The sequence below is a fragment of the Luteibacter sp. RCC_6_2 genome (assembly GCF_041360655.1).
Taxonomy (GTDB): Bacteria; Pseudomonadota; Gammaproteobacteria; order Xanthomonadales; family Rhodanobacteraceae; genus Luteibacter.
The window spans coordinates 1-184,896 of the sequence record NZ_JBFUPQ010000011.1 but is presented as its reverse complement, the minus strand read 5'-3'; the positions used below and the strand labels follow the sequence as shown (position 1 = coordinate 184,896).

160 protein-coding genes and 2 tRNA genes are annotated in these 184,896 nt (G+C 66.7%); 93 read left to right on the top strand and 69 right to left on the bottom strand.

Going from position 1 to position 184,896, the window contains the following annotated elements:
• From AB6730_RS13750 to AB6730_RS13715, 8 genes are all read right to left on the bottom strand, one after another.
• Positions 1–1,019 (bottom strand): glucosaminidase domain-containing protein (locus AB6730_RS13750; RefSeq protein WP_371024164.1); only part of this gene is annotated, 1,019 nt, incomplete at its 3' end.
• 29 nt (positions 1,020–1,048) lie between these two features.
• Entirely contained in the window at positions 1,049–1,573 is a 525-nt protein-coding gene (locus AB6730_RS13745) for a hypothetical protein (protein WP_371024163.1), read from the bottom strand.
• A 178-nt stretch (positions 1,574–1,751) separates the two neighbouring features.
• Complete coding sequence (locus AB6730_RS13740) at positions 1,752–2,036, bottom strand: hypothetical protein (RefSeq protein ID WP_371024162.1); 285 nt, start codon at positions 2,034–2,036, stop codon at positions 1,752–1,754.
• A 516-nt stretch (positions 2,037–2,552) separates the two neighbouring features.
• Entirely contained in the window at positions 2,553–3,962 is a 1,410-nt protein-coding gene (locus AB6730_RS13735; RefSeq protein ID WP_371024161.1) for a 6-phospho-beta-glucosidase, read from the bottom strand.
• On the bottom strand, positions 3,940–4,887 hold the full coding sequence (locus AB6730_RS13730) for a carbohydrate kinase family protein (RefSeq protein WP_371024160.1): 948 nt from the start codon (positions 4,885–4,887) through the stop codon (positions 3,940–3,942). The genes AB6730_RS13735 and AB6730_RS13730 overlap by 23 nt, the downstream gene beginning before the upstream one ends.
• Positions 4,866–6,221: an APC family permease gene (locus AB6730_RS13725; protein WP_371024159.1), complete on the bottom strand. Its 1,356-nt coding sequence runs from the start codon at positions 6,219–6,221 to the stop codon at positions 4,866–4,868. The genes AB6730_RS13730 and AB6730_RS13725 overlap by 22 nt, the downstream gene beginning before the upstream one ends.
• Entirely contained in the window at positions 6,214–8,076 is a 1,863-nt protein-coding gene (locus AB6730_RS13720; protein ID WP_371024158.1) for a beta-galactosidase, read from the bottom strand. The genes AB6730_RS13725 and AB6730_RS13720 overlap by 8 nt, the downstream gene beginning before the upstream one ends.
• A 2-nt stretch (positions 8,077–8,078) precedes the next feature.
• On the bottom strand, positions 8,079–10,712 hold the full coding sequence (locus AB6730_RS13715; protein WP_371024157.1) for a TonB-dependent receptor: 2,634 nt from the start codon (positions 10,710–10,712) through the stop codon (positions 8,079–8,081).
• Between the two features lie 821 nt (positions 10,713–11,533).
• On the opposite strand from AB6730_RS13715, the gene AB6730_RS13710 reads away from it, so the two are divergent.
• Entirely contained in the window at positions 11,534–14,431 is a 2,898-nt protein-coding gene (locus tag AB6730_RS13710) for a TonB-dependent receptor (RefSeq protein WP_371024156.1), read from the top strand.
• Position 14,432: 1 nt separating this feature from the next.
• On the opposite strand, the gene AB6730_RS13705 is transcribed toward AB6730_RS13710, so the two are convergent.
• The 4 genes from AB6730_RS13705 to AB6730_RS13690 all read right to left on the bottom strand — a co-directional run bounded on the left by AB6730_RS13705 (position 14,433) and on the right by AB6730_RS13690 (position 16,951).
• On the bottom strand, positions 14,433–14,603 hold the full coding sequence (locus AB6730_RS13705; protein WP_371024155.1) for a hypothetical protein: 171 nt from the start codon (positions 14,601–14,603) through the stop codon (positions 14,433–14,435).
• 57 nt (positions 14,604–14,660) lie between these two features.
• The gene (locus AB6730_RS13700) at positions 14,661–15,128 is read right to left on the bottom strand and encodes a DUF1203 domain-containing protein (RefSeq protein WP_371024154.1); all 468 of its coding nucleotides are present in this window, start codon (positions 15,126–15,128) and stop codon (positions 14,661–14,663) included.
• A 257-nt stretch (positions 15,129–15,385) separates the two neighbouring features.
• Positions 15,386–16,306, bottom strand: coding sequence for an AraC family transcriptional regulator (locus tag AB6730_RS13695; RefSeq protein ID WP_371024153.1), 921 nt, complete (start codon positions 16,304–16,306; stop codon positions 15,386–15,388).
• A 36-nt stretch (positions 16,307–16,342) separates the two neighbouring features.
• Positions 16,343–16,951 carry an OmpW family protein gene (locus AB6730_RS13690; protein ID WP_371024152.1) on the bottom strand — a complete coding sequence of 203 codons (609 nt, stop codon included), beginning with the start codon at positions 16,949–16,951 and terminating at the stop codon, positions 16,343–16,345.
• 219 nt (positions 16,952–17,170) lie between these two features.
• Here AB6730_RS13690 and AB6730_RS13685 point away from each other — a divergent pair, with 219 nt between their 5' ends.
• Complete coding sequence (locus tag AB6730_RS13685) at positions 17,171–17,512, top strand: carboxymuconolactone decarboxylase family protein (protein WP_371024151.1); 342 nt, start codon at positions 17,171–17,173, stop codon at positions 17,510–17,512.
• 42 nt (positions 17,513–17,554) lie between these two features.
• Here the strand turns inward: AB6730_RS13685 and argS are convergent, their stop codons facing one another.
• On the bottom strand, positions 17,555–19,315 hold the full coding sequence (gene argS, locus AB6730_RS13680) for an arginine--tRNA ligase (RefSeq protein WP_371024150.1): 1,761 nt from the start codon (positions 19,313–19,315) through the stop codon (positions 17,555–17,557).
• A gap of 103 nt (positions 19,316–19,418) precedes the next feature.
• On the opposite strand from argS, the gene AB6730_RS13675 reads away from it, so the two are divergent.
• Positions 19,419–20,723: an NAD(P)/FAD-dependent oxidoreductase gene (locus AB6730_RS13675; protein WP_371024149.1), complete on the top strand. Its 1,305-nt coding sequence runs from the start codon at positions 19,419–19,421 to the stop codon at positions 20,721–20,723.
• A 132-nt stretch (positions 20,724–20,855) separates the two neighbouring features.
• Entirely contained in the window at positions 20,856–21,953 is a 1,098-nt protein-coding gene (locus AB6730_RS13670; protein ID WP_371024148.1) for a GGDEF domain-containing protein, read from the top strand.
• 21 nt (positions 21,954–21,974) lie between these two features.
• Here AB6730_RS13670 and AB6730_RS13665 read toward each other — a convergent pair whose 3' ends face one another.
• From AB6730_RS13665 to AB6730_RS13655, 3 genes are all read right to left on the bottom strand, one after another.
• Complete coding sequence (locus AB6730_RS13665; RefSeq protein WP_371024147.1) at positions 21,975–22,838, bottom strand: aldo/keto reductase; 864 nt, start codon at positions 22,836–22,838, stop codon at positions 21,975–21,977.
• Between the two features lie 75 nt (positions 22,839–22,913).
• Positions 22,914–25,202, bottom strand: a complete 2,289-nt coding sequence (locus AB6730_RS13660; RefSeq protein ID WP_371024146.1) for an ATP-binding protein — start codon at positions 25,200–25,202, stop codon at positions 22,914–22,916.
• A complete protein-coding gene (locus AB6730_RS13655) occupies positions 25,199–25,849 on the bottom strand; it encodes a response regulator (RefSeq protein WP_371024145.1) in 651 nt (216 codons plus the stop codon). Before AB6730_RS13655 ends, AB6730_RS13660 begins: the two co-directional genes overlap by 4 nt.
• Before the next feature lie 304 nt (positions 25,850–26,153).
• Between AB6730_RS13655 and tviB the strand changes: the two genes are divergently transcribed.
• From tviB to AB6730_RS13635, 4 genes are all read left to right on the top strand, one after another.
• Positions 26,154–27,422, top strand: coding sequence for a Vi polysaccharide biosynthesis UDP-N-acetylglucosamine C-6 dehydrogenase TviB (gene tviB, locus AB6730_RS13650; RefSeq protein WP_371024172.1), 1,269 nt, complete (start codon positions 26,154–26,156; stop codon positions 27,420–27,422).
• Positions 27,423–27,438: 16 nt separating this feature from the next.
• A complete protein-coding gene (locus tag AB6730_RS13645; RefSeq protein WP_371024144.1) occupies positions 27,439–28,449 on the top strand; it encodes an NAD-dependent epimerase in 1,011 nt (336 codons plus the stop codon).
• 30 nt (positions 28,450–28,479) lie between these two features.
• The gene (locus tag AB6730_RS13640; protein WP_371024143.1) at positions 28,480–30,123 is read left to right on the top strand and encodes a GMC oxidoreductase; all 1,644 of its coding nucleotides are present in this window, start codon (positions 28,480–28,482) and stop codon (positions 30,121–30,123) included.
• A 152-nt stretch (positions 30,124–30,275) separates the two neighbouring features.
• The gene (locus AB6730_RS13635) at positions 30,276–31,676 is read left to right on the top strand and encodes a TIGR03013 family XrtA/PEP-CTERM system glycosyltransferase (RefSeq protein WP_371024142.1); all 1,401 of its coding nucleotides are present in this window, start codon (positions 30,276–30,278) and stop codon (positions 31,674–31,676) included.
• A 29-nt stretch (positions 31,677–31,705) separates the two neighbouring features.
• On the opposite strand, the gene AB6730_RS13630 is transcribed toward AB6730_RS13635, so the two are convergent.
• Entirely contained in the window at positions 31,706–32,389 is a 684-nt protein-coding gene (locus AB6730_RS13630) for a J domain-containing protein (RefSeq protein ID WP_371024141.1), read from the bottom strand.
• A gap of 110 nt (positions 32,390–32,499) precedes the next feature.
• On the opposite strand from AB6730_RS13630, the gene AB6730_RS13625 reads away from it, so the two are divergent.
• Positions 32,500–33,222 carry a hypothetical protein gene (locus AB6730_RS13625; protein ID WP_371024140.1) on the top strand — a complete coding sequence of 241 codons (723 nt, stop codon included), beginning with the start codon at positions 32,500–32,502 and terminating at the stop codon, positions 33,220–33,222.
• 314 nt (positions 33,223–33,536) lie between these two features.
• Here the strand turns inward: AB6730_RS13625 and AB6730_RS13620 are convergent, their stop codons facing one another.
• Complete coding sequence (locus AB6730_RS13620; RefSeq protein ID WP_371024139.1) at positions 33,537–34,361, bottom strand: autotransporter outer membrane beta-barrel domain-containing protein; 825 nt, start codon at positions 34,359–34,361, stop codon at positions 33,537–33,539.
• Here AB6730_RS13620 and AB6730_RS13615 point away from each other — a divergent pair.
• From AB6730_RS13615 to AB6730_RS13540, 16 genes are all read left to right on the top strand, one after another.
• Positions 34,321–34,608 (top strand): hypothetical protein, encoded by a 288-nt coding sequence (locus AB6730_RS13615; RefSeq protein WP_371024138.1) that lies wholly within the window; start codon positions 34,321–34,323, stop codon positions 34,606–34,608. The two genes, AB6730_RS13620 and AB6730_RS13615, sit on opposite strands and share 41 nt — an antisense overlap.
• 382 nt (positions 34,609–34,990) lie before the next feature.
• Positions 34,991–41,785 (top strand): amino acid adenylation domain-containing protein, encoded by a 6,795-nt coding sequence (locus AB6730_RS13610; protein ID WP_371024137.1) that lies wholly within the window; start codon positions 34,991–34,993, stop codon positions 41,783–41,785.
• The gene (locus AB6730_RS13605) at positions 41,782–48,165 is read left to right on the top strand and encodes an amino acid adenylation domain-containing protein (protein WP_371024136.1); all 6,384 of its coding nucleotides are present in this window, start codon (positions 41,782–41,784) and stop codon (positions 48,163–48,165) included. Before AB6730_RS13610 ends, AB6730_RS13605 begins: the two co-directional genes overlap by 4 nt.
• Before the next feature lie 25 nt (positions 48,166–48,190).
• Positions 48,191–49,321: a glycosyltransferase family 2 protein gene (locus tag AB6730_RS13600; protein ID WP_371024135.1), complete on the top strand. Its 1,131-nt coding sequence runs from the start codon at positions 48,191–48,193 to the stop codon at positions 49,319–49,321.
• 5 nt (positions 49,322–49,326) lie between these two features.
• A complete protein-coding gene (locus AB6730_RS13595; RefSeq protein ID WP_371024134.1) occupies positions 49,327–50,424 on the top strand; it encodes a polysaccharide deacetylase family protein in 1,098 nt (365 codons plus the stop codon).
• Entirely contained in the window at positions 50,412–51,674 is a 1,263-nt protein-coding gene (locus AB6730_RS13590; protein ID WP_371024133.1) for an O-antigen ligase family protein, read from the top strand. Before AB6730_RS13595 ends, AB6730_RS13590 begins: the two co-directional genes overlap by 13 nt.
• On the top strand, positions 51,671–53,026 hold the full coding sequence (locus AB6730_RS13585) for a phenylacetate--CoA ligase family protein (protein WP_371024132.1): 1,356 nt from the start codon (positions 51,671–51,673) through the stop codon (positions 53,024–53,026). The genes AB6730_RS13590 and AB6730_RS13585 overlap by 4 nt, the downstream gene beginning before the upstream one ends.
• A complete protein-coding gene (locus AB6730_RS13580; protein ID WP_371024131.1) occupies positions 53,023–54,141 on the top strand; it encodes a glycosyltransferase in 1,119 nt (372 codons plus the stop codon). The genes AB6730_RS13585 and AB6730_RS13580 overlap by 4 nt, the downstream gene beginning before the upstream one ends.
• Complete coding sequence (locus AB6730_RS13575) at positions 54,138–55,310, top strand: glycosyltransferase family 4 protein (RefSeq protein ID WP_371024130.1); 1,173 nt, start codon at positions 54,138–54,140, stop codon at positions 55,308–55,310. Before AB6730_RS13580 ends, AB6730_RS13575 begins: the two co-directional genes overlap by 4 nt.
• Positions 55,307–55,945, top strand: a complete 639-nt coding sequence (locus AB6730_RS13570) for a polysaccharide deacetylase family protein (protein WP_371024129.1) — start codon at positions 55,307–55,309, stop codon at positions 55,943–55,945. Before AB6730_RS13575 ends, AB6730_RS13570 begins: the two co-directional genes overlap by 4 nt.
• A complete protein-coding gene (locus tag AB6730_RS13565; protein ID WP_371024128.1) occupies positions 55,942–57,108 on the top strand; it encodes a glycosyltransferase family 4 protein in 1,167 nt (388 codons plus the stop codon). Before AB6730_RS13570 ends, AB6730_RS13565 begins: the two co-directional genes overlap by 4 nt.
• Positions 57,105–58,289, top strand: a complete 1,185-nt coding sequence (locus AB6730_RS13560; protein ID WP_371024127.1) for a hypothetical protein — start codon at positions 57,105–57,107, stop codon at positions 58,287–58,289. Before AB6730_RS13565 ends, AB6730_RS13560 begins: the two co-directional genes overlap by 4 nt.
• A 10-nt stretch (positions 58,290–58,299) precedes the next feature.
• Positions 58,300–58,668, top strand: a complete 369-nt coding sequence (locus AB6730_RS13555) for a hypothetical protein (RefSeq protein ID WP_371024126.1) — start codon at positions 58,300–58,302, stop codon at positions 58,666–58,668.
• A gap of 70 nt (positions 58,669–58,738) precedes the next feature.
• Positions 58,739–60,013, top strand: a complete 1,275-nt coding sequence (locus AB6730_RS13550; RefSeq protein WP_371024125.1) for a TolC family protein — start codon at positions 58,739–58,741, stop codon at positions 60,011–60,013.
• Entirely contained in the window at positions 60,010–61,107 is a 1,098-nt protein-coding gene (locus AB6730_RS13545) for an efflux RND transporter periplasmic adaptor subunit (protein ID WP_371024124.1), read from the top strand. Before AB6730_RS13550 ends, AB6730_RS13545 begins: the two co-directional genes overlap by 4 nt.
• A complete protein-coding gene (locus tag AB6730_RS13540) occupies positions 61,107–64,205 on the top strand; it encodes an efflux RND transporter permease subunit (protein WP_371024123.1) in 3,099 nt (1,032 codons plus the stop codon). Before AB6730_RS13545 ends, AB6730_RS13540 begins: the two co-directional genes overlap by 1 nt.
• On the opposite strand, the gene AB6730_RS13535 is transcribed toward AB6730_RS13540, so the two are convergent.
• The 11 genes from AB6730_RS13535 to AB6730_RS13485 all read right to left on the bottom strand — a co-directional run bounded on the left by AB6730_RS13535 (position 64,169) and on the right by AB6730_RS13485 (position 76,624).
• A complete protein-coding gene (locus tag AB6730_RS13535; protein ID WP_371024122.1) occupies positions 64,169–64,996 on the bottom strand; it encodes a TIGR04325 family methyltransferase in 828 nt (275 codons plus the stop codon). The two genes, AB6730_RS13540 and AB6730_RS13535, sit on opposite strands and share 37 nt — an antisense overlap.
• A 101-nt stretch (positions 64,997–65,097) precedes the next feature.
• Entirely contained in the window at positions 65,098–66,231 is a 1,134-nt protein-coding gene (locus tag AB6730_RS13530; protein ID WP_371024121.1) for a GNAT family N-acetyltransferase, read from the bottom strand.
• Complete coding sequence (locus AB6730_RS13525; RefSeq protein WP_371024120.1) at positions 66,228–67,775, bottom strand: oligosaccharide flippase family protein; 1,548 nt, start codon at positions 67,773–67,775, stop codon at positions 66,228–66,230. The genes AB6730_RS13530 and AB6730_RS13525 overlap by 4 nt, the downstream gene beginning before the upstream one ends.
• Positions 67,772–69,274: a hypothetical protein gene (locus tag AB6730_RS13520; RefSeq protein WP_371024119.1), complete on the bottom strand. Its 1,503-nt coding sequence runs from the start codon at positions 69,272–69,274 to the stop codon at positions 67,772–67,774. The genes AB6730_RS13525 and AB6730_RS13520 overlap by 4 nt, the downstream gene beginning before the upstream one ends.
• Positions 69,275–69,627: 353 nt before the next feature.
• A complete protein-coding gene (gene galE, locus AB6730_RS13515) occupies positions 69,628–70,632 on the bottom strand; it encodes a UDP-glucose 4-epimerase GalE (RefSeq protein ID WP_371024118.1) in 1,005 nt (334 codons plus the stop codon).
• A complete protein-coding gene (locus tag AB6730_RS13510; RefSeq protein ID WP_371024117.1) occupies positions 70,629–71,465 on the bottom strand; it encodes a dienelactone hydrolase family protein in 837 nt (278 codons plus the stop codon). Before AB6730_RS13510 ends, galE begins: the two co-directional genes overlap by 4 nt.
• Positions 71,465–72,241 carry a serine aminopeptidase domain-containing protein gene (locus tag AB6730_RS13505; protein WP_371024116.1) on the bottom strand — a complete coding sequence of 259 codons (777 nt, stop codon included), beginning with the start codon at positions 72,239–72,241 and terminating at the stop codon, positions 71,465–71,467. The genes AB6730_RS13510 and AB6730_RS13505 overlap by 1 nt, the downstream gene beginning before the upstream one ends.
• Positions 72,242–72,243: 2 nt before the next feature.
• Entirely contained in the window at positions 72,244–73,602 is a 1,359-nt protein-coding gene (locus AB6730_RS13500) for an outer membrane beta-barrel protein (protein WP_371024115.1), read from the bottom strand.
• Between the two features lie 62 nt (positions 73,603–73,664).
• The gene (locus AB6730_RS13495) at positions 73,665–74,432 is read right to left on the bottom strand and encodes a polysaccharide biosynthesis protein (protein WP_371024114.1); all 768 of its coding nucleotides are present in this window, start codon (positions 74,430–74,432) and stop codon (positions 73,665–73,667) included.
• Positions 74,433–74,434: 2 nt separating this feature from the next.
• Positions 74,435–75,967, bottom strand: coding sequence for an XrtA system polysaccharide chain length determinant (locus AB6730_RS13490; protein WP_371024113.1), 1,533 nt, complete (start codon positions 75,965–75,967; stop codon positions 74,435–74,437).
• A 33-nt stretch (positions 75,968–76,000) separates the two neighbouring features.
• On the bottom strand, positions 76,001–76,624 hold the full coding sequence (locus tag AB6730_RS13485) for an XrtA/PEP-CTERM system exopolysaccharide export protein (RefSeq protein ID WP_371024112.1): 624 nt from the start codon (positions 76,622–76,624) through the stop codon (positions 76,001–76,003).
• A 141-nt stretch (positions 76,625–76,765) separates the two neighbouring features.
• Here AB6730_RS13485 and AB6730_RS13480 point away from each other — a divergent pair, with 141 nt between their 5' ends.
• Positions 76,766–77,464 carry a YdcF family protein gene (locus AB6730_RS13480; RefSeq protein WP_371024111.1) on the top strand — a complete coding sequence of 233 codons (699 nt, stop codon included), beginning with the start codon at positions 76,766–76,768 and terminating at the stop codon, positions 77,462–77,464.
• 15 nt (positions 77,465–77,479) lie between these two features.
• Here the strand turns inward: AB6730_RS13480 and AB6730_RS13475 are convergent, their stop codons facing one another.
• The gene (locus AB6730_RS13475) at positions 77,480–77,776 is read right to left on the bottom strand and encodes a hypothetical protein (protein WP_371024110.1); all 297 of its coding nucleotides are present in this window, start codon (positions 77,774–77,776) and stop codon (positions 77,480–77,482) included.
• A 149-nt stretch (positions 77,777–77,925) separates the two neighbouring features.
• Between AB6730_RS13475 and AB6730_RS13470 the strand changes: the two genes are divergently transcribed.
• Positions 77,926–78,291 (top strand): peptidase C13, encoded by a 366-nt coding sequence (locus AB6730_RS13470; RefSeq protein ID WP_371024109.1) that lies wholly within the window; start codon positions 77,926–77,928, stop codon positions 78,289–78,291.
• Between the two features lies 1 nt (position 78,292).
• Here AB6730_RS13470 and AB6730_RS13465 read toward each other — a convergent pair whose 3' ends face one another.
• From AB6730_RS13465 to AB6730_RS13455, 3 genes are all read right to left on the bottom strand, one after another.
• The gene (locus AB6730_RS13465) at positions 78,293–79,120 is read right to left on the bottom strand and encodes an aldo/keto reductase (protein WP_371024108.1); all 828 of its coding nucleotides are present in this window, start codon (positions 79,118–79,120) and stop codon (positions 78,293–78,295) included.
• A gap of 64 nt (positions 79,121–79,184) precedes the next feature.
• Complete coding sequence (gene ispG, locus AB6730_RS13460) at positions 79,185–80,444, bottom strand: flavodoxin-dependent (E)-4-hydroxy-3-methylbut-2-enyl-diphosphate synthase (RefSeq protein ID WP_371024107.1); 1,260 nt, start codon at positions 80,442–80,444, stop codon at positions 79,185–79,187.
• Between the two features lie 154 nt (positions 80,445–80,598).
• Positions 80,599–82,530: an acetyl-CoA hydrolase/transferase C-terminal domain-containing protein gene (locus AB6730_RS13455; RefSeq protein WP_371024106.1), complete on the bottom strand. Its 1,932-nt coding sequence runs from the start codon at positions 82,528–82,530 to the stop codon at positions 80,599–80,601.
• Between the two features lie 37 nt (positions 82,531–82,567).
• On the opposite strand from AB6730_RS13455, the gene AB6730_RS13450 reads away from it, so the two are divergent.
• Positions 82,568–84,043, top strand: coding sequence for a phosphatidylserine/phosphatidylglycerophosphate/cardiolipin synthase family protein (locus AB6730_RS13450; protein ID WP_371024171.1), 1,476 nt, complete (start codon positions 82,568–82,570; stop codon positions 84,041–84,043).
• Positions 84,044–84,153: 110 nt separating this feature from the next.
• On the opposite strand, the gene AB6730_RS13445 is transcribed toward AB6730_RS13450, so the two are convergent.
• The 3 genes from AB6730_RS13445 to AB6730_RS13435 are packed head-to-tail and all read right to left on the bottom strand — an operon-like array spanning position 84,154 to position 86,530.
• Complete coding sequence (locus AB6730_RS13445) at positions 84,154–84,444, bottom strand: DUF6587 family protein (RefSeq protein WP_371024105.1); 291 nt, start codon at positions 84,442–84,444, stop codon at positions 84,154–84,156.
• On the bottom strand, positions 84,441–86,288 hold the full coding sequence (gene feoB, locus AB6730_RS13440; protein ID WP_371024104.1) for a ferrous iron transport protein B: 1,848 nt from the start codon (positions 86,286–86,288) through the stop codon (positions 84,441–84,443). The genes AB6730_RS13445 and feoB overlap by 4 nt, the downstream gene beginning before the upstream one ends.
• Complete coding sequence (locus AB6730_RS13435; RefSeq protein ID WP_306846533.1) at positions 86,285–86,530, bottom strand: FeoA family protein; 246 nt, start codon at positions 86,528–86,530, stop codon at positions 86,285–86,287. Before AB6730_RS13435 ends, feoB begins: the two co-directional genes overlap by 4 nt.
• Before the next feature lie 183 nt (positions 86,531–86,713).
• Between AB6730_RS13435 and AB6730_RS13430 the strand changes: the two genes are divergently transcribed.
• Positions 86,714–87,499 (top strand): enoyl-CoA hydratase-related protein, encoded by a 786-nt coding sequence (locus AB6730_RS13430; protein WP_371024103.1) that lies wholly within the window; start codon positions 86,714–86,716, stop codon positions 87,497–87,499.
• A 110-nt stretch (positions 87,500–87,609) separates the two neighbouring features.
• A complete protein-coding gene (dacB, locus tag AB6730_RS13425; protein WP_371024102.1) occupies positions 87,610–89,070 on the top strand; it encodes a D-alanyl-D-alanine carboxypeptidase/D-alanyl-D-alanine-endopeptidase in 1,461 nt (486 codons plus the stop codon).
• A 31-nt stretch (positions 89,071–89,101) separates the two neighbouring features.
• Here dacB and AB6730_RS13420 read toward each other — a convergent pair whose 3' ends face one another.
• Entirely contained in the window at positions 89,102–89,584 is a 483-nt protein-coding gene (locus tag AB6730_RS13420) for a glutathione peroxidase (RefSeq protein WP_371024101.1), read from the bottom strand.
• Positions 89,585–89,689: 105 nt separating this feature from the next.
• On the opposite strand from AB6730_RS13420, the gene AB6730_RS13415 reads away from it, so the two are divergent.
• The 3 genes from AB6730_RS13415 (at position 89,690) to AB6730_RS13405 (ending at position 92,259) form a co-directional block, all read left to right on the top strand.
• A complete protein-coding gene (locus AB6730_RS13415) occupies positions 89,690–90,694 on the top strand; it encodes a methionine ABC transporter ATP-binding protein (RefSeq protein WP_371024100.1) in 1,005 nt (334 codons plus the stop codon).
• Positions 90,691–91,365 (top strand): methionine ABC transporter permease, encoded by a 675-nt coding sequence (locus AB6730_RS13410; protein WP_371024099.1) that lies wholly within the window; start codon positions 90,691–90,693, stop codon positions 91,363–91,365. The genes AB6730_RS13415 and AB6730_RS13410 overlap by 4 nt, the downstream gene beginning before the upstream one ends.
• Before the next feature lie 78 nt (positions 91,366–91,443).
• Positions 91,444–92,259: a MetQ/NlpA family ABC transporter substrate-binding protein gene (locus AB6730_RS13405; RefSeq protein ID WP_371024098.1), complete on the top strand. Its 816-nt coding sequence runs from the start codon at positions 91,444–91,446 to the stop codon at positions 92,257–92,259.
• Here the strand turns inward: AB6730_RS13405 and pncB are convergent.
• Positions 92,229–93,434, bottom strand: a complete 1,206-nt coding sequence (gene pncB / locus AB6730_RS13400) for a nicotinate phosphoribosyltransferase (RefSeq protein WP_371024097.1) — start codon at positions 93,432–93,434, stop codon at positions 92,229–92,231. The genes AB6730_RS13405 and pncB overlap by 31 nt on opposite strands.
• Complete coding sequence (locus tag AB6730_RS13395; protein WP_371024096.1) at positions 93,431–93,814, bottom strand: hypothetical protein; 384 nt, start codon at positions 93,812–93,814, stop codon at positions 93,431–93,433. Before AB6730_RS13395 ends, pncB begins: the two co-directional genes overlap by 4 nt.
• 108 nt (positions 93,815–93,922) lie before the next feature.
• On the opposite strand from AB6730_RS13395, the gene AB6730_RS13390 reads away from it, so the two are divergent.
• Positions 93,923–94,732 carry a c-type cytochrome gene (locus AB6730_RS13390; protein WP_371024095.1) on the top strand — a complete coding sequence of 270 codons (810 nt, stop codon included), beginning with the start codon at positions 93,923–93,925 and terminating at the stop codon, positions 94,730–94,732.
• Positions 94,733–94,905: 173 nt separating this feature from the next.
• Here the strand turns inward: AB6730_RS13390 and AB6730_RS13385 are convergent, their stop codons facing one another.
• The 4 genes from AB6730_RS13385 to AB6730_RS13370 form a co-directional block, all read right to left on the bottom strand.
• Entirely contained in the window at positions 94,906–96,174 is a 1,269-nt protein-coding gene (locus tag AB6730_RS13385) for a dicarboxylate/amino acid:cation symporter (RefSeq protein WP_371024094.1), read from the bottom strand.
• 113 nt (positions 96,175–96,287) lie between these two features.
• Complete coding sequence (locus AB6730_RS13380; protein WP_371024093.1) at positions 96,288–97,328, bottom strand: aminopeptidase; 1,041 nt, start codon at positions 97,326–97,328, stop codon at positions 96,288–96,290.
• A gap of 37 nt (positions 97,329–97,365) precedes the next feature.
• The gene (locus AB6730_RS13375; protein ID WP_371024092.1) at positions 97,366–97,908 is read right to left on the bottom strand and encodes a cytochrome b; all 543 of its coding nucleotides are present in this window, start codon (positions 97,906–97,908) and stop codon (positions 97,366–97,368) included.
• Positions 97,905–98,990 carry a catalase family peroxidase gene (locus AB6730_RS13370; RefSeq protein ID WP_371024091.1) on the bottom strand — a complete coding sequence of 362 codons (1,086 nt, stop codon included), beginning with the start codon at positions 98,988–98,990 and terminating at the stop codon, positions 97,905–97,907. The genes AB6730_RS13375 and AB6730_RS13370 overlap by 4 nt, the downstream gene beginning before the upstream one ends.
• Before the next feature lie 132 nt (positions 98,991–99,122).
• On the opposite strand from AB6730_RS13370, the gene AB6730_RS13365 reads away from it, so the two are divergent.
• Positions 99,123–99,635 (top strand): sigma-70 family RNA polymerase sigma factor, encoded by a 513-nt coding sequence (locus AB6730_RS13365; RefSeq protein WP_371024090.1) that lies wholly within the window; start codon positions 99,123–99,125, stop codon positions 99,633–99,635.
• Complete coding sequence (locus tag AB6730_RS13360) at positions 99,632–100,378, top strand: anti-sigma factor (protein WP_371024089.1); 747 nt, start codon at positions 99,632–99,634, stop codon at positions 100,376–100,378. Before AB6730_RS13365 ends, AB6730_RS13360 begins: the two co-directional genes overlap by 4 nt.
• Here AB6730_RS13360 and lolD read toward each other — a convergent pair.
• From lolD to AB6730_RS13315, 9 genes are all read right to left on the bottom strand, one after another.
• Positions 100,375–101,067, bottom strand: coding sequence for a lipoprotein-releasing ABC transporter ATP-binding protein LolD (gene lolD, locus AB6730_RS13355; RefSeq protein ID WP_371024088.1), 693 nt, complete (start codon positions 101,065–101,067; stop codon positions 100,375–100,377). The genes AB6730_RS13360 and lolD overlap by 4 nt on opposite strands.
• The gene (locus AB6730_RS13350; RefSeq protein WP_371024087.1) at positions 101,060–102,301 is read right to left on the bottom strand and encodes a lipoprotein-releasing ABC transporter permease subunit; all 1,242 of its coding nucleotides are present in this window, start codon (positions 102,299–102,301) and stop codon (positions 101,060–101,062) included. Before AB6730_RS13350 ends, lolD begins: the two co-directional genes overlap by 8 nt.
• A 124-nt stretch (positions 102,302–102,425) precedes the next feature.
• Entirely contained in the window at positions 102,426–102,842 is a 417-nt protein-coding gene (locus tag AB6730_RS13345) for a hypothetical protein (RefSeq protein WP_371024086.1), read from the bottom strand.
• A complete protein-coding gene (locus AB6730_RS13340; RefSeq protein WP_371024085.1) occupies positions 102,814–103,062 on the bottom strand; it encodes a succinate dehydrogenase assembly factor 2 in 249 nt (82 codons plus the stop codon). The genes AB6730_RS13345 and AB6730_RS13340 overlap by 29 nt, the downstream gene beginning before the upstream one ends.
• A 227-nt stretch (positions 103,063–103,289) precedes the next feature.
• Positions 103,290–104,075: a succinate dehydrogenase iron-sulfur subunit gene (locus tag AB6730_RS13335; RefSeq protein WP_371024084.1), complete on the bottom strand. Its 786-nt coding sequence runs from the start codon at positions 104,073–104,075 to the stop codon at positions 103,290–103,292.
• Between the two features lie 21 nt (positions 104,076–104,096).
• Positions 104,097–105,881 (bottom strand): succinate dehydrogenase flavoprotein subunit, encoded by a 1,785-nt coding sequence (gene sdhA, locus AB6730_RS13330; protein ID WP_371024083.1) that lies wholly within the window; start codon positions 105,879–105,881, stop codon positions 104,097–104,099.
• 3 nt (positions 105,882–105,884) lie between these two features.
• On the bottom strand, positions 105,885–106,271 hold the full coding sequence (gene sdhD / locus AB6730_RS13325) for a succinate dehydrogenase, hydrophobic membrane anchor protein (RefSeq protein ID WP_371024082.1): 387 nt from the start codon (positions 106,269–106,271) through the stop codon (positions 105,885–105,887).
• On the bottom strand, positions 106,268–106,660 hold the full coding sequence (sdhC, locus tag AB6730_RS13320; RefSeq protein ID WP_371024081.1) for a succinate dehydrogenase, cytochrome b556 subunit: 393 nt from the start codon (positions 106,658–106,660) through the stop codon (positions 106,268–106,270). Before sdhC ends, sdhD begins: the two co-directional genes overlap by 4 nt.
• A gap of 60 nt (positions 106,661–106,720) precedes the next feature.
• Positions 106,721–106,888 carry a DUF1674 domain-containing protein gene (locus tag AB6730_RS13315; RefSeq protein WP_371024080.1) on the bottom strand — a complete coding sequence of 56 codons (168 nt, stop codon included), beginning with the start codon at positions 106,886–106,888 and terminating at the stop codon, positions 106,721–106,723.
• 127 nt (positions 106,889–107,015) lie between these two features.
• Between AB6730_RS13315 and AB6730_RS13310 the strand changes: the two genes are divergently transcribed.
• The gene (locus tag AB6730_RS13310; RefSeq protein WP_371024079.1) at positions 107,016–107,798 is read left to right on the top strand and encodes a folate-binding protein YgfZ; all 783 of its coding nucleotides are present in this window, start codon (positions 107,016–107,018) and stop codon (positions 107,796–107,798) included.
• Positions 107,799–108,253: 455 nt separating this feature from the next.
• Positions 108,254–108,688 carry a cell wall hydrolase gene (locus tag AB6730_RS13305; RefSeq protein ID WP_371024078.1) on the top strand — a complete coding sequence of 145 codons (435 nt, stop codon included), beginning with the start codon at positions 108,254–108,256 and terminating at the stop codon, positions 108,686–108,688.
• Positions 108,689–109,098: 410 nt separating this feature from the next.
• Here AB6730_RS13305 and AB6730_RS13300 read toward each other — a convergent pair whose 3' ends face one another.
• A complete protein-coding gene (locus AB6730_RS13300; protein ID WP_371024077.1) occupies positions 109,099–109,566 on the bottom strand; it encodes a glycine zipper 2TM domain-containing protein in 468 nt (155 codons plus the stop codon).
• A gap of 29 nt (positions 109,567–109,595) precedes the next feature.
• The gene (locus AB6730_RS13295) at positions 109,596–110,198 is read right to left on the bottom strand and encodes a glycine zipper 2TM domain-containing protein (protein ID WP_371024076.1); all 603 of its coding nucleotides are present in this window, start codon (positions 110,196–110,198) and stop codon (positions 109,596–109,598) included.
• Positions 110,199–110,341: 143 nt separating this feature from the next.
• On the opposite strand from AB6730_RS13295, the gene AB6730_RS13290 reads away from it, so the two are divergent.
• The 19 genes from AB6730_RS13290 to AB6730_RS13200 all read left to right on the top strand — a co-directional run bounded on the left by AB6730_RS13290 (position 110,342) and on the right by AB6730_RS13200 (position 126,566).
• Positions 110,342–111,106 carry a TatD family hydrolase gene (locus tag AB6730_RS13290; protein ID WP_371024075.1) on the top strand — a complete coding sequence of 255 codons (765 nt, stop codon included), beginning with the start codon at positions 110,342–110,344 and terminating at the stop codon, positions 111,104–111,106.
• Positions 111,107–111,192: 86 nt separating this feature from the next.
• A complete protein-coding gene (locus tag AB6730_RS13285) occupies positions 111,193–111,720 on the top strand; it encodes a MarR family winged helix-turn-helix transcriptional regulator (protein ID WP_371024074.1) in 528 nt (175 codons plus the stop codon).
• Positions 111,717–113,177: an efflux transporter outer membrane subunit gene (locus AB6730_RS13280; RefSeq protein WP_371024073.1), complete on the top strand. Its 1,461-nt coding sequence runs from the start codon at positions 111,717–111,719 to the stop codon at positions 113,175–113,177. Before AB6730_RS13285 ends, AB6730_RS13280 begins: the two co-directional genes overlap by 4 nt.
• Positions 113,174–114,373 (top strand): HlyD family efflux transporter periplasmic adaptor subunit, encoded by a 1,200-nt coding sequence (locus AB6730_RS13275; protein WP_371024072.1) that lies wholly within the window; start codon positions 113,174–113,176, stop codon positions 114,371–114,373. The genes AB6730_RS13280 and AB6730_RS13275 overlap by 4 nt, the downstream gene beginning before the upstream one ends.
• On the top strand, positions 114,370–115,938 hold the full coding sequence (locus AB6730_RS13270) for a DHA2 family efflux MFS transporter permease subunit (protein ID WP_371024071.1): 1,569 nt from the start codon (positions 114,370–114,372) through the stop codon (positions 115,936–115,938). Before AB6730_RS13275 ends, AB6730_RS13270 begins: the two co-directional genes overlap by 4 nt.
• Positions 115,939–116,045: 107 nt before the next feature.
• Complete coding sequence (phaR, locus tag AB6730_RS13265; protein ID WP_371024070.1) at positions 116,046–116,546, top strand: polyhydroxyalkanoate synthesis repressor PhaR; 501 nt, start codon at positions 116,046–116,048, stop codon at positions 116,544–116,546.
• 89 nt (positions 116,547–116,635) lie between these two features.
• Complete coding sequence (locus AB6730_RS13260) at positions 116,636–118,015, top strand: FAD-dependent oxidoreductase (protein ID WP_371024069.1); 1,380 nt, start codon at positions 116,636–116,638, stop codon at positions 118,013–118,015.
• A 156-nt stretch (positions 118,016–118,171) separates the two neighbouring features.
• Positions 118,172–118,807 (top strand): cytochrome c biogenesis heme-transporting ATPase CcmA, encoded by a 636-nt coding sequence (ccmA, locus tag AB6730_RS13255; RefSeq protein WP_371024170.1) that lies wholly within the window; start codon positions 118,172–118,174, stop codon positions 118,805–118,807.
• Complete coding sequence (ccmB, locus tag AB6730_RS13250; protein ID WP_371024068.1) at positions 118,804–119,490, top strand: heme exporter protein CcmB; 687 nt, start codon at positions 118,804–118,806, stop codon at positions 119,488–119,490. The genes ccmA and ccmB overlap by 4 nt, the downstream gene beginning before the upstream one ends.
• Before the next feature lie 66 nt (positions 119,491–119,556).
• A complete protein-coding gene (locus tag AB6730_RS13245) occupies positions 119,557–120,324 on the top strand; it encodes a heme ABC transporter permease (RefSeq protein WP_371024067.1) in 768 nt (255 codons plus the stop codon).
• Positions 120,321–120,521, top strand: coding sequence for a heme exporter protein CcmD (gene ccmD, locus AB6730_RS13240; RefSeq protein ID WP_306846465.1), 201 nt, complete (start codon positions 120,321–120,323; stop codon positions 120,519–120,521). Before AB6730_RS13245 ends, ccmD begins: the two co-directional genes overlap by 4 nt.
• Entirely contained in the window at positions 120,505–120,966 is a 462-nt protein-coding gene (ccmE, locus tag AB6730_RS13235; protein WP_371024066.1) for a cytochrome c maturation protein CcmE, read from the top strand. Before ccmD ends, ccmE begins: the two co-directional genes overlap by 17 nt.
• The gene (locus tag AB6730_RS13230) at positions 120,963–122,930 is read left to right on the top strand and encodes a heme lyase CcmF/NrfE family subunit (protein ID WP_371024065.1); all 1,968 of its coding nucleotides are present in this window, start codon (positions 120,963–120,965) and stop codon (positions 122,928–122,930) included. Before ccmE ends, AB6730_RS13230 begins: the two co-directional genes overlap by 4 nt.
• Positions 122,927–123,469, top strand: a complete 543-nt coding sequence (locus AB6730_RS13225) for a DsbE family thiol:disulfide interchange protein (protein WP_371024064.1) — start codon at positions 122,927–122,929, stop codon at positions 123,467–123,469. Before AB6730_RS13230 ends, AB6730_RS13225 begins: the two co-directional genes overlap by 4 nt.
• Positions 123,466–123,909, top strand: a complete 444-nt coding sequence (locus AB6730_RS13220; protein ID WP_371024063.1) for a cytochrome c-type biogenesis protein — start codon at positions 123,466–123,468, stop codon at positions 123,907–123,909. Before AB6730_RS13225 ends, AB6730_RS13220 begins: the two co-directional genes overlap by 4 nt.
• The gene (locus AB6730_RS13215; protein WP_371024062.1) at positions 123,906–124,574 is read left to right on the top strand and encodes a tetratricopeptide repeat protein; all 669 of its coding nucleotides are present in this window, start codon (positions 123,906–123,908) and stop codon (positions 124,572–124,574) included. The genes AB6730_RS13220 and AB6730_RS13215 overlap by 4 nt, the downstream gene beginning before the upstream one ends.
• A gap of 151 nt (positions 124,575–124,725) precedes the next feature.
• Entirely contained in the window at positions 124,726–125,832 is a 1,107-nt protein-coding gene (locus AB6730_RS13210; protein ID WP_371024061.1) for a homoserine O-acetyltransferase, read from the top strand.
• A gap of 49 nt (positions 125,833–125,881) precedes the next feature.
• Complete coding sequence (locus AB6730_RS13205) at positions 125,882–126,460, top strand: cysteine dioxygenase (protein ID WP_371024060.1); 579 nt, start codon at positions 125,882–125,884, stop codon at positions 126,458–126,460.
• 21 nt (positions 126,461–126,481) lie between these two features.
• Positions 126,482–126,566: transfer RNA gene (locus AB6730_RS13200), tRNA-Leu, on the top strand.
• 185 nt (positions 126,567–126,751) lie between these two features.
• Here AB6730_RS13200 and AB6730_RS13195 read toward each other — a convergent pair.
• Positions 126,752–127,456 carry a helix-turn-helix domain-containing protein gene (locus AB6730_RS13195; protein ID WP_371024059.1) on the bottom strand — a complete coding sequence of 235 codons (705 nt, stop codon included), beginning with the start codon at positions 127,454–127,456 and terminating at the stop codon, positions 126,752–126,754.
• A gap of 213 nt (positions 127,457–127,669) precedes the next feature.
• Between AB6730_RS13195 and AB6730_RS13190 the strand changes: the two genes are divergently transcribed.
• From AB6730_RS13190 to AB6730_RS13125, 14 genes are all read left to right on the top strand, one after another.
• Positions 127,670–128,611, top strand: coding sequence for a 4-hydroxyproline epimerase (locus tag AB6730_RS13190; protein WP_371024058.1), 942 nt, complete (start codon positions 127,670–127,672; stop codon positions 128,609–128,611).
• The gene (locus AB6730_RS13185; RefSeq protein ID WP_371024169.1) at positions 128,590–129,705 is read left to right on the top strand and encodes an NAD(P)/FAD-dependent oxidoreductase; all 1,116 of its coding nucleotides are present in this window, start codon (positions 128,590–128,592) and stop codon (positions 129,703–129,705) included. The genes AB6730_RS13190 and AB6730_RS13185 overlap by 22 nt, the downstream gene beginning before the upstream one ends.
• Positions 129,706–129,707: 2 nt before the next feature.
• Positions 129,708–129,950 (top strand): (2Fe-2S)-binding protein, encoded by a 243-nt coding sequence (locus AB6730_RS13180; RefSeq protein ID WP_371024168.1) that lies wholly within the window; start codon positions 129,708–129,710, stop codon positions 129,948–129,950.
• Entirely contained in the window at positions 129,943–131,238 is a 1,296-nt protein-coding gene (locus AB6730_RS13175) for an FAD-dependent oxidoreductase (RefSeq protein ID WP_371024057.1), read from the top strand. The genes AB6730_RS13180 and AB6730_RS13175 overlap by 8 nt, the downstream gene beginning before the upstream one ends.
• Positions 131,235–132,140 (top strand): dihydrodipicolinate synthase family protein, encoded by a 906-nt coding sequence (locus tag AB6730_RS13170; RefSeq protein ID WP_371024056.1) that lies wholly within the window; start codon positions 131,235–131,237, stop codon positions 132,138–132,140. The genes AB6730_RS13175 and AB6730_RS13170 overlap by 4 nt, the downstream gene beginning before the upstream one ends.
• 3 nt (positions 132,141–132,143) lie before the next feature.
• Positions 132,144–133,739, top strand: a complete 1,596-nt coding sequence (locus AB6730_RS13165; protein ID WP_371024055.1) for an aldehyde dehydrogenase family protein — start codon at positions 132,144–132,146, stop codon at positions 133,737–133,739.
• Positions 133,736–134,938 carry a M24 family metallopeptidase gene (locus tag AB6730_RS13160; protein WP_371024054.1) on the top strand — a complete coding sequence of 401 codons (1,203 nt, stop codon included), beginning with the start codon at positions 133,736–133,738 and terminating at the stop codon, positions 134,936–134,938. Before AB6730_RS13165 ends, AB6730_RS13160 begins: the two co-directional genes overlap by 4 nt.
• Positions 134,939–135,049: 111 nt before the next feature.
• A complete protein-coding gene (locus tag AB6730_RS13155) occupies positions 135,050–136,831 on the top strand; it encodes a DUF885 family protein (RefSeq protein ID WP_371024053.1) in 1,782 nt (593 codons plus the stop codon).
• Positions 136,832–136,837: 6 nt separating this feature from the next.
• Positions 136,838–138,607 (top strand): DUF885 family protein, encoded by a 1,770-nt coding sequence (locus AB6730_RS13150; protein WP_371024167.1) that lies wholly within the window; start codon positions 136,838–136,840, stop codon positions 138,605–138,607.
• A 2-nt stretch (positions 138,608–138,609) separates the two neighbouring features.
• The gene (locus AB6730_RS13145) at positions 138,610–140,193 is read left to right on the top strand and encodes an APC family permease (protein WP_371024052.1); all 1,584 of its coding nucleotides are present in this window, start codon (positions 138,610–138,612) and stop codon (positions 140,191–140,193) included.
• Positions 140,194–140,209: 16 nt separating this feature from the next.
• A complete protein-coding gene (locus tag AB6730_RS13140; protein WP_371024166.1) occupies positions 140,210–142,591 on the top strand; it encodes a twin-arginine translocation signal domain-containing protein in 2,382 nt (793 codons plus the stop codon).
• Positions 142,592–142,668: 77 nt separating this feature from the next.
• Positions 142,669–144,606, top strand: a complete 1,938-nt coding sequence (locus AB6730_RS13135; protein WP_371024051.1) for a beta-L-arabinofuranosidase domain-containing protein — start codon at positions 142,669–142,671, stop codon at positions 144,604–144,606.
• A 141-nt stretch (positions 144,607–144,747) separates the two neighbouring features.
• The gene (locus AB6730_RS13130) at positions 144,748–147,615 is read left to right on the top strand and encodes a TonB-dependent receptor domain-containing protein (RefSeq protein WP_371024050.1); all 2,868 of its coding nucleotides are present in this window, start codon (positions 144,748–144,750) and stop codon (positions 147,613–147,615) included.
• A 23-nt stretch (positions 147,616–147,638) separates the two neighbouring features.
• Positions 147,639–149,204, top strand: coding sequence for a DUF5597 domain-containing protein (locus AB6730_RS13125; protein ID WP_371024165.1), 1,566 nt, complete (start codon positions 147,639–147,641; stop codon positions 149,202–149,204).
• 15 nt (positions 149,205–149,219) lie between these two features.
• Here the strand turns inward: AB6730_RS13125 and AB6730_RS13120 are convergent, their stop codons facing one another.
• The 3 genes from AB6730_RS13120 to AB6730_RS13110 form a co-directional block, all read right to left on the bottom strand.
• Positions 149,220–149,957, bottom strand: coding sequence for a 3-oxoacyl-ACP reductase family protein (locus AB6730_RS13120; protein WP_371024049.1), 738 nt, complete (start codon positions 149,955–149,957; stop codon positions 149,220–149,222).
• 141 nt (positions 149,958–150,098) lie between these two features.
• Positions 150,099–150,683 (bottom strand): TetR/AcrR family transcriptional regulator, encoded by a 585-nt coding sequence (locus tag AB6730_RS13115; RefSeq protein WP_371024048.1) that lies wholly within the window; start codon positions 150,681–150,683, stop codon positions 150,099–150,101.
• A gap of 68 nt (positions 150,684–150,751) precedes the next feature.
• Positions 150,752–152,707, bottom strand: a complete 1,956-nt coding sequence (locus AB6730_RS13110; protein WP_371024047.1) for an SUMF1/EgtB/PvdO family nonheme iron enzyme — start codon at positions 152,705–152,707, stop codon at positions 150,752–150,754.
• Between the two features lie 110 nt (positions 152,708–152,817).
• On the opposite strand from AB6730_RS13110, the gene AB6730_RS13105 reads away from it, so the two are divergent.
• The 5 genes from AB6730_RS13105 to AB6730_RS13085 all read left to right on the top strand — a co-directional run bounded on the left by AB6730_RS13105 (position 152,818) and on the right by AB6730_RS13085 (position 157,323).
• Positions 152,818–153,933 (top strand): ribonuclease D, encoded by a 1,116-nt coding sequence (locus tag AB6730_RS13105; RefSeq protein WP_371024046.1) that lies wholly within the window; start codon positions 152,818–152,820, stop codon positions 153,931–153,933.
• 52 nt (positions 153,934–153,985) lie between these two features.
• A tRNA-Ala gene (locus AB6730_RS13100) sits at positions 153,986–154,061 on the top strand.
• Positions 154,062–154,727: 666 nt separating this feature from the next.
• Positions 154,728–155,186 (top strand): plasmid mobilization relaxosome protein MobC, encoded by a 459-nt coding sequence (mobC, locus tag AB6730_RS13095; protein WP_371024045.1) that lies wholly within the window; start codon positions 154,728–154,730, stop codon positions 155,184–155,186.
• The gene (locus AB6730_RS13090; protein WP_371024044.1) at positions 155,183–156,379 is read left to right on the top strand and encodes a hypothetical protein; all 1,197 of its coding nucleotides are present in this window, start codon (positions 155,183–155,185) and stop codon (positions 156,377–156,379) included. Before mobC ends, AB6730_RS13090 begins: the two co-directional genes overlap by 4 nt.
• A 17-nt stretch (positions 156,380–156,396) precedes the next feature.
• The gene (locus AB6730_RS13085) at positions 156,397–157,323 is read left to right on the top strand and encodes a Bpu10I family restriction endonuclease (RefSeq protein WP_371024043.1); all 927 of its coding nucleotides are present in this window, start codon (positions 156,397–156,399) and stop codon (positions 157,321–157,323) included.
• 276 nt (positions 157,324–157,599) lie between these two features.
• Here the strand turns inward: AB6730_RS13085 and AB6730_RS13080 are convergent, their stop codons facing one another.
• Positions 157,600–158,205, bottom strand: coding sequence for a type IV toxin-antitoxin system AbiEi family antitoxin domain-containing protein (locus AB6730_RS13080; RefSeq protein WP_371024042.1), 606 nt, complete (start codon positions 158,203–158,205; stop codon positions 157,600–157,602).
• Between the two features lie 151 nt (positions 158,206–158,356).
• Between AB6730_RS13080 and AB6730_RS13075 the strand changes: the two genes are divergently transcribed.
• Positions 158,357–158,818, top strand: a complete 462-nt coding sequence (locus tag AB6730_RS13075) for an N-acetyltransferase family protein (protein WP_371024041.1) — start codon at positions 158,357–158,359, stop codon at positions 158,816–158,818.
• 18 nt (positions 158,819–158,836) lie between these two features.
• On the opposite strand, the gene AB6730_RS13070 is transcribed toward AB6730_RS13075, so the two are convergent.
• Together AB6730_RS13070 and AB6730_RS13065 are read right to left on the bottom strand one after the other, a co-directional pair.
• Positions 158,837–159,466, bottom strand: a complete 630-nt coding sequence (locus tag AB6730_RS13070) for an AAA family ATPase (RefSeq protein WP_371024040.1) — start codon at positions 159,464–159,466, stop codon at positions 158,837–158,839.
• Positions 159,463–159,819, bottom strand: coding sequence for a type II toxin-antitoxin system prevent-host-death family antitoxin (locus AB6730_RS13065; protein WP_371024039.1), 357 nt, complete (start codon positions 159,817–159,819; stop codon positions 159,463–159,465). The genes AB6730_RS13070 and AB6730_RS13065 overlap by 4 nt, the downstream gene beginning before the upstream one ends.
• A 121-nt stretch (positions 159,820–159,940) precedes the next feature.
• Here AB6730_RS13065 and AB6730_RS13060 point away from each other — a divergent pair, with 121 nt between their 5' ends.
• Entirely contained in the window at positions 159,941–160,132 is a 192-nt protein-coding gene (locus AB6730_RS13060; RefSeq protein ID WP_371024038.1) for a hypothetical protein, read from the top strand.
• 6 nt (positions 160,133–160,138) lie between these two features.
• Here AB6730_RS13060 and AB6730_RS13055 read toward each other — a convergent pair whose 3' ends face one another.
• Both AB6730_RS13055 and AB6730_RS13050 read right to left on the bottom strand, forming a co-directional pair.
• On the bottom strand, positions 160,139–160,888 hold the full coding sequence (locus tag AB6730_RS13055) for a MipA/OmpV family protein (protein WP_371024037.1): 750 nt from the start codon (positions 160,886–160,888) through the stop codon (positions 160,139–160,141).
• Positions 160,885–161,124, bottom strand: a complete 240-nt coding sequence (locus AB6730_RS13050) for a hypothetical protein (RefSeq protein ID WP_371024036.1) — start codon at positions 161,122–161,124, stop codon at positions 160,885–160,887. The genes AB6730_RS13055 and AB6730_RS13050 overlap by 4 nt, the downstream gene beginning before the upstream one ends.
• A gap of 163 nt (positions 161,125–161,287) precedes the next feature.
• Between AB6730_RS13050 and AB6730_RS13045 the strand changes: the two genes are divergently transcribed.
• The 6 genes from AB6730_RS13045 to pgaD all read left to right on the top strand — a co-directional run bounded on the left by AB6730_RS13045 (position 161,288) and on the right by pgaD (position 169,184).
• Positions 161,288–161,998, top strand: coding sequence for a response regulator (locus AB6730_RS13045; protein WP_371024035.1), 711 nt, complete (start codon positions 161,288–161,290; stop codon positions 161,996–161,998).
• A complete protein-coding gene (locus AB6730_RS13040; protein WP_371024034.1) occupies positions 161,995–163,338 on the top strand; it encodes an ATP-binding protein in 1,344 nt (447 codons plus the stop codon). The genes AB6730_RS13045 and AB6730_RS13040 overlap by 4 nt, the downstream gene beginning before the upstream one ends.
• 224 nt (positions 163,339–163,562) lie before the next feature.
• Positions 163,563–165,617, top strand: coding sequence for a poly-beta-1,6 N-acetyl-D-glucosamine export porin PgaA (pgaA, locus tag AB6730_RS13035; RefSeq protein WP_371024033.1), 2,055 nt, complete (start codon positions 163,563–163,565; stop codon positions 165,615–165,617).
• Between the two features lie 5 nt (positions 165,618–165,622).
• Positions 165,623–167,497: a poly-beta-1,6-N-acetyl-D-glucosamine N-deacetylase PgaB gene (pgaB, locus tag AB6730_RS13030; protein WP_371024032.1), complete on the top strand. Its 1,875-nt coding sequence runs from the start codon at positions 165,623–165,625 to the stop codon at positions 167,495–167,497.
• Positions 167,494–168,744, top strand: coding sequence for a poly-beta-1,6-N-acetyl-D-glucosamine synthase (gene pgaC, locus AB6730_RS13025; RefSeq protein ID WP_371024031.1), 1,251 nt, complete (start codon positions 167,494–167,496; stop codon positions 168,742–168,744). The genes pgaB and pgaC overlap by 4 nt, the downstream gene beginning before the upstream one ends.
• On the top strand, positions 168,741–169,184 hold the full coding sequence (gene pgaD / locus AB6730_RS13020) for a poly-beta-1,6-N-acetyl-D-glucosamine biosynthesis protein PgaD (RefSeq protein ID WP_371024030.1): 444 nt from the start codon (positions 168,741–168,743) through the stop codon (positions 169,182–169,184). The genes pgaC and pgaD overlap by 4 nt, the downstream gene beginning before the upstream one ends.
• A 47-nt stretch (positions 169,185–169,231) precedes the next feature.
• On the opposite strand, the gene egtB is transcribed toward pgaD, so the two are convergent.
• Together egtB and AB6730_RS13010 are read right to left on the bottom strand one after the other, a co-directional pair.
• Entirely contained in the window at positions 169,232–171,430 is a 2,199-nt protein-coding gene (egtB, locus tag AB6730_RS13015) for an ergothioneine biosynthesis protein EgtB (protein ID WP_371024029.1), read from the bottom strand.
• Between the two features lie 23 nt (positions 171,431–171,453).
• Positions 171,454–171,831 (bottom strand): DUF427 domain-containing protein, encoded by a 378-nt coding sequence (locus AB6730_RS13010; protein ID WP_371024028.1) that lies wholly within the window; start codon positions 171,829–171,831, stop codon positions 171,454–171,456.
• A gap of 252 nt (positions 171,832–172,083) precedes the next feature.
• On the opposite strand from AB6730_RS13010, the gene AB6730_RS13005 reads away from it, so the two are divergent.
• From AB6730_RS13005 to AB6730_RS12970, 8 genes are all read left to right on the top strand, one after another.
• Positions 172,084–173,595 carry a diguanylate cyclase gene (locus tag AB6730_RS13005; protein WP_371024027.1) on the top strand — a complete coding sequence of 504 codons (1,512 nt, stop codon included), beginning with the start codon at positions 172,084–172,086 and terminating at the stop codon, positions 173,593–173,595.
• Between the two features lie 56 nt (positions 173,596–173,651).
• Entirely contained in the window at positions 173,652–175,376 is a 1,725-nt protein-coding gene (locus tag AB6730_RS13000; RefSeq protein WP_371024026.1) for a von Willebrand factor type A domain-containing protein, read from the top strand.
• A gap of 16 nt (positions 175,377–175,392) precedes the next feature.
• Positions 175,393–175,947, top strand: a complete 555-nt coding sequence (locus AB6730_RS12995; RefSeq protein ID WP_371024025.1) for an RNA polymerase sigma factor — start codon at positions 175,393–175,395, stop codon at positions 175,945–175,947.
• A 1-nt stretch (position 175,948) separates the two neighbouring features.
• On the top strand, positions 175,949–176,632 hold the full coding sequence (locus AB6730_RS12990) for a hypothetical protein (protein WP_371024024.1): 684 nt from the start codon (positions 175,949–175,951) through the stop codon (positions 176,630–176,632).
• Positions 176,629–177,231 (top strand): YigZ family protein, encoded by a 603-nt coding sequence (locus AB6730_RS12985; RefSeq protein WP_371024023.1) that lies wholly within the window; start codon positions 176,629–176,631, stop codon positions 177,229–177,231. The genes AB6730_RS12990 and AB6730_RS12985 overlap by 4 nt, the downstream gene beginning before the upstream one ends.
• A gap of 55 nt (positions 177,232–177,286) precedes the next feature.
• Positions 177,287–179,050, top strand: coding sequence for an ABC transporter transmembrane domain-containing protein (locus tag AB6730_RS12980; protein ID WP_371024022.1), 1,764 nt, complete (start codon positions 177,287–177,289; stop codon positions 179,048–179,050).
• A gap of 61 nt (positions 179,051–179,111) precedes the next feature.
• Entirely contained in the window at positions 179,112–180,134 is a 1,023-nt protein-coding gene (locus AB6730_RS12975; RefSeq protein ID WP_371024021.1) for a ligase-associated DNA damage response exonuclease, read from the top strand.
• Positions 180,134–181,729 (top strand): ATP-dependent DNA ligase, encoded by a 1,596-nt coding sequence (locus AB6730_RS12970; RefSeq protein ID WP_371024020.1) that lies wholly within the window; start codon positions 180,134–180,136, stop codon positions 181,727–181,729. Before AB6730_RS12975 ends, AB6730_RS12970 begins: the two co-directional genes overlap by 1 nt.
• 4 nt (positions 181,730–181,733) lie before the next feature.
• On the opposite strand, the gene AB6730_RS12965 is transcribed toward AB6730_RS12970, so the two are convergent.
• Positions 181,734–182,453 carry a copper homeostasis protein CutC gene (locus tag AB6730_RS12965; RefSeq protein WP_371024019.1) on the bottom strand — a complete coding sequence of 240 codons (720 nt, stop codon included), beginning with the start codon at positions 182,451–182,453 and terminating at the stop codon, positions 181,734–181,736.
• A 2-nt stretch (positions 182,454–182,455) separates the two neighbouring features.
• Complete coding sequence (locus AB6730_RS12960) at positions 182,456–183,475, bottom strand: N(4)-(beta-N-acetylglucosaminyl)-L-asparaginase (RefSeq protein WP_371024018.1); 1,020 nt, start codon at positions 183,473–183,475, stop codon at positions 182,456–182,458.
• Here AB6730_RS12960 and AB6730_RS12955 point away from each other — a divergent pair.
• Positions 183,474–183,632, top strand: coding sequence for a hypothetical protein (locus AB6730_RS12955; RefSeq protein WP_371024017.1), 159 nt, complete (start codon positions 183,474–183,476; stop codon positions 183,630–183,632). The genes AB6730_RS12960 and AB6730_RS12955 overlap by 2 nt on opposite strands.
• Before the next feature lie 67 nt (positions 183,633–183,699).
• Here the strand turns inward: AB6730_RS12955 and AB6730_RS12950 are convergent, their stop codons facing one another.
• Both AB6730_RS12950 and AB6730_RS12945 read right to left on the bottom strand, forming a co-directional pair.
• Complete coding sequence (locus AB6730_RS12950; RefSeq protein ID WP_371024016.1) at positions 183,700–184,233, bottom strand: prepilin-type N-terminal cleavage/methylation domain-containing protein; 534 nt, start codon at positions 184,231–184,233, stop codon at positions 183,700–183,702.
• On the bottom strand, positions 184,215–184,559 hold the full coding sequence (locus tag AB6730_RS12945; protein ID WP_371024015.1) for a hypothetical protein: 345 nt from the start codon (positions 184,557–184,559) through the stop codon (positions 184,215–184,217). The genes AB6730_RS12950 and AB6730_RS12945 overlap by 19 nt, the downstream gene beginning before the upstream one ends.
• Positions 184,560–184,896: the final 337 nt, after the last annotated feature.

Sequence of the window (184,896 nt, the reverse complement as noted above, 5' to 3'; positions counted from 1 at the left end):
CCATGGGCGACTAGTGGATCTCCCGCCATATCCGACACACTCAGCGTGTTCAGGTTCTCTTGCAGGGCTCGGATGCCTTCCGCATTCGGGTATACGACGGCGGCCGCCTGCAAGGCATCCGTACGTCTCTCTGGCGGCACCTGATCGATGGTCGGGAAAAGCGGCGTCGCCATTCTGGTCTCGGGCCCCACGGACCGATAAACCGCGATCGCATCATCGGGCTGTTCGTTTCGCAAGTACGGCGCATCCGGCTGCCCGATCGAGCGTAACTCGGTCTCCACGGCCCGACGCACGGCGGCTAGCGTGGTGGCGCCTGCGATACCGTCTTCCGCAAGGTTGTGATCCCTCTGAAATGCCTGCACGGCGGCACGTGTATGGCGCCCAAAATGGCTATCAGCAAGCACAGGTGCGTCTTTCGTACCGACATAGCCGAGCCGGATCAATTGATTTTGAAGCTCGCCAACGGCAGGAGCGTGCAGGCCGGGACGAAGGACTCGACCCTGCCCCGCCGTCGGAGATGCCAATCCCGACACGTCCTGTCCGATTGCTAACGCGATGCTGCGACGCATGGTCGGCCCGTTGAACAGTTCGATCAGGTTCTTTGCGTATCCTTTGTCGGTTGCGTAACCCGCATCCTGAAGGGCATGCGCCTCATTATGTAGATCACCCGCCGTTCCTTCGTCAAAAAGGCCGGCTTTCGCATATCGGGGATTTTCACGTAGGAACTTAATGCGATCTTTCAACGAGTCTTCGACCGATTCGTACACTCGGAAAGATTGATCAATCCATATCGCCTTATCATCGGCCTCCTCCCAGACATTAAATATCTTGCTCTCGCCATTCCAGCCAGCGCTCGTCTTGATGTTGAAGATGTTGTTGGTGCCGGGAAGAACCCTCTGCCCCCAACCAGTCTCCTGCGCCGCCTGGGCAAGAATGAGCTCCCACGACATACCTGTTTCTTCGGCCACTTTTCGTGCAGCGGGATACAATTTGGCAATGAATTCTTCTCTAACATCCATGGCATATGCCTCTCATAGCTTCCTGTTATCTACATTTCCAACATGACGGAAAAAGAAGTACCTTCCTCATAGGTGTCGAGATGCCGGTACTTTCCGCCTACTACAATTCGCCCCTCTTCCACTCGGAGGTTCGAGGGACCCTCTTCCACCCAAGCCGAGTACCTCGTGCCGGCACGCGGGACCAAGACCTCGGTATCGGATTCGACGAATCCATCGGCTACCCGCAACTTGACCAGGCGAAGTACGCCTTGGGCCATCGATCGTTGGGAATGCGTGTCTAGTTGAAGCAAGACAAAGAGCCAGTCGCGTTCCCGCAGGCAGTGCGTTGCACGTCCTTCGTAAAATCGCTCGGGAATATCCAGCTCCTTCGACCAGCTCACGCCGCTCCCAAGCGCATCAGTCCATTCTGCGTATGGACGTCTATTTAAACCATCCTCATCGCCAACGGCACCCACAGAGCAGATACCACCCTGGACCCTGATCGATAAGTAAAGCGAAGATATCGGCAGTGCCGACGCATCAATTATTGGTGTCACCGCGAGGATCATGGCCATGGCTACGTATCTGGCTTTCATAAATGCTGTTCCTCGTCGTCGATCCATTCACGGCAGGCTCTCCGTGCCCATTTTGAGGTGCGCAGTCTAGCCACTTTTCGGTGGCGCAACACAAGGGTGAGGAAAGTTCTCACTCGATCGTTTTAATCGCGGCCCCGACCCCTTCCCAAACGCGGCTTTACTCGCTCACCGCACGCGTCTGTTCCCAACACATCCGCGCATGCGCCTGCGTCGTGCACTGCACACCCATGTGCGTCAACGCACCGATGGCTTCGAGTGAGAGCGCTAACTGCGCGCAATCCACCGTGTCCGATTCATGTACGAGGTCGGCGCGCAACCCGGTAAGCCCACGGGCGTACTGCAACCATTCGGTGGCGTCGTTCAACAGGTCGTGCGCCGAGGCTTCTGGATCGATGTAATGGCGCGCACGATCCTCCGCGCGCGCGGTGTCATAAACAGGCATGAACATTCCTTGGAAGTGAGCGTGACCGTCGTCCAGGTGCGGCACGCCACGCACAGCGCGACGTGCCGCGGATCAAACGGACTCACGGGTTCACCGGCGGCCCGTGACCGGGCGCCGGGTGGCGTGATTGATGAAGTGGATGCGGCCTCAGCCGGTTTCAGTCGCCCGCACAGGCGCTTGCCCTGTAGGTGCGGACAAGAAACATCTCAGACGAGGGGCTGAAACCGCCGTTCTTCAACCGTCTCTGCGCGGTGGGCAGAGGGCCCGGTAACCGGTGGGGATGTCGCCGGGGGGATTCGGCGGGCGAGCGGGTGCCGTATGATCGTGGGTAGCCACGGATCAACTCCTAACTAGTTGGTTGTGGTCAGCGGGTCGGGAGTGTTGTCGCACTTCCGGCCCGCGCTTCTCACCGCATGAAGCGATGGTTGTCTGCGACGCGTGCAAATCGACTCCGCAGACAACATGCCGACCGTAACAAAACAACGCCATGTTGTCTGTAGTCGCAAGCAAGAATCGCTAGCGAAGCACCGGCCCATGACACAGGCATTCGCCATCGTCGTTCGCATGCCCCAACAAGGCTTCGAGCAAATCACCTGACGGCGTCCACTCGCCGATCGCGGGATGGATCAGCATCGCCTTGCGCGCTTCGAGCCGGCGCTGGTCGAGAACCGAAGCGATCGCCGCGCGCTCGTACGCCTTCATCGAGCGAACAAGCCCATTCACCGCATCCGGCAACGGCGCAATCGGCCGCGGAACGATCGAGTCTAGCGAGATATCCGAGGCGATCTCGACGATGTCGTTCTCGGGAAGATCGGGTAAGGCGCCACGATTGCGCGTGTTCACCACGATACGGGCGGGCTTGGCACCCGTCAGCGCACTCATCACGTCGATGGCGATGCGGTGGTAACCGGTCGCCACGCGGAACGGATCGCCTTCCAGGCTCACGCCATGGTCGAAAGCCGATCCGCCTTCCGCTTCGAGTTTCATGTACGAACCGGAGCGCTGGTTAAGGTACGCCGCATAGATGTCGACGGCCGCTTCGCCATCGCCTGCGTCGAGGCGCGAGGTCAATGTCGCCAGCAAGTCGTCGTTGAGGCGCTGGATCTCCGCGCCACGGCTGCCGCCTTGCCTGCGCTGGTTATCCAGCGCGCGGCGCTTCTCGTAATAGAAGAACAGGTACTCGGTCGGAATGAGGCGCAACGTGCGGATCATCTCGAAGTCGAACAGCGGAGCGAGGTAAAGCTGTCGAAGCAGGTCGTCGTCGGCCAGCAGGCGATCGAAGACGTCCTCGCCGCGCACGCGCACGCCACGCACCCAGCCAAGGTGGTTGAGGCCCACGTAGTCGCACTCGACCTCGTCCGCCGGCTCACCCAGGGCGCGCGCGATGTTGTGGAACAGTTCGGTGGGCGTGTCGCAGATGCCGACGATGCGCGCCTTGCTGTGGTCGTTCACGGCCTGCGTGATGAGGCCGGCGGGGTTGGTGAAGTTCACCAGCCAGGCCTCGGGGCTCAACCGTTCCACCATCCGTGCCTGCTCGATGGCGATGGGAATGGTGCGCAGCGCCATGGCGACCCCGGCGGGGCCGGTGGTCTCCTGGCCGGGATATCCGTGGTCGATCGACACCCGTTCATCGGCCGCCCGGCCGACGATGCCACCGATGCGAATGCTGTTGAGCACGAAATCGGCGCCCTCGATGGTGTCTTCCAGGGAAGTCGCACCACGCAAGCGCAGGTCGCCACCGAAATGCCGGACGATGGCCTTGCCGAGGTCGACCATGATCCGCAGCCGGGCGGGATCGGGGTCGTACAGCACCATCTCCGCGGCGCCGAGCGCTTCCGCGGCCTCGTTGACACCGAAAACCACCAGGGGCGAGCGGACGCTGCCCCCTCCAATCAATGCGATCTTACGATCCGTACGTCCGCTCACGAAGAGTCCTCAAGGTCGGGGGATGGGGAAGAGCATGCAGGGCGCCTGCCGCGGTGGTGCACAAGGCGCCCGTGACACAGGCGCGTTGCACGCAGCGGTCCAGCGTTTCGCCGTCGAGCACGGCGTCGATGAGTCCGGCGTCGAAGGCGTCGCCGGCACCGGTCGTGTCCAGCGCCTCGACGGGCGGCGCGTGGATGGTTCGTATCCCCGCCGCGTCGGCCACCAAAGCGCCCTGCGCGCCCAGCTTGAGCACCGTATGGCGCAAGCCTTGCGCACCGGCCCATGCGGCATAGGCATCCGCGTGGTCGTTGCCGACAAGCAGGGAGGCCTCCTTCGCATTGGGCAGGAAGAAGTCGACTTCGCGGCAGGTCGCATGGTTGGCGGCATCGCGCAGCCAGTCGGCGCTGTAGCCGACGTCGAGCGAGGTGGTGCATCCCGCCTGGCGAAGTTGCGGGAGGATGCGCGCCGCCAGCTCACGTGCCAGCGGCATCGCGAAGTGCACGTGACGCGCGGCGACCAGGTCGGCGACAACGGTCGGCACCTCGAGCAGCTCGGTCAATCCGGCGTTGGCGCCCAGGTAGGTGAAGAACGAACGGTCTTCCCGCGTGGAGACGCTGACCGTCGTACCGGTGCCGTCGGCGCCGAGGCGGATGCCATCCATGCCGACGCCGAAATCGCCGAGCCGTCGCTCGAACCAGTCGAAGTCCGCCTCGCCGATCAGCCCCACGAGGCGTGTGCGCCGGCCGAGCCGCGACAAGCCGCACGCGGTGTTCACGCTGCCGCCGCCGAGTTCGCGCAGGTAATCCTTCGCGAGCACTTCCTCGCCCGGTCCCGGCCAGCGGGCGAAACCGCTGAACACATGGTCGGCGTAGATCTCGCCCACGACGGCGACATCCCAGGATTTCAGGTCGATGGAAACGGCCACGAGCGCGTTCTCCGGGCTTGCCACAGGAAGATGAGGGTACCGACGACGACGGCGACCACGGCGGTCACGACCGACGGCCAGCCGCTGGTCGCGACGAGGTAGAGCCAGCCGACCACGCTGATGGCGATCGGCAACGGATAGAACGGCATGCGGAAGGCCTCGGCCGAGACCTTCCTGCGACGCAGGGCCACCACGGCGAAACACTGCGCGATGTACTGGAACAGGATCTGCACGACCATCAGCGTCGCGATCAGCCTTTCAAGAGAAAGGAAGCATGCCAACGCCGAGGTCACGCCGACGAAGACCAGCGACACCGTGGGAAAGCCACCGCGAGGATGAAGCTTCGCGAACACCCGGAAGAACTGCCCGTCAGCGGCGGCCGCGTAAGGCACGCGTGAATAGCCGAGCAGCACCACCAGGGCCGATCCCCAGCTGGCAAGCAGGATCAACGATACCGCGAGCGTACCGCCGATGCGGCCATGGATGGCTTGCATGAAATCCGCCACCACGGCCTTCGACTGCGCGGCCTGCTCCCACGGCAGCACGCCGAGGATGCTGATGTTGAGGCCGAGGTAGAGCACCGCCACGAGCGGGATCGAGGTGAGCACCGCCAGCGGGATGGTGCGTCGCGGCTGCTTCACTTCGCCACCGAGCATGCACACGTTGTTGTAGCCACCGTAGTCGTAGACGGCGATCAGCGAGACCGCGCCCAGGCCGAGCCAGAATCCATGCGTCGATTCCGTACGCATGTGCAGGAAACGGCTGGCGGTGGCCATGTCGAAATGCGCGATGCCGCTGACGACGATCCAGGCGCAGGCCACGACGACGATGGCGGTGATGAACATCGACAGCTTCTGGATCTCGCCGACGCGCCGATAGAGCACGGCCGTGTTGACCAGGCACAGGCCTGCCGCCACCAGGATTCGTCCGCCATCGCCCAGGGAAGGCACGAGATAGCCCAGGTACTGGGCGAATCCCACGGCGGCCGAGCCGATCGATAGGGGTGCGGTGAGCAATGTCTGCCACAGGTAGAGGAAGCCGAACAGGCGGCCCATGCGCTCGCGCCCGTACGCTTCCCGCAGGTAATGGTATGGCCCACCGGATTCCGGAATGGTCGAGCCAAGCTCGGCCCACACCATGCCGTCGCACAGGCACAGGAAGGCACCGGCGATCCAGCCCAGCAGCACGCCGGGACCCGCCAGGGCGGAGAGCGCGAGCGGAATGGTCACGAACGGCCCGATGCCGATCATGTTCAGCACGTTGGCCGAAAGACCGCCCCAGAAACCGATCGCCCTCGGCGGTACGTTGAGTGTCGGCACGGTCTCCTCAATCATGCAGGCGTTCCGCGGCATGGATGCCCGCACCGGCGCTCCGGTGCAGGTCGAGCACCATCACGGTATTGTCGCCTTCGCGCAGCCATGGGCCCGGGCAGAACAATCGCCGTTGCGGCCCGATGTGCCAGTAGCGGCCCAGCAGCTGACCGTTGACCCAAAGATAGCCCTTCGTCCACTCGCCCATGTCGATGTAGACATCGCCGGGCCTGTCGAGGTGGATCTTGCCCCGGAAGAAGACTCCGCCACGGGCCGGCGGCCCCTTCAACGGCCGCAGGTGTTCCAGCCAGGCGCCATCCAGGGGCAAGGGCCAGGCATGGAAGTCGCGCAACGGCGCGCCATCGAGCGTCACCGGCCCGATCAAGCCCTTGTGGTCGCCCAGGCGCGGGCCGAAATTCACGTGCCCGAACGTGTCGACGAGTACATCCAGGATGCATCCGTGCGGCAAGGCGACGTCCGGCGACGACGACACTTCCGCATGTTCGACGCGCGATACGTGGCCGGCCTCGTGGCCATCCATGTACACCACGGCATAGTCGCGCACGCCCTCCAGGCGAAGGCGCGACCCCGCCTCGACGCGCTTGCGGTAGAGGACCAGGCCCTGGTCCTGTCCGAACAGGATCTCGTTCGGTCCCGGCACGGGTATGCGCGCCGGCTCGTCGAACAGGTTGTCCCACAAGGACGCGTACGGTTCGAGCGTTACCGGCGCGAAGGTGGTCGAAGGCTCGGCGGGCGGCACGGCGGGCGGCGTCATCCCGGTCGCTTCCACGATGACCTTGCGCAAGCGCTCGTACTGAGGGGTCGGGGTTCCGCGCTCGTCGATCGGTGCGCCATAGTCGTAGCTGGTGATGACGGGCTGGAACTGCGAACCGTCGTCTTCGAGGTTGGCGCCCGCGGTCAGGCCGAAGTTCGTGCCGCCGTGCACCACGTAGAGGTTGAACGAATAGCCCGCCTTCATCACCCGGCGCAGCGTGTCCACATAGTCCTTCGATGCGAAAACCGGCTCGCCCCAATGGGTGAGCCATCCCGGATATCCCTCGCCGACCCATACCGGTGCCTCGCCCGCGAACGCCCTGCCCTTGGCCAGGATGTCCACGTCCGCGCCATCGAGACCCAACGCGGCGCCGGGCAGGTAGGCCTTTCGACGCGTCAGGTCCTTCCAGCCGTCGGAAACGGCGAAGGGACCGGCGATGCCCTTCGCGCGCCATGCCGCCTCGATCGCCTTGAGGTAGCCGACGCCCGCGGCGAACATCGAATATTCGTTCTCCACCTGGAGCATCAGCACCGGGCCGCCCCGGGACACCATCAAGGGCGCGATGCGCGATGCCAGCGCGCCGATGTAACGGCGGACGGCCGCCATGTAACGCGGATCGTCGCCATCGCGCAGGCGCGTGTCCGGATCGCGAAGCAGGTATGCCGGCAGGCCGCCGTTCGTCCACTCGGCGCAGACATAAGGGCCAGGGCGCAGGTACACCCACATGCCCTCTTCCTGGCACAGGCGGATGAAGCCGACGATGTCGCGGTTGCCCGTCTCGAAGTCGAACTGCCCGGGCTCACGCTCGTGGTGATTCCACATGACATAGAGCGCGATGGTGTTGAGCCCCATCGCGCGTGCCATGCGTATCCGGTGGCGCCAGTGTTCCTTCGCGATGCGCGCCGGATGCATCTCGCCGCTGTGGATGCGGAACTCCCTGCCATCGAGCAGGAACCGCCTCCGGCCGAAGCCGAAGGCGTGCGCCTTGCCGTCGGGTGGCACCGGCCTCATTGGCGCGGCCGTTTCCGCCAGCGCCACTGGCAGGGTTCCGCCCCATGCCAGCGGCGCGAGCAACGAGAAGGCGAGGAACTCCCTGCGCTGCATGCTCAGAACGAATACTTGACGGTGAGCAGCGTGGTCATGCCGGCATCGACGATGTCCGAGTTGGCCAGGCTGTTCCTGCCGATATGCGACCAGTACGAATACTGCTTGGTGAGGTTGCTCACCTGCAGGTCGAGCTGGATGCCGTTGGGCAGCAGGTAGCCCGCATGCAGGTCCACGCGGCGGATCGGACGGATCCACAGGTCGTCCCACGGACTGCCCTGGTTGAGGAAGTCGTAAGTCGAGAGGTAGGAGCCCGTGTAGTGGTAGCTGAGGTTCAACGAGAACCCGTTCTTCTCATAGAACAGCTCCGCGTTGGCCATGCGCTCAGGCGCCGCCTGCAAGCGCTCGTTATCGAAGCCTTCGCGACCGAGGTCGACCTTCGAGTTCTGCCGCGTCGCGTTGACGCTGAAGCCGAGACCGTCCCATGGCGCCGGAAGATCCTGGAACTTCTGCCGCCAGGTCATCTCCAGGCCATATACCTTGCCGTCGCCACCGTTCGTCGGCGTCTTGGTCAGCACGGTGCCCTCACCCACCGTGTCCGGATTGGCCTGGCCGCCACCGCTGTCGTAGATGTAGTCGCGCAGTTTCTTGTAGAAGCCGGAGAACGACGCATAGCCGCCGCGATCCGTCGTCCATTCCGCGGCCAGGTCGACGTTGGTGGACTTGATCGGGCTGAGGTTCGGGTTGCCGCGGGTGATCGTCGTCACGCCCTCGGAGGTGTTGATCTGCGAACCACCGCCGAGCTGGACGAAGGCCGGCCGCGTGTAGCTTTGCCAGATCGACGCGCGATACACCACGTTTCCGTTGGGACGGTAATTGATGAACAGGCTGCCGAGCGGCTCGTTGTAGACCGTGCGGTTATTGTCGAAATAACCAGGAAGTTCATTACCGTCCGCATCGGTCGGCGTGGTCCAGAACGTGTTGTGGATGGAGGTGTGTTCGAAGCGCACGCCCGGAATGATCTCCAACGGCCCCTGGTTGATCGTGGCCATGGCATAGGCCGCGGTGACCGCCTCGGTGCCGCGCATGGTGTCGCAGTTGTAGTTGTTGAAATCGAGCGAGCTACACGTATCCAGGTCCGACGGAAGCACGTGCTGGTCGATCAGGGCCGCGACCGCCGCGCGACTCACGTCGGGGGTACGCCAGTGGTACTTGTCGGGGAAGATCGACGAGTAATACCCCTTGAAGATGCCCAGGTCGTCCAGCGTCGTCACGCCGTCGTTGATGCCGCCGGTGGACCAGTCGCGATTGGTGAACTCGCGCGAGCTGTCGCTGTACTTCACACCGAATTTCACGGACGAGACCGGGCCGCCGTCGAAATCGTAGCGCAGGTCCAGCTTCGCACCACCGCGCTTCTGGCCCGAGCGGATGTCGGTGACCTCGCCATAATCGTTCGCCCACATCCCGCCGATGTTGTTCACCGAGCCGAGCAGACCCGGGGTCAGCTGCGGGTACGGGAACCCGCCGCCACCGTAACGCAGCAGCGAACTGCCGCCATAGGCGAAGTTGTCCTGGGAATACTTGTCCTCGCGCCCGTCGATCTCCACGTGGTTCGGCCGGTCGTTGCGGCCGATGCTCCAGAACACGTTCGGCGAGATCGTCCAGCCCCCGGCGACCTTGTCGGCACCGAGCTGGATCGTGGCCAGGTCCGCGCGCTCTGGATTGGTCTCGAACCAGAAACGATTGGCGATGCGGCCGATGTTCGGCGCATACACGCCGGGCGTGGCCGTGGGCACGTACGTCACGTGGGACGGCAGCAACTGCGTATACGTGGTGTTCTGCTCGGTGAGCGCATACGCGTAGGTCATCTTCGCGTAGGCTTTCAGCGTGGGATCGACGTTCCAATCCAGCGAGATGTTGCCGCCGTAACGGCGTTCGAAACCGGAGGCGATGCCCACGTTCGTGCCCGTGCTCGTGAGGTTGCGCGCCGGATCGTAACCAGGCGCGTTGTCACCATCGGCCGTCGCATGGAGGAACGCCCAGGAGCCGTCGTTCGAGGCGCTTTCCGCCGCGCCGATTTCACTGTTGGCGATGTTGCGGTAGTCGTAATAGCCGCTCACATACACGCCGAACTGCTTCTCGGCACCGAACTTTCCTTGCAGTTCCCCGGCGAGACCGCCACCGAGGCCGCTGCCACCGTAATCGCGCGCGCGGCTTTCCGAGCGTCCGCTGGCGGTCACGCTGCCGCTGAAATCCTTCTTGAAGTCGAAGGCGCTGGGCGTACGGAAATCGATCGTTCCGCCGATCGCGTCACCGTCCATGTCGGCCATCGACGTCTTGTTGAGCACGATGGTTTGCAGGCCGGAAGGCGGCAGCAGGCTCAGCTGGACACTGCGGCTGTACGGCATGCCTTGTGCCACGTTGGAACCGTTGATCAGGTTCACGTTGTACTCGGACGGCAAGCCGCGCACCGAGGCGAACATGCCCTCGCCGCGTGCCGCGCCATCGATACCGCCGAAGTAACCGGTGCCCGTCGTGGTCACGTTCACGCCGGACATCAGGCCGAGCGCCTCGGCCACGTTGTGCACGGCGGTGTGCTGCAGGTCGTTCGCCGACAGCACCTCCACCGTGTTCACCGAATCCATGCGCATGTTGGTCGCGTCGTAGCGGTTGGCCACCACGCTGAGTCCCTTCATCTGCACCGCCTTTTCCGGCTTGGCCGGCGGTACGGTGCCCTGAGGCGCGCCTGGCGCCGTGGCCGCGGCATCCGCCGGAGGCGTCTGCGCCTGCTGCGCGAATGCGGGTACGGCCGTTGATCCGATGATGGCGCACAGCGCCGCGACGAGCGTTTTCCTGGTTGGACAATAATGAGTACGCACAAGCCACCCCACCCCGAAAGTGTTCATAAGAGTTCTCGCACGGCCCCTCGGCGTGCGATGCGCTGTTCCGATGATCAGCGGGGTTCACCAACGGGTCCGGACATGGCCTGCCGGCACGCCTGCGCGTGCAGGCGTGCGTCGACGAGCCGTCGGACGAGGAACGTGCCGATCAGTCGAATGGGATCAGCGGGAGGTGTGCGGGGGAGAGTAGCCAGCGACGCATTTGCCGCGCGAACGCAATGCGCTCAGCTTGGCACGTGCGAGGATCGGAAGGCCGTCGGCCATCACGCGCGGGAAGGCGTGCCCCGCGAAGGCGCAGCTGGTGTTCGCATGATTTGAATTGAGGCGACGCATCGTGGCTGTCCCATCATTCATCGCGAGCCGCGCGACCGGCATGCCCATGCATGCGATTCAACGTATAGCGCACCGCAAATTACGCGTCAACGGCCGAATTTGCATAGGCCTTCGGTTGCTGCGACGCACCAGGAGGCGGCACGGCCGATGCATGCCTCCCCGGCACCTGAACGTAACGCAGGATTCTGCTGCGACGCAGGATGACAGTCAGGTGTCACTCCCTCATTCTCCGGCCCGCGGCGCGGGGGCGCCGGTCACTCCACCGGAATGCAGGGAAAAAACAGATGAATCGTCGCCGCTTGACGCAGGCTCTTTCCGTGCCTGTTCTTCGTCCGCAGCCGCTCGCCATGGCATGCGCCGCCGCCTTGATGCTCACGTTCGCCTGCGCCGCGAACGCGCAGGACCAGGTACAGCAGCCCTCCGAACCGGCAGCCACCCCGCCCGCCAAGACGACACAGAAGAAGCCCGCGAATCCGGATGCCGTGAGCAACCTCGATGCCGTCGTCGTCACCGGTATCCAGGGCAGCATCCAGAGCGCGATCAAGGCCAAGCAGAATTCCGACAACATCATCGAGGCGATCTCCGCCGAGGACATCGGCAAGCTTCCCGACAGCAGCATCGCGGAAAGCCTCGCCCGCTTGTCCGGCCTCGCCACGCAACGCGTCGATGGCCGCGCCAACCAGATCTCGATTCGTGGCCTGTCGCCCGATTTCGCAGGCACCACGCTCAATGGCCGCGAGCAGGCCACCATCGGCGAGAACCGCGGCGTCGACTTCGACCAGTACCCGTCGGAATTGATCAGCGGCGCGGCCGTCTACAAGACACCGGACGCCAGCCTCATCGGACAGGGTTTGTCCGGCACCGTCGACCTGCACACGATCAAGCCACTCGACCTGCCCAAGCGTACGTTCGCCGCCAACCTGCGTGGCGAGAACACTTCCAACGGCAGCCTCAACCACGGTACGGGTGTCGGCGACACGGGGCACCGGGCGAGCTTCTCCTATATCGACCAGTTCCTCGACCACACGCTCGGGCTCGCCGTGGGCTTCGCGCAGCTGGATTCACCGGTGCAGGAAAAGCAGTACCAGGCATGGTGGTGGAGCCTCAACAACGGTTCGCAAGGCGCGGAGACGAACTGGGGTGCGCCGCACACGCCCGGCATGCCCGACAACGTGCTTTCGCAGGAAGGCATGCAGTTGCGCGCGAAGTCGGAGAACCAGTTGCGCAACGGCCTCATGACCGTGCTGGAATGGGCACCGGACGATCACTACCACTCGACGCTGGATCTCTACTACTCCACCTTCAACCAGAAGACCTACCTCAACGGCGCGCAGTGGTCGAGCAGCCCCTACGACAATGTCTCCTATTCGAACGTGGGTTACGTGCCGGCATTGCCCTATCCCATCGTCACCACCGGTCACATCGACGGGCTCAAGTCCGTCTTGCAGAACGAGTACACGAAGGAACACGACAAACTGTTCTCGGCTGGGTGGAACAACCAGTACGACTTCGGCAACGGCTGGGTGATCAACGCCGACGCCTCGTATTCCAGCGCGAAGAAGCGCCTGCATGATGCGTATCTCTTTGCAGGCCTGCCCGGCCAGGCCACGTCGTCGACCGACTTCGCCACGCCGGAACACGAAGGCTTCCCCGACTTCCGGCCGGGCGTGAATTTCGCCGATCCATCGGCCATCTTCTTCACCGATCCGAACAACTACGGTTACAACGGCCGCGAGGAGTTCGACAAGCAGAAGGACACCATCAAGGCGTTCCGCCTCGAGGTGAGCCATCCGGTCGGCTGGATCTTCAGCGACGTCAACGTCGGCGTGAACTACTCCGACCGCAAGAAGACCAAGCAGGCCGACGTCTATTTCGCGTGGCTCAACGGCAATGGCTCCACCGGCGACACCTACGTGCCCGGCTTCGCCACGCCGATCGACCCGTCCTTCCTGAGCGGCAGCACCGACCTCGGCTACGGCGGCATTCCCGGCATCGTCAACTACGATGTCCTGCGCGCCCTCGGCAACCAGTTCTACCTCACGCAGCGCAACGGCCAGTCCGACTGGAGCCGCAACTACACGGTGGAAGAGAAGGTCCCCGTCGCCTACGTCAAGTTCAACATCGATACCAGCCTGGGCGATGTTCCCTTGCGCGGCAACGTCGGTGTGCAGGCCGTGCGGACCGACCAGTCGTCCGATGCGCTGCAGACCAATGGCGACGCGCTGGTCGGCCGCATCTCGGACGGAACGAAGTACACCAAGGTGCTGCCCAGCCTGAACCTCGTCGCCGAGATCGCGGACAAGCAGTTCCTGCGCTTCGGCCTGGCCAAGACGATGGCGCGCGGACGCATCGACGACGAGAAGGTCGCCACCTCCGCCGGCGTCGCATTGGTCAACGACGGCCCCGCCGCCGGCCAGGTGCTCTGGTCGGGCAGCGGTGGCAATCCCAAGTTGAAACCGTACATCGCCGTCGGCGCCGACCTGTCGTGGGAGAAATACTTCGGCACGTCCAGTTACGTGGCGGCCGCGGTGTTCAACAAGAACCTGCTGAACTACATCTACAACCAGACCACGCTCGACTACGACTTCTCGCGCTACGTCAACGACAATCCCACCCTCACGCCGACCAGCACCATCGGTTCGTTCACGCGACCGGAGAACGGTACCGGCGGCAAGATGCAGGGCCTGGAATTGTCGGGTGCGCTGGAAGGCGCCCTGGTCGCCCGTGCGTTGGACGGCTTCGGCGTGCAAGCCAACTTCTCGCTCACCAACAGCACCTTGCCGGTGAGCGCGGTGTCGAGCATCCCCGGCAGCCCGTCCACCCTGCCCGGCCTGTCCAGGAAGGTGGCCAACCTCGCCCTGTACTACGAGAAGTACGGCTGGTCGGTGCGCATCGCCGAACGCTACCGCTCGTCGTTCACCGGCGAGGCCGTCGCCCTGTTCGACCAGCTTGGCTACACGCGCGTCCTGGCCGACAAGCAGACGGATTTCCAGCTCGGATATGCCTTCGATCACGGCACATGGAATGGTTTATCGATCCTGCTCCAGGTGAACAACCTGACCAATTCGCCGATGAAGACGGAACAGATCGCCGCCCTGCCGAACAACGTCAAGGTCGCGCGCCCGCTCGAGTACGACACCTTCGGCCGGACCGTGATGTTCGGGGTCAACTACAAGCTTTGAGTCAGCCGATCCAGGGTACGTTCGGCGAGTGCTGGGCCAACGCCGTTTCATCGCGTTCGGTGCAGGCCCAGCACGGCACCTCCACCTGGCAACCGACTTCCTCGTCGACATAGGTGACGGTACCGGTGCCCTGGCAGATCGCGCAGACCGTGGATTCGCTGGTGGTTGGCATGGGGAATCGCCTCTCGCGGAAACGCCCCCGTTATACGCCAACCCGGCGAATGCCGCGTCAAGCCCTGTCCACGCGTGCGGCGTAGCAGCCGTAGGCGGCGTAATGGGCTTGGATATAGCTGACGGCCGACATCGCGAACAGGCGTTCGATGGCCTCCGCCGCTGCCCCGCCATCGACGACGACGGCGCTGGCGATATGGTGGTGGCGATCGAAACCCCGCAGCGACAAGGTGCGGACACGCATCACATCGGGCACCTCGTCATAGCCATCGTAAGGCGTGGTCGCACCTTCGCGGATGAAGACCGCATGGCTCGACCGGTACGGCGTATCGGCTGGCTGGTGCGTGTGGTTCAGCAGCAACAACGACTCGCCCCGGTGCGCGGCGCGGAGCTCCACACGTTCCGGATAACCCGTGTCGTCGGTAGCCATCACGCGGATCACGCCGTGGGTCTTGAGCGATGCCTCGTCGAGGCCGTACAACGAAACGTAAGGTCGAGGGTCGAGGCCGGTAATGCGGAATGACATGGCGGGAGGGTTCCTCGTGGCGGTACATGCATCGTCCCTCCGCGAGCCCCTCGCCAACCATCCGCATCTTGCGCACCAGCCCCAACGGAACCTACATCCCACCCTCGCCCCACCCTGGTGTCTTGCCCCACCCTGGTGGGAGCCGACTTGTGGGAGCCGACTTGTCGGCGATCCCGCGGCAGCGGGCCAGTTCGAGGCAAGCACCCATCGCCGACAGGGTCGGCTCCCACCAAAGCCCTTCCACCGGACGCTCTCACTCACCCCGGCTGGTTATCGCGCCGGAAGCGGGCGGGCGTGGTGCCCATGACACGGGTGAAGGTCTTGCCGAACGCCGACTCCGACTTGTAGCCCACGCGATCGGCCACGGCGCCAGCCGTGAGCTCGCCGCGACGCAGCAGGTCGCCCGCGAGGTGCATGCGCAGAAGCGTGAGTACCTCGTGCGGAGGAATGTTTCCCTTCGCCTCGAAATGCCTGGCGAAGGTAGCGCGCGACATCGCCGCTTCCGCCGCCAGCATCGCCACGGTCCACTCGCGTGCCGGATCGCGCAGCATCGCGAGCACCGCATTGGCGAGCCGCGGATCGCCCATCAACGAGAGCAGCGACGGCGGCAACGTGCCCTGGCGAAGATGGGCACGCAGGGCAAAGACGAACAAGGCGCGCGTCAACGCCGTCACTACGGACAGGGCGCCGGGTTCGAGCCGCGTCACTTCGCCGCGAAAGATACCGACGATGGCTTCCAGCGCGCCGGGACCATGCTCGTCCGCGAGCTTCACATGCATCACTTCAGGCAGCGCGCCCAGCAGCAGGCGCGCCGCATCGGGCGCGAAGGTGAAACGCCCGCAGAGCAGGTCGAGGTCGGCCGGCCCCAACGTGTTCCGTTTGATGTCCAGCGGACCACGGTTGTCCAGCAGCGGTTCAACAGCCGCCGAACGCGGTCCACCATCGTGAATGCGATGACGGGTGCCCTGCGGAAGCACGACCAGGTCGCCCGCGACCATGTCCACGGTGGCTCGGCCCGGCAATTCCAGCCTTGCCGCACCGGCGAGCACGAGATGGAACGGCGCCTCGCCCGGCAAGGCATCCTCATGATCGAGGCTGAAACCGCCTGCGAGATAACAGCGAACGTCGAGGGCACCTTGCACATTGGCCAGGTCGAGCACGCGAGTGAGGGCATCCATGCCCGGAGTATTCATGGTCGCGGCACGGCAGGCAAATCAGAAACGATATCCCACGCTCACGCCATAGACCCAGGGATCGATGTGAGCCGTGCCGACCGTCGCTCCCGCCACGCTCACCTTGCTGTCGATATCGATGTATCTCGCATCGACGGTGAAGCTCCAGCGCGGGTCCAGCGCGATGTCCACGCCGGCATGCCATGCGATGCCCCAACTGGACTCGAGATGGGTATCGGCGCCTTCCAGGACACCCCTTCCCTTGGCGTCGAAGAACTTCGTGTAGTTCACGCCGACGCCCACGAACGGCGACACGCGCTCACCGGGAAGGAATCGATAGTTCACACCGATCACGGGAGGCAGCTGTTTCACGCGGACCGCGCGCTGCCCGGACAACCGCACGTCGTGCTCGAACGGCACCGCGGCAAGGGCCTCGATGCTCCACGCGGGGTCGAGCTTGTACTCGATGCTCACGGTAGGACGTGTGCTCTTGTCCACGCTGGCGGGCATGCCGGCCAGATGGCCGCTGTGCGAAGTGGGGTCGACGACATGGATGCCGACATGCAGCAGCCAGGGCGATTCGGTCGATTGGGCGAAAGCAGGCGCGGTGGCGCACAGCAGGGTCGCGGTGAGGGCTTTGAGGTAACGCACGGTGGTCTCCTTGAGTGCTTCGCCTGGAAAGCTACCGCCAGGACCCGGCAATCCAGGAAAATGCGCGTCCCCTGCGACTTTCCGTCCTCCCCACCGCCCGCACTGAGACGATCGAGCCAAACCTTGCGCCACCGCGACGTTCACACGCCCCCTGACCAGGATCATGATGTGCCTGCCGACGACGCATACCGTGCCGCCGGATCACCGGAGGAATAGGTCATGCTTGATTGGGTCGAATATCGCAGCCAGTTGATGGGACGTATCGGCGAAATCGCCAAGCTGAGCCCCGGCACCGTCCAGGGCTACCAGGCGCTTTCCGCCGCGGGAGCGAAAACCAACCACCTCGACGCGAAGACACGCGAGCTGATCGCGCTCGCCGTCTCGGTGACGACGCGTTGCGACGGATGTATCACCGTGCATACCGCGGAAGCGCTGAAGAACGGTGCGACGAAGGAAGAGATCGCCGAAGCACTCGGCGTGGCGGTGGCACTCAACGCCGGCGCGGCGCTGGTTTACTCGGCGCGTGTGATGGACGCGACCGAGGCCTACTCGAAGGCGTGATGACAGGGGCCGCGGCTCATGTCGCGGCCCCTGCCTTGCCGGCTACATGCGTGGCGGGACGTCCATGCCGAGCAAGTCCAGCGATGTTTCGAGCACGCGACGGGTCAGCACGCACAGGCCGAGCCTGGAGGCGCGAACCGTGGGATCGGGCTCGCCGATCACGGCGCAGGCCGCATAAAAGCGGCTGAAACGCTGCGCCACGCCGAACGCGTACTCCGCCAGGATGCCCGGCTGCAGTTCGCGCCCCGCTTCCGACACGGCACCCGCGAAACCGAGGCACGACAGCAGCAGGTCGCGCTCTTCATCCAGGACGGGCACCACCGGTCCGGATGCGAAGTCGGCAGCCTTGTCCAGCAACGAACGCAAGCGCACGCATGCGTATTGCAGGTAGGGGCCCGTGCGCCCCTCGAACGCCACCAGGCGATCCGCGTCGAACACATAGCCGGACAGGCGATCGCCGGAGAGGTCGGCGAACTTCACCGCGCCGATACCCACCTGCCGTGCGAGCGACCGGCGTCCGGCGTCGTCGAGGCCGGCTCCATGACCGGATTCATCGATACGGGCGGCCGCCCGTTCGACGGCTTCGTCGAGCAGGTCGGTGAGCTTGGCCACGCCGCCGTCGCGCGTCTTGAACGGCTTGCCGTCGCGGCCGTTCACGGTGCCGAAGCCCGCATGCAGCAACTCCACGCCGGGCGCGATGCCCGCCTTTCCCGCGGCACGGAACACCTGGGCGAAATGCAGCGCCTGGCGCTGGTCGACCACATAGACCACGCGTGCGAGGCCGCTCATGGCGGCGCGCGCTTCCAGGGTGGCCAGGTCGGTGGTCGCGTAGAGCGCGGCGCCATCGCTCTTGGCCAACAGCAACGGCGGTACGTCATGGCTATCGCCCGGTTCCGCGACGTCCACCACCAGGGCACCATCGCTTTGGCGTGCCACGCCCGAGGCGAGCAGGCGCTCGACCAGCGGCGCGATGGCATCGCGCACGTCGCTTTCCCCATCCAGCGCGTCGAACACGATGCCCAACTCCCGGAAGTCGGCGACCTGGGCTTCCAGGCTCAACGTACGCAAGGCATGCCACAACGCGAGCAAACCCGGATCGCCCGCTTGCAGCGCCGCGGTATCCGAGCGCGCCTCGGCCATCCGCTCCGGGTCCGCCCGGCATGCCGCCGCGGCTTCCGGGTAGAGCCGCTCCAGTTCCTGCAGCGTCACCGGGGGATTCGCGGGATACGGCTGACCCGACGCCGGCTGGAAATAAGCCAGCTCCGGCGCGCGGTGGCGGATCGCGGCGCTCAGCATGCCCATCTGCAAGCCCCAGTCGCCGAGGTGCGCGTCCGCGTGCGTACGCCAGCCCAATGCCGCATGGATGCGGCGCAGGCTCTCACCGAGCACCAGCGAGCGCAGGTGGCCCACGTGCAAGGGCTTTGCCACGTTCGGGCCACCGAAGTCCAGGATGACGAGACGGCCTCCCCCTTCATCGGCGATGCCCAGGCGATCATCGGCGGCCATGTCGGCGGCGCACGCGGCGAGGAAGTCCGTGGACAAGCGCAGGTTGACGAAGCCGGGGCCGGCCACCTCGACGGAAGCGAACGCCGGATCGCCGCGAAGGCATGACGCGATGTCCTCGGCGATGAGCCGGGGCGCCCGTCGCAGGTCCCGCGCGCCGCCGAGCGCGCCATTGCACTGCAAGTCGCCCAACTCAGGGCGATCGGACGGCTGTACGCGGGCCAGGTGCGCAGGCAAGCCAAGGGATTGAAAGACGACGGCGAGCTTGGCGTCGATCCGCGACGCCGGTGACTGGAACATGGAATCTTCTCCGGGGAAGCTTGTTTATATGGCACGGCAGGTCTTCGCAAGCAACCAACGATTTGGCCGGTATGCTGGGCGGCAAATACCTGGAGACTCGCTCATGACCGTTTCCAAGCAACCGGGCGCGCATACCGTGGTCATCGTCGGCGGTGGCGCGGCAGGCATCGAACTCGCCACCCGGCTCGGCAAGCGAGGCGACCTCGACGTGGCCCTGGTCGACCGTGACCCCAGCCATTTCTGGAAGCCACGCCTGCACGAACTCGCCGCCGGCCTGCTCGGCGACGGCGAGGAGGCCGTGCCCTTCCTCGCCCATGCGCAATCCCACGGCTATCGCTACGAACCCGGCGCCCTCAAGCGGGTGGATACCGGGGCACGCACGATCGACCTGGCGGAAGTACGCCTGCCGCAGACGGATGAATTGATCCTGCCGCCCCGCACGCTTTCCTACGACACGCTCGTGCTCGCCTTCGGCAGCCGGGTGAACGACTTCGGCACGCCCGGCGTGCTCGATTACTGCGACATGCTCGACAGCCCGGCGCAGGCCGTCGCGCTGCGCCGAAAGATCCTCGCGCTGGCCCTGCGCAGCGCGGGCGATCCCACCCGGCGCATCTCCATCGGTATCGTCGGCGCAGGCGCCACGGGCGTCGAACTGGCCGCGGAACTGCACCACGCCTTCAACGACATGCACCGCTACGGCGGCCTCGATCCCGCCTCCAAGCTCGATATCACCCTCATGGACATGGCCCCGCGCGTACTCCCCGCCGTGGACCCGCGCACCTCCGCCTCGGCGCAGCGGATACTCGAGCACATGGGGGTGGCGGTACGCGTGGGCGTCGGCGTGAAATCGGTGGAACGGGGCGCCTTCCACCTGTCCGACGACAGCACGGTGCGCTGCGACATCCAAGTGTGGGCCGCTGGCGTCACCGGTCACGACATGGTCCTTGGCCTCGGTCCTTTCCAGTTGTCCAAGGACCGCCGGATCGTGGTCGATGGCAGGTTGGCGGCACAAGGCGTCGATCACGTCTACGCCATCGGCGATTGCGCGTTCGCCCCCGCCACGCCTGGCGGTCCCAGCGTGCCGCCCACCGCGCAGGCTGCGCACCAGCAGGCCAGCTACCTGTCCCGGGCCCTGCCGCGCGCGATCGCCGGCGAAACGGTCGCGCCGTTCACCTATCACGCCAAGGGCACCCTGGTCTCCCTGGGCGAACGCCAGGCCACCGGCGAACTGCCGTCGGGCCCCCGCGGCAAGGCGCCGATCCCGATGCGCGGCTGGCTGGCGAAGATGCTCTACGTCTCCCTCCAGCACATGCATCGCGCCACCCTGCACGGATGGCCTCGGGCCACCGCGCTGTGGCTGGCGGACTGGCTGCGCAACACCACGCTGCCCCCGGTCAAGCTGCATTAGGTCCGCGGTCGACTGCAACGGCCACGTGACGTGCATCACTCCCCGCGGCCGGGCTAACCGGTACCGTCCCATACCATCGTCCCCCAAGATCCACGCCATACGGAGACCCGCCTGGACAGCACGCGCCAGCCCTTGTTCGAAAGCCTCCTGCGGGCCGCCTCGGTCGTGGCGGGCGCGCCGATGACGCTTGCCGACCTGGCCGCCGCCGGCTCACGGGAGCACTTCGACGTCCGGCAGAAGACGATCCTCGCGGAACTGGCCAAGGTGGCCGAACTGGTGTTGGAACAGCGCAGCCTGGATGTCGAACGCACGGCGGAACTGGCCCGGGAAATCACCGCCGAACGCGATCTCCGGCGCGGCGCGCAGGAATGGCAGGACCTCCTGCGCAATGCCGTGGCATCGGTGGAAGCGAGCGAGCGGCGCTTTCGCCAGCTGTTCCAGTTCAGCCTCGGCCTGATCTGCACGCACGACCTGGATGGCATCCTGCTCTCGATCAATCCCGCCGCGGCCAGATCGCTCGGCTACCCGATCAACCAGCTGATGGGACGCCCCCTCTCCGACTTCATGCGGCCGGAGAACATGCCGCTGTTCCAGCAGTACCTGCAGCGGATCGCCGCCACGGGCAGCGACTCGGGACGCCTGGAACTGTGCGCGGCAAACGGCGACCTGCGCATCTGGGCGTACCACAACGTGCTCGACGACGATGGCGAAGAACGCTACGTGCTCGGCCACGCCCAGGACATCACGGAACAACACCGGCAGGAACGGCAACTGCGCGAATGGTCGCTGAGCGATCCACTCACGCAGTGCTTCAACCGCCGCTACCTGGCCTACCTGGCGGAATCCTCCATGGATGAACCGCTGGGCTGCATCGCCGTTGACCTCGACCGTTTCAAGGCGGTCAACGACACCTACGGGCACCAACGCGGCGACGACGTACTGGTCGGCGTGGCGCAGTTCCTGCGCAAGCACGTCCGCCACAGCGATCCGGTGATCCGCCTGGGCGGCGACGAGTTCCTGGTCGTCGTGGGCGACGCGGACGACGACCGCCTCGCGCACCTCGTGGAGCAATTGCGCGGGGACGCGGCGGAAGCACCCATCGCCTTCACGCTTGGCGCGGCGCTGAAACCTCGCGGAGCGGCCCTGTCGGACACGCTCGCGATGGCGGACCGCAAGCTTTACGAGGCGCGCGCGGAACGGGCGGACCAGCCGTCGTTCCACGCACGCTAGGTACGCCCTGCCCTGCCCGGGTCACTTCCTTACCGCGTGCTCCAGTGCTTCGTAATCTTCCTGCGAAAGCTGCAGCGAGGCACCCTTGACGTTTTCCTCGAGATGACCGGGGCTACCGGTGCCGGGAATCGGCAACATCACCGGCGTGCGTTTCAGCAGCCACGCCAACGCCACCTGGCCATCGGTCGCTCCTAGCTTCTTCGCGATGCCGGACAACACCGAACCGTCCTTCGCGAGATCGCCGGCGGCGAGCGGATACCAGGGGATGAAACCGATGCCGTGCTTGTCCGCGTAATCCACCACCGCCTCGCTCTGGCGATTGCCGAGGTTGTACAGGTTCTGCACCGTCGCGACCTTGAAGAACTTCGAGGCGGCTTCGATTTCCTCGACATTGACCTCGGACAGGCCCACGTGGCGGATGAGGCCTTCGTTCTGCATGTCGCGGATCACGCCGAACTGCTCGTCGCGCGGCACCTTGGCGTCGATGCGATGCAGCTGCCAGAGGTCGATCCGCTCGACACCGAGACGGCGCAAGCTCATCAGCACGCATTGGCGCAGGTACTCCGGACGGCCCAGCGGGGCCCAGATATCCGGGCCGTGCCGGGTGAGACCGCCTTTCGTCGCGACGACCATGCCTTTGTACGGATGCAATACCTCGCGAATCAAGTCTTCGCTGACATAGGGGCCGTAGCTGTCGGCGGTGTCGATGAGGTTCACGCCGAGCGCGGGCAGTTTCGCCAGCGTCTCACGCGCGGCCTTGGGGTCGGCGGGATCACCCCAGATGCCCTTGCCGGTGATACGCATGGCACCGAAACCGAGGCGGTTGACCTCGAGGTCGCCGCCAATCCTGAACGTGCCGCTTGCGGATGCGTTGATGCTTGTCATGCTGGACTCCGTTACTTGGGGGGACGAAGGAAACCAGCATGACATGGGGGACCGTGACGGAAATTGAAAGGAACGTCACAACCTATCGGCAATTTCTTGCAGCAAGGCATCGATGTCGCCGCGCGGCACCGGACGCGCCTGGAGCAACGCCTCCATGCGCTCCACGTCTTCCACCAGGGCCAGCGCACCGAGCACCAGGGCGGCGCCCTTGAGCCTGTGCGTCACGTGCAAGGCCGTCTCCGGATCGGCCTCTTCCATCGCCGCGCGGATGGCGGCGACATCGCGCAGGCTCTCGTCGTGGAAGGTCCGTTCGGCCAGCGTCGTTCCCGGCGCGCCGGCGAGGGCGTCCTTCAGTGCGTCGAGCGACAGCGGCTTGCCCAGCACCGTGTCGATGCCGCTTTCCTCGCAACGCCGGATGTGAGCCTCGCCATCGTTCGCCGAAATGGCGATGAAGCGTGTATTCGACACGCCGGCCGTGGCCTCGCGCGCGCGCAGTTCCGATGCGATGTCGTAGCCCTGCATGTCCGGCAATTCGCAGTCCAGCAATACGCCGGCGAAGTGGCCGGGCACGAAGGCATCGATCGCCGCCTGGCCATGGTCCACCGCATGGGTCTCGTAGCCCAGGAACTTCAACTGCGCCGCGATGATCTGCCGGTTGGCCGGGTGATCCTCGACGAGCAATACGACGCCACTCACCGCGGGGACCGTTTCGCCGGCGGCCGTGTCCGCCCCGTCGGCCACGGGCATCACGGGAACGCGGCTGGTCGGCAACTCGATCCGGACCGCCGTGCCGACACTGACGTCGCTGCTCAGGTCGATGCGTCCACCGAGGTGGCGCACGATTTCCGCGCAGATGCCCAGGCCGAGCCCGCTGCCTCCCATGCGTGCGGAATGCAGGCCATGCGCCTGTGAAAATGGCCGGAAGAGCTGGCGCTGCCTTTCCGGCGGCACACCGATCCCGGTATCGAACACCTCGACGATGAAATGGCGCACGTCGTCCACCGCCTCGCCGGCGGATTGCCACATGGCGATGCCGACGTGCCCGCGCTCGGTGAACTTCACCGCGTTGGACAGCAGGTTTTCCATCAGCTGGCGCAGGCGCGTCTCGTCGAGCAACAACCAGGGCAACGGTCCCATCGGCAGGTCGAGGCGCACCGCCAATCCCTTCTGTTCGATCGCCCCCCGTTGGCCTTCGATCACCTGCCGCGCCACGGCGACGGCATCGCAGGCGGCAAGGTCGGCGGTGAAACCGACGCTTTCCGAGCGGCTGTAGTCCAGCGCACTCTTGAGAAGATTCTGAAGATTCCGGCTGCTCGACTGCGCGATCGCCATCAGGTCGCGTTGCGGTCCCTCCAGCGACGTGCGCGAGAGAAGATCGACCGATGCGGCCACCGCGTTCACCGCGTTGCGCACTTCATGGCTCATGACCGCCAGGAGCATCGTCTTCTGCTTCTCGCCCCTGCGCGAGGCCAGTTGCGCGCGCCGCAGCTGCCACAGGGCGAAGCACAGCACCAGCACGAGCGCAATGCCCAGGCCGATCTCCACGCGGTAGGCGGAAGCCACCTGGGACAACGTGGGAGCGCGCAGGTAGGCGGTTTCCAGCCAGCGCTCGATCACCGCCTGGTTCTCGCCGGCGCTGACGCCGCGCAGGCTGTCGTCGAGGATGCCGAGCAGTTCCGGTGCGTCCTTGCGCACCGCCACGCGGATGGTGACCGGCATTTCGTTGACGTTGCCGGCGATACGCAGGCTCAACGTGTAGTCGCGCCGGACGATGGGGTGATAGGCCACGTCCACGCCGACGGCGGCATCCGCGATACCCGTCTCCACCGCGGCGAGCACCTGGTGGACGTCGGCCAGCGGAAGGCGCGTGATCGAGGGATGTTCCCGGCGTAGCCAGGATTCGTAGACGCCGCCGCCCTTGAAGGCGATCGTGCGACCCTCGAGCGCATGCATGTCGAGGGTCGCCGGCCCCACGGTACGGCTGATGATGACGGTACGGCCGACGTAGAACGGCGCCGAGATCAGCGCCCGGTCGCCCACGTCCGCCATGAGCAGGCGGTCGCTGAGCGAGGGCAACATGTCGATGCGCCCGTCGAGGAAGGCGCGAACCGATTCCTCCCACGAGCGGGTGCGCACCGTCGTGACGCGCAGCCCGGTATGCCGCGCCACCAGTTCCAGGTACTGGCTGACCAGCGGATTGGACTGGCCGTTGCTTATCTCGGACCCCTGTTGCGGATCGATCGCTATCCGCAATTCGGGGTGCGCGGCGATCCAGCGCTTGCGCGCTTCCGCATCCGGCACCTCGCCTGCCACGACGCACGAGACGACGAGCAACGAGAGGATGAACGCGAAGGCGCGCCTCACGTCGGGCCAGCGCCCAGCGCGAGGATGTATTCCCGCAAGAGATACAGCTCGTTGTCGGACGTGACGCGCAGCTTGCGGTACGCGGCGGACTTCTGGGTGCTGATCGTCTTCAGGCTACGGCCCGACCGCGCCGCGATCTGGCCAACGGTCAACCCTTCGAGCAACTGCCGGATCACCTCCCATTCGCGCGGCGAAAGCGCCACCACCCCGGTGGGCTCGTCGATGTCCTGATCGCGCGGCGGCAGGTATTCCCTGCCGGTCATGACCGCGTCGATGGCGCGGATCACTTCGTCGGGGTCCTGGCTCTTGGCGACGAATCCATCGGCACCGGCCTGGCGCAGGCTATGGATCACCAACCCCTGGTCGTGCGCGGATACCACCAGGATCTTCATCCTCGGATAGCCCGCACGCAGCAATTTGATCAGGGCGATGCCGTCGATGTCGTCCAGCGCGAGCGAATAGTCGATCAGGGCGACGTCCACCGGCATGGTGGCGAGCATGGCGCGGAAGCTGCGACTGCTCGCGTGGCTGCCGACGACGACGATCGTGGGAGATTTCTCAAGGTGTGCGATCAATCCTTTCAGGACGAGCGCATGGTCGTCCAGCAAGGCCACGCGCACAGAGCCAAAGTAGGATCGCGCGGACATGAGTGGACCTGGAAGCCATTATGTAGTCGTATGCCCACATCCGTGGGCGATGCCGGACGAACCATATCTCGGCGGGAACGCCTTGTAAACGTCGACGCCTTGCCGATATCGGCCATTCGACCACCTCCGTAAGCCATACAGGCAAGCCCGGCCCGCATTGCTACGCTTTCCGGCGTCATCGAAGGGGTAGGACTCAGGCATGGACACAACAAGCCTCAGAGGGGCCACGGGCCACGCCGACGTGGCCGAACCCGTGGCGAACGGGCGCCCGTGGACGGCGGCGGGCGGCTTCATCCCGCGGCCACTGGACACGGTACGTATCGGCATCGTCGGCCTCGGCTACGTCGGCCTGCCGCTCGCGGTGGAGTTCGGCAAGCGCTACGCGACCCTGGGCTTCGACATCCGCCGAGAACGCGTCGAGGAACTCCGTGGGGGCCATGACGCCACCCTGGAAGTCGACGCCGATGAGCTCGGCACGGCGGATCGCCTCCGCTTCTCCTCCGATGTCGAGGACCTGGCCGGGTGCGATGTCTATATCGTCACGGTGCCCACGCCCATCGACGACGCCCGCCGCCCTGACCTGACGCCCCTGGTCCGCGCGAGTGAAACCCTGGGCAAGGTTCTCAAACGCGGCGACGTCGTCGTCTACGAGTCCACCGTCTATCCCGGCTGTACCGAAGAAGTCTGCGTACCGATCCTGGAACGCATCTCCGGGCTGGTCTTCAACGAGGACTTCTTCGCGGGATACAGCCCAGAGCGCATCAACCCGGGTGACAAGGCGCATCGGGTGACGGGGATTCTCAAGGTCACGTCGGGCTCGACGCCCGCCGTCGCCGACTTCGTCGACGCCATTTATCGCTCGATCATCACGGCGGGAACGCATCGCGCCAGTTCCATGAAGGTGGCCGAAGCGGCCAAGGTGATCGAGAACACGCAACGCGATCTCAACATCGCCCTGGTCAACGACCTGGCAATCCTGTTCAACAAGCTCGGCATCGACACCCTGGAAGTGCTCGAGGCCGCGGGAACGAAGTGGAACTTCCTGCCGTTCCGGCCCGGCCTGGTCGGCGGCCATTGCATCAGCGTCGACCCGTACTACCTCACTCACAAGGCCCAGCAAGTGGGTCACCATCCGGATGTGATCCTCGCGGGCCGCCGCACGAACGACGGCATGGGCTCGTACATCGCGGGCGAACTGGTGCGGCTGATGGTGCGCAAGGGGATCAACCCGGTGGCCGCCCGCGTGCTGGTGCTGGGCCTGGCCTTCAAGGAAAACTGTCCGGACCTGCGCAATACGCGGGTGGTCGACATCCTCCACGCCCTGGAAGGCTATGGCGTCGCGGCCGACGTCCACGATCCCTGGGTCCGCGCCAGCGAGGCGATGCACGAATACGGTATCGAGCCGATCCCGCAACCCGCCCATGGAAACTACGACGCCGTGGTGGTCGCCGTCGGCCATCGCGAGTTCGTCGCCCTGGGCGCGGACGGCATTCGTGCATTCGGAAAGCCGTTGTCCGTGGTCTACGACGTGAAATACGTGCTGCCCCGCGACGCGGTGGACGGCAGGCTCTGACGATGCGAGCGCCCGTATGAAAGTACTCGTCACGGGCACCGCCGGTTTCATCGGATACCACGTCGCGACGCGCCTGTTGGAACGCGGCGACGAAGTGATCGGGCTGGACAACCTGTCCGACTATTACGACGTGACCCTGAAGAAAGCGCGGCTGGCCCACTTCGAGGGCCGGCCCGGTTATACCCACGTGCACGCCGACCTCGCCGATCGCGACGCGATCGAGGCCGCCTTCGCCACGCACGAGCCCCGCCGGGTGATCAACCTGGCGGCACAGGCGGGCGTGCGCTATGCCGCGACGAACCCGCACGTCTACGTGTCGAGCAACGTAACCGGTTTCCTCCACGTGCTGGAAGGATGCCGCAGGCACGAGGTGGAACACCTCGTCTTCGCCTCGACCAGTTCGGTGTATGGCGCGAACACGCGCATGCCATTTTCCGAGCACCAGCCCACCGAGCATCCGTTGACGCTGTATGCGGCCAGCAAGAAGGCGAACGAACAGATGGCGCACAGCTATGCGCACCTCTACGGTCTTCCCTGCACCGGCCTTCGCTTCTTCACGGTCTATGGGCCATGGGGCCGGCCCGACATGGCGTTGTTCCTGTTCACCCGCGCCATCCTCGCCGGCGAGCCTGTACGGGTCTTCAACCACGGCAGGCACAAGCGCAGCTTCACCTATGTCGACGACATCGTCGAGGGCGTGCTGCGCACGCTGGACAGGGTACCCGCCGCCGACGCGAACTGGTCCGGCGAACGGCCCGATCCCGGCACGAGCGGCGTCGCGCCCTATCGCATCTTCAACATCGGCAACGAGAAGCCGGTGGAGCTGCTGCGCTATATCGAAGTGCTGGAAAAATGCCTGGGACGCACGGCGCGGCTGGAGATGCTGCCACTGCAACCCGGCGATGTCCCCGACACCGAAGCGAACGTTTCCGCGCTCGTCCAGATCACCGGCTATGCGCCGAAGATCGACGTGGCCGAGGGCGTGGCGCGCTTCGTCGCCTGGTATCGAGAATTTTACGGTGCGTAGGATGCGCGCGATAAGAACCGGAGGCGCATCTTGATCATCGACTACCTCGATGGGTCGGCACCCGCCGACCTCCAGGCCGACTTGTGCATCGTCGGTGCCGGGCCCGCCGGCATCGCCATCGCGCGTGCCTTCGCCGGAAGCTCCACCACGGTCTGCCTCATCGAAGGGGGTGGCCTGGCCGGCGAGGATCGCAGCCAGTCCTTGTACGAAGGCGGCTCCACCGGCGACCTCCCCTTCGACGCCGGTACGTCGCGCATGCGCGTGTTCGGCGGCAGTTGCACGTTATGGGGCGGTGGTTGCATTCCCTTCGCCGACAGCGACTTCGAGCCGCGTGACTGGGTACCCGACAGTGGCTGGCCCCTGCGTTTCGCCGACCTCGCCCCCTGGTACGAGCGCGCCCGCGAATTCTGTCGTATCGACGCGTCGCATGGCTTCGGGCCCGGTGCGTTCGACGGCCCGCCGCCACGCCGCCCGCTCGACCTCGACGCCGGGGAACTGGTGAACTTCATCTTCGCCAGGAGCCCCATCACGTTCGGCGAAGCCTACCGCGAAGAACTGCACCAGGCACCGAACATCACCGTGCTGCTGCATGCGAACGTCATGGAACTGGAATCCAGCGCCGATGCGAGCGTGGTCACCGGCGCCCGCATCGGCACGCTCGACGGCCGCCGTGGCCGCGTGCGCGCGCGGCACTACGTGCTGGCGGCGGGCGGTATCGAGAACGCGCGCATCCTCCTGCTCTCCGACAGCGTCGCTTCCAGCGGACTCGGCAACGACCGCGACCTGGTCGGCCGCTATTTCATGGACCATCCCCGGGGCACGGTCGGCACGATCCGCGCGGACGAGCCCGATCGCGTCACCCGTCCGTACGAGCGCACGATCGGCAAGGTACGGGCGCCGCTCGCACCGGAAATCGGCCTTTCCATGGAAGCGCAGCGACGCCATCGCAGCCTCAATGCGCGCGTGCATCCCTTCCCCGTGGAAGGCGAGGTGCCCCGAGGCATCAGTGCCCTGCGCGGCCTGCGCGCCGCCTTGCGCCCTCCCGTGCGGACGGAAGCGACCCTGCTCGAGGCACGGCTCTGCGCCGCCCTGCAGAACGGGCCAGGCGGCGACGTGGCCACCATCCACCAGGGCCTCGCCATCAATGCGATCCGGCTCGGCCTGAACATCGGCGACGTGATCCGCGCGGTGGCGCAGAAGGTCGCGGACCGGCCGGTGGTCCGCAGCGATCGCGTGGAGCTGGTCGGTTTCTTCGAACAAGCGCCCCACCGCGACAGCCGGGTCACGCTCGGTACGGATGTCGACGGGCTGGGCCTGCGACGCGTGCGGGTGGACTGGCGCCTCAGCGAACTCGACCGTCACACCTGGCGCACCATGACCCACATCGCCGGCGACGGCCTTGCCAGGGCCTGCAACGGACGCTTCGAACCCGCGCCATGGACGTACGGCGAAGGTCCGCCCGCACTTCGAGGCACCGCGCATCATATCGGCACCACGCGCATGGCCGAGGACCCGGCACAGGGCGTGGTCGATCCACAGGGCAAGGTGCACGGCGTGGACAACCTGCACGTCGCCGGCAGTTCGGTCTTCCCGACCGGTGGCTGGGCGTTCCCCACCTTCACCATCGTCGCCCTCAGCCTGCGGCTTGCCGAGCAGTTGCGCGTGCTGTTGTAACAGCGGCGATACACATCGCGTTACACGCATGTATCGGGCGGCCATTCGGCCTAGCCGTGCGCCAGCCGGAAGTGCAATCGACACGCGCATGGCCACTCCATAGCCTTGGGGTACCGGCACGCAGTCCATGCGTGCATCGAGGGGAACAACCGATGATCCGCCTGTTCAGACAGCCGATCGTGCGCTGGCTCACCTTGCTGGGCACCTGCGAACTCCTGTTGCTCGCGGCCTCGCTCAACGTGGCCGTATGGATTCGCTTCGCGACCTCGCCGGAGGATCTCGCGGCGTCCACGCATTCGCTGACGGCACGCGCGGCGATGTTCGCCGCGGTCATCTTCCTGTGCATGGCCGCGCTCGGTGAATATCGCGCCACGCTGCGGATGAGCTGGCGCGGCCAACTCGCACGGCATGCCATCGCCTTCATCCTCGGCGGCCTGGTGCTGGTCGTCGGTTACTACGTGATCCCGCAGGCCTACGTCGGTCGCGGCGTACTCGGCATGGCCCTGGTCATCGGCTTCGTATCGACGGCGGGCTTCCGCGCGGTGTTCATGCGCCTGGTCGAGATGGAATCGCTCAAGCGACGCGTGCTCGTCCTGGGCGCCGGCCAACGTGCCGCGCAGATCCACAACCGCATGCGGCGTCGTTCGGACCGTCGCGGCTTCTGCCTGTTGGGCTATGTGCGCGGGACCAACGAAGCTGTCGCGATTCCCGAATCGCTCTTGATCGAACCGGCGGGCTCGCTCGCCGCACTGGCGCGGCGCGAGAAGCTGCACGAGATCGTGGTGGGAGTGGACGACCGCCGTGGCAGCCTGCCCATGGACGACCTGCTGGCCTGTCGTCAGCTGGGCGTGCAGATCACCGACCTGACCACCTTCGTCGAACGCGAGGCGGGACGCGTGCAGCTGACCATGCTCGATCCCTCCTGGCTGGTGTTTTCCGGCGGTTTCAACGCCACGCCACTGGCCTTGTTCGCCAAGCGCGGCTTCGACCTGGCGGCGTCCCTGCTGATCGCCCTACTCTGCTGGCCGGTCATGCTCGGCGTCGCCCTGGCGATTCGCATCGAATCCGGCCGTGGGCAGCCCATCCTCTACCGCCAGGAGCGCGTCGGCGAGCACGGCCGCACCTTCTGGCTGTACAAGTTCCGCAGCATGCGCACGGATGCGGAAATGGACGGTGTCGCGCGCTGGGCGTCCAGCAACGACGACCGCGTGACGCGGGTGGGACGCATCTGCCGAAAGCTTCGTTTCGACGAGTTGCCGCAACTGTGGAACGTGATCCGCGGCGACATGAGCATCGTCGGGCCACGCCCGGAGCGGCCGCAGTTCGTTTCCGACCTGCAGAACAAGATCCGTTACTACAGCCTCCGCCACAGCATCAAGCCGGGCCTGGCGGGTTGGGCGCAACTGAGCTATCCGTACGGTGCGTCGGAAGAGGATGCCGCGGAGAAACTCAAGTACGACCTGTTCTACGTGAAGAACCACAACCTCTTCCTCGACGTGGTGATCCTCATCGAGACGGTGGAGGTCGTGCTGTTCGGGCGTGGCGCTCGGTAATGCCGGGCGCTGCGGACGCGACGGGTCACCTACGACCGCGGGCGTGGCGACTCCGTGCGAAGGCGGCGCAACGGCGAGCTGTACCAGTCGACGACCACCCCCTGCTCGAAACGTATCCAGGAAGGGCCGTATTCCCAGCGGCCATCGGCACGCCGCGTGGGCTCGCCTTCGATGCCGATCACTTCGTCCGGCAGCATGCCGAGGCTGAGCGCCTGCAACGCGGACGGTGCGCTCGCCACCCCGGATACCCTCGCTTCCTCCGTGTCTTCCCCATCCATTTCCTGGCTTGCCTGGCTGGAAGGCCATGTCGACCAGGCCACCGCGCCGATGGCCATCACGGCGAAGGCGAGCCACCAGCGAGTCGCCAGCGCCCGCTGCGTTGCGCGTGGCGGCGCGCTCGCCCGCGGTGCGGCTTCGGGCAAGGGGACCGCCGTTTTTTCAAGCTCGGCCGGCACCGCATCGACGGCACGCATCGCCTGCAACGCACCGGGCAGGCGTCCATGCCTGCGATGGAAGTCCATCGCGGCACCGTACTGCGCCGTCAATCGTTGCAGCCGCGCCGCCGCCAGCTGGTCGGCGCGCGAGCCGCGGCGCCGGTCGGGGTGCCACATCGCCACATGGCGGCGGTACGCCTGCTTGAAGTCCTCCAGCGAGCAGCCGGGAGCCAGGCGCAACTTCGCGTAGAGGTCGAGGAAGTCGGTTTCGTCCGTCACGGTGGAGCCCCCTTGCGCGGCGCGCGTGACGTATCGTCAGGCAGGCGGTCCGCACGCCGAGCGTCGCTCACGGCCATCGCGCTGACAAGTACAACTTTTGGAGAAGCGACATGCGCCGTCTTCGTGCCGCCCTGGCGTCCGTGGTCCTGCTCTCGATAGCACCGCAGGTGGCGGCGGGCGATCCACCGCCCCCTTCCCTGGGTGCGCACGTTTTCCTCGGCCAGGGTGAAGGCCTGGGTGACAGCCCCGCCGTGACCCCCGCGATGGAGACCCGGTCCACGGGCAGCGTGTTCGTCGTGTTCAACGCAGGATACGCAAGCAACGACGCGGTGCCGCGTGACACCTACGGCAACCGCTGGGACAGGTTGGGCCATGCGATGACCTATGCGAACTACGGCGATCGCTTCGACGTGAAAGCCTATGTCGCGCTGGACGGCAAAGGCGGTGCCAACCACTCCGCATCCATCGTCAAGCGAGGGGAACCGCGCGGCGAGCTATCCCTGCCCTTCGTCGAGGTACGCAACGCCAGCCGCGTGCAGGCGCTCGCGCAGTCGTACGCCGAACCATCGCTGGTGGTCGCCAGCGGCGAGATCCATGTCGACGGTCCCGCCACGCTGCTCGCCTTCTGGTGGGGCGACGGCGGCGTCAAGCGCATGAGTGTCGTCCCGGGCGATGGTTTCCAGCTGATCGACGCCTTCGTCGAACTGCCCGACGAGAGCGGCGTGCAGGGCGCCGTGGCATGGCGACAGGTGAACGCCGCGGGCACCTACCGCGTGCATTGGACGGCCGCTCCCGTGCAGGGCGCGGCGCTCTGGCTCATCGCCATACGCTAGGGAATCGTACGAATCCGGACGAGGCGCCAGCGCGGCCGGTGCGGCAAGGCGCGCCCGCGCGCGGCATGCGTACGATAACGGACATCCCCCGTTTCGAAAGCGTCGTGCCGCTGTCCGGAAACGGACGTCGGCGCCTACAACCATAGGGCTATTTTCCTCGCTGGTACAAGGAGATAGCTTTGATCCCCGACACCACGAGGCCGCGGCGGGACGAGCAGGACGCCACGGACGATGCAGGAAGCACGGATGCGCAAGGATGCGCCAGGAAGCGAGGGAGGAGGACCTCGCCCGCGGCCCCGCGGTGTCGACCGTGTTCAGAAGGTGACGCGAATGCCCACGTTACCTGCCCAGCCACGCATGCCGTGGCCGCCGACGAAGTGCTGGTAGGTGCCTTCGCCATAGACCTGTACATGCTCGCCCAGCTGGCTGGTCGCACCCGCCGCCACGCGATAGGCGTTACCCACGCGGCCGGAGCCGAAACGCTCGGCGATATCCCAGTCTTCGCTGGATACGTCGGCTTTCGGGTCGCCGTTGCTCGTATGCGTGAGATCGAGGCTGGCGTAAGGCATGAACACGGGATTGGCCGTCCTCGCGATGCGGCCACCCAGGCGCGCACTGGTCTGTTTCGCCGTGCCGAGCTTCACCGCCAGGCCATCGCCGTCGACGAAATCGCGGAAGTTCAGTGACTGGTGCTTGAGCTGGAAGCGCGGCTCGACGGTCCATTCGTTGCCGAGCGCGAACGGCATCCCCACCTCCACCGACATGGTCCAGGCGTTCGCCCGTATACGGCCCACGTCCGCGCCGCGCAGGTCCGTACCCACGTCGCCGTGGAAGCGGGTGGAACCGATCACGCCATCCACCCAGAGGCCATTGCCTTGCTGCCAGGTGACCCAGGCGGACACGCCGTTGGCGCGATACTTGGCCGAACTGTTGCCGTCCGCGGCCTTGGGCGTGACGCGGGTCGTGCCGTGGTCGGCGGCCCAGCCCGCCCGCAGTGTTCCGTTGTCGCCATCCAGCGCGACCAATCCGCCGCCCAGCTGCAACGCGTTGACCTGCTGGTCGAAATCGTAGCCGTATCGTTGGAACGACAGGTTCGAGGTGTATCCCAGCGGCACGACGAACAAGAACGTCGTCTTCATCAACTTCGACCAGTCGTGGGATGTCGCGCGCTTCGCGGTGACATCCGCCAATCGCGAGGTCACCGTGTCGTTCAAGGATGCCGGCCTCAACGTGATCGGGAACATCGTGACCATTCCGCCCGGTGCCGAAGAACGGCAGACCGAGGTGAAGTACGACGACCAGGGCCGCGGCCGCATCAGGCATGTGGAGATCCGTTCGCTCGAAGTGATCCGGCTGGATTCGTTCAAGTTCCGCTCGACGAGATAGGTTCATTCCGGTGGGAGCCGACCTTGTCGGCGATCCCGCGGCAGCGGGCCAGGGTGATGCAAGCACCCATCGCCGACAGGGTCGGCTCCCACCAGAAAGAACCGTTCCCTCGGCCATTTGCCCAAGGCGGCTAGCACGCCAGTTGTATATGCCCCCACCGACCCGGGCGATATAAAGATTCCACAGACGCGGAAGGGTCATCCGGCCCGCCACGCGTGACGGGGGATCGCATGAAAGCCGAAGGCACGGCGAGATCGTCGAAGGACGGCAGGGGCAAGCGGGCAAGTGGACGTGAAGCGCAACGCGCCTCGTCCGGCCGCGCCATGGCCACCTCGACCGTTCGGCCTATGCCTTCGCGTTCTCCCAACGGGTACGAGGCCGCATGATGAACCAGACACCTTCCACCGCCGGGCACGACACCGGCACCGTCCACGGCCGCTTCGCCATGATGGCGAAAGCGTACCCGGAGCGGACCGCCGTGGTATCGGATGCGTCCAGCCTCACCTACGCCGAACTGGATGCGTGCAGCGACCGCGTGGCGGCCGGCTTGGTGGCGGCGGGCGTGGAACCCGGCAGCTACGTTGCCTTGCTGATGGAACGTTCGGTCGAGGCGATCATCGCCCTGTTCGGCGTGCTGAAGGCCGGCGCCGCCTATCTGCCCATCGACACGCGCTGGCCCACCGAGCGCGTGGCCTTCGCGCTGCGCGACGCGGACGTCGCGGCCATCGTCGCGGACGAAACGCTGGACTTCGTTTCCGACGAAATCCCGCTCTTCACGGTCGCTTCCCTCGAGACCCAAACCGCCAGTTGGTCCACCCCCTCGTGGGAGCCGACCTTGTCGGCGATCCCGCGCAGCGGGCAAGACTCCGGCAAGCACCCTTCGCCGCTGAAGCGGCTCCCACATGCGGGGCCGGTCCCACATGCGGGGTCGGGCGACGATCTCGCGTATGCCATGTATACCTCCGGGTCCACGGGGACACCGAAGGGCGTCGAGATCCGGCACACGTCGATCCTGCGTCTCGTCCTGCGCTCCGACTACGTCGACTTCGATGCGCCGAAGGTGCTGCATGCGGCACCGCTGGGCTTCGATGCCTCCACTTTCGAGATCTTCGCCCCGCTGCTCAACGGCGGCACGTGCGTGGTCTACGCCGAGCGCGTGCCCACGGGTTGTGGCATCGCGCGCACCGTCGCCCTGCATGGTGCGGAGATCGCCTGGCTCACCGCCGCGCTGTTCAACGCCATCGTGGACGACGACGCTTCCAACCTGGCGGGACTGCGCGTGGTGCTGACGGGTGGCGAGGCGCTGTCGGTGCCCCACGTGCGCAAGGCCTATGCCGCGCTGCCCGCCACCACGCTGATCAATGGCTACGGTCCGACCGAGTGCACCACCTTCGCGACCACCTACCCCATTCCGCGTGAACTGCCCGACGACCTCCGGGCCATCCCCATCGGCAAGCCCATCGGCGAAACCTCGTTGCATGTGCTCGACGATGCGGGCAACGAGGTCGCCGCCGGTGAAACCGGCGAACTCTACATCGGTGGCAGCGGCGTGGCCCGCGGCTATCTCAACCGGCCCGAACTCACGGCGGAGCGCTTCGCCGCGGGTGGCACGCTTTACCGTACCGGCGACCTCGTGCACTGGCTGCCTGACGGCAACCTCGCCTTCGTCGGGCGTGCCGACGGGCAGGTGAAGATCCGCGGCTATCGCATCGAGACCGGCGAGATCGACATCGCGTTGCGCGCGCTTCCTGGCGTCACCGCCGCCACCGTCGTCGCACGCGAGGATGTTCCGGGCGAGAAGCGCCTGGTCGCCTATTACGTCGGCGACGACGGCGTGAGCGCGCGCGACCTGCGTGACGCGTTGGCCCGCACGCTTCCCGAATACATGCTGCCCGTCGCCTGGATGCGCCTCGACGCGCTGCCGGTCAACGACAACGGCAAGCTGGATCGACGCGCCCTTCCCATCCCGGGTGGAGATCGTCCCGAACTGGCGGCGCCCTTCGTCGCGCCGCGTGGCGATATCGAAACCCGGCTCTGCGCCATCTTCGCCCAGACCCTCGGCCTGGACGCAGTCGGCCGCGACGACAACTTTTTCGACCTCGGCGGCAGCTCCCTTCTCGCGACGCGTGCCATGACTCGCGTGCATGAAGAACTGTCGCCGACCCCAACCCTGGTCGGCTTCTTCGCCGAACCGACCCCGGCCGCCGTGGCGGCCACGATCGAGGGGCGCGCCACCCGGCAAGCGTTGGCAGGACGCCTCGCGGGTGGTGCGCCGGCGGTGGGGGAAGCGGTGGCGATCATCGCCATGGCGGGACGTTTTCCCGGTGCGCCGGACGTCGAGACATTCTGGGACAACCTCTGCGCCGGCCGTGAATCGATCCGTTTCTTCGCGCCGGGCGAACTCGATCCCGCCGTGAGCACGGCGGACCGCGACGATCCGGCCTATGTCGCCGCGCGCGGCGTTGTCGACGGCGTGGAGCAGTTCGACGCTGGCTTCTTCGGCATGTCCCCACGCGAGGCCGAACTGACCGATCCCCAGCAGCGCCTGTTCCTGGAGCTCTGCTGGGAATGCCTGGAGCGCGGCGGATATGTGCCCGACGCGCAGCAGGTGCCCGTGGGCGTGTTCGGCGGCATGCACAACGCGACGTACTACCAGCGGCATATCAGTGGTCGGCCCGACCTGATCGACAAGCTCGGCGCCTTCCAGGTGATGCTCGGCAACGAGAAGGATTACCTCGCCACGCGCGTGGCGCACAAGCTCAACCTGACCGGACCGGCGATCAGCCTGAACACCGCCTGCTCCACCTCGCTGGTCGCCATCGCGCAGGCCTTCGACGCCTTGCGCGCGGGACGTTGCGGCATGGCGCTCGCGGGTGGTTCGTCGATCGCGTGTCCGCCGAACAGTGGCTACGTCGCGCAGGAAGGCTCGATGCTCTCGCCCGACGGGCATACGCGTGCGTTCGATGCCGATGCGCAGGGCACGGTGTTCAGCGACGGTGCCGCCGTCGTCCTGCTCAAGCGCCTGTCCGACGCCTTGCGCGACGGCGATCCCGTTTATGCCGTGATCCGTGGCGCGGCCGTCAACAACGACGGCGGGGTGAAGGCGAGCTTCACCGCGCCGAACGCCTCCGGACAGGCCGCCGTGATCACGATGGCCCTCGACGATGCCGGCGTCTCGCCGCGCGACATTTCCTATGTCGAGGCGCACGGCACGGCCACGCCGCTGGGCGACCCGATCGAGCTCGAAGGACTGACCCAGGCGTTCCGCCAGGGCACCACGGACAAGGGCTTCTGCGCACTGGGGTCGTTGAAGAGCAACGTCGGCCACATGGTGATGGCGGCCGGCGCGGCGAGCGTCATCAAGACCTCGCTCGCCCTGCACGAACGCCGCCTGCCGCCGTCCCTGCATTACAAGGCCGCCAATCCGCGCCTCAACCTGGCCGACTCTCCTTTCGTGGTGAACGACACGCTGCGTCCGTGGCAGACCGCCGGTGGCCCCTTGCGCGCAGGCGTGAGTTCGTTCGGCGTCGGTGGCACGAATGCCCACCTGGTTCTCGAGGAAGCGCCGGAACGCGCTCCGTCCGACGCGGCCAGCGGCGCGCAATTGCTGCTGCTGTCCGCGCGCACGCCGACGGCGCTCGGCCAGGCCGCCGCCCGTCTCGCCGACCATCTCGCGGCACATCCCGACGGCAATCTCGCCGACGCGGCCTGGACCCTCGCCTGCGGCCGCAAGGCCTTCGTGCAGCGCACCCATGTCGTCGCCCTCTCCACCAACGACGCGGTGGCGAAGCTGCGCGACGTCGCGGCCGCGGCGATGTGCCGTGCCTGCGCGAATCCATCGCCGGGCATGGTCTTCCTCTTCCCCGGCCAGGGCTCGCAATACGCCGGCATGGGTCGCGAACTGCATGCCACCGAGCCGGTGTTCCGCGCCGCGCTCGACGAAGTGGCGGGCGCGCTGCGCGAGGAACTCGGCTTCGACCTGCGTGACCGGATGTTCGCCGGCGACGCCGACGCGCTCAAGGCGACCGCACTGACCCAGCCGGCGACCTTCGCACTGGAATACGCGCTGGCCCGCCTTTGGATGAGTCTCGGCGTGGAACCCGTCGCGATGATCGGCCATAGCGTCGGCGAGTTCGCCGCCGCCGCGCTGGCCGGTGTCATGCCGCTGGCTGACGCGGCCCGGCTCGTCGCACGCCGCGGCCGCATGATGCAGGCGTTGCCCGGCGGTTCCATGCTTTCCGTTCGTCTGGGAGCCGCCGAGCTTCGTGCCCGGCTTCCGGACGCTCTTTCGCTCGCCGCCGAAAACGCGCCGAACGCGAGCGTCGTCTCCGGCGATACCGACGCCATCGAAGCCTTCCGCGCCACGCTCGAAGCCGAAGGCGTCGCGTGCCGCCTGCTGCACACCTCGCATGCCTTCCACTCGGCGATGATGGACCCCGTACTCGACGCGTTCCGTGCCGAGGTCGCCGCCGTGCCGCTGGCCACGCCACGCATGCGCATCGTCTCGACGCTGACCGGCCTGCCCCTGACCGATGCCGAAGCCACCTCGCCCGATTACTGGGCGCGGCACATGCGCCACACGGTGCGCTTCTCGCCCGCGTTGTCGCACGTACTGGAAGACGGCACGCATGCCTTCCTGGAAGTCGGCCCGCGTCCCAGCCTCGCGCTGCTTGCCCGGCAGCACGCGCAAAGCCGCGGCCGCACCATCGTCGCCTCGCTCGGCGACGGCCCCGCCGACGAGCGGACCGCGTGGCTGGGCGCCGCCGGCGCGTTGTGGTCGGCTGGCGCCGCCATCGACACCTCCGCCTTCGACCATCGCGAAAACCGCCGCCGCATGCGGCTGCCCACCTATCCCTTCGAACGCAAGCGGCACTGGATCGACGCGCGCCTTCCCGCGTCCGTCACACCCATCGCAGCGGTGGCGCCCGTCGCGCCGCCCGTCACCGACACTGCCGCCGTACCGGAGCTTCTCCCCATGCCGACGCCTTCCGCACCCGCCACCACCGCTCGTCCGCAACGTCTCGTCGGCGAACTCGCCGCCTTGTTCGAGGATGTCTCGGGCACCGAGCTCGAAGGCGTGGACCCGGCGGCGACCTTCGTCGAACTGGGACTCGATTCGCTGTCGCTGACCCAGGTGGCGCTGCAGTTGCAGAAGACCTACGCCTTGAAGATCACCTTCCGCGAACTGATGGACGGCTGTTCCTCGTTCGAACGGCTCGCGGCGCATATCGATCGCCTGTTGCCGGCTGAAGCCCAGCCGGTGGCGCCCGTGGCCGCGGCTGTCGCCGTGCCGGCCGCGGCGGTGGCGCCGGTGGCAATGGCCTCCGGTGGCGGGTTGGTCCAGGACGTGATCGCGCAGCAGATGCAGATCATGCGGGAACAGCTGGCGTTGCTGGCGGGAGCCACCGCTTCCGCAGGAGCCGAATCGCAGGGAGCCGCGCCTGGTGTGGGAGCCGCTTCAGCGGCGATGGGTGCTCGCGACAACCTTGCGGCCGCTCCCGCGGCCATCGCCGCTGAAGCGGCTCCCACACAGAGCACGGCCCTCGCACAGAGCACTGGTTCCACACAGGGCGCGGCTTCGGCGCAGGGCCAGGGCGCTGCGGCCAACGACGAGGAAGCGGCGCTCGCGCACACCACCTACGACGTGAAGAAAGCCTTCGGCGCGATCGCCCGGATCCATTCCACGAACACCAGCCTCTCCGCGAGGCAGCGTGCCCGCCTCGACGCCTTCATGCGCCGCTACATCGAGCGCAGCAAGGCTTCCAAGGCTTATACGGAAGAACATCGCCCGCACCTCGCCGATCCGCGCGTGGTGAACGGGTTCCGCCCCTTGCTCAAGGAAATCGTCTACCAGATCGTGATCGAGCGTTCCAAGGGCTCCAAGGTCTGGGACCTCGACGGCAACATGTACGTCGACGCGCTGAATGGCTTCGGCATGAACCTGTTCGGCTGGCAGCCCGACTTCGTGCTCGACACGGTGCGCAAGCAACTGGAGGCGGGCTACGAGATCGGCCCGCAGCATCCGTTGGCCGGCGTGGTCGCGAAGCAGGTGTGCGAACTGACCGGCTTCGACCGCGCGGCACTGTGCAACACCGGTTCGGAAGCGGTGATGGGCTGCGTGCGCGTGGCGCGGACCGTCACCGGCCGCGACACCCTGGTGATCTTCACCGGGTCCTACCACGGCATCTTCGACGAGGTGATCGTCCGCGGCACCAGGAAGCTCAAGTCCGTGCCCGCCGCGCCGGGCATCCTGCGCAACACGGCGGAAAACGTGCTGGTGCTGGATTACGGCACGCCCGAGTCACTTGCGATCATCCGCGAGCGCGCATCGTCCATCGCCGCCGTGCTGGTCGAGCCCGTGCAGAGCCGGCGTCCCGATTTCCAGCCGGTGGAATTCCTCCAGGAACTGCGCGCGATCACCGAGGAAGCGGGCTCCTTGCTGATCTTCGATGAAGTGGTCACCGGCTTCCGCTCGCATCCGCGCGGCGCGCAGGCGATGCTCGGCATCGACGCCGACATGGCCTCGTACGGCAAGGTGGTCGGCGGTGGCTTCCCCATCGGCGTCATCGCCGGCAAGCGCCGCTTCATGGACGCGCTCGATGGTGGCCACTGGCAGTTCGGCGACGACTCCACGCCCACCGTCGGCGTCACCTATTTCGCCGGCACCTTCGTTCGCCATCCGCTGGCCCTGGCCGCGGCGCACGCGGTGCTCACGCACCTGAAACAGCAGGGCCCGGATTTGCAGGCCACGCTCAACGCGAAAGTCACGGCCATGGCCGACGAACTGAACGCCTTCTGCGCGAGCGTCGGCGCGCCGGTCAGCATCGTCCACTTCTCGTCGGTGTGGAAGACCATCTTCACCGAGGACCATCCGCTGCAAGACCTGCTCTTCGCGATGATGCGCAGCCGCGGCATCCATATCCTCGACAACTTCCCCTGCTTCTTCACCACGGCGCACGACGAGACGGATTTCGCCGCGATCGCCAGCGCCTTCCGCGAATCGATCCTTGAAATGCAGGAAGCGGAATTCCTGCCGCGCCGCCGCGAGACGGCCACCTTCGATGCCGAGCATCCGCCCGTACCCGGCGCGCGGCTCGGCAAGGACCCCGAAGGACGCCCCGCGTGGTTCGTTCCCAACCCGGATGCGCCGGGCAAGTACCTGAGGGTGACCGCATGACGCACAATGAGCTGGCCGCCGCCACGGCGGTCGACTACGATCCGTTCGCAGGCGCGCCGCTCACGCGGCTCGTCCCGACGACGGCACCGCAGCGCGAGGTGTGGCTGGCATCCCGGCTGGAGCCGGAAGCCTCGCTGGCTTATAACGAAGCGGTTTCGCTCGACCTCAAGGGCTTGCTCGACGTGCCGGCTCTCGAAGGGGCATTGCAGGCGATCGTCGATCGCCACGAAGCCCTGCGCGCGACGTTCAGCGGCGATGGCGAAGGCCTCTTCGTCGCCGGCCATGCCACGTTGCCGATCGCTTTCCATGATCTTTCCCTGCTGGCTCCGTTCGAGAGCGATGCACGGATCGTGGCCGCGTTCTCGCGCATCGTCACCACGCCGTTCGACCTCGAGAACGGCCCCCTGGTCCGCGCGGAACTGTTCCGCCTCGGCGCCGACCGGCACCTGCTGACCATCGCAGCGCATCACATCGTTTGCGATGGCTGGTCGTTCGGCGTGATCGTGAGCGATCTCGCCGCCCTTTACGCGCAGCGGACAGGCCAGGGCCCCGGCCCGGCACCCGCGGGCGCGTTCTCGAACTTCGCGTTGGACGAGGCTGCGCACGCCGGCAGCGAGACGGCCCGGGAGGACGAACAGTACTGGCTCGACCGGTTCGCCGGCCCGGTCCCCGTGCTGGACCTCCCAACGGACCGCTCCCGCCCCCGCCGGCGGACGTTCACCTCACGGCGCGAAGACCGCATGCTGGACCCGACGGAAGTCGCCGCGATCAAGCGCCTGGGCGCGGCCCACGGCGCCAGTTTCTACGCGACCCTGCTCGCCGCGTTCGCCGTCCTGCTCCGCCGGTTGGCGGGGCAGGACGACGTGGTGATCGGCATCCCCACGGCCGGCCAGGCGGCCGAAGGCCAGCAGACGCTGGTCGGCCATTGCGTGAACGTGTTGCCCCTGCGTGCGCGCATCGACGACGAAGCGAGCTTCGCCACCGTGCTGGGCGGCGTGCGCAACGACCTGCTCGACGCCTTCGACCACCAGCGCTACACCCTGGGCAGCCTGCTCGCCCGGCTCTCGCTGTCCCGCGACCCCTCGCGCCTGCCACTGGTGGCGGTGCTGTTCAACCTCGACGCGCAACTGGACGAGACCACGGTGCGTTTCCCGGGCCTTCGCTTCCATGTGGAAGCGGTGCCGCGTGAGTACGAGAACTTCGAGATCTTCATCAACGCGGTGCAGGTGGACGGCGGACTTCGCCTCGAATGCCAGTACAACGCCGACCTCTTCGAAGGTGCCACGGTGCAGGGCTGGCTCGACGCGTACGCGATGCTGCTGCGCCACGCCGCGCTGGACCCGAGCGAAACCGCCATCGCGCTGCCCGTGGTTTCCGACGCCGTCTACCGTGAGCTGGCCGCGCTGCAACCCGCGCCCACCCCGTTCCCGGAACTCCGCCTCGCCCACGAATTCTTCGAACAACAGGTGGACCGCGCGCCCGAGCGCGCCGCCGTCCGTCACGCCGACCGCTCGCTCAGCTATGCCGCGCTGGAATCGCGCGCCAACCGCATCGGCAACGCGTTGCGCGCACGTGGCATCGGCCACGGCGCCCTGGTCGGCCTGTCGCTGGCACGCGGCCTGGACATGGTCGCGGCCGTGCTCGGCGTACTGAAATCCGGCGCCGGCTACGTCCCGCTCGACCCGACCTTCCCCGCCGACCGCCTCGCCTTCATGGCCGAGGACGCGTCGCTCGCCGCGCTGGTGGTGGACGACGATACGCCGCTGGCCTTCGATTTCGATCCCGCGCGCGTGATCGCGCTGAACAGTGCCGACGTGGTCGACGCATCCTTCGAACGGCCCGAGCGCAACCGCCGCGCGGCCACGCCCGACTCCGTCGCCTATGTGATCTTCACCTCCGGTTCCACCGGCCGGCCCAAAGGGGTGCGCGTGCCGCACCGGGCGGCGGCGAACTTCCTCACCAGCATGCAGCGGGTGCCGGGCATCGCCCCGGACGACCGCCTGGTCGCGGTCACCACGCTGTCGTTCGACATCGCCTTCATGGAACTGATGTTGCCGCTGACCAGCGGCGCGGAGATCGTCGTCGCCGGCCGCGACGACGTGCGCGACGGCGGACAGCTGCGCCGGCTGATCGAGGAAAGCGACGCCACCATGATGCAGGCCACGCCGGCCGGCTGGCGCCTCCTCGTGGACGCGGGCTGGCAGGGCCGGCCCGCCTTCCGGGCGGTCTCCGGCGGCGAGCCGCTGCCCGTCGACCTGGCGGAAGCCCTGCTCGACCGTTGTGGCGAAGTGTGGAACGGTTATGGCCCCACCGAGACCACGGTGTATTCGACCTACTGGCGCGTGTCCGATCCGCGCGGCGGCATCTACATCGGCCGTCCGATCGCCAACACCACCGTGCACATCCTCGATGAACGCGGCAACCACTGCCCGCTGGGCGTGCCTGGCGAAATCCACATCGGTGGTGCCGGCGTCACGCTCGGTTACCTCGACCGTCCCGAACTCACGGCCGAGAAGTTCGTCGTCGACCCCTGGTCGGAAGCGCCCGATTCGCGCATGTACAAGACCGGCGATCGTGGCCGCTGGCTCAGCAACGGCTTGCTCGAACACATGGGCCGCCTCGATTTCCAGGTGAAGGTGCGCGGCTACCGCATCGAGCCGGGCGAAATCGAAAGCGTGCTCGCGGATGCGCCGGATGTCGCCCGCGCCGTGGTGATGGCGCGCGAGGATCGTCCCGGGGATGTTCGCCTGGTCGCCTACGTCGTCGGCCGCGACGGCGCCGCCGCGCCCGACGAGGACGACCTGCGTGCACGCCTGCGCGCACGCCTGCCCGACTACATGGTTCCGCAGCATATCCTGGTGCTCGACGCCATTCCGTTGCTGCCCAACGGCAAGACAGACCGCAAGTCCCTGCCACCGCCGATCGCCCATTCCGTCTCCACGTCCGGTGAGCGCATCGCGCCGCGCAACGAGGACGAGCGCCGTGTCGCCGCGGCGATGGAAAGCGTGCTCTGCCTGCCCGATCTCGACATCCGCGACGACTTCTTCGCCCTCGGCGGTCACTCGTTGCTGGCCGCACAGCTCACCGCCCGCCTCAATCGCGAGTTCGGCGTCACCTTGTCGTTCCGCACGCTGTTCGATGCGCCCACGATCGAACGGCTCGCCTCCGCCATCGGCGCGCAGGTGGCCAGTGGCAGCGCGCCGGCCACCCCGCCCGTCGACCATCGCCCCGCCACGGAGCAGGACCACGCCCCGCTGTCGCTGATGCAACGCCGGTTGTGGGCGTTGGAACGGATGCATCCCGGCCGCGTCACCTATAACGCGCCGTCCGCGCACCGCCTGCGTGGCCAGCTCGACGAACACGCCTTCGACATGGCCTTCCAGGCCCTGATCCAGCGGCAGCCGATCATGCGCACCGCCTTCCACGACCGCGGCAACGACATCGCGCAGGTCGTGGTGCCCCAGCTGGAGTATCCCCTCTTCCCCGCGGAAGACCTGAGCCACCTGCCGCCGGAAGAGCGCGAGACCCGCCTGATGCAGCGCCTGCAGGAACTGACCGATACGCCGTTCGATCTCGGCGCCGCGCCGCTGTTCAGCGCGCGCATGTTCCGCCTGGCCGATGACGAGCACGCGCTTTTCTTCATGCCGCACCACATCATCTGGGACGGCTGGTCGTTCGACATCCTCTATAACGAGCTGTCCGCGCTGTATCGCGCCTTCGCCGCCGGACAACCTTCGCCATTGGCGCCTCTGCCCGTGACCTATGGCGATTTCGCCGAATGGCATGCGCAGTGGCTCGAATCGCCCGCGTTCCAGGCCCAGCTCGGCTATTGGCGCGAGCGCCTCGCGCAGATGGGCGACATACGCGCGCTGCCCACCGACCATCCGCGGCGTCCCGGCATGTCAGGTCTCGGCCGGACCGAATGGATACGTGTGTCGCGCGAGGACACCGACGCGATGCACGAGGTGGCCCGCCAGGCGGACGCCACGCTCAACATGACCCTGCTCGCCCTGTACTTCGCGATGCTTTCCAGTTCGGCCGGCCAGCACGACCTCGTCGTCGGCACGCCGGTGCGCGGGCGCAACCAGACCGAGCTGGAATCGGTCATGGGCTACTTCAACAACCTGTTGCCGCTGCACGTGAGCGTGGACCCGGCGCTGTCGTTCCTGGAGTTCGTCCGCCACGTGAAACGCACCACCATCGAGGCCTTCGGCCATCCCGACGTTCCGCTGGAATACCTGCAGCGCGAACTGAAGGTCGGCCACGGCGCGAGCGCCACGCTCTACCAGGCGCTGTTCTCGTTCCAGGATGCCCGCCAGCGCGTGGTGGACTGGGGCGGCCTCGCCCATGAACAGATCCTGCTGTTCCAGAGCGGCGCCACGGAAGACCTCGGGCTCTGGTTCCTCGAAGGACATGCGGGCATGGTCGGCGGCGTCACCTATAACGCCGACCTGCTGCAGGCGGATACGGCGCGGCTGATGCGCGAGCGTTACCTCGGCATGATGCGCAAGGTCGCCATCGATCCCGCGATCGCGGTGGGCGCGCTCACCGCGGCCACGGCGGCCGAACGCGAACGCATGCGTGACTGGAATGCGGCCGGTGCCGAAGCTCGCCTGCCCGCGGACCTCTACGCCCTGGTTGCCAGGGGCGCCGCGATCTCGCCCGATGGCGTCGCCATCGCGCAAGGAAACCGCGAGACGACCTATGCGTCGCTGCTGCGTCGTGTCGACCGCATGGCCGTGCTCTTGCGCGAACGCGGCGCGAAAAACGGAAGTGTCGTCGGCCTCTGCGTCGACCCCGGCACCGAGCGTCTCGCCGCCCTCCTGGCCATCGCCAGGACCGGAAGCACCGCCCTGCTGCTCGACCGCGCCGACCCCGCGGCACGGCTGCGCGACATACTCGCCGATGCGCGGATGACCGTCCTGGTCGGCGACGCCGCGCTCGAAACGACATTGGACTGGCCGCGCGCATGCGCCCTCTGGCTGGACGCGGACCATGCGGAACTCGATGCCGCCCTCGTCGGCGACGGCGATTTCGCCACGCGTCCCGATGCCGATGGCGCGGCCATCGCCTTCCACACCCTGGGCCCCGACGGCAAGGCGCGAGGCACGGCGCTTTCGCACCGGGCCGTCGCAGCCGCCGTGGAAGGGCTTGCCGACGCACTCGCCTTCGACGCCGGGCAACGTGTTTCCGGGGATGCCTTGCCCATCGATCCGATGTCGGTCATCGCACCCCTGCTCGCGCTGGGCCATGGCGCCACCTGGCGGATCGTGGACGCCCACGCCCTCGCGCATGGCGACCTTGGCGATCTCGATACCTTCATCGCCAGTCCCGAGACCTGGCACGCGCTCGTCGACACGAACTGGCCGGGCGATCGCCGCCTGCGCGCGGTCGTCGCCGGCGGTACGCCCACGCCGGACATGGCGGTCCGCATCGCCGCCTCCACGGCGGAGCTATGGACCCTGTTCGGCGATGCCGCTTCGGCTCCCGTCGCGACGTGCGGCCGTGTCGAACACATCGCCGATGCCTTGCACGAAGGCCGTCCGGCCACCCATGCGGAAATCTGGATACTCGACGACGACGGCGAGCCCTGCCCGATCGGCGCGACCGGTGAACTCGGTGTCGCCGGGCGTACGCTCGCCATGCCTTTCGGCCAGCGCGCCAACGCGGAACGGCAACCGGGAGAAGGCTGCCTGCTGCGTACCGGCTATCGCGGACGCTGGCTGGCCGACGGCCAGTTGCAGGTGATCGGGCGCGACGACCGGCGCATCCGCCGCCGTGGGCTGGACGTGGAGCCGGCGGCGATCGAAGCCCTGCTCGTCGCCCAGCCAGGCATCGTGCGCGCCATGGCGGTGCCACGGACGGACCATGCCGGCCTCGTCCGCCTCGATGCCTATGCGGTCGGCGCGCCGGGCAACCCGCCGGACGTCGACAACCTGCGCGCCGCGCTGGCCACGTCGCTGCCGGCCTGGTCCATGCCCGCGCACCTCGTCGTGCTCGATGCCCTGCCGCTGCTGGCGACGGGTGAAGTGGACGTCGCGGCCTTGCCGCTTCCCGCGGAACCCCGTGCGGGTGCGTCGGTGGAAAGCACGGAACCGCGCAGCGAAAGCGAGCGGCTGCTGGCGTCGGTATGGACCGAACTGCTCGGCATGTCGCGCATACGCACCAGCGACAACTTCTTCGACGTGGGCGGGCATTCCCTGCTCGCGGTGGACATGGCCGTCCGCGTCCAGAAGCTCACGGGGGTGCAACTCAACCTGCTCGACATCGCCAATGGCACGCTCGGCACGCTGGCCGCGGAACTGGCGGTCGCCATTCCGGCCGCCACGGCGTCCGCCACGAAACGTGGCCTGCTCAGTCGCCTTCTTGGGCGCGGTTGACCTGGCGCCCGGGGGGAACGCCGACATGACACACATCGCATGGTTCGTCTGCTGGAGTTCGGCGGCGCTGCTGCTACACGTCTTCGTCGGCTATCCGCTGCTGGTGTGGATGCAGGCTCGCCTGCGCCCCTTGCCGGTGGCGCGGCGCGCGATCCTGCCCACGGTCAGCATCGTGATGGCCGTGCACGACGGCGAGCGTTTCATCCGCGCGAAGCTGGCCAGCCTGAAACAGCTGGACTACCCCGCCGAGTTGATCGACATCGTCATCGCCTGCGACGGCTGCCACGACACGACGGTGACCACGGCACGGCGCTCGACCGATCCCCGGGTGACCGTGCTGGACTTTCCCAACCGGCGCGGCAAGGCGGCTTGCCTCAACGACGCCGTGGCACTGACGCGCGGCGAGGTGCTGCTTTTCACCGATGTCCGCCAGAAGCTCTCCCCGGTGGCCTTGAGGGAACTCGTCGCCAACCTCGGCGACCCCACCGTGGGCGCGGTGGGCGGTGAACTGCACATGGAGAACGTGCGCAGCGGCTTCGCCCAGGGCGTCGACTTCTACTGGCGTTACGAGAAAGGCATCCGCCATGCGGAAAGCCTGTCCGGTTCGACGATCGGCGTCAGTGGCGCCTTGTACGCGATACGCCGTTCGCTGTTCCAGCCACTGCCCGCGGGCACCGTGCTGGACGACGTGCTCGTGCCGATGCGCGTGGCGGCGCAAGGCAAGCGCGTGGTCTTCGAGCCCAAGGCGATGGCCTGGGACCAACCCTCGCAGCTGCCCGAGGAAGAGCGGCGGCGCAAGATCCGCACGCTCGCCGGAAACTACCAGTTGATCCAGCTCGCGCCATGGTTGCTCGCCCCGTGGCGCAACCCCCTCTGGTTCCGCTTCGTCAGCCATAAGCTCCTGCGCCTGTTCGCGCCGTGGCTGATCCTGGCCCTCACGATCAGCACCGGCCTGCTGTTCACCCGCCATCCCATGTACGCCCTGGCTTTCGGCGCACTGATAGGAGGATTGCTGCTGGTCGGGCTCGCACGCCTGCAACCGCCGTTGGGACGCCTGCTGCCCCTGCGTATCGCGGTCGCTTTCTTCTACCTCAATCTCTTCGCGGCGCAGGCGCTCGTGGCCTTCGCGCGCAATCGAAGGCTGCACTTATGGTGACCCCCATGCCCCCGCGCGGAGCGCCCGGTATTCGTGGCCGTCTCGGCGAGTTGTGCTATTCCAGCGGCCTGCTGCATTCGCTGCAACGCGTGCGCGCGTGGTGGCAACGCGACCTGCGCATCCTCGCCTACCACCGCGTGATGCCGCTGCCGGACCCGGACACCTTCGGCTTCGACCTCGAACTCATCAGCACGCCGCCCGCCGAATTCCGCGAGCAGATGTCGCGGATCAAGAAATACTTCCGGCCGATGCGCCTGACCGACATCGTGGCCGCCCTCGACGCCGGCGAGGCCTTGCCGCCGGACACCGTGGCGGTGACCTTCGACGACGGCTACGACGACAACTACCGGATCGCCGCGCCGATCCTGGACGAGGTCGGCGTGCCGGCGACGTTCTTCGTCTCCACCGGGCACATCGACACGGGCCGGCCGTACGCGTACGACTGGCTGGTCCACATGATCCTGCTCACGGCGGCGGCGCGGATGGTCCTTCCCGAACTGTCGATCGACGTCGCGCTGCCGCCGGACCGGCCGGCGCGCCGCCGCATCGCCGGCAACGTGCTGCTGCGCATGAAATGGCTCGACGCGTTCGGGCAGAGCGCGATGATCGAGCGGCTGGAGGTGGAATGGAACATGCCCTCGGCGGCCGCACGCCCCGTCGACTGCCGCCCCATGACCTGGGACCAGGTACGCGAGATGGAGGCGGCCGGGTTCGAATTCGGATCGCACGGCGTGCACCACCGCATGCTCGCACGCCTTCCGCGCGACGAGATGGAACGCGAGATCCGCGAATCCAAGACCACGCTGGACCGTGAACTGCGCCACCCCGCCGTGCTGATGTCCTATCCGGTGGGTGGCGACCGCGCCTATAACGACGATGTGATCTCGGCCACCCGCCACGCCGGCTTCCAACTCGCCTGCAGCTACGTCTGCGGTACCAACCCGGAGCCCAGCGAGAACCGCTACTCGCTCTACCGGCTGCCGGTGGAGAGCAACATGGGCCCCGGCTGGTTCGCCGCGATGCTCGCCTTGCCGCAGCTGATGAGCTACCCCACGCCCGCGCACCAGGCGGCCGGACCGAGGGAACAACCATGTTCCCCCTGATCCTCCTCTACGTCGTACTCACCATCATCCGTCCCCAGGACTACGTACCCGGCCTGGAAACCGCGCCCATCCTCCCCGTGGTGCTGTTGCTGGCCTTCGCCATGTGGCTGGCATCGCGTTCGAAGACCTTCGAAGCGCCGCAGTTCGTGATCCTGCCCGCTTTCCTGCTGATCCTGATGATCTCGCAGATGAGCAACGGCTGGGCCGGCGGCGCGCTCGACGAGCTGGCCCGCTTCGGCCCCGTGGTGATCGCCTTCTTCGTCTTCGGCGCCGCGTGCGGCACCCAGAAACGGGTACGCATCGCCATGGGCGTGTTCGTGGCCTGCGCGACGGTGCTCGCGCTGCACGGCGTCGAGCAGGTGAGCACCGGCGTGGGCTGGACGGGCACGCCGCTGAGCGAAGGCGGACGCATCCAGTACGTGGGCATCTTCAACGATCCGAACGATCTCGGCCTCCTGTTCGCGGCGACCCTGCCCATGGCGGTGTTCCTCGGCCGGCGCGGCACCGGCGCGATGCGCCCGGTGTGGCTGGTGGCGGCCCTGCTCCTGCTCTACGGCACCTATCTCACCAACTCGCGTGGCGCCATGCTGGCGGTGCTGGTCGTCGCCGGTTGCTATGTCTGGTACCGCAAGGGGGCCCTGGTCGCGGGCGCGATCGGCGTCGCCGGCCTTGCCGCGATGAAGCTGCTCTCCTCGCGGATGGAAGAACTCGATGCCGGCGAGGAATCGGCCGCGGGCCGCGTGGACGCCTGGTACTCCGGCCTGGAGATGTTCCGCGAGCACCCCGCGTTCGGTGTCGGCCCCGGTAATTTCACCGAGTACAACGACCTGACCGCGCACAACTCGTTCGTGCTCGTGCTGGCGGAAACCGGCTTCATCGGCTTCGTGCTCTGGCTCGCCTTCGTCGGTTACGGCTTCTGGATGATGCTGACGATCGTCCGCCACCATGGCCCGGCCGGCGCCGATCCCGCGCTCCAGGCCGAATGGGTCGCGGAGCGGCAGATGGCGCTGACCCTGCTGCTTTCCCTGTGTGGCCTGTTCGCGGCGGCCTTCTTCCTCAGCCGCAGCTACATGGTGGTGCTCTACCTGATCGCCGCCATGGTCGCCGGCTACTACGTGGGCGCGCGCCGCCGCTGGCCGGCCCTGCCAATGTTCCGGCTCTCCAACGGAGGCTGGCGCTGGCTGCCCGCGGGGGCATGCAGCGTCTTCGCCCTGTTCGTCCTCGTCGCCGTGCTCCTGCGAACCACATGAACCTCTACGAGACCACCTTGCGCCGCATCGTCTGGCCCGCTTACGAAGGCGGCCTGCGCCGACGCGACACGCCCGCGCACATGCGCCGCTACGAGCGCGACCAGTGGCTGGCCCCCGAGGAAGTGCTGGCCCTGCGCTTCCAGCGGCTGAAGCGCCTGCTCGACTGGTGCTACCGCGAGGTGCCGTACTACAAGCGTCGCTGGGACGCGCTCGGCATCGTGCCGCAGGACATCCGCGACATGGACGACTACGCGAAACTTCCCGTGTTGACCAAGGCGGACATCCGCGACAACGCCGACGAGATCAAGGCCACGTCGCTGAAGGCGTCGCTGGGCTACAAGGCCACGGGCGGTTCCACGGGCGAACCACTGCGCTTCGGTTTCACCCGCGAAAGCAACGACCGCCGCGTGGCCGTGATGTGGCGCGGCTACGGCTGGGCCGGCTCGCGGATGGGTCGCCGCACGCTGTTCCTCTGGGGCGGCGCCGTCGGCAACCCCAGCGCGATGCACCGCATGAAGGACCGCGTCTACAACGCCGTGTTCGCGCGCAAGCTGCTCGACAGCTTCCACATGAACGAGTCGAACATGGCCAGCTACGCCGATGCCATCGATGCCTACCGTCCGGAGGTCGTCGTCGGCTATGTCGGCCCGCTCGTCCGTCTGGCCGAATGGCTGCTGGCGAACAACCGCCAGGTGGCCCGCCCGGCTTCCGTCATCGGCGCCGCCGAAGCCCTGCATCCGTTCCAGCGCGAACTCATCGAAAAGGCTTTCGGTGCCCCCGCCTACAACACCTACGGCTGCCGTGAATTCATGCTGATAGCTTCCGAGTGCGAACATCGCCAGGGCCTGCACGTGAACGCGGACCATCTCGTGGTCGAGACGCTCGACCACGAAGGCATGCCGGCCATCGACGGAAGTGGCGAAGTCGCCGTCACCGACCTGTTCAACTACGGCATGCCATTCATCCGCTACGTCAACGGCGACATGGCCACGTATGCCGCATCCACGTGCGCCTGCGGCCGGGGCCTGCCCATGCTGGCCTCGGTCGACGGACGCAAGCTCGACGCGATCCGGACCCCCGCCGGCCATATCCTTCCCGGCGAATTCTTCCCGCACATGCTCAAGGACGTCCCGGGCCTCGCGCGCTTCCAGCTCGTGCAGCGACGGCTCGACCGGCTCGACCTGTCGATCGTGCGTGGCCGTGGATTCGAGGATGCCTCGCTCGACTACATTCGCCGCGAAGTGGGCAAGGTGCTGGGCGACAGCGCCGAACTGCACTGCCACTTCGTCGACGACATCCCGCTGACCCGCAGTGGAAAGCTGCGTGTCACCGTTTCGGAGCTGGCCTCGTGAACATCACCCACTTCGTCGAGAACCTCAACCGGGGTGGCCTCGAACGCATGGTCCTGGACCTGGTCAAGGAACAGCATCGGCAAGGCCACAAGGTGCAGGTGGTGTGCCTGTTCGAGCGCGGCTCGCTGGCGGGCGAACTGGACGCGCTGGGCATTCCCGTCGCCGCCTGCCACAAGCGCACCGGTTTCGACCTGCGCGCCCTCGGTCGCGCGCGCCAGCTGCTTGCCGCGCATTACACCGAGGTGCTGCACACGCACAACGCCGTGGCGCATTACCAGGCGGTGCTCGCCAGCGCGGGTATGGGTATCCGCCAGGTGGTGAACACCCGGCACGGCATGGGTGCGCAGAGGAAACCCGGCCGCCGCGAATGGCTTTTCCGCCGCGCGCTCAAGGCCACCGATGCCGTCGTCGCCGTCTGCGAAGCCGCGCGCGCGGATGCGGTACGGCGTGGCATCGCACCGGCGGCGAAGACCTGCGTGGTGCCGAACGGCATCGTGCTCGATGGTTTCGACATCGCTTCCGACATCATGCATGAACGTCTCACGCGGCTGATCCGGGTACCGCGTGGCACCCGGATCATCGGAAGCGTGGGCCGGCTGAACTGGGCCAAGGACCAGATGAGCCTGATACGCGCCTTCCGCATCGTCCGCCATACCCGGCCGGATACCGCGCTGGTACTGGTCGGCGATGGCGAGTTGCGCGAGACCTTGCGCGCCGCCGCCTTCGACGAAGGCGTGGCGGGTTGCGTGCACTTCCTGGGCGATCGCGACGATGTGCGCGACCTGCTCCAGGGTTTCGACCTGTTCGCGCTTTCCTCGGTGACCGAAGGCTATTCGATGGCCTTGCTGGAAGCCTGCGCCGCGGGCTTGCCCATCGTCGCGACCGACGTGGGTGGCAATGCGGAGATCGTGCACGACGGCGCCACCGGGCACCTCGTACCGCCCTGCGATCCATCGGCGCTGGCCGCGGCCATCCTCGACCTGTTGCATGCGACGCAGCGTGCGTCCACGCTGGGCCTCGCGGCGCGTGCGTGGGTGGAGGCGCATGGATCGATGGAAGCCATGGCCGCCCGCTATGGCCGGCTCTACTTCGGCGACATGGAGCATGCGTCATGAAGATCCTGGTGCTCACCAACCTCTTCCCCACCCCATGGGATACCCGCCGTGGCACGTTCAACCGACAGCAATTCCAGCGCCTGGCCGAGCGCCACGACGTGGACGTGCTCACGGCCGTCGATTTCCGCGAACGCATGGGCGGGGTGATGGGCACGGTGGACGTCCCCGGCATCCGGCGCGACCACTTCACGTTCTACCATCCGCCCGGCGTCGGCCGTTTCCTCAACGCGCTCTGCTTCTTCGCTTGCGTGATGTGGCAGCGCGGCCGCGACCTGCGCCGCGCCCGTTACGACGTGATACTGGCGAGCTGGGCGTATCCGGACGCGGCGGGCGGAGCCTGGGTGGCGCGCCTGCTCGGCATCCCCTACGTGGTCAAGGTGCATGGCAGCGACCTCAACGTACAGGCCGCTTCGCGCCTGCGCCGGCCGCAGATCAGGTCCGCCCTGCGTGGCGCGGGCGCCGTGATCGCGGTGAGCAAGGCGCTCGCGCGCAAGGCCATCGAACTCGGTGCCCGGCCCGAAGGCGTGGAAACGATCTACAACGGCGTCGACACGCGCATCTTCCATCGCGGCGACAGGGCCGCCGCGCGGCAGCGCCTCGGCCTGCCGCCCGAGGTTCCCATCGTGCTCTACGTAGGCAACCTCAAGGCGACCAAGGGCTGTCACGACCTGATCGAGGCATTTCCCGCCCTCGCGAAGCGGCACCATGACGCGCGCCTGGTCTACGTGGGCGAAGGCGCCAGCCGCGCCAACCTCGAGGACCGCGCGGCCTCCCTGTGCTGCGCGCCAGCCGTGCATTTCGAGGGCGCGGTGGATCATGCCGCGCTGGCGGACTGGTTCCAGGCGGCGAACGTGCTCTGCCTGCCCAGCCACAACGAAGGCGTGCCCAACGTCATCCTGGAGGCGATGGCATGCGGCACGCCGATCGTCGCGACCGCGGTCGGCGGCATTCCCGAGGTGGTGCCCCACCATGCGGGCATCCTCGTGCCGCCACACCAGCCGCGTGAACTCGGAACCGCGCTGGTGGAGGTGTTCGAGCGTCATTTCGATCCCGCCACCATCGCCGCGCATGCCGCGACTTTCCGCTGGGACGAGAATATCGACCGGCTCGAGCGCATGCTCGGCCGCGTCGCCGCCGGAGCCCCGGCCCACCTTGGCGCCAACGCATGAACTGGAAACCCAAGAAGCACGACCTGCTCGGATTGCTGCCGGAGAATCTCGTGCTGACGCGCACGCGGGATTCCGCGCTGCGCTACCTCAGCTTCGACGACGGTCCCGAACCCGGCTACACGCCCCGGCTTCTCGACACCCTGGCGAAGCATGGCGTGAAGGCCAGCTTCTTCCTCGTCGGTGAAAAGATCGAACGGCATCCGGACATCGTCCAGCGGATCGTCGACGAAGGGCACATGATCGGCAACCACTCCTACAGCCACTGGTCCTTCCGTAACATGACCCTGGCCAAACAGCTCGACGAGGTGCATCGCACCGATGCGCTGCTGCGCCTGTTCGACGACCGTCCGCACCACCGCATGCGCCCACCCCATGGCTACGTGGGCGCGCCGTTGCTCGCGCACTTCGTCCGGCACAAGCGCAGCTTCGTCTACTGGTCGTACGACAGCCTCGATTACCAGGACCGGCCGACGGAAGCACTGATCGCGCGCCTGCGCGGCGACCCACCGGCCGCCGGCGATATCGTGCTCATGCACGACGACAGCGACAAGGCGGCCCAGGCGCTGGACGTGCTCCTGCCGGAGTGGCTCGGCGAAGGCATGCGCTTCGCCGCCCTGCCGGGAACCGCATCGTGAAGATCCTCTACCATCACCGCACGCGTGGCCGTCATGTCGAAGGCGTGCATATCCGCGGCATCGTGGGCGCGTTGCGCGAACTGGGTCATCACGTGGACGTGATGTCGTTTCCCGGTGCCGACCCGGAAAAGGAAACCGATGGCGCCACCTCGTCCGGTCGCGGAAGGATCGCCGGCCTGGTGACACGGCTTCCCGGGATCGTCTTCGAAGCGTTCGAACTCCTCTACAACGCGGCCACCCTCCTGCGCATGGGCTGGGCGTGGCGCCGCGCGGCGCCCGAACTGATCTACGAGCGCTACTCGCTGTTCCTCTTCGCCACCGTCTGGCTGGCACGCCAGCGCGGTATTCCACTGGTACTGGAGATCAACGATTCCGCCCTGGTCGATCGCGTGCGCCCGTTGACGATGAAAGCGCTGGCCCGCCGGATCGAAGGCTGGTGCCTGCGCAACGCGACCGGCCTCGTCTTCATCTCCGGCTACTTTCGCGATATCGCCGGCCAGGCGTATGGCGATATCGCCCCGTCCGTCGTGTCGCCCAACGCCGTGGACCTGCCCCGCTTCGATCCCGCCCGTTTCGACCGCGAGCGCCTGCGTGCCGAGCGCGGGCTCACCGGCCGCACCGTCTGCGGCCACATCGGCGCGTTCGCCCACTGGCACGGCATGGACAGCTTCGTCGAGGCCATCGCCAATCGACTCGACGGCGTACCCGATCTCGCCCTGGTCTTCGTCGGCGACGGCAAGACCTTGCCGGCGGTGCGCGAACTGATCGCGGCACGCGGGTTGTCCGACCGCGTGCTCCTGCCCGGCCGTGTCCCGCACGAAGAGGTGGCGAGCTGGATCGCCTGCATGGACTATGCCGTGCTGCCGAATTCCAATCACTATGGCTCCCCCATGAAGCTATTCGAGTTCATGGGCATGGGGGTGGCGGTGGTCGCGCCGGACTATGCGCCGGTGGCGGAAGTGATCGTCGACGGCCACACCGGCTGGTTGTTCCCGCGCGGCGATGCGACGGCGTGCGTCGAGCGCGTTCTCGAACTGGCCCAGCGTGCCGACGAGCGCAAGCGTGTCGGCCATGCCGCGCGAGCCTATATCGCCAGCGAGCGGCAATGGCGCAACAATGCCGAGCAGCTGCTCACCCTGGTCCCGGCCGGAGCACCCGCGTGATCGCCATTCTTCTTCTCGCCTTCGTCCTGCTCGCCGCCATCGCGGTGACCGTGGCGATCCGCGCGCGCAACATGCAGTACTGGCTGTGGGGATACCTCACCCGTCGCGCGCCGCCGAAGGTCGAAGGCCCCGTACATGTGTTGTTCTGCTTCGTCGACCATTTCGAGCCGAACTGGGGCCGCGTCGACATGGATACCCAGCGCCGCCGCGTGGACCGCTGGTGCGACGAATACCGGGCCATGGCGTCGCGCCACCGTGACGCCGACGGGCGCGTGCCGCAGCACAGTTTCTTCTACCCCGAAGAGGAATACGTCGAGGAGCACCTGGACAAGATCGCCGCGCTCTGTGCCGACGGCTACGGTGAAATCGAAATCCACCTGCACCACGACGACGACACGCCGGAAAACTTCCTCGCCACCATGGATCGCTTCAACCGCCTTCTGCACGAGAAGCACGGCGCGCTGCCACGCGATCCGGTCACCGGCCAGCTTCGCTTCGCCTTCATCCATGGCAACTGGTGCCTGGACAACTCGCGCGCCGACGGCCGCTGGTGCGGCATCGACAACGAACTGATCCTGCTGCGCGAGCTGGGTTGCTATGCCGACTTCACCCTGCCCTCCGCGCCCAGCGACACGCAGACGCGCATGTCGAACGCCATCTACTACGCCACCGACGACCCGCATAAGTGCAAGTCGCACGACACGGGGGTTCCCATGCGGGTGGGTGGCAAGCCGTCAGGCGACCTCCTGATCATCCAGGGCGTGCTCGGCCTCAACTGGAAGAACCGCCGCTTCGGGATCATTCCACGCATCGAGAATTCGGATATCCGCCGCGGCTGTCCGCCGACGCCGTCCCGCGTGGACCAGTGGGTCCGGACCGGTGTCCATGTCGAGGGACGGCCGGAATGGGTCTTCATCAAGATCCACACGCACGGCACGCAGGAAGGCGACATGGACACCCTGCTGGGCAAGCCGGTCGACGACATGCACGCCTATCTCGAATCCGCCTACAACGACGGCAAGCGTCACGTACTGCACTACGTGACGGCGCGCGAGATGTACAACATCGCGAAAGCCGCCGAAGCCGGCATGACCGGCGACCCCGGTGCATACCGGGATTTCGAGCTGGCCAGGCCGCACGGCATCGAGGTGGAATTGTCTAACACCGCCGTGGTCCTTTAGCATCGCGGCCATGCGCCGTCCCACGCCACGCCTGTTCACCCACCTTCGCCGCCATCGCGGCGTGTGGATGCTCGCGCTCGCGGTGCTGCTGTTCAAGGTCGCGATGTCGACCTTCTGCGTGCTCGATGGCCCGCGTGTCGCCTTCTCCGGCGACGGCGCGAGCGCCACCGCCGCTTCGAACGCGGCGCTCGACGACGGTGACCTCTGCGTGCTCGACGAAGGCAAGGGTTGCCATTGCACGTGCGCCCACGCGGTGGCGCTGCCGGCGAGCATCGCCAGCGTGATCGTTCCCCCGCTGGTCTCCCGCGTGCACCCAGCGCTGCCGGTCGTGGCCCCACCGGCCTTCGCTCGCTCTCCCCTGCGCCCCCCGATCGCCTGACATCCGACTGCCCGGCACCGGCCGCCCGAGCGGCCGTGTCGACTCGTGTCCGATTCCAGGAGATCCACCCATGTTTTCCCCGCGTACCGCGCCCTGTAGGGCCGCGTGCCTGTGGTTGTTCCTGTGCGCATTCGCCCCGCAGGCGCTTGCCTCATTTCCAGCCGATCTTTCCGCCCCGCCCGCCGTACGTGAGGCCGTGCACCGGGTGTGGACGAACCATCCACGCATCCAGTCGGCCGATGCCGCCCGGCGTGCCGCGCTGGCCAACGCCCGTGCCGCCGCGCAGCCGGTATACAACCCCTCCCTGACCTTCGAAGGCGAGAACGCGGACGTCGATCGACGTACGGCCGGAGCGAGCCTCGCACTCGACCTCGGCGGCAAACGCCGCGCACGCACGGCGGAAGGCGACGCGGCCTTGCGCATGAGCGAAGCAAGCTATGCGCTCGAGCGGCGTGACGTGGCGGCACAGTGGCTGAAAGCCTGGTGCGCCAGCCTGCTCGCCGTGCGACAGAGCGACATGGGCCGCCAACGCGTGGACCTGATGCAGCGTTTCGACCGGCTCGCCGCGCAGCGGCTCGCGGTCGGCGACATCGGCAGTACGGAACGCGACCTGGCGGCCCTGGCACTGGGTGAAGCGCAGATCCAGCAAGCGTCGCTCGCCGGGCAGGAAGCGACGGCACGGGCCGCGCTGGAAGCCGTGGACGAGGATGCGGCATCGATACTGCCACCCTTTCCCACCGCCCTGCCGCCCGAACCCATCACGATCGCGCCGCTCCCGGCGGACGCCCGGCCCGAGATGATCCAGGCGCGCGCCGAACAGGAACGCGCGGAAGCCGGCATCGTCGTCGCGGAACGCGCCCGCCGTCCCGATCCCACGCTGAGCCTCACCGGTGGGCGCGTGCGTGACGGCGCCCGCAGCGATCGCGTCATCGGACTGAGCGTATCGATTCCGCTGCCCGTGCTGAACACGGGACGAGCCGAGATCGCGGCGGCCCGGGCGGAGGCGGACGCGGCCAGCGCCAACCGTCGTGCCGCCTTGCTGCGTTCGCAGGCGGCGCTTCGACAGCAGCAGGCGACGTACAGCGCCTTGCTCACCGCCGCCCGTGCTTTCCGTGGAAGCCGCGCGAGCGCGCTCGACGAGCGCACCGCCTTGCTGGAACGGCTGTGGCAAGCCGGGGAGATCGGCACCTCCGATTACCTCGTGCAACTGAAGCAAAGCCTCGATACCGCGTTGTCCGGTCTCGCCCTTGAAAGCCAGGCCTGGCAAGCCTGGTTCGACTACCTCGCCGCCGCCGGCCGTCTCGACGACTGGATCGACGGCGCAACGCTGGATACCGCCCGATGAACGCTTCGTTGTGTCGATTCATTTTCGTGCTCGCCCTCCTGCCGCTCGCACCTGCCCATGCCCAGGCACCCGTGGAGAAACGCGACGATCCTCTCACCCTCGACGAGGCCGCCATCAAGGAAGCCGGTATCGTCGTCGATACCCTGCGCCCCCGCGCGATGAACGACCTGATCGTCGCACCCGGCGAGGTGAAGGTGGATGCGTATTCCACGGAACTGGTTTCCCCGCGCATCGCGGCGCAAGTCGTCGCGCGCCGGGTGAAACTCGGCGACGTGGTGGCCGTCGGCACGCCCTTGGTCGAGCTCTCCGGCGTGGAGGTGGCCGAGACGCAGGGACAATTGATCGTCGCCAGCCAGGATTGGCAACGCGTCTCCGCACTGGGTCCCCAGGCGGTGTCCGCGCGGCGTTATAACGAAGCACTGGTGGCTCGTGACCAGGCCCGGGCGAAACTGCGCGCGTTCGGCCTTTCGGAAGGACAGGTCGCACGCGTGGTCAAGCGTGGTTCGTCAGCCGCCGATGGCCGTTTCGAACTGCTGGCACCGCGCGCGGGACGGATCACCACCGACGACTTCCTCGTCGGCCAGCGCGTGGAACCCGGACAAACCCTGTTCACCCTCGTGACCGAGGATTCCGTCTGGGTCGAGGCGCGGCTGCCTCCCGCCGCGGCGAAGAGCGTGAAGCGAGGCGACACGGTGACCGTGGGCGCCCACGGCACGGAGCTTCCCGGCAAGGTGCTCCAGCGCTCGCACCAGACCGACGAAACGACGCGCACCGTGGCGGTACGCATCCAGGTCGACAACCGCGACGACCTGCTGCATCCCGGCGAACTGGTGGAGAGCCGTATCGCCATCGGCCTTCCCACGCAACGGCTGGCGGTGCCATCGGAAGCCGTGCTGCTTCTGCAGGACCAGCCCACCGTCTTCGTACGCCGTGGCGCGACCGGCCGGTTCGACGCCGTTGCCGTGGAAACGGATGCGACCGTCAATGGCTGGACCCCGATCCGGCAAGGCCTGCGTGCCGGCGACACCTACGTGAGCAAGGGCGCGTTCGCGCTGAAGGCCCGGCTCCTGCGCTCGCAGTTGGGGGAAGAGTGATGTTGCAACGTCTCGTCGCACTTTCGCTGCAGTACAAGCCACTGGTGCTGATCGCGTTCGCCGTCGTCGCCCTGCTCGGGATAAGAGCCGCCGGCAGCTTGCCCATCGACGCCTTCCCCGACGTCACGCCGGTCCAGGTCAATGTCTATACCGAGGCCGCCGGCCTCGCCGCCGAGGATGTGGAGCGACTGCTCAGCACGCCCGTGGAATCCGCGCTTGCGGGGCTGCCCGGCGTGGAGGACATCCGTTCGGTGAGCCTGTTCGGCCTGTCGTACGTGTCGGTGTACTTCGACGACGGCACGGACATCTACTTCGCACGCCAGCTCGTGAACGAGCGCCTGCAGCAGGTGGGCGACCGTCTTCCCGCGGGCTATGGCAAGCCTGAGATGGGACCGAACACCTCGGGGCTCGGGCAGGTGTTCTGGTACACCGTGGAACGCGACGGGAAAAACCCCGCCAAGGCGCCCTCCGACATGGACCTGCGCAGCCTGCAGGACTGGACGTTGCGCCTGGTGCTGCGCACCGCGCCCGGCGTGGACGACGTCACGTCCTGGGGCGGGCAGGAGAAGCAGTATCAGGTGAGCGTCGATCCGATCCGGCTCTTCGCACACGGCCTGGGCATCAAGGACGTCATGCAGGCGGTGGAAGCGAACAATGCCCAGGTCGGCGGCAACGTCGTCGACGTCGGCCGCGAACAGTACCTCGTGCGTGGCCTCGGCCTGGTCCGGAATGCCGCCGACATCGGCGACATCGTCCTGAAAACCGCGGATGGCACCCCGGTCTACGTGCGCGACGTGGCGACCGTCATCGAAGCCGGCGCACCCCGAACCGGCGCGGTGACCCGCGATGGCAAGGAGGTGGTCATGGGACAGGCGTTGGCCCGCATCGACGAAAACGCGCGCAACGTGGTCGACGCCGTGAAGGCGAAGTTGGCGATACTGACGCGTGCACTCCCTGAAGGAGTCACCGTTCGTCCGGTCTACGAGCGCAGCGACCTCGTCGATGCCGCCGTAGGCACCGCGACCCGCGCCCTGGTGGAGGGATCGATCCTCGTCGCCGTGGTGCTGTTCCTCTTCCTCGGCGAGTTGCGCAGCGCCCTGATCGTCGTGGCGACCCTGCCGCTGGCCCTGCTGATCGCCGTGATCTGCATGGCGCAGGCCGGGCTTTCCGCGAACCTGATGTCGCTGGCCGGACTGGCGATCGGTATCGGCATGATGGTGGACGGCGCCGTGGTGATGGTCGAGAACGCGTTCCGCCTCATGGCCGAGCGCAAGGCCCGTGGCGAACCCGAAGACCGTACGGCGGCCGTGCGCGACGCCGCTCGCGAGGTCGCCACGCCGATCGCCTTCGCCATCCTCATCATCATCGTGGTGTTCCTGCCGCTGTTCGGCCTGCAGGGGCTGGAAGGCAAGATGTTCCGGCCGATGGCGTTCAACATCGGCTTCGCCATGGCGGGATCGCTGGTCCTCGCGCTCACGCTCATTCCCGTGCTGGCGGCCCTGCTGCTCAAGCCCGGCGAGGAAAAGGACACCCGCCTGGTCGCCTGGCTGAAACGCGGCTATGCGCGCGTGTTGCGCTGGTCGCTCGCGCACCGGCCGATCGTGATCGGTGTCGCAGGGGCCGCCCTGGTGGCGGCACTCGCCCTGTTTCCCTTCCTGGGCAAGGAATTCATGCCCACCCTGCGCGAGGGCGCGATCATGTGGCGGATCACCTCGATTCCGTCGGCTTCGCTGGAAGAATCGATCGGCCTGTCCAAGCGCGTCGCCGAGCGGATCAAGAACCGCTTCCCCGAAGTGGAGACCACGCTGGCGATGATCGGGCGCGCAGAGAAAGGCGAGACGGCGGACGTGAACTACATGGAGGTCTATACGCCACTGAAGCCAAGATCGCAGTGGCGCGACGGACAGACCCTTGAAGCGATCGAGCAAGCCATGCAGGACGACCTCGGCGCGCTCCTGCCCACCGCCGTGGTGAGCTATACCCAGCCGATCCAGATGCGGGTGGAGGAACTGATCTCCGGCGTGCGTGCCACCCTGGCGCTGAAGATCTACGGCGACGACCTCGGCGAACTCGACCGGTTGGCGTCGCGCATGAAGGACGTGCTGGCCGGCGTGCCCGGCGTGGCGGACCTCTCGCTCGAGGCCAATATCGGCAAGCCACAACTGCGCATCGAGGTGGACCGCGATGCGCTGGCCCGGTACGGCCTCAACGCCGACGACGTGCTCACCGTGGTGCGCAACGGCATCGGTGGCGAACCGGTGGGGACCCTGCTCGAGGGCGTGCGCCGCTTCGACATCACCGTACGCCTGGACGATGCCAGCAAGGCGTCGCCCGTCGCGATCGGGCGGATTCCGATCCGGACACCGTCCGGCGCCCTGGTGCAGCTCGGCCAGGTGGCCAAGGTGACCACGGCGGAGGGGTATTCGTTCATTCGCAGGGAGGCCTTGCAGCGTTACGCCGTGATCGCCATGGACGTGCGCGGGCGCGACATCGACGGCTTCGTCCGCGAGGCGAACGCACGCATCGGCGCCTCGGTCACCCTTCCCACCGGGTACTACACCGCATGGGGCGGCGCCTTCGAGAACCAGCAGCGTGCGCTCGAGCGCCTCGCGCTGATCGTCCCAGCGACCATCTTCCTCATTTTCGTGTTGCTTTATACCGCCTTCAATTCACTGCGCCATGCGAGCCTGATCCTGGCCAACGTGCCCTTCGCGATCATCGGCGGGATCTTCGGCCTGTACATCACCGGCCAGTACATCTCGGTGCCCTCGGCGATCGGTTTCATCGCCGTCTTCGGCGTGGCGATGCTGAATGGGATCGTCCTGGTGAGTTTCCTCGATGCGCAGCGCACCGCGGGCCTCGACGTGCGCGAAGCCGTGCTGCGCGGCACGGCCTTGCGTCTGCGGCCGGTGTTGATGACCGCGAGCGTCGCGATCCTTGGCCTCGTGCCCATGCTGCTCTCCAGCGGCGTGGGCGCGGAGACGCAGCGGCCGCTGGCGACCGTCGTCGTGGGTGGCCTCATCACCTCCACCCTGCTGACCCTGGTGCTGCTGCCGGTCGTCTACGACTGGATGGAGCGGAAAGCGAAGCCGAAGTAACGATCCAGCGAACGCTCCGGATGGAACGGAATCATGCAGGACCGTTGCGGGTTCTCCCAACGGTCCTGCAATTCGTAACCGAGCGACGAGAGTCCACCGAGGAATTCGCGCTCGGCGGTCACCCGGTAGGGGCAGCAGGCGGTGCCGATGTTCTGCACGGTGAAGTACGACTCGCGCATGTGGACGGGCACGGAGTTGAGCAACAGGAATCGCGGCCGGCGTTCCATCGCCTGCAGCGCCTCGACCAGTGAGTAACGCAGGTACTGCAACGAACCCGCCGCGAAAAGCACGTCCACTCCGGACGCCTTCGCCACCTCCCCGGCGAAATGCAGGCGTCCGGCCGGATCGTGTTCCTTCGCCCAACGCTCGCCCGCGGCGTTCACGGCCGGCACGTCCATCACCGTCCAGCGCAGGCCGGCCGGATAGGCGAGGTATTTCTGGTAAGCGTAATAGGCGATGCCGATGTGTCCGCCGATGTCGAAGACGGTGTGCGCGCCGTCGGCGAAGAAGCGGCCGAGCCAGTACATCATCGGATAGTCGTTGATGAAGACCCGCCGGGTTCGCTCGCGATAGAGTTCGGCCGACTCGGTGTTGTCGTAGCCACTGGTGTTGGCCGCGGGAATGCTGGCCTGGGCCTCGTCGAACGTGGGGAACACGCCACGATACAGGTGATGCGTCAGCGCCCGGTGTGCGAAGAACGTCCGTGTGTACCGCGCTTCGAGAAAGGAACGGATCAACGGCAGCCTTGCCGTCGCCTCCTGGTACGGCCGGGAGTCGACTTGCGTGTTCATGAGCACCTCTGGACGGAACCTGCAGCCCCAAGCCTGCGCCTCTATGTCCGTCCTGCCCATCGTCCAGAGGCCTAGTCCATCCGGCCAGCGGGCCCGGGGGTTCAGCCCTGGCGGCGGGCCTGCATGTCCGAACGCATGCGGTGCAGGCCACGGTACAGCCAGCGAAGCGGCGCGACCATACGGAATCCGGCGGTGGCACGCGTGGCCCGTACCACGTAGAGCGATCCGCACGGCTCCGCTCGCGTCGACAGCAGGCGCTTGTACTGGTTGTCGCCATAGCCGAAGCTGATCCGCTCGCCGGGGAAGCGGTCGAGCAGACCACGTACCGCCTGGAACACGGCGACCGACCCGATGCCGATCTTCGCGACCTCCTCGTCGTAGCCGAGATCGTCGACGAGATACGTGCCCGCGATGCGATAACCGTGCACATACGCCAGCGGCCGCCCGTCACGTACCACCACGTGGCCGATCAGCTGGCCCGCCTCGGCGAGACGCTGGAACAGGGTGACACGTTCGGGAGCCTCCCAGTCGATGGGCAGGTCGGCGTGATGCCACGTCCGCGCGTACAGCTCGTTCATGAGGCGGCAATACTCCGCCATATCTTCCGCGCGATCGAACACGCGCAACGCGGCGTCGCCGCCCAGCTTGCGGTAGGCGCGCCCGACCCGTTGCACGAGGTCGGCGCGCTTCTTCTTGTCCATGGCGGCAAGCCATGCCTCGGAGGATGGCTGCGGGTCGATCGACCAGTGCACCTGGTCGAGCAGGTGCGCCACCACGGTGCGGAAACCGCCGCCATGCGACAACGAGGCGGCGAAGCCATTGGGCAGGTCCGCTTCCTGGATGCGGACGACGCGGATATGGGGGTCGTGGGCGATCTGCCGGGATACCAGCAGTTCCACCGCGGAACGTTCCCCTTCGTTCGCTACGACGCCGGCACCGAGCATGCGCAGGGCCGCGCCGCGGTACAGCTGCAACCGCCGCCCCGCGAGGTCGAGCCGGGCCGTGTGATCGATGGCGAGCAGCGGCGCGTAGCCCGCCACCCTGCCCTCCGCATCGTGAGCGACGATCACGTGCGGCACGGTGCCGTCGTGACGGCTGACCACCTCGTACTCGATCCAGTCCGGGTGTTGCACGATGCCGCTGGCCGCTCCCGGCTGTTCCGCGACGCGCGCCAGTTCGTCGCGCAGGCCGCGAAGGGCTTCCAGGGTATGCACGGTGGAACAGACGTAACTCATGGGCTGGCCTTCACCACGGAAGGTTGGACGAACTGGAGGCCCCGGATCAGCCATCGTCCGGGCGGACCGAGGCGGCGGCTGATACCCGTCATCAGGGCGAGGTCGTCGCCGGTCCAATAACGAACGAGCATGCTGCCGGGCAGGTACAGGGCCATGAACACGGCCGCGCCGACGAGGAAGCCGAGTCGCGACGGCGTGGCGGCGGTGGCTCCCCAGGCGGCGAGCGTGGCGATGAAACCCACCGCGAACAGGCGCGACATGGCCGCCACCGGCAGGGCGCCGCTGGTCGCCTTGCGCAGGTAATGGATCGCCAAGGCCATCTCGACGATGCGCGTACCGGCGTAGGTGACGACGGCCCCGGCCAGGCCGAGCGGCGGGATCAACGCGGCGCCGAGCACGGCGTTGGCGGCCAACGCGACGACGGCGATGCGGATGCGGTCGTCCTGGCGGTCGACGACGGTCTGGAACGCGGCGATGCCGTTGCCGATGAGCAACAGGCCACCCAGCACCAGGGTGGCCTCGATGGCGGGAATCGCATCGACATAGCGGTTGCCGTACATCAACCGGACGATCTCCGGCGTGGTGACCAGACCCAGCCCCGCGATGGCGATACCGACGGCCCAGTAGAAGCGCGTGGCTTCGGAAAGGAAACGCGCGGCGCGCGCCGTTCCGCTCTCGCCGTAGGTCTTGGCCATGTAGGGCAGCAAGGTGGACGTGAGCCCCACCGAGAACAACTGCACGGCGCCGCGGGTGAGTGTCCCGGCGATCGCGAAATAGCCCACCGCGACCGATCCGGCGAAGGCATTGAGCAGGAATACCTCGATCGTGCCGACGCGGAACGATCCCATGAGGACCAGGGCGGCGGTGAGGCGAAGATGGCGATTCACGCGTGCGTTCACGTCCGGCGGAATCGGTCCCGGTGCATAGGGGCGGCAGCAGCGACGATAGGCCACCCGGTTGATGAGGTTCAGCAGCAGGCACGCCACCGCGAACAGGGCCACGAAGGAGACGAGGTCCGCGTGCACGATCATCGCGGCGAGCACGAGCAGCATGCCGACGATGCCGGAGGCCACGGTGGCCACGGCTTCCGGTTCGAAGCGCTCCTGGCCCTTGCCGATGGCGACGAGCATGGCGTAGTTGGCTTTCGCGACCACGGCCACGACGACCAGGCCCATGATCGGCAACAGCGAGTTGCCCCATTCGGACGGATGGAACAACCAGCCGATCAGGACGAACAGGAGGATGACCGCCAACGAGCTGTAGGTCTGGATGTGCGAGAAACGCGCGGCCAGGTGAGAGGCGAGCGATGCGTCGCCCATGCCGTCGGCCTCGGCGATGAACTTGGTCGACGAGGTGGTCAGCGCGTGGTTGGAGCAGACGATCAGCCAGCCGCACAACCACACGGTGAAGGCATAACGGCCGAAGTCGGAGGGGCCCAGCGAGCGGGCGATCCACACGCTCATCAGCAAGCCGAGCGCGTATTCGATGTACGTGGACACCGTGACGATGCCGATGCTGCGCAGGACGGCGACGCGGCGGTTCATGGCGATGCCACCTGCCGCGGCACGCCGGCGCCCGCCGGTTGCGCCATCATCCATTGCGCCACGCCCGCGCCGCGATTGTTCCAGTTGAAGCGGCGCAAGGTATCCGATATCGCCGCGCAGGCAGGGCTGTACGACGCGGCGATCGCCTTGAAACGCTTCTTCAAGGCGGCGGCTTGCGCAGGATCAGTCTCGAAGTACCATGCGGCCGCCACCGGCAAGCCGAGTTCGACCGTGTGGCCATCGCTATACCAACCGTCGGTGTCCTGGATCTTCGTCAACGCCTCGTCATTCACCTGCGACGACGACCAGTACCAGGCGATCTGTCCCTGCGGGCCGGAGCAATCGTTGCGCCAGTCGTGCGGCGGCACGAGCCGCCGCGGATCGATCCAGCCATGTCGCTCCAGGTAGCGTCCGAAGCCGGTGAGCATGCCGGGGATGCGCGGATCGGCCGTGACGAGCCATGCATGCCACAGGCCGTCGACGATGTTCTCGCTCATCCACGGGGAAGCGCCGCGTACGTCGTCGGCACCGTGTGGATCGTTTTCGTGCACGTTCCAGCTGTTGCGCCACGAGCCGTCGTCGCCGAGACCGTCTGGATTCGTCCGCTGGTGGTCGTGCAGCCAGCCGACGCGCGCGTCGATGCGTTGCCGGTAGCGCACGTCCCCGGTGAGTTCATAGGCGGCCACCGTCTCGACCAGCCCGAGGCCGGCGAGGCGTTCGGTGAAGTAATCGTCGGGATGCCTGTATGGGCCCGGCGCGCCATTCCAGCCACCGCTATTCCAGAGGTCGGCCATCTTCGCCACGGTCGCCCCGTCGTGCATGGAATCGTCGCCCGTGAGCGCCACGGCGAGCAGCACCGGCTCGATGTACACGTATTTCACGTCGCATGGCTTGCCGTCGGGGAGCCAGCCTCCACCGCAGGACGGGCTTACCGGCAGGCCGTCGCGCTTGATCCCCGCCATGTACCAGCGGTAGCTCATCTCGGCCGCCTCCAGGTAATCCGCCCTGCCCGTGCGCACATAGGCCTTGAACAGGGTCGACGGCCGGTCGAACAACCATGCCGTCGTGTCCTTCGTGGGCAGCGCGGACGCCCAGCGGAACTGGCCGTCGACATAGCGCGCGTAGGGCTCGTCGTTCGCCGCCACGGACTGCGGCCCGGCGATGAGCGAGGCGGTGAGCCATTCCGGCGTCAAAGTCGCAATGGCGGCGAGCCGCCCGTCGACGAGGCCGCCGGCATACGGCCAGCCGGGGATGTCCGCCGTGCGTGGCGAGTCGAGTGTGAACTGGTAGGTGCCGGGTACCGCGCGAAATTGCACACGAACGGCGCGCACGCTGCCGTCACGGAAATGCCAGGCCAGGGTGGATGTCACCGCGGCTGGGACCTCGCTGCCGCGGCCGTCGACGATGCGAACCCGCTTTGGATCGCGCAGCAGGCCTGGTGGAAACGGAATTCCCACGGTCACCGGCAAGTCATCGCCCCGCCCCGCCAGCCGATGCACTTCGATCCTGCGAATGGCTTCCGTGGAAGCTCCTGCAAGCTCTTTCGAGGGAGCTCTTGTGGGAGCTTTTGTGGGAGCCGCTTCAGCGGCGATGGGTGCTTGCCCAGACCTGGCCCGCTGCCGCGGGATCGCCGCTGAAGCGGCTCCCACAGAAAAGCTGGTGGTTGCCGCAGGGCTGGTGGTTGCCACAGAAGCGCTTTTGGCTTCCACAGGGGAAAAGACGGCGGCCAGCGCGAGGAGCAAGCCGAGCATCAAGAGCACATGGCGCGAGAGACCGGACGACGGCGGCAGCGATACATCGAGGCGACGCGACGCGCGCCTTCGCTCGCGCAGCGACACGTGACAACGGACGCTCATGCCACGGACGCGGTGGGCAAGGCGTTGCCGGCCAACCGGTATTCCCACGACAACGCGGTGCGCACGATGACGTCGAGGTCGTCGTAGCAAGGCTCCCAGCCCAGCTCGCTGCGCAACCTGTCGCTGCGCGCGATCAGCTGCGGGATATCTCCGGGACGGCGTGGCAATTCCAGCACGTTCAGGGGATGGCCCGCCGCGCGGGCCACGGCGTGGATGACTTCGCGCACGCTATAGCCATGGCCGTAGCCGCAATTGAGGGTGAGCGACGCGCCGCCCTCGCGCAGATGGTCGAGCGCGCGCAGGTGCGCCGCCGCCAGGTCTTCCACGTGGATGAAGTCGCGCACGCCCGTGCCGTCCGGTGTGTCGTAGTCCGTGCCATAGATCGCCACGCATGGCCGCTTCCCGACCGCGTGCTCGCAGGCCACCTTGATCAACAGCGTGGCTTCCGGCGTCGAATGGCCGATCCGGCCCTGGGGATCGCAACCGGCCACGTTGAAGTAGCGGAGGATCACATGGCGCATCGCCCCGGTGTCGCACCAGTCGCGCAGCATCGTCTCGGACATCAACTTCGACCGGCCGTATGGATTGATCGGCTGGGTGGGCGTGTCCTCGTCGGCGATGCCCGCCTCGGTCGTTCCGTAGACGGCCGCCGTGGACGAGAAGATGAACTTGTCCACGCGCGCCGCCGCGCAGCATGCGAGCAGGTTCCGCGTATTGCCCGTGTTGTTGGCGTAGTACTTGAGCGGGTCGCTCATCGATTCGGGAACGACCGTATGCGCGGCGAAGTGCAACACCGCGTCCACGCGGTGCGCCTCGATCACGCGCGACACCAGGTCGCCGTCGCCGACGTTGCCCTCCACGAAGGAGGCGCCGCGGACCGCCTCGCGGAACCCGGTCGAGAGGTTGTCGATCACTACGACGCGATCGCCGCGTTCGACCAGCTGTTGCACCGTGTGGCTGCCGATGTAACCGGCGCCACCCGTGACCAGGACCGAGTTCATGCGTGCCTCCCGGCCGCGGCCGGCGGGAAATTTTGCGTGAGCCAGCCACCGATGCCGTCGAGCAGACGGGCGCGGTCGCCGGTGAGGATGTAGGTATGGTCGGACTCGGCGGAATACCGCGTGGTGACCGCCGGATGGCTCATCACCTTGCCGAAGCATTCGCGGAATTGCCGCGCATGGTTGAAATAGTTGCTGATGCCGCCCGAATAGACCAGGTACAACTTCATGCCACGGTCCACCATGCCGGTGAAATCGGCGATGACTTCCGCGCGCGGTGCGGGCGCCACCGCGAACACCGGCTCGGAAGCGGGCTTGCCGCCAACGCCGTTCGCGCTGCCGCGTCGCCGCAGAAGGCGTGCCCAACGACCGGGATCGGCGATGCGCGGCAGGTAATGACGCAGCTTGTAGCCGACCGTCCGGTAGGCATACCCGTCGAGGAATACCGCGCCGGATACACGCGGATCGGTGGCGGCGACGATGTGCGCGTTCTGCGCACCCGAACACAGCCCCACCAGCACGAAGCGTTCGCAACCGGCGCGGGCCTTGAGCAGGTTCATCGCGTCGTCCAGGTCCGCGCACACCTGCTGGGTTCGTGTCTGGCCACCGCCGGTGGCGGCGCTGTCGCCCAGCGTGGACAGGTCGAAGCGCAGCGTGGGGTAGCCGCTCGCGTTGAGCTGCCGGGTCAATTCCACATGCAGGCGGAAAGGACCGATGCGATGCACCAGTCCCGCGTTCACCACGATGACGCCGGTTTCTCCGGTCGCGGCCGCCGGTACGCCGGCGATGCCGACGAGATGGTTTCCGCGGCCGAACCGGTGGGCTTCCTCGCGCATCACGCGGTCTCCTTCAGGCGGCCGCTGACGGCCTGGATCAGCGGCTGCGAAAGGATCGCGCTCTCCAGCCGGCGCAGGTCGTCCCACGGCGTCGGTGGGGCGATCGATGCGACCGCGCCACGCGGTGAGACGATGCGCTCCCAGCGTGATACCGGCGCCGAAGGCAACGAATCGAGCACCAAGGTGGGGACGTTCGCGGCATGCAGGTGCAACGCGGACAGTTGCTGGCGGAGGTGGTCGCCGATGTCGAAGCCCAGCCACTGCTCGGCGATGTCGGCGTCGCTGCGTGGCCGTGTGAAGCGTTCGGTGTCGTCACGCAGCGCCACCTGCAAGGCATCGAGCGCGGAAACATAATCGCCGCCATCCAGCACGGGGTCCCAGGCGATCACTTCGGTGAAACGCGCGCGATCCGCGGCGGCGAGCGCCACGCTGCCGCCGAGACGCGCACCGAAGGCGACCACGCGGTCGACGCCCGCTCGCGAGCGCAGTTCATGGGACGCGACCGCCGCGTCGGCGACGCAACGCTCCCAATCCACCTCCGCACTGCCCCCCGCGGAGTCACCCGTCCCGTAGTAGTCGAAGCGCAACACGGCCATGCCTTGCGCGGCGAGTGCCTGCGCCAGCTGCCGATAGAGACGATGGCAACGGATCAGGTCCTGTCCCAACGGTGGGCACATCAGCAATGCGCGGCGCGCCGGCAAGGCGGGTGCGTGGTACATGCCGAAGAGATCGCCGGCGGGACCGAAGAAGAAAGGAATCTCGGCATCGGTTCGCATGGTCATCTCCGGTAGACCACGCCGACGAAGAACTGGGTCTCGCGATAGTCCTGGCCCATGGCGTCGCTGCTACGCCTCTCCCGGGCCACGGACACGTGCCAGCTCCAGTGCCGGTTCACCTGCTGGCCGAGATCGAGGCCCATGCGCACGGTGGTGTCCTTGCGCTCGAGGCTGTCGTAGGTCAGGCGGCTTCCCGTGGCGAAACCGGTCAGGGTGAGCGTGGGACGAAGCCGGTAGCCGACGCCTATGCTGACACCCTTGTCGGTCTGGTCGAAGGTGGGATCGCCGATGTAGCGCAGCTTGTTGAAGGACGGCGACACGGTCAGCACGATGCGTTCCGAGCGCCAGTTCCAGGTGGCTTCCAGCCGTTTTTCCTTGTAGACCTGCGAGCCGATCACCGCGCTGCCGACGCCCACGCCCGTGCCGTTGCCACGGCCCAGGCCGCCCGTGGCGGCGAACGGGTCGAATGCCTCGACGCGATCGGCCACCGTGGCGTCGTACACGCCGGGCGTGGCGATGAGGTCCTGCGCCGCGTCGGCATACTGGTAGGCACCGGTGACGGACACGGTATTGCGCGGGCTGGGCCGCCAGCCGAGGCTCAAGCGGGCCAGCGGCGCCGACTTGCTGGAACCGTCGTCGAATTCGAGGCGTGTGCCGCCCGCCAGCACGTCCACGTCGAAATGCGCCAGCGTGCTGGTATAGCGGACGAAGGCTTCCTTCCGGTCGTAGTTCGCGTCGCTAGGCTGGTTGGTGAAGTCCACGCGCTGGAATTCGACATTGCCCGACAACGTCGCGGTGGGGCTGAGGTCGCGGTAGACACGGAACGCGGCGAGGCCGCGCGAGGAATCGAACTCGTCCACCTTCGACGCATAACTGTTGATGTAGCGCAGTTCGAACTGGCCGCGGGCGGCATCGCCGAAGCGCATGCGCAGGGTCGGCCCGAGCACGAGCACGTTGGTCTGCTGCTGGTTGTCCGGCGAGTTGCTCGACAGCTGGTCGACCGGCTGCACGCCGGCATAGTCCTCCACCGAGAAATCGAGACGGTCCGGTGCGATCGTCCAGTTGCCCTGCCCTGCCAGCTGGGTCTGCGCCTGCGAGTCGAAATGGTTGCCCAGGTACTTGCGGTATTCGAAGGTGCCGGCGACGTTGGCCTGGAAGGTCGAACCCATCTGGGTGAACTGGAAGGTACCGCCCGGCGTCAGCACGTTCTCGCTGAGGGGCCGGTCCGACGAGAGGGCGATGTTGTTGCTGTGCTCCAATCCGGCATAAAGCGTGTAGTCGAGCGTGCCGGCCAGCACCACGCCGGGTGCCGACACGAGCGCGAGCACGATGGCGCGGGCGAGCCTGGACGATGCCGGCATATTCCCTCCCTTTACCCCTGTTGGCGCACGACGCCTGCCGGCCGCGTGCCAGGGTGCCGCGCTCACGGCGATTGGTTGAACACCACGCCGGCGAGTTTCGCCGGATCGAAATTGGCGACGGCCTGGTTGATCGTCGCCGGGGTATCGCGGCCGTAACCGGCGACGATCACGACGAAATCCGCCAGGTCCGAAAGAATCCGGGCGTCCGGCGAACCCTTGACCGGGGGGCCATCGAGGAACAGGTACCGGTCCGAATAGCGGCAGCGCAGCGAATCGAGTACCGCCCGCATGCGGAACGAGGAGAAGTACTCGCCGCTGTTCTCGCGCGACTTGCCGGCGGGGATGAGGCGCAGGCGCGGCACCCCGGTGTGGTACATGATCGACGCGATGCCGCGCGAGGGATGCTCCAGGAAATCGATCAGTCCTCCGGTACGCGGCTCCACGCCGAAGGCTTTGTGCTGGTTGGGGTAACGAAGGTTGCAATCCACCAGCAGGCTGGTCTTGGATTCGTCGAAGGCGAAGGCGGTGGCCAGGTTACGGGCGACGAAGCTGCCGCCGGAACGCGGGCTCACGGAGACCACCAGGGTCACGAAGTTGTTCTCGCCGGCCATTTCCAGCAGCCGCGTGCGGATGCCGCGGAAGGCATCGGACTGCCGGCGGACCGACTCCTCGCGATGGATCAGGCGCTTGCGCTCGCAGTCGATCGGCGCCAGGGCGCCACCCTCTTCGCGCATCCTGGCGATGGAATGCCCGGGCGACGTGCGGGTTTCGCCGTCGTGGTCGGCGACCATGTCGCCCATCTCGATATTGTCAGCGGCCATCTTGTTCATCGTCAGCCCTTCATCCTCAGCCAGAACACCACGAGGTACACGGCGGCGACACCGACGACGGTCAGGGCGAGCATCATGTTGTGCAGATGCTCGCGGCGACGGTCGCGCGGGGTCGGGTAGAACGGGATCGCGGCGAGCACCGGGAAGCCCGTCGCACGTTCGAGCTGGGCCACCGAACGGACGCGTGGATCGAACCGCGCCACCGCGAACAGCAGGCCGAGCGGGATCGCCAGCGACAACGCGAGCCCCGCGAGGCCGAAGTGCATGAAACGCAGGCCGGACGGCACCAGGGGCATCATCGCGGGGTTCTGCACCATGAAGGTCAGGCCGCGCTGTTCGGCGTCGAGGTTCATCGAGACACGCGCGTTCTCGCGACGCTTCAGCAGGTCCTGGTAGACGTCGCGGTTGACCGTGTAGTCACGGGTCAGCTCGGCGGTCACGTTCTCGGAATTGGCGATGCGCTTGCTGCGCTCCAGTTCGGCCTGGAGCATCGCCTCGCTGGCGCCGACCCGGGCGGCGCTGGCCGCCGCGTCGCCACGGACGGCGGCGAGCTGCAGGCGCATCTGCTGGTAGACGGGATTCATCGTGACGGCATGATCGAGCGGAATGGCGCCACCGGCGGCACGCTGCGCGTCCGCGGTCTGCGCTTGCCGGCGCACGTCCTCGATCTGGTGGCGCAGGCGGATCACGTCCGGGTAATCCTCGGTGTAGTTCAGGCGCAGCTTGTCCAGTTGGCCTTGCAAGTCGGCCAGTTGGGTCTGGTAGATGCCCCCTACCGTCTGCACGGCGTTGACCTCCGACTCGCCATTCAACTGCGAAGACAACACGGCCGCCTGCGACTGCCGCTGCATGTAATCCATGCGGTTGTTTTCGATCTGCGTGCGCAGCTGGCTGATCCGCGTGTTGGTGTCGGTCTCGCTGCCGGGGCGCGCGTCCGCGTTGGCATCCCGGTACGCCTTCAGTTTGTCTTCGGCGTCGGTGAGCTTCGTCCGGTATGCCTCGACCTGGCTGTTGATGAATTCGTAGGCTTCGCGGCTCTCGCGTTGCTTCGAGGCCAGGCTTTCGCTGATGAACAGCTGGCCGAACGCGCGGGTGACTTCGAACGCGCGCTTCGGATCGGAATCGAAATAGCTGATCGTGATCAGGTTGTCGCGATTGTTGACCAGCTTGGTGCGCGACTTGATGCCATCGACGATCTTGTCGCGCTCCAGCGGTGACGGGTTCGTGGCGAGCCAGCCGCCGGCCTCCAGCACCTCGTCGAGCACCTTCCTGCTGAAGATCACGTCGCGGGCGATGCCGGCGCGGTTCTTGTTACCGGTGGCGGTCGCCGCGCCTTCCATCAGGGGCGTGATGATGCTCGCCTCCTGGGCGAGGATCGTGGTCGACGCCTCGTACTTCTTCGGCCAGACGGAGCCGACGCCGAGGGCCGCCAGCGCGATGGCCGCGAAGGCGAAGCCCATGACGACACGCCGCCTGCGCGCTTCGCCGATCAGTGCGGGCAGCATGCCCGCGAAAGGAACGAGTTCCCCGCTCATATGTAACCCCTTGCTCCCGCCGCGGCGGGCCGGTCAGAAAGCGCGTTGCGGAACGGTGATCACGTCACCGGGCTGCACCGGGTAGTTGTTCGCCAGGTCGCCTTGCTGGAGGATCTTCTCCAGGCGCACGGCATAGGACTGCGTCGAACCACCCTCGTTGCGGCGGTAGAGTTCGGTGCGGTCGGCCGCGGCGAACTCCGTCGTACCGCCGGCGGCGAGCACGGCGTCCAGCACCGTCATGCCCTGCCGGTACGGGATCGAGATCGGGCTGCGCACCGCGCCGGTGACGCGGATACGCGAAAGGTATTCATGACTGCGCAGCGCGGTAAGGATCACCGCCACCTGCGGATCGCGGATGTACTGGCCCAGCTTCTGCTGGATCTCCGTGGCCACCTGGTCGGTGGTACGTCCGCCGGCGGGAATGTCGCCGACCAACGGCACGGTGACCTTGCCATCCGGCCGCACGGGCACGCTGACGCTGAGGTCCGGGTTGTGCCAGACGGTGACCTGCAACTGGTCGTCGACACCGATCAGGTAGGCATCCACGGCCTGGGTCGCGGCGTCCTGTTTCGGCGGGGGCGTCGAGCTTCCACCCGTGGCGCAGGCGGTAAGCAACACGACGGCGACGAGTACGATTGCACGGTTCCACTGTTTCATGACGTCCACCCACCCCTGTGACTTCCTCGGTGGCTATCGTCATTTCAATGCGGTCACGCGTCTATTCAACAGCCCGCCTATGCCATTCGACAGAAGGTATGTGGGAGCGTTTCGGGTGATGCTTGGGCCGTGGCCGAGCTCATGGACATCGCCCCGCGCCTGCTGCACCCCGCCTTGCAGGCCTTGCTGCTGGGTGGCGTTTCGATGGTGCTGGTGCTCCTGCGCAGGCACGTGCCCGCGCTGGTGACGGCGCTGGTCGCCGTGGCATGGATATGGTTCGCTTCCACGCCCGCGGTCGCCCTCGCCCTGCACGATGCGCTGGCGACACCGGCACCCGGCACGACGCCACGCGCGGATGCCATCGTGGTGCTCGGCGGCGATACGTTGCCCGTGAACGACTGGTCGCGCGCGACGACGCGGGCGGGCAAGGGCCTGGCGCTGTGGCGGGCCGGACTCGCGCCCGTGCTGCTGGTATCGGGCAGCGACCAGGCGCGTGCGCTGGCACAGGGTCTCGAAGTATCCGGCGTACCGGCCCGTGACCTGAAGATCGAGGATACGAGCACCAACACCCACGAGAACGCGCGCAATTCGGCGTTGCTGCTGCGAGCCAACGGCTCGACCGACATCCTGTTGGTGACCTCCCCCATCCACATGCGCCGGGCCGCGGGAGCGTTTCGTCACGAAGGTCTCGCGGTATCCGCCGTCCCTACCGCCGACACGCACGCATCGTTGGTACGGGCGCCATCCTGGCTGCCGCGGCGCGATGCGCTCACGCTCACCGCGCGGTGCCTGCGCGAATATGCCGCCCTGTGGGTGTACCGCCAGCGTGGCTGGATCTGACGTGCCGCCCCGTCTTTACGGGTCGCCGGTTTCGATCTGCAGGGAGGTCTTGCCGTCGCGGCGGATGAGACCCGGTCCGAACTGGACCACCTTGCCGTCCTTCAGCACGACGGTGTAGTCCTTATGGGAGAACGAAAACCGGCCCGGCCGGCGGTCGAACCAGTTGAGCACCTCGTATCCGACGATGTTGCGGTCCGAATCGGGGCGGCCGAGGCGCTCGATCACCTCGTCCCGCTGCGTGCCCACATCGAGCTTGGCGATTTTCGCCGCCATGCCCTGACATCCGGCGATTCCGGCCGCCACGACGGCCACGGCGATCGCTCGTTTCATCCTCACCCCCGCGCGGTACGGCATCCGCCCGATGGTAGCGCACCGGCGCAAGAGCGTGCGAACGGGGCACCGTACCGTGTGAAGCCAGGGCCGCCCTGCTAGGCTCGCGGCTTTCGCCCGTGGAGACGCCCATGCTGTTCGCCCTTGCCCTCGCACTCGCCGCCGGTGACGGTTTCGAAGGACGCGTCCAGGCCGCCAAGGCGCTGGAACGAAAGGCCGACGGCAAGGCGTGGCAATCGGCCATGTGGGACCGGGTGGGCAATCCCGCGACCGACGCGCTGAAGGACTGCATCGCCAGCAACGCCCCGGCCGACAAGCGTCCGTTCACCCTGGTGGCGGACGTGGACGCCGATGGCCGTTCCAGCCAGGTGGAGGTGCGTCCGGCCACGCCGGTCGCCCGCTGTTTCGCCGGCCAGTTCAATGCCTGGATGCTACCGGCGCCGCCAAAGACGCCGGCGCCCTATCCCGTCGAGATCGACGTCACGATGGATCCCTGATTCAGTTGAGCTGATCGGGATGCGGGCCCATGCGGTTGCCGGCGTCCAGTCCGTCGATGGCCTTCATGTCCCCATCGGACAGTTCGAAGTCGAAAACGTCGATGTTCGCGGCGATGCGCTCGGGGGTCACCGACTTCGGGATCACCATGTAGCCGAGTTGCACGTGCCAGCGCAGGATGACCTGGGCCGGGGTCTTGCCGTGCTTCCTGCCGATCTCGACCAGGGTGGACTGCTTCAGCAGGTCGCCACCCTGGCCCAGCGGACTCCACGACTCGGTGACCACCTTGTGCCGCTGGTTGGCCGCCACCACGTCGCGCTGGCTGAAATCCGGGTGCAGCTCGATCTGGTTCACCACCGGCACCACGCCGGTTTCCGCGACGATGCGATCGAGATGGGCGGGCTGGAAGTTCGACACGCCGATGGAACGGATACGGCCTTCCTCGCGCAGTCGGATGAACGCCTTCCATGTGTCCACATAACGATCGCGTTTCGGCGTCGGCCAGTGGATGAGGTACATGTCGACGTAATCGGTGCCGAGCTTTTCCAGGCTGGCGTCGAACGCGCGCAGGGTTTCGTCGAAGCCCTGCTCGGCGTTCCATAGCTTGGTGGTGAGGAAGATCTCGCCGCGCGGTACGCCGGACCGCTCGATGCCCTTTCGAACACCGGCCTCGTTACCGTAGATGGCGGCGGTGTCGATCGAACGGTACCCGGCGGAAAGCGCGTGGGCGACGGCGTCCGCCGTCTCCGCATCGGGAATCTGGAACACGCCGAAGCCGATCTGGGGTGCGCTGTTGCCGTCGTTGAGTGCGAGGTTGGGGACCTTTGCCATGCGTGTCTCCTGCGGGTTGGACCGCCCGTCATGGTGACGGACGGACCCGCATGCAAGGCGTGAATCAGTCGCCGCGGGCGGCGTAGTGGGTTTCGACGTAGTTGTCGAGGATCGCGACGAACTCATCCGCGATGTTGTCGCCACGCAGGGTCATGGCCTTCTCGCCATCGATGAATACCGGGGCCGACGGCGCCTCGCCGTTGCCGGGGAGCGAGATGCCGATGTTGGCGTGCTTGGATTCGCCCGGGCCATTCACCACGCAGCCCATGACGGCGAGCGTGAGGTTTTCCACGCCGTCGTACTTCACGCGCCACAGGGGCATCTGCTCGCGTACGTGGCCCTGCACCGTCTTCGCCAGTTCCTGGAAGAATTCGCTGGTGGTGCGGCCACACCCCGGGCACGCCGTGACCAGCGGCGTGAACGCGCGCAAGCCCATCGTCTGCAACAGTTCCTGCGCGACGATCACCTCGGCCGTGCGCGACTGGCCCGGCTCGGGCGTGAGCGAGATGCGGATGGTGTCGCCGATGCCCTCCTGCAGCAGCACGCCAAGCGCGGCGCTGGATGCGGTGATGCCCTTGGAACCCATGCCCGCCTCGGTGAGGCCGAGGTGCAGCGCATAGTCGGCACGGCGCGCGAGATCGCGATAGACCGCGATCAGTTCCTGCACGCCGGACACCTTGCAGGACAGGATGATGCGGTCGCGCGGCAGGCCGAGGTCTTCCGCGCGGGCGGCGGAATCCAGCGCCGAACGGATCAGCGCTTCGCGGGCCACGTGACCCGCGTCCCACGGTTGCGCGCGCCTGGCGTTCTCGTCCATCAGGGCGGCGACCATCGACTGGTCGAGCGAGCCCCAGTTGGCACCGATGCGCACCGGCTTGCCGTAGCGGATGGCCATCTCGATGATCGAGGCGAACTGGGAATCCTTCTTCTTGCCGAAGCCGACGTTACCCGGGTTGATGCGGTACTTCGCCAGTGCCTCGGCACAGGCCGGCTCGCCTTCGAGCAGCTGGTGGCCGTTGTAGTGGAAATCGCCGATCAACGGCACGGAGACGCCCATCATGTCGAGGCGCTCGCGGATACGCGGCACCGCGGCGGCGGCGGCCGGCGTGTTCACCGTGATGCGGACCAGTTCGGAACCGGCGCGAGCCAACTCGGCCACCTGCTTCGCCGTGGATGCCGGGTCCTCGGTGTCGGTGTTGGTCATCGACTGGACGACGATCGGCGCGCCGCCACCGACGTGGACACGGTCGATCAGGACTCCCGTACTGGGGCGGCGGGCGCCGGCTTCCGCGGGACGCGGGCGGCTAGTGAGGTCTTCGGTCATAGCTGCCCATTTTAGCGCATCGGCATGACCGCTCGCCGACCGTTCAAGCTGGCTGAGGTTTTGGTTGTGCCAGCCGTTGTGCCAGCCCGGTGGGAAGCCGTTGTGGGAAGCCGCTTCAGCGGCGATGGGTGCTTGTCCCGACCTTGTCGGCGATTCAGGGTTGCCGCGGCGCCCGGCCCTGCCACCGCAACGCCGCCTGCACCAGCCGCCGTTCCAGCCGTTCGGCGACCGACCCGGGCCACCCCAGCCCTATGCGCTCCAGCGCCTCGCCCTCCCCATCTACCGGCTTCCCCGGCGCCACCAGCGCCCGCAACAACGTCCCCTTCCCCGCATCACGCAGCCAGCCCAGCGCAGGCAACAGCCGCCGTTCCACATCGGTGAAATCACTGCCGAAGGGAAAAGGATCGAGCAACCCGCGCCGCCGCATCGGCTCCAGCGCCGCCGCCAGGCCCTCGGGCGTATGCCCCCGCCACGCCTCGGGCACGACGAAATCCCGCCGCAGCTTCCCGGCCCTTTTGGCCTCGTCCACCAGCCCGTCCACGAAGCGCGCATCGGCGATCGACAACATCGCCTCCACGCACGCCTCGTCCGACAGGCCACGCAGGTCGGCCACGCCATATTCCGTGACATAGACATCGCGCAGATGGCGCGGAATGGTCGTATGCCCATAGTTGAAGCGAATGTTCGACGCCACCTTGCGCCCCTTCCCGCGCGTCGCACGCAACAGCAGGATCGACCGCCCGCCGGGAAGTTCGTGCGCCATCGCCACGAAATTGAACTGTCCGCCGACGCCGCTCACGACACGGCCGTCCTCCAGCCCGTCCGAGACGGCGGCACCCGTCAACGTCGCCATCATGCAGGTGTTGAAGAAACGGGCGCCGCGACGCTGCAAGGCAGCCAGCGGCTGGTGATCGCCATAAAGATGATTGACGTTGGACACCCGGCACATGTCGATCGCGTCGGGATCGTCGATTTCCGAACGGTGCATCCAGGCATACAACTCGCGCGAGCCGAGCAGGAAGGCGCCACGCAGGTAATGACCGCCTGCCGCACCGACGTCTTCTCCCGCCGCCGCGCGGCGCTCGCGCTCGATATCGTCATAGGCCCGCCGGCGCAGGATGCCCGCGCGTTGCAGGTGCATGAAGCCGTCCATCACCATTTCGCTCGCGCCGTACAGGCCTGTCGCGAAGGCGTCGCCGCCGCCCCAGCCATTCATGCAGCGGCGCGTGCCCCCTGTGACATCGAGGGCACCGAGGCCGTCACGCCAGGCGCCGTTCTGTTCGTGCCGCAGCAGGAGGCCACGCACCAGCGCGTCCGACAAGGCGCCGATGCCGATCTGTAGCGTACCGCCATCCACCACCAGCGCGCTCGCATGCATGCCGAGCGCGAACTCGGCCGGTTCGATCGGCGAACGCGGCAAGGCGAACAGCGGCGGTGAGACCTCGGGCTCGACAAGCAGGTCGAAGAGGCCCTCCTCCGCTTCCGCATGGCCGCTGACGTAGGGCATGTCCGGGTGGACGACCGCGACGCAGAACGGTTTCGGCTTGCCCGCCCGCGCCAGGTTGTCGAGGAAATCGAAGGTCAGGTCCGGGTTCGACGAGAGGCTGGTCCGGCCGTCACGCCGCGCCACCAGTTGGACCAGCACGTTGATATCGCGTCCCACCAGGTCGCGAGCCACGTGCGTGTAGTTCTGGCTGATGTAGTCACGCTGCGCCGAGCCGGACCCGAGCAGCGCGCCGGATTGCATGTAGAACTCGTGCACGTGGATGTTTGCCGGCAGCGCATCGCGGGCCTGGGCGATCGCATGGTCGAGGTCCACATAGCCCTCGCCGAAATGACGGGCGAGGAAGGGTGCGGCGAAGCGAGCGGCCAGCCCCTTCCCCGGCGACGGCCGGGTCAGCGACAACGCCGTGAATATCGTCAGCGAGCGGTCGTCGCGCCCCTGCACCGCGCGATAGAGCGCATTGAGCAAGGCATGCGGCTTGCCCAGGCCCAGGGGCGCCGCCACCCGGGGGTGACCGCCCGTGCGTTGCAGGATCGCCTCGACGGCGGCTTCGGTGTCACGGTCACGCGGTGTCGATGCCATGGCGGCGATGATGCCAGATGCCGATACACTCACCATCATGAACGTACGTCACCGCAGCACAGGATTCTCCAGCCGCCTGTTCGCCGAACAGGCATTGAGCCGCAGCGCGGGGGCACCGCTGATCGGCGGCAACGCGGTCGAGTTGTTGATCGATGCCCAAGCCCACTTCGACGCATGGCTGGCGGCGATCGCGGCCGCGCGCCGCCACGTGTTCCTCGAGAACTACATCATCCGCGACGACCGCATCGGCAAGGCCTTCCGGGATGCGCTGGTGGAGCGGGCCAAGGCCGGCGTCTTCGTGGCGGTGATCGGCGACTGGATCGGCTGCCTGGGCCAGTCGCGATCCTCCTTCTGGACGCCGCTGCGCGAGGCCGGCGGGCAAGTCCGCATCTACAACCCGCCCACGCTGGGCAGTTCCTTCGGATGGGTGAGCCGCGACCATCGCAAGGTGCTGGTGGTGGACGGCGAGGTCGGTTTTCTTTCGGGCGTATGCCTCAGCGAGAAATGGCTGGGCGATCCGTCGCGTAACGTGCCGCCGTGGCGCGATACCGGCGTGAGGCTGCGTGGTCCGGCGATCGCCGAGATCGAACATGCCTTCGCCGACAGCTGGCGCGAAGCCGGCGAACCGCTGCCGGAAGACGAACGCCTGCTTCCGGTGACCAGCGTCACCGCCGGCGATGTCTCGTTGCGCGTGATCGCCACCCAACCCAGCACGGCGGGCATGTATCGCCTGGACCAGATGGTCGCCGCCATGGCGCGACAGACGTTGTGGCTTACCGACGCCTATTTCGTCGGCGTGGCGCCGTACGTCCAGGCGTTGTGCGCCGCCGCCCGCGATGGCGTCGACGTGCGTCTCCTGGTCCCGGGAAGCAGCGATATCCCGGTGGTGGCCGGCATGTCGCGTTCGGGCTACCGGCCGTTGCTGAAGGCGGGCATCCGCGTGTTCGAATGGAACGGTTCCATGCTGCACGCGAAGACGGCCGTGGCCGACGGGCGCTGGGCGCGAGTGGGATCGTCCAACCTCAATATCGCGAGCTGGCTGGGCAACCGCGAAATCGATGTCGCGGTCGAGGATGCGGGCTTCGCCACGCAGCTGGCGCACCAGTACGAAGCGGATCTGGAAAACGCCACGGAAATCCTGCTGCACCGGCCACGTTACCGCGCCGGCAACGAACGCCTGCGCAGCCGTTCACCGCGCCCGCCACGCCCCCGGCGCAGCGGCGGGAGTTCCGGCCGTGCGGCCGCCGGTGCGTTGCGCATCGCCAACACCGTGGGCGCGGCGATCACCCAGCATCGCGTGCTCGGCGATACGGAAACCGGGCCGCTCCTGGCAGGTGCGGCGGCAGCCCTGGTGTTGACGGTTGTCGGGGTGCTCTGGCCGGCGGTGATCGCATGGCCGCTGGCGGTTATCGGCGCGTGGTTTACGGTGAACCTGGCCGTGAGCTGGTGGAGCCTGCGGCAGCGCAGGAAACATGGGCCGTCGCCAGCCGATCAGGCACCGCCTTCGGACTGAAGGGTCATCGCCGCTGAAGCGGCTCCCACAAGGGCGAGAGCCACTCCTGTGGGAGCCGCTTCAGCGGCGATACGCGCGGCCCGTACTCCGCCGCGGTCCCAGCCGCAACCTCAGTTCCGCGGCTTGAAATGCAGCGGCTGGGCCTCGCTCTTCGGCGCCGCCGGCCCGCAGCTTCCGCACGAACCGCAGCCATCGCCGCAACTGCCCGTGGCCGTCGCGGGTTGCAGGCGGCGGCCGAGCGAGCGCACGACACCGGCGCGGCCAGGCCGGTTCAGGCTGGCCGACACGCGCGCCATGACGCGCGTCGAGGTCTTCGGCAGCAGCTTGCGGAAAGCTACGTACGCGCTGACGACGACGACGAGCGCGATGATCGCTCCCTGGACCAGTTCGAACGTGCTCATGTGAGCGCCCTCGCGATCTGATAGGTGGCCAGCGACGCGAGGTAGGCGAGTCCGAACAGGTAACCGGCCGCCACGGCGACATTGCGCCAGGAATTGGTTTCGCGGCGGATCACCGCCAGCGTGGACATGCATTGCGGCGCGAACACGTACCACGCCAGCAGCGAAAGCGCGGTGGCCAGCGACCACTGGTGGGCGATGACCGGGCCGAGTTGCGAGGCCACGGCGTCGTCGCTGCCCGACATCGCGTAGACGGTGCCGAGCGCGGCGACGGCCACTTCGCGCGCGGCCAGGCCGGGTACCAGCGCGACGCAGATCTGCCAGTTGAACCCGATCGGCGAGAACACGTACTCGAGCATGCGGCCGAGGCGCCCCGCGATGCTGTAGTCGATCGCGGGCTGGGTGGCCCCCGGCGGCGGCCCCGGGAAGCTGGACAGGAACCACAACAGCACGGTGAGGGCGAGGATGATGCCGCCCACGCGCTTGAGGAAGATCAGGGCGCGCTCCCACAGGCCGAGGCCGATGTCGCGCACGTTGGGCAGGCGGTACGACGGAAGTTCCATGATCAGCGCGTGTTCGCTCTTGTCCTTGCGCATGCGCTTGATCACGAAGGCGACGGCCAGCGCGCTGAAGATGCCGGCGAAATACAGCGCGAAGAGCACGATGCCCTGAAGGTTGAAGACACCCCACACCGCGTGGTCCGGAATGAAGGCGGCGATCAGCAAGGTGTAGACCGGCAGGCGCGCGGAGCAGGTCATCAGCGGCGCGACGAGGATCGTCGTCAGGCGGTCGCGCGGGTCCTGGATGCTGCGCGTGGCCATGATGCCGGGAATGGCGCAGGCGAAGCTCGACAGCAGCGGGATGAACGCCCTGCCCGTCAGGCCGACGCGGAACATCATCTTGTCGAGCAGGAAGGCCGCACGCGGCAGGTAACCGGATTCCTCGAGCACGAGGATGAACAGGAACAGGATCAGGATCTGCGGCAGGAACACGAGCACCGCGCCCAGGCCGGCGAACACGCCGTCGTTGAGCAGGCTGTGCAATGCGCTGTCCGCGGGAAGGAATCCGGTGACCCAGTTGCCCAGCGCGGCGATGCCCGCCTCGATCCCGTCCATCACCGGCTGCGCCCACGAGAACACGGCCTGGAAGATGAAGAACATCAGCGTGGCGAGGATCGCCAGGCCGAATACCGGATGCAGCGCCCAGCGGTCGATGGCGTCGTCGAGGGCCACCGTGTCGCGTGGCAGCTTCACCGTATCGGCAAGGATCGAGCGCACTTCCGCGTGCAGTTGCTCGACGTCGGCCTCGTCGATCGGAGCCGGCGCCACCTCGGGCACGCTGGCGTCGATACGCTCCATCAGCGCCTTCGCGCCACCGCGCTTCACGGCGATCGTTTCGACCACCGGAACGCCGAGACGGCGCGACAGGCCTTCCACGTCGATCGCGATGCCGCGCCGGCGGGCCGCGTCCATCATGTTGAGCGCGAGCACGACCGGACGACCCAGGCGGCGCACTTCGAGCACGAAGCGCAGGTGCAGGCGCAGGTTGGTGGCATCGGCCACACAGACGATGAGGTCGGGCGCGGCTTCGCCCGGGTAGCGCCCGTGGCAGACGTCACGAGTGATCGCCTCGTCGGGGCTCGTCGCATCGAAGCTGTACGCCCCCGGCAGGTCGAGGATGTGCAGCGTCCGCCCCGACGGTGCCACGAAGCGCCCCTCCTTGCGCTCGACCGTGACGCCCGCGTAGTTGGCGACCTTCTGCCTGCCGCCGGTGAGCTGGTTGAACAGCGCCGTCTTGCCGCAGTTCGGGTTGCCGACCAGCGCGACGCGCATGGCGATGGCGCTCATGCCGCACCGCCCACGAACACTTCCACCCGCGCGGCTTCCGTCTTGCGCAAGGCGAAGCGCGTCGAGCCGATCTGGATCAACAGCGGGTCGCCGCCGAGCGGGCCACGCGCCACCAGGCGAACCGGTTCGCCAGCGACGAAGCCGAGATCGCGCAGGCGCTGCGCGATCGGATCGGATGGATGGGCATCGGTAACGGACTGGACCACGGCTTGGGCACCTTTCGGCGCGTCTGAGAGGCGCACTGGGCTTACTCAAATAAGAACTGTTCGCATTATATGCCTTTGCCGGGAGGGCTGCATCCAACGCAAGAACTTATGGATCGGCGGCCTGCCCCGGGTGGCATCGGATACTGGACCGGGAACGTGCCGCCCGCCTTTCAGCCCGGCGCGCCGTTATGATCGGCGGCTCGAAACAGGAGTTCCGCCATGTCAGCCGTCGAACTGGTCCGCCAGGGCAGCATCGCCCACCTGGTCATGAACCGCCCGGAGGTGCACAACGCCTTCGACGACGGCCTGATCGCGGAACTCACCGCGGCCATCGAGGCCGTGGAGGCCGACGACACGGTGCGCGCGGTGGTATTGACCGGTGCCGGCGCCAGCTTCTCCGCGGGCGCCGACCTGCGCTGGATGCGTGGCATGGCCCAGGCCTCCGAAGCCGACAACCGCGAGGATTCGCTACGCCTCGCCACGCTGATGCGCCGCCTCCAGTTCCTGTCGAAACCGACGATCGCCCGGGTGAACGGCGCGGCGTTCGGCGGCGGCGTGGGATTGATCGCCTGCTGCGATATCGCCATCGGGGCGCATGGCGCGAAGTTCGCCCTTTCCGAGGTGAAGCTCGGCCTCGTGCCGGCGGTGATCTCGCCATACGTCATCGCCGCCATCGGCCTGCGCCAGGCCCGCCGGCTCTTCGTCACCGGCGAGGTGTTCGATACGGCGGCCGCCTTGTCGATGGGCCTGCTCCACGAGGTGGTCCATGACGAGGAGCTGGATGCGGCGGTCGAACGCATCCTGGGCTTCCTGGCCAAGGGCGGGCCCATCGCGCAGCGGGAGGCGAAGCGCCTTGCCTTGGATATGGGGGGGATGGAATCCGCAGCCATGGAGACGACGGACGCGGCCAACGCCGCGTTGATCGCCCGTCTTCGCGTTTCGGCGGAGGGGCAGGATGGGCTTTCGGCCTTCCTCGACAAGGGCCGGCCGTCTTGGCTGGGGTGATGGAGGCGGTTCGGGGCGATCGGGGTGGTGATGGTGGTTGGAGCGGTGATGGTGACCGCGGCGATCGCGGCCGAGGCCGCTTCCCACCCGAAGGTTGGCGGCGGAGATCGATGCTTGAACGTAGCGGGGTGGGAAGCGGCCTGGGCCGCGACCGGCGACACCGCAGCCTCGCCTACCTCACAACGTTCCTGCTATCGCTAACCACAGTCACACAAGCCGAAACCCTGGCCCGGCGCATCGACCAACACCTGGCCGAACCCCGCTTCGCCGCCGCATCGTGGGGCATCTCGGTGGTCTCGCTGGATGACGGCCGCACGGTCTACGCCCATGACGACGGCCGCCTGCTCCTGCCCGCTTCCACCGCCAAGCTCTACACGGCTGCCTTCGCCCTCGACCGTCTCGGCGCGGACTACCGCACCCACACCGATGTCATCGCCGCCGGCGAACTGCGGCGCGGCCGGCTGCGTGGCCCGCTCGTCCTGCGCGGCCGCGGCGATCCGACACTGGCCGGCAACGCTTGGGCCGACACCCTCGCCACGGCCCTTCGCGAACAGGGCATCCGCCGCATCGATGGCGGCATCGTCGGCGACGACACGGTGTTTCGTGGCCCGCCCATCGGCAGTGGCTGGGAAGCAGGCGATTTGCAGGCGTATTACGGCGCGCAGGCCGGTGGTCTCGACATCGACGAAAACACGATGACCGCCAGCGTGTCCATGAACGGGATCGACGTAACGCCCGAGGACGCGGCCGTCACGATCGCCATGCAACCGGCGAAGGGCTTCGAACTCTATCGCGCACCGGGAACGGCGACGCTGCACGTGCTCGGTGGCGTGAATGAAACGGAAAAACCGAGCCGCTCGCGCCTGTCCATCCCCGACCCCGCGCTCACGGCCGCCCGGCGCCTGCGATCCGCGCTGGAGCGGCAGGGACTGCGCGTGGATGGCGAGGCTCGCAGCGTGCAATGGCCGGTGCCGGCACTCGGCGGTCCGACCGTCGCCTCGTTCCCTTCGCCCACGCTTGCGGACATCCTCCGCATCGGCCTGAAGCGCTCACAGAACCTCTATCTGCAAAGCGTCTTCCTTCTCTCCGGCCTGGAGTCATCGGGCGCCGAAGATGCGCGCGCCGAGGACAGCGCCGCCACCGCGCTCGCGGCATGGCTGGCGGCACGCGGCATCGGTCCGTCATCGACGACGCTGGACGAAGGCACCGGTCTTTCGCGTCATGACCTGACGACGGCCGCATCGCTGACCCGGTTGCTCGCGCTGATGGATGCCTCGCCGATCGCCGCGACCTGGCGTGGACTCCTTCCCGTGGCCGGTGTCGATGGCACGCTTGCCGGCCGCATGCGCGGTACGGTCGCGGAAGGCAACGTCGTGGCGAAGACGGGCAGCATGAGTTTCGTGAACGCGTTGGCTGGCTACGTCACCACCAAGAGCGGCCAGCGCTTGGCGTTCGCGATCCTGCTGAACAATTACCGGCCACCGGCGAAGAGCGCGGAGCCGGTGCCTTCGGCCTCGGCGGATGTCGATGCGATCGCGGTGATGCTGGCCGAGGTTGTGGAAAAGCTTTAGAGCATCGCCGCTTAAGCGGCGATGGCTACCCTCACCCAAGCACCTTCGGCAAATCCTTGCCGATCTTCTCCGGTGTATCGGTCGGCGCGTAGCGTTCCACCACCTGGCCCTCGCGGTCGACCAGGAACTTGGTGAAGTTCCACTTGATGCCCTCGGTACCCAGGACGCCCTTCTTCTCCGCCTTCAGCCAGCGATACAGCGGATGCGCGTGGTCGCCGTTGACCTCGACCTTCGAGAACATGGGAAAGCTCACGTCGTAGGTCAGCGAGCAGAAGTCGCGGATCTCCGCTTCGTTGCCCGGCTCCTGGTGGCCGAACTGGTCGCACGGAAACCCGAGCACCTCGAAACCGCGCTCGTGCCAGGCCTTCTGCAACTCTTCCAGCCCCTTGTACTGCGGCGTGAATCCGCACTTCGAGGCCACGTTGACCACCAGCAACGCCTTGCCGCGAAACTCGGCGAGCGAGCGCTCGTTCCCATCGATATCAACGGCGGAGAAATCGTAGATGCTGGCCATGCGCGTTCCCTTCATTGGTGAATACGCGCAGTCTACGCCCCGCGCGGCGCCCTTGCCCCGGGTTCGGATACCATGGACGTCTTTCCGGCCGGAGAGCCAAAGCCCGTGATCCGTTTCGCCGCCGCGTCCAAGTCCTACCGTGTGGACGGAGCGCTCGTGCCCGCCCTGCAACCCGTGGACCTCACCATCGAAGCGGGCGAGGTGTTCGGCATCATCGGCCATTCCGGTGCCGGCAAATCCACCTTGCTCCGGCTGGTCAACCTGCTGGAGCGTCCGACCGCGGGAAAGGTGTTCATCGACGGCCGTGACGTCACCGATGCCCAGGGTGCCGAGCTGCGCAAGCTACGCTCCGGCATCGGCATGATCTTCCAGCACTTCAACCTGCTTTCCTCGCGCACGGTGGCCGACAACGTCGCTTTCCCGCTGCGTCTCCAGGGCGGCGTGGACGATGCGGCGATCGTCGCGCGCGTGGATGAACTGCTGGACCTCGTCGGGCTGACCGCGCACGCACGCAAGTACCCGGCGCAACTGTCCGGCGGGCAGAAGCAACGCGTCGGCATCGCGCGGGCTCTGGCGAGCCGCCCGTCGATCCTGCTTTGCGACGAGGCCACCAGCGCCCTCGATCCCCAGACCACGGCATCGGTGCTGGAACTGCTCGCCGACATCAACCGACGGCTCGGGCTGACCATCGTGCTCATCACGCACGAGATGGACGTGATCCGTCGCGTCTGCGACCGGGTCGCCGTGCTCGACGGCGGCAGCGTCGTCGAACTTGGCCCGGTGGCCGACGTCTTCCTGCATCCGCAACATCCCACGACGCGCCGCTTCGTGGCCGAGGCGGATCATCGCGAGGGACGCGGCGCGGAATTTCCCGGCGTACCGGGACGGCTGTTCCGGCTCTCCTTCCGTGGCGAGGCCACGTACTCGCCACTGCTCTCGCGCGTGGTCCGCGATACCGGCGTGGAATACAACCTCCTTTCCGGCCGTGTCGACCGGATCAAGGACGTGCCCTACGGCCAGCTGACGCTCGCCATGCATGGCGAGCGCCTGGACGACGCACTCGTGCAGATTCGCGACGCGGGCGTCGATATCGAGGAGGTGGCGCGATGAGCCCCATGCAGGCCCTGTTTCCCAACATCGACTGGCCCGAGATCGGCCAGGCATGCATCGATACCCTGCTGATGCTCGGCGGCTCGCTGCTGTTCACCATCGTGCTCGGCTTGCCGCTGGGCGTATGGCTGTTCCTCACCGCCAAGGGCCAGTTGCACGCCAGGCCGAAGCTCTATGCCGTGCTTTCGCTCGTGGTGAACGTGCTGCGGTCGATTCCCTTCATCATCCTCATGATCCTGCTGATCCCCGTCACACAGGCGATCACGGGCGTGAGCATCGGCATCCGTGGCGCGATCGTTCCGCTGGTGATCGGCGCGGCGCCTTTCTTCGCGCGACTGGTGGAAACGGCGCTGCGCGAAGTGGATCGCGGAGTCATCGAGGCGAGCCAGGCCATGGGCGCGACCACGGGGCAGATCGTCACCCGGGTGCTGCTGCCGGAGGCCCGCGCCGGCCTCGTCGCCAGCACCACCGTCACCGCCGTGGCCCTGGTCGGCTATACGGCGATGGGCGGCATCGTCGGTGCCGGCGGCCTCGGCGCCCTCGCCTACCAGTACGGCTACAACGGCTACAAACCCGATTACATGCTCGTCACCGTCGCACTGCTCGTGGTGCTGGTACAGGTCCTGCAATCGCTCGGAGATCGACTGGTGAGCCGCTACAGCCGGCGCTGAACCCTCGGGGCCGGCTTTGCATCCGGCGATATGGACGTCTATGCTGTCGCACCGCAACATTCGCGATGGACGCCTCCCATGAAGAAGTACCTGCTCCCGCTCGCCGCCGCCCTCACCTTCATGGTCGCCGGCTGTTCGGGCGGCGGCGGTGCCGACAAGGAGGGAGGCCAGGGCGAGGCCACGCTCACCGTCGCCGCCACGCCCGTGCCGCATGCGGAGATCCTCAAGGAGATCAAGCCGCTGCTGGCGCGGGAAGGCGTGAACCTCGAGATCCGCGTGTTCACCGATTACGTGCAGCCGAACATGCAGGTCGCACAGAAACAGCTCGACGTGAACTTCTTCCAGACCGAACCCTACCTCGACGCCTTCAACCGCGAGCGCGGCACGAACCTGGTGAAGGTCGTGGGCGTGCATATCGAGCCGTTCGGGGCGTACTCGCGCAAGTACACCTCGATCGACCAGCTTCCCGATGGCGCGGACGTGGTCATCCCCAACGATCCCAGCAACAACAGCCGGGCCTTGCTACTGCTGGCGAAGCATGGCCTGATCACGCTGAAGAACCCGGGCGACCGGCTGGCGACGCTCAAGGACATCGCCACGAACCCGAAAAACCTCAAGTTCCGTGAACTCGAGGCGGCGATGTTGCCGCGCGTGCTGGGCGAAGTGGACCTGGCCCTCATCAACACCAACTACGCGCTCGCCGCCAAGCTCAACCCGGTGAAGGACGCCTTGCTGATCGAGGACAAGGATTCCCCGTACGTGAACTTCCTCGTCTCGCGGCAGGACAACAAGGACGATCCGCGCGTGCAGAAGCTGGCCAAGGCGCTGACCTCGCCCGAGGTGAAGGCCTTCATCGAGAAGAACTACGGCGGCGCGGTGCTGCCGGCGTTCTGAGCCGGCATCTCGAACACCCGGCGCAGGTACGCGATGTAGTCCGGGTCTTCGGTTCCCATGCTCTTGCCGGGTGAATCGGAGAGCTTGGCCACCGGCTGGCCGTTGCAACGGGTCATCTTGATCACGATGTTGATCGGCGCCGGGCCCACGTCGTTGGTGAGGTTGGTGCCCACGCCGAACGACAACAGGCAGCGCCCCGCGAAGTGCCGGTAGAGCTCCATCACGCGCGGGATATCCAGGCTGTCGCTGAACACCAGTGTCTTCGTCCGCGGGTCGACGCGGTTCGCTTCGTAGTGCGCCAGCACGCGGTCTCCCCACACGATGGGGTCGCCTGAATCGTGGCGCGCGCCATCGAACAGCTTGCAGAAATACATATCGAAATCGCGCAGGAAGGCGTCGAGGCCGTAGACGTCGGAGAGTGCGATGCCCAGGTCGCCGCGATACTCGCGCGCCCATGCCTCCAGTGCCGCCGTCTGCGAATCGCGCAGGCGTGGCCCCAGCGACTGGAAAGCCTGGAGGTATTCATGCGCCATGCTCCCGATCGGGACCAGCCCCAGCCGCATGGCCAGCCAGACATTGCTCGTGCCCGCCAGCTGCGCACCCAGGTCGCGCTTCATGATCCCCAGCATTTCCTCGTGCCACGCCTGTGAGAAGCGCCTGCGCGTGCCATAGTCGGCGATACGGGCACTTTCGTAACCGCGGGTATCGCGCAGCAGTTCGATCTTCGAACGCAGCCTCGCCCTGCCCTCGTCGAGTTCCAGGCCGGGGTATGTGGCCTGGTAGTACAGCTCGTTGACGATCGCGAGCAGCGGCACCTCGAACATGATGGTATGCAACCACGGCCCGGCGATCACGATCTCGATCTCGCCGTTCCCCTTCGTCGAAGGCCCGACGGTCACGTATTTCGCGTTCAGCTGGAACAGGCCGAGGAAATCCACGAAGTCGCTGTCGATGAAACGCAGGCTGCCCAGATAGGCTAGTTCTTCGTCGGTGAAGCGCAATGAACACAATTCATGCAGCTCTTCCCGGATGCGCCCTATCAGCGGAGCCAGGTCGACGCCGGGCGTGCGGCAACGGAAGCGGTATTCCACCTGCGCGGCCGGGTATTGATGCAGCACCACCTGCATCATGGTGAACTTGTAGAGGTCGGTATCGAGCAGCGACCGGATGATCATGCGCTGGCGCCGGTGGCGGCGATCTGGCGATTCACCGCATCAACGAACGGCTGGGTGCCGGGCCACGATGTGATGCGACCGAGCTTCCTGCCACGATGGAAAAGAAAGAACGCCGGGATGCCGTGCAATCCGAAACGGGTGCCCATGGTCGGATCGTCATAGACGTTGTCGTGCAGCCAGCGTACCTCCGGCCAGACGAACTGGTCGGGCGTGAGCAGGATCTGTCGTTTCGCGATGTCGCAGTTGGGGCAATCACGTCCCCACAGGAACAGGATGGCGATGCGGTTGTCATCGGTCGCGAGATCCTCGTCCAGTTGCACATCGACGATGCGCCGCATCGGGAAACGCTGGAAGAAGTCGGGAACGCTGGTCTCGGCCATGGGGCAAAATCCGTGAACGGGTCGAATGCGCGACATGGGGTCGCGGGAGCGATAATCCGAGGGTACCGCGACACCTCGTCCCTTCGCCAAACGCCTCAAGGATTCCGTGTGCGCCTCGTCATCGGCCTGATCTTCCTCGTTTACGCCCATCTCACGCTCGCCGCCACGCTTACCGTCGACACCGGAGCCGGCCCGCGCCGGTTGAGCACGGAACAACTGCTTGCGCGGCCGGATGCCCGGGATATCCAGGTCGTGGGGGATGTCTCGTACCACGCCGCGATGCGTTATCGCGCGGTCCCGTTGAAAGCCCTGCTCGGGGGAGTCTCGAACGGCGGCCACCTGCAATTCGTGGCGCTGGACGGCTTCACCGCCGAGATACCCGCCTCGCTCGTCCTGGGCACCGGCGGTGCCGAGGCATGGCTGGCCATCGAACCGGCCGACAAGCCATGGCCGAAGCTCGGCGAGGGGAAGCCCAGCGCGGGGCCCTTCTACCTCGTCTGGCTGCATCCCGAGGCGAGCCACGTGGGACCCGAGCAGTGGCCTTACCAGGTGGCGTCGATCAAGGTACTGGCCGATCCCGCGGCACGTTTCCCGGCGATGCAACCGGCCGCCGGGCTACCCGTCAATGCGCCGGCACAGCGTGGCTTCGCGGTCTTTCAACGCAACTGCATCAGTTGCCACACGCTCAATGGCCAGGGCGACGCGAAGCTGGGGCCGGACCTCAACATCCCGCACAGTCCGACCGAGTACCTGCGCGGGGACATGCTGCGCACGCTGGTGCGAAATCCGCAGAACCTGCGCCGCTGGCCGCAGGCGAAGATGCCGGGGTTCGATCCGAAGGTGTTATCGGATGCGGACCTGGACGACCTGGTGGCTTATCTGAAGCATATGGCGGGGCGGAAGAAGGTCTCGCCCTGAGCCGTCGCCGACAGGGTCGGCTCCCACCAAGCCTCGCGTCGTATCGCCGACAGGGTCGGCCCCACCGTCTCGCCCTGAGCCGTCGCCGCTGAAGCGGCTCCCACACAAGCTGGCGGCTGGCTGCGATCCGCCAGGTTTCCTGTGGGAGCCGCTTCAGCGGCGATATCGGCCCCTCAGGCCCGCTCCCCCTCGACCACCAGCTCACTCGACGCCCGGTTGTAAACCGCCAGGTCGAGAATCCCCCGCTCGCGCGCGACCAGCACCGGCACCACCATCTGTCCGGTGACATTGGTCATCGTGCGCATCATGTCGAGGACGCGGTCGATCGCGACGAGATACCCGATGCCTTCCAAGGGCAAACCCGCGGAACTGAGCACGAGCGTGACCATCACCGTGGCGGTGCCGGGCACGCCGGCCGTCCCGAACGAACCGAGTACGGAGGCCAGCAGGATCACCATGTACTGCGCCGGTTGCAGGTCGAGGTGGAAATACTGCGCGATGAACACGGCGGAGATGGCCGGATAGATCGCGCCACAGCCGTCCATCTTGATGCTCGCGCCCAACGGCACCGCGAATGCCGCGTACTCCTCCTTCACACCCATGTTGCCCACCACGCTGCGCAGCGCGATCGGCATCGCCGCGAAGCTCGACGACGAGGTGAAGGCCACCTGCATGGCGGGAAACGCGGCGCGGAAAAACTTGAGCGGATTGAGCCCGTGCGTGAGCAACAGGCCGCCATACACCACGACGATCTGCAGCGCACAGGCCAGGTAGAGCGCGCCGACGAAGGTCGCCAGCGGCAACAGTTTCTCGAACCCGTACGCGCCCACCAGCGCGGCGATGAGGCCGAACGTGCCCAGTGGCGTCACCTCGAGCACGAACCGCGTGACCTGGATCATCCCGTCGTTCGCTTCGGTGACCAGCGCACGCAAGCGCACCGACTTCTCGCCGATCTTCACCAGCGCCAGGCCAAGCAGTCCCGCGAAGAAAATCACCTGCAGGATCTTGCCCTCGCTCAGGGCGCGGAACGGATTGGCCGGCACGATATCCAACAAGACCTTGACCGGCTCCGGCACGACCTTCGGTTTCCAGCCTGCTGGCGTGGTGAGTCCTTCCACGCCCAGGCCTGGCTGGGTGACGTGCGCCACGAGCAATCCCACCAGCACGGCGAGCGTCGCCGTCGCGGCGAACCAGGCGAACGTGCGCCCGCCCAGGGCGGCGACATCCTTCACGCCATGCAGGCTCGATACGCTGTGCAGGACCGCGAAGAACACCAGCGGCACCGCGATCATCTTGATCAGGGTGACGTAGAGATCGCCCAGCGGGCCGAACCATGTCGCGGCCGCCGGCCCCATGAGCCAGCCTGCGAACGCACCGAGCACGAAGCCCGCCGCCACCCGCTTCCAGAAGCGGATACGTAACCAGGAAGATATAAGTGACATGGATGGCACCTGTTCACACGAAGGCCAACCTTACACCGCCAACTGGCCGTCTGGATGGCCATCATCGGACACTGTGTTTCCCCTGGCGAACGATCTGGGGGTGGGAAGCCGCTTCAGCGGCGATCGGTACCCCTCAACCTCTCCAACTCGCCCGTCCGCTCCACCGGAGCCAGCCTCGCCAGCCCCTCCACCCGCGCGAAGAACACCCGCCAATCCCCTCCCACCTCGGCGAACAACGCCGCGAACGACCCCACCCACGTGTCGTAGAGACCGAACGGCAACAGGGCCGCATTGTTCAGCGGCCGCCCCATCCAGCGGTCGTAACGGTGGTCGCCACCCGCCTCGCCGTCGCGCCAGGCGAGATAACGTCCGCGGAAATCCTCGAACTCCTCCGCCTTGGCCACCCGCTTCGCCTCGTCCGTCCATGGCTGCGCATAGATCGCCGCGAGGCGATCGCGCAAGGCCAGCACCTGTGTCGTGAACGACCGCTCCAGCACGTCGCCCTTCTCGTCCGGTGCCGCCTGCTTCCTCGCGCCACGCCATTCGCGCAGGCCTTCGCGCTCCACGAAGGTGGCGAACGATTCGTTGAACGAGGAATCGTTCTTCACGTAGATCTTCTGGTGGGCCAGTTCGTGGAAGATGGTGCCGGCCAGTTCGTCGTCGTCCCAGCGCAGCATGCTGCTGAGGATGGGGTCGGCGAACCAGCCGAGCGTGGAATAGGCGGGCACTTCGCCGATGGCCACATCGTGGCCCAGGGTTCGCTCGCGTGCCGCTTCGCGTTCGGCCAGGTCCTTGCGGAAGTAACCCCGGTAGGCGACACACCCCGCGACAGGGAAACAGTGCGTCACGGCGGAAACGGACAGCTCGGGTGTCGCGAACACGTTCCACGCCACCCACGGACGATCCAGCTGCACGTAATACGTGTAGCTGCGATTGTCCGGCAGGTCCAACCTGGACGAAGCGAAGCGGCGTGCCTCACGCGCCAGCGTGAGGCGACGGCGCGTGGTGTCCGGCGTCTTCGGATCGGCCACCACCTTGTCGATGGAGCGGCGCTCGGCGAGCAGCGTGACCTGCCCATGCGTCACATGGGCGTAATACCCGAGCGAACGGCATCCGGTGAGCAGGATCAGCATGGCGGCAAGCACATGGCGCATCGGCCCATTGTGCCGCATGGCGAGGTTGTCGAGACGGTCAGGCGGACCGCTTCCCCCCGGTCATCGACTGGAGTACCCCGTCACGACGGATCAAGCCGTGCATCAACGCCGCGCCCATGTGCGCGAGGAAGGTCAGGAAGAACAACCAGGCGAGATAGCGATGCGCCTCGCGCAGCCAGGCGAAGAGCGCGGCGTCGGAGGGCAGGATCGGAGGCAGGCGCAAGCCCGCGCCCAGGGTCACCGGATAATTTCCCGCCGACAACATGCCCCAGCCGATCAGCGGCATCGCGATCATCAACCCGTACAGCAGCCAGTGCGAAGCGTGCGCAGCCAGTTTCTGCCACTCGGGCATATCCGCGGGAAGCGGTGGCGCCGGGTGGGTCAGGCGGAAGCCGAGGCGGATCAATGCGAGCACGAAGATGGTGATGCCCAGCGGCTTGTGAATCGCCAACAGCCACGCGTGCCTGGCTTCGACCGAGGTCACCATGCCCGCGCCGACGAACAGCATGGAAAGGACAGCCAGGGCCATCAGCCAGTGCAGCACGCGGGCGAAAGGATGGAAGGTGTCTGCGCGGCTCATGGGTGGTTCTCCTTCGGGCTGGCCGTCCCGGGCAGATGACCTTCTTCGCTGGTGCGCCTCAGGTACGAATCCGCGTATGCCGCGGACCGCGCCACGAGCAACGGATCGTTCGACACCTCGATGCCGCGCGGCAGGATGGTCGGATCGTAGTTGACGTCGCGGCAGGGGCCGTCGGCCTGCGCCTCCATGTGATCGATCACGATCGTGCCGGCATCCACGGTTTGCCGGTCGTCCGGCCACACCTTGGTCGCGTCGTCGACCGGATCGCCGTCGGCGGCGAACACCATGCGCAGGTGCCAGCGCAGCGGGCCTTCGCCAAGCCGCTTCGCGAGGTCCGCGGCGAGGTAGTCTGGATCGCCCGCGGCCGGTCCGCCGTCGCCAGCCGGCGGTTGCTCGGGAACGGCCTTCCAGCGCACGGCGTGGCGCTGCCCTGCCGCGTCGCGCAGATAGAACGCGTTGATGCTTTCGTACGTCTCGGTCACATAGCTGGCCGAGGGCTTCGCCGTCTTTATCCAGGCGAGGAAGGCCGCCGTCTCCGGATGCGCGGCGAAGAACGCCTTCGGCTTGGCCGGGTCCGGCTTGCCCGTGGCGGGATCGGGATGCGTCGCCACCTGCAGGTCGTAGAAGGCCTTCGCCGTGGACACGGGGAAGACCGGCATGGCGTTCATGCCGGTGCGCCATTGCTCCCCGTCCGCGAGGTCGAATCGCAGGGCGAAGCTGCGAATGGGAATGGAACTGTCCGCCGCATAGGGATTCCCGCCGGGAATCGCGAGGCGGCCTACGACGGGGGTGTCGCCGGGTGCGAACAAGGGTGCCGTGGAATACGCGGCCAGCGCGCCGCTCGACTCGAAACGGCCGGTCACGCAGATCCCCTTGGCGTGGTTGCGACGGTAGCCCGGGTATTCACCGCCATTGGCCTGTATCGCGTCGATGACCCGTTTCGGGGTCAGGCGCCCTGGCGCCAGCCATCCACCGACATAACAGAAGGCGGCGGCGAAGGCGGCCACGACCAGTCCAATCAGTGCCCAGCGCCAGGCGGCATGCGCCGGGGGGTGCCGTGTCTCGGGTTCTTGCATCGTCATCTCTCCGACCGGTGGGGTATTCGGGTTGGCATCGCAGGGTGGGACGTACGTCAGGCTCTTTTATTCCCGATGGGGGAATAATTCGTTCCAGCGGACGTCCCACGTCCAACCACTCCCCGGCACGGGACCCTCATGTCCGATCCAGGAATCGATGAAGCCCTGCGCACGATGCTGCCGCGCCTGCGGCGCTTCGCGCTGTGGCTCGCCCGCGATGCGAGCGCGGCGGACGACCTGGTCCAGTCCACGATCGAACGGGCATTGACCCGATGGCACACCCGGCACGACGACCAGAGCCTGCGCGCCTGGCTGTTTTCGATCTTGTACCGGCTGTTCCTCGACGGCAAGCGCCGCGCCGGCCGCTATGCCAGGCTGCTCGGCTCGCTGGCGCACGAGGAAGCCAGCTGGCCATCCGCCGAGCGTGTCGCCACGGCCCATTCGACCCTGGCCGCGTTCGCCGGGCTGCCGGTGGAACAACGCAGCCTCCTGATCTGGATCACCGTCGAGGGCATGAGTTACCAGGAGGTCGCCGACATCCTGCAGGTCCCCATCGGCACGGTGATGTCCCGCCTCTCCCGCGCCCGCCGCACCTTGCGCCGGCTGGGCGAAGGCGAGGTGCGGCCCCCTTCCCTGCGGCTCTTGAAATGAACACACCCCCGAGCGAACACGATATTCACGCCTACGTGGACGGGCACCTGGACGGGCCACGTCGCGGCGAGGTCGAGCGTTACCTCGCCCGGCATCCCGACGAGGCCGACGAGGTCCAGGGCTGGCGGCAGGACGCCCAGCAGCTGCGCGCCCTGCTTGCTGGCGACCTTGCGGAGGCGCCGGCCCCCCTGGACCCGGCCGAGATCCGTGCCCGGGCGCGGCACCGCCATGCGGTCCGCTGGGCCACGGCCGCCAGCCTGCTGCTTTGCCTGATCGTGGGTGGCCTCGGCGGCTGGGCCGCGCGCGGCATGGGCACCGGAAACGCCCCCATGGCCGACGCCATGCAGGCCTATCGCCTTCTCGCGCTCGATCACGGCGTAGGCATGGATATCACCACCGGCAACGAAGGCGACCTGCGGGCGTGGCTCTCCGGTCGCGTCGGTTCGAACGTGCGCCTGCCCGACCTCGCCGATGCGGGCTTCCGTCCCATGGGAGGACGGCTCTTCGCCACCGACCAGGGACCGGCGGCGATGGTGCTCTACGACGATGGAAACGGCCACACGGTGAGCTTCTACGTGCGCCCACCCGGCCCGGCCCGGCACCTGCTACCGCGTGGCAGCCGCGAGGACAGCGGCCTGCTGGCGAACTACTGGTCCGACGGGGGCCACAACTACGCCGTTGTGGCCATGGCCGACAATGCGGGCCGCTCGGCCGCCGAGCGCGTGGTGGGCAAGTCGATCTAGCGCTCGTGCAACTCGCCCGAATGCAGTTCGAGCGTGCGGTCCATGCGACCGGCCAGGCGCGAATCGTGCGTGACCAGCACGAAGCTGGTGCCGATCTCCCGGTTGAGCTCGATCATCAACTCATAGACGTGGGCCGCGTTGGCTTCGTCGAGGTTGCCGGTGGGTTCGTCGCCGAGTACGCAGGCCGGGCGCGTGACCAGCGCACGCGCGACCGCGCAACGCTGGCGCTCGCCGCCCGACATCTCGGCCGGGCGGTGGCGCAGACGCGCCCCCAGCCCCACGCGCTCGAGTAGCGCGGTCGCCTCTTTCTGCGCCTGCCCGATCGAGACGCCGCGGATCAACAGCGGCATGCACACGTTTTCGAGCGCCGTGAACTCGGGCAGGAGGTGATGGAACTGGTAGATGAAGCCCAGCGAGCGATTGCGCTCGCGGCCGCGCTCGGCATCCGAGAGCTCGGAAAGGACGCGGCCGTTCACCTCGACCTTGCCCGCGCTCAACGTGTCCAGGCCGCCGATGATGTGCAACAGGGTCGACTTTCCCGACCCCGACGCGCCCACGATGGACATGGTCTCACCGCGGCGCAGGGAGAAGTTCACGTTGGACAGGACGCCCGTGCGCAGGTCGCCCTCTTCGTAGACCTTGGCGACGCCGATGGCGCGCAGCACGATGTCGTCGTTCGGCTTATTCATAACGGAGTGCCTGGGCGGGCTGCGTGCGCGAGGCGCGCCACGCCGGATACAAGGTGGCCAGCAGCGAGAAGGCGAATGTCACCAGCACCACCCAGCCCACGTCGGACCAGAGCAACTGGCTGGGCAATTCGCTGATGTAATAGACATCCGGCGAGAGGAAGGTCTGCCCGGTCACGTGCTCGATCCACTTCACCAGCCCGGGCAGGTTGAACGACAGCAGCGAGCCGAGCAGCACGCCGAGCCCGATGCCCACGATACCCACCAGCAGGCCCTGCACCATGAACATGCCCATGATGCTGCGCGGCGTCGAACCCAGCGTGCGCAGGATGGCGATGTCGGCCTGCTTGTCCGTCACCAGCATCATCAGCATGGAAATGAGGTTGATCACGGCGACGAGGATGATCAGCGAGAGGATGACGAACATCACCGTCTTCTCCATGTCGATCGCGCGGAAGAAGTTGGCGTGGGTATCCATCCACGTTTCGACGCGGTACGCCTGGCCGAGCTTGTTGACCAGGTCCTGCGCCACCGGGAAGGCGGCACGCATGTCGTCGAGCTTGAGCCGGATGCCCGTCGGGCCATCGAGTCCGTTGAGGCGCTGCGCGTCCTGAATGTCGATCAGCGCGAGGTTCGCGTCGTATTCCTGCATGCCCAGTTCGAAGATGCCGCTGACCGTGAAACTGCGCAGCTTCGGCACCGCCCCCATGGGCGTGGCCGTGAACTGCGGTACCACGACGGTGACCTTGTCGCCCACGCTGACGCCGAGCGCGAGGGCCAGTTCCCGGCCCACGATGATCTTCCAGCCGCGATCGGTGAGATCGCTCATCTTGCCTTCGACCATGTGCTTGTCGATGTCGGAGACGTTCGGCTCCATCGACGGCAGGATGCCGCGGATGATGGCGCCACTGGGCCGCTTGGCCTGCAGGAACGCCTGGATCTCCACGTACGGCGCGGCGCCGCGCACGTGCTTGGTGGCTTCGGCGGTCTTCACCGCCCGCTGCCAGTCCTGCACGGTTTCATCGATGCCGGACACGGTCACATGGGACACGGCGCCGAGGATGCGGTTGCGCAATTCGCTGTCGAAGCCGTTCATCACCGACATCACGGTGATGAGAGCGGTCACGCTGATCGCGATGCAGACGATCGAGACCGTGGAAATGAAGGAAATGAACTGGTTGCGGCGCTTCGCGCGGGTGTAGCGCAAACCAATGAAGAGCTCGAGGGGTCTGAACATACCGGTCGACAACAGCCTTTGGTGAGTGGGCCGCCACGAAAGGCATGCACCGCGCGGCAGAGTGCCCGATGCGGACGGTCGGGGCAAGCCAGGGCCTCGCGCCCAGACAGCGAGGCTTTGGGTTTCAGGGGGCTTGCCGGGTTGAAAGGTGGGCCCGCAGAAGGCGAAGATCGTCGGCCGGCGTGTTGTCGGGAAGCAAGGCCACCCGCCCCTCGCCATCGCGCCAACGAAGGCGCAGGAAAACCGATGTGCCGAATATCCGTGCGTCTTTCAGGTCGGCGGGCCGCTCGCCACCACCGCGCAAGCGCACCGACCAGGCATCGTCCAGGGTCCAGCGCAAGGAGACGATGGCCGATCGCCGGAACGCCACGAGACGCCGATACCCGTGCCATGCGATGGCGGCGGCGAACAGCCAGGCGATCGTCCGGGGCAGCCCGGTGAACAACGGGGCCATCGTGGCCAGCGCCACGATGCCCGCACCGAAACGGCTCAACGTGGCCGACGGCCGTATGTCAAAGCCGGTACCTGGAACGGATGTCATCGATGATCGCCTGCCAGTCGTGGCGGGGAGCGCGGGCATGGCCCATCACCCAATCCCAGAGATCGGGATCCTGCACGTCCAGCAGTTCGTCGAAAGCCAGCCGCGTGGCTTCGTCAGCGTCGGCGAAGCGCTCGTCGAGCCACCCGCCGAACAGGCGATCGAGCTCCCGCGTCCCCCGGCGGGTACGCCAGCGCAGGCGTTTGAGGCGGGCTTCTTCCATTACAGGTCACCGAAATCACTGTGGGAGCCGGACCCTGGTGGAAGCCGGACCTGGTGGGAGCCGACCTTGTCGGCGATCCCGCGGCAGCGGGCAAGGTTATCGCAAGCACCCATCGCCGACAGGGTCGGCTCCCACCAAGCCAAGCCAAGCCAGGTCAGGTCAGGCCGGGCCGGGCCAGGTCGGGCTTAGCCGAACCGGCCGGGCCTAGCCTGGGCCGGCGGGTGCTCTCAGGCCGAGCGGCGCTGCACGATCAGCTTCTTGATCTCCGCGATCGCCTTCGCCGGGTTGAGACCCTTCGGGCAGGTGCGCGCGCAGTTCATGATCGTGTGGCAACGGTAGAGCTTGAACGGATCTTCCAGGTCGTCCAGGCGGGCGCCGGTGTCCTCGTCGCGGCTATCGACGATCCAGCGGTAAGCCTGCAGGAGGATCGCCGGGCCGAGGTAACGGTCGCCGTTCCACCAGTAGCTCGGGCACGAGGTCGAGCAGCAGGCGCAGAGGATGCACTCGTAGAGACCGTCGAGCTTCTTGCGGTCTTCCGGCGACTGCAGGCGCTCCTTGTCGGCGGGCGCCGGGCTCTGCGTGCGCATCCACGGCTTGATCGAGGCGAACTGCGCGTAGAAATGGGTGAGATCGGGAACGAGGTCCTTCACCACCGGCATGTGCGGCAACGGGTAGATGTTGACCGTGCCGCTACCGCAATCTTCGATGGCCTTGGTGCACGCCAGCGTGTTGGTGCCGTCGATGTTCATCGCGCACGACCCGCAGATGCCTTCGCGGCACGAGCGGCGCAGCGAGAGCGTCGAGTCGATTTCGTTCTTGATCTTCAGCAGGGCGTCGAGAACCATCGGACCGCACGCGTCGAGATCGACCTCGTACGTGTCGGTGCGGGGGTTCTGGCCGTCGTCCGGCGTCCAGCGATAGACCTTGAAGGTGCGCACGTTCTTCGCGCCCTTCGCCGGGAAATGCTTGCCGGCCTGAATCTTGGAATTCTTGGGTAGCGTGAACTCTGCCACGATTGCCTCTCCGGTCCGGTATCAGTAAACGCGCTTTTTCGGCGGCACGACTTCGACGTCGTCCGTCAGGGTGTACATGTGCACCGGGCGGAAGTCGAAGCTGGACTGGCCGGCCTCGTCGATCCACACCAGCGTGTGCTTCTGCCAGTCGTGGTCGTCGCGATCGGGGAAGTCCTCGCGTGCATGGGCGCCACGGCTTTCCGGGCGCTGCTCCGCCGAATGCATGGTGGCCACCGCCTGCGCGAGCAGGTTGGACAATTCCAGCGTCTCGATGAGGTCGGAATTCCAGACCATCGAGCGATCGCTGACCTTGACGTCCTTGAACGAGTCGTACACCGAGGAGATCTTCGCCTTGCCTTCCTTCAGCGTTTCGCCCGTGCGGAACACGGCGGCGTCGGACTGCATGGTCTTCTGCATCTCGGCACGGATCTGCGCGGTCGGCGAGCCGCCGTTGGCGTGACGCAGCGCGTCGAAGCGGCCCAGGATCTTGTCCAGCGCGTTGGCCGGGAGATCCTTGTGCGGCGTGTCCGGCTTGATCAGTTCGGCGCAACGGTGGGCGACGGCGCGGCCGAACACGACCAGGTCGAGCAGCGAGTTCGAGCCCAGGCGGTTGGCACCGTGCACCGATACGCAAGCGGCTTCGCCGATCGCGAACAGACCCGGAACGATCGAATCCGGATCGTCGTCGCGCTTGGTGACCACTTCACCGTGATAGTTGGTCGGGATGCCGCCCATGTTGTAGTGGACGGTCGGCAGGACCGGAATCGGCTCCTTGGTGACGTCGACGCCGGCGAAGATGCGCGCGGACTCCGCGATACCCGGCAAACGCTCGCCGATGACCTCGGGACCCAGGTGCATCAGGTTGAGGTGGATGTGGTCCTTGTTCGGGCCCACGCCACGGCCTTCGCGGATCTCGATGGTCATCGCGCGGCTGACGACGTCGCGCGAGGCGAGATCCTTCGCGTTCGGCGCGTAGCGCTCCATGAAGCGCTCGCCCTCGGAGTTGGTGAGATAACCACCTTCGCCACGGACACCTTCGGTGATCAGGCAGCCGGCGCCGTAGATGCCGGTCGGATGGAACTGCACGAACTCCATGTCCTGCAGCGGCAGGCCGGCGCGCAGCACCATGCCGCCGCCGTCGCCCGTGCAGGTATGCGCCGAGGTGGCGCTGAAGTAGGCGCGGCCGTAGCCACCCGTGGCCATGACGACCGCGTGGCCGCGGAACAGGTGCAACGTGCCCTCGTTCATGTCGAGCGCGAGCACGCCCACGCACTTGCCATCCTCGAAGACGAGGTCGATGGCGAAGTACTCGATGAAGAACGTGGCGTCGTGCGCGAGCGCCTGCTGGTACAGCGTGTGCAGGATGGCGTGGCCGGTGCGGTCCGCCGCGGCGCAGGTGCGCTGCGCGGTGCCCTGGCCGTAGTGCGTGGTCATGCCGCCGAACGGGCGCTGGTAGATCTTGCCTTCCTCGGTACGCGAGAAGGGCACGCCGTAATGTTCGAGCTCGATGATGGCCGGGATGGCCTCACGGCACATGTACTCGATCGCGTCTTGGTCGCCGAGCCAGTCGGAACCCTTGATCGTGTCGTAGAAATGAAAGCGCCAGTCGTCCTCGCCCATGTTGCCGAGCGCGGCCGAGATGCCGCCCTGCGCCGCCACGGTATGCGAGCGGGTGGGGAAGACCTTCGTGATGCAGGCGGCCTTGAGGCCCTTTTCGGCGAGGCCGAAGGTGGCGCGCAGGCCAGCGCCACCGGCGCCGACCACGATCACGTCGTACTTGTGTTGTTGAACCTTGTAGGATTCCATCGATCAGCTTCCGAGCGCGACGCGCAACACGGCCAGTACGCCCGTGAGCGTGGCGAGTACGGCGATGAACTTGATGACGACCAGCGAGGCTACTTCGAGCCAGCGGGTATGGACGTAGTCTTCGATCACGACCTGCAGGCCGAGCACGGCGTGCCGGAACATCGTGATGATGAGCGCGATGAGCAGCACCGCGTTCCAGGGTTTCGCCAGCGTAGCGCGGGCCGTACCGAAATCGGCGTGCGCCAGGCTCACCACGGTGACGACGAACCAGAGCGTGAGGAAGACCAGGCCGAGCGCGGTGACGCGCTGGAGCATCCAGTGGCTCACGCCTTCCTTCGCCGATCCGAGGCCACGGGCGCGGGCGAGCGGGTTGCGCAGGTCCTTGTTCATGCCTGGGCTCCCAGCAGTACGTAACCCCAGACCAGGGCGGTCAGCAGGATCGCGCCGACGATGGAAAGCCAGCTGGAGCGAACGAACGATTCGATCGCGTAACCGGCGCCGGTGTCCTGCACGAGGTGACGGATGCCATTGCACAGGTGGTAGAAGAAGTTCAGCGTCCAGCCGACCATGACGACCGTGCCGAATGGGCTGCCGGCCACGCTGGTGAAGGTTCCGAAGGCTTCCGGACCGGCGGCGATGGAGGCGAGCCCCCAGACGATGATGAGGCTACCGACGGCATTGAGGATGCCGGTGACACGATGCAGGATGGAAGAAACCATCTGCACTTGCCACTTGTAGACCTGGAGATGCGGTGAGAGCGGTCGTCCCGTTTGTGCCATGGCGGCTATCCTGGATTGGAATCGCTATATGCCCGACAGTCTCCCCTCGCCTTCCGGTCGTCAGAAGTCGATGCAGCGTCCGTTCTTTTCCCAATCGCCGTAACGCGTGGGGTCCAAGGGCGCTTTCTCGACCCTGGGTCCACCGTTCGTGGGGGCGATCGGCGTGACGAGCGGCTTCGCCGGAGCGGAATCGTTCGCGTCCTGGGGTTCGGAGGGATTGTCGGACATGGTTATAAAGCCCTAAAAGCGTAATACCTGTGCAACGGCAGCACAACCTTGACGAAAGCCGCGAGGCTTGGTTTGGCCAAGGCTGGACCGTATATCTTACCCCTCCACCCTGCCTTGCGCCTCCCCCATGCCGAGCCGTACCACTCGAACCATCACCCTCGCCGGCCCCGATGCCGCCGCGTTCGCCAACGCCCAGTTCAGCAGCGACGTCCTGGCGCTCGCGACCGGACGCTGGCAGTGGAGCGGCTGGCTGGACCCGAAGGGACGGGTGCGCGCGCTGTTGCAGATCGCCCGCGTCGCGGACGATCGCTACGTCGTGATGCCGCGCGGCGGCGATGCGTCGTCGCTCGCCGCCGATCTGAAGCGCTTCGTCTTTCGTTCGAAGGTGACGATCGATGTATCCGGCGAACTGCACGTGTCCGATGGCAGCGCCGTCGCCGATGGCGATGCGCGCGAGGAAGACGGCGCGCTGGTATTGGGCGAAGGCGACGCGTCGTTGCGTATCGGCATGCACGAGGGCGACGACGCGTGGATCGCACGACATGTCGACAAGGGTTTCGCATGGCTTCCCGAGCAAGCGCTCGGCATGTTGCTTCCGCCCGCGTTGTCGATGGAGCGGCTCGGCGCCGTGGCATTCGACAAGGGTTGTTTTCCCGGGCAGGAAATCGCCGCGAGACTGCATTTTCTCGGTGGACACAAACGCCATCTGCGCATCGTGCGCAGCGATGCTGCACTGCAAGAAGGACGTTCACTGCACGTTGACGGACGTGATGCGGGCATCGTGTTGATGCACAACACATACTCGCCTTCGCCTACATCGCTAGTTGTACTGGACGACACGATGTCGCAGGCGGAAACTCTTGAATCGCAGGGTATACAACTACATGTCTTATCGACGTTTGCCGAATGAAAGTGCGATAACGTCGTAAAAAAATGTTCATGCATGTGTGTGAGTCAAAGCTGAACCGCGCCACTCGCGCACTTGCGCAAATCGACACGCGCCACTAGGCTCCGCCGATCCATTTGCGTGGCCGTGCTGTCACCGCACGGTTACACCCGCGACGATCCGTCGACGATGACGGTTCTGGCGCGACCCGGCCCCCGCCGGAGCACAACGTAACGCGCCTCCCCATGGCGCGTCGTGAGCCGAACTCATTCGGCGACACCCCATGCCGGGCGGCTCCGGACAGCCGCCCAGTAAAGTCACAGTGTGTGACGCCCGCCTCATCCGTGTTTCCTGCATGTATCGGATGTCGTCGGTTGGTCCAGGTAGTAACGGCCTGCCCGCCCGTCTACCGCTCATACGTCCCCCATGGCTCTTCCAAGGCCGCAAGTGACGGAAAAGCTCGTTGGAGGCAGATACACATGAAACTTTCCGCTTTGCTCTGGATGGCGTCCGTCCTTCCAAGCCACCTCGCCGACCAGACGTGCCTGGCGACGACGGTGTACCTCGAAGCACGTAGTGAACCGACCATCGGCCAGTATGCCGTGGCGGAAGTCGCCCTCCGTCGCCGCGATCGCGGCATGGGTGGCAACAATGTCTGCGAAGTCGTGAAGGCTCCGCGCCAGTTCGCGATCACCACCACGCCGAAGGATTTCGAGGTCAACGATCTCGTCGCGTGGAACAAGGCATGGAAAATCGCCGGCGATTCCATGAACAACTGGAACCTGCCCAAGAGCGAACGCCTCGTTTACGTGCCGCAGGCCGATCATTTCGCCACCGTGGCGGTGGCACCGAGCTGGTCGAGCAGCCGGGTCGTTCGCAAGATTGGCGACCACGCGTTCTACGCCGTCAACTGACGCGGGAACGCGCGGGGGAAAAGAGATCCAGGCGGGCAGCTTGGGATCTCCGGGAAAAGGGGCCCTCGGATGAGGGTCTTTTTTTTGCCCGCGGATTTTTTCCTATGGGGAAGCGCTCCATGTGGGAGCCGCTTTTTGTGGGAGCCGCTTTTTTGTGGGAGCCGCTTCAGCGGCGATGGGTGCTTGACTCGGGCATGCCCGCTGCCGCGGGATCGCCGCTGAAGCGGCTCCCACAAGTTGTGGTTCTCACAAGTGGTGGCTCCCACAAGTGGTGGCTCTCACAAGTGGTGCCTTTCACAAGTGGTGCCTTTCACAAGTAGTGGTTTCCACAAGCGGTGGCTTCGTCGGCCGCGTCCAAAAAAAGCCCGCCATGAGGCGGGCTTTTTTTGGACGTCTTTACGGCTGAACGATCAACGCCTGTAAACGCGATCCCCACGCACTTCCACGTAATCTCCGCGGCGAAGCTGCGGGTCCTCGCGCTGCGTCACGGTGGCCCAGCGGCCATCGTCGAGGCGAATCCGCACGCGGAACGCCACGTCGTCGGAACCGTTGCGCTTGCCGACCTGGTTGCCGACGAGGCCGCCTACGACGGCACCACCCACCGTGGCGGCGGAACGACCGTCGCCCTTGCCGATGGTGTTGCCCAGCACGCCACCGGCGACGGCACCGATCACGGCGCCCAGGGGCGAGGAATCCCTCTGCGTGTAGACCTGCTCGATGTCGTCCACGACACCGCACTGCGCGCACCCTCGCTCGGCACCGGAATACACCACGCGATCCTCGCGATAGACGCGACGCGGTTGTTCGTAACACGCGGACAACGACAGCGTGGCCAGGGCCACGGCGACGATGCCGATCTTGCGGACGATGCTATGCATGGCTTACGCCCTCATGGATGGTTCGTGGATCAACGCGCGTCGGATACGACCGACACGCCTTCCTGTACTTCCACGCGATCGCCCGGATCGTGGTCCATGCGCACCGTGCGGGTCACGCCCTTGTATTCGTAGCGCACGTCGTAGGCAACGATCTTGTCGCTGCTGCCCGCCGACACGGTGCTGCACTTGCGGACCGTGCTGGTCACCGTATTGGTTTCCTGGCGGCGCTCCTGGATCTCATGGCCCGCATAGCCGCCGCCGACCGCACCGGCCACCGTCGCCAGCGTGCGGCCCTTGCCGCCACCGATCTGGTTGCCGAGCAAGCCACCCGCCACCGCACCGATGGCGGTACCGGCGATCTGGTGCTGGTCCTTGACCGGGGCACGCCGCGTCACGACCTCGTCATGGCATTCCCGCTGCGGCGCCGACGCCTGTGCACGGATTGGGTCCACACTGACGACGCGCCCGTACTTCGGGCCCGCAGGCTCGGGGGCGGGTGCCGGAGCGGCCTCCGGAGCCGGAGCCGGGGCATTGGCGATGTCGGCATTCGCATCGCGGTTGCAGGCGGAAAGGCTCAACACGAGGGCCGCGCCCAAACCAGCGTTCAGGACGGAAATTTTCAACCTGCTCATAACCCTAATCTCCTAACAAAGGTCAGCGACCTCGATGGCGCCGTAGCCCCATCACCCGGAAGTCGCCTCGGTCACATTTGACAGTCGGTAAACTGAACGACGCCTTAGACTGCATCCACCCTTCATCCCGGCATCACACCGACATGCTCGATCTCGTAGACAGCCACGTCCACCTCGACGATGCCTCGTTCGACGCCGACCGGAGCGCGATGTTCGCCCGCTCGGCCGAGGCCGGCGTACGGCGCTGGATCGTGCCGGCGATCGACCGCGAAAACTGGGCACGGGTGGAACGGCTGGCCACGTCGGACAAGGGCGTCTTCCCCGCCTACGGCTTGCACCCTCTGTTCCTCGAACGCCACCACGACACCCATCTCGACGAACTGCCGGACTGGCTGGAAGGACACGGCGCGGTGGCCGTCGGCGAGATCGGGCTCGATTTCTACGTCGACGGCCTCGACCCCGCACGCCAGCGCGACCTGTTCGTTCGCCAGCTTCATATCGCGAAGGACCACGGATTGCCGGTCGTCATCCATGCTCGGCGTGCTTTCGAGGAAACCATCCACACCTTGCGCCGCATCGGTGGCCTGCGCGGTGTCGTGCACAGTTTCTCCGGCAGTGAGGAACAGGCCCGTCAGTTGTTCGACCTGGGCTTCCATATCGGCATCGGGGGGCCGGTGACCTACGACCGGGCCAATCGCATCCATCGCGTGGTCGCCGGCATGCCCCTGGAATGGCTGCTGCTCGAAACGGACGCGCCCGACCAGCCCTGCTCGCAGCACCGCGGCGAGCGTAACGAGCCCGCCTATATGCGAGACGTGTTGCGGGCCATAGCCACGTTGCGCGACGAGCCGGAGACGGACATCGCCGCGGCGACCACGGCCAATGCCGAGCGCCTGTTCGGTCTGTAGCCCCCCCCCCGGCAAATCGGCATGTTGCGGTATCCAGGCGATGCTTGCTAACCTGATAGTTCACCAGCGAACTATTTACCAGCGAAATGTCCAGCCTCAAGCCATGCGTGGAGGCGCTCTATGAGGGCGTCGGCCGCGTCGCCGGCCGTATCCCGGAGCTGCCGAAGTCCGAAGTGGTCCTCGTCCGCCTGCTGATGTTGACCGCGGGTGCGCTGCTGCGCGAGTTCGAGGACAGGCTAAAGCCCCACGGCTTGAACGACAGCGATTTCCGTACGCTGATGATGCTGTACAGCAGTGAAGACGGTAGCGCCACGCCCGGCGAACTGTGCGTGCTCGCCGAGCAGAAGCCCACCAACATGACGCGCATCGCCAACGTGCTGGCCAAGCTCGACCTCATCTCGCGCTCGCATGCCACGCATGACCGGCGCCAGGTGTTATTGCGGATCACGCCCGCCGGGCGACGCTTCGTCGCCAAGCTGCTGCCACCCATGTTCCCGGCCGTGACGGAGTCGTTCGCCTGCTTCAGCGCCGCGGAACGGAAGACCTTCGAGAAGCTGCTCAAGAAACTCGCCCTGCACATCGACCGTACGGTCGACACGGACGCCAGCCCATGATTCGTATATCGCTCCGCCCCACCCTGCTCGCAGGCGCGGTGGCCGTGTTGCTCGCCGCCTGCCACGTGCCGGCGAAGATCGACCGGCCCGCGCTACGCGAGGAGGCGCCCCTGGCGGGTCTTTCCACCGGCACCCGCGCCGGCTGGCCCGCAGCCGACTGGTGGCGTGTCTACGGCGATCCGCAGCTCGACACCCTGATGGACCTCGCGCTGCGCGGTGCCCCGGACCTCGCCCAGGCCAGGACGCGCGTGGAATCCGCGGAGCAGAACATCCGCGTCGCCGCCGCACAGGCCGGCCTGCGCGTCGACGGCAGCGGCCAGGTCGCGCGTCAGCGGATGAGCGAGCACGGCCTCATTCCTTCGCAATTCCTCGGATTCACCTGGTACAACCAGGCCGACCTCGGCATCCAGGTGCGTTACGACTTCGACTGGTGGGGCAAGAAACGCTACACGATCGAATCCGCGATCGACAGCGCACGCGCCGCCGAGGCGGAACGCTCGGCCGCTTCGCTCAACATCCAGGCCGTCGTCGCGGATACCTATTTCGGATGGCTGGCCGACGAGTCCCGTGTCGCCCTCGCCGACCGCCTCGTCGCCGCACGCGAGCGCGCCTTGCGTATCGCCGAGCTGCGGGTGAAACAGGGCGTGGACGAACCCGATACGGCGCAGCAGGCGCGGGCCGAACTGGCCGGCGCACGGCAGCAACGCGTCGCACTGCAGGGCTCGGCGGATATCCGCCGAGCCTCGCTCGCCACCCTGGTCGGCGTCTCGCCCGCCGAGCTCCCCGCATTGACACCACGACCGCTGCCGGTGGTGACGCCCGGGCTGCCGACGGACGCGGGCACGGACCTCATGGCACGCCGGCCCGACATCGCCGCCAGCCGCTGGCAGGTGGAAGCCGCGCTGCGCCAGACCGACGCCGCCCGCGCGCAGTTCTTCCCCGACGTGAGCCTGAGCGCCATGGCCGGCCTGTCGAGCATCGACATGGACAAGGTCTTCTCGGCCGATAGCCGCGTCTTCTCCCTCACGCCGGCGATCCACCTGCCGATTTTCGAGGGCGGCTCGCTGGAAGCCAATCACGGCGTCACCCGCGCGCAACTCGGCGCGGCGGTCGCCCAGTACAACGCCACCGTGGCCAGCGCCGCGCGCGACGTGGCCACGCAGGCGCTCGGCGCGCAGCAGATCGCCGACCGGCGCGCACAGCAGGACGCGCAGGTCGAGGCGGCCAATGCCTTGCTCGCCAGCGCCCGTGCCCGCGCCGCCCGCGGCGTGCGCGACGACCGCGAATCGCTGGCCACCGAGGCCGCGCTGATACAGCAACAGGACATGGAGGCCGACCTCCATGGCCAGGCCCTGGCCACCGACGTCGCCCTGATCAAGGCCCTCGGCGGCGGATACCGCGCCGAAACCATCGCATCCCCTTCCACGCCTCGCACGAACGGAGCCACGAGCCCATGAGCGCCAACCCGACCGATACGCCGCGCGCCCAGGACGATGGCGGCAACGCGCCGAAGGACAAGCGCAAGCGCACCCGCGCGCTGTTGATCGCGCTGACCCTCTTCGTTCTCGCCGCCATCGCCTGGGTCCTGCTCTGGCTGTTCGTCTTCTCCACCCGGGAGACCACCGACGATGCCTATGTCGGCGGCAACCAGGTGGGTATCTCGGCCCAGGTACCGGGCATCGTCGTCGGCGTCTATGCCGACGACACGCAGCGCGTGAACGCCGGGCAGGTGCTCGTGCGGCTCGACCCGACCGATGCCGACGTCGCCCTGCGCAAGGCCAGCAGCGCGCTCGCCCAGGCGGTGCGCCAGGTACGCCAGCAGACGCAGTCGGCGGCCGGCGCGGACGCCTCGCTCGTCGCCCGGCGACAGGACCTCAAGCGCGCGCAGGACGACCTCAAGCGCCGCCTGCCGCTGCTCGCCGAAAAGGCCGTGGCGCCCGAGGAGGTGCAACACGCACGCGATGCGGTCACCAGCGCGCAGTCCGCGCTCGACGCCGCGCAACGCCAGGCCGACGCCGCGCGTGCCCTGGTCGACGGCAGCGACGTGCAGGGCAACCCGGCCGTGGAACAGGCTCGCGCCAACTTCCGCCAGGCCTGGGTCGCCGCGCAGCGCAACGCGATCGTCGCCCCGATCGACGGCTATGTCGCCCAGCGCAGCGTGCAGGTCGGCAACAGCGTGCAGCCGGGCCAGCAACTGATGACCGTGGTGCCGCTGCACGACCTGTGGGTGGACGCGAACTTCAAGGAAAGCCAGTTGCGCCACGTGCGCATCGGCCAGCCGGCGAAGATCGAGGCGGATATCTACGGCGGCGGCGTGGAATACCACGGCAAGGTGGTGGGACTGGGTGCCGGTACCGGCAGTGCGTTCTCGCTGCTGCCCGCGCAGAACGCCACCGGCAACTGGATCAAGGTCGTGCAGCGCGTTCCCGTGCGCATCGCGCTCGATCCGCAGGACCTCGACAAGCATCCGCTGCGCATCGGCTTGTCCACCGCCGTGACGGTGAACATCACCGACGACAAGGGTGACGTGCTCGCCAAGCAGCCGTCCACGATGCCCGTCGCGCAGACCCGGGTTTACGACGAGGTCGCCGCGAAGGCCGATGCCGCCGCCGACGCCATCGTCCGTGACAACCTCGGAGCCGACGTGCCTTGAGCGACGCCGCCGCCCTTTCCGACGCCGCCCCCGCCAACGGCCCGAAGCCGCTGCATGGCGGGCCACTGGTCCTGCTGACGATCGCCGTCGCGTTCTCCACCTTCATGGAGATCCTCGACATGACGATCGTGAACGTCGCGGTGCCGCATATCGCGGGCAGCCTCGGCGTGAGTCCGAGTGAGGGCACGTGGGCGATCAGCTCCTACGCCCTGGCCAGCGCGATCATGCAGCCGCTGACGGGCTGGCTGGCGAAACGCTTCGGGGAAGTGCGCACGTTCTGTGTATCGGTAGCGCTGTTCGTCGCGTTCTCCATGCTCTGCGGCCTGGCCACGAGCATGCCGATGCTGGTGATCTTCCGCCTCCTGCAAGGCGCGGGCTCCGGGCCGATGGTGGCCTTGTCGCTGTCGCTGCTGCTGGCCAGCTATCCGAAAACCAAACAAGGCATCGCACTGGCGATGTGGGCGATGACGGTGGTGGTGGCGCCGATCTTCGGTCCCATCCTGGGCGGCTACCTCACCGATAATTTCTCCTGGCCGTGGATCTTCTACATCAACGTGCCCGTGGGCGCGGCGGCCGGCGTGGTGACCTGGAGCATCCTTCGCCATCGCGAGACGAAGATCACGCGCGCCCCGATCGACACCGTCGGCCTGGCCCTGCTGGTGATCGGCGTGGGTTCCTTGCAGTTCATGCTGGACAACGGCAACGACCACGACTGGTTCGCCTCGCCGATGATCCTCACGCTCGGACTCATCGCCCTGGTGTCACTGGTCTTCCTGGTGATATGGGAACTCACCGCGAAGCATCCCGTGGTGGATCTCTCGCTGTTCACCCGGCGCAATTTCGCGGTGGGCGTCACCGCGCTCTCGCTGGGCATGCTCGCCTTCTTCGGCATCAACGTGGTGTTCCCGCTGTGGTTGCAGACCACGTTGGGTTACACCGCGACGTGGGCCGGCCTCGCCACCGCGCCGGTGGGCATCCTCGCCTTCCTGGTATCACCCTTCATCGGCAAGAACATCCAGCGGCTCGAATTGCGCGCCGTGGTGACCTTCGCCTTCATCGTGTTCGCCTTCACCGCCTTCTGGTTCTCGGAATTCAACAGCGGCGCATCGTTCGCCACGCTGGTGTTGCCGCGTTTCATCATGGGCATCGCGATCGCGTGCTTCTTCATCCCGCTCAACCAGATATTCCTTTCCGGCCTCAGCCCGGACCAGGTCGCGGGTGCATCGGGACTGGCGAACTTCTGCCGCACGCTGGCGTCGAGCGTGTCCACCGCGGTGACCGTCACCCTGTGGCAGCATCGCACCGAATCGCACCATGCCTCGCTCACCGAATACGTGACGCATGCCTCGCCGGCGACCACGGCGTTCACCCAGCAGCTCACGTCGCTCGGTATTCCGGGTAAGCCGGGGCTCGCGGTGGTCGATCAACTGGTGACGCGGGAAGCGGCCACGCTGGCGGTCAACGACGTGTTCTGGGGGTGCGCGCTGCTTTTCCTCGCCCTGATTCCGATCCTCTGGCTGGCGAAACCGCCGTTCGGGAATGCGGGTGGCGCGGCAGCACATTAAAACAAAGTTAGCTAAATCGATCCAAACCACGAATGTGAAATCCGTAAACGATTACGGCCAGTTGGCACAACTGGTGCGGCGCAATACCTCGTGGTAGCTTTCGCCGCATGGCACAAACCCTACGCATCATTAAGAAGTATCCGAACCGTCGTCTCTACGATACGGAAATCTCGAGCTATATCACGCTGGAGGAGGTCCGCCAGCTGGTGCTCGACGGGGAAACTTTCGAGGTCCGCGACGCCAAGTCCGGTGAAGACCTGACCCGCTCCGTGTTGCTGCAGATCATCGCGGAGCACGAGGAACACGGCCAGCCCATGCTGTCGCCGCAGCTGCTCTCCCACATCATCCGCTTCTACGGCGACTCCCTGCAGGGCTTCATGGGGCCGTACCTGGAGCGGAGCCTGCAGGTCTTCCTCGACCAGCAGCAACAGTTCCGCAACCAGCTGAACAGCCTGATGGGCCAGACGCCCTGGTCCATGCTGAACGAGATGACCGAGCGCAACCTCGACGTCTGGAAGTCGATGCAGCGCGGCTTCCTCGACGCCGCAACGGCCAAGCCGGCCGAGCCGGTCAGGCCCGCGACCCGCACGGGCAAGAAACCCAGCTAAGACGCCCCGCCGCCGCGGGCTTGCCCCCGGCGGCGCTGCGGCGCACGATGCGCTGCCCCGCAATATCTCGCGCCCGGATGCAGGCCTCCATGCCCCGTAACGACATCGCCGTGGTCGGCGCCGGACTGGTCGGCGCCCTGGTCGCCACCCTGCTCACCCAACGCGGTTTCCGCGTCACCGTCTACGAGAAGCGCTCCGATCCCCGCCAGGCGGGCTTCCAGGGCGGCCGATCGATCAACCTCGCCCTGGCCGAACGCGGCCTGCATGCCTTGCGCGCCACCGGTCTCGCCGACCGCGTGCTCGAGCAGGCGGTGATGATGCGCGGGCGCATGGTCCACGATCCCGCCGGCCATAGCGGCCTGCAACGCTATGGCGTGGACGATTCCGAAGTGATCTGGTCGGTGTCGCGTGGCGGCCTCAACACGCTGATGCTCGACGCCGCCGAGGCGGCCGGCGCCACGGTGCACTTCGACCAGGGCCTGGCGGGCGCGGACCTCGATGCGGGCACGCTCACGCTGCGAGACGCGCACGGCGTGGAACGCACCGTCGAGGCGCCCATCGTCATCGGCGCGGACGGCGCCGGTTCCGCGCTGCGCGCGGCCATGCACCTGCACTCGCCGTTGTGCGAGCGCGTGGAGGAACTCGGCCACGGCTACAAGGAACTGGAGATCCCGCCCGGCAGCGATCCCACCGCACCGTTCGCGATCGAGCGCAACGCGCTGCACATCTGGCCGCGCGGGCATTACATGTGCATCGCGCTGCCGAATCGCGAAGGCAGCTTCACCGTCACCCTGTTCCTGCCCAACGATGGCGAGCATCCGAGTTTCAGAACGATCGCCGGCGCGGGCGCCGCGGAAGCGTTTTTCCGCGCCGATTTTCCCGATGCGTTGGCCCTCATGCCCGAGTTCGCCGCCGACTGGTCGGCGCATCCCGTGGGCACCCTCGGCACGCTCTACCTCGATCGCTGGCATGTCGGCGGCCGCGCCTTGCTGATCGGCGACGCCGCGCATGCGATCGTGCCCTTCCATGGGCAGGGCATGAATTGCGGTTTCGAAGACGCGGCGGAGCTGGCGGACCTGTTCGCCGCCCAGCCAGGCGATGCCGCGGCCGTGTTCGCGGAGTTCGAGCGCCGGCGCAAGCCGAATGCCGACGCCATCGCACAGATGGCTCTGGAAAACTACGTGGAAATGCGCGATTCGGTCGCCGATCCGCATTACCTGCGCAAGCGCGAGCTAGGCGCGTTGCTGGCCGAGCGATCGCCCACGCATTACTTGCCGCGTTATCGCATGGTCACCTTTACCCACCTTCCGTATGCGTATGCGCTGGAGCGCGGGCGTGCGCAGGACGTGCTGGTGGAGCAGTTGCTGCGGGGGCATGAGGCGGTGGATTCGGTGGATCTGGACGCCGCCGTGCGCACGCTGGAGGCGACGCTGCCGCCGCTGCCGAGGCAGGCGTTCGAGCGGGGGTGAGGTTTCGCTCCGCAGGAATCGCCGACAGGGTCGGCTCCCACCGAGCCTGCCGATGCATGGGGTGAGGTTTCGCTTCGCAGGGATCGCCGACAAGTCGGCTCCCACACAACGCGGCCATACATGGACATCCGCGCGGCGGCCCGCAACAATCGTCGGATGACCGCCGCCATCGAACCCCCGATCCTGCTCGAAGCCCGCGCGCTCGGCTTCCTGCGCCAGGACGAGCCGGTGTTCGGACCGTTGGACTTCGCGCTGCGCGCGGGCGAGATCGCCCTCGTCGAAGGCGACAACGGCAGCGGCAAGACCACCCTCATGCGCGTGCTCACGGGCATGCTGCGGCCGGGCGAAGGCGAGGTGCGCCTCGACGGCGCCACTTTCTCGCTCGACACCATGGCCGGCATGGTCGTGTTCCTCGGCCATCATCTCGGGCTCAAGTTCGACCTGTCGCCACGCGAGAACCTCGCCGTGAGCGCCGGCCTCTATGGCCTGCGCGAAGGAGCGGACGCGGGCTCCGCGCTGGCCGAGGTCGGCCTGGCCGGCTTCGAGGACGAGCCCGTGCGGCGTCTATCCGCGGGACAGAAAAAGCGCGCCGCGCTGGCGCGGCTCCTCCTCGTGCCCGCACGCATCTGGCTGCTCGACGAGCCGTATGCGAATCTCGACCGCGAAGGCATCGCCCTGGTCAATCGCCTGCTCGAGCGCCACACCGCGCGCGGTGGCGCGGCCCTGGTGACCAGCCACGGCGCGGTCAGCTTCGCCGGCGGCGAACCCCGACGCATCCGGTTGCACGCGTGAGGCCCGGCAGCACGCCCGCCGCCTGCGCCGCCCTGCTGCGGCGCGACCTCACCCTGGCCTGGCGCCGCCGCGGCGACATCGCGCTGCCCGTGCTGTACGCCGTCATCGTCGCCACCCTGTTCCCGTTCGCGCTGGGCCCCGACCCGGCCCTGCTGTCGCGGATCGCCGGGGGCGTCGTGTTCGTCACCGTGCTGCTCGCCATCCTGCTCTCGCTCGACCAGCTCTTCCGCGCCGACATCGAGGATGGCTCGATGGAGCAGCTGATGCTCGCGCCGCAGCCGCTGGCGCTGCTGGTCGCCATGAAGATCCTCGCGCACTGGGTCACCGCCGCCCTGCCCCTGATCGTGGTGGCGCCGCTGCTGGCGGGCATGCTCAAGCTGCCACCGGAGGTCATCCCCGTGCTGGTCGCCGCGCTGTTGCTCGCCACGCCGCTGCTGAGCCTCATGGGCGCGGTGCTGGTCGCCCTGACGGCGGGAACGAGGCGCTCTGGTATGCTTCTCGCGCTCATGTTGCTGCCGTTGTGCGTGCCGGTCGTGATCTTCGCCGCCGGAGCCGTGGCCGCCGCGCAGGAAGGGCTGCCGTGGATCGCGCCGATCGCCTGGCTGGGAGCGGGGCTCGCCCTGGCGCTCGTCCTCGCGCCGCTGGCCTGCGCCGCCGCGCTACGCATCGCCATGGACACATGAACGCACGCAACCGCACGGTCCCATCGGGGGACTCACGGTGCTTGAACGAACCTGCGACGAGGATCGATGGCTAACTGGGTTCCGCTCTGGCTTCACCGCCTCGGCTCGCCGCCGGTGTTCTACCGTTTCGCCGGTGCCGTGCGCCCGTGGGCGCTCGGTCTCGCGCTGGTGCTGGGCGCGGTCGCGCTGTATGGCGGCCTGTTCATCGCGCCGGCGGATTACCAGCAGGGCGACGCCTACCGCATCATCTTCATCCACGTGCCCAGCGCATGGATGAGCCTGTTCATCTATGGCGCGATGGCGGTGGCCGCTTTCATCGGCCTGGTCTGGCGGATCAAGATCGCCGAAACCGTGGCGATGGAATCCGCTCCCATCGGCGCCGCCTTCACCTTCATCACCCTCGTCACCGGCTCGCTCTGGGGCAAGCCGATGTGGGGCACGTGGTGGACCTGGGATGCGCGGCTCACCTCCGAACTGGTGCTGCTCTTCATCTATCTCGGCGTGATCGGCCTGTACCACTCGTTCGAAGACCGTCGCCAGGGTGCCCGCGCGGCCTCCTTCCTGGTGCTGGTGGGCGCGGTCAACGTGCCCATCGTGCACTTCTCGGTGAACTGGTGGAACACGCTGCACCAAGCCTCGACGGTGCGCCTGCTCGGCCCGTCGCATATCGAGGCGAGCATGCTCTGGCCGCTGTTGACCATGATGGCCGCCACCAAGCTTTACTACATCGCCAGCCTGTTCGCCCGCGTCCGCGCCGACCTCGTCGCCTCCGAAGGCGGCAAGGGCTGGGTGCGCGACCTCCTGGCCGGCCGCGCGGGAAACGATCCCGCATGAGCCACGCCTTCGCCATGGGCGACTACGGTTTCTATGTCTGGTCCGCCGTCGCCGTCTTCTTCATCGTCCTCTTGATCGACACGCTGGCCCCGTTGGCCCGGCGCCGCCGCAACCTGCGCGAACTTCGCGCACGGCTCGCGCGCCAGGAAAACCGTCGCCGGCCGGGAACCCCTCCAAGCAATGAATCCGACGCGTAAACGCCGCCTCGCCATCGTGATCTCGGTCGTCGCCGCCGCCGCCGTGGCGGTGGGCCTGACCGTGTTCGCCCTGCAGCGGAACATGAATTACCTGTTCACCCCCAGCCAGGTGCAGGAAGGCCAGGCCACGCAGTACACCACCTTCCGCCTCGGCGGCATGGTGAAATCCGGCTCCATCCAGCGCGCCGCCGACACGTTGAAGGTGAGCTTCATCGTCGTCGACGACGGTGGCGCGATGCCCGTCGAATACACCGGCATCCTCCCGGACCTGTTTCGCGACAACCAGTCCGTGATAGCCACCGGGCGCATGGACAGCGGCCGCTTCATCGCCAGCGAAGTGCTCGCCAAGCACGACGAGAACTACATGCCGAAGGAACTCAAGGACGCCATGGCCAAGGCGCACGAGAACCGCAAGATCGACGACAAGAAGGACATGCCACGGTGATCCCCGAACTCGGCCAGTTCGCGCTCGCGCTCGCGTTGCTGCTCGCGCTTGTGCAGGGCGTCTTGCCGATCCTCGGCGCATGGCGCGGCAACGCGGCCTTGATCGCCGTGGCGCGTCCGGCCGCCGCGGGCCAGGGCATCTTCGTGTTCGCCGCCATGGCGATCCTCATCCACGCCTTCCTGCACTACGACTTCTCGGTGGCCTACGTCGCCGACAACTCCAACCTCGCCCTGCCCTGGTACTACCGCATCACGGCGGTATGGGGCGCGCACGAGGGATCGATGTTGCTGTGGGTCTTCATCCTCAACGTCTGGTCGGTCGCGCTGGCCGCCTTCAGCCGTCACCTGCCGCCCGCCTTCGTCGCGCGCGTGCTCGGCGTGCTGGGCCTGATCGGCGTCGGCTTCCTCGCCTTCATCCTGTTCACCTCCAACCCCTTCGTGCGCGAACTGCCGATGCCCGCGGATGGCGGCGACCTCAATCCCGTCCTGCAGGACCCGGGCATGACCTTCCACCCGCCCGTGCTGTACATGGGTTACGTGGGCTTCTCGGTCGCCTTCGCCTTCTCGATCGCCGCCTTGCTCGGCGGCGGCATGGAACAGGCCTGGGTGCGCTGGGCGCGGCCGTGGACGAACGTGGCCTGGGCCTTCCTGACCCTCGGCATCGTCGCCGGCAGCTGGTGGGCCTATGCGGAACTGGGCTGGGGCGGCTGGTGGTTCTGGGACCCGGTGGAGAATGCGTCGTTCATGCCCTGGCTGGTCGGCGTCGCGTTGATCCATGCGCAGGCGGTGACGGAAAAACGCGGATCGCTTCCCGCGTGGACGGTGCTGCTCTCGTTGTTCGCCTTCTCGCTGTCGTTGCTGGGCACCTTCCTCGTCCGTTCCGGCGTGCTCACCTCGGTGCATGCGTTCGCCTCCGATCCGCGCCGCGGCCTCTACATCCTGGGTTTCCTCATCATCGTGATCGGCGGATCGCTGCTGCTGTATGCGATCCGCGCGCCCAAGGTGGCCACGGGCAAGCCCTTCGCGCCGCTTTCGCGCGAAACCGGTGTCATGGTCGCCAACCTGCTGTTCACCACGGCGGCGGCGATGGTCTTGCTAGGCACGCTGTTCCCGTTGATCGGCGACGCCTTGAACCTCGGACGCATCTCGGTCGGACCGCCGTATTTCGGTTTCCTGTTCGTGATGCTGATGGCGCCCGCGGTGCTCTTGCTGCCGTTCGGCCCGTACCTTCGCTGGGGTCGTGCCGAAGGGCGGCAACTCACGGCGATGGCGTTGCGCGCCGGCGTCGCCGCGCTCATCTGCGCGATCGCCGCCGCCTTCTTCGCACAAGGCCATCTGCGCGCGATCGCCGGCGTGGCCGGCGCGGTGTGGATCGGCGCGGGCACGCTGTCCTACGTCATCAAGCGCTGGCGTGAGATGCCGCGCGGGCGGCGTTTTCCCGCGGAAATGGCCGGCATGCTGGTCGCGCACACAGGTGTGGCGATCTTCGTGATCGGCGTGATGCTTTCCGAATCGCTCAGCGTGGAACGCGACGTGCGCCTCGCGCCCGGACAATCTGAGTCCATCGGCGGCTACGACTTCCGCTTCGACGGGGTCGAGGAAACCGAAGGCCCGAACTGGCGCGCGGACGAAGGCGTCGTCACGATCCTCCGCGACGGCACCACGGTGGGCACGATGCATCCGCAGAAGCGCACCTATTCCCGCGGCCAGGTGCAGACCGAGTCGGCCATCGACGCCGGCCTGTTCCGCGACATCTACGTGGCGCTGGGCGAACCGATGGACGCGAACGACGTGCAGGGCGCGTGGGCCTTGCGCCTGTATCACAAGCCTTTCGTGCGCTGGATCTGGCTGGGCGGCCTGTTCATGATGGCCGGTGGCTTCCTCGCCGCCTGCGAGCGCCGCTTCCGGGCGAAGAAGATTCTCGCCGCCGAAGGCAAGCTCAAGGCGGAGGCGACGCCGGCATGAGCCGCCTGCTTCCCCTGATCGGCTTCCTCCTCCTGGTGGGCCTGTTCGGCTTCGGCATCTGGTGGAACACGCAGCACGACCAGCGCGAGATCGCGTCGCCGCTGATCGACAAGCCCGCACCCGCGTTCGCGCTGCCGGTGCTCGGCGAACCGTCGCGCACCGTGGACAAGGCGTCCCTGCTCGGCAAGCCCTATTTCCTCAACGTGTTCGCCAGCTGGTGCATCGAGTGCGTGCACGAACACCCGATGCTGATGACGGACATGAAGCGGCTCGGCCTCCCCATCGTCGGCTTCAACTACAAGGACGAGCCGGAAGCCGCCACGACGTGGCTGTCCGAGCACGGCAATCCCTTCGATGTGATCGTCGCCGACCGCGACGGACGCGCCGGCATCGATTTCGGCGTCTACGCGGCACCGGAAACCTTCCTGATCGATGCGAAGGGCGTGATCCGCTACAAGCGCATCGGCCCGATCACGCCCGAGGTGATCGAGAAGGAAATCCGTCCCGCTCTCGTCGCACTGGCGAAGGAAACGCCATGATCCGCCGCGCCCTTCTCTGGCTGGTGCTTTGCCTGCTGCCCGTCGTGGCCTGCGCGCAGGCCATCCAGCCCCTGCCGTTCCACGATCGCGCGGAAGAAGTCCGTTTCCAGAAGCTGACCTCCGAACTGCGCTGTCCGATGTGCCAGAACGAAACACTGGCCGACTCCAACGCGCCGATCGCGCACGACCTGCGCCGGCAGGTGTTCGAGATGATCCAGGCGGGCAAGAGCGACGACGAGATCAAGACCTACCTCGTCGACCGCTACTCGCAGTTCGTGCTGTACAAGCCGCCCGTCGAGCCGTCCACCTGGCTGCTCTGGTTCGGCCCGCTCGCCCTGCTCGCCGCCGGCGCCATCGTCGTCGCCGTGCAGGTACGCCGCCGCGCACGACAGAATCCCACCGTCGGCACGCCGGCCAACGACACCGAGGACGACTGGTGACACTCGCGTTCTATCTCGTCGCGGCGGCGATGCTCGCCCTCGCGCTCGCCCTGCTGCTCGTTCCGCTCGTTCGCCAGGGCCGCCTGCATGGCCGTCCGCGCGGTGTGTTCGCATGGGTAGTGGTCATTGCCCTGGTCCTGCCGCTGGGCAGCGCCGGCATCTACTTGCTCGTCGGTACGCCGTCGACCCTCGGTGGCGTCGAGCCGGCGAAGGAAATGACCGTCGGCGAAGCCATCGACAGCCTGCTGGCGCGCCTCAAGGAGCATCCCGACGACGCCCAGGGCTGGGTCCTGCTCGGCCAGACCTACAGCATGCTCAAGCAAGCACCCGATGCGCGCGACGCGTACGGCCGCGCCTTGAAAGCCGACCCGAAGAATGTCGCGGCGATGGTCGGATGGGCGGAAGCGGACTCACTCGTGCGGCCGGATCACCGCATCGAAGGCCGTGCCATGGATCTGCTCACCGGTGCGCTGGCCCTCGAACCGCAGAGCCAGCGGGCCTTGTGGCTGCTCGGCATCGCGCAGTTCCAGCAAGAGCGTTACACCGATGCCGCGGCCACCTGGCGCAAGCTGCAACCGCTGCTCGACCCGGATTCCAACGTGGCCCAGGCCGTGGCCCAGCAGATCGCCCTTGCCGACAAGCGCGCCGCGAACAAGCCCATGTAACGAACGGCCAGAAGCGTCGCGGCCAGCCGCCGCACCCAGGTGGGAAGCGGGCTGGCCCGCGAACCCTCGACGTGATGGATCGCGGGCCAGCCCGCTTCCCACCCAAGCGACGGGCATTCAATAATGCCGTTTCGGACCCAAGATCGAGTTCATGGCTGACGCCCGCAAATACCACGAACTGACTTCCCCGTTCCGCATGAAGCGCGGCGGGGAACTGCACGGCGCGCGCGTGGCGTTCGAGACCTGGGGCACGCTCGCGACCGGGCGTGACAACGCCATCCTGATCCTCACCGGCCTGTCGCCCAGCGCGCACGCGGCGGCCAACGCCGAGGACCCCAGCCCCGGCTGGTGGGAGGACATGATCGGCCCGGGCCGCGCGTTCGATACCGACCGCTACTTCGTCATCTGCGTCAACTCGCTCGGTAGCGACAAGGGCTCCACCTGCGCCGCCTCCGTCGATCCGGCCACCGGCGAACCCTATCGCCTGACCTTCCCCGAGTTGTCGCTCGAAGATGTCGCCAACGCCGCGTACGAAGCGGTGACGGGGCTGGGCATCGCGCAACTGGCCTGCCTGGTGGGTTGCTCCATGGGCGGCATGAGCGCGCTCGCGTACATGCTGCTGCATCCGGGCGCCACGCGGACCCACATCAGCGTCGACACCGCGCCGCAGGCGCAGCCTTTCGCCATCGCCATCCGCTCGTTGCAGCGCGAGGCGATCCGCCTCGACCCGCACTGGAACGAAGGCCGCTACGGCGGCGACGAGTGGCCGGAACACGGCATGAGCATCGCGCGCAAGCTCGGTGTCATCACCTACCGCTCGGCGATGGAATGGAACGGCCGTTTCGCCCGTATCCGCCTCGACCCGGAACAACGCGACGGCAACGAGCCGTTCGGCTTCGAATTCCAGGTGGAGTCCTACCTGGAAGGCCATGCGCGCCGCTTCAACCGCCAGTTCGACCCGAACAGCTACCTCTACCTCTCGCGCGCCAGCGACTGGTTCGACGTGGCCGAATACGGCGACGGCGACGTGATGCGCGGTCTGGCCCGGATTCACGTCGACCGCGCCCTGGTCATCGGGGTGAGCACGGATATCCTGTTCCCCCTGGAGCAGCAGGAAACCATCGCCAAGGGCCTGGAGGCCGCCGGGGCGCAGGTGGAATTCGTGGCGCTGGACTCGCCGCAGGGCCACGACGCCTTCCTGGTGGACATCGAGAACTACAGCCGGGCGATTGGGGGCTTCCTCCGCTCCCTGCTATGATCGGTGGCGACCGGCGTCCCCACGCCACCGCCTCCAGAGGTTCCATCCCATGATCACGGTCGACTTCCCGGGCAGCCGCAAGCTCATCGAGGCCATCGACGCCTCGGTCGCCCAGCCGAGCACCCCGGCGATCACCGACACCCTGCGCAACGCGCTGTGCCGGCTGATCCGCTCGCAGGAGGTGCAGCTGCCCCAGTGCGTGTTCGAGACCGCCGGCGACCACTACGCGCGCCGCGAGCTCTACCGCAGCGAGGAACACGGCTACAGCGTGGTCGCCATGACCTGGGGGCCCGGCCAGGGCACCCTGATCCACGACCATAGCGGCATGTGGTGCGTCGAGGGCGTCTGGAACGGCGCGCTGGAGATCGTCCAGTACGAACTGCTCGACCACGACGCCCAGCGCTACCACTTCCGCCCCGTCGGCTCGATCCAGGCCGGCCCGGGTTCCGCCGGCAGCCTGATCCCCCCGCACGAGTACCACACCATCCGCAACCCGAGCGAGGATGCGCTGGCCGTCAGCCTGCACATCTACTCGGGCCGCATGACCCAGTGCGCCGTGTTCAACCCCCAGGGCGACGACTGGTACCTGCGCGACGAACGCCAGCTGGGCCTCGACCGCGTCCACTGATTCCCGCATAATCGCGTCCATGCCCGAGTGGTGGAATTGGTAGACGCAGAGGACTCAAAATCCTCCGCCGCAAGGCTTGTCGGTTCGAGTCCGACCTCGGGCACCACATTGAAACCGTCCTCACCGAGGGCGGTTTTTTCTTTTCCGCTCCGGCCGCTACGAACTGCACCACCACCCGGCATGGGAAAGGCCCTGGTGGGAGCCGACCCTGTCGGCGATCCCGCGGCAGCGCGGCAGCGGGCAAAGTTACGGCAAGCACCCATCGCCGACAGGGTCGGCTCCCACCAGAGCTCACCGCTCCGTCGTCACCATCGTGCGATAGGCGCTGGGAGTCATCCCCACCGTCGCCTTGAATTGCCTTGCGAAGGCGCTCTGGTCGACGAAACCGCATGCCATGCCGATGGCGGCGATGCTGTCCTCGCCGCCGAGCAGGCGCATCGCGCTCTCGATGCGCACCTTGGTCAGCACCTGTTGCGGCGTGAGCTGGAAAACACGGCGGAAATGCCGCTCCAGTTGCGCGACCGACAAACCGGCGAGCGTCGCCAGCGTATGCACGCGGACGTTGTCCGCATAGTGTTCCTGCATGTGCGCCAGCACGCGACGCAGCCGGTCATACGTGGGATGCCTGCCGTCCGGCTGGCCCAGGTCGCGCGAAATGCCGATGACGCCACGCACCTCGCCGCGCGAGATCAACGGGCGTTTGCAGGTCAGGCACCAACCCGGCGCGCGATTGTTGAAGATGTGCACCTCGAGCTGGTTCTCGATCAGTTCGCCGGTCAGCACGCGGCGGTCTTGCGCCGCGTAGGAACCACCCATCGTCGTCGGAAACAACTCGGTCACGTCCTTGCCGATGATGTCGCTGCGATGCTTCAGGCCCAGGCGGCGAACCAGGGTGAGATTGGCGTGCGTGTAGCGGCCCTGGGTGTCCTTGACGAAGAACACCACGTCGGGAAGCGCATCGAAGAGCGGCTCGAGTTCATCGGCTGAAATCTTCACGGGCGCGGGGCTCCTCCGGGGCGAGCGGCGACGGCATGGGCAACGGGATATTTCGCTGCCGCACCGCATCATAAAGCCGATGGGCGGTTGGATGGCAAGTACGGTGGCATCGCCAAGGCGACCAGGCCACCCTCGCTAGGTATGCTGAATTCCGCATCTGAATCCGGCAAAGGTTTCTATCCCGCCGAGGCGCTCCCCGGCGAGCATGAAGCCATGCACACCCTCGACTTCATCGATTCGCATACCGGCGGCGAACCCACACGCGTCGTCCTGTCCGGCTTCCCCGACCTGGGCAACGGTTCGCTCGCCGAACGGCGGCGGCTGATGCGCGCGGAACACGACCGCTGGCGCCAGGCGATCGCCTGCGAGCCGCGCGGCTCGGACACCATGGTGGGCGCCCTGCTCGTACCGCCGGCCGATCCCGAGGCCTGCGCCGGCGTGATCTTCTTCAACAACGTCGGTTATCTCGGCATGTGCGGCCACGGCACCATCGGCACGATCCGCACCTTGCAGCACCTGGGACGCATCGGTCCGGGCCGCCACCGCCTCGAGACGCCGGTGGGTACCGTCGGCATCGAACTGCTCGATGATGGCCGCGTGTCGATCGACAACGTGGAAAGCTATCGCCACCGCAAGGACGTTCGTCTCGAGGTGCCGGGCTACGGCAGCGTCGTCGGCGACGTCGCCTGGGGTGGCAACTGGTTCTTCATCACGGCCGACACGCCGCTGCCGCTGACCCTCGACCATCAACGTGCGCTTACGATCTATACGGAGGCCATCCGCGCAGCGCTGGAACGCGAAGGCATCACCGGCGCGGACGGCGCGGAGATCGACCATATCGAATTGAACGCGGCACCCGGGCAACCCGACGCCGACGGCCGCAACTTCGTGCTCTGTCCCGGCATGGCCTACGACCGCTCGCCTTGCGGCACCGGCACCAGCGCCAAGGTCGCCTGCCTGGCCGCGGACGGAAAGCTCGCCACCGGTGCCGTCTGGCGGCAGGCCGGCATCCTCGGCAGCGTGTTCGAGGTGACTTTCCAGCCGGGGGCGTCCGGTGTCCTGCCACGCATCACCGGCAGCGCGCACGTCACGATGAAGGGGCAGATCCTGATCGACGAGGCCGATCCGCTGGCCTGGGGCATCGGCGCGGGGTGAGCGGTTACGACCTGATCATCGTCGGTGCCGGCATCGTGGGCGCGGCATGCGCCGACTACGCCACCGCGCAGGGCATGCGCATCGCCATCGTGGAACCGGGCGTCGTCGGTGGCGGCGCGACCGCCGCGGCGATGGGTCACCTCGTGGCCATGGACGACGATCCCGCCGAGCTCGCGCTGGCGCACTACTCGCTAGGCCTCTGGGAAGCGTTCGCGAACCTGCCGCAGGCGGAGTTCAGCCGCTGTGGAACCCTGTGGGTGGCCAGCAACGACGAAGAGTTCGCACGTATCCCTGAAAAGATCGCGCGGCTCGCCGCCTCGGGCGTCGTCGCGGAGCGGATCGACGCGCGGGAACTCTACCGCCTCGAACCCGCGCTCGCGCCCGGCCTCGCCGGCGGCATGCGCGTGGCGAACGAAGCGGTGGTGTTTCCTCCGGCTGTCGCCCGCCATGGGATCGACCAGGCGATCGCGCGCGGCGCCGTTTACCACCAGGATGCGGTGTTCCGCCTCGAAGACCACGGCGTGCTCCTGCGCGGGGGCCGGCGGTTGACCGGTCCCGTGCTGCTCGCCAATGGTGGTGCGTTGCCGTCCCTGTTGCCGGGCCTGCCGGTACGCCTGCGCAAGGGACACCTGGTGATCACCGACCGCTATCCCGGCGTGATCCGGCATCAGCTGCTCGAACTCGGCTACGCGGACAGCGCGCATGGTGGCGACGCCTCCAGTGTCGCCTTCAACGTTCAGCCGCGCCCCACCGGACAGATCCTGATCGGTTCATCGCGCGAATACGACGCCATGGACTCCGACGTTTCGATGGTGATGATCCGGCGCATGCTGGAACGGAGCTTTCGCTTTCTGCCACGGCTGCGTGAACTGGACGCGATTCGCCTGTGGACGGGTTTTCGTCCGGTAAGCGTGGATGGCCTGCCCTATCTCGGCCGCGCGCCGGGCCGCGACGATGTCTGGGTGGCGGCCGCGCATGAAGGGCTGGGCGTGACGACCTCCCTGGGCAGCGCGCGCGTGGTCATCGATCAGATCCTCGGCCGCGCGCCCGCGATCGATCCGGCGCCCTACGATCCCTCGCGGGTGCGGTCATGAAAATGAGCACCGTGCGACTCACCGTCAACGGGCGCCGCGTGCACGTGCCGGCCGGCATATCCGTCGCGGCGGCGATCGCACTCGTCGGCGAGCCGTTCCGCCGTTCCGTGACAGGCGAGCCGCGTGCGCCGCTGTGTGGCATGGGCGTATGTTTCGAATGCCGCGTACGCATCGATGGCGTGGCCCAGCAACGCGCCTGCCAACGCGTCGTCAATCCAGGCATGCGGGTGGAAACCGATGGTTGACGCCTGCGACATCGTCGTCGTCGGCGCCGGGCCGGCGGGCCTCGCCGCGGCGGAAGCCGCCGCGAGCCAAGGCAAGCGGGTGGTGCTGATCGACAGCCAGCCACGCGCGGGCGGTCAGGTCTGGCGGCACGACGTACTTCACGGTCAACCGCGCGTGGCGACGGATGCGATCCGCGACGTCGCCGGGAACGCCAACGTCACGTGCCTGGAGGGAACGCAGGTCGTCGCCGTCGAACCGGGGCGACTGCTCTTGCAGGATGCGCATCGCGGCTTCCATCTCGCCTACGGCGCTCTCGTACTCGCCACGGGCGCGCGCGAGCTCCTGCTGCCCTTCCCCGGCTGGACCCTGCCCGGCGTCACCGGTGCCGGCGGTTTACAGGCGCTTGCCAAGCAAGGCTGGCCCCTGCGCGGCAAGCGTGTGCTCATCGCCGGCAGCGGACCGCTGCTGTTGGCGGCCGCGGCAACCGCGCAACGGCATGGCGCGCACGTCGTGGGCATCCACGAGCAGGCCGGCGCATCCGCCGTGCATCGCTTCGCCGCCGGTCTCTGGCGTTGGCCGGGCAAGCTCGCGCAAGCGGCACGGCTTCGACTCGAACTCGCGCGCGTCCCGTATCGGACCGGCAGCATCGTGACCGCCGCCGAGGGCGAACATGGCGTCACCGGCGCGCGCGTACGTGGCCGTCAGGGCGACGAACGCATCGCATGCGACCTGTTGGCGGTGGGCTACGGCCTGCTGCCGCAGGTGGAGCTGGCCCAATTGCTCGGTTGCGCGCTGGAGCCGGAAGGTGCGCATGCGCGTGTGCAGGTAGGTCCGTGGCAAGCCACGAGCCAGCCACGCGTGTTCGCCGCCGGCGAAGCCTGCGGTATCGGCGGACTCGACTGCGCCAGGGTGGAAGGCCGCATCGCCGGGCTGGCCGCGGCCGGAGCGCCGGTGCCACCCACGCTGGTGCAGCGGCGCGATCGCGCACGCGCCTTCGCCGCTTCGCTACGCGAACACTTCACAGTCCGCGACGACGTGCGCGGACTCGCGAACGGCGACACGACGATCTGCCGGTGCGAAGACGTCCCCCTCGGCGCCGTGCGCCCCCACGCCGACACCCGCGAAGCGAAACTCGCCACGCGCTGCGGCATGGGCGCCTGCCAGGGCCGCATCTGCGGCAGCGCGCTCGCCGAACTCGGGCACGGCCCGCGCGGCGGCACACGGCCACCTCTCTTTCCCGCTCGCCTGGCCACGCTGGGCGAACCCGTTCTTTCTTCCGTCAGCGATACCAGAGGCTACACATCATGAGCAAGGCAACTTTCTGGCGCGGTGTCCTGCCCGCCGTCACCACGCCCTTCACCGCCGATGGCAAGGTCGACCACGCCTTCCTCGCCAGCCATGCGTTGCAGATGATCGACGCCGGCTGCAAGGGCATCGTCCCCCTCGGTTCCCTCGGCGAAGCGGCCACGCTGAGCTTCGAGGAGAAGACCGACATCCTGCGCACCCTGGTCAAGGCGCTCGACGGCCGCGCGCCGGTGATTCCCGGCATCGCGTCGCTCTCGACCGATGAAGCCGTACGCCTCGCGAAGGAAGCCAAGGCCATCGGCTGCGCCGGCCTGATGGTGCTGCCGCCGTATGTGTATTCCACGGACTGGCGCGAAATGAGCGCGCATGTAAAGGCCGTCATCGCGGCCACCGACCTGCCCTGCATGCTTTACAACAATCCGGTCGCCTACAAGACCGACTTCGCGCCCGCGCAGATCGCCGAACTCGCCGCGCAGTTCCCGAACCTGCAGGCGGTGAAGGAATCCTCCGGGGACGTGCGCCGTTTCGCCGCCATCCGTGCCCTCCTCGGTGATCGCCTCGACCTCCTTGTCGGCATGGACGATGCCATCGTCGAAGGCGTGAGCATGGGCGCGGTGGGCTGGATCGCGGGCCTCGTCAACGCGTATCCGAAGGAATCGGTGAAGCTGTTCGAACTCGCGCGCGACGGCGGCCCCCGCGCCGCGGAGTCGCTGTACGCATGGTTCCTGCCACTGCTCCGCCTCGACACGGTGCCCACCTTCGTGCAGCTGATCAAGCTCGTGCAGGCCAAGACCGGCATGGGCAGCGAGACCGTACGCGCGCCACGCTTGACGGTCACGGGTGCCGAACGCGAAGCGGCGCTGGCCGTGATCGACCACGCCATCGCCACGAAGCCGGGGCTCTGAGTCATGCAGGCCGATGCGAAACTGCTGCTCGGCGGCCGCTGGTGCGCATCGGCCGATGCGGCCGGCGCCTTCCGTGCCGAAGACCCGACGCGGGCCGAGCCGATCGGCCCCGCGTTTCCCATCAGCGGCGCGGCCGATCTGGAAGCCGCGCTCGCCGCCGCTTCCTCGGTCGCGGCGGAACTGGCGGCGACGCCTCCGGCACGCATCGCCGATTTCCTCGACCGCTACGCCCAGGCGATCGAAGAGGACGCGGACACGCTGGTCGCGCTGGCCGCGGAGGAAACCGCCCTGCCTGCCGAGCCGCGCCTGCGCTCGGTGGAACTGCCGCGCACGAGCGGACAATTGCGGCAGGCGGCACGCGCCGTGCGCGACTACGCGTGGACCGATCCGGTCATCGACACCGCCACCGGTCTGCGCGCGCACCGCGCACCGCTGGGCAAGCCGGTGCTGGTGTTCGGCCCCAATAACTTTCCCTTCGCCTTCAACGCCATCGCCGGCAGCGACTTCGCATCGGCCATCGCCGCGCGCAATCCGGTGATCGCCAAGGCCCATCCATCGCATCCCGCGACCAGCCGTCGCCTGGCGGAACTGGCGCACAAGGCATTGCTCGACACGGGCCTGCCGGGCGCATCCGTGCAGATGCTCTACCACTTCGACAATGCGCTGGGCGTGGCCCTGGCCGGTGACGCGCGGCTGGGCGCGATCGGCTTCACGGGCAGCCGCGCGGGCGGCCTCGCACTCAAGGCCGCCGCCGATGCGGCTGGCGTGTCGATGTACGCGGAGCTTTCCAGCGTCAATCCCGTTTTCCTCTTGCCGGGTGCGCTGACGGAACGCGCCGAGCCCCTCGCGCAGGAGTTCTTCGCCTCGTGCACCATGGGCAGCGGCCAGTTCTGCACCAACCCCGGCATCGTCGTGGTCGCGCATGGCGAGGCCGGCGATACCTTCGTCGCCGCCGCCACGAAACACTTCGCGTCGGCGACGCCGCGCCCGCTGTTCTCCCGTGGCGTGCGGGACAATCTCGCGCGCGCCGTGCAGGCGCTCGTCGACGCCGGTGCCCGCGTGTTGGCCGGCGGAGGCAAGGGCGACGGCCAGGGCTACCGCTTCGAACCCACCTTGCTCCATGTCGACGCCGCGACCTTCCTCGCCCATCGCGATGCCCTGCAGGCGGAAGCGTTCGGTCCCGTCAGCCTGCTCGTCGGCGGCGCGGACGAGACCGCGATGGTGGCGATCGCCGAAGCCTTCGAGGGTAACCTCACGGCGACGCTGTACCGCGCCGCCGACGGCAGCGACGACACGCTCTGGCAGGCGGTCGCGCCGCCCTTGCGCAAGCGCGTGGGCCGCCTCATCGCCAATCGCATGCCCACCGGCGTCGCGGTCAGCCCGGCGATGAATCATGGCGGTCCCTATCCCGCGACGGGCCATCCCGGCTTCACCGCGGTGGGCATGCCCACGGCGATCCACCGCTTCGCCGCGCTGCACAGCTACGACAACGTGCCCGAGGCGTTGCTGCCGCCGGAACTGCGCGATCGCAACCCGGGGCCGATCCAGCGGCGCATCGACGGCCGATGGACCGATGCCGACGTGGGAGTCTCCCGATGATCCAGATCGGACACCTCTCACCGGCGGATGCGCGTGCGGCCCTGGCCCCATGGAACGCCGTCGCCGCGCCCATCGCCCACGAGGAATACCTCGCGCGCATCGAGCACGCCCGGACACTCCTCCACGACATCGGCGCCGATGCGTTGCTGGTCGGCGCCGGCAACTCGCTTCGCTATTTCACCGGCATTCCCTGGGGCGCCACCGAACGCCTGGTGGCCTTGCTGCTTCCACGTCGTGGCGAGCCCGTGCTGGTCTGTCCCGCGTTCGAGGAAGGGTCGCTGCGCGCCGTGATGGCCCATCCGGTGGAACTGGCCCTGTGGGAGGAACACGAGGACCCGCAAGCCCTGGTGGCGAACCGTCTGGCGACGACCGGCGGGCGCGTCCTGGCGCTCGATCCGGCGGCGCCCTTCGGTGTCTTCGAGGCGTTGCGCCGCGTGTTCCCGTACGGCGAGGTCGTCGACGGCACGGCCGTGATCGACGGCTGCCGCATGTCGAAGACCGAAGCCGAGCTGGCCCTGATGAAGCAGGCCACGGCCATGACGCTGCACGTGCAGCGGCTGGCCGCGGGCATGCTTCACGAAGGCATCGGCACGGGCGAAGTGAAACGTTTCATCGACGAAGCCCACCGCGCGCTGGGTGCCGACAACGGTTCGACGTTCTGCATCGTCCAGTTCGGGCATGCGACGTCGTTCCCGCATGGCATTCCCGGCGAACAATACCTCCAGCGCGGCGACCTGGTGCTGATCGATACCGGATGCAGCGTGCAGGGCTACCAGTCCGACATCACCCGGAGCTATGTCTTCGGCACGCCCGACGCCGACCAGGCCCGCCTCTGGGACCTGGAGCGCGCCGCGCAACAGGCGGCGTTCGACGCGGTACGCCCCGGCGTGCCTTGTGCCGAGATCGACGCGGCGGCGCGACGGGTGCTGGAAGCGGGCGGACTGGGTCCGGACTACCGGCTTCCCGGCCTGCCCCACCGAACAGGGCACGGTTGCGGATTGGCCATCCACGAGGCGCCCTATCTCGTCCGCGGCAATCGCACCCTGCTCGGCCCCGGCATGTGCTGCAGCAATGAGCCGATGATCGTCGTGCCCGGCCGTTTCGGTATCCGCCTGGAGGATCATTTCTACGTGACCGGGGATGGCGGCGCGTGGTTCACCCAGCCCTCGCCAGCGATCGACCAGCCGTTCGCCGATTGATACATCCACATCTATTGTGCCCAATTCCGCATGGTCGCCGGGCAATCGCTTCTAGCGCCCGGCGGCCACACGGGTGAGCATCGGGGTGTCATATTCGTGAAGGGGTGTTCGATGAAGCTTCGCCCGATCGTCCGGGGACTCTGTCTGTGCGGCCTGCTAGCCGGGCCCTTCATCGCCGTCCACGGGGCGACGACGGGGGCCGCCGCCTTCGACGCCCTGGTGGCGCAACGCTGGGAGTACCAGCTAAAGGAAAGCCCGGAACTCGCCACCACGATCGGCGACTATCGCTACAACGACCGCTGGACCGACTACTCACCCGCCCACGTGGTGGAAGACCGCAAGGCCACCGAGGCCTTCCTGAAGCGCTTCGAAGCCGTGGACACGGCGAGCCTCGACGAACAGCGACGGTTGAGCCGCGACATGGCGATCCGCGAACTGCGCGACCGTCTCGAAGCCATACGCCTGAAAAACTACGAGATGCCACTCGACCAGATCGGTGGCGCCCATCTCGCCCTCCCCGGTTTCGTCTCCACCATTCCCTTCGACAGCACGGCGCACTACGAGGATTACCTCGAGCGCCTGAACGCGGTACCCAAGGCCATCGACCAGATGATCGCCGCGTCGCGCCTGGGCATGGCGGATGGATTGATGCAGCCGCGTTACCTGCTGGAGAAGGTGGTCAAGCAGGCCCGGGACATCGCCGCCGCGAAAGACGAGGACAACGTCTTCGGCCAGCCCGTGGCGCAGTTTCCCAAGAGCGTTCCCGCCGCCGATCAGGCCCGGTTGCGCAAGGCGATCCTCACCGCCGTCGACGACAAGGTGCGCCCTGCGTACCGCAAGCTGGCCGACTTCGTGGCGAAGGAATACTCCCCCCATGGCCGCAGCCAGGAGGGCATCTGGTCGCTGCCCGACGGCGATGCGCGTTATCGCTTCGCCATCCATACGCAGACGACCACCGAACTGTCCCCGCAGCGCATCCACCAGATCGGCCTGGACGAGGTGAAGCGCATCGAAGGCGAGATGACCGCCATCGCGCACAAGCTCGGCTATGCGGACCTGCCCGCGCTGCGCAAGGCCGTGGCCAGCGATCGCAAGCTGTACGCGAGTTCGCGCGAACAGATCCTCGACGACTACCGGAAGTACATCGCGGGCATGCAGCCGGAGTTGCCCAAGCTGTTCGGCACGCTGCCGAAGACGGCGCTGCGGGTGCAGGCCGTCGAGCGCTATCGCGAGAAAGACGCCGCCGGCGCGGAATACCACCAGGGCACGCCCGACGGTTCGCGTCCCGGCATCGTCTTCGTCAACACCGGAGACTACGAGCAACGTGGCCTGTACACGATCGAGGACACCGCCTATCACGAAGGCGTGCCCGGCCATCACTTGCAGATCTCCATCGCGCAGACCCTGCCCTTGCCGCCGTTTCGCCAGCAAGCCGGCTACAACGCGTATATCGAGGGCTGGGCGCTCTATGCCGAGCAACTGGCCAAGGACGTGGGTTTCTACAAGGATGCCTATGAGGATTACGGACGGTTGAGCGGCGAATTGCTGCGTGCCGACCGCCTCGTGCTGGACACGGGGACGCACGCGCTGCATTGGAACCGGCAGCAGATGATCGACTTCTTCCATGCGCATCCGGCCGAGGACGAACCGAGCATGCAGGCCGAGACCGATCGCTACATCGCGTGGCCCGGCCAGGCACTCGGCTACAAGCTCGGCCAGCTGAAGTTCCTCGAACTCCGCCAGCGCGCGCAGAAGGAACTCGGCGACCGCTTCGACATCCGCGCCTTCCACGACCAGATGCTCTCCGGCGGCGCCATGCCGCTGGACATGCTGGACGCGCGCACCAACGCGTGGATCGCCGCCGTGAAAGCCGGAAAGACCACCCACCCCTGAGCGGAGATCGCCGTGCCCCTATCCGTCGCCCGCGTGGCCTGCCTGCTTGGACTCATCCTCGGCACCCTGCCCATCGCCCACGCCACGGAGGATGCGAACCAACGGTTCGAGGCGATCCATAAACGCGAATGGACCTGGCGCCAGCAGCAGTTCGCCGGAGCCGACGACGAGGACGGCCCCGGCCGTGCCTCGTCGAGCCTGCCCAAGGTGGATGCCGCCACGCAGGATGCACGCGAACGGTACTGGGCCGACGTGTTGAAGCAACTGCAGGCGATCGACCCGAAGCAACTGCGCGGGGAAGGCCCCGTCGACTATGCGGTCTATCGGCAGCAGGTCGAGGTCTTGTTCGCCGACCAGCGCGACAAGACATGGCAGATGCCGTTCAACGCGGACTCGGCGTTCTGGAGCAACCTCGGTTTCAGCGCACGCGGCACGTTCCTGCGCGAGGACGACTACCGGCGTTACCTGGGCAAGCTGCGTGACATCCCGCGGTACTTCGACGAGCAGATCGCCAACATGCGCCTGGGCATGGCGCGTGGATTCACCCAACCGAAACTCATCGTGGAAAGCCAGTACGACGGCATCCAGCAGACCGCCACGACGAAGGGAGAGGCCAACCTCTTCTACACGCCGTTCCAGAAGATGCCCGCCAGCGTGCCCGCCGCCGAACAGGCCGGGCTACGCGCGGAAGCGCTCGCCATCATCGATGCGCAGGTGATTCCGTCCTACGCGAAGCTGTCGCGTTTCCTGCGTGAAGAGTACGCGCCGAAGGCGCGCGACAGCCTCGCCGCCGTGGACCTGCCCGACGGCGAGGCGTTCTATCGGTCGCAGATCCTCGAATACACCACGCTCGACATGAGCCCCGATGCGATTCATGCGGTGGGCTTGAAGGAGATGGCCTCGATCCACCAGCAGATGCTCGACATCATCAAGGAGGTGGGATTCAAGGGCAGCTTCGCGGACTTTCTCCAGTTCCTGCGTAGCGATCCGCGCTTCTACGCGAAGACGCCGGACGAACTGCTCAAGGACGCGGCATGGATAGCGAAGGAAGTGGACGGCGTGGTCGGCGACTATATCGGCCGCCTGCCGCGCCGGCGCTTCGCGATCAAGCCCGTCCCCGCCGATCTCGCCCCGATCTACACCGGCGGACGCGGCGGGCCCGGCATCTACCTGGTCAACACGTACAACCTTCTCGCGCGTCCGCTCTACTCGCTGCCTGCGCTGACCTTGCACGAATCCTCACCGGGCCACGCGCTGCAAATGCCCTTGGCCGCGGAGACGGACGGCCTTCCGGACTTCCGCCGCTACACCTATATCTCCGCCTACGGCGAAGGCTGGGCGTTGTACTGCGAGTATCTCGGCCAGGAGATGGGTATCTACCACACGCCCTACGAGCGCTTCGGCTATCTCAGTTACCAGGCATGGCGTGCCGCTCGCCTGGTGGTCGACACCGGCATCCACCAGATGCACTGGACACGCGAGCAGGCCCGGCAGTACCTGCGCGACAACACGGCCCTGGCCGAGCACGAGATCGACACGGAAGTGGACCGCTACATCGCATGGCCCGCCCAGGCGCTCTCGTACTACCTGGGCGAAATGGCGATCCGCGACGGCCGCGCGAAAGCGGAGAAAGCGCTCGGCAAGCGTTTCGACATCCGTGCCTTCCACGACACCGTGCTGTCGACCGGCTCGGTCCCTCTTCCCGTGCTGGCGGCACGGATCGACGCCTTCATCGCCAGCGGCGGCAAGTCGCCCTATGCAGGAAAGGATCACTGACCATGGCCGACGCTTCCGCACCGCCGCAAGGCAAGTTCCATAAACAATTGAGCCTGGTGGATCTCACCTTCATCGGCCTCGGCGCCATCTTCGGTTCCGGCTGGCTCTTCGCCGCCAGCCACGTCAGTGCATTGGCGGGACCGGCTGGCATCCTCTCGTGGGTGATCGGCGGCGTGGCCGTGTTGCTGCTCGGACTGGTGTACTGCGAGCTCGGCGCCGCGCTCCCGCGTGCCGGCGGCGCCGTGCGCTATCCGGAGTATTCGCATGGCCCGCTGCTCGGATCGTTGATGGGCTTCATCACGCTGATCGCGTTCTCCAGCCTGATCGCGATCGAGGTGGTGGCCTGCCGCCAGTATGCGGCGGCGTGGATGCCGGCGTTGAACGTGCCCGGCAGTTCGCATGCCAGCCTGCTGGGATGGATCGTGCAGTTCGCCCTGCTCGGGGTGTTCTTCGTGCTGAACTACTTCAGCGTGAAGGCCTTCGCCAAGGCGAACAACATCGTCAGCATCTTCAAGTTCGTGGTGCCCTTGCTGGTCATCGTGCTGCTGTTGACGCACTTCCACCCGGACAACCTGACGATCCACGGCATCGCCCCGAACGGCCTCTCGGGCGTGGAGGCGGCGATCTCCGCCGGAGGCATCATCTTCGCCTACCTCGGCCTGACGCCGATCGTGTCGGTCGCCAGCGAGGTGCGTGATCCACAACGCACGATCCCCATCGCCCTGATCCTTTCCGTGGTGCTGTCCACGGTGATCTACGTGCTGCTCCAGCTCGCCTTCCTCGGCGGCATTCCCACCGGCTTGCTGGCCGGAGGATGGGCGGGCGTGGACAAGGCCTTCGCCCTGCCGTATCACGACATCGCCATGGCCCTCGGCCTGGGCTGGCTGGCCACGCTGGTGGTGTGCGACGCGGTGATCTCGCCCAGCGGCACGGGCAACATCTACATGAACGCCACGCCGCGTATCGTCTACGGATGGGCGCGCAGCGGCTCCTTCCTCCCGGTGCTCACGCGCATCGATCGCCGGTCCGGTATCCCACGCCCGGCGCTCTGGCTGACCTTCGCGTTGTCGGTGTTCTGGACCCTGCCGTTTCCGTCGTGGGAAGCCTTGATCCAGGTGGTTTCCGCCGCCCTCGTGCTCAGCTACGCCGTCGCGCCGGTGACCGTCGCCGCGTTGCGCCGGAGCGCGCCGGACCTCGTCCGCCCGTTCCGGGTCAAGGCCTTCGGCCTGATCGGGCCGCTGTCCTTCGCCGTGGCGGCATTGATCGTGTACTGGTCTACATGGGCCACGGTATCGTGGCTGCTGGGTTTGCAGATCGCGATGTTCGCCATCTATGTCGTCTATAAGCTGGCGACAGGAGGTGACCGGGAACGGCTGCTGCGCAACGTGCGCTCGTCGCTGTGGCTCATCGGTTTCTACGCGCTGACGATGATCGTCTCGTGGCTGGGCACCTTCGGTGGCATCGGCGCCATCGCGCATCCGTGGGATTCGCTCACCGTGCTGGTCATGGCGATCGGCATCTACTACTGGGGTGAACGTACCGGCTTGCCGGCCCACGAACTCGCCCTGGACGACGACGATGAGTGAGCGCGACGATACGCCGATGGACCGGCGCGACTTCCTCCGCGTGCTGGCGGCAACGGGCGCCGCCGCCAGCCTGGTTCCTCTGACGACGGAGGCGTTCGCGCCGCCGCCGGTCTCCACCGGCAAGACGGCGGCTCGCGGGATCGCCACGCCCGCGCGTGTTCCGCTTGCCACCGCTCCCCGCGACCACCTCGCCGGTTTGCCGGGCTTTCGCTTGCAAGGGCGCGACTGGAGGGTTGGCGAGGATCTGTCCCACCCCGACGGCCCGATCGTGCTCCACGACGGCACGCAGGCCTGCGTGATCGGCAAGCGCACCGAACCGACCTACGACGAGGCCGCGCAACCCTACTTCGGCATGAAGCTGGCCGATGTCGCGCTGGCCGGGGTCGACCTCCTCGCGGAGCACCTCCTCGCGCGGGGCGAACCGGACGAGACGCAGGTGCGCCTGGCCGCTCCACCCGCGGCATCGTCGCTGGACCCCGAGAACTACTACGGCCGGCTGCCCTGGACCACATTCGTCGGCACCCGCCAATGCGCGGACACGATGCCCGTCTATACCTCCGGAAGCACGCGTACCTATCACGCCGACCAGGTCTTCGCCGACCTGCACGAACCGAAGAAGGTCGCGCGCCGGCGCGAAGGCCTGCTCGGTGGCTGGTTGCCGGCGGTGCACAAGGTCGTGCCGCTCGACGACGGCCGCTGGTACGACGTGCTCGTGTTCGCCGACGTGGACGCGAACGACCGTTTCGTCGCGCAGACCTGGCACCGGACCGCGCTGGTGGAGCATGGCCGGTTCACCCGCGTGGTCTACGGACACAGCTACCCCGCCTATCCCCCGCGCCGCGAACCGCCACAGGCCGATGCCTTCTATGCGGCGCTGCTGCGCTTCCACGACTACTGGCATGCCCAGCTGGCCGACCTCGCGCCCGTGCGCATCCCCGCGGCCGGATGGTCCGACATGGCCACCCATGCGTTCGCCCGCGAACTGGTGGTCCGTCCGGATGGCACCTACCCCAAGTACGGGGCCGTCGACCGCGACTATTACGGCAACGAATACGACGGCTTCCAGGACACCTTCACCAGTTCTCTCTACGCCAACCTGGAATGGGGCCGCTTCGAACAGACCGCCGCGGTGCTGGACGGTTACTTCCGCGATTTCGTGCAGGACGACGGCATGATCAACATGCGCGGCGCCGAGACGGGGCAGTTCGGCCTGACCCTTTCTCTCCTGGCACGCTACGTCCACTATACGAACGACGCGGCACTCCTGCGCAAGCACCGCGAGAAGATCGAGGCCACGGTCGCGATGCTGCTGGAGTTGCACGACGAGAGCCTGCGACTGCCCGCCGGCGACCCCGGGCATGGCCTGATCCACGGCTGGAACGAGTCGGATGCCTGCCTGTTTCCCGATCCGGCGCTCTGGTGGAAACCCTACTATGCCAACAGCGCGCTCGCGGCTCGTGGCCTGCTCGACCTCGCGGCTATCTGGCCCGATATCGCGGCGTCCGCCGCGACCGCCGCGTCGATGTGGAAGACACGTGCCGAGGCATTGGCCCGGCGCGTGGAGGAAAGCGTGCGTGCCAACATCCGCCACGACCTGAAACCACCCTACGTTCCGCCGTTGCCAGGCGTCACGCTCACCTTCCGCGAATCGCTCGCGCGGGAAAAGCCCAGCGAGCAACAGTGGCCGCACCGCGCTTATGCCGAACTCCTCCAGGCCGACGTGCTGCCGGACGATCTCGCCAACGTGGTGATCGATGGCATGCGTGGCCATGGCGCCACCACCCTCGGCGTCGTCGCGAACATCGGACCGGTCGATCCGAAAAGCCGCGACATCCTCGGCTTCATCTCCTATGGCTACGCACAACAATTGCTGCGCCTGGGCCGCATCGACGAATACCTGCTATTTCTCTACGCGCATCGCCACCACGCGCATACACCCGGCAGCTGGACCGCTGGCGAAGTCGCCGACATCACCGGCGGCATGCCCTTGTTCTGCATGCCCGCGCAGATGACGATTCCCTTGCTGCTTCGCTGGGCCTTCGTCTTCGACGACAGCGCGGGCGAGACGTTGTGGCTGGCCCGCGCGATTCCCCACGCGTGGCTCGATACCGGCGAGCCGGTGAGCCTGGATGCCGCTCCCACGCGCTGGGGACGCTGCGGCGTCGCGCTGCGGAAGGAAGGTTCGCAGCTTTCCGCGACGGTCACCTTGCCGGCCGACGCAAGCCCCAAGGCCGTCTGGATCAGCCTGCGCGGTGCGGGTCCCCTCGTTCACGTCGACGGCGAAGCCGTCGCGGAAGTCGACCGGAGCGGCGATGACATTCGCATTCACGGAAAACCGGGACAGATCCTGCGCATCGTGTCGACTGTGCGGGATTCCGCATCGAGCATCCGGAAATGACACAAGACAGCACGGTCGTGTGACCGCACGATGAAAGCGTGCATCGGGGGATGTGCGTCATCACGTTGGGGAGAAGCATGCAAGGTGTCGATCGGAGAAGGCGTTTCCTGAAGGCCAGCGCATCCACGCTTGCCGGCGCCCTGCTGGCGACCCCATTGCGCGCCTTCGATACCGCCGATCCGGCCGGCGGCACGACCGCCGCCGTGCGCGACAAGCCCGTCAACCGGATGCAGTCCTTCGCGCTCGACCGCGTGACGCTGCTGGACAGCGACTTCCGCCGCGCCGCCGCGATCAACCTGGATTACCTGCACAGCCTGCCGGTGGACCGGCTCGCGCGGGCCTTCCTCGTGCAAGCCGGCAAGCCCACCAACGCCCAGCCGCTCGGCGGCTGGGAGAAACCCGATTGCGAACTGCGCGGTCACTTCAGCGGCGGCCATTACCTTTCCGCGGCGGCGCTGGCCTGGGCCGCGCAGGGCGATACCGTCCTGAAAGCGCGTGGCGACGAACTGGTCGGTATCCTCGCTTCCTGCCAGCGATCCAACGGTTACCTCAGCGCGTTCCCCGAAAGTTTCTTCGATCGCCTGAGCCGCGGCGAAAAGGTCTGGGCGCCGTTCTACACCATCCACAAGATCCAGGCCGGCATGCTCGACATGTACCGGCTTGCCGGCAACCGCCAGGCGCTGGATGTCGCCACCGGCATCGGCAACTGGACCGTGCGCTGGTTGAACGGATTCTCCGACACGGAGATCGCGCACATCCTGAAGACCGAATACGGCGGCATGAACGAGTCGATGTACGACCTGTATGCCATCACCGGCAACGGCCGCTACCTGGACGCCGCGCACCGTTTCGACCAGGCATCGCTTTTCGAGCCGCTGGCCGCGCACCGCGATGAATTGAAGGGCCTGCACAGCAACACCCAGATCCCGAAGGTACTCGGCGCCGCGCGTCGTTACGAACTGACGGGCGAACCCCGTTACCGCCGCATCGCCGAGTATTTCTGGGAAACGGTGACGCAGAACCGATGTTACGCCACCGGTGGTTCCAGCAACGACGAGTTCTGGAAGACCGGCCCCGGTGACCTCAAGGGCCAACTCGGCCTGTATGCCGCCGAGTGCTGTGTCGCCTACAACCTGTTGAAGCTGACCCGCCATGTCTACGCGTGGAATGGCGATCCGCGCGCGTTCGACTACTACGAGCGCACGCTCTACAACGCGCGCCTTGGCACACAGGACGCCAAGGGCATGAAGCTCTACTACTACTCGCTGCAACCGGGTGGCGCGAAGTTCTACAACTCGCCGACTGATTCGTTCTGGTGCTGCACCGGGTCCGGTGCCGAGGAATTCGCCCGCTTCAACGACGCCATCTACGCGCACGACGACGACGAGCTGCACGTGAACCTCTACATCGCCTCGGAGCTGCGCTGGCCTGAACAAGGGTTGCGCTTGACCCAGCGCACCGGATTCCCGAAGGAACCCTCCAGCGCGTTCGAGTTCACGCTCGACCAGCCCCGCGAACTGACGGTGAACCTGCGCATTCCTTCCTGGATCGCACCGGGCGCCAGCGTCGCCTTGAACGGCACGCCGCTGGATGTATTCGCCTCGCCCGGAAGCTACCTGACCCTCAAGCGCCGGTGGCAAACCGGCGATCGCCTCACCATCACCCTGCCGATGCGCCTGCACGCCATGCCGTTGCCGGGCGACGACGGCCTCCAGGCCGTGCTCTACGGTCCGCTGGTACTCGCCGCGCGGCTCGGCAGCAAGGGGCTGACGCACGACCAGCAATACGGCAAGTACGACGCGGGCCCGTCGCCCGAACCGAAAGCGCAGGCCGCACCCCGCATCGCCATGGACGGACCGGACCGACTCGACTGGCTGACGCCGGCCGACGAGCCGCTGACGTTCCGCGCGAACACGCGCGACGGCATGCTGTCCGTGATCCCGCTGCACCAGATCCAGGGCGAACGCTACGCCGTTTACTGGCAGGCGGACGTGCCTGCCGACGGCGCGAGCTGAGCCCCTGCGATCGCGCGGCCGCGCGATCGCGTTCCAACTCCCGAGGTCGCGGTCCCGCCGCGCCCCTGAGCGATCGGCCTCATGCCGAGCGCCGAGCGAACTCGCCCGTCTTCCGTACGCCCACCGTCAACGAGGGAAGCCATGCACCAGCGCCATAGCGATTCGCCCGACCACACGCCCCGCCGCCACGTGCTGGGTCAAGCCGTACGCGCCGCCCTCTTCATCGGTCTCATCAGTGGTGCCGGAACACTGCATGCGCAGGAGACCAAGGACCTCGAAGGCATCACGGTCACCGGTTCACGCATCCGCCGCGTGGATGTGGAGACGGCCAATCCCGTGGTCACCCTCGACCGCGCGGCCATCGAGGCCACCGGCAAGGCCACCCTGGGCGACCTCGTGCAGGAATTGCCCTCGATCGCGGGCAACGCGACCAATCCCAATACCAACAACGGCGGTGGCACGGGCGCCTCCACCGTTTCGCTGCGTGGCCTCGGCGAGAAGCGCACCCTCGTGCTCGTCAACGGCATCCGCCTCGCGTACAACGACGTGAACGCCATCCCGGCGAACATGATCGATCGCATCGAGGTGCTCAGCGACGGTGCGTCCGCGATCTACGGTTCCGATGCGATCGGCGGCGTGGTCAACTTCATCCTGCGCGACCATTTCGACGGGGTGCAGATCTCCAGCGACTTCGGCACCAGCAAGCGCAGCGACGGCAATCGACGCAACTTCTCGCTGACCGCCGGCCATACCGGCAAGGACTACGGCGTGATCGCCGGCCTGTCCTACAGTGACATCGACGCCGTCTCGGCCGATGCGCGCAATTACTCGAAGGATGCCTTGTACCTGATCGACGGGGCCTCGGTGAAGCAAGGCTCGTCGGCCACGCCGACCGGCTCGGTCAACTTCAACGACGGTTCGGCCGCCTCGAAGGCGCTGGCCGGCACGAACGGTTGCTCTCGCGTGACCCTCAACCCCGGCGTGACCGGCGCGACTGGCCCGGGCGATTTCCATTGCTACACCGGCGCGGACTCGTACAACTACCAGCCATACAACCTGCTGCAAACACCGCAGAAGCGTACCAATGCCTTCCTGCTCGGCCACTACAAGTTCAACGACTACGTGCAGGCCTACGTCAACAGCTATTTCAGCAAGACGAAATCCTCGTCGGTGATCGCCCCGATACCGATTTTCGCCAACGGCGACAATTTCCTCGCCTCGGCCAGCAGCTACTACAACCCGTTCGGCGTGGACTTCGGCACCGACCGCGCCACGGGCACGTCGACGAACGACCTCAACACGCGCCTCACCGTGCTCGGCAACCGGCGCTACCAGTACAACACCTATAACCTCCAGGTGAATCCCGGCCTGCGCGGAAGTTTCGGCGACAGTTCATGGCAGTGGGACACCTCGATCAACTACGGTCGCGTGCGCCAGGATTCGATCAACTACGGCTTCCTCGATTACGCGAAGTTCAACCAGGCCGTCGGCCCCTCCTTCAGGGATACGGATGGCACGGTACGTTGCGGCACGGCCGGCAACGCGATCGCCGGGTGTACGCCACTGAACCTCTTCAACATCAACGATCCGTCCGGCCTGTCCAACCTACAATCGATGGTGGTGAATCCCTCGGTGGGCAGCGTCTACACCGTGAAGCAGCTGGAGGCGAACGCCAACGGCGACCTGTTCGACCTGCCGGCCGGCACGGTGAGCCTCGCCACCGGGCTGTCGTATCGCAAGGAGAGCACCTCCACGAGCGCCGATCCCCTGTGGACCGCCGACGAAAACGGCCTCTGCGGCGTGATCGAGTATTGCGCATCCACCCTGGCCGGCCGCTTCAACGTGAAGGAGGCCTACGCCGAAACCCTGATCCCCCTGTTGGCCAACCTGCCGGGCGTACGTTCCCTCAACCTCACCGTGGGTACGCGCTGGTCGGACTACAGCACCGTGGGCAGCAGCACGAACAGCAAGGTGTCGCTGGAATGGCGTCCCGTCGAGGACCTGCTCCTGCGCGGTACCGTGTCGGAAGTGTTCCGCGCACCGAACACCAGTGAACTCTATGCGGGCGTGGCCGGTGACTCCGCCACGGTGAACGATCCCTGCAACGGCTACACCGGTGGCCATGATGTCGCCTGCGCCAACGTACCCACCGATGGCAGCTATCGCCAGGCGGATGGCCAGATATCGGGCAAGGCATCCGGATCGGAAGTGGCCGGCTACCAGTTGAAACCCGAAACCGGTCGTTCGTACGACATCGGCCTGGTCTACGACCCGCACTGGCTGGAAGGCCTGTCGTTCAGCGTCGACAGCTGGAAGATCAACCTGAAGGACACGATCTCCACGGTCTCCGCGCAGACCGTGCTCAACCAGTGCTATGCCAATCCCTCCAGCGCCTTCTGCGCGCTGATCCACCGCAACGGCAACGGCACGATCAACTACGTGGCCGAGCCCACGGTGAACCTGGGCAAGCTCTGGGCCGCCGGCACCGACTTCGCGGCGACCTACCGCCTCCCGGAAACGCGCTACGGACGCTTCACCGCCAGCCTCAACGGCACCTACATGAAGCGTTACGACATCAACCCCGACACCACCGATCCCAGCTCGGTCGTGATCCACAATGCGGGCATCTTCACCTACAGCTACGGCAACTTCCCCCGCTGGCGCGCACTGGGCACGTTGAACTGGTCCCAGGGCGACTGGAGCGCATCCTGGCGGCTGCGCTATGTCGGCCGCAGCCAGGTCGGCAGCGCGGATCTTCGCCAGGGACTCTCGGCCGACTACGACCAGGCCGGTGTCGAACGCAAGATCGGCGCGTACGTCTATCACAACGTGCAGGTGGGCTATAACGTCGAACCCTGGCATACGAAGCTGGAGCTGGGCGTGGACAACCTCACCGACAAGCAACCGCCGTTGTACTACGCGAACAACACGACGAACGCGAATACCGACGTCGCCACGTACGACCTGTTGGGGCGCTTCTACTGGATGCGCGCAACGGTGTCGTTTTGAGGCGGTTGCTCTTCCTGGTCGCGATGCTCTGGCTGGCGGTCGCCGCATCATCGGCGGCGCGCGCCGCCTCGTCCATGCCGCGTGTCGTCCACGAGCAGGGCCGCCACGCCCTGCTCGTGGATGGCCAGCCCTACACGGTGCTGGCGGCGCAGCTGCATAACTCCAGCGCCTGGCCGGCCGTGCTGCCGAGCGTATGGAACGACGTGCTGGCCCTCCATCCGAACACGCTGGAAGCGCCGGTCTACTGGGAACAGTTCGAGCCGGCCAAGGGCCGGTTCGACACCCGCCATGTCGATGCCCTGGTCGAAGGCGCACGGGCACACGGACTGCGCCTGGTCATCCTGTGGTTCGGCAGCTGGAAGAACGGGCAGATGCACTACGTTCCGGAATGGATCAAGTCCGATCCCGCGCGCTACCCGCGCGTGCTGGACGAGCACGGCCAGCCGGTCGACGACCTCTCCACCCAGGCCACCGCCAACCTGGAAGCCGACAAGGCCGCGTTCGCCGCCTTGATGGCGCATATCGAACGCGTCGATGGCGATCGCCACACCGTGATCATGGTGCAGGTGGAGAACGAGCCGGGCACCATCGGAACGGTTCGCGACCATTCCCCCGCCGCCGAAGAGGCCTTTGGTGGCAACGTGCCCGCCGACCTGGCGAAGGCGCTCGGCAAACCGGCCGGCAAGACATGGACGGAAACATTCGGGGCGGATGCCGACGAACAGTTCAACGCCTATGGCATCGCGCGATACATCGACCAGGTGGCGGCGGCTGGCAAGGCCATCTATCCGCTACCGATGTATGTCAACACCTGGCTGCGCTACAAGGGCAAGCACCTTCCCGGGAACGACTATCCCAGCGGCGGCGCCACGTGGAACGTCCTCGACCTGTGGAAGGCCAGCGCGCCGCACATCGATCTCATCGGCACCGATCTCTACAGCACCGATTACAACGAGTTCACCAAGGTGGTGGGCCAATACACACGCGCCGACAATCCGCCATGGATCTCCGAGACCGGCTACGACGCCGGCAACGCGCCCTACCTGTTCCATGTGCTGGCGAACGGTGGCATCGGCTTCTCCGTCTTCGGCGTCGACAACGATCCCGACACGCCGGAACGCCGCAAGGCCACCCAGGCGCACGCACGCAATTTCGCGCTCGTGGACTCGATCAACGGACAGGTCGCGGCCGCCGCCTACCGGGGCACGTTGCACGCTTCCGTGGAACAGCGCGGGCAGCCGAAGCGAACCATCGCACTGGATAACCGCTGGCGGGCCGACGTCTCCTATGGCGCACCCCGCTGGGGTGACGCGCCCGCCGAACTGCCGGGCACGCCCGACGCCACGGGGCACGTGCTCGTCGTGCCTCTGGGCACCGACGAATACCTGGTGACCGGCTTCGACGCACGTGTCGAGTTCGCCCGCGACAACGCGGATGGGCGCCACGGCCAGCTGCTGCGCGTGGAGGAAGGCAGCTATGTCGACGGCCAGTGGAAGGCGATCCGCTGGTGGAACGGCGACGAAACCGACTATGGGCTCAACTTCACGGACAAGCCCGTGCTACTCAAGGTCCGGCTCGGCAGCTACTGAGCCGGACCACGTGCCTCAACTCAGGAAACCACCGTCGATGCTGAGGCTGGCACCATTGATGTAACGCGCATGCGGACCGGCGAGATAGGCGACGAGCGCACCTACTTCCATCGGCTCGCCAAGACGGCCCACGGGAAGCATCGGGATCAGCATCTCCTCATGGCCGGTTGTCATGTCGGTGGCGATCGGTCCAGGCTGCACGTTGTTCACCGTGATGCCGCGTGGGCCCAGATCACGGGCCAGTCCACGCGTCATCGCCTGGATGGCGCCCTTCGAAGCGCCGTAGATCGAAGTTCCCGGCAGGCCCGCGCGATCGGCCACGACGCTGCCGACGTTGACGATGCTGCCTCCGCTGCGCAAATGGGCCGCCGCCGCCTTCGTGGCGATGAAGACCGCACGTACGTTGATCGCGAACAGTCGATCGAAGTCTGCCAACGAGGTGTCGTCGAGCGTGGCATACACGAGCACGCCCGCGTTGTTCACCAGGATGTCGAGGCCACCGGTCGCCTTGGCGGCATCGTCGATCGCAGCGACCAGCGAAGCTTCATCCGCGCTGTCGGCACGCACGGCTTCGGCCTTGCCGCCTGCGGCGCGCACCTCGTCCACCAGCGCCTGGGCGGCGTCGGGCGAACTGGCATACGTGAACGTCACATGGGCACCTGCCGCCGCCAGCGAGCGGACGATGCCTGCACCGATGCCGCGGGAGCCGCCCGTGACGAACGCCGACTTGCCTTCGAGAAACTGGATGGTCATGACGCACCTCGTTATGGAATGATCGGTCAATAAATGAAGGAAAAAGAAGGGGCTGCGGCCCCTGCTTGAAACGACGCTGACGCGCCTCGAAAGGTGCGTGCTGCGCAGCCTACCAAATACTTGACTTATCAGTCCACTATTTTAGCGAGGCGCCAGCGCACCCAACGCCACCCTGACGATGCCACGCAGGATCTCGAAAGATGCTCCACCCCGCGCCGCCACCTTGAGGCCGGACAGGGTCGCAAGGAGGAAGTGCGCCGCGTCCGCCGGGTCCAGCTCCCTTGCCAGTTCGCCGCGGGCGATACCGTCGCGAATCCTGCTTTCGAAGGCGAGCAGCGTTCGCGCCGACACATCCGCGGTCACCGCCGCCACGTCGGGGGCGGTGGTGCCGAACTCGGTCACCGCGTGGATGCCAAGACAGGCCTGCCCGGTACCCGTCGCCGCCGCCTCGCCGAAACGAAGCAGCGCATGCTCGATGCCGTCGAGCACCGACTCGCGGGCGAACATCGCCGAAAGCGTCGTGCCGACGCTGTCTTCCGAGTAACGGCGCAACGCCTCGAGATACAGCTTCCGCTTGTCGCCGAAGGTGTCGTAGAGGCTTTGACGCCCGATCTTCATCGCCGACAGCAACATGGGCGTGGTCGTGCCTTCGAACCCATGCATGGCGAAGGCTTCGATGGCCCGTTGCAGGGCCGTATCCCGGTCGAATTCACGTGGACGCGCCATGTGAGGCCCTTTCTGGAACGAAGAGTCCACAAAGAATACCACCCCGACCCGGCACCGGCACGCCCGGATCAGAGTTCGCGCACGATCCTGAAACCCACCCGGGCGTTGCGCAGGTCGGCCGATGCGCCCTGGCGGTACGCGGAGCGGACCATGTCCGGGGCGCTGCCCCAGGAACCGCCACGGATCACGCGGCGGCTGCACCCGGGATTGACCCAGGCCTCGGCCGTGCGTGGCGCGCGGACGTAATTGTCATGCCAGCAGTCCGCCACCCATTCCGAGACGTTGCCGCCCATGTCGTAGAGGCCGAAGGGATTGGGCGTGAAGCTCATCACCGGTGCCGGACCCCAATAGCCGTCCTTGTAACCCGAGAACGCGTTGCTCCAGCGCCGGCCCGACCCGGAGCGATCGTTACCGCCGGTGAGGTTTTCGACACGCGAGCCCGGGTTGCCATCGCCCCACCAATAGCGAGTGGTGCTGCCGGCGCGCAGCGCGTATTCGAATTCCGCCTCGCTCGGCAGGCGGTACTTCTTGCCCGTGCGCTGCGAAAGCCAGTCGGCGTAAGCCTTGGCGTCGTTCCACGATACGTTGATCACGGGCAACCGTTCCTGTCCCGGCTTGCCTGCGTAGTCGTCCTGCCAGGTGACCGAGGTCTCGTCGCGAAGGCCACCGCTCTGCTCGTCGTACACGCTGCCGCCGCCCATCGACTGCGACTGCGGCACGTAACCGGACGAGCGCACGAAATCGCGGAACTGGCCGATGGTGACGCTGCTGCGCGCCATGGCGAAGCCCTTGTCGACCTGCACCTCGTGCACCGGCGCCTCGTCGGCATCGTGCCCCGCCTCACCGTCCGGCGAACCCATGAGGAACTTGCCGGTGGGAACCACGACCATCGCCGGCGCCTGCCCCGTGGAATCGATGAAGCGGTCGGCGAAGACCTGGCCGGGCTTGTAGCTGGAATACAGCTTCGCGTTGGTCACCCGTTCGTTGAAGTCGTCGATCCCGGCCAGGTCGGGGCTCACCTGTTGCGCCTTGGCCGCCAGCTGCTGGGCGAGGTCGATATTGCCGGCATCGAGGGCCGAACGCGCCTGCGCGAGCATCGCCGTGGCGCTCTGCCGGCGCATGCCTTCGATGCGGCCACGCGTGTCCTGCAGCGCCTGCGATTCCGGCGCGATGGTGGCGGCCTCCGCCAGCGCCGCGTCGGCGGCGGCGAAATCGTTCTGCGCGACGGCCGCGAGCGCCTTGTCCAGCACGCTGCGCTGCACGGTGGTGATGCCCTGCTCGGCCACGGCGTTCTCCGGGTCGAGTTCGAGCACGTCGCGATAGGTGTCCAGCGCGCTGTCGCCGCGCGGCTGGCTGGCCTTGCCTTCCTGCAGCTGCGCGGCGGCCTTGCCGAGCAGTGGGCGGACCTTGTCGAGTACGGCCAGTTTCTGTTGCAACGGCGCGGCATCCTTGGCGCTGGATGGAAGCGACTTGAGCGCCGCCAGCGACTCGCGCGCGGCGTCGGCGTCGCCCAGGGCGATGTCCTGCTCGATCTCCGCGGCGAGGCGCGCACGTACCTCGTTCATGCCCTCCAGGGCGCGCTGGCTGTCCGCCTTTTCCTTGAGGGCGCTCGTGAAGAGCACGGCGGCGCTGTCCTTGCCGCCCACCAGCCGGTCGACCGCCAACGCCTTGTCGGCTCGATCGAGCAAGGCCGTGAGTTCCGGCGAATCCGGCGTCTTCTGCGCGGGCAACTCGATCTCGTTGGTCTTCTCGCGGCGGCGTGCGGCGATCACCGAGGCCGGGGCGAGCATGATCGGTGGCCCGGCGTCGATCTCGGACACCACCGCCGGTGGCGCGGCTTGCGGACGCTGGTCGAAGCCCATCACGGTGGGCTGGCCGCGCAACGGCGAGCGCGAGGTGTTCTGCGTGGGCTGGACGTGCAAGGCCTGCGGAAAGAAATGGTAGAACAGCGCGAACGCGAGCACGGCAACACCCAACGCGCCGCCAATGGCGCGCTGTCGGCGGACGGTCTCGTTATTCGGCATGGTGGGCGGTTCCGTGCAGGCCTGCTATCGTGCTCTTCCACATTAGGGAATCACGCGCGGCAGGGCAACACGAACGTCGGCGCGCTCCCGAGTTCAACAAGGACGCCTGCATGACATCGAGCGAACTCGCTCCCGACGCCCCCTGGATCGACCGCCGCGAGGCGCTGGATGCCTGGATCGCCCTCATCGGCCCCACCGCCGTCGTCGGGCTGGACACCGAATTCATGCGGCGCAATACCTTCTATCCCCAACTGGCGCTGCTCCAGCTCGCCCACGACGGGCGTTACGCGTTGATCGACCCGCTCGCCGTGCCCCTGGCCGACGCGCTGGCACCGACCTTCGCCGCGCAACCCGTGGTCACCGTGATGCACAGCGCGGGCGAAGACCTGGAAGCGATGTCGCCCTTCCTGCCGGACGGCCCGCATACGTTGTTCGACACGCAGATCGCGGCCGCCTTCGTCGGCATGGGCCTGGGCATCAGCTACCGCGCGCTGGTGGCCGAGCTGGTCGGCGCCGAACTCGACAAGGGCGAAACGCGCAGCGACTGGCTGCAGCGTCCACTCACCGAATCGCAAAAACTCTACGCCATGCTGGATGTCGTGCACCTGCATCCGGTGCACGCCATCCTTGCCGAACGCCTTGCCGAGCGCGGCCGCGCCGGCTGGCACGCCGAGGATTGCGCACGCATGAAGCGCCGCGCCAGCCACCGTGAAGGCGATCCGCAACCGCAGCGTGGTTTCAAGGCCGCCAGCGAATGGCCGGCGGAGAAACAAGCCCTGCTCCGCCGCGTGCTGCGCTGGCGCGAAACCACGGCTCGCGAACTGGACAAGCCGCGCTCGTGGCTCCTGGAGGACGTCCAGGCGATCGACCTCACCGGCAACCTTCCCGGCACGCAAGCCAACCTCGACGAACGCACCCGCGGCACGCGTGCGCTGCGTTCCGCACAGCGGCAGGAACTCTTCGAACTGCTGCAACGCCCCATGGAGGCTGACGAGGTCGCAGCCACAGCCCCGGTCGTCGGCCACCCCATGGGCGAGGCGAAGCGGGCCATCAACGAGATGCGCAGCGCCATCGATACGCTCGCCACCCAACTCAACCTCCCGCCCGGCCTGCTCTGCGCGCGCCGCTCGATGGAGGAATTCGTGATGACCGGCGAGTGGCCCGAAGCCCTGGAAGGCTGGCGCCGCGAGGTTCTTTTCGAGCGCTTGTCGGCGCTTCTGCCGTAAAGAACCCCTCTTGGCGACCGCCGGAAGCCCTGCTAATATCCCACGCTCGTGTGGGGCGGTAGCTCAGCTGGGAGAGCGTCGCGTTCGCAATGCGAAGGTCGGGAGTTCGATCCTCCTCCGCTCCACCAAAATTCCAGACAAAAAACCTTGGAAACGTAACGCGTTCCGAGGTTTTTTTGTTTCTACAGACTTGTCTTTGAACTATCGACATCAGCGATGTCTGCGGAAGTTTGATCCAGCAGCATGAACTTGCCATCGACCTGCCATTCGTCGTTTCGATGGAGTAGACATTTTCATTCCGTGGACTGAAGGCAGCACAACGGATGGCTCGCCAATCGTCATAAAGCTAGCCTGCGTCAGGCCAACGACATCACTAGACGCCGACTGGCGCGACAACGTGATGCAGAGCCGATCAACAGCAGCCATGAGAAACGGCAGGATCGCGAAAGCGGCCGCGAGTACATCGCTCTGAGCTGCCAAGGGCTGGCGGCGGATGAGAGCGATTGCACTAACACGCTCCACCCAATTGGCATCATGCCAAACTTTAGTCACGACCAAGGTTTTTGATCAAGTGAGACCATTGCAGGATAGGCGGACGTTGGTAAGTGTATTACACTACCACTGTTCAACGCCCGCTTCTTGTCCTGGAGACGCCTGTGCCGCGAAGCGCTGAGATCGGAGCAACACGGGGTAGCTACATCTACCCCCTACGATTGCCCGACGAGCTACGCGAACAGTGGTCCGCCTATTGCGAACGCCACAAGAAAAAGTCACCCACCGTCTTGCGGGCGCTCATGCGCTATCTGATTCAAGATGACATGCCACCTGAAATTCAGCAGTGGCTCGCGGGGCAGACTGTCGGCAACCCGGATGACGGGCCGAAGGAACGACTTGAAGTCCGGCTCACACCGACTGAACTCCAGAACATCACCATACAAGCCGAGGCTGAAGGCTGCACACCCCAATGTTGGGTCGTCAATTGTGTGCGCGCGAGATTGATCCACGAACCGCCGTTCACAATGGATATGACTGAGGCGCTATGGGACTCATTGTCCCAGCTCCAAGCCATTGGTCGAAATTTGAACCAGATCGCCAAGCAATTGAATGAAGGTCGGCACGCCGAAGTCAGGGCGGAGCAAATCGAGAAGCTGGCGATCTATATCTACCGATACACAGAGGAAGCCGCAGCCGTGCGAGATGCCAGTCTAAGCCGCTTGGGCAAAAAAAAAGACATTGAGAAGTATACAAAATGAGCCAAATTACTCTGGACGTCGAACTGCCCAGAATGGCACCGGCCATTCTTTGTCAAAAGCGCTTGGATGTTTCAGTTCGCACCCGTAGCAGCCGTCTCCCGTGGCGAGGACAATTTTCTCCCGAGCTCGTAGAATATTTTCTTCAATTCCTTGATGGCGAAACAAAAAATATCTACGACCCGTTTTGCGGAAGCGGGACCGTCTTATACGAATCACTGAGCGCCGGTCACCGCGCATTCGGCTTGGAGATCAATCCGGCTGCATGGCATCTCTCAGTTCTCTCCAGATATTCAAAGCTAGAAGATTCCGAAAGAGAACTAATTAAATCAGTCATTAGCTCTTTTTCAATTGAAGCACTCGATTTTTCGGAAAACATAGAAGATCTAAATATTCGAGAATTGATTTCCAATCAAAATAATAGTTTTTCAAAGCTTGCTGTGGCGGCAGTATTTCTCTTGGCGATGGGTAATGGTAAGAAATATTCCACTGCCTCGTTGACGCGCGCCACGCAGGTTGTATTTAAGATTTTTGCTGAGATTGATTCAGCGGAAGCCTGCGCAGACTGCTTCCTTGGAGATGCGCGAAAATCCCCGTTATCGGATTCATCTATTGACTTTGTGCTCACATCACCTCCTTACATAAATGTATTCAATTATCATCAAAACTATAGGCCAGCAATTGAATATTTAGGGTGGAATCCACTCAAAGTGGCTCCCGCCGAGATTGGCGCGAATCGTAAGAACCGATCAAATAGATTTCTTACCGTCATCCAATATTGCCTAGATATCCAAAAAAGTCTCGCGGACATAGCAAGGGTTTTGAAGCCCGGCGGCCAGTTAATTATGGTTCTGGGAAAAACATCAAATGTTTTGGGGACATCATTTGAGAACGGACAAATAATTAAGAGGCTTCTTGCAGATCTTGGCTGCTTTGAAATCAATGCACAGGAGAGCCGAAGCTTTATGAACCGCTTTGGAGAGGACATCAGGGAAGACGTATTTCTCGCTACTCGATCCAATAAAAAAATAAGCGATAATAACGCTGCTTTAGATATAGCACTTGACCTACTGAAGAAGGGATTAAGCGTGGTTCCGCAAAAGAACAAATACTTGCTGGATGAAGCCATTGAGAAATCCTGTTTAGTACGCCCATCGCCAGAGGCAGTTCTAGATATCCCTCTTCATTTTTCATAAAACCAAGGACGAGACCTATGAAAGTCATTCGGACAAAAGCTCACGGAGACAAACTCCATGCGCTACTCCAGAACGGAAAACTACCGACCACTGACAAAGCGCGAGTGGAAAGGACTATAGAAAAATACAACGAATGGATTGCAAAGCTCCTTTCGGCAGAAGGTAGCGCAGAAGAAATTCTTAAGTCGCATGTTGATGCACTAAATAAATATAAGCGTCACGTCGAAATAGATCTGATTTTCGATTCAGATGGTGACTTTCTTCATCGCCAGAAAGGTCAACTCAAGCTCGACAATACAATTCTCGAAGAGTTCCTCCCCTACATCTTTGATGCTCGACTAGTTCCTGGACTGAATCGAATTAAAAATCTAAATGCCGGACCACAGGCGTCTTATGCAGGGATGAGCTTCGCATCACCGTTTATAGCCCTTAATGCCGGGGGAGCGTATATTAAATTTAAAGATCAGGATTTTTCAGTATCAAAATCCCATAAAATTAAAATCACGGACGAACCCGCTAATGGTGCAGCTGCTTTTGAAACGAAGTTCTCCGTTTCTCATTTCGCCGCAGAAATTAAAACAAACTTGGACAAGACAATGTTCCAAGAGGCTTCAGCGACAGCATCGGAATTAAAGAGGGCCGTGCCTGGGTCTAAATACATTCTTCTTTGCGAATATTTGGACATGACTCCCATTACAACCAAGTTGACTTCGATTGACGAGGTTATAGTTCTTCGCAAAGCAAAGCGTCTGGCTTCCAATGTTAGAGCTGGATTTTCCACCGCAGCAGGCCGCCAAGCCGTGCGAAAGAACTACGAGAAATTCCTGGAAAGCAACCCCCTTCACATCGAATGTTTTGCACGGTTTATATGGCATCTCTCGGAATGTTTCCCGGAGAAAGAAGAGGATGCTGAAGACGTGGTGCTTGGACGCGGTTATTTTTGAAAAACATTGCGCGTCGATCACTGCCACAGCCTTTGAAGGAAGTGCACATGCCACGCGACTTTCCATTGAATTTAGGTAGATGAGCCATACGATTGTCCAGATCGATAGGCGCCCAGCGGAGGGCCAACAATTTCGCCGCAGCATAGGTCGGCGTTCGTGGCGAGGATCTCGTTCGGAAACACCAAATGGATCGATCCGCTGGCGCCAGCGTAACCGAAGCCAATATCGATCTGCGTCCTGCGCGCACGGATGCCGCCCGCTGGGGGCCAGCCGGGTTCACCCGATGCTCTCGAGGTACGGACGCATCACGTTGGCCACCCGGCAGATTTTCGCGAAATGCCAGATATCGTCGACCGAGGCCTTGTTGCGCGACCGCGCATCCTTCAGTGCCTCCAATGCCACATCCAGGCCGATCTTGTTGCGATGCTTGAAACAGTCGGCAACCGTCTTGGCGGCGCTATAGACCCGTAGCTTGATGCCGTCTCGTTCGACCTCGTCAACGCCTGCCGAATAGGCCTCTCCCGTGAACTGCACCATCTTGACGGGCGGGTATTCGATACGGGGCGTGTGACTGCCCCGGGGCATGGCAATCCAGACCTGCCGCGGCAGCTGCGTGGTCAGTTCATGAAATTGCAGTGCCGTGAGCAGACAGAACACGGCCTGTGGTGCCTTGGTAGCGATGGTGCCGAGGCTTTCAAGCTCCGACACCTGCGCATCCGGCAGGCGATAGAGCCCGCGCGCGACCCTCTCGATCAGCCCTGACTCCGCCAGGCGTGTCAGGACGACTCGCGGCGAACCTATGTCGTCCAGATCGTTGGCGCGCAGCAGCCCCCTTCGGGTGGCCAGGTCGAGGACGCGTTGGGTGTGGGTATCGTGAAGCATGTCATGATGATGTTCCATAATTTCGTCGAATAAAAATATATGACGAAAATTCGGATCACTTTTCTCCTCGCTCAGACGCAAAAGCTCCGGCTCGTGGCGCGCAGGCGGTATATCGAGCCATCATGGAATCCCTAACCGTCTCAGGTGATACATGGCCGAGCCCCTCACGATCAGGTACGTCACCGACCAGGACTTCGCCGCCTGGAAGCCCCTGTGGGACGGCTACAACGCGTTCTATGGCCGGGAGGGGGCGACGGCATTGCCGGAGGCCATCACGCTGGCGACCTGGGCGCGTTTCCTCGACACCGCCGAAACCATGCACGCCCTGGTCGCCGAGCGCTCGGGCCAGTTGCTCGGCCTGGCGCACTTCCTGTTCCATCGCACCACCACCAGCACCAGCGACAACTGCTATATGCAGGACCTGTACACGACGGAGTCCTCGCGCGGCGCGGGCATCGGCCGCGCCTTGGTCGAGCGTGTGTACACGGAGGCGAAGAAGGCGGGTGCGGGACGCGTTTACTGGCAGACCCACGAGACCAACACGCACGCCATGCTGCTCTACGACAAGGTGGCGGAGAAGTCCGGCTTCATCGTGTACCGTAAATTGCTTTGAAGGCGCCGCGATCGCCGCTCACGAGGAAAGCGCCGCTTCGAGAATGGGCTTCGCCCATTCCGGCGTGCGTCGCAACGCGTCGATGTCGGTGGGGCTGACCAACCGGCCGCCAGCGATCTCGGCGACGAACAGCGGATCGGGAATCGCTTCGCCGCGCGCGACGTCGACGCTGTTGTCGTATACCTGCAAACAGGCGACCGCAGGCAGCAGCGCGATGAGATTCTCCAGCGCCGCGACATAGCGTTCGCGGATCTTCGCTTCCGGAATGTCGTGCCCGCCGGCGGCGACGCGCGCCGCGACACGAGCGATATGCCGCTCGGGCGACGACAGCCCGCAAAACCACATGAGTACATCGTGCGTCCGAGCGGCACCGGCGATTTTCGCGGGAACCGTGTTCCCGCCCAGCGTGGTCTCGAAAGCGTAAGTCGTGCCACGTACCATCGCATCGTCGAAGCGGCGCATGCCTTCGTTCCATGCGGCGGCATTCGCTTCGACCTGCGCGCATCCGGTGTCGGCGACCAGCTCGCGTGCGAAGGTGTCCGGGTTGAACCAGTCGAGCCCCGCCTCTCGCAGACGATGACCGCCGATGGAACTCTTGCCCGCGCCGTTCACTCCCGCCAACACGTAGAGGACGGGGCGATCCTTCAATGCGTGTCCCCGGCCTTGACCTTGCCACCCAGGGTCGTCCGGCCACGCATGAGGGAACGCAGGCGGTCGCCGGCATCGTCGGCCTGCAGCGAAGCGAGGCGTTCATCGAAACGGTGGCGAAGCGCGTCGAGCGCGGATTCGTGCCGCGACCCCGCGTCGTTGAGCGCGCGCATGATGACGCCGTATTCCTCCGCGGAAAGGATCACCGCCTCGGGCTCGCTGTGGTTCGTCACCACCACCTTGCCCGTGCGGCCGATCGCCCGCATCACGCCGCGCCAGCCGAGCTTCTTCACGTCGGAAGCGGCGGTATGCGGAAGGTCTTCGATGGCGTCGAGCTTGAGGGTCAGGGCCATGGCGGCACTCCGGAGGGGCTCAGGGTCCAATATACCCTAATTTCCCCTTTTGGGACGCCTACACCGACCCCAGACAAGACTGACGACATGCTGAGAGCCCCCTCACGAAGGAGCGCGCCCCATGACCCCGCTGGATAAACCGCTCAAACGCGAGCTCGAGGTCGATGGCCAGGCCTATACCCTCACCATCGACCCCGACGGCCTGAAGCTGGTAGCCAAGGGCAAGCGAAACGGCGTCTCGCTTGCCTGGAAGGACGTGCTGAGCGGCGACGCCGGCCTGGCGGCCGCCTTGCAGGCCTCGGTCAACCCCTGACGAGGATCAGAACCGGTAGGCGTAGCCGACCCGGAGCATCGTCGAGTTCGACCGGTCGACGATGGGACTGTCGCGGATCTCGCTTCCGTAGCGTGTGCCGCTCACGTCCAGGAACAAGGCATGGCGCTGGGCGAAGGGATATTCGGCACGAACGCCGGCCGAGAAGTTCACCGTCGCATCCGCCTCGTAGGCGGGACGACCGGGACGCGCCTCGGATGAGCGGACGCCGAAATACCAGGTGGCATAGGTGCGGTCGACCCATCCGGCGGCGACATACGGCGTGATCCGCAGCGGCCCGGCATGGAACGGCGCGGCCAGGGTCAGGTTGGCCTTCTTTCCCTTGGCGCTGCCAAGGCCCGCCAACCAGTCGAGCGACATCTCCACCGGACCGGGCCGCCAGACCACGGCGGCACCCGCCCGGAACCCGCCCTTGCGGTCGGCCATGCCGCGCAGGAACGAGGAGTCACTGGCGTCGTAGCCGTCGCCGAAGTCGTAACGCGCACGCAGGCGGAACGAAAACGCACCGACCGGAGCGAACTTGAAGTCGGCACCGGTGCCGAGGATGTTGAGCCGTTGGCTTTCATAGCGAATGAAAGGGAACGCCACGGTATCGTTGTCCATGCCCTTGTACGGCCGGCGCACCACGCCAAAACCCGCACCGAGCGCCCAGGAAGAACTGGCGTCCTCGGCAGCCAGGGCAACGGCCGGCACGGCAAGCAAGCCACCCACCGCCACGGAGAAGAAGCGACGCGTCATCGTCCGCGCCTCCCCGCTTCGATGGATCGCAGCAGGCGCACGAGTTCACCGGCCTTGCCCGACGCGATGGCCCGTTCCGCGGTCAGGCCGCGAAGTTCGTGGATGGGATCGTGGTGGAACCAGTCATCGCGGAGCGCCCGATCGGGCTCGAGGCGCGAGGCGATCGCGACCGCCTCGATGGAAGGATCGCGTGGACGGCCGCGCAGGCGGGAACGAACGAGGACGGGCAGACGCATCGTGGCACCTGATGGGGAGAGGTGCTGCAAGCGTGCCCATCGAGGTTTGCTTCGATTTGTCTGTTTTCCTGCGCCGGCGACACATTGTTTCGGCCGTGAAATAAATGACTTGGCGCGCGCCAGCGGCTATAACGGCGGTGTTTTCGCAACGAGACAGACGGGCTTGAGACGCATCCTGGTAGTGGACGACGACGAGGAAATCGGTGCCCTCCTCCGGCGCTTCCTCGAACGCAATGGCTTCGAGGTGGACGTGGCCTCGTCCGGCGTGGCGATGGACGAACGGCTGGCGCGCGGCACGTACGACCTGATGACACTGGACCTCATGCTCCCCGGTGAGGACGGCCTGTCGCTATGCCGGCGCGTGCGCGCGAAGTCGTCGCTGCCGATCATCATGGTGACCGCCACCAGCGCCACCTCCGAACGCATCGTCGGCCTGGAAGTCGGTGCGGACGATTACCTGGCGAAGCCGTTCGATCCGCGTGAATTGCTGGCGCGCGTGCGGGCCATCCTGCGTCGCGCGGATGCCGCGTTACCGGGGCCGGTAACCGGTACGCGCGTGGCCGTGCGCTTCGCCGGCTGGCAACTCGACGTCGCACGTCGCGAGCTTCGCGCGGGCGACGGCACCCTCGTCCCGTTGTCCGGCGGTGAATTCGATCTCTTGCTGGCCTTCGTCGAGCATCCGCAGCGCGTGCTCACGCGCGAGCAACTAATCGACCTCGCGCGCGGCAATCGCCACGAGGCGTTCGACCGCAGCATCGACGTGCAGGTGAGCCGCCTGCGCCGCAAACTCGGCTACGACACGGCGGCACCGGAATTGATCCGCACCATCCGGAACGCCGGCTACATGTTCGCCGTGCCGGTGGAGAGCACATGAGCGCATTCAACTGGCGCCTGAACACGCTCGCCGGCTGGCTGATGGTGAACATCGTCTTCGCCATCCTCATGGTGACGCTGCTCAATGTCGCCGTCATCGCCTTCGCCAGCGTATGGGCTCGTCCCGATCTCGTCCGGAGCGGGCTCTTGAAGCAGATGGACATCATGATGAAGGCCGTGGCCGCCACTCCCGCGGCCGACCGGCCACGCATGGCCGCCGCGATCTCGGATCACGAGGAGTACGGCGTACACTGGTACGCAACGCGCGACCAGGTGCCGATGCCGCCCACGGACAAGGATGCGGCGTCCTTCAAGGAGCCGCTGGTGGAGATACTCGGGCAGCGGAGGATCGAGCCCTTCGACCCGTACGACGACGATCCCGAGGGTCGCTCCGGACAGACCCACTACATGCTCGCCGTGCAAATGGACGACGGCAGCTGGGTGACTTTCGACACCGCCACGCGCATCTGGGGCGTCCACCCTTACACACGCTACCTGGTGATCGGCCTGTTCGTGATGTTCTCCAGCATGGTCGTGGCCGCCGTCGCCAGCCGTCACCTCTCCCGGCCGATGCGCCGGCTCGCCGCGGCCGCCGAACGTTTCGGTGCCGACGTGAAGGCGCCGCCGATACGTCCCGAGGGTCCGCAGGAACTGCGCGTGGCCATGCGCGCCTTCAACGAGATGCAGGGGCGTATCCAACGCTTCGTCCGCGACCGCACGGACATGCTGGCGGCGATTTCCCACGATCTGCGGGCGCCGCTCACGCGTATCCGCCTGCGCGGCGAATACATCGACGAGGCCGAGCAACAGCGCAAGTTGTTCGCCGACGTGGACGAGATGCGCTCCATGATCGACGCCGCCCTCGCCTTCTTCCGTGGCGACGGCGAGGAAGAAGCCCCCACCCGTTTCGACCTCGCCGGGCTGGTCCAGACCGTGATCGACGACGGCCGCGACGAAGGCGGCGAGGTGACCTACGCCGGTCCCGTCCGGTTGATCTACGAAGGCCGCCCGATCGCGCTGAAGCGGGCCATCGCGAACCTGCTGGGGAACGCCATGCGCTATGGCGGCCAGGCCCGCGTCGAACTCGATACGGACGTCGAACACGTGCGGCTGCGCATCCTCGACAACGGGCCGGGCATTCCCGAATCGCTGCAGGAAACCGTGTTCCGTCCCTTCTTCCGCGGCGAGAGCTCGCGGAACCGGAACACCGGCGGCGTCGGCCTCGGCCTGCCCACCGCGCGCAGCATCGTGCGCGGCCACGGCGGCGATGTCGTATTGGGCAATACGGCGCACGGGCTGGCCGCGACCCTGCTCTTGCCCATCGAATCCGCCCGGACCTGAGCCCGCCGCAAGCGCACACGCCACGTCGACAGGCGATGATGGAATTTGCGTTGCGGCTATGCCTTTCGGTCTAGCCGCGATGGCCGGCATGGCTTTTCGCGGCGTTGGCTATCCTCGGCACGGTGCTTGCAGCGAAACTACCGTTCTTCATTTTTATCCCGTGCCGGTAATGACCATCCGGAACGGCCGTTAGGGATCATGTTTACAGGATGGGACGGAATTCGATGACAGCTCCGCGCAACATGCGTGTGGCGAGGGGACGGTTGTGCCTGGCATTGCTGCTGGCACTGCACGGACCGTTGGCCGTGGCCGCCGACAGGCCCGCGGAGCGCGATGCGCTGATGGCCAGGCTGCACCAGGAACGCGATGCGGGCCACCGCGTGGACGCCCTCGCCCTATGCCAGGCGATCCTCGACCGCTGGCCGGCCGATAATGAGGCGCAGGCGCTCAACGTCACATTATTGACGGAATTGGGCGCAACGACGCGCGCCAAGGAACTGGCGGAAAGCCTTCGACCGGCTCCGGATGCCACCTCGAGGCACCGTCGCGACGCCGACCACGTCGCCCAGGAGATCCGCTGGGCCGACGGCGAACCCGCCGACCCCACCCATCCCTATGCGGAAGCCGATCGCGCGGTGGCCGACGCACGCCGCCTGGCGGACGATCCCCTGTTGCCCGCCGGCTTGCGCCAGCGCGCGGAACTCGACCTGCTCGTCGCCCTGGATCGCGCCGGCCGCGCGGACGAGGCCGTCTCGCGCTACGACACCCTGCGCAAGCAGGGCGTCGAGCTACCGCCGTACGTGCAACGTGCCGTGGCCGACGCCCTGCTGGTGAAGCGCCGGCCGGCCGAAGCCGCCGCGCTCTACGAGGCGAGCATCGTGAAAGACCCCGGCCCCTACGGCGCCAACGAAAGCGAACCTCGAATCGGCCTGATGTACGCCAACCTCGAGGCGGGCGAGACGGCGAAGGCGTTCACGACGATCGACGAACTGGCCGCGAAGGAGCCGGCGTGGGAGCGCGTGCCCGGCATTCGCCTGCCGATCCAGAACGCGCGCAAGGTCGATGCCGACCTCAACGCCGCGACCTTGCGCGAGTACGTGAACATGCCGGCGGAAGCATATGCCCGGCTGGAACCGCTCAGCCGCGAGGCGCCGGCCAATTCGCAGATACGCCGCGAGCTGGGCATGGTGGAACTCGCCCGCGGCTGGCCGCGCCGCGCACAGGACGACTTCAACATCGCCGCGACGCTCGATCGCCGCGACGTCGGTGCGTATATCGGCGAAGCCGATGCCAGCCGCGTGCTGAACGACTACGAGGGCGTGGACGAGAACCTCGCCCTCGCCCAGACCCTGGCCGATCGCAATGGCCGCGTCGAGCGCGCGCTTCGTTCGTGGGATCGCGAACGCGGATGGCAATTCGACCTCGCGACCGAGCAAGGCAAGGGCTCAAGCCCCGATTTCGGCGATCGCGACGGCACCACCCAGGCGACGATCGCCAGCCCGCTCATCGACGACCACTGGCGCGTGATCGCGCTCGGCCGGTATTCGACGGCGGACCTGCCCGAGGGCGACGTGCGGCGCAGCCGCGTGGGCTTCGGCATCCGTGGCTACGCCCGCGGCCTCGAAGCGTACGTGCAGGCGCTGCCCGCGACCGACAGCTACGTGAACAAGACGGCGATCGAAGCCGGCTTCGACTGGTCGCTGAGCGACCACTGGTCATGGGCCGCCGATTTCAGCACCGCCGGCGAAGACACGCCGTTGCGTGCGCAGTACTACGGCATCTCGGCGAAGACGCTGGACACCGCCGTGACCTGGCGTGCCAGCGAACTCACCCAGGCCCGGCTCGGCCTGTCGCGCGACGATTTCAGCGACGGCAACAAGCGCACCGGCTGGCTCGCCGCGCTGACGCAGCGCCTGCATACGGCGCCGAACCTCACCCTCGACGGTGGCCTGGAACTCGGCGGCTCGATGAACACGCGGACCGACCGCCCCTACTTCAATCCGCGCCGCGACCACAGCTATGCGATCACCGGCCGGCTGGAAAACCTGCTCGGCCAGTTCTACGAGCGGAGCGTGACCCAGCGCATCGACGTGGCCGTGGGTCAATACGCCGAACAAGGCTTCGCCACCGACTGGATGGCCACCGTACGTTACGGCCAGACGATCCAGACCGGCCCCGGCGTGCATTTCGGCTGGGGCATCGGCTGGCACAACCAACCTTACGACGGCCGCCGCGAACACCGCGTCGTCCTCGACCTGACGATGCACTGGGGAGAATGAGAACGATGCGCCCGCTGTTGATCCTGCTTGCCCTGTTGGGGCTCGCGCTTCCTGCGTTCGCGCAGCCGGCCGCATCCGTGCAGCCGCGCCTCATCGTGCTCGCCTACCATGATGTCCGCGACGACGTCGGCCTGACCGCCGATCGCGATCCCGACGCCACCAGCACCGATCATCTCGTCGCCCACTTCGACTGGCTCAAGGCCAACGGCTACCACGTCGTCAGCCTCGACCAGGTCGTGCAAGCCAGCCACGGCGGAGCTCCACTGCCCGCCCACGCCGTCCTGCTGACCTTCGACGACGGGCTGGAAAGTTTCTACACGCGTGTCTACCCGTTGTTGCGGGCCTACGACTACCCCGCGGTGCAGGCACTGGTGGGCTCCTGGATGGACATGGCACCGGGGCAGCGCATGCCTTACAACGGCGCCGACTGCGACCGCTCGTGCTTCCTGACCTGGGAGCAGGTCGCGGAAATGCACGCCTCGCACCTGGTCGAGTTCGCTTCGCACTCCTGGCAGATGCACCAGGGCCTGAACGCGAATCCGCAAGGCAACCTGCTGCCCACGGCGGCGGCGCTGGCCTACGACACGGCGAAGCAGCGTTACGAAACCGCCGGCGAATATGCGGATCGTATCCGCGCCGACCTTTCACACAGCGCGGACGAGATCGAGAAGCACATCGGCGTGCGGCCGCGCGCGATCGCGTGGCCGTATGGCGCGTATACCCAGGTAGGCCGTGACATCGCCGGCGAACTGGGCATGACGGTGACCTTCAGCCTCGGCGACAACCTGCCCAACCTGGTTCCGGGACGCACGATCCCGCGCCTGCTGGTCAGTGGCAACGTCACCGCCAACCGCCTTGGCTGGCTGATGCGCCACCAGACGCGGGTCGACCCGATGCGCGCCGTGCAGGTCGATCTCGACTACGTATACGATCCCGATCCCGCCCAGCAGGATCGCAACCTGTCCCGCCTGCTCGACCGGATCAAGCGCATGCATCCGAGCGTGGTGTGGTTGCAGGCCTATGCGGACCCCGACGGCGATGGCGTGGCCGATGCCGTGTATTTTCCGAACCGCCACCTGCCGGTGCGAGCCGACCTCTTCTCGCGCGTGTCGTGGCAGTTGCGTACCCGCGCCGGCGTTCGCGTGTATGCATGGATGCCGGTGCTGGCCTTCCGTTTTCCGAACGGCAAGGACCTGCCTTCGCTGGCGGACGAGCCGAAGCCCGGCGGCGACCACTACCGCCTGGCGCCATACGACACCCGGGTGCGTGGCCTGATCGGCGACGTCTATGAAGACCTGGCGATGCACGCCGACGAAGCCGGCGTGCTGTTCTCCGACGACGCCTACCTGCGCGATACCGACAACCTCGGCCCGTGGGCGGGGAACACGCCTGCGCAGAACACGCAGGCGTTGATCGATTTCACGCTGGAGCTGGCCCAGCGGATGAAACGCTGGCGCCCGCAGTTGCTCACCGCGCGCAACATCTACGCGCGGCCCATCCTGCAGCCGAAAGCCGAGGCCTGGTTCGCGCAGGCGCTGCCTGCCTTCAACAGCGCCTACGACATGACCGCGATCATGGCCATGCCCCAGCTCGACCGGCAGACCGACCGGCTGGGCTGGTACCGCAAGCTGGCCGCGCAGGTGAACGCCACACCGGGGGCCATGGAACGCACGCTGTTCGAGTTCGCCACGCAAGACTGGCGAACGCACCAGCCGATCGTCGACCGCGACCTCGCCGCGCGCATGCGCGCCGTGCAGGCCGCGGGTGCGCGCCACATCGGCTACTACCCGGACGACTTCGTCCACGACCATCCCGCCCTGGAAGCGATACGCCCGTATATCTCGGCGGCCGATTATCCTTACCGGGAGCCCGCGCGATGAACAGCGGCATCCTGCACGCGCTACTCGAGTTCGCCTTCTATTACCCCCTGGTGATGTCACTCATCTGGATGAGCGGCGGCATCATCTATTTCGTGCGCTGGGAGCGCCGCGAGCCGGCGCGCGTGCAGCCGCACATGCTGCCCGAGTATCCAATGGTGACCCTCGTGGTACCTTGCCACAACGAGGGTCAACAGGTACGCGAGACCATCGCGCACCTCGCCTCGCAGCAATACCCGAACTTCGAGATCATCGCGATCAACGACGGTTCCACCGACGACACCGGCGCGCAGCTCGACCAGCTGATGGAGCAATACCCCGCGCTGCGCGTGATCCACATGTCGAGCAACCAGGGTAAGGCCATGGGCCTGCGTGCGGCGGCGCTCGCCGCGCGATCCGACTTCCTCGTCTGTGTCGACGGCGACGCCCTGCTCGACGACTACGCCACCCATTGGATGATGATGCACATGCTCGAAAGCCCGCGCGTCGCCGCGGTCACGGGCAATCCGCGCATCCGCAACCGTTCCACCTTGCTGGGCAAGCTGCAGGTCGGCGAATTTTCCTCGATCATCGGCCTGATCAAGCGTGCGCAGCGCGTGTACGGGCGCATCTTCACGGTGTCCGGCGTGATCGCCTGTTTCCGCAAGAGCGCGCTGCACGACGTGGGTTACTGGAACACCGACATGGTCACCGAGGACATCGACGTGAGCTGGCGGTTGCAGATGCGCCATTGGGAAATCCGCTACGAACCGAACGCGCTGTGCTGGATACTGATGCCGGAGACCCTGCGCGGTTTGTGGAAGCAGCGCCTGCGCTGGGCCCAGGGTGGGTCCGAGGTGCTGCTGCGATACACCGGACGTTTGTTCAAGTGGCGCCAGCGGCGCATGTGGCCGGTGGCCTTCGAATACGTGATGAGCCTGCTCTGGTCATACACCATGGCCGTCATCATCGTGCTCTGGGTGCTCGGCTGCTTTATCGAACTGCCACCGTCGCTGTACATCGATACGCTGTTGCCACAATGGCACGGTGTCGTGCTCGGTGCGATCTGCCTGCTGCAGTTCCTCATCAGCTTACTGGTCGACCGCCGCTACGAAACGCGCATCGGCCGCAACTACTACTGGATGATCTGGTACCCGCTGGTGTACTGGCTGCTCAACACGGCGACCTCGATCGTCGCGATGCCCAAGGCCTTGCTGAAGCGCAAGGGCACGCGCGCGGTCTGGGTCAGCCCTGACAGGGGACTGCGATGAAAGCCGAAGCCATCCTGATCCAGCGCCCGGAACGCCAATCGACGGCGCAGAAGGCGGTATTCACCACCGTTACCATCTTCGCCTGGCTGTTCTGGGTCTTCCTGTGGCTGCCCTTGCTCACCCTGGGCGCGTGGGCGTTCGGCGTGCGCAGCGCCTGGTTGCAGCTGCACGTGCTCGGCCCGATCGGCGACGGCGGCGATATCAACGTCATCCTCATCGTGGCCATCGCCTGCGCGGTCGTGTTCACCAGCTGGTCGGGCTACAACCACGCCCGTTTCGCGGGGAAGCAGAAACGGCGCGGCAACAAGCCCGTGGGCGTCGCTGAGACCGCCTCGGCGATCGGGGCCTCGGTGGACGATGCGGTGAAGATGCAGGGGCACCGGCGCTCGGTGGTGAGCGTGTCCGATGGCGGCTATATGAAGGTGGACGAGGTTCGGTAGGAGGTGAGGCTCCTTCCAAGGTGGGAAGCGGCCTGGGCCGCGATGCCCTACGAAGCCGCCACCAGGGAAAACACCCCGAACGCCGGCGCCGCCGACACCCATTCCTTTTCGATCCGCCACCCGCCCGCTTCCGCCAGCCGCGCGAACGACGCCGGCGTGAACTTGTGCGAATTCTCCGTGTGGATCGACTCACCGGCGGCGAAGGCGAACGACTGCCCCGCCACCGTCACCCGCTGCGCCTCGCGGCTCACCAGGTGCATCTCGATGCGTTCGAGTTCCGCGTTCCATACCGCGCGATGTTCGAATGCCGCGGGATCGAAATCGCCGCCCAGTTCACGGTCGATGCGCACGAGCACGTTGCGATTGAACGCGGCGGTCACGCCGGCGGCATCGTCGTAGGCGGCGAGCAATACGTCCACGTCCTTGACCTGGTCCGCCCCTACGATGAAGCGCGCACCCGGCCCAAGTCGTTCCCGCACCGAACGCAGCAAGGCGATGGCCTCCGCGGGCGTGAAATTGCCGATGGTGGAACCAGGGAAGAACGCCACGACGGGACGTCCCGCCAAGGCCTTCGGAACCTCGATCGCATGGGTGAAATCACCCACCACCGGATGCACCGCGAGCGACGGATAAGCCTCACGCAAACGTGTCACCGCGCCATCGAGCGCGGCGGCGCTGATGTCCACCGGAACATAGGCGGAAATCCACGGCGCCGCGTCGAGCAGCATCCGCGTCTTGTCGCTAGCACCGCTGCCAAGTTCGAGCAGCACGGCGCCTTGCGGTATACCCGCGGCGAGCGCGGGCGCGATCTCCCGAAGCAAGGCCGTCTCCGTGCGCGTCGGGTAATACTCCGGCGTGACGCAGATCGCCTCGAACAACTCGGACCCCGCCCCGTCGTAGAAATACTTCGGCGAGAAGGTCTTCGGTGACGAGGACAGCCCGGCCAGCGTGTCGCGCAGGAAAGTCAGGCGGTCGCCATCCGGCGTGAACGCGGGATCGCGCGCGAGGCGCACGCCGCTGAACATCCAGCGCTGCCCAGGCCGGTAGAAATTGCGGTACGAGACCCGCGCGTGTCCGGATGGCGTGACGCTGGCGCCACCACGCAAGACCATCTGGCCGATCATGAATTTCCCGTTGTACTCGCCGACCGCATCGTCCGCCGCGCGAAACCCCGGGTACGGTGAATATGAACTGGCCGTCCATTGCCAGGCCACATCGTCGACCTGCTCCAGGTCGTCGCGTGTACGCATGGCATGCTCCCACTCCGCTTCCGTCGGCAGCCGGGCGCCGGCCCAGCGCGCGAAAGCCTCCGCTTCGTAGTAACTGACGTGGGTCACCGGCGCGTCGGGATCGACCGGACGCCAACCGCCGGGCGTCATGTGCGACCAGGCCTCGCCGTCGTGTTGCCAGTAGAGCGGCGATTCCCACCCTTCCTCCTGACGCTGCGCCCATCCGTCGGAAAGCCACAGGTCGGCGCGGCGATAGCCACCGAGCGCCATGAAGGCCAGCCACTGCCCGTTGGTGACCAGGCGGTCGGCGATCTCGAACGGCTCCAGCCAGACCGTGTGCCGGGGACTTTCATTGTCGAACGCAAAGGGTTCGTCGACGGCACCGATGCGCACCGGCCCACCGCCCATCGGACGGAAGCGGCCTGTCGGACCGGGGGCCGGTGCTGACCAGGCCGGATCGAAGGCGGGCTTCAGCGGCGACTGTGCGAACAGGTGCTGCACATCCATCACCAGCAATTCCTGGTGCTGTTCCTCATGGGCGAAGCCGAGCCGCAGCAGCGCTTCCAGCTCGGACCCCACCGCGCCAGCGAGGAAGGCGCGCATGTGCGTGTCCACGTGATGGCGATAGGCGATCACGCGATCGGTCGGCGGCCGGGTCAGCAAGCCGCGCAACGGCCGTGGATGACGCGGGCCGATGGCTTCGTAGTAGGAATTGAAGAGATACCCGAATTCGGCATCGAACACTTCGTAGCCGGGCACGTTCGGGCCGAGCAGGAAGGTCTCGAAGAACCATGTCGTGTGCGCCAGGTGCCACTTGGCGGGGCTCGCATCGGGCATCGACTGGACGACCATGTCCTCGGGGCCGAGCGCCGCGACGAGCGCCTCGGTACGCGCCCGCACGGCGTCGTAACGCTCCGAGAGCGAAAGGCCGGGCTGACATCGGACGGCGGTGGCGCTCGTGCCGGCGCGGCGGGAGGCGGCGCCGGGCGCCCAGGAGGTGTCGACGAAAGCTTGCATGGATGGGCTCCGTGGCGGGGCGGTCAGCCGGGCGTGTGCTCGATGCGCACGCGGTCGGGATAGAAGGCGAGGTGACCGCGGATCGACGACACCGCCTCGTGGGGCTCCTCGTAGGTCCAGATCGCGTTGATCGCCCTTTCCTCGTTGCCCGGAAGGCTGTAATACGAGGCTTCACCCTTATAAGGGCAATGCGTATGGTGCTCGGTCCGGCGCAACGAGGCCATGTCGGCATCGGCACGGGGGATGTAGAACACGGCCGGGTAGCTGGCCTCCTTGAGCACGAGCGCGTCGCGGGTATCGGCGACGACCCGGTCGCCGTCACGCACCACCACCCTGCCACCCGCTGGCTCGATCGTGATGGGATGGTCGGGGCCGGGGATCTTCACGGGATGCGGGGACATGGCACGCTCCTTCGATGACGAAATCAGGCTGACATCCTGCGACCCCTACGCAGGGAATCCAAGACGACGATCCGGAACAGGTGAGATTACCGATAGGCAAAGATTGGCGTCTTGGACCGGAAAACCGCCGCCCCGGTCCGTCAGTACCTTCACATCTTGGCTCGCCCCAGGCTTAACATCCGTTCATGGACCTCAACTTCCCGCCGTCCCCGCCGATATGACTATTGCGTTGCAGGCAGGGGGAGGCACGCCATGAAAGCAGTCATCGTCGCGGCGGCCATCGTCCTGGCTCACGTGATCGCACTGGCGAACATGCCTTCCGGGGGCATGGAGGTTTCCTACATATGTTTCTTCACCGTCGCGGCGCTGGCGCTGGGTAGCGTGGTGATGGCCTGGCGGCGCTCGGGGCCGCCGCGTGACCGTCGCTGGTGGTTGCTGTTCGCCAGCCTCGTCCTGTGGACCGTGGGCATGTCGCTGTCCGCCCGGCAGAACTACGTGCTGGAAAACTCCAACCCGGCGCCCGGCGACAGCATGTTCTTCTACATCCTCTACGTGCTGCCCGTGCTGGTGGCCGTCTCGTCGGCGCCCGTGCCGGCGCGCAGGAAATGGGCCGTCACGATCGACCTGACCCTGGCGGCCCTGCTCGGGGTGCTGTTCTACGTGCGCACGTTCTCCATCGTGTCGGTGCAGGGCGCGATGGCGACGCAACAGGCGATCGACATCGCCTACATGCTCGATTTCGAGAACGCCTGCCTCGCGCTGGCGTCGTCGTTGCGTTACCTGGCGACCGACCGCGCCGACGACCATTTCTTCTTTCGCGGCGTGACGGCGTTCTTCGTCACCTATGCGCTTTCCGGTTATTTCTACAATCACTACGTGGCGCTGGGTGGACATCCGGAATTCGGCACGTCGCCCTGGGACGCGTTGCTCGACCTGCCCTTCCTCGCCCTCTTCGTCACGGCGACGATGCGCCAGCCAAGGCGGCACTGGCATCCACCGGTCTACCTCGTGCGTTTCGTGCAGAGCGCGAGCCCGACCTTCCTGGCCATGAGCGTGCTGGGCTTCGGGCTCATGGTGATCCCGGGTTACCCCACGCTGGGCATCGTGGGTGCCATCGCCGCCGTGATCGGCATCGGCCTGCGCGGCACCCTGGCCCAGGTCGGCCTGGTGGAGGAGGAATACCGGCTGTCGCGCAGCCGCGACGAGTTGCAGGGCCTGGTCTTCGTCGACAGCCTCACCGGCCTGGCCAACCGGCGCGCGCTGGACGAACGCCTCCTGCGCGAATGGCATCGCCCCGGACAGCAGGAACCGATCTCCCTGTTGATGATCGATGTCGACTTCTTCAAGGAATACAACGACCGCTACGGCCACCTCGCGGGCGACGACTGCCTGCGCTCCCTCGTCGGTGGGCTGATCGGACGCGGCGTTCGCGCGGGCGATTTCGTCGCGCGGTTCGGTGGCGAGGAGTTCGCCGTCATCGCTCCCGGCACCCGCCTTCCCCAAGCCCTGGCCCTGGCCGAGGACCTGCGGGCACAGATCGAGGCGCTGGCGATCATCCATCCGTCGAGCCCCTTCGGCGTGGTCACCATCAGCATCGGCGTGGCCCATGTGCAGGTGAGTGCGCACGGCGGCCCGCTCGACCTGCTCAACGCCGCCGACCGCGCGCTCTACCGTGCCAAGCAGACAGGCCGGAACCGGGTGAGCGCGGGCGAGGAAACGCGCGCTGGCCCGCCTCGACTGAACGAATCGCGTCAGATCGGTTAACCCCGATTCCCCCCTTCCCGCGTTTCACCGTCATGTCACCCACGAGGCCATGCACGATGAACACGCTCCGCGTCACCTTGTCCCTCCTGTTCGCCGGCGCGGTCGCCGCCACCGGCGTGGCCGCCTCGGGCGATGCCTTCGCCGCACGGCACGACACGCCACCTCCATCGACCGACGACACCGGCTGCCAGCCAGGCCAAGGCATGCCGGTTCGGCGGATGTTCTCACGTCCGATGGTCGCACCGGCCGCGGCACCCGCACCGCCGGCCATGACCAAGGCCGCTCCGCAGGGGCTGGTCGAATCCGTGGCGCAAGCCAATTACGCCACCGCGATCGCTGCACCCTACCTGCCCGTCGACCGCGAGAACTACGCGCATCGCGCGCCGAATCCCGTCCATCTCGCCGCCAGCGATCCGGTGTCCACCTTCAGCGTCGACGTCGACACGGGCTCGTACACGAACGTGCGCCACATGCTCAACGAAGGCCGCCTGCCGCCGGTGGACGCCGTCCGTACCGAGGAATTCATCAACTACTTCGACTACGGCTACACCGTGCCGGAAAGTCGTGCGAAACCGTTCGGCGTCACCACGGAGTTCGCGCCCGCGCCGTGGAACCCCGAGCGCCAGCTGCTGCTGATCGGCATCCAGGGATACAGCGTGCCGGCCAGCGAGATCCCTCCGGCCAACCTCGTCTTCCTCGTGGACGTGTCCGGCTCCATGGACGAGCCGGACAAGCTGCCCCTGCTCAAGGCCTCGCTGAAGCAGATCGTGCCGAAACTGCGCGCGGCCGATCGTATCTCGCTGGTGACCTACGCCGGCGCGACCTGCGTCGCCTTGCCTTCCACGCCGGGTAATGAACACGCGAAGATCGCCGCGGCCATCGACGCGCTCGGCGCGGGAGGGTCCACCAACGGCGCCGCCGGCATCGACCTCGCCTATGCGCAGGCGGCGAAGGGCTTCATCAAGGGTGGCGTGAACCGCGTCATCCTCGCCACCGACGGCGACTTCAACGTCGGCACGGTCGGCGTGCAGGCCTTGAAGGATCGCATCGCGGAAAAACGGAAGAGCGGCGTCGCGCTGACCACGCTGGGTTTCGGCGAAGGCAACTACAACGACGAGATGGCCGTGGAACTGGCCGACGCCGGTAACGGCAGCCACCACTACATCGACAGCCTCGGCGAAGGGCGCCGCGTGCTGGTGGACGAGATGTCGGCGACGCTGATGACGATCGCCAAGGACGTGAAGATCCAGGTGGAATTCAACCCGGGAGTCGTCGCCGAGTACCGCCTGATCGGCTACGAGAAGCGCGTTCTCGCACGGGAGGATTTCAACAACGATGCCGTCGATGCGGGCGAGATCGGCGCGGGTGCCCGCGTCACCGCGTTGTACGAGATCACGCTGAAAGGCTCCAAGGGTGCACGCGTCGATCCGCTGCGTTACGCCTCCGCGAAAGACACGCCCGCGTCCGGCGAACTCGGTTTCCTTCGCCTGCGCTACAAGGCGCCGGATGGCGGGGCGAGCCAGTTGATGGAGCAACCCTTGTCCGCGGATGTCGCCGGGCAAGCGAGCGAGCGCTTGCGTTTCGCCGCGGCGGTGGCGGCGTTCGCGGAAAACCTGCGCGGCGGCAAGTACGTGGACGGCTTCGGCTACGACAAGGTCGCCGAGTTGGCGCGTGGCGCACAGGGCAAGGACGAAGGTGGCTACCGCGCGGAGATGTCGAGGCTGGCGAGCATGGCCGGCGGGATGTCGACCGAGCCGGTCGCGGAATCCCCGCGGCGATAAGGTAACCTCCCCGTCCATGGATGCTCCCCTTACCGACGACGGCGGGCTGATGCTCGCCTGGGCGGGCGGGGACGCGGCCGCGTTCGGGGAGCTTTACGCGAAGCACAAGGGCCCGTTGTACCGGTTCCTGCTGAAGACGGTGAAGGACCGGACAGTCGCCGACGAGTTGTTCCAGGAAACCTGGAGCCGCGTGATCGTCGCTCGGCAGCGTTATCGCGCTGAGGCGAAGTTCAGTACCTGGTTGCTCCAGATCGCGCACAACCTGGCCGTGGACAGCTTCCGTCGGCAGCGTCCACGGGCCGGTGCCGAAGAGGCCGAGGCGGTCTTCGCCGCACAGGCCGCTCCGGAACGCGAGCAACCCGATCACGCCCTTTCGGATTTCGAACTGCGCCGGCGCATGCAACGCGCGATCGAAAGCCTTCCCGACGAACAACGAACGGCCTTCGTGCTACGCATGGAGAACGAACTATCCCTGGAGGACATCGCCGCCGTGACCGGCGTGGGCAAGGAAACCGCGAAATCGCGGCTACGCTACGCCATGGCGCGGATACGAGAACTCGTTGCCGAATGACATGAACCCGAACACGCCACCGCCCCACGACGACGACCTGCCCGGCGAGCGCGAACTCGCGGCGCTCTACGCGCGCCTGCCAAAGGCCGAGCCCGATGCCGCGCTGGATGCGGCGGTGCTCGCGCAGGCCGATCGTGCGGTACCGGCTCGCCGCCGGGCACGCTGGCCGGTCGCGCTGGGATCGGCTGCGGTGCTGGTGCTGGCCGCCGGGCTGGCCTGGCAGCTGCGCGACAGCCGCCCCGACGCGACGGGGACGCTTTCCGCTCCCACGACGCAACGCATCGAATCCACCGCGCCCGTGCCAGCAAGCGCTCCTGTCGTCCTGCAAGAGTCGGCACCCGCGGCAACCCAGCCGAGGATGGCGCGCCGTTCGGCACCGGCACGGTCACTGGCACCGGCCGCGCCCGCAGCGGCACCTGCGCCGCCCATACCGGCGCAAGCATCGGGGCAGGCATTCGCACCGGCACCCAAGTCATCGGCCGTGTCCAAACCGGCCCCACGGGCCTTCGGCGTCGTGTCCGATCGCGCGATGAAGACGGAACTCGGTCCGGACGACCGCGTCGGCGAGATCCGGCAGCTGCTCGGCCGGGGGGAACGCGAGGAAGCCTTGCGGCGCCTGCGTGAACTGCGCGAGCGCTATCCTCACTACGACCTGCCACAAGACCTGCGCGACCTGACCCCTTGAGCGCACCGCTGGAAACCCTCGCCTCGCCCTGGCGGCACGAGGAAGACATCAAGAAAAGCCGCTTTCTCGCCCAGGCCATCTCCGTCGAATCGCCGGCCGACGCCTTGGCATGGTTCGAATCGGTGGGCGATCCGGGTGCCACGCACAACTGCTGGGCGTATCGCATCGGCGACGCCTACCGGTTCAACGACGACGGCGAACCCGGAGGCACGGCCGGGCGCCCCATCCTGCAGGCCATCGACGGTCAGGGCTGCGATCGCGTCGCCGTGCTGGTCACGCGCTGGTACGGCGGGATCAAGCTCGGCGCGGGAGGGCTCGTGCGCGCCTATGGCGGGACGGCCGCGGAGTGCCTGCGCCTCGCCCCACGACTGCCGATCATCGCCACCGGGTGCCTGCGGCTGCGCTGCGAATTCGGCGAACTCACCCTGGTCTCGGCACGGTTGCGCGAGATGGAGGCCACCATCGAACGGGAGACCTTCGTCGCCGATGGCGCGGAATTGAGCGTACGGGCGCCGGTCGACCGGCTGGACGCCATCGCCGCGCGGATCGTCGACCTGACCCGGGGCAAGGTGCACCCCCGCCGCGTCGACCCATGTTGAATACTGCACCGGATGGCCCCATCCGTTGGCGAATGAATCCGGAAGCGAAGCGAGCATGAGCGACGAACGCAGGGAGAAGTCACGCAAGATCGGGGCACTGCGCAACCTCTGGCCGTTCCTGAAGCCGCACAAGGGCCTCGCCATCGGCTGGCTCGTGTTCCTGGGCATATCGTCCGGCGCCTCGCTGCTCCTGCCCGTGGCGGTGCGGCACATCATCGACCATGGCTTCCTCGCCTCGAGCATCGCCACGATCAACGGCACCTTCCTGGGCCTGTTCGGCGTGGCCGTGGTCCTGGCCATCGCCACGGCCGCCCGGTATTACTGCATCGCCCTGCTCGGCGAGCGCTCGCTCGCCTCGCTGCGCACCACCCTTTACCAGCACGTGATCGGGCTGGACGTGGGTTTCTATGAAAGCACCCGCGTCGGCGAGCTGACCTCCCGCCTGGGTACCGACACCGAAGTGGTGCAGACCCTGGTCGGCTCCGGCATTTCGGTGGCGCTGCGCAGCGTGGTGATGCTGATCGGCGCCGCGGCGGCCATGGCCTGGACCAGCCCGCGCCTCGCGGGGCTCACCGCGCTGGTCATCCCCGCGGTGATGCTGCCCATCCTGGTCTTCGGCCGCCGGGTACAGAAGCTCTCGCGGCACAGCCAGGACCGCATCGCCGATGCCGCCGCGGTCGCCAACGAAACCCTGAACGCCGCGCAGGCGGTCAAGGCCTATGCGCGCGAACCGATCGAAAGCCGCCGCTACGCCCGCGCCATCGACCTCGCCCTGGCGACCGCGCGCCGCCGCATCGGCATGCGTTCGCTGCTGACCGCCGCCGTGATCGTGCTGATCTTCGGCGCCATCACCCTGGTGCTGTGGGCGGGCGCGCGCGACGTCATCGCGGGCGATCTCGCGCCGGGCGTGCTGAGCCAGTTCGTACTTTATGCGATCTTCGCCGCCGGCTCGGTGGCCGGCCTGTCCGAAGTCTGGGGCGACGTGCTGCGTGCCGCCGGCGCCATGGAACGCATCGGCGAACTCTTCGCCGAGCGGCCCGGCATCTTCACGCCCGAAGCGCCGGAGCCCCTGCCGCGGCCGGTCACCGGATCGCTGCGCTTCGAGCATGTCGAGTTCCGCTATCCGTCGCGTCCGGACGTGGCCGCCCTCTCCGACTTCGACCTGGACATCGCGCCCGGTGAAACCGTGGCACTCGTCGGGCCGTCGGGCGCGGGCAAGAGCACGGTCTTCAGCTTGCTGCTCCGCTTCCACGATCCGCGCTCCGGCTCCATTCGCTTCGACGGCATCGACCTGCGCGCACTCGCCCTGCCCGAACTACGCGGCGCGATCGCGCTGGTGCCGCAAGAAACCGTGATCTTCGGCGGCACCGCCGCGGACAACATCCGCTTCGGCCGCGCCGACGCCTCCGACGACGAGGTGCACGAAGCCGCGCGCCTCGCCGAAGCGGACGGTTTCATCGCCGCCCTGCCCGACGGCTACGAAGCGGCGCTGGGCGAACGCGGCGTGCGCTTGTCCGGCGGACAGAAGCAGCGCATCGCCATCGCCCGGGCGATCCTGCGCGATGCCCCCTTGCTGCTGCTGGACGAAGCCACCTCGGCGCTCGACGCCCAATCGGAAGCGGCCATCCAGCACGCGCTGGAACGTCTCGAAAAGGGCCGTACCACGCTGGTGATCGCACATCGCCTGGCCACCGTGCAGCGCGCCGATCGCATCGTCGTGATGGATGGCGGCCGGATCGTGGCGCAAGGCACGCACGAGAGCCTGCTGGCCGAGGGCGGCCTCTACGCCGAACTGGCACGCCTGCAGTTCGTGGCCTGATCCCACCGCGGCACCGCGGCGTTTTCGCGCTGTTGACGATCCGCCGCCTACCTTCGGCCGCATGGACGACGACCTGCTGCTGCCGCGCCCCGAAGGCCTCTATTGCCCGGCGGGCGACTTCTTCATCGATCCGGTGCAGCCGGTCGCCCGCGCGGTCGTCACGCACGCGCACGGCGACCATGCCCGGGTGGGCAGCGCGCGCTATCACGTAGCGCGTGCCGGTGTCGGACTGATGCGCGAACGCCTCGGCACCTCGGCCACGCTCCACGAATACGACTGGAACGAAGCCTTCACGCTGGGCGGGACCTGCGTGTCCCTGCATCCATCGGGTCACATCCTCGGGGCGGCCCAGGTCCGCATCGAAGGATGCGGCAAGGTCGCGGTGGTATCCGGCGACTACAAGCGCGAGCCCGACCCCACTTGCGATCCCTTCGAACCGGTGCCGTGCGACATCTTCGTCACCGAATCCACCTTCGGCCTGCCGATCTACCGATGGCCGCCCATGAGCCAGGTGGTGGACGAGATCCTCGACTGGCTGGACGAGTGCGCGACACGCGGCGTGCCGGCGGTACTGTTCTGCTACGCCCTGGGCAAGGCACAGCGGTTGCTCGCCGAGTTGGCCACGCGCACCGACCGCACGGTACACCTGCATGGTGCGATGCTGCGGCTGGTCGAGGCATACCGCGAGGCGGGCGTGCACATGCTGCCTACCGAGGCCGTGGGCGAATCCGCCCGCGGAAAGGATTTCGCCGGCGAACTGGTGATGGCGCCGCCGTCGGCCGCGGGTTCGCCCTGGATGCGCCGCTTCGCCAAGGCCTCCACCGGCTTCGCTTCCGGATGGATGCAGGTGCGTGGCGCACGCCGTCGCCGCGGCTACGATCGCGGCTTCGTCGTGTCCGATCACGCCGACTGGCCGGGGCTCATCCGCAGCGTGGAAGACTGCGGCGCGAAGCGCATCTACGTCACGCATGGCGACGGCGAGGCCTTGATCCGCCACCTGCGCGAGAACGGCCACGAGGCCTTCCCGCTAGGCGCGCTCGGTGGACGGATGCCGGAGCTTCGCGGCAGCGAGGAAGGCGACTGATGCGCCGTTTCGCCGCCCTTTTCGACGTGCTCGATCGCACCTCGTCCACCGCCGCCAAGCGTGACGCGATGGCGGCCTACTTTGCCGAGGCCCCGCCGGAAGACGCGGCATGGGCCGTCTACGTCCTGGGCGGCGGCAAGCTCAAGCGAACCGCCACGTCGACCGAACTGCGCGCCGCGCTCGCCGCGGAAGCGGGCTATGCCGACTGGCTCATCGACGAAAGTTACCAGCACGTGGGCGATCTCGCGGAGACGATCGCACTGATGCTGCCAAGCGGCGGCGACGAGCAGGAGGACACGCCGCTGCATGTATGGATGGAAGCGCGCCTGCCTTCACTCAACGCGCTGGAATCGTCCGAACGCATCGACCTCCTGCGCGAATGGTGGCGTCCCTTGCCACGTGGCCAGGTCTTCCTGGTCAACAAGTTGCTGACCGGGTCGCTGCGAGTCGGCGTGTCGCACCGGCTCGTGGTGCAGGCGCTCGCGCAATGGGCGAACCTGCCGACGGACCTGATCGCACACCGGCTGAGCGGTACCTGGGCGCCCAGCGCCACGGCCTTCCAGGCATTGGCCGGCCCCGAGCGTGCCGACGAGCATGCGGGAGAGAGGCCTTATCCGTTTTTCCTGGCCTCGCCGCTGGAACAGGAGGTCTCGTCGCTCGGCGATGTCGGCGAATGGCTGGCCGAGTGGAAGTGGGATGGCATCCGGGCCCAGCTGATGCGCCGGGCAGGAGAAACCTTGCTCTGGTCGCGCGGCGAAGAACGCCTGGATGGACGCTTCCCGGAGATCGAACAATCGGCACGCGATCTTCCGGACGGCTGCGTGATCGACGGCGAGATCCTGGCATGGACGCTCGACGAAGCGCATCCGCTTCCCTTCGCAGCGTTGCAGAAGCGCATCGGCAAGCTCAAGCCCGGGCCGAAACTGCTCGCCGATACGCCCGTGCGCCTGATGACCTACGACTTGCTCGAACTGCACGGCCAGGACGTGCGCGAGCGTCCCCTGGCCGAGCGCCGCGCGATGCTCGCCAGCCTGGTCGAGGAACGGCGTCCCACGCTGATGCTCTCGCCCGCCATACCGGCGCCCGGCTGGGACGCGTTGACGGCGGTGCGCGCCGAGTCGCGCGAGCGCCGCACGGAAGGCCTCATGCTCAAGCGGCTCGACTCGCCTTACCGCGTGGGCCGCAAACGCGGCGACTGGTGGAAGTGGAAGGTCGATCCCTACACGATCGATGCCGTGCTGATCTATGCGCAACCGGGCCACGGCCGCCGTTCCGGTTTGTTCACCGACTACACCTTCGGCGTGTGGGATGGTGATGCGCTCGTGCCCGTGGCCAAGGCCTACTCCGGACTCGACGACGACGAGATCGGCCGGCTCGACCGCTGGATACGCGCGCACACCATCGACCGTTTCGGCCCGGTGCGTTCGGTCGAGCCGACGCACGTGTTCGAGTTGGCCTTCGAGGCGATCCAGGCCTCCGGCCGTCACAAGGCCGGCGTGGCCGTGCGCTTCCCGCGCATCCTGCGCTGGCGTACCGACCTCGGCATCCACGACGCCGATAAGCTCGACGACCTCCGCCACCTGGCGGCGAGCTGAGGCATCAAGCGAGGGCGGTGACCAGCGCGCGGACGGAATCGACGTCCGTGCGGATCTCGCCCGCGCCCATGCCGAGCGCATCGCCGGGGACCCGGCGCATCGCCGAGGGAAGGCGTTTCTTCGCGGATGCGTGGAACTCGCGCGCGCGTGTCGCCTCGCGAAGGTCGAGGACATTGCCCGGCTCGATACCCGCTCCCGGCATCACCACGATCCGTCCTCCCGCCTGGGCCACGAGCCGCGCGATGGACGAGGCACCGGCCGCCGCGCTCTGCATGCCTCCGGAAGTGAGCACGCGCTCGAACCCGAGATCGATCACCGTTTCCAGCGCGGAGGACTGGTCGTCGACGAGGTCGAATGCGCGATGGAAGGTAAGCCCCATGCCTTCGGCCGCGCGCACGAACAAGGCGCAGACGTCCCTATCCACTTCGCCTTCGGCGGTGAGCGCGCCGACCACCACGCCGTCGCAGCCGAGTGCCCGGCAATGCGCGATGTCGTCGAGCATGGCTTCGACCTCGGCGTTCTCGTAGACGAAGTCACCCGCCCGCGGACGAATCAAGACGTAGAGCGGAATGTTCAGGCCTTCGCGCGCCAGCGCGATGGTGCCGTGCGAAGGCGTGACGCCGCCCTCTTCCAGGCAGGCACACAGTTCGACGCGTCCCGCGCCGCCTTCCTGCGCGGCGAACGCCGATGCCACCGAATTGGCCGCGATCTCCAGCAGGGCCATGGTCAGTAGCTGCTCTTGCCGGGAATCAACGCATCCTGCTTCGCCGCATCGCAGACCGCATAGGAAAAACCTTTCTGGATCGCCCAGGCGCCGACGTTGCCCTTCTTGTCCATCGCGAGAAAGCCGACCTGGAGATCCTTCGCGTTCGGCTTCTTGCGCAGGATGCGCTCCACCGCCTCGCGGCATGCGTCTTCGGGCGAGCGGCCCTGGCGCATCAGTTCCACGACGAGGAAGCTGCCGACGTTGCGGATCACCTCTTCGCCCACGCCCGTGGAGGTCGCGCCACCCACGTCGTTGTCGACATAGAGGCCGGCGCCGATGATCGGGCTGTCGCCCACGCGCCCGTGCAGCTTCCAGGCCATGCCACTGGTCGTGCACGCGCCGGACAGGTTGCCCTTGGCGTCGATCGCGAGCATGCCGATGGTGTCGTGGTTGCTGGCATCGCCGGGGGTTCCACCGGGGCCCGCGTTGTAGCTCTTGACCTCGCTATTGGCCACCGGCTTGTACTTCGCCGTCTTCAGCCATTCGTGCCAGGCCTTTTCCGATTCGGGGGTGAGCAACTCCTCGCGGGGAAAGCCCTGTTCGATCGCGAACTGCAATGCGCCGTCGCCCACCAGCAACACGTGGGGCGTGCGTTCCATGACCCGCCGCGCGACGGAGATCGGATGGGCGATATGCTCGATCGCCGCCACCGCGCCGCAGTTGCCGTTCTCGTCCATGATGCTGGCGTCGAGCGTGACCTTGCCGTCGCGATCCGGATACCCTGCACGGCCGACGCTATGGTTGCGCAGGTCGGCCTCCGGTACGCGGGCGCCCTGCTCCACCGCATCCAGAGCGCGCCCGCCGGAGGAGAGCACCTTCCAGGCGGCCTGGTTGGCGGCCACGCCGAAGTCCCAGGTGGAACACACACGCGGAACCATCCCCGCGGCGGTCGTGGCGGGAGCCGCCTTAGCGATGCCTTTGGCGGCCAGTGCCACGCCGGAGGCGATCGTCGCCCCCTGGAGGAATCGTCTGCGATCCATGGATTGCCTCATTCGACGACGCGCCGGCCGCGCCATCGTCGATGGTCGCATGGTCGTCGCCAACCTCGCCACCATGGAGGACACGGCCGTGCCGGGCTTCCATCTCCGCCCGATGGAATTCCTGCGCGGCCAGCACCCGCGACCGTGCCGAGCGTGACAACGAGGCCGCGAGGATCGCCATCATCGCGAGCACCGCCAGCACCAAGAGCAAGATGGCGCCGCGCTCAGTGAGCCGGCGCACAACCACTCCGGCCTGTCGTCCGGCTGTAAGGACGTCCATCCGCCGTCCATAGCACCACCTCGAGCGCACTTGCCTTGGTTTCATGGATCGGGGCGAATGGCACCTGACGGAGGGAGCCGCGATCGTCCTGCAGCAAGGCGATGAACTCGATGCCGACGATGCCGTCGAGATACGTCCCGCAATCCGATCCTTCGCATCGCCAGAGTCCCCCGTCGGCGAACCACTCGGCGTGGTCGAGCACCAGTGCCGGCGTGCCGCCGTGCACCGTCTGCGCCGTGCAACCGCGTGCCTCGATACAGCCCTTCCATCGGCGCGACACGCACAGGTCCCGCGCGATCGCCGCGTGCGCCAGCCACACCATGTCGTTCGTCCTGGTCGCCGCACGTTGGCGGATGATGGCGAGTCCCATGATCGATAAACCGGTCATGGCCACCACGGCGACGATCGCGGCCACCGCCAGCCCGACGAGCAGTTCGACCAACGTCATCCCACGAGCCGTCACCGATCGAACGGCCATGACAGGACCTCGCGCGTCGCCCAGGCGATCCGGATGACGCAGGCCGCGGGCGGCTCGCAGGTCACGGAACCGCTGGCGGCTGGTCCCATTCGTCGGATGAGCGCGGCCTGGAACACGCGCAGGTCGTCATCGGAAACGGTGCCGCCTCCGGCGCGTATGCGTGCTTCCACGCTGACCGCGATCGTGGTCGCCGCGACGAGCCGCGACGCCCTCGCATCGACGGCCATCGACTGCGCGACCCAAGCCGCGGTCGACGCACTGCCGATGGCGAACACCGCCGATGCGACGAGCGATTCGATGAGGGACGAGCCGGAGACATGTCGCATCCCCACAGGGTCCGATGCCACGCCTGTGCACGCTGCCGGAAAACGGCAAAGGCGACCGTCGGAAACCATGCCGTTGCGCGTGGGCGAAACTGGGTAGCGAAAATTCTTCCCGGAGTTCGTGATGGCTCGGCTTCGCCCTCGCATTCGTTGTGTGCGGCGTGGCTGCGGAGCTGCCGGGCGCCACCCTCGGCGCGACAGGCGGTGCCGTCCCTTGGGAAGGGATGCCGCTGCGCGGCCGTGTTCTATGGCTGGCGCCCCTGCGGGCTCGGACGGTCGGGCGGGGGTTTCCGATTCGGCTCCTGCCTCAGCGAAAACGATCGGCCGTCCAGGCCGATCC

What these genes read in the sequence shown, in the direction of transcription:
- AB6730_RS12990 (WP_371024024.1), top strand. Translation starts at nt 175,949, where the DNA reads ATGAACCCGAACACGCCACCGCCCCACGACGACGACCTGCCCGGCGAG.
- AB6730_RS12970 (WP_371024020.1), top strand. Translation starts at nt 180,134, where the DNA reads ATGCGCCGTTTCGCCGCCCTTTTCGACGTGCTCGATCGCACCTCGTCC.
- AB6730_RS13695 (WP_371024153.1), bottom strand. Translation starts at nt 16,306, where the DNA reads ATGGATGCCCTCACTCGCGTGCTCGACCTGGCCAATGTGCAAGGTGCC.
- AB6730_RS13275 (WP_371024072.1), top strand. Translation starts at nt 113,174, where the DNA reads ATGAGCGCCAACCCGACCGATACGCCGCGCGCCCAGGACGATGGCGGC.
- AB6730_RS13725 (WP_371024159.1), bottom strand. Translation starts at nt 6,221, where the DNA reads ATGATTGAGGAGACCGTGCCGACACTCAACGTACCGCCGAGGGCGATC.
- AB6730_RS13470 (WP_371024109.1), top strand. Translation starts at nt 77,926, where the DNA reads ATGCTGTTCGCCCTTGCCCTCGCACTCGCCGCCGGTGACGGTTTCGAA.
- AB6730_RS12955 (WP_371024017.1), top strand. Translation starts at nt 183,474, where the DNA reads ATGGATTGCCTCATTCGACGACGCGCCGGCCGCGCCATCGTCGATGGT.
- AB6730_RS13480 (WP_371024111.1), top strand. Translation starts at nt 76,766, where the DNA reads ATGGACATCGCCCCGCGCCTGCTGCACCCCGCCTTGCAGGCCTTGCTG.
- AB6730_RS13175 (WP_371024057.1), top strand. Translation starts at nt 129,943, where the DNA reads ATGGTTGACGCCTGCGACATCGTCGTCGTCGGCGCCGGGCCGGCGGGC.
- AB6730_RS13055 (WP_371024037.1), bottom strand. Translation starts at nt 160,888, where the DNA reads ATGACGCGTCGCTTCTTCTCCGTGGCGGTGGGTGGCTTGCTTGCCGTG.
- AB6730_RS13715 (WP_371024157.1), bottom strand. Translation starts at nt 10,712, where the DNA reads ATGAAGGGACTCAGCGTGGTGGCCAACCGCTACGACGCGACCAACATG.
- AB6730_RS13375 (WP_371024092.1), bottom strand. Translation starts at nt 97,908, where the DNA reads ATGAGCCGCGCAGACACCTTCCATCCTTTCGCCCGCGTGCTGCACTGG.
- AB6730_RS12950 (WP_371024016.1), bottom strand. Translation starts at nt 184,233, where the DNA reads ATGGCCGTTCGATCGGTGACGGCTCGTGGGATGACGTTGGTCGAACTG.
- AB6730_RS13225 (WP_371024064.1), top strand. Translation starts at nt 122,927, where the DNA reads ATGAGCCGCCTGCTTCCCCTGATCGGCTTCCTCCTCCTGGTGGGCCTG.
- AB6730_RS13700 (WP_371024154.1), bottom strand. Translation starts at nt 15,128, where the DNA reads ATGTCATTCCGCATTACCGGCCTCGACCCTCGACCTTACGTTTCGTTG.
- AB6730_RS13655 (WP_371024145.1), bottom strand. Translation starts at nt 25,849, where the DNA reads ATGTCCGCGCGATCCTACTTTGGCTCTGTGCGCGTGGCCTTGCTGGAC.
- AB6730_RS13205 (WP_371024060.1), top strand. Translation starts at nt 125,882, where the DNA reads ATGATCACGGTCGACTTCCCGGGCAGCCGCAAGCTCATCGAGGCCATC.
- AB6730_RS13060 (WP_371024038.1), top strand. Translation starts at nt 159,941, where the DNA reads ATGACCCCGCTGGATAAACCGCTCAAACGCGAGCTCGAGGTCGATGGC.
- AB6730_RS13530 (WP_371024121.1), bottom strand. Translation starts at nt 66,231, where the DNA reads ATGAGTTACGTCTGTTCCACCGTGCATACCCTGGAAGCCCTTCGCGGC.
- AB6730_RS13380 (WP_371024093.1), bottom strand. Translation starts at nt 97,328, where the DNA reads ATGCGCCATGTGCTTGCCGCCATGCTGATCCTGCTCACCGGATGCCGT.
- AB6730_RS13745 (WP_371024163.1), bottom strand. Translation starts at nt 1,573, where the DNA reads ATGGCCATGATCCTCGCGGTGACACCAATAATTGATGCGTCGGCACTG.
- AB6730_RS13105 (WP_371024046.1), top strand. Translation starts at nt 152,818, where the DNA reads ATGACATCGAGCGAACTCGCTCCCGACGCCCCCTGGATCGACCGCCGC.
- AB6730_RS13170 (WP_371024056.1), top strand. Translation starts at nt 131,235, where the DNA reads ATGAGCAAGGCAACTTTCTGGCGCGGTGTCCTGCCCGCCGTCACCACG.
- AB6730_RS13455 (WP_371024106.1), bottom strand. Translation starts at nt 82,530, where the DNA reads ATGGCATCGACACCGCGTGACCGTGACACCGAAGCCGCCGTCGAGGCG.
- AB6730_RS13495 (WP_371024114.1), bottom strand. Translation starts at nt 74,432, where the DNA reads ATGAACAAGATGGCCGCTGACAATATCGAGATGGGCGACATGGTCGCC.
- AB6730_RS13385 (WP_371024094.1), bottom strand. Translation starts at nt 96,174, where the DNA reads ATGTCACTTATATCTTCCTGGTTACGTATCCGCTTCTGGAAGCGGGTG.
- AB6730_RS13410 (WP_371024099.1), top strand. Translation starts at nt 90,691, where the DNA reads ATGAGCCCCATGCAGGCCCTGTTTCCCAACATCGACTGGCCCGAGATC.
- AB6730_RS13085 (WP_371024043.1), top strand. Translation starts at nt 156,397, where the DNA reads ATGAAAGTCATTCGGACAAAAGCTCACGGAGACAAACTCCATGCGCTA.
- AB6730_RS12995 (WP_371024025.1), top strand. Translation starts at nt 175,393, where the DNA reads ATGGATGCTCCCCTTACCGACGACGGCGGGCTGATGCTCGCCTGGGCG.
- AB6730_RS13165 (WP_371024055.1), top strand. Translation starts at nt 132,144, where the DNA reads ATGCAGGCCGATGCGAAACTGCTGCTCGGCGGCCGCTGGTGCGCATCG.
- AB6730_RS13050 (WP_371024036.1), bottom strand. Translation starts at nt 161,124, where the DNA reads ATGCGTCTGCCCGTCCTCGTTCGTTCCCGCCTGCGCGGCCGTCCACGC.
- AB6730_RS13500 (WP_371024115.1), bottom strand. Translation starts at nt 73,602, where the DNA reads ATGCCGGCATCGTCCAGGCTCGCCCGCGCCATCGTGCTCGCGCTCGTG.
- sdhD (WP_371024082.1), bottom strand. Translation starts at nt 106,271, where the DNA reads ATGAACAAGGACCTGCGCAACCCGCTCGCCCGCGCCCGTGGCCTCGGA.
- AB6730_RS13605 (WP_371024136.1), top strand. Translation starts at nt 41,782, where the DNA reads ATGACGCACAATGAGCTGGCCGCCGCCACGGCGGTCGACTACGATCCG.
- pncB (WP_371024097.1), bottom strand. Translation starts at nt 93,434, where the DNA reads ATGATCATCCGGTCGCTGCTCGATACCGACCTCTACAAGTTCACCATG.
- AB6730_RS13625 (WP_371024140.1), top strand. Translation starts at nt 32,500, where the DNA reads ATGCGCCGTCTTCGTGCCGCCCTGGCGTCCGTGGTCCTGCTCTCGATA.
- AB6730_RS13505 (WP_371024116.1), bottom strand. Translation starts at nt 72,241, where the DNA reads ATGCGAACCGATGCCGAGATTCCTTTCTTCTTCGGTCCCGCCGGCGAT.
- AB6730_RS13585 (WP_371024132.1), top strand. Translation starts at nt 51,671, where the DNA reads ATGAACCTCTACGAGACCACCTTGCGCCGCATCGTCTGGCCCGCTTAC.
- AB6730_RS13010 (WP_371024028.1), bottom strand. Translation starts at nt 171,831, where the DNA reads ATGTCCCCGCATCCCGTGAAGATCCCCGGCCCCGACCATCCCATCACG.
- AB6730_RS13590 (WP_371024133.1), top strand. Translation starts at nt 50,412, where the DNA reads ATGTTCCCCCTGATCCTCCTCTACGTCGTACTCACCATCATCCGTCCC.
- AB6730_RS13190 (WP_371024058.1), top strand. Translation starts at nt 127,670, where the DNA reads ATGCACACCCTCGACTTCATCGATTCGCATACCGGCGGCGAACCCACA.
- AB6730_RS13005 (WP_371024027.1), top strand. Translation starts at nt 172,084, where the DNA reads ATGAAAGCAGTCATCGTCGCGGCGGCCATCGTCCTGGCTCACGTGATC.
- phaR (WP_371024070.1), top strand. Translation starts at nt 116,046, where the DNA reads ATGGCACAAACCCTACGCATCATTAAGAAGTATCCGAACCGTCGTCTC.
- AB6730_RS13465 (WP_371024108.1), bottom strand. Translation starts at nt 79,120, where the DNA reads ATGGCAAAGGTCCCCAACCTCGCACTCAACGACGGCAACAGCGCACCC.
- AB6730_RS13555 (WP_371024126.1), top strand. Translation starts at nt 58,300, where the DNA reads ATGCGCCGTCCCACGCCACGCCTGTTCACCCACCTTCGCCGCCATCGC.
- mobC (WP_371024045.1), top strand. Translation starts at nt 154,728, where the DNA reads ATGCGCTATCTGATTCAAGATGACATGCCACCTGAAATTCAGCAGTGG.
- AB6730_RS13040 (WP_371024034.1), top strand. Translation starts at nt 161,995, where the DNA reads ATGAGCGCATTCAACTGGCGCCTGAACACGCTCGCCGGCTGGCTGATG.
- AB6730_RS13740 (WP_371024162.1), bottom strand. Translation starts at nt 2,036, where the DNA reads ATGCCTGTTTATGACACCGCGCGCGCGGAGGATCGTGCGCGCCATTAC.
- AB6730_RS13080 (WP_371024042.1), bottom strand. Translation starts at nt 158,205, where the DNA reads ATGCTTCACGATACCCACACCCAACGCGTCCTCGACCTGGCCACCCGA.
- sdhA (WP_371024083.1), bottom strand. Translation starts at nt 105,881, where the DNA reads ATGGAATCCTACAAGGTTCAACAACACAAGTACGACGTGATCGTGGTC.
- AB6730_RS13705 (WP_371024155.1), bottom strand. Translation starts at nt 14,603, where the DNA reads ATGCCAACCACCAGCGAATCCACGGTCTGCGCGATCTGCCAGGGCACC.
- AB6730_RS13675 (WP_371024149.1), top strand. Translation starts at nt 19,419, where the DNA reads ATGACCGTTTCCAAGCAACCGGGCGCGCATACCGTGGTCATCGTCGGC.
- pgaA (WP_371024033.1), top strand. Translation starts at nt 163,563, where the DNA reads ATGACAGCTCCGCGCAACATGCGTGTGGCGAGGGGACGGTTGTGCCTG.
- AB6730_RS13370 (WP_371024091.1), bottom strand. Translation starts at nt 98,990, where the DNA reads ATGACGATGCAAGAACCCGAGACACGGCACCCCCCGGCGCATGCCGCC.
- AB6730_RS13065 (WP_371024039.1), bottom strand. Translation starts at nt 159,819, where the DNA reads ATGGCCCTGACCCTCAAGCTCGACGCCATCGAAGACCTTCCGCATACC.
- AB6730_RS13140 (WP_371024166.1), top strand. Translation starts at nt 140,210, where the DNA reads ATGGACCGGCGCGACTTCCTCCGCGTGCTGGCGGCAACGGGCGCCGCC.
- AB6730_RS13245 (WP_371024067.1), top strand. Translation starts at nt 119,557, where the DNA reads ATGGCTAACTGGGTTCCGCTCTGGCTTCACCGCCTCGGCTCGCCGCCG.
- AB6730_RS13600 (WP_371024135.1), top strand. Translation starts at nt 48,191, where the DNA reads ATGACACACATCGCATGGTTCGTCTGCTGGAGTTCGGCGGCGCTGCTG.
- pgaD (WP_371024030.1), top strand. Translation starts at nt 168,741, where the DNA reads ATGAAAGCCGAAGCCATCCTGATCCAGCGCCCGGAACGCCAATCGACG.
- AB6730_RS12965 (WP_371024019.1), bottom strand. Translation starts at nt 182,453, where the DNA reads ATGGCCCTGCTGGAGATCGCGGCCAATTCGGTGGCATCGGCGTTCGCC.
- AB6730_RS13685 (WP_371024151.1), top strand. Translation starts at nt 17,171, where the DNA reads ATGCTTGATTGGGTCGAATATCGCAGCCAGTTGATGGGACGTATCGGC.
- ccmD (WP_306846465.1), top strand. Translation starts at nt 120,321, where the DNA reads ATGAGCCACGCCTTCGCCATGGGCGACTACGGTTTCTATGTCTGGTCC.
- AB6730_RS13280 (WP_371024073.1), top strand. Translation starts at nt 111,717, where the DNA reads ATGATTCGTATATCGCTCCGCCCCACCCTGCTCGCAGGCGCGGTGGCC.
- AB6730_RS13160 (WP_371024054.1), top strand. Translation starts at nt 133,736, where the DNA reads ATGATCCAGATCGGACACCTCTCACCGGCGGATGCGCGTGCGGCCCTG.
- AB6730_RS13610 (WP_371024137.1), top strand. Translation starts at nt 34,991, where the DNA reads ATGATGAACCAGACACCTTCCACCGCCGGGCACGACACCGGCACCGTC.
- AB6730_RS13350 (WP_371024087.1), bottom strand. Translation starts at nt 102,301, where the DNA reads ATGTTCAGACCCCTCGAGCTCTTCATTGGTTTGCGCTACACCCGCGCG.
- galE (WP_371024118.1), bottom strand. Translation starts at nt 70,632, where the DNA reads ATGAACTCGGTCCTGGTCACGGGTGGCGCCGGTTACATCGGCAGCCAC.
- AB6730_RS13220 (WP_371024063.1), top strand. Translation starts at nt 123,466, where the DNA reads ATGATCCGCCGCGCCCTTCTCTGGCTGGTGCTTTGCCTGCTGCCCGTC.
- AB6730_RS12975 (WP_371024021.1), top strand. Translation starts at nt 179,112, where the DNA reads ATGGACGACGACCTGCTGCTGCCGCGCCCCGAAGGCCTCTATTGCCCG.
- AB6730_RS13125 (WP_371024165.1), top strand. Translation starts at nt 147,639, where the DNA reads ATGCTCTGGCTGGCGGTCGCCGCATCATCGGCGGCGCGCGCCGCCTCG.
- dacB (WP_371024102.1), top strand. Translation starts at nt 87,610, where the DNA reads ATGCTTGAACGTAGCGGGGTGGGAAGCGGCCTGGGCCGCGACCGGCGA.
- ccmE (WP_371024066.1), top strand. Translation starts at nt 120,505, where the DNA reads ATGAATCCGACGCGTAAACGCCGCCTCGCCATCGTGATCTCGGTCGTC.
- ccmA (WP_371024170.1), top strand. Translation starts at nt 118,172, where the DNA reads ATGACCGCCGCCATCGAACCCCCGATCCTGCTCGAAGCCCGCGCGCTC.
- AB6730_RS13445 (WP_371024105.1), bottom strand. Translation starts at nt 84,444, where the DNA reads ATGAGCACGTTCGAACTGGTCCAGGGAGCGATCATCGCGCTCGTCGTC.
- AB6730_RS13130 (WP_371024050.1), top strand. Translation starts at nt 144,748, where the DNA reads ATGCACCAGCGCCATAGCGATTCGCCCGACCACACGCCCCGCCGCCAC.
- AB6730_RS13575 (WP_371024130.1), top strand. Translation starts at nt 54,138, where the DNA reads ATGAAGATCCTGGTGCTCACCAACCTCTTCCCCACCCCATGGGATACC.
- AB6730_RS13120 (WP_371024049.1), bottom strand. Translation starts at nt 149,957, where the DNA reads ATGACCATCCAGTTTCTCGAAGGCAAGTCGGCGTTCGTCACGGGCGGC.
- AB6730_RS13635 (WP_371024142.1), top strand. Translation starts at nt 30,276, where the DNA reads ATGATCCGCCTGTTCAGACAGCCGATCGTGCGCTGGCTCACCTTGCTG.
- lolD (WP_371024088.1), bottom strand. Translation starts at nt 101,067, where the DNA reads ATGAATAAGCCGAACGACGACATCGTGCTGCGCGCCATCGGCGTCGCC.
- AB6730_RS13310 (WP_371024079.1), top strand. Translation starts at nt 107,016, where the DNA reads ATGCCGAGCCGTACCACTCGAACCATCACCCTCGCCGGCCCCGATGCC.
- AB6730_RS13405 (WP_371024098.1), top strand. Translation starts at nt 91,444, where the DNA reads ATGAAGAAGTACCTGCTCCCGCTCGCCGCCGCCCTCACCTTCATGGTC.
- AB6730_RS13110 (WP_371024047.1), bottom strand. Translation starts at nt 152,707, where the DNA reads ATGCCGAATAACGAGACCGTCCGCCGACAGCGCGCCATTGGCGGCGCG.
- AB6730_RS13645 (WP_371024144.1), top strand. Translation starts at nt 27,439, where the DNA reads ATGAAAGTACTCGTCACGGGCACCGCCGGTTTCATCGGATACCACGTC.
- AB6730_RS12945 (WP_371024015.1), bottom strand. Translation starts at nt 184,559, where the DNA reads ATGCGACATGTCTCCGGCTCGTCCCTCATCGAATCGCTCGTCGCATCG.
- feoB (WP_371024104.1), bottom strand. Translation starts at nt 86,288, where the DNA reads ATGAGCGCCATCGCCATGCGCGTCGCGCTGGTCGGCAACCCGAACTGC.
- AB6730_RS13710 (WP_371024156.1), top strand. Translation starts at nt 11,534, where the DNA reads ATGAATCGTCGCCGCTTGACGCAGGCTCTTTCCGTGCCTGTTCTTCGT.
- AB6730_RS13075 (WP_371024041.1), top strand. Translation starts at nt 158,357, where the DNA reads ATGGCCGAGCCCCTCACGATCAGGTACGTCACCGACCAGGACTTCGCC.
- AB6730_RS13300 (WP_371024077.1), bottom strand. Translation starts at nt 109,566, where the DNA reads ATGCATAGCATCGTCCGCAAGATCGGCATCGTCGCCGTGGCCCTGGCC.
- AB6730_RS13180 (WP_371024168.1), top strand. Translation starts at nt 129,708, where the DNA reads ATGAGCACCGTGCGACTCACCGTCAACGGGCGCCGCGTGCACGTGCCG.
- AB6730_RS13365 (WP_371024090.1), top strand. Translation starts at nt 99,123, where the DNA reads ATGTCCGATCCAGGAATCGATGAAGCCCTGCGCACGATGCTGCCGCGC.
- AB6730_RS13210 (WP_371024061.1), top strand. Translation starts at nt 124,726, where the DNA reads ATGGCTGACGCCCGCAAATACCACGAACTGACTTCCCCGTTCCGCATG.
- ispG (WP_371024107.1), bottom strand. Translation starts at nt 80,444, where the DNA reads ATGACCGAAGACCTCACTAGCCGCCCGCGTCCCGCGGAAGCCGGCGCC.
- egtB (WP_371024029.1), bottom strand. Translation starts at nt 171,430, where the DNA reads ATGCAAGCTTTCGTCGACACCTCCTGGGCGCCCGGCGCCGCCTCCCGC.
- AB6730_RS13545 (WP_371024124.1), top strand. Translation starts at nt 60,010, where the DNA reads ATGAACGCTTCGTTGTGTCGATTCATTTTCGTGCTCGCCCTCCTGCCG.
- pgaB (WP_371024032.1), top strand. Translation starts at nt 165,623, where the DNA reads ATGCGCCCGCTGTTGATCCTGCTTGCCCTGTTGGGGCTCGCGCTTCCT.
- AB6730_RS13550 (WP_371024125.1), top strand. Translation starts at nt 58,739, where the DNA reads ATGTTTTCCCCGCGTACCGCGCCCTGTAGGGCCGCGTGCCTGTGGTTG.
- argS (WP_371024150.1), bottom strand. Translation starts at nt 19,315, where the DNA reads ATGTTCCAGTCACCGGCGTCGCGGATCGACGCCAAGCTCGCCGTCGTC.
- AB6730_RS13595 (WP_371024134.1), top strand. Translation starts at nt 49,327, where the DNA reads ATGCCCCCGCGCGGAGCGCCCGGTATTCGTGGCCGTCTCGGCGAGTTG.
- AB6730_RS13535 (WP_371024122.1), bottom strand. Translation starts at nt 64,996, where the DNA reads ATGAACACGCAAGTCGACTCCCGGCCGTACCAGGAGGCGACGGCAAGG.
- AB6730_RS13285 (WP_371024074.1), top strand. Translation starts at nt 111,193, where the DNA reads ATGTCCAGCCTCAAGCCATGCGTGGAGGCGCTCTATGAGGGCGTCGGC.
- AB6730_RS13485 (WP_371024112.1), bottom strand. Translation starts at nt 76,624, where the DNA reads ATGAAACAGTGGAACCGTGCAATCGTACTCGTCGCCGTCGTGTTGCTT.
- AB6730_RS13345 (WP_371024086.1), bottom strand. Translation starts at nt 102,842, where the DNA reads ATGACATCCGTTCCAGGTACCGGCTTTGACATACGGCCGTCGGCCACG.
- AB6730_RS13720 (WP_371024158.1), bottom strand. Translation starts at nt 8,076, where the DNA reads ATGCAGCGCAGGGAGTTCCTCGCCTTCTCGTTGCTCGCGCCGCTGGCA.
- AB6730_RS13490 (WP_371024113.1), bottom strand. Translation starts at nt 75,967, where the DNA reads ATGAGCGGGGAACTCGTTCCTTTCGCGGGCATGCTGCCCGCACTGATC.
- AB6730_RS13135 (WP_371024051.1), top strand. Translation starts at nt 142,669, where the DNA reads ATGCAAGGTGTCGATCGGAGAAGGCGTTTCCTGAAGGCCAGCGCATCC.
- AB6730_RS13620 (WP_371024139.1), bottom strand. Translation starts at nt 34,361, where the DNA reads ATGAAGACGACGTTCTTGTTCGTCGTGCCGCTGGGATACACCTCGAAC.
- AB6730_RS13510 (WP_371024117.1), bottom strand. Translation starts at nt 71,465, where the DNA reads ATGCGCGAGGAAGCCCACCGGTTCGGCCGCGGAAACCATCTCGTCGGC.
- AB6730_RS13525 (WP_371024120.1), bottom strand. Translation starts at nt 67,775, where the DNA reads ATGAACCGCCGCGTCGCCGTCCTGCGCAGCATCGGCATCGTCACGGTG.
- AB6730_RS13145 (WP_371024052.1), top strand. Translation starts at nt 138,610, where the DNA reads ATGGCCGACGCTTCCGCACCGCCGCAAGGCAAGTTCCATAAACAATTG.
- pgaC (WP_371024031.1), top strand. Translation starts at nt 167,494, where the DNA reads ATGAACAGCGGCATCCTGCACGCGCTACTCGAGTTCGCCTTCTATTAC.
- AB6730_RS13000 (WP_371024026.1), top strand. Translation starts at nt 173,652, where the DNA reads ATGAACACGCTCCGCGTCACCTTGTCCCTCCTGTTCGCCGGCGCGGTC.
- sdhC (WP_371024081.1), bottom strand. Translation starts at nt 106,660, where the DNA reads ATGGCACAAACGGGACGACCGCTCTCACCGCATCTCCAGGTCTACAAG.
- AB6730_RS13360 (WP_371024089.1), top strand. Translation starts at nt 99,632, where the DNA reads ATGAACACACCCCCGAGCGAACACGATATTCACGCCTACGTGGACGGG.
- AB6730_RS13340 (WP_371024085.1), bottom strand. Translation starts at nt 103,062, where the DNA reads ATGGAAGAAGCCCGCCTCAAACGCCTGCGCTGGCGTACCCGCCGGGGG.
- AB6730_RS13420 (WP_371024101.1), bottom strand. Translation starts at nt 89,584, where the DNA reads ATGGCCAGCATCTACGATTTCTCCGCCGTTGATATCGATGGGAACGAG.
- AB6730_RS13540 (WP_371024123.1), top strand. Translation starts at nt 61,107, where the DNA reads ATGTTGCAACGTCTCGTCGCACTTTCGCTGCAGTACAAGCCACTGGTG.
- AB6730_RS12980 (WP_371024022.1), top strand. Translation starts at nt 177,287, where the DNA reads ATGAGCGACGAACGCAGGGAGAAGTCACGCAAGATCGGGGCACTGCGC.
- AB6730_RS13260 (WP_371024069.1), top strand. Translation starts at nt 116,636, where the DNA reads ATGCCCCGTAACGACATCGCCGTGGTCGGCGCCGGACTGGTCGGCGCC.
- AB6730_RS13665 (WP_371024147.1), bottom strand. Translation starts at nt 22,838, where the DNA reads ATGACAAGCATCAACGCATCCGCAAGCGGCACGTTCAGGATTGGCGGC.
- AB6730_RS13570 (WP_371024129.1), top strand. Translation starts at nt 55,307, where the DNA reads ATGAACTGGAAACCCAAGAAGCACGACCTGCTCGGATTGCTGCCGGAG.
- AB6730_RS13315 (WP_371024080.1), bottom strand. Translation starts at nt 106,888, where the DNA reads ATGTCCGACAATCCCTCCGAACCCCAGGACGCGAACGATTCCGCTCCG.
- AB6730_RS13090 (WP_371024044.1), top strand. Translation starts at nt 155,183, where the DNA reads ATGAGCCAAATTACTCTGGACGTCGAACTGCCCAGAATGGCACCGGCC.
- AB6730_RS13430 (WP_371024103.1), top strand. Translation starts at nt 86,714, where the DNA reads ATGTCAGCCGTCGAACTGGTCCGCCAGGGCAGCATCGCCCACCTGGTC.
- AB6730_RS13115 (WP_371024048.1), bottom strand. Translation starts at nt 150,683, where the DNA reads ATGGCGCGTCCACGTGAATTCGACCGGGATACGGCCCTGCAACGGGCC.
- AB6730_RS13305 (WP_371024078.1), top strand. Translation starts at nt 108,254, where the DNA reads ATGAAACTTTCCGCTTTGCTCTGGATGGCGTCCGTCCTTCCAAGCCAC.
- AB6730_RS13395 (WP_371024096.1), bottom strand. Translation starts at nt 93,814, where the DNA reads ATGGCCGAGACCAGCGTTCCCGACTTCTTCCAGCGTTTCCCGATGCGG.
- AB6730_RS13295 (WP_371024076.1), bottom strand. Translation starts at nt 110,198, where the DNA reads ATGAGCAGGTTGAAAATTTCCGTCCTGAACGCTGGTTTGGGCGCGGCC.
- AB6730_RS13450 (WP_371024171.1), top strand. Translation starts at nt 82,568, where the DNA reads ATGAACGTACGTCACCGCAGCACAGGATTCTCCAGCCGCCTGTTCGCC.
- AB6730_RS12960 (WP_371024018.1), bottom strand. Translation starts at nt 183,475, where the DNA reads ATGGATCGCAGACGATTCCTCCAGGGGGCGACGATCGCCTCCGGCGTG.
- AB6730_RS13155 (WP_371024053.1), top strand. Translation starts at nt 135,050, where the DNA reads ATGAAGCTTCGCCCGATCGTCCGGGGACTCTGTCTGTGCGGCCTGCTA.
- AB6730_RS13290 (WP_371024075.1), top strand. Translation starts at nt 110,342, where the DNA reads ATGCTCGATCTCGTAGACAGCCACGTCCACCTCGACGATGCCTCGTTC.